The 229,935-nt window shown below is 67.7% G+C and carries 207 protein-coding genes, 5 tRNA genes, 1 other RNA gene and 6 pseudogenes (1 of these 219 running past the window's edge); 103 read left to right on the top strand and 116 right to left on the bottom strand.

Going from position 1 to position 229,935, the window contains the following annotated elements; genetic code table 11:
- Positions 1-276: 276 nt before the first annotated feature.
- On the top strand, positions 277-1,575 hold the full coding sequence (locus KO481_RS02705; protein ID WP_308166262.1) for a serine hydrolase domain-containing protein: 1,299 nt from the start codon (positions 277-279) through the stop codon (positions 1,573-1,575).
- Positions 1,576-1,582: 7 nt separating this feature from the next.
- On the opposite strand, the gene KO481_RS02700 is transcribed toward KO481_RS02705, so the two are convergent.
- Positions 1,583-2,026, bottom strand: coding sequence for a nuclear transport factor 2 family protein (locus tag KO481_RS02700; RefSeq protein WP_215915299.1), 444 nt, complete (start codon positions 2,024-2,026; stop codon positions 1,583-1,585).
- A gap of 92 nt (positions 2,027-2,118) precedes the next feature.
- On the opposite strand from KO481_RS02700, the gene KO481_RS02695 reads away from it, so the two are divergent.
- A complete protein-coding gene (locus KO481_RS02695) occupies positions 2,119-2,703 on the top strand; it encodes a TetR/AcrR family transcriptional regulator (RefSeq protein WP_308166261.1) in 585 nt (194 codons plus the stop codon).
- A gap of 16 nt (positions 2,704-2,719) precedes the next feature.
- Here the strand turns inward: KO481_RS02695 and KO481_RS02690 are convergent, their stop codons facing one another.
- Positions 2,720-3,229 (bottom strand): cupin domain-containing protein, encoded by a 510-nt coding sequence (locus KO481_RS02690; RefSeq protein WP_215915297.1) that lies wholly within the window; start codon positions 3,227-3,229, stop codon positions 2,720-2,722.
- A 90-nt stretch (positions 3,230-3,319) separates the two neighbouring features.
- Between KO481_RS02690 and KO481_RS02685 the strand changes: the two genes are divergently transcribed.
- Complete coding sequence (locus KO481_RS02685; RefSeq protein WP_215915296.1) at positions 3,320-3,814, top strand: MarR family winged helix-turn-helix transcriptional regulator; 495 nt, start codon at positions 3,320-3,322, stop codon at positions 3,812-3,814.
- Positions 3,815-3,832: 18 nt separating this feature from the next.
- Here KO481_RS02685 and KO481_RS02680 read toward each other — a convergent pair whose 3' ends face one another.
- Entirely contained in the window at positions 3,833-4,660 is an 828-nt protein-coding gene (locus KO481_RS02680) for a carboxymuconolactone decarboxylase family protein (RefSeq protein ID WP_215915295.1), read from the bottom strand.
- A 128-nt stretch (positions 4,661-4,788) separates the two neighbouring features.
- On the opposite strand from KO481_RS02680, the gene KO481_RS02675 reads away from it, so the two are divergent.
- A complete protein-coding gene (locus KO481_RS02675; RefSeq protein ID WP_215915294.1) occupies positions 4,789-5,373 on the top strand; it encodes a TetR/AcrR family transcriptional regulator in 585 nt (194 codons plus the stop codon).
- 53 nt (positions 5,374-5,426) lie between these two features.
- Here KO481_RS02675 and KO481_RS02670 read toward each other — a convergent pair whose 3' ends face one another.
- Together KO481_RS02670 and KO481_RS02665 are read right to left on the bottom strand one after the other, a co-directional pair.
- The gene (locus KO481_RS02670) at positions 5,427-6,461 is read right to left on the bottom strand and encodes an aspartate-semialdehyde dehydrogenase (RefSeq protein ID WP_215915293.1); all 1,035 of its coding nucleotides are present in this window, start codon (positions 6,459-6,461) and stop codon (positions 5,427-5,429) included.
- A gap of 3 nt (positions 6,462-6,464) precedes the next feature.
- Entirely contained in the window at positions 6,465-7,730 is a 1,266-nt protein-coding gene (locus KO481_RS02665) for an aspartate kinase (RefSeq protein WP_215915292.1), read from the bottom strand.
- 264 nt (positions 7,731-7,994) lie between these two features.
- On the opposite strand from KO481_RS02665, the gene KO481_RS02660 reads away from it, so the two are divergent.
- The 3 genes from KO481_RS02660 to KO481_RS02650 all read left to right on the top strand — a co-directional run bounded on the left by KO481_RS02660 (position 7,995) and on the right by KO481_RS02650 (position 10,098).
- Positions 7,995-8,177 carry a DUF1918 domain-containing protein gene (locus KO481_RS02660; RefSeq protein ID WP_215915291.1) on the top strand — a complete coding sequence of 61 codons (183 nt, stop codon included), beginning with the start codon at positions 7,995-7,997 and terminating at the stop codon, positions 8,175-8,177.
- 207 nt (positions 8,178-8,384) lie between these two features.
- Positions 8,385-8,843 (top strand): SRPBCC family protein, encoded by a 459-nt coding sequence (locus KO481_RS02655; RefSeq protein WP_215915290.1) that lies wholly within the window; start codon positions 8,385-8,387, stop codon positions 8,841-8,843.
- Positions 8,844-8,880: 37 nt separating this feature from the next.
- Positions 8,881-10,098, top strand: a complete 1,218-nt coding sequence (locus KO481_RS02650; RefSeq protein WP_215915289.1) for a low temperature requirement protein A — start codon at positions 8,881-8,883, stop codon at positions 10,096-10,098.
- A 12-nt stretch (positions 10,099-10,110) separates the two neighbouring features.
- Here the strand turns inward: KO481_RS02650 and KO481_RS02645 are convergent, their stop codons facing one another.
- Positions 10,111-10,905 carry an ion transporter gene (locus tag KO481_RS02645; protein ID WP_215915288.1) on the bottom strand — a complete coding sequence of 265 codons (795 nt, stop codon included), beginning with the start codon at positions 10,903-10,905 and terminating at the stop codon, positions 10,111-10,113.
- A 937-nt stretch (positions 10,906-11,842) separates the two neighbouring features.
- Between KO481_RS02645 and KO481_RS02640 the strand changes: the two genes are divergently transcribed.
- From KO481_RS02640 to KO481_RS02630, 3 genes and pseudogenes are all read left to right on the top strand, one after another.
- A complete protein-coding gene (locus tag KO481_RS02640) occupies positions 11,843-13,318 on the top strand; it encodes a carbamoyltransferase family protein (protein ID WP_215915287.1) in 1,476 nt (491 codons plus the stop codon).
- Entirely contained in the window at positions 13,315-14,046 is a 732-nt protein-coding gene (locus tag KO481_RS02635; protein ID WP_215915286.1) for a DUF6071 family protein, read from the top strand. The genes KO481_RS02640 and KO481_RS02635 overlap by 4 nt, the downstream gene beginning before the upstream one ends.
- 354 nt (positions 14,047-14,400) lie before the next feature.
- Positions 14,401-14,502, top strand: a pseudogene (locus KO481_RS02630) (reverse transcriptase domain-containing protein); the annotation flags it as partial.
- Positions 14,503-14,633: 131 nt separating this feature from the next.
- On the opposite strand, the gene KO481_RS02625 reads toward KO481_RS02630, so the two are convergent.
- Positions 14,634-15,890 (bottom strand): glycosyltransferase, encoded by a 1,257-nt coding sequence (locus KO481_RS02625; protein ID WP_215915285.1) that lies wholly within the window; start codon positions 15,888-15,890, stop codon positions 14,634-14,636.
- A 32-nt stretch (positions 15,891-15,922) separates the two neighbouring features.
- Between KO481_RS02625 and KO481_RS02620 the strand changes: the two genes are divergently transcribed.
- Positions 15,923-16,765 carry an aldo/keto reductase gene (locus tag KO481_RS02620; protein WP_308166260.1) on the top strand — a complete coding sequence of 281 codons (843 nt, stop codon included), beginning with the start codon at positions 15,923-15,925 and terminating at the stop codon, positions 16,763-16,765.
- Here the strand turns inward: KO481_RS02620 and KO481_RS02615 are convergent.
- The 3 genes from KO481_RS02615 to KO481_RS02605 form a co-directional block, all read right to left on the bottom strand.
- Positions 16,762-17,667, bottom strand: coding sequence for a putative sugar O-methyltransferase (locus KO481_RS02615; RefSeq protein ID WP_215915284.1), 906 nt, complete (start codon positions 17,665-17,667; stop codon positions 16,762-16,764). The two genes, KO481_RS02620 and KO481_RS02615, sit on opposite strands and share 4 nt — an antisense overlap.
- 128 nt (positions 17,668-17,795) lie before the next feature.
- Positions 17,796-19,184 (bottom strand): NAD(P)-binding protein, encoded by a 1,389-nt coding sequence (locus KO481_RS02610; protein WP_215915283.1) that lies wholly within the window; start codon positions 19,182-19,184, stop codon positions 17,796-17,798.
- The gene (locus tag KO481_RS02605; RefSeq protein ID WP_215915282.1) at positions 19,181-20,089 is read right to left on the bottom strand and encodes a sugar phosphate isomerase/epimerase family protein; all 909 of its coding nucleotides are present in this window, start codon (positions 20,087-20,089) and stop codon (positions 19,181-19,183) included. The genes KO481_RS02610 and KO481_RS02605 overlap by 4 nt, the downstream gene beginning before the upstream one ends.
- A gap of 270 nt (positions 20,090-20,359) precedes the next feature.
- On the opposite strand from KO481_RS02605, the gene KO481_RS02600 reads away from it, so the two are divergent.
- Positions 20,360-21,640, top strand: a complete 1,281-nt coding sequence (locus KO481_RS02600; protein WP_215915281.1) for an MFS transporter — start codon at positions 20,360-20,362, stop codon at positions 21,638-21,640.
- 240 nt (positions 21,641-21,880) lie between these two features.
- Here the strand turns inward: KO481_RS02600 and KO481_RS02595 are convergent, their stop codons facing one another.
- The 3 genes from KO481_RS02595 to KO481_RS02585 form a co-directional block, all read right to left on the bottom strand.
- Complete coding sequence (locus KO481_RS02595) at positions 21,881-23,512, bottom strand: GMC oxidoreductase (RefSeq protein ID WP_308166259.1); 1,632 nt, start codon at positions 23,510-23,512, stop codon at positions 21,881-21,883.
- Positions 23,513-23,595: 83 nt separating this feature from the next.
- Entirely contained in the window at positions 23,596-24,309 is a 714-nt protein-coding gene (locus KO481_RS02590) for a type 1 glutamine amidotransferase (RefSeq protein ID WP_215915279.1), read from the bottom strand.
- Positions 24,306-25,568 (bottom strand): Mur ligase family protein, encoded by a 1,263-nt coding sequence (locus KO481_RS02585; RefSeq protein ID WP_215915895.1) that lies wholly within the window; start codon positions 25,566-25,568, stop codon positions 24,306-24,308. The genes KO481_RS02590 and KO481_RS02585 overlap by 4 nt, the downstream gene beginning before the upstream one ends.
- A gap of 227 nt (positions 25,569-25,795) precedes the next feature.
- Here KO481_RS02585 and KO481_RS02580 point away from each other — a divergent pair, with 227 nt between their 5' ends.
- Positions 25,796-26,317: a hypothetical protein gene (locus KO481_RS02580; RefSeq protein WP_215915278.1), complete on the top strand. Its 522-nt coding sequence runs from the start codon at positions 25,796-25,798 to the stop codon at positions 26,315-26,317.
- Complete coding sequence (locus KO481_RS02575; protein ID WP_215915277.1) at positions 26,314-26,628, top strand: transcriptional regulator; 315 nt, start codon at positions 26,314-26,316, stop codon at positions 26,626-26,628. The genes KO481_RS02580 and KO481_RS02575 overlap by 4 nt, the downstream gene beginning before the upstream one ends.
- Positions 26,629-26,638: 10 nt before the next feature.
- On the opposite strand, the gene KO481_RS02570 is transcribed toward KO481_RS02575, so the two are convergent.
- The 3 genes from KO481_RS02570 to KO481_RS02560 form a co-directional block, all read right to left on the bottom strand.
- Positions 26,639-27,256 carry a pyridoxamine 5'-phosphate oxidase family protein gene (locus KO481_RS02570; protein WP_215915276.1) on the bottom strand — a complete coding sequence of 206 codons (618 nt, stop codon included), beginning with the start codon at positions 27,254-27,256 and terminating at the stop codon, positions 26,639-26,641.
- Between the two features lie 89 nt (positions 27,257-27,345).
- On the bottom strand, positions 27,346-29,103 hold the full coding sequence (locus KO481_RS02565) for a hydroxysqualene dehydroxylase (protein ID WP_215915275.1): 1,758 nt from the start codon (positions 29,101-29,103) through the stop codon (positions 27,346-27,348).
- A gap of 100 nt (positions 29,104-29,203) precedes the next feature.
- A complete protein-coding gene (locus KO481_RS02560; RefSeq protein ID WP_215915274.1) occupies positions 29,204-30,160 on the bottom strand; it encodes an EamA family transporter in 957 nt (318 codons plus the stop codon).
- 75 nt (positions 30,161-30,235) lie between these two features.
- On the opposite strand from KO481_RS02560, the gene KO481_RS02555 reads away from it, so the two are divergent.
- Positions 30,236-31,156, top strand: coding sequence for a LysR family transcriptional regulator (locus KO481_RS02555; RefSeq protein WP_215915273.1), 921 nt, complete (start codon positions 30,236-30,238; stop codon positions 31,154-31,156).
- 518 nt (positions 31,157-31,674) lie between these two features.
- On the opposite strand, the pseudogene KO481_RS02550 reads toward KO481_RS02555, so the two are convergent.
- A pseudogene (locus KO481_RS02550) lies at positions 31,675-33,189 on the bottom strand (nucleotide-binding protein); the annotation flags it as partial.
- 596 nt (positions 33,190-33,785) lie between these two features.
- Here KO481_RS02550 and KO481_RS02545 point away from each other — a divergent pair.
- Positions 33,786-34,157, top strand: a complete 372-nt coding sequence (locus KO481_RS02545) for a hypothetical protein (protein ID WP_215915272.1) — start codon at positions 33,786-33,788, stop codon at positions 34,155-34,157.
- 4 nt (positions 34,158-34,161) lie between these two features.
- Here KO481_RS02545 and leuA read toward each other — a convergent pair whose 3' ends face one another.
- Positions 34,162-35,952 carry a 2-isopropylmalate synthase gene (gene leuA, locus KO481_RS02540; protein WP_215915271.1) on the bottom strand — a complete coding sequence of 597 codons (1,791 nt, stop codon included), beginning with the start codon at positions 35,950-35,952 and terminating at the stop codon, positions 34,162-34,164.
- A gap of 189 nt (positions 35,953-36,141) precedes the next feature.
- The gene (locus tag KO481_RS02535) at positions 36,142-37,257 is read right to left on the bottom strand and encodes a PLP-dependent cysteine synthase family protein (RefSeq protein ID WP_372451881.1); all 1,116 of its coding nucleotides are present in this window, start codon (positions 37,255-37,257) and stop codon (positions 36,142-36,144) included.
- Positions 37,258-37,580: 323 nt separating this feature from the next.
- Between KO481_RS02535 and KO481_RS02530 the strand changes: the two genes are divergently transcribed.
- Positions 37,581-38,708 (top strand): DUF5685 family protein, encoded by a 1,128-nt coding sequence (locus KO481_RS02530; protein ID WP_215915270.1) that lies wholly within the window; start codon positions 37,581-37,583, stop codon positions 38,706-38,708.
- A gap of 168 nt (positions 38,709-38,876) precedes the next feature.
- On the opposite strand, the gene KO481_RS02525 is transcribed toward KO481_RS02530, so the two are convergent.
- From KO481_RS02525 to KO481_RS02505, 5 genes are all read right to left on the bottom strand, one after another.
- Positions 38,877-39,533: a hypothetical protein gene (locus KO481_RS02525; RefSeq protein ID WP_215915269.1), complete on the bottom strand. Its 657-nt coding sequence runs from the start codon at positions 39,531-39,533 to the stop codon at positions 38,877-38,879.
- Positions 39,530-39,751: a hypothetical protein gene (locus KO481_RS02520; RefSeq protein ID WP_215915268.1), complete on the bottom strand. Its 222-nt coding sequence runs from the start codon at positions 39,749-39,751 to the stop codon at positions 39,530-39,532. The genes KO481_RS02525 and KO481_RS02520 overlap by 4 nt, the downstream gene beginning before the upstream one ends.
- 89 nt (positions 39,752-39,840) lie before the next feature.
- On the bottom strand, positions 39,841-40,455 hold the full coding sequence (locus KO481_RS02515; RefSeq protein WP_215915267.1) for a LysE family translocator: 615 nt from the start codon (positions 40,453-40,455) through the stop codon (positions 39,841-39,843).
- 78 nt (positions 40,456-40,533) lie between these two features.
- Positions 40,534-41,142 carry a recombination mediator RecR gene (recR, locus tag KO481_RS02510; protein ID WP_215915266.1) on the bottom strand — a complete coding sequence of 203 codons (609 nt, stop codon included), beginning with the start codon at positions 41,140-41,142 and terminating at the stop codon, positions 40,534-40,536.
- Positions 41,143-41,158: 16 nt separating this feature from the next.
- Positions 41,159-41,494: a YbaB/EbfC family nucleoid-associated protein gene (locus KO481_RS02505; RefSeq protein WP_215915892.1), complete on the bottom strand. Its 336-nt coding sequence runs from the start codon at positions 41,492-41,494 to the stop codon at positions 41,159-41,161.
- Positions 41,495-41,639: 145 nt separating this feature from the next.
- Between KO481_RS02505 and KO481_RS02500 the strand changes: the two genes are divergently transcribed.
- Positions 41,640-42,233, top strand: coding sequence for a hypothetical protein (locus tag KO481_RS02500; protein ID WP_215915265.1), 594 nt, complete (start codon positions 41,640-41,642; stop codon positions 42,231-42,233).
- A gap of 10 nt (positions 42,234-42,243) precedes the next feature.
- Here KO481_RS02500 and KO481_RS02495 read toward each other — a convergent pair whose 3' ends face one another.
- Positions 42,244-42,678 (bottom strand): SRPBCC family protein, encoded by a 435-nt coding sequence (locus tag KO481_RS02495; RefSeq protein ID WP_215915264.1) that lies wholly within the window; start codon positions 42,676-42,678, stop codon positions 42,244-42,246.
- A gap of 119 nt (positions 42,679-42,797) precedes the next feature.
- Here KO481_RS02495 and KO481_RS02490 point away from each other — a divergent pair, with 119 nt between their 5' ends.
- The 3 genes from KO481_RS02490 (at position 42,798) to KO481_RS02480 (ending at position 46,560) form a co-directional block, all read left to right on the top strand.
- Positions 42,798-43,457: a DUF2076 domain-containing protein gene (locus tag KO481_RS02490; RefSeq protein ID WP_215915263.1), complete on the top strand. Its 660-nt coding sequence runs from the start codon at positions 42,798-42,800 to the stop codon at positions 43,455-43,457.
- A 353-nt stretch (positions 43,458-43,810) separates the two neighbouring features.
- Positions 43,811-45,247 carry an FAD-binding oxidoreductase gene (locus KO481_RS02485; protein ID WP_215915891.1) on the top strand — a complete coding sequence of 479 codons (1,437 nt, stop codon included), beginning with the start codon at positions 43,811-43,813 and terminating at the stop codon, positions 45,245-45,247.
- Positions 45,244-46,560, top strand: coding sequence for a class I SAM-dependent methyltransferase (locus KO481_RS02480; RefSeq protein ID WP_215915262.1), 1,317 nt, complete (start codon positions 45,244-45,246; stop codon positions 46,558-46,560). The genes KO481_RS02485 and KO481_RS02480 overlap by 4 nt, the downstream gene beginning before the upstream one ends.
- A gap of 12 nt (positions 46,561-46,572) precedes the next feature.
- Here KO481_RS02480 and KO481_RS02475 read toward each other — a convergent pair whose 3' ends face one another.
- Entirely contained in the window at positions 46,573-50,178 is a 3,606-nt protein-coding gene (locus KO481_RS02475; RefSeq protein WP_215915261.1) for a serine/threonine-protein kinase, read from the bottom strand.
- 222 nt (positions 50,179-50,400) lie between these two features.
- Here KO481_RS02475 and KO481_RS02470 point away from each other — a divergent pair, with 222 nt between their 5' ends.
- Positions 50,401-51,018: a maleylpyruvate isomerase family mycothiol-dependent enzyme gene (locus KO481_RS02470; protein ID WP_245400231.1), complete on the top strand. Its 618-nt coding sequence runs from the start codon at positions 50,401-50,403 to the stop codon at positions 51,016-51,018.
- 137 nt (positions 51,019-51,155) lie between these two features.
- On the opposite strand, the gene KO481_RS02465 is transcribed toward KO481_RS02470, so the two are convergent.
- Entirely contained in the window at positions 51,156-52,403 is a 1,248-nt protein-coding gene (locus KO481_RS02465; protein ID WP_215915260.1) for an RNA polymerase sigma factor, read from the bottom strand.
- A complete protein-coding gene (locus tag KO481_RS02460; protein WP_215915259.1) occupies positions 52,400-52,789 on the bottom strand; it encodes a YciI family protein in 390 nt (129 codons plus the stop codon). The genes KO481_RS02465 and KO481_RS02460 overlap by 4 nt, the downstream gene beginning before the upstream one ends.
- A gap of 187 nt (positions 52,790-52,976) precedes the next feature.
- Here KO481_RS02460 and KO481_RS02455 point away from each other — a divergent pair, with 187 nt between their 5' ends.
- The gene (locus KO481_RS02455; protein WP_215915258.1) at positions 52,977-53,318 is read left to right on the top strand and encodes a hypothetical protein; all 342 of its coding nucleotides are present in this window, start codon (positions 52,977-52,979) and stop codon (positions 53,316-53,318) included.
- A gap of 30 nt (positions 53,319-53,348) precedes the next feature.
- On the opposite strand, the gene KO481_RS02450 is transcribed toward KO481_RS02455, so the two are convergent.
- Positions 53,349-53,525: a hypothetical protein gene (locus KO481_RS02450; protein WP_215915257.1), complete on the bottom strand. Its 177-nt coding sequence runs from the start codon at positions 53,523-53,525 to the stop codon at positions 53,349-53,351.
- A gap of 17 nt (positions 53,526-53,542) precedes the next feature.
- Between KO481_RS02450 and KO481_RS02445 the strand changes: the two genes are divergently transcribed.
- On the top strand, positions 53,543-54,196 hold the full coding sequence (locus tag KO481_RS02445) for a hypothetical protein (protein ID WP_215915256.1): 654 nt from the start codon (positions 53,543-53,545) through the stop codon (positions 54,194-54,196).
- An 8-nt stretch (positions 54,197-54,204) separates the two neighbouring features.
- On the opposite strand, the gene KO481_RS02440 is transcribed toward KO481_RS02445, so the two are convergent.
- Positions 54,205-55,140, bottom strand: a complete 936-nt coding sequence (locus tag KO481_RS02440) for an NADP-dependent oxidoreductase (RefSeq protein ID WP_245400230.1) — start codon at positions 55,138-55,140, stop codon at positions 54,205-54,207.
- A 75-nt stretch (positions 55,141-55,215) separates the two neighbouring features.
- Here KO481_RS02440 and KO481_RS02435 point away from each other — a divergent pair, with 75 nt between their 5' ends.
- Positions 55,216-55,608 carry a winged helix-turn-helix transcriptional regulator gene (locus tag KO481_RS02435; protein WP_215915255.1) on the top strand — a complete coding sequence of 131 codons (393 nt, stop codon included), beginning with the start codon at positions 55,216-55,218 and terminating at the stop codon, positions 55,606-55,608.
- Here KO481_RS02435 and KO481_RS42705 read toward each other — a convergent pair.
- The 4 genes from KO481_RS42705 to KO481_RS02420 form a co-directional block, all read right to left on the bottom strand.
- Positions 55,544-55,780, bottom strand: a complete 237-nt coding sequence (locus KO481_RS42705) for a DUF6529 family protein (RefSeq protein WP_308166255.1) — start codon at positions 55,778-55,780, stop codon at positions 55,544-55,546. The genes KO481_RS02435 and KO481_RS42705 overlap by 65 nt on opposite strands.
- 163 nt (positions 55,781-55,943) lie before the next feature.
- Positions 55,944-58,091: a 3-hydroxyacyl-CoA dehydrogenase NAD-binding domain-containing protein gene (locus tag KO481_RS02430; protein ID WP_215915254.1), complete on the bottom strand. Its 2,148-nt coding sequence runs from the start codon at positions 58,089-58,091 to the stop codon at positions 55,944-55,946.
- 37 nt (positions 58,092-58,128) lie between these two features.
- On the bottom strand, positions 58,129-59,340 hold the full coding sequence (locus KO481_RS02425) for an acetyl-CoA C-acetyltransferase (protein WP_215915253.1): 1,212 nt from the start codon (positions 59,338-59,340) through the stop codon (positions 58,129-58,131).
- A gap of 326 nt (positions 59,341-59,666) precedes the next feature.
- Entirely contained in the window at positions 59,667-62,627 is a 2,961-nt protein-coding gene (locus KO481_RS02420) for a DNA polymerase III subunit gamma and tau (RefSeq protein WP_215915252.1), read from the bottom strand.
- Between the two features lie 553 nt (positions 62,628-63,180).
- Here KO481_RS02420 and KO481_RS02415 point away from each other — a divergent pair.
- From KO481_RS02415 to KO481_RS02400, 4 genes are all read left to right on the top strand, one after another.
- Entirely contained in the window at positions 63,181-64,017 is an 837-nt protein-coding gene (locus KO481_RS02415) for a hypothetical protein (RefSeq protein ID WP_245400229.1), read from the top strand.
- Between the two features lie 184 nt (positions 64,018-64,201).
- On the top strand, positions 64,202-65,485 hold the full coding sequence (locus KO481_RS02410) for an ammonium transporter (protein ID WP_215915251.1): 1,284 nt from the start codon (positions 64,202-64,204) through the stop codon (positions 65,483-65,485).
- A gap of 79 nt (positions 65,486-65,564) precedes the next feature.
- Positions 65,565-67,805, top strand: coding sequence for an MMPL family transporter (locus tag KO481_RS02405; RefSeq protein ID WP_215915250.1), 2,241 nt, complete (start codon positions 65,565-65,567; stop codon positions 67,803-67,805).
- Entirely contained in the window at positions 67,805-68,491 is a 687-nt protein-coding gene (locus KO481_RS02400) for a TetR/AcrR family transcriptional regulator (protein WP_215915887.1), read from the top strand. Before KO481_RS02405 ends, KO481_RS02400 begins: the two co-directional genes overlap by 1 nt.
- On the opposite strand, the gene KO481_RS02395 is transcribed toward KO481_RS02400, so the two are convergent.
- Both KO481_RS02395 and KO481_RS02390 read right to left on the bottom strand, forming a co-directional pair.
- On the bottom strand, positions 68,488-69,765 hold the full coding sequence (locus KO481_RS02395) for a neutral zinc metallopeptidase (RefSeq protein WP_215915249.1): 1,278 nt from the start codon (positions 69,763-69,765) through the stop codon (positions 68,488-68,490). The two genes, KO481_RS02400 and KO481_RS02395, sit on opposite strands and share 4 nt — an antisense overlap.
- A 64-nt stretch (positions 69,766-69,829) precedes the next feature.
- Positions 69,830-70,768, bottom strand: coding sequence for a neutral zinc metallopeptidase (locus KO481_RS02390; RefSeq protein WP_215915248.1), 939 nt, complete (start codon positions 70,766-70,768; stop codon positions 69,830-69,832).
- 354 nt (positions 70,769-71,122) lie between these two features.
- Here KO481_RS02390 and KO481_RS02385 point away from each other — a divergent pair, with 354 nt between their 5' ends.
- Complete coding sequence (locus KO481_RS02385; protein ID WP_215915247.1) at positions 71,123-72,739, top strand: DUF2207 family protein; 1,617 nt, start codon at positions 71,123-71,125, stop codon at positions 72,737-72,739.
- A 118-nt stretch (positions 72,740-72,857) separates the two neighbouring features.
- Here the strand turns inward: KO481_RS02385 and KO481_RS02380 are convergent, their stop codons facing one another.
- Positions 72,858-73,421 (bottom strand): TetR/AcrR family transcriptional regulator, encoded by a 564-nt coding sequence (locus KO481_RS02380; RefSeq protein WP_215915246.1) that lies wholly within the window; start codon positions 73,419-73,421, stop codon positions 72,858-72,860.
- Between the two features lie 95 nt (positions 73,422-73,516).
- Between KO481_RS02380 and KO481_RS02375 the strand changes: the two genes are divergently transcribed.
- The gene (locus KO481_RS02375; protein WP_215915245.1) at positions 73,517-74,635 is read left to right on the top strand and encodes an FAD-dependent oxidoreductase; all 1,119 of its coding nucleotides are present in this window, start codon (positions 73,517-73,519) and stop codon (positions 74,633-74,635) included.
- 54 nt (positions 74,636-74,689) lie between these two features.
- Here the strand turns inward: KO481_RS02375 and KO481_RS02370 are convergent, their stop codons facing one another.
- Positions 74,690-75,943: an ROK family protein gene (locus KO481_RS02370; protein ID WP_215915244.1), complete on the bottom strand. Its 1,254-nt coding sequence runs from the start codon at positions 75,941-75,943 to the stop codon at positions 74,690-74,692.
- A gap of 477 nt (positions 75,944-76,420) precedes the next feature.
- On the opposite strand from KO481_RS02370, the gene KO481_RS02365 reads away from it, so the two are divergent.
- The 7 genes from KO481_RS02365 to KO481_RS02335 all read left to right on the top strand — a co-directional run bounded on the left by KO481_RS02365 (position 76,421) and on the right by KO481_RS02335 (position 84,571).
- Entirely contained in the window at positions 76,421-77,179 is a 759-nt protein-coding gene (locus tag KO481_RS02365; protein ID WP_215915243.1) for a GntR family transcriptional regulator, read from the top strand.
- Positions 77,176-77,403: a 4Fe-4S dicluster domain-containing protein gene (locus KO481_RS02360; protein ID WP_215915242.1), complete on the top strand. Its 228-nt coding sequence runs from the start codon at positions 77,176-77,178 to the stop codon at positions 77,401-77,403. The genes KO481_RS02365 and KO481_RS02360 overlap by 4 nt, the downstream gene beginning before the upstream one ends.
- A gap of 11 nt (positions 77,404-77,414) precedes the next feature.
- Positions 77,415-78,842 (top strand): ABC transporter substrate-binding protein, encoded by a 1,428-nt coding sequence (locus tag KO481_RS02355; RefSeq protein WP_215915241.1) that lies wholly within the window; start codon positions 77,415-77,417, stop codon positions 78,840-78,842.
- A gap of 61 nt (positions 78,843-78,903) precedes the next feature.
- Positions 78,904-79,764: an ABC transporter permease gene (locus tag KO481_RS02350; protein WP_215915240.1), complete on the top strand. Its 861-nt coding sequence runs from the start codon at positions 78,904-78,906 to the stop codon at positions 79,762-79,764.
- The gene (locus KO481_RS02345) at positions 79,761-80,507 is read left to right on the top strand and encodes an ABC transporter ATP-binding protein (RefSeq protein ID WP_215915239.1); all 747 of its coding nucleotides are present in this window, start codon (positions 79,761-79,763) and stop codon (positions 80,505-80,507) included. The genes KO481_RS02350 and KO481_RS02345 overlap by 4 nt, the downstream gene beginning before the upstream one ends.
- 19 nt (positions 80,508-80,526) lie before the next feature.
- Positions 80,527-83,220 carry a fumarate reductase/succinate dehydrogenase flavoprotein subunit gene (locus KO481_RS02340; protein ID WP_215915238.1) on the top strand — a complete coding sequence of 898 codons (2,694 nt, stop codon included), beginning with the start codon at positions 80,527-80,529 and terminating at the stop codon, positions 83,218-83,220.
- A gap of 121 nt (positions 83,221-83,341) precedes the next feature.
- The gene (locus tag KO481_RS02335; protein WP_215915237.1) at positions 83,342-84,571 is read left to right on the top strand and encodes an arylsulfotransferase family protein; all 1,230 of its coding nucleotides are present in this window, start codon (positions 83,342-83,344) and stop codon (positions 84,569-84,571) included.
- A 61-nt stretch (positions 84,572-84,632) separates the two neighbouring features.
- Here the strand turns inward: KO481_RS02335 and KO481_RS02330 are convergent, their stop codons facing one another.
- The 9 genes from KO481_RS02330 to KO481_RS02290 all read right to left on the bottom strand — a co-directional run bounded on the left by KO481_RS02330 (position 84,633) and on the right by KO481_RS02290 (position 95,302).
- On the bottom strand, positions 84,633-86,474 hold the full coding sequence (locus tag KO481_RS02330; RefSeq protein ID WP_215915236.1) for an ArnT family glycosyltransferase: 1,842 nt from the start codon (positions 86,472-86,474) through the stop codon (positions 84,633-84,635).
- Positions 86,475-86,704: 230 nt separating this feature from the next.
- Positions 86,705-87,856 carry an LLM class flavin-dependent oxidoreductase gene (locus KO481_RS02325; RefSeq protein ID WP_215915235.1) on the bottom strand — a complete coding sequence of 384 codons (1,152 nt, stop codon included), beginning with the start codon at positions 87,854-87,856 and terminating at the stop codon, positions 86,705-86,707.
- Positions 87,853-88,659 carry a DUF1684 domain-containing protein gene (locus tag KO481_RS02320; protein WP_215915234.1) on the bottom strand — a complete coding sequence of 269 codons (807 nt, stop codon included), beginning with the start codon at positions 88,657-88,659 and terminating at the stop codon, positions 87,853-87,855. The genes KO481_RS02325 and KO481_RS02320 overlap by 4 nt, the downstream gene beginning before the upstream one ends.
- A 61-nt stretch (positions 88,660-88,720) precedes the next feature.
- The gene (locus tag KO481_RS02315) at positions 88,721-90,370 is read right to left on the bottom strand and encodes a dipeptide ABC transporter ATP-binding protein (protein WP_215915233.1); all 1,650 of its coding nucleotides are present in this window, start codon (positions 90,368-90,370) and stop codon (positions 88,721-88,723) included.
- A complete protein-coding gene (locus KO481_RS02310) occupies positions 90,367-91,236 on the bottom strand; it encodes an ABC transporter permease (RefSeq protein ID WP_215915232.1) in 870 nt (289 codons plus the stop codon). The genes KO481_RS02315 and KO481_RS02310 overlap by 4 nt, the downstream gene beginning before the upstream one ends.
- 202 nt (positions 91,237-91,438) lie before the next feature.
- A complete protein-coding gene (locus tag KO481_RS02305; RefSeq protein ID WP_215915231.1) occupies positions 91,439-92,437 on the bottom strand; it encodes an ABC transporter permease in 999 nt (332 codons plus the stop codon).
- 34 nt (positions 92,438-92,471) lie between these two features.
- Positions 92,472-93,545 (bottom strand): LLM class flavin-dependent oxidoreductase, encoded by a 1,074-nt coding sequence (locus tag KO481_RS02300; protein WP_215915230.1) that lies wholly within the window; start codon positions 93,543-93,545, stop codon positions 92,472-92,474.
- A 33-nt stretch (positions 93,546-93,578) separates the two neighbouring features.
- Positions 93,579-94,364, bottom strand: coding sequence for an amino acid ABC transporter ATP-binding protein (locus tag KO481_RS02295; protein ID WP_215915229.1), 786 nt, complete (start codon positions 94,362-94,364; stop codon positions 93,579-93,581).
- A complete protein-coding gene (locus KO481_RS02290) occupies positions 94,361-95,302 on the bottom strand; it encodes an amino acid ABC transporter permease (RefSeq protein ID WP_215915228.1) in 942 nt (313 codons plus the stop codon). The genes KO481_RS02295 and KO481_RS02290 overlap by 4 nt, the downstream gene beginning before the upstream one ends.
- 242 nt (positions 95,303-95,544) lie before the next feature.
- Here KO481_RS02290 and KO481_RS02285 point away from each other — a divergent pair, with 242 nt between their 5' ends.
- The gene (locus tag KO481_RS02285; protein ID WP_215915227.1) at positions 95,545-96,420 is read left to right on the top strand and encodes an SDR family oxidoreductase; all 876 of its coding nucleotides are present in this window, start codon (positions 95,545-95,547) and stop codon (positions 96,418-96,420) included.
- Between the two features lie 38 nt (positions 96,421-96,458).
- Here KO481_RS02285 and KO481_RS02280 read toward each other — a convergent pair whose 3' ends face one another.
- Positions 96,459-96,662, bottom strand: a complete 204-nt coding sequence (locus KO481_RS02280) for a hypothetical protein (RefSeq protein ID WP_215915226.1) — start codon at positions 96,660-96,662, stop codon at positions 96,459-96,461.
- Here KO481_RS02280 and KO481_RS02275 point away from each other — a divergent pair.
- The 3 genes from KO481_RS02275 to KO481_RS02265 all read left to right on the top strand — a co-directional run bounded on the left by KO481_RS02275 (position 96,661) and on the right by KO481_RS02265 (position 98,925).
- Positions 96,661-97,065: a hypothetical protein gene (locus KO481_RS02275; protein ID WP_215915225.1), complete on the top strand. Its 405-nt coding sequence runs from the start codon at positions 96,661-96,663 to the stop codon at positions 97,063-97,065. The genes KO481_RS02280 and KO481_RS02275 overlap by 2 nt on opposite strands.
- Positions 97,066-97,459: 394 nt before the next feature.
- Positions 97,460-98,092: a DUF8020 domain-containing protein gene (locus KO481_RS02270; protein ID WP_215915224.1), complete on the top strand. Its 633-nt coding sequence runs from the start codon at positions 97,460-97,462 to the stop codon at positions 98,090-98,092.
- 182 nt (positions 98,093-98,274) lie between these two features.
- Positions 98,275-98,925, top strand: coding sequence for a hypothetical protein (locus tag KO481_RS02265; RefSeq protein WP_215915223.1), 651 nt, complete (start codon positions 98,275-98,277; stop codon positions 98,923-98,925).
- A gap of 10 nt (positions 98,926-98,935) precedes the next feature.
- Here KO481_RS02265 and KO481_RS02260 read toward each other — a convergent pair whose 3' ends face one another.
- From KO481_RS02260 to KO481_RS02235, 6 genes and pseudogenes are all read right to left on the bottom strand, one after another.
- The gene (locus KO481_RS02260) at positions 98,936-99,454 is read right to left on the bottom strand and encodes a flavin reductase family protein (protein WP_215915222.1); all 519 of its coding nucleotides are present in this window, start codon (positions 99,452-99,454) and stop codon (positions 98,936-98,938) included.
- Between the two features lie 28 nt (positions 99,455-99,482).
- A pseudogene (locus tag KO481_RS02255) lies at positions 99,483-99,890 on the bottom strand (acyl-CoA dehydrogenase family protein); the annotation flags it as partial.
- 182 nt (positions 99,891-100,072) lie between these two features.
- A complete protein-coding gene (gene sfnG / locus KO481_RS02250) occupies positions 100,073-101,188 on the bottom strand; it encodes a dimethylsulfone monooxygenase SfnG (protein WP_215915221.1) in 1,116 nt (371 codons plus the stop codon).
- Between the two features lie 149 nt (positions 101,189-101,337).
- Positions 101,338-102,696 (bottom strand): styrene monooxygenase/indole monooxygenase family protein, encoded by a 1,359-nt coding sequence (locus KO481_RS02245; protein ID WP_215915220.1) that lies wholly within the window; start codon positions 102,694-102,696, stop codon positions 101,338-101,340.
- A 226-nt stretch (positions 102,697-102,922) separates the two neighbouring features.
- Positions 102,923-104,134 (bottom strand): acyl-CoA dehydrogenase family protein, encoded by a 1,212-nt coding sequence (locus KO481_RS02240; protein WP_215915219.1) that lies wholly within the window; start codon positions 104,132-104,134, stop codon positions 102,923-102,925.
- Positions 104,135-104,272: 138 nt separating this feature from the next.
- On the bottom strand, positions 104,273-104,977 hold the full coding sequence (locus tag KO481_RS02235; RefSeq protein WP_245400387.1) for a DUF8020 domain-containing protein: 705 nt from the start codon (positions 104,975-104,977) through the stop codon (positions 104,273-104,275).
- Positions 104,978-105,483: 506 nt separating this feature from the next.
- Here KO481_RS02235 and KO481_RS02230 point away from each other — a divergent pair.
- The 4 genes from KO481_RS02230 to KO481_RS02215 are packed head-to-tail and all read left to right on the top strand — an operon-like array spanning position 105,484 to position 109,206.
- Complete coding sequence (locus KO481_RS02230; protein WP_245400228.1) at positions 105,484-106,290, top strand: ABC transporter permease; 807 nt, start codon at positions 105,484-105,486, stop codon at positions 106,288-106,290.
- Entirely contained in the window at positions 106,263-107,039 is a 777-nt protein-coding gene (locus KO481_RS02225; protein ID WP_215915217.1) for an ABC transporter ATP-binding protein, read from the top strand. Before KO481_RS02230 ends, KO481_RS02225 begins: the two co-directional genes overlap by 28 nt.
- A complete protein-coding gene (locus KO481_RS02220) occupies positions 107,036-108,037 on the top strand; it encodes an ABC transporter substrate-binding protein (RefSeq protein WP_215915216.1) in 1,002 nt (333 codons plus the stop codon). Before KO481_RS02225 ends, KO481_RS02220 begins: the two co-directional genes overlap by 4 nt.
- Positions 108,038-108,051: 14 nt before the next feature.
- Positions 108,052-109,206, top strand: a complete 1,155-nt coding sequence (locus KO481_RS02215) for an LLM class flavin-dependent oxidoreductase (RefSeq protein WP_215915215.1) — start codon at positions 108,052-108,054, stop codon at positions 109,204-109,206.
- Between the two features lie 78 nt (positions 109,207-109,284).
- On the opposite strand, the gene KO481_RS02210 is transcribed toward KO481_RS02215, so the two are convergent.
- Positions 109,285-109,797: a hypothetical protein gene (locus KO481_RS02210; RefSeq protein WP_308166250.1), complete on the bottom strand. Its 513-nt coding sequence runs from the start codon at positions 109,795-109,797 to the stop codon at positions 109,285-109,287.
- Positions 109,798-109,986: 189 nt separating this feature from the next.
- On the opposite strand from KO481_RS02210, the gene KO481_RS02205 reads away from it, so the two are divergent.
- Positions 109,987-110,520 (top strand): PadR family transcriptional regulator, encoded by a 534-nt coding sequence (locus KO481_RS02205; RefSeq protein ID WP_215915213.1) that lies wholly within the window; start codon positions 109,987-109,989, stop codon positions 110,518-110,520.
- Positions 110,521-110,569: 49 nt separating this feature from the next.
- On the opposite strand, the gene KO481_RS02200 is transcribed toward KO481_RS02205, so the two are convergent.
- On the bottom strand, positions 110,570-111,142 hold the full coding sequence (locus KO481_RS02200; protein WP_215915212.1) for an HhH-GPD-type base excision DNA repair protein: 573 nt from the start codon (positions 111,140-111,142) through the stop codon (positions 110,570-110,572).
- Positions 111,143-111,274: 132 nt separating this feature from the next.
- On the opposite strand from KO481_RS02200, the gene KO481_RS02195 reads away from it, so the two are divergent.
- Positions 111,275-112,099, top strand: a complete 825-nt coding sequence (locus KO481_RS02195) for a methyltransferase domain-containing protein (protein WP_215915885.1) — start codon at positions 111,275-111,277, stop codon at positions 112,097-112,099.
- A gap of 60 nt (positions 112,100-112,159) precedes the next feature.
- On the opposite strand, the gene KO481_RS02190 is transcribed toward KO481_RS02195, so the two are convergent.
- Together KO481_RS02190 and ffs are read right to left on the bottom strand one after the other, a co-directional pair.
- Positions 112,160-113,446: an aspartate aminotransferase type Ic gene (locus tag KO481_RS02190; protein ID WP_215915211.1), complete on the bottom strand. Its 1,287-nt coding sequence runs from the start codon at positions 113,444-113,446 to the stop codon at positions 112,160-112,162.
- 160 nt (positions 113,447-113,606) lie between these two features.
- Positions 113,607-113,701, bottom strand: an RNA gene (gene ffs / locus KO481_RS02185) — signal recognition particle sRNA small type.
- Between the two features lie 136 nt (positions 113,702-113,837).
- Between ffs and KO481_RS02180 the strand changes: the two genes are divergently transcribed.
- The 4 genes from KO481_RS02180 (at position 113,838) to KO481_RS02165 (ending at position 116,137) form a co-directional block, all read left to right on the top strand.
- Entirely contained in the window at positions 113,838-114,755 is a 918-nt protein-coding gene (locus KO481_RS02180) for a hypothetical protein (protein WP_215915210.1), read from the top strand.
- A 54-nt stretch (positions 114,756-114,809) separates the two neighbouring features.
- A tRNA-Ser gene (locus tag KO481_RS02175) sits at positions 114,810-114,897 on the top strand.
- 602 nt (positions 114,898-115,499) lie between these two features.
- A complete protein-coding gene (locus tag KO481_RS02170; protein ID WP_215915209.1) occupies positions 115,500-115,721 on the top strand; it encodes a hypothetical protein in 222 nt (73 codons plus the stop codon).
- A 212-nt stretch (positions 115,722-115,933) separates the two neighbouring features.
- Complete coding sequence (locus KO481_RS02165) at positions 115,934-116,137, top strand: cold-shock protein (protein ID WP_215915884.1); 204 nt, start codon at positions 115,934-115,936, stop codon at positions 116,135-116,137.
- A 614-nt stretch (positions 116,138-116,751) separates the two neighbouring features.
- Here KO481_RS02165 and KO481_RS02160 read toward each other — a convergent pair.
- Complete coding sequence (locus KO481_RS02160) at positions 116,752-117,213, bottom strand: NUDIX domain-containing protein (protein WP_215915208.1); 462 nt, start codon at positions 117,211-117,213, stop codon at positions 116,752-116,754.
- Between the two features lie 569 nt (positions 117,214-117,782).
- Entirely contained in the window at positions 117,783-118,031 is a 249-nt protein-coding gene (locus tag KO481_RS02155) for a helix-turn-helix domain-containing protein (protein WP_215915207.1), read from the bottom strand.
- Positions 118,032-118,190: 159 nt separating this feature from the next.
- Between KO481_RS02155 and KO481_RS02150 the strand changes: the two genes are divergently transcribed.
- Entirely contained in the window at positions 118,191-118,862 is a 672-nt protein-coding gene (locus tag KO481_RS02150; protein WP_215915206.1) for a TetR/AcrR family transcriptional regulator, read from the top strand.
- 84 nt (positions 118,863-118,946) lie between these two features.
- On the opposite strand, the gene KO481_RS02145 is transcribed toward KO481_RS02150, so the two are convergent.
- From KO481_RS02145 to KO481_RS02130, 4 genes are all read right to left on the bottom strand, one after another.
- On the bottom strand, positions 118,947-119,708 hold the full coding sequence (locus KO481_RS02145) for a hypothetical protein (RefSeq protein WP_215915205.1): 762 nt from the start codon (positions 119,706-119,708) through the stop codon (positions 118,947-118,949).
- A complete protein-coding gene (locus KO481_RS02140; protein WP_215915204.1) occupies positions 119,705-119,992 on the bottom strand; it encodes a hypothetical protein in 288 nt (95 codons plus the stop codon). Before KO481_RS02140 ends, KO481_RS02145 begins: the two co-directional genes overlap by 4 nt.
- Before the next feature lie 133 nt (positions 119,993-120,125).
- A complete protein-coding gene (locus KO481_RS02135; RefSeq protein WP_308166249.1) occupies positions 120,126-120,503 on the bottom strand; it encodes a lipase family protein in 378 nt (125 codons plus the stop codon).
- Between the two features lie 218 nt (positions 120,504-120,721).
- Entirely contained in the window at positions 120,722-122,374 is a 1,653-nt protein-coding gene (locus tag KO481_RS02130; protein ID WP_215915202.1) for a WS/DGAT domain-containing protein, read from the bottom strand.
- Positions 122,375-122,472: 98 nt separating this feature from the next.
- Here KO481_RS02130 and qcrB point away from each other — a divergent pair, with 98 nt between their 5' ends.
- The gene (gene qcrB, locus KO481_RS02125) at positions 122,473-124,095 is read left to right on the top strand and encodes a cytochrome bc1 complex cytochrome b subunit (protein WP_215915201.1); all 1,623 of its coding nucleotides are present in this window, start codon (positions 122,473-122,475) and stop codon (positions 124,093-124,095) included.
- A gap of 116 nt (positions 124,096-124,211) precedes the next feature.
- Here the strand turns inward: qcrB and KO481_RS02120 are convergent, their stop codons facing one another.
- Complete coding sequence (locus KO481_RS02120; protein ID WP_308166247.1) at positions 124,212-124,409, bottom strand: DUF397 domain-containing protein; 198 nt, start codon at positions 124,407-124,409, stop codon at positions 124,212-124,214.
- Between the two features lie 394 nt (positions 124,410-124,803).
- Here KO481_RS02120 and KO481_RS02115 point away from each other — a divergent pair, with 394 nt between their 5' ends.
- Positions 124,804-125,274 (top strand): DUF309 domain-containing protein, encoded by a 471-nt coding sequence (locus tag KO481_RS02115; protein ID WP_215915200.1) that lies wholly within the window; start codon positions 124,804-124,806, stop codon positions 125,272-125,274.
- 2 nt (positions 125,275-125,276) lie between these two features.
- Positions 125,277-126,197, top strand: a complete 921-nt coding sequence (gene gluQRS / locus KO481_RS02110; RefSeq protein ID WP_308166245.1) for a tRNA glutamyl-Q(34) synthetase GluQRS — start codon at positions 125,277-125,279, stop codon at positions 126,195-126,197.
- Positions 126,198-126,336: 139 nt separating this feature from the next.
- On the opposite strand, the gene KO481_RS42695 is transcribed toward gluQRS, so the two are convergent.
- Complete coding sequence (locus KO481_RS42695) at positions 126,337-126,792, bottom strand: hypothetical protein (protein WP_245400518.1); 456 nt, start codon at positions 126,790-126,792, stop codon at positions 126,337-126,339.
- Between KO481_RS42695 and KO481_RS42690 the strand changes: the two genes are divergently transcribed.
- Complete coding sequence (locus tag KO481_RS42690) at positions 126,682-127,116, top strand: RDD family protein (RefSeq protein ID WP_245400384.1); 435 nt, start codon at positions 126,682-126,684, stop codon at positions 127,114-127,116. The two genes, KO481_RS42695 and KO481_RS42690, sit on opposite strands and share 111 nt — an antisense overlap.
- A gap of 63 nt (positions 127,117-127,179) precedes the next feature.
- Here KO481_RS42690 and KO481_RS02100 read toward each other — a convergent pair whose 3' ends face one another.
- Positions 127,180-127,695, bottom strand: coding sequence for a DUF4190 domain-containing protein (locus KO481_RS02100; protein ID WP_215915198.1), 516 nt, complete (start codon positions 127,693-127,695; stop codon positions 127,180-127,182).
- 109 nt (positions 127,696-127,804) lie between these two features.
- Here KO481_RS02100 and KO481_RS02095 point away from each other — a divergent pair, with 109 nt between their 5' ends.
- On the top strand, positions 127,805-128,581 hold the full coding sequence (locus KO481_RS02095; protein WP_308166243.1) for a queuosine precursor transporter: 777 nt from the start codon (positions 127,805-127,807) through the stop codon (positions 128,579-128,581).
- 156 nt (positions 128,582-128,737) lie between these two features.
- Here KO481_RS02095 and tgt read toward each other — a convergent pair whose 3' ends face one another.
- From tgt to KO481_RS02070, 5 genes are all read right to left on the bottom strand, one after another.
- Positions 128,738-129,979, bottom strand: coding sequence for a tRNA guanosine(34) transglycosylase Tgt (gene tgt / locus KO481_RS02090; protein WP_215915197.1), 1,242 nt, complete (start codon positions 129,977-129,979; stop codon positions 128,738-128,740).
- Between the two features lie 70 nt (positions 129,980-130,049).
- Positions 130,050-131,996 carry an ABC transporter ATP-binding protein gene (locus KO481_RS02085; RefSeq protein ID WP_215915196.1) on the bottom strand — a complete coding sequence of 649 codons (1,947 nt, stop codon included), beginning with the start codon at positions 131,994-131,996 and terminating at the stop codon, positions 130,050-130,052.
- A complete protein-coding gene (locus KO481_RS02080) occupies positions 131,993-133,729 on the bottom strand; it encodes an ABC transporter ATP-binding protein (protein WP_215915195.1) in 1,737 nt (578 codons plus the stop codon). The genes KO481_RS02085 and KO481_RS02080 overlap by 4 nt, the downstream gene beginning before the upstream one ends.
- A gap of 69 nt (positions 133,730-133,798) precedes the next feature.
- Positions 133,799-134,332: an RrF2 family transcriptional regulator gene (locus KO481_RS02075; protein ID WP_215915194.1), complete on the bottom strand. Its 534-nt coding sequence runs from the start codon at positions 134,330-134,332 to the stop codon at positions 133,799-133,801.
- 3 nt (positions 134,333-134,335) lie between these two features.
- On the bottom strand, positions 134,336-134,920 hold the full coding sequence (locus KO481_RS02070) for a TetR/AcrR family transcriptional regulator (protein ID WP_215915193.1): 585 nt from the start codon (positions 134,918-134,920) through the stop codon (positions 134,336-134,338).
- A 194-nt stretch (positions 134,921-135,114) separates the two neighbouring features.
- On the opposite strand from KO481_RS02070, the gene KO481_RS02065 reads away from it, so the two are divergent.
- Positions 135,115-137,472: an MMPL family transporter gene (locus KO481_RS02065; RefSeq protein WP_215915192.1), complete on the top strand. Its 2,358-nt coding sequence runs from the start codon at positions 135,115-135,117 to the stop codon at positions 137,470-137,472.
- Positions 137,473-137,525: 53 nt separating this feature from the next.
- On the opposite strand, the gene KO481_RS02060 is transcribed toward KO481_RS02065, so the two are convergent.
- Complete coding sequence (locus KO481_RS02060; protein ID WP_215915191.1) at positions 137,526-138,203, bottom strand: DUF1345 domain-containing protein; 678 nt, start codon at positions 138,201-138,203, stop codon at positions 137,526-137,528.
- 191 nt (positions 138,204-138,394) lie between these two features.
- Here KO481_RS02060 and KO481_RS02055 point away from each other — a divergent pair, with 191 nt between their 5' ends.
- Together KO481_RS02055 and KO481_RS02050 are read left to right on the top strand one after the other, a co-directional pair.
- The gene (locus KO481_RS02055; RefSeq protein WP_215915190.1) at positions 138,395-138,688 is read left to right on the top strand and encodes a type II toxin-antitoxin system Phd/YefM family antitoxin; all 294 of its coding nucleotides are present in this window, start codon (positions 138,395-138,397) and stop codon (positions 138,686-138,688) included.
- Positions 138,673-138,942, top strand: coding sequence for a Txe/YoeB family addiction module toxin (locus KO481_RS02050; RefSeq protein WP_215915189.1), 270 nt, complete (start codon positions 138,673-138,675; stop codon positions 138,940-138,942). The genes KO481_RS02055 and KO481_RS02050 overlap by 16 nt, the downstream gene beginning before the upstream one ends.
- Positions 138,943-139,014: 72 nt before the next feature.
- Here the strand turns inward: KO481_RS02050 and KO481_RS02045 are convergent, their stop codons facing one another.
- Together KO481_RS02045 and KO481_RS02040 are read right to left on the bottom strand one after the other, a co-directional pair.
- Positions 139,015-139,947 (bottom strand): LLM class F420-dependent oxidoreductase, encoded by a 933-nt coding sequence (locus tag KO481_RS02045; protein ID WP_215915188.1) that lies wholly within the window; start codon positions 139,945-139,947, stop codon positions 139,015-139,017.
- A gap of 349 nt (positions 139,948-140,296) precedes the next feature.
- Entirely contained in the window at positions 140,297-140,755 is a 459-nt protein-coding gene (locus KO481_RS02040; RefSeq protein WP_215915187.1) for a PPOX class F420-dependent oxidoreductase, read from the bottom strand.
- Between the two features lie 225 nt (positions 140,756-140,980).
- On the opposite strand from KO481_RS02040, the gene KO481_RS02035 reads away from it, so the two are divergent.
- Together KO481_RS02035 and KO481_RS02030 are read left to right on the top strand one after the other, a co-directional pair.
- Positions 140,981-141,160, top strand: coding sequence for a DUF6374 family protein (locus KO481_RS02035; protein ID WP_215915186.1), 180 nt, complete (start codon positions 140,981-140,983; stop codon positions 141,158-141,160).
- A gap of 168 nt (positions 141,161-141,328) precedes the next feature.
- Positions 141,329-142,573, top strand: coding sequence for an amidohydrolase (locus tag KO481_RS02030; protein ID WP_308166348.1), 1,245 nt, complete (start codon positions 141,329-141,331; stop codon positions 142,571-142,573).
- A gap of 270 nt (positions 142,574-142,843) precedes the next feature.
- Here KO481_RS02030 and KO481_RS02025 read toward each other — a convergent pair whose 3' ends face one another.
- From KO481_RS02025 to KO481_RS02015, 3 genes are all read right to left on the bottom strand, one after another.
- Positions 142,844-143,584 carry a class I SAM-dependent DNA methyltransferase gene (locus KO481_RS02025; RefSeq protein ID WP_215915185.1) on the bottom strand — a complete coding sequence of 247 codons (741 nt, stop codon included), beginning with the start codon at positions 143,582-143,584 and terminating at the stop codon, positions 142,844-142,846.
- Positions 143,585-143,630: 46 nt separating this feature from the next.
- On the bottom strand, positions 143,631-144,098 hold the full coding sequence (locus KO481_RS42685) for a site-specific integrase (RefSeq protein ID WP_245400227.1): 468 nt from the start codon (positions 144,096-144,098) through the stop codon (positions 143,631-143,633).
- Positions 144,099-144,622: 524 nt separating this feature from the next.
- Positions 144,623-145,795, bottom strand: coding sequence for a helix-turn-helix domain-containing protein (locus KO481_RS02015; RefSeq protein ID WP_215915184.1), 1,173 nt, complete (start codon positions 145,793-145,795; stop codon positions 144,623-144,625).
- A 155-nt stretch (positions 145,796-145,950) separates the two neighbouring features.
- Here KO481_RS02015 and KO481_RS02010 point away from each other — a divergent pair, with 155 nt between their 5' ends.
- Together KO481_RS02010 and KO481_RS02005 are read left to right on the top strand one after the other, a co-directional pair.
- The gene (locus KO481_RS02010; protein WP_215915991.1) at positions 145,951-146,283 is read left to right on the top strand and encodes a hypothetical protein; all 333 of its coding nucleotides are present in this window, start codon (positions 145,951-145,953) and stop codon (positions 146,281-146,283) included.
- 343 nt (positions 146,284-146,626) lie between these two features.
- A pseudogene (locus tag KO481_RS02005) lies at positions 146,627-147,328 on the top strand (tyrosine-type recombinase/integrase); the annotation flags it as partial.
- A 228-nt stretch (positions 147,329-147,556) separates the two neighbouring features.
- Here the strand turns inward: KO481_RS02005 and KO481_RS02000 are convergent.
- The 3 genes from KO481_RS02000 to KO481_RS01990 form a co-directional block, all read right to left on the bottom strand.
- A tRNA-Ser gene (locus tag KO481_RS02000) sits at positions 147,557-147,644 on the bottom strand.
- Positions 147,645-147,697: 53 nt separating this feature from the next.
- Positions 147,698-148,135, bottom strand: coding sequence for a nucleoside deaminase (locus tag KO481_RS01995; protein ID WP_215915879.1), 438 nt, complete (start codon positions 148,133-148,135; stop codon positions 147,698-147,700).
- A 32-nt stretch (positions 148,136-148,167) separates the two neighbouring features.
- Positions 148,168-148,707, bottom strand: a complete 540-nt coding sequence (locus KO481_RS01990) for a tRNA adenosine deaminase-associated protein (RefSeq protein ID WP_215915183.1) — start codon at positions 148,705-148,707, stop codon at positions 148,168-148,170.
- Between the two features lie 58 nt (positions 148,708-148,765).
- On the opposite strand from KO481_RS01990, the gene KO481_RS01985 reads away from it, so the two are divergent.
- Positions 148,766-149,716: a prephenate dehydrogenase gene (locus KO481_RS01985; protein WP_308166239.1), complete on the top strand. Its 951-nt coding sequence runs from the start codon at positions 148,766-148,768 to the stop codon at positions 149,714-149,716.
- Positions 149,717-150,104: 388 nt separating this feature from the next.
- Here the strand turns inward: KO481_RS01985 and KO481_RS01980 are convergent, their stop codons facing one another.
- The 7 genes from KO481_RS01980 to KO481_RS01950 all read right to left on the bottom strand — a co-directional run bounded on the left by KO481_RS01980 (position 150,105) and on the right by KO481_RS01950 (position 159,301).
- Positions 150,105-150,704, bottom strand: coding sequence for a putative glycolipid-binding domain-containing protein (locus KO481_RS01980; protein ID WP_215915878.1), 600 nt, complete (start codon positions 150,702-150,704; stop codon positions 150,105-150,107).
- A 186-nt stretch (positions 150,705-150,890) separates the two neighbouring features.
- Positions 150,891-152,879: an ABC transporter ATP-binding protein gene (locus KO481_RS01975; protein ID WP_215915181.1), complete on the bottom strand. Its 1,989-nt coding sequence runs from the start codon at positions 152,877-152,879 to the stop codon at positions 150,891-150,893.
- A gap of 42 nt (positions 152,880-152,921) precedes the next feature.
- On the bottom strand, positions 152,922-154,742 hold the full coding sequence (locus tag KO481_RS01970) for an ABC transporter ATP-binding protein (protein ID WP_245400226.1): 1,821 nt from the start codon (positions 154,740-154,742) through the stop codon (positions 152,922-152,924).
- A gap of 262 nt (positions 154,743-155,004) precedes the next feature.
- Positions 155,005-155,805, bottom strand: a complete 801-nt coding sequence (locus tag KO481_RS01965) for a DUF998 domain-containing protein (RefSeq protein ID WP_215915179.1) — start codon at positions 155,803-155,805, stop codon at positions 155,005-155,007.
- A 150-nt stretch (positions 155,806-155,955) separates the two neighbouring features.
- Positions 155,956-156,423, bottom strand: coding sequence for a very short patch repair endonuclease (locus KO481_RS01960; protein ID WP_215915178.1), 468 nt, complete (start codon positions 156,421-156,423; stop codon positions 155,956-155,958).
- Positions 156,424-156,794: 371 nt separating this feature from the next.
- Positions 156,795-157,937 carry a DNA cytosine methyltransferase gene (locus tag KO481_RS01955; RefSeq protein ID WP_215915877.1) on the bottom strand — a complete coding sequence of 381 codons (1,143 nt, stop codon included), beginning with the start codon at positions 157,935-157,937 and terminating at the stop codon, positions 156,795-156,797.
- Positions 157,938-158,503: 566 nt separating this feature from the next.
- Positions 158,504-159,301, bottom strand: a complete 798-nt coding sequence (locus tag KO481_RS01950) for an SAM-dependent methyltransferase (RefSeq protein WP_215915177.1) — start codon at positions 159,299-159,301, stop codon at positions 158,504-158,506.
- Positions 159,302-159,570: 269 nt separating this feature from the next.
- Between KO481_RS01950 and KO481_RS01945 the strand changes: the two genes are divergently transcribed.
- The gene (locus KO481_RS01945) at positions 159,571-159,795 is read left to right on the top strand and encodes a hypothetical protein (protein ID WP_215915176.1); all 225 of its coding nucleotides are present in this window, start codon (positions 159,571-159,573) and stop codon (positions 159,793-159,795) included.
- A 10-nt stretch (positions 159,796-159,805) separates the two neighbouring features.
- On the opposite strand, the gene KO481_RS01940 is transcribed toward KO481_RS01945, so the two are convergent.
- Positions 159,806-161,287, bottom strand: a complete 1,482-nt coding sequence (locus tag KO481_RS01940) for a flavin-containing monooxygenase (RefSeq protein WP_308166238.1) — start codon at positions 161,285-161,287, stop codon at positions 159,806-159,808.
- Between the two features lie 419 nt (positions 161,288-161,706).
- Between KO481_RS01940 and KO481_RS01935 the strand changes: the two genes are divergently transcribed.
- Positions 161,707-162,942, top strand: coding sequence for an FAD-dependent oxidoreductase (locus KO481_RS01935; protein ID WP_215915174.1), 1,236 nt, complete (start codon positions 161,707-161,709; stop codon positions 162,940-162,942).
- A 175-nt stretch (positions 162,943-163,117) separates the two neighbouring features.
- Here KO481_RS01935 and KO481_RS01930 read toward each other — a convergent pair whose 3' ends face one another.
- Entirely contained in the window at positions 163,118-164,533 is a 1,416-nt protein-coding gene (locus KO481_RS01930; protein ID WP_215915173.1) for a CoA transferase, read from the bottom strand.
- A 65-nt stretch (positions 164,534-164,598) separates the two neighbouring features.
- On the opposite strand from KO481_RS01930, the gene KO481_RS01925 reads away from it, so the two are divergent.
- The 10 genes and pseudogenes from KO481_RS01925 to KO481_RS01875 all read left to right on the top strand — a co-directional run bounded on the left by KO481_RS01925 (position 164,599) and on the right by KO481_RS01875 (position 174,448).
- On the top strand, positions 164,599-165,363 hold the full coding sequence (locus KO481_RS01925) for an IclR family transcriptional regulator (RefSeq protein ID WP_215915172.1): 765 nt from the start codon (positions 164,599-164,601) through the stop codon (positions 165,361-165,363).
- A gap of 414 nt (positions 165,364-165,777) precedes the next feature.
- A pseudogene (locus KO481_RS44640) lies at positions 165,778-165,894 on the top strand (hypothetical protein); the annotation flags it as partial.
- Between the two features lie 121 nt (positions 165,895-166,015).
- Positions 166,016-166,837, top strand: a complete 822-nt coding sequence (locus tag KO481_RS01910; RefSeq protein ID WP_215915170.1) for an alpha/beta fold hydrolase — start codon at positions 166,016-166,018, stop codon at positions 166,835-166,837.
- 214 nt (positions 166,838-167,051) lie between these two features.
- Positions 167,052-168,059: an AraC family transcriptional regulator ligand-binding domain-containing protein gene (locus KO481_RS01905; RefSeq protein ID WP_215915169.1), complete on the top strand. Its 1,008-nt coding sequence runs from the start codon at positions 167,052-167,054 to the stop codon at positions 168,057-168,059.
- A 133-nt stretch (positions 168,060-168,192) separates the two neighbouring features.
- Positions 168,193-170,073 (top strand): ATP-binding protein, encoded by a 1,881-nt coding sequence (locus KO481_RS01900; protein WP_215915168.1) that lies wholly within the window; start codon positions 168,193-168,195, stop codon positions 170,071-170,073.
- Positions 170,070-171,617, top strand: a complete 1,548-nt coding sequence (locus KO481_RS01895; protein WP_215915167.1) for an MFS transporter — start codon at positions 170,070-170,072, stop codon at positions 171,615-171,617. Before KO481_RS01900 ends, KO481_RS01895 begins: the two co-directional genes overlap by 4 nt.
- Before the next feature lie 11 nt (positions 171,618-171,628).
- A complete protein-coding gene (locus KO481_RS01890; protein ID WP_215915166.1) occupies positions 171,629-172,135 on the top strand; it encodes a VOC family protein in 507 nt (168 codons plus the stop codon).
- A gap of 80 nt (positions 172,136-172,215) precedes the next feature.
- Entirely contained in the window at positions 172,216-173,148 is a 933-nt protein-coding gene (locus KO481_RS01885; protein WP_215915165.1) for a zinc-binding dehydrogenase, read from the top strand.
- Between the two features lie 165 nt (positions 173,149-173,313).
- Entirely contained in the window at positions 173,314-173,793 is a 480-nt protein-coding gene (locus KO481_RS01880) for a hypothetical protein (RefSeq protein ID WP_215915164.1), read from the top strand.
- 394 nt (positions 173,794-174,187) lie between these two features.
- Positions 174,188-174,448: a hypothetical protein gene (locus KO481_RS01875; RefSeq protein WP_215915163.1), complete on the top strand. Its 261-nt coding sequence runs from the start codon at positions 174,188-174,190 to the stop codon at positions 174,446-174,448.
- Positions 174,449-174,612: 164 nt separating this feature from the next.
- Here the strand turns inward: KO481_RS01875 and KO481_RS01870 are convergent, their stop codons facing one another.
- From KO481_RS01870 to KO481_RS01850, 5 genes are all read right to left on the bottom strand, one after another.
- Positions 174,613-175,215 (bottom strand): dihydrofolate reductase family protein, encoded by a 603-nt coding sequence (locus KO481_RS01870; protein ID WP_215915162.1) that lies wholly within the window; start codon positions 175,213-175,215, stop codon positions 174,613-174,615.
- Complete coding sequence (locus tag KO481_RS01865) at positions 175,212-175,535, bottom strand: YciI family protein (protein ID WP_215915161.1); 324 nt, start codon at positions 175,533-175,535, stop codon at positions 175,212-175,214. The genes KO481_RS01870 and KO481_RS01865 overlap by 4 nt, the downstream gene beginning before the upstream one ends.
- Before the next feature lie 132 nt (positions 175,536-175,667).
- Complete coding sequence (locus KO481_RS01860; protein ID WP_308166235.1) at positions 175,668-176,684, bottom strand: RNA polymerase subunit sigma-70; 1,017 nt, start codon at positions 176,682-176,684, stop codon at positions 175,668-175,670.
- A gap of 80 nt (positions 176,685-176,764) precedes the next feature.
- Complete coding sequence (locus KO481_RS01855; RefSeq protein ID WP_215915160.1) at positions 176,765-177,508, bottom strand: alpha/beta fold hydrolase; 744 nt, start codon at positions 177,506-177,508, stop codon at positions 176,765-176,767.
- Positions 177,509-177,665: 157 nt separating this feature from the next.
- On the bottom strand, positions 177,666-178,658 hold the full coding sequence (locus KO481_RS01850) for a sigma-70 family RNA polymerase sigma factor (RefSeq protein ID WP_245400373.1): 993 nt from the start codon (positions 178,656-178,658) through the stop codon (positions 177,666-177,668).
- Positions 178,659-178,829: 171 nt separating this feature from the next.
- Between KO481_RS01850 and KO481_RS01845 the strand changes: the two genes are divergently transcribed.
- Entirely contained in the window at positions 178,830-179,429 is a 600-nt protein-coding gene (locus KO481_RS01845; protein WP_215915159.1) for a dihydrofolate reductase family protein, read from the top strand.
- Positions 179,430-179,798: 369 nt separating this feature from the next.
- Here the strand turns inward: KO481_RS01845 and KO481_RS01840 are convergent.
- From KO481_RS01840 to KO481_RS01830, 3 genes are all read right to left on the bottom strand, one after another.
- A tRNA-Arg gene (locus tag KO481_RS01840) sits at positions 179,799-179,871 on the bottom strand.
- Between the two features lie 91 nt (positions 179,872-179,962).
- Positions 179,963-180,052: transfer RNA gene (locus KO481_RS01835), tRNA-Ser, on the bottom strand.
- An 86-nt stretch (positions 180,053-180,138) separates the two neighbouring features.
- On the bottom strand, positions 180,139-180,870 hold the full coding sequence (locus KO481_RS01830) for a dienelactone hydrolase family protein (protein WP_215915158.1): 732 nt from the start codon (positions 180,868-180,870) through the stop codon (positions 180,139-180,141).
- A gap of 124 nt (positions 180,871-180,994) precedes the next feature.
- On the opposite strand from KO481_RS01830, the gene hisC reads away from it, so the two are divergent.
- Positions 180,995-182,068: a histidinol-phosphate transaminase gene (gene hisC / locus KO481_RS01825; protein WP_215915157.1), complete on the top strand. Its 1,074-nt coding sequence runs from the start codon at positions 180,995-180,997 to the stop codon at positions 182,066-182,068.
- A gap of 13 nt (positions 182,069-182,081) precedes the next feature.
- On the opposite strand, the gene KO481_RS01820 is transcribed toward hisC, so the two are convergent.
- The gene (locus KO481_RS01820; RefSeq protein WP_215915156.1) at positions 182,082-183,137 is read right to left on the bottom strand and encodes an alpha/beta hydrolase; all 1,056 of its coding nucleotides are present in this window, start codon (positions 183,135-183,137) and stop codon (positions 182,082-182,084) included.
- 190 nt (positions 183,138-183,327) lie between these two features.
- On the opposite strand from KO481_RS01820, the gene KO481_RS01815 reads away from it, so the two are divergent.
- Positions 183,328-183,412, top strand: a tRNA-Ser gene (locus KO481_RS01815).
- Between the two features lie 620 nt (positions 183,413-184,032).
- Here KO481_RS01815 and KO481_RS01810 read toward each other — a convergent pair.
- The 3 genes from KO481_RS01810 to KO481_RS01800 all read right to left on the bottom strand — a co-directional run bounded on the left by KO481_RS01810 (position 184,033) and on the right by KO481_RS01800 (position 185,667).
- Positions 184,033-184,461 (bottom strand): hypothetical protein, encoded by a 429-nt coding sequence (locus KO481_RS01810; RefSeq protein ID WP_215915155.1) that lies wholly within the window; start codon positions 184,459-184,461, stop codon positions 184,033-184,035.
- A 151-nt stretch (positions 184,462-184,612) separates the two neighbouring features.
- Positions 184,613-185,080 carry a hypothetical protein gene (locus KO481_RS01805; protein WP_215915154.1) on the bottom strand — a complete coding sequence of 156 codons (468 nt, stop codon included), beginning with the start codon at positions 185,078-185,080 and terminating at the stop codon, positions 184,613-184,615.
- 92 nt (positions 185,081-185,172) lie between these two features.
- Positions 185,173-185,667 (bottom strand): MarR family winged helix-turn-helix transcriptional regulator, encoded by a 495-nt coding sequence (locus KO481_RS01800; protein ID WP_245400225.1) that lies wholly within the window; start codon positions 185,665-185,667, stop codon positions 185,173-185,175.
- A 120-nt stretch (positions 185,668-185,787) separates the two neighbouring features.
- Here KO481_RS01800 and KO481_RS01795 point away from each other — a divergent pair, with 120 nt between their 5' ends.
- Positions 185,788-186,777, top strand: a complete 990-nt coding sequence (locus tag KO481_RS01795; RefSeq protein WP_215915153.1) for an NAD(P)H-quinone oxidoreductase — start codon at positions 185,788-185,790, stop codon at positions 186,775-186,777.
- Positions 186,778-186,819: 42 nt separating this feature from the next.
- On the opposite strand, the gene KO481_RS01790 is transcribed toward KO481_RS01795, so the two are convergent.
- A complete protein-coding gene (locus tag KO481_RS01790; protein WP_215915152.1) occupies positions 186,820-188,022 on the bottom strand; it encodes a cysteine desulfurase-like protein in 1,203 nt (400 codons plus the stop codon).
- A gap of 122 nt (positions 188,023-188,144) precedes the next feature.
- On the opposite strand from KO481_RS01790, the gene KO481_RS01785 reads away from it, so the two are divergent.
- The 7 genes from KO481_RS01785 (at position 188,145) to KO481_RS01755 (ending at position 194,301) form a co-directional block, all read left to right on the top strand.
- Positions 188,145-188,717, top strand: coding sequence for a bacterial proteasome activator family protein (locus KO481_RS01785; RefSeq protein ID WP_215915151.1), 573 nt, complete (start codon positions 188,145-188,147; stop codon positions 188,715-188,717).
- Between the two features lie 102 nt (positions 188,718-188,819).
- Positions 188,820-189,686, top strand: a complete 867-nt coding sequence (wzm, locus tag KO481_RS01780) for a galactan export ABC transporter permease subunit Wzm/RfbD (protein ID WP_308166347.1) — start codon at positions 188,820-188,822, stop codon at positions 189,684-189,686.
- An 8-nt stretch (positions 189,687-189,694) separates the two neighbouring features.
- Positions 189,695-190,516 carry a galactan export ABC transporter ATP-binding subunit Wzt/RfbE gene (gene wzt / locus KO481_RS01775; RefSeq protein WP_215915150.1) on the top strand — a complete coding sequence of 274 codons (822 nt, stop codon included), beginning with the start codon at positions 189,695-189,697 and terminating at the stop codon, positions 190,514-190,516.
- The gene (glfT1, locus tag KO481_RS01770; RefSeq protein ID WP_215915149.1) at positions 190,513-191,424 is read left to right on the top strand and encodes a galactofuranosyltransferase GlfT1; all 912 of its coding nucleotides are present in this window, start codon (positions 190,513-190,515) and stop codon (positions 191,422-191,424) included. The genes wzt and glfT1 overlap by 4 nt, the downstream gene beginning before the upstream one ends.
- 26 nt (positions 191,425-191,450) lie before the next feature.
- Entirely contained in the window at positions 191,451-192,329 is an 879-nt protein-coding gene (locus KO481_RS01765; RefSeq protein ID WP_215915148.1) for a hypothetical protein, read from the top strand.
- Positions 192,330-192,937: 608 nt separating this feature from the next.
- Positions 192,938-193,786: an SDR family oxidoreductase gene (locus KO481_RS01760; RefSeq protein ID WP_215915147.1), complete on the top strand. Its 849-nt coding sequence runs from the start codon at positions 192,938-192,940 to the stop codon at positions 193,784-193,786.
- Between the two features lie 68 nt (positions 193,787-193,854).
- Positions 193,855-194,301: a hypothetical protein gene (locus KO481_RS01755; RefSeq protein WP_215915146.1), complete on the top strand. Its 447-nt coding sequence runs from the start codon at positions 193,855-193,857 to the stop codon at positions 194,299-194,301.
- 174 nt (positions 194,302-194,475) lie between these two features.
- Here KO481_RS01755 and KO481_RS01750 read toward each other — a convergent pair whose 3' ends face one another.
- Together KO481_RS01750 and KO481_RS01745 are read right to left on the bottom strand one after the other, a co-directional pair.
- Positions 194,476-196,368 carry a glycosyltransferase gene (locus KO481_RS01750; protein ID WP_215915145.1) on the bottom strand — a complete coding sequence of 631 codons (1,893 nt, stop codon included), beginning with the start codon at positions 196,366-196,368 and terminating at the stop codon, positions 194,476-194,478.
- A 111-nt stretch (positions 196,369-196,479) separates the two neighbouring features.
- Positions 196,480-196,989: a GtrA family protein gene (locus tag KO481_RS01745; RefSeq protein ID WP_308166233.1), complete on the bottom strand. Its 510-nt coding sequence runs from the start codon at positions 196,987-196,989 to the stop codon at positions 196,480-196,482.
- 115 nt (positions 196,990-197,104) lie between these two features.
- Between KO481_RS01745 and KO481_RS01740 the strand changes: the two genes are divergently transcribed.
- Both KO481_RS01740 and KO481_RS01735 read left to right on the top strand, forming a co-directional pair.
- A complete protein-coding gene (locus KO481_RS01740; protein ID WP_215915143.1) occupies positions 197,105-198,139 on the top strand; it encodes a glycosyltransferase in 1,035 nt (344 codons plus the stop codon).
- Complete coding sequence (locus KO481_RS01735) at positions 198,136-199,698, top strand: DUF2142 domain-containing protein (protein WP_215915142.1); 1,563 nt, start codon at positions 198,136-198,138, stop codon at positions 199,696-199,698. Before KO481_RS01740 ends, KO481_RS01735 begins: the two co-directional genes overlap by 4 nt.
- 19 nt (positions 199,699-199,717) lie before the next feature.
- On the opposite strand, the gene rfbB is transcribed toward KO481_RS01735, so the two are convergent.
- On the bottom strand, positions 199,718-200,719 hold the full coding sequence (rfbB, locus tag KO481_RS01730) for a dTDP-glucose 4,6-dehydratase (protein WP_215915141.1): 1,002 nt from the start codon (positions 200,717-200,719) through the stop codon (positions 199,718-199,720).
- Between the two features lie 312 nt (positions 200,720-201,031).
- On the opposite strand from rfbB, the gene KO481_RS01725 reads away from it, so the two are divergent.
- Positions 201,032-201,742 carry a DUF8020 domain-containing protein gene (locus tag KO481_RS01725; RefSeq protein ID WP_215915140.1) on the top strand — a complete coding sequence of 237 codons (711 nt, stop codon included), beginning with the start codon at positions 201,032-201,034 and terminating at the stop codon, positions 201,740-201,742.
- A 64-nt stretch (positions 201,743-201,806) separates the two neighbouring features.
- Here the strand turns inward: KO481_RS01725 and KO481_RS01720 are convergent, their stop codons facing one another.
- A complete protein-coding gene (locus KO481_RS01720; RefSeq protein WP_215915139.1) occupies positions 201,807-202,793 on the bottom strand; it encodes an alpha/beta hydrolase in 987 nt (328 codons plus the stop codon).
- A 220-nt stretch (positions 202,794-203,013) separates the two neighbouring features.
- Here KO481_RS01720 and rfbA point away from each other — a divergent pair, with 220 nt between their 5' ends.
- Positions 203,014-203,913, top strand: coding sequence for a glucose-1-phosphate thymidylyltransferase RfbA (gene rfbA / locus KO481_RS01715; protein WP_215915138.1), 900 nt, complete (start codon positions 203,014-203,016; stop codon positions 203,911-203,913).
- Between the two features lie 2 nt (positions 203,914-203,915).
- Positions 203,916-204,476 carry a dTDP-4-dehydrorhamnose 3,5-epimerase family protein gene (locus KO481_RS01710; protein ID WP_215915137.1) on the top strand — a complete coding sequence of 187 codons (561 nt, stop codon included), beginning with the start codon at positions 203,916-203,918 and terminating at the stop codon, positions 204,474-204,476.
- A gap of 118 nt (positions 204,477-204,594) precedes the next feature.
- Here the strand turns inward: KO481_RS01710 and KO481_RS01705 are convergent, their stop codons facing one another.
- Positions 204,595-206,067, bottom strand: coding sequence for an MFS transporter (locus KO481_RS01705; protein ID WP_215915136.1), 1,473 nt, complete (start codon positions 206,065-206,067; stop codon positions 204,595-204,597).
- 85 nt (positions 206,068-206,152) lie between these two features.
- Between KO481_RS01705 and KO481_RS01700 the strand changes: the two genes are divergently transcribed.
- Complete coding sequence (locus tag KO481_RS01700; RefSeq protein WP_215915135.1) at positions 206,153-206,557, top strand: MarR family winged helix-turn-helix transcriptional regulator; 405 nt, start codon at positions 206,153-206,155, stop codon at positions 206,555-206,557.
- Positions 206,558-206,874: 317 nt separating this feature from the next.
- On the opposite strand, the gene KO481_RS01695 is transcribed toward KO481_RS01700, so the two are convergent.
- Both KO481_RS01695 and KO481_RS01690 read right to left on the bottom strand, forming a co-directional pair.
- On the bottom strand, positions 206,875-207,711 hold the full coding sequence (locus KO481_RS01695; RefSeq protein ID WP_245400224.1) for a helix-turn-helix domain-containing protein: 837 nt from the start codon (positions 207,709-207,711) through the stop codon (positions 206,875-206,877).
- Between the two features lie 178 nt (positions 207,712-207,889).
- The gene (locus tag KO481_RS01690) at positions 207,890-208,453 is read right to left on the bottom strand and encodes a DUF4282 domain-containing protein (RefSeq protein WP_215915133.1); all 564 of its coding nucleotides are present in this window, start codon (positions 208,451-208,453) and stop codon (positions 207,890-207,892) included.
- Positions 208,454-208,815: 362 nt separating this feature from the next.
- On the opposite strand from KO481_RS01690, the gene KO481_RS01685 reads away from it, so the two are divergent.
- The 3 genes and pseudogenes from KO481_RS01685 to KO481_RS01675 form a co-directional block, all read left to right on the top strand.
- The gene (locus KO481_RS01685; RefSeq protein WP_308166232.1) at positions 208,816-209,298 is read left to right on the top strand and encodes a hypothetical protein; all 483 of its coding nucleotides are present in this window, start codon (positions 208,816-208,818) and stop codon (positions 209,296-209,298) included.
- A gap of 130 nt (positions 209,299-209,428) precedes the next feature.
- On the top strand, positions 209,429-211,648 hold the full coding sequence (locus KO481_RS01680) for a molybdopterin-dependent oxidoreductase (RefSeq protein WP_215915131.1): 2,220 nt from the start codon (positions 209,429-209,431) through the stop codon (positions 211,646-211,648).
- Between the two features lie 375 nt (positions 211,649-212,023).
- Positions 212,024-212,614 (top strand): annotated as a pseudogene (locus tag KO481_RS01675) (pyridoxamine 5'-phosphate oxidase family protein); the annotation flags it as partial.
- 331 nt (positions 212,615-212,945) lie between these two features.
- On the opposite strand, the gene KO481_RS01670 reads toward KO481_RS01675, so the two are convergent.
- Positions 212,946-213,434, bottom strand: coding sequence for a GtrA family protein (locus KO481_RS01670; protein WP_372451873.1), 489 nt, complete (start codon positions 213,432-213,434; stop codon positions 212,946-212,948).
- A gap of 140 nt (positions 213,435-213,574) precedes the next feature.
- On the opposite strand from KO481_RS01670, the gene dprE1 reads away from it, so the two are divergent.
- Entirely contained in the window at positions 213,575-215,047 is a 1,473-nt protein-coding gene (gene dprE1, locus KO481_RS01665; protein ID WP_215915129.1) for a decaprenylphosphoryl-beta-D-ribose oxidase, read from the top strand.
- On the top strand, positions 215,044-215,805 hold the full coding sequence (gene dprE2 / locus KO481_RS01660; protein ID WP_215915128.1) for a decaprenylphospho-beta-D-erythro-pentofuranosid-2-ulose 2-reductase: 762 nt from the start codon (positions 215,044-215,046) through the stop codon (positions 215,803-215,805). The genes dprE1 and dprE2 overlap by 4 nt, the downstream gene beginning before the upstream one ends.
- Before the next feature lie 213 nt (positions 215,806-216,018).
- Here dprE2 and KO481_RS01655 read toward each other — a convergent pair whose 3' ends face one another.
- Together KO481_RS01655 and KO481_RS01650 are read right to left on the bottom strand one after the other, a co-directional pair.
- Positions 216,019-216,369, bottom strand: a complete 351-nt coding sequence (locus KO481_RS01655; RefSeq protein WP_215915127.1) for a type II toxin-antitoxin system PemK/MazF family toxin — start codon at positions 216,367-216,369, stop codon at positions 216,019-216,021.
- A complete protein-coding gene (locus KO481_RS01650) occupies positions 216,366-216,584 on the bottom strand; it encodes a DUF8778 family protein (protein ID WP_215915126.1) in 219 nt (72 codons plus the stop codon). The genes KO481_RS01655 and KO481_RS01650 overlap by 4 nt, the downstream gene beginning before the upstream one ends.
- 190 nt (positions 216,585-216,774) lie before the next feature.
- Between KO481_RS01650 and KO481_RS01645 the strand changes: the two genes are divergently transcribed.
- The 3 genes from KO481_RS01645 (at position 216,775) to KO481_RS01635 (ending at position 225,792) form a co-directional block, all read left to right on the top strand.
- Positions 216,775-218,748 (top strand): galactan 5-O-arabinofuranosyltransferase, encoded by a 1,974-nt coding sequence (locus KO481_RS01645; RefSeq protein WP_215915125.1) that lies wholly within the window; start codon positions 216,775-216,777, stop codon positions 218,746-218,748.
- Between the two features lie 296 nt (positions 218,749-219,044).
- On the top strand, positions 219,045-222,356 hold the full coding sequence (locus KO481_RS01640) for an arabinosyltransferase domain-containing protein (RefSeq protein WP_308166228.1): 3,312 nt from the start codon (positions 219,045-219,047) through the stop codon (positions 222,354-222,356).
- 82 nt (positions 222,357-222,438) lie between these two features.
- Complete coding sequence (locus KO481_RS01635; protein WP_215915124.1) at positions 222,439-225,792, top strand: arabinosyltransferase domain-containing protein; 3,354 nt, start codon at positions 222,439-222,441, stop codon at positions 225,790-225,792.
- Between the two features lie 224 nt (positions 225,793-226,016).
- Here KO481_RS01635 and KO481_RS01630 read toward each other — a convergent pair whose 3' ends face one another.
- The 3 genes from KO481_RS01630 to pks13 form a co-directional block, all read right to left on the bottom strand.
- A complete protein-coding gene (locus KO481_RS01630) occupies positions 226,017-226,217 on the bottom strand; it encodes a DUF5988 family protein (RefSeq protein WP_215915123.1) in 201 nt (66 codons plus the stop codon).
- A gap of 105 nt (positions 226,218-226,322) precedes the next feature.
- A complete protein-coding gene (locus KO481_RS01625) occupies positions 226,323-227,867 on the bottom strand; it encodes an acyl-CoA carboxylase subunit beta (RefSeq protein ID WP_215915122.1) in 1,545 nt (514 codons plus the stop codon).
- Positions 227,867-229,935, bottom strand: partial view of a polyketide synthase Pks13 gene (gene pks13, locus KO481_RS01620; RefSeq protein WP_372451871.1) — the final stretch only. 3,355 nt of this gene lie beyond the right edge of the window; the window shows 2,069 of its 5,424 coding nt (coding positions 3,356-5,424); the start codon falls outside the window, past its right edge; the stop codon is at positions 227,867-227,869. Before pks13 ends, KO481_RS01625 begins: the two co-directional genes overlap by 1 nt.

Raw genomic sequence — 229,935 nt, 5'->3', positions numbered from 1 at the left:
ACCACTTCGTCGCTACGAGCGACCACTCGCCGAGAGGCGCATGTTGGGCATCGGTTTGCGGTTTCGCGGAGCTGCGTGGGCTCCGCGAAACCAGTGCAGTAGTGCAGACCGAAGGCCGCCGGATCCACGGATCCGGCGGCCTTCGGCGTCTCGGCGCTCTCAGGTCTCGATTGTTATCGTGCGTGTTTCGTATTCACGTTGCGTCGGCGGTCACGCGATAGCCTCACACCCATGTGCCGCTTGCTGGGGTGGTTTGCGACAATCCTCGTACTGGTGGTGAGCGCTGTGACGCCGGGGCTCGCCCACGCGACGACCGGCGCGGACACCCGCTGCGAGGTCGGCTCGGGACGGGACTTTCCGCGTGCGACACCCACCCAGGCCGGCTTCGATCCGGACCGGCTGGCCGCCGCCCTCGCCTTCGCCACGTCCCGAAATCGCGTGAATGTCCAGATATTCCGGCACAACTGTCTGATCGGCACGGGTCCGCACAACGACCGGACCGGCCGGACGCCCTGGAACGTCTGGAGCGTTACCAAGAGCGTGGTCTCGCTGATCGCCGGAATCGCCTGGGACCGAGGCAAACTCGATCTCGGCGCGCCGATCGGCCGCTACCTGCCGCCCGGGCTGGGCGATGCGGAACACCGCTCGATCACCGTCACGGACCTGCTCACCGAGTCCTCGGGCCTGCACATCGGCGCCATCAACGAGGGCGTCACCGGCGTCTTCTCGATCGATCCCGACAGCGCGGTGCAGGCGCTGGGCGTGCACTTCGACCATCCGCCGGGCACCCACTTCTCCTACAGCCAGCGCAATGTCGACCTACTGTCCTATGTCATCGAATTGGCCATCGGCGAGCCGCTGCAGCAGTTCGCCCAGCGCGAGCTGTTCGGTCCGCTGGGCATCGAACGCGGCGACTACTACTGGGCCCGCGACCGCGCCGGACACACCTACGGCTACGCACACCTGCTGATCCCGCCCGACGATCTCGTCAAACTCGGCCTGCTACTGAGCAATAACGGCCGTTGGGGCGAGACGCAGATCGTTTCACCGGAATACCTGCACCGTGCCACCCATCCCACGGCGACGAATCCCTGTTACGGACTGCTGTTCTGGGTCGGGCCGGGATGCGCGGAGATACCGAGCTTCATGCCCCCGGACACCTATCAGATGTCCGGGGTCGGACTGCAGGACGTCTTCGTCGTCCCCAGCATGGATCTGACCATCGCCTGGACCGGAGTCTTCGGCGATCACTCCACCGAGGGCCCGGCCGGCATGCTGCAGAACATGCCCGAGCTCTCGCACGAATTCTTCCGCAAGCTGATGGCGGCCTTCGAACGGCCGCCGTTTCCGGACCCCGGACCGTGGGTGGAGCCGCCGCTGGGGCTGAATCCGAAGGACTATCTCGATCCGAACTTCACCCTAGCCCTGTTCGGCATCGGTCCCGACGCCTATCCGAGCTGTAATGTGGTGTCCTGCTTGGATATTCCGCTCAAGCTCCCGTTCACCGACGCGCCGCCCGGATGCTGGATCCTGCTGTGTCGCGGGCCGGATCCGCGCACCCCAGGCATCGGCTGACCGCGGATTATTCCCCGCCCGTCCGAATCAGGCCCTCGCGCACCAGGTTCGCCAGCCGCGCGGTGTCCATGTAGTCGCGGAACAGCACGACCTTCCCGTCGCGGACCCGCACGACGTTGACCGAAGTCCTTGCGCGCGAACGGATGCCGTCGGGCCGGGTCATGTCGACCTCGTTCTCCACGAAGAACAGCTCCGGATCGGTCGTGTCGTGGACGACGGGGTACACCCCGTGGATCTGGATCTCGCGCGTGCGGGACCAGCGCTGGGCGAGGTGGTCGCGAATCGCCTCCCGCCCCTCGATGCGAGCGGGCATGCCCGGGACGGTGAACGGAATCTCGAACACCGCGTCCGGAGCCATCAGATCGGCGAACACGTCGGCATCGACCGAACCGAGGTCGGTGAACATCCGCTCGACCAGCTCCCGCGGGGTCTGCACCGAATTCTCTGCCATGACTTACCCTTCAATAAACGGAACTAATACCCCGCTTATGATTCGGAACGCACGCCCCGTTTGTCAATATGCACCCCGGTAGAATCGTCGCCGTGACCGATACACAGGCGCCCCAGGCCCCCGGACCGGGTCGCGCCCTGCGCGCGGATGCCCGCCGCAACCGCGAGCGCGTGCTGGCCGCGGCCCAGGAGGCCTTCGCCGCTGAGGGCATCTCGGTGCCGCTGGACGAGATCGCGCGGCGGGCCGGCGTCGGCCCGGGCACCGTGTACCGACATTTCCCCACCAAGGAGGCGCTGTTCCACGCCGCGATGGTGGATCGTATCGAGCGCATGACCGCACAGGCGCAATCCCTCGCCGGCGCCCCGGATGCGGGCCAGGCCTTCTTCGGCTACCTCGACACGATCGTCATCGAGGGCGGGGTGAAGCGAAATCTCGCCGAGGCGGTCAGCGGCCATGAGGGCGTGGAATCCCAGGCGCCGACGCTGGAATTGCGAGCGGCGATCGACGTGCTGCTGCGCCGCGCCCAGGACTGCGGCGCGGTGCGCCCGGACATCGACATCGCCGACCTGATGCGAATCCTCAAGGGCGCCTTCCTGGCCACGTACACCACGGACGCCGACGACCAGCAGCGCGGACGAGTCTTCGCGATCGTCTTCGACGGTCTGCGCCCGCGCTGAGCACTGCCCGCCGGCCTCAGCCGCGCGCCGACTCCGAGCGCCCCTCGGCGCGCTCCCGGGCCCACTCGGGTGCGTCTACGAAGTAGGTGTCGAAGGTCTCCTGGTTGTCGAGGAGTTCCTGCACCGAGGTCTGCCCACGCTCGATCCGTTCCAGAACCCGGAAGTATTCGAAGCGCTCGACGCCGGGCGTCAGGGCGATGAACACCCGCACCGCACTGTCGGGCGAGGCGCCGAACGCGTGGACGACATGCTTGGGCACGACGAGTGAGCCGCCCGCGGACAGGGTGCGGATCTCGCCGTCGGCGAGCACCTGCAGCTCGCCCTCGGCGACATAGAAAAGCTCGTGCGAGCGGGCGTGATAGTGCGGCACGGCCCCGTCACGTCCGACGCCCAGGCGCACCTCCTGCGTGCTCAGCACGCCATCGGTGGCGCTCGCATCGCGGTGCAGCCGGATCGCCGTGGGGTCCTGGCCGATCAGTTCGGCCTCGGAGGCCTGGGTCAGGAGAACCGGTCGAGTCTGCGTCATGATTCCATCCCTTCAAGTAACTTGTCATCAAGTTACTTGTCGTCAAGCTAAATGACAAGAGGTAGCTCGACGTCAAGCTAGAGTGAGGGCATGCAGGCATCCGAACGCATCGATCACCTTCTGGGGCAGTGGCGGGCCGAGCGGCCCGATCTGGACGTGGACACCATGGCCCTGATCACCCGGCTGGAGCGGGTGAGCCAGCTGATCGATGCCCGAATCAGCGCGATGGCAACGGAATTCGGTATTCACCGCAGCGAGGGCGACGTGCTGCTGGCGCTGCGCCGCGCCGGGGCCCCCTACCGCCTGTCACCCTCGCAGCTGGCCGAATCGCTGCTGGTCACGACGGGCACCATGACGAACCGCCTGGACCGCCTGCAGAAGCGCGGCTACATCGCCCGCATCCCCTACCCCGGGGATCGCCGCGGGCTGCTCATCGAACTCACCGACAGCGCAAGGGAACTCGTCGATCGGGCGATACCCCGGCACATCGAGAACGAGCAGGCGATGCTGTCGGTGCTGACTCCGCGCGAACGCGCGGAACTCACCCGACTGACCGACAAACTGATCAACCACCTGTCGGACTGAGCCGGCCCGCCGCGCAGCTCAGCCCCCGTTCGCCTCAGCCGCCGCACGTTCGGCGAAAACCTCACGCGCGGCGGCCATTCCGTTCAGGGCCGCGGGGAATCCGGCGTAGCCGGCCATCTGCATGATCGCCTCGACGGCCTCCTCGCGCGTGCCGCCGACGTTGAGCAGCCCATGCAGGTGCACTCGCAGCTGCGGGCCGACCGAGCCCAGGGCGGTGCAGGCCGCGACCGTCGCCAGCTCGCGCGTCTTCAGGTCCAGACCGGAGCGGGAGTAGACGTCGCCAAAGGCGAATTCGATGACGTAGCGGGCGAAGTCGGGCGCGATATCGGCCAGCGAATCGATCACCTGCCGCCCCGCGTGACCGTCGATGCGCTCGAGCTCCGCGAGCCCGCGCTCATACCGCTGCCGGGTCGTCTCGTCCGGCCGAATCCGGCTCTCGCCCACCGGGCTGCCCGCCTCCGGCCGATCAGCGAACGCCGCCTTGGCAACCGCCAGGCCGTTGAGCGCGGCGGGCACTCCGGCGTACACGCCCATATGGATGATCGTCTCGACGATCTCGACCGGCGTGACGCCGACATTGAGCGCGCCGTCGATATGGAAGCGCAGCTGCGGTGCGGCGGTTCCCAGCGCGGTCAGCGCCGCGACGTTGATGATCTGCCGCTGCGCGAAGGTCAACCCGGGACGGCCGTAAATATCGGCGTAGAACTCGATGGTCAGCCTGCCCAAATCCGGCGCGATATCGGCCATGCTGTCCAGCACCCGGGTGGGGTCGCTGCCGCCGACCCGACCCAGCAGGGTCAGGCCCCGCTCGAAGCGGCTGGTCGACGAGGAATCGGTGTCGGTCATGGGTCGATCCTTCTCAGTAGAGCGTTGCGGACAATGACGAGACGGCTCGTCTCGTCTCGCCAACGTAGACCCTCGACTCAACCGCGTCAAGACGAGACGTTTCGTCTCGTACCGCGTACGCTGAAGGCATGCCGCCCGCCCCGAACCCGCAACTACGAAGCCAGCGGTCGCATCAGGCGATTCTGGATGCGACCTTCGCCCTGGCCGTAGAAAAGGGCTATGCCCGGATGAGCATCGACGCGATCGCCGCGGCGGCGGGCGTCGGCAAGCAGACCATCTACCGCTGGTGGCCGTCCAAGGGCGCGGTCGCCCTCGACGCGGTCAACGAAAAGATGGGCACCGCAACGGATTTCCCGGACACCGGCGACATCGCCGCCGACCTGAAGACACAGATCACCGCACTGAGTGAGTTGCTCGCCGGTGACATCGGCGGCGTCTACCAGGCCGTCATCGCCGAGGCCCAATCCGATCCGCACATCGCGGCGGCCGTGCGCGAGACCATCGTCGAACCTCGCTTGGAACAGTGCTGCAAGCGCTTGGACAGCGCCATCACCGCGGGCGAACTACGCGGGGACATCCCGACGCGCGCCATGGTCGAAATGCTGTACGGCCCGGTCTACTACCGTTTCCTGCTCCACGCCCCCGAATCGGACCTGCGGCTGGGCGCCGACCACGTCGACCACCTGCTCACCGGGCTGAGACCTCACTCGTAGTGGGTGCCCGAACATCTGGTACCGGATGTGGTACCAGATGTTCGGAGAATGGTTCAGCGGTTGGCGAGTAGGACCTCGGCGATCTGAATCGTGTTGAGCGCGGCACCCTTTCGGAGGTTGTCGCCCGAGACGAACAGGGCCAGCCCACGCCCGCCGGGCACCCCCGGATCCTGGCGGATGCGGCCGACGAGGGAATCGTCGATGCCCGCGGCCTGCAGCGGGGTCGGCACGTCGACCAGTTGCACGCCGGGCGCATCGGCCAGCAGCTTGCGGGCCTGCTCCGGCGAAAGGGGCTGGGCGAACTCGGCATTGATCGACAGCGAGTGCCCGGTGAACACGGGTACCCGCACACAGGTGCCGCTCACCAGCAGCTCGGGCAGGCCCAGGATCTTGCGGCTCTCGTTGCGCAGCTTCTGGTCCTCGTCGGTCTCGCCCGAGCCGTCGTCGACCAGCGAACCGGCCAGCGGGAGCACGTTGAAGGCGATCGGCGCGACGTACTTGTCCGGCGCGGGGAACTCCACCGCCGAGCCGTCGTGGGTCAGTTCCTCGGCGCGGTCGATCACCGCGCGCGCCTGCGAGGCCAGCTCCTCGACCCCGGCCAGGCCGCTGCCCGACACCGCCTGGTAGCTGGACACGATCAGCCGCTGCAGGCCCGCCGCGTCGTGCAGCGGCTTGAGCACCGGCATCGCGGCCATGGTCGTGCAGTTGGGGTTGGCGATGATGCCCTTGACCAGATTGCGGGTCTGCTCCGGGTTGACCTCGCTGACAACCAGCGGCACCTCGGGGTCCTTGCGCCAGGCCGAGGAGTTGTCGATGACGGTCGCCCCGGCCGCGGCGAACCGCGGCGCCTGCACCCGGGACATGGTGGCCCCGGCCGAGAACAGCGCGATGTCCAGCCCGCTGGGGTCGGCGGTCTCGGCGTCCTCGACGACGATCTCGCCGCCGCGCCACGGCAGCGTCTTACCGGCCGAGCGGGCCGAGGCGAAGAACCGCACCTGGTCGGCGGGAAAATTGCGCTCTTCCAGCAGTTTCCGCATGACGGCGCCGACCTGCCCGGTCGCGCCGACCACACCTACGCGTACGCCCATGGCCTATCGCCCCGATCCGGCGTGCACGACCGCGACCTCGTCGCCGCCCAGGTCGAATGCCCGGTGCAGCACCTGCACGGCCTCGTCGAGTTCGTGGTCCCGCACCAGCACCGAGATCCGGATCTCCGAGGTGGAGATCAGATCGATGTTGATGCCCGCGGACGCCAGCGCCTCACAGAAGGTGGCCGTGACGCCCGGGTGGCTCTTCATGCCCGCGCCGACCAGGGACACCTTGCCGATGTGATCGTCGTAGAGGACCTGGGAGAAGCCGATCTCGCCCTGCCGGTTGGTCAGCATCTCCACCGCGCGGGCGCTATCGGTCTTGGGCATGGTGAAGGTGATGTCGGTCTTGCCGGTCTCCACCTTCGAGATGTTCTGCAGCACCATGTCGATATTGATCTCGGCATCGGCGATGGCGCGGAACACCTTGGCGGCGTAGCCGGGCTCGTCCGGTATCGCGACAACGGTCACCTTGGCCTCGCTGCGGTCGTGTGCGACGCCGGTGAGGAGTGCTTTTTCCAAGGGGATGTCCTCCATCGATCCTGAAACGGTGGTGCCCAGCTTGTCGGTATAGGACGAGCGCACATGCACGGGCACGTTGTAGCGGCGCGCATATTCCACGCAGCGCAGCATGAGCACCTTCGAGCCACAGGCCGCCATCTCCAGCATCTCCTCGTAGGAGATGCGCTCGAGCTTCTGCGCGTCGGAGACGATCCGCGGGTCGGCGCTGAACACGCCGTCCACGTCGGTGTAGATCTCGCAGACGTCGGCCCCGAGCGCGGCGGCCAGCGCGACCGCGGTGGTGTCGGAGCCGCCGCGGCCGAGCGTGGTGACGTCCTTACTGTCCTGCGAGACGCCCTGGAAGCCGGCGACCAGCACGATCGTGCCCTCGTCGAGAGCCTCGCGCAGCCGGCCGGGCGTCACATCGATGATCTTGGCGTTGCCGTGCGCACCGGTCGTGATGACGCCGGCCTGGGAGCCGGTGAACGAGCGCGCCTCCGCGCCGAGCGAATGGATCGCCATGGCCACGAGCGCGTTCGAGATGCGCTCACCGGCGGTCAGGAGCATGTCCATCTCGCGCGGCGGCGCGGCGGGCGCGACCTGCTGCGCCAGATCCAGCAGTTCGTCGGTCGTGTCGCCCATCGCCGAGCACACGACGACCACGTCGTGCCCCTGCTTCTTGGTCTCGACGATCCGCTCAGCGACGCGCCGGATGCGCTCGGCGGTGGCCACCGAGGATCCTCCGTACTTCTGAACGACGAGAGCCACGAGGGATCCTCCAAGATCGATCATCTGCTGTTACCAGCACCCAAGAGTACCGACCGGAGTCCAGTACTTATCCGGCCACCTCTACCGGGGGTAATGCCGAAGAGGCCATCCGAGCACCACATCCGGGTGGCCGGCCGGGCGTCGCTGCGAGTCACCGCGCTGCTGCGCGAGGGCGAATCCACCTGGCCTGTCAATCCGCCGGGACCCCTACTTCTCACGTTCGGGGGTTGTGACTTTCATCACGATGGTCGGATAATGCGAATCATGCAGGCAAATGTCGGTGATCAATTATTGGTCCACAGCCATACGGTCGGCATGCCGGATCACACCGGAGAAGTCATCGAGGTTCGCGGGGCCGATGGCGCCCCGCCGTACATCGTCCGATTCGACGATGGCCATGAGAGCCTGGTGTTCCCGGGCCCGGACTGGGTCGTGCGGCACGCCTGAGCCAGACCCGACGCCACCTTCGGTACCCCCTGACCCTCACGATCAAACATCGAATTCCGCGAAGCGCGCGACCCTTTCGGCGCTCCCGCAGCTAGATACGTACTGGACGGTTTCTCACAATTCTGGAACAGACCAGGTGGTTGACGACCGACTGTGACCCTGGAGACAATCGGTCCCAGTAGTACGGGGGGTGGAGGGCACAAGGCTATGCGCACGAAGACCGACCACCGATTCATCGTCGATATCGACCCCGAACAAGTGATGGAGGCACTCCTCGCGGTCGAGCGGGTTCCCGAGTGGTCCCCCTCGCACAAGGATGTGCGCGTGGCGACCTACGACGACTATGGGCGTCCCAGGCGCGTCTATGCGACGGTCAGCCCGCTGGGCAACTCCGACCGCCAGGTCCTCGAATACGACTGCACCGCCGACCGCATCGGCTGGAACGTCGTCGAAAGCGGCGGGGGCGGCGGCGGCAAGGGCTGGTTCGAGCTCGAGACGACCGGCGAGGGCACCGAGGTTTGGTATCACTCGGAAATATATCTTCCGATTCCGGTACCCGGAATTCTCATGAAACGAAGCATCGCCAAGGTCAACGAGGAGGCGGTGCAGAACTTGATCGAGTTCATCGAGAAATTTCAATTCGGAGAGAACTACGAAGTGAGCTGACCCCGCGAATGCCGCGATCGCCTGCCACGATATCCGCATGACCGGCAAGCGATCACGGATGCAGGTGGTCACCGACGATGCCTCGGTGACCGAGCTGGAACTGTTCTTCGACCTCGTGATGGTGTTCGCCTTCACACAGGTCACCGATCTGGCCGCACACGAGACCACCGCGGTGAACATGCTGCGGGCCTTTCTGGTGCTCGCGGTCATGTGGTGGGTGTGGATCGCGTACGCCTGGCTGGGCAATGTGATCAAGGCCGACGAGGGCATCGCCCGGGTCGCGATGTTCGCCGCCACGGGCGCGACGCTGATCTTGGCGGAGACAATCCCCGAGGCATTCCACAACATGCCCGGAGGCTGGTACGGGCCGCTGGTGTTCGCACTCGGGTATCTGGCGATCCGCCTGGACCACCTCTGGGTGTTCTGGTGCGCCAGCGCGCAGGACCCGCAGCTGCGCAGGCAGGTGGTCCGGTGGGCGCTGGGGTCTCTCACGATCGGGACCACGCTGCTCGTCGTCGCCGCGGTGAACCACGGCGCGGTGCAGATCTGGCTGTGGGTGGCGGCCCTCACGGGCGACATGCTCTGGACCCTGTTCGCGGGCAACGAGTGGCGGATCAACTCGGCGGGACACTTCGCCGAGCGGCACGGGCTGATCGTCATCGTGGCGCTGGGCGAATCGATCGTCTCCATCGGCGTCGGGGTGGCCGGGCTGCCGATCTCGTGGCCGATCGCACTGGGATCGCTACTAGGACTTGCTGTTTCGGCACTGCTGTGGTGGGCGTACTTCGATGTGGCCGCCAGGGTGGTGGAACGCCACCTGGCCCGCGCGAGCGGGGCGCGGCAGATCCAGATCGCGCGAAACTGCTACACCTACTGGCACTTTCCGATGGTCGCGGGAATCATCGCACTGTCGCTGGGCATGAAGAGGGTGCTCTCCTACGTCGGCGGCGCGGCGGGGCATTCGTTACGCGATGAGCTGCACGGAATTCCGCTGTTCGCGCTGTACGGCGGGGTGATCGTGTACCTGGTAGCGCTGGTCGGATTCCGGCACTATGCAACGGGAACGGTGCTGTGGCCGCGGCTGGTGGCCGCCGTGCTGCTGGGCGCGCTGATTCCGCTGGCATCGACGCTGCCCGCCGTGGCCGCGCTGGGCCTGCTGTGCGCGGTACTGCTCGTGCTGATCGCCTGGGAGACACTGCGTTACGGGCGATCGCGCGATGAGGTCCGGCACGGCGCCGAGGAGATCGGCGCCTGATCCGGACCCGCGTCACTGCGAAGGGATCGGCTTGTTGTCGACCGTCTCCGCGACGCGCACGCCCTCGTGTATCGCCCGGCGCATCTGATGTACGTTCTCCCGCAACACGTCTCCCACCAGCTCGTCGATGCGCGGGTCGGCCAGGACCTGGGAGATGACGCGGAAGGCGGTGTTCGCGATGCCCCTGATGATCTCGTCGTGAAAGGGCATATAGCGCACGCGGCCCAGCTGCGGATCGTTCTTGATCAGCTCCATGATCATGGCGTCCAGCTCGGCGTGGTTCTCCTCCAGCGCGGAGGCGATGTTGCGGGTGTACTGCCCCACCCGCAGCACCGCGGTGATCTCCTCGAGCACCGCCATCGTCACCGGGCGCTTGATCGCCTCGACGATCGCGCCCATCGACCGATTCACGATCGCTACGGTGACCTGGTCGCCGAACACGCGATCGGCGAGGCGCAGCACCCGGACCAGCAGCACCACGATGCGCACCGTATGCGAATCGTGGAAATAGGGGGCGGTCGCCGGAATCAGGCACAGCACCTCGTACCAGTACACGAACGGGAAGTTCCAGGACCAGTCCTCCCGCCGCCAGCGCCACAGGAACTCCAGGGCGAAGATCCCGCAGGTCACGTAGTCGGCGATGACGATCGCCCCGAGCCAGGGCCCGCCCGGCACCGGGAGCAGGTCGACCCAGCCGATCAGCGCCGCCGACACCAGGGCGACGGCGAGCATGAAATAGTCGGTCCAGAGGATCGGCGGCTTGCGCGGATATTCCTGCTGTCCCGCTGCGGTGCGGTACTGCGCCACGACTGATCCCTTCTGAGTTGGACGACGGCGCTCCCGAGGGGCCTGCGTGGTTACGCTGCGCTGCCTCCTACGGGCCCGCCGGCACGCGCCGCTATGGCGAACAATCCCGCCGAGAGTAACCCGCCGCCCCGCCCGGTTTCAGTGACCTGCGCGAACGATGTTCTCGATATTGCGTTCTGCCAGCGCAGCGATGGTCAGCGGCGGATTGACCGTGCCGGTGCTGCCGGGCACCGCCGCGCCGTCCATCACATACAGATCGCCACCACGGCTCTTGGAGGTTGAGCCAGCATGCCCCGACCGGGATGAACGCGTGTTTGATCCGACGGTGGTCCTCGAGTGGGGCGAGACCGGGCCCAGCTCGTCGGCGCAGACTACCGTGGTCCCGGCCGGTGGCTGCGTGTAGAGACCGACGATATGGGTTCTTTTGGGACGAAGTACAGGTCCTTGCTCGTCGTCCACGACCGCGGACGACGCCACCTGATCCCTTCTGCCACAAGTATTCTGCGCACCTGACTACTACCCACGACAATGCCTTCGGAGCGCAGGGTCCCGGTCAGCCCCCGGCCGATCGCCCAGCCCCTCCAGGCCGTGAGTCAGGACGCGCAGCCAAAACCTTCGGCAAAGCCCACCCCATCACCCGAACCAACAAGATCCACAACAAAATACACCATTATTAAGGAACGCAGCATTAGTAAGCGCAGACAATATTCTCAGAATCGGGAAGTTTCGCAATCGCCCCTTCCCGCCTGTGACGGGTGCCGGTGCCATACTTGCCTCGCGTCAGTGCAAAGCCTTGCGATGGACATCCGGTTCAAGTACATTGAATCCGATGTGGCAGAACGTTATTGACCTATTCACGCTCAAGACGCTGAGACGGCGTCGTAAGATGAGAAAGCTGCGTGGTCGTGATCCTTTTCTTTACAAGTAGGAGCCGCGCGTGACTCTGGTCTGGGGAATTTCGGCATTATCCCACGATGCATCACTCGCCGTACTCGACGGCACGAATATCCTCTTCGCCGCGCATGCCGAGCGCTATTCGCGCGTAAAGAATGACCTTTATCTGCATCCGGCGCTCGTCGAAGAGGCGTTGAGTTTCGGCCGACCCGATCTCATCGCCTGGTACGAGCGGCCGCTGATCAAGAAGGCGCGCCAGGTCCGCGCCGGACAATGGTCCGACGCACTGCAATTGAACGACCTCCCCCGCCGTTACCTGCGATCACTCGGGCTTCCGTTTCGGCTCCCCCCGATCGAGTACGTCAATCACCACCGATCGCACGCGATCGGAGGTGTCGCGACTTCCGGCTTCGACGAAACCGCCGTCATCGTCGCGGATGCGATCGGCGAGTTCACCACCTTCAGCATCGGCTCCTACACACGGGGTTCCGGTTATCGCACGCTTCACGAGCGCCGATATCCGCACAGCCTGGGCCTGCTCTACAGCGCGTTCACCAGGCGCTGCGGATTCCGTCCGAATGAAGACGAATACATCGTCATGGGAATGGCGGCCTTCGGCACGCCCCGCCATGTCGACCGGATATACGAAGACCTCATCGAAGTAGTCCCACCGTCGTTCCGGGTTCGCATCAACCCGCATCGCGGTATCGGGGAATGGGCCGCGGATGCCGAGCCGGCCGACCTCGCGGCGAGCATCCAGCAGGTCACCGAGGACATCCTCGTGACGGCAGCCGAGTGGGTTGCGCGCGAGACCGGCTCTCGCAACCTCGTCTTGATGGGAGGCGTCGCGTTGAATTGTGTGGCGAACTCTCGAATCGCCGAGCGCGGACTGTTCGACCGCATTTGGATCCTCCCGAATCCGGGAGACGCGGGATCGTCGATCGGCGCCGCGGCCGCGGTCGTCGGAGGCGAGATCGACTGGCGAGGGCCTTATCTCGGCACATCGCTCGGCACCGAGTGGCCCGTCGACGACATCCTCGCCGCCCTGATCGGTGACGGTGTCGTCGGTGTGGCCAGCGGTAAGGCGGAATTCGGACCACGAGCCCTAGGCAACCGCTCGTTGCTCGCAGACCCACGCCCGGCGGACATGAAGGACCGAGTCAACAAGATCAAAGGACGCGAGCCGTTTCGTCCCTTTGCGCCGGTCGTTCGCAAGGAACGCGCCCACGAGCTGTTCGACCTTCCGGTGCACGAGTCGCCGTACATGCAGTTCACCGCGCGGAGTCGACTGTCCGACGAAATGCCGGCGGTCGTGCACTTCGACGGCACGAGCCGGGTGCAGACCGTCGCCGCAGACCAACACCCTGGACTGTATGCGCTACTCACCGCTTGGGAGCAGGAAACCGGCTGTGCCGCTCTGCTCAACACCAGCCTGAACGGAAGGAGCGAACCGCTCTTGAACGACACTTCTCACGTTGAATCGTGGGTCGCCAAGACCGGAATCCGCGTGATCTCATGATCCGTCTTCTCGTGACCAACGGCTGCAGCTGCGCGGTCGGAAAAGAGATGGAGCATCCGGCCCGCGACGGCTGGCCCGTCGTGCTGGCCGAAAGCCTGGGCGTCGAGCTCGTCAACCTGGCTCGCAACGGCTCGTCGAACCGGCGCATCATCCGGACTCTTGTCGAGCAACTTCCCACGGTGATCAAGCAGTCGGGCTACGCACCCGACGAGATCATGACCCTGGTGAGCTGGAGCGAGACCTCGCGACACGAGCACTACGTCGGAAAGAAGCGGAGTCTGAGGCGTTTCAACGTCGGCGACCCTTTTCATGACGGCTGGCAACGCATCGGCTCCTGGCGCGTGGCAGAGGGACACAAGGGGTCTATCGCCTTCTACGACCACCTGTGGAATGACGACGGGCAGTTGGCGAACCACTTCTTGGATTGGCTGATGCTGGACGCTCTCCTGCGCGACACCGGTGTACATCCCAGGTACAACTTCGCATTCCCGATCCCACGCGAGCTTCCTGCGCCCGCCGTCGTCGCGGCCGAGCAACTCGATCAGACACGGACATTCGGCGGAATTCCGCCGCGCCCGGGCACATGCTTCCTCGAGATGCCGGCAGAATTCGAGCGCGGACCCGGCGGCCATTCCCTCGAAGAGGGGCACCGATGGTTCGCGGGTCAGCTCCGCACTTGGCTGGAAAGCGACCAAAGCCTCCCGCTGCCCTCGCGAGAGACCTCGTGATGACCGCGACGTTCGCGGTCACACAATATCGGTCTTGAATGTCAATGGCGGCTGAATACTGGCTCTGGCCCACTTTCGAACCAGGGTCGGCTAGCTGTCGCATGTAGCGACTGTGAACTCGATCCGAGACTGTTCGGCATTCCGGACAGGCAGCGGATTCGGCCTCACTATGCACGTCCAGACGGATCGTCCGGCCGCTTGCATCGACTCCGTCGACGCGAAGACCCGCCAGATGCGGCAGCAACAACCCGAACAGCGACTCCAGTACATCAACTACGACCACGAAGAGTTCTATAGCTATCAGTCTTCAGTTGTGTCGGCGGGCGGGACGCGGCCGAGGTCGCGGGCCGCAACGGTCAATGGAGGAGACCGTCAGCGGACGGGATCGAACTGTTCAACCTCGCTGCGGTGCCGGTCACTCGATACCGATATCGCGGCAACACGATCCCCACCCCCCGGGGACACGGTCAACCGCGCCTGACAGCAGACACCGTCGAGCCCGGTGCATGGAGACATGCACGCCGGGTTCGGCGAGCGGCTCGCAGAAACGGACCGGTGGCAACACCGGCACCGCGCTGCGAGCCGACTCAACCATTGAAAGCATCGCTCCGAGCGGACGATACAAGGGACATCGACTCTCGCCATACGGTGGACAGTGCCATGGCCGCGTCGTCCCACGTCGGCAGCGCCCTGGCGACCGCGTGGGCACGCCCGGCGAGTCGCTGCCGTTTCCGCGGATCGAGCAACAGCCCGGAGATGGCGGCGGCGAAGTGGGCGTCCGTGTCTGCGACGACAACTGCGTCACGTGCCGACTGCGGAAAGCCCGCCAAGGCTTCTGGCGCCGCCACGATCGGGCATGCGGTTTGGAACGCCTCGGAGAGTTTTATCTTGATGCCGCCCTGCATTCGCACCGGGCAGACGAAGACGTCCGCGGATCTGAGGTACTCCGCCACGCTCGCGACTCGGCCGACGACTTCCACGCCTCTCGTCTGTCGAGCCAGGATGCTCAGTGACTCGTCGGCCCCAGCGCCGACGAGACTAAGGCGAGCGTCGGGGACGAACTCCAAGACGCGCGGCCAGATCGAGGTCAACAGGCGAACGGCCGCGTCATGCGTCGGCGTCCACGAGTAGTTGCCGACGAACACCACTTGCACCCCGCCGGCGTGGCACCGCGGCGGCGTCACGCCGACATGATCGAACCCGCAAGGAAGCAAAGCGCTGTGGATGTCCGGAGCGTCGCGACGCATGATCTCGAGGTCGTCGACACTCACAGCGCCGCAGATCGTCGCTCGCCGCCAGGCCTCATGTTCGAGACCCTTGATTTCATTCCAGCCGACCGAATCCGGATTGCCGAGTTCTTCGCACGCCTTGTCGAGGAGATATTCGATGTTCTCTTCACACAGGACGATCGGCACATCGACATCCGGAAGGTGTCTCATCATGAAATACCCCTCGACATGGATCGCATCGATACCACCGGCGGCAAGTCTGAGCTCGAGAGCGGGCCGCAACACGGTTGAACGATAGCTTGCGATCCTTTTCGGCACACCATGCTCGTACCCCTCGGTCGCCACAGTACTTCGAACAATCGTCAAGTTCGCGCAGTACGGGAGCATCAGGCCGGCGTTTTCCCGGTCCCGCTCGAAATGGTTCGTCAGGACGACGAGTTCGATCGCGAAGTCGCGGCTCAGTCTCTTCAGCGTCTCCGCTTCCCGCAACTGGCCACCGCTATGAGCAGGCATGGGAAGTTGATTCGTGAGGTAGAGAATCCGGGACCGTCCCGAGTTCACACTCCCCCGCAACTCGAAGTAGTCCTGGCAAGTCTTTTCGCGATTCAAACTCACCGGCGAACAGTAGCACTGATACACTTTTCATCGTGACGCATTCCTTCCCGGCCATGGAGACCCCTTTGTCGCGAACTACTCTCAACAATGGCCGCTCTATGCCCATGTTGGGCTTAGGGGTGTCCGGAATGTATGGCGCGGACGCGGTCCGCGCCATAACCTCGGCCCTCACCATCGGTTATCGGCTCATCGACACGGCCGCCCTTTACGACAACGAAGCGGCTGTCGGGCAAGCGGTCCGCGAAAGCGGTATCGACCGCGCGGAAATATTCATCACCACCAAGGTGAAGAATATACACCAGGGCTACGACAATACGATGCGAGCGTTCGAGGAGAGTCTGAACAGACTCGATTGCGACTATATCGACTTGTATCTGCTGCATTGGCCCAGCCGTTCACATCGGAAAGAGACGTGGCGGGCGCTGGAGACGCTGTACGCACAGAAGAGAATACGGAGCATAGGCGTATGCAATTATCCCGTCCCTCTTATAGAGGAATTACAAGACTATGCCGAGACGGTTCCGGCGGTTAATCAAGTCGAATTCAGTCCGTACCTCTACTCCGAAGACCTGTTGAGATGTTGTCAGAGTCACGGAATTCACTTGCAGGCTTCCTGTCCGTTGGCACAAGGCAGACGTCTCGACGACCCCAGGCTCGCCGCGGTGGCGGTGAAATACGGAAAGACTCCGGCTCAAATCATGCTGCGCTGGATTCTGCAACATGGAATTTCGGCCATTCCGAAGTCGAGCAAGCTACATCGCATGCGTGAGAACATCGACATTTTCGATTTCGATCTCCAGCCGGACGACGTCGCCCGGCTGGGTCTACTCCACGAAGGCCTCAGAATATTCGACGACCCGATGGACTACGTTTAGTCGTGCAGTATGTGCGGGGCGGCGCTCGCGGCCGGGTTCCTGACGAAGAGACAGTGGCTCATCTGAAACACCCAGTCGGCATCGCCGAACCGGCGATCCCGGTACTTGAGCCGCATCGTCTCGAGTCGGTACCCGAAACGATTCAGCAGCGGCAAGAGATCCACGCGTGCTCCGTCAGTGCTGCGGAATCCGCTCACGTCGTTCGGTACGAGGAAGAGATAGCGTATTTCGTGATCCGCCAACAGGCCGAGCCACCATTCAACGGCCGAGGCCGGGCACTCCGGAAAACTGTGAATGTTCAGCGCCACGTCGACACGAGTCGACGAGAGACGCGAGGCAATGTCGTTGAGCGGGACGACCTTGTCCGTCCCCAGCCCGCGATGAGCGAGATAGAACGCGCTCAGTGCGGAAGATTCGGGGATTCCATCCGAGCAGATATACCCGGCCCCGGGTGCCACCTCGGACATCCTGTGCCCAACTCGCCCGTATCCGGCCCCGATGTCGAGAAACGAAAGCGACGAGAGGTCACCGAACTCCGACCTCAGAAAACCCAGCTCCGCAACGGAATCGAGGAGGTCTCGGCTGACCGGTCTGCCATCGATCGGCACGCAGTGGGCGCCGAATGCACCGTCTTCGGTGCAGCGTGCGAGCAGATCTCCTTCGTTGTCCGCCAACCATCGGTAGGATCGCCCATACTCCTCGTTTCCGATGTCCGCCCCGGGGCCATAACTCTGTTGCCACACATAGACATTGTCCGCGCGGAAATTCGTGGGGTCGATACCAGTCGCGACGTACTCGCGCGACCACAAAGACGTTGCAGAAGCGGGGTGGCCGGAATAAAGCTGCCGTAGCCGAGAGACATTCGCCTCATAATCAGCTATTGGCGTTGCCACGTCTGTCATTTCCCTAGACCTCCAACCATTAGCCGATCGACATCTTCAATTCTTGCGCCGCCTCCGCGACATGTCAAGGGGCACAACGTAGTTCGCAATTCGACGGTCGACCAGTTCCCGATTCCACAGCCGACAACTCATCGGCAAGCCGCACTGATGGTGTCGGCGAGGAATCGCGACATCGCAAGAATGGTCAGCGCCGGATTGGCCGCTCCCGGCCTGACGAAGTTGCCGGGTCCGGCGAGATACAAGCCGGGCATGCCTTCTACCTCTAAGTGGCGCGTCACAGTCAGCGGGCCGTCGAATCCGATTGGATGGCTGCATGCCTCGTGCTCGAATGATCCATAGGGATGGCCGAACCACGCGAACGTCCCCGCTAGCCGATGCTCTGCGACAGCAGAGTACGCGTCATCGTATTTGAGCAGTGCGTCCTCGGATTCCCGTCTCGTGACATCCTCGGGTACACCTTCCGCGATCTGGTCGATAATCTGCCTTATCTGTCGTTTCACGTCTGTCACACGCGCTCTGTCGTCGGTCGACACCTTGCCGGTCACATATGTGCGCGGAGCGTGCCCGCCTTTGCCCGGAGTAGCCGTCAATTCGCTATAGTTCGCTCGGCTGCGTCCCTGTTCTATGACGGCGAAGATCTCCACGAATCGGTCGCCGTTCGGTAACGGCGCTCTCTCTTGCACGAAGATGTTGGCGCCCGTCGACGGCAGCGGAATATAGCCGGACCAGAGCATGCGGTGGCGAAATGTGTCCAACTCGTTGCCGGGCGGCAGACGAAGGAGCGCGCCGGCGCACAAGTGGTCGGTGATGTGAGTCGTCAATTCCTGCTGTAACGTCTGACTTAGGAGCGAGACGTTGGAGATTGCGGACGCTGCTAGGACACAGCATTGAAAATCACTGCGCGTGTAGGTGTTGCCGCATTCATCGATGAGGTCGATTGACCACGACCCGTTCGCGGTTCGCCGGAGTCGCTGCGCCGCAGCTCGGGTGATGCGCAAACAGTCGCCCGCCTCCGCCAGACGAAGCGCCGGCTGAAGCGGAGAGTATGCCCTGAAGCCTTCTGAACGAGCATCGAAGTATGCAGCCTGAGGAACGTGCTTCATCCCGAGGCGAACAGCAGCCGGCGAAAGCGAGCGAGGCCGAAGCTCGGGAAACTCGGCGACGAGGCTCGTGCGGACTTCACCGTAGGCCCCTTCCCGACCTGTGAGCAGGTGAACCCACTCGCGCGGCCAGTCGGCAAGAGCAGACGATTCTATCTCGAGAAGAACCCCGTGATAGCAAAGCGATCTTCCACCCAGTCTTTCGGTGAGTCCACCGCCTGCACCCCAATCGACGCCGGTCCATCTCCTCGTTTTCTCGTCACCCGAATATACCGCGGTGTCCCAGTCGATGTGTTCGCGGCGGAGGAACGGACCGCGCTCGAATACCTCGATTTCCAGGCCCGGACGAGAAGCCAGGGAAGCTGCGACCTCCAAACCCGCCATGCCTCCGCCGACGATCGCAACTGCGACGCTCAAGCTTGCCCCGAAAATTGAGAGATGCCGAACACCCGCTGAGTGGCTGTCTTCGCCGCGGCGGCGTGCTCGAACGGATCTCGTTCCCAATACTCAGGCCGGAAAAGCTCGATACTCGCCAGCCGGTCGTAGCCAATGCCCTTCAACTCGTCGGCGATCCGCTCGAGCTGCAGAATGCCCGACCCGGGCAGCAGGCGATGAGCGTCCTGCAACTGCGCAGCGGGACGGTCTTCGCAATCGCTGACGTGGAATACGAAAAGCTTCGACGAGTCGATGCGGCGCAGCGATTCCAGCTGCGACCCGCCGACATGGAAGTGGAACGTGTCGATGACGAGGCCGACCTCGGGGCGATCCACCTCCGCCACGATCTCCCAAGCCTTGTCGAGCGTGCGCACCGAGGAATCGGGAAATCCCAGGAACTCGAAGGCGATCTGCACGCCGTGCGCGGCGGCGATGTCGCCGAATGCCCTCAGCACCGCAACGGTTTCGTCTTTCACCTCGTCGTCGGTGGCCCCCGCAGGACGTTTCCCCGGCACCACCACGATCGTCTCACATCCGATCTGGCCGGCGATGGAAGCGTACTCACGCAACATATTTTCGCCACTGGCGAAGTCCTTGCCGGCGTACGTCGTCTTGTCCACGGCGTTGATGCTGAGCGGCGTCACTCCGCTCTCGCGAAAGCGTTCGGCCAAGTCCAGGACCGAGTTCCGCTGCAGGTAATGCGGTAGTTTCGCACCCCAGATCTCCAATAGTGGAAAACCCACTCGCCGGGCGATCTCGATATCCGTTTCCAGGTCCGCGTTGATGCTGCTGGCCCCGTTCCAACTCAATTGCACAGAACGCTTCCTCCAAGATCGGGCTACGATACCGCCGGCGCCGGATGGTACACCCCGCATCTCGTCACGCACTTGCGTTCGAGGTTTTCGGAGCGGTTCAGCAAGCACGCCAACGACATACGTGTCGCCGTATCTGAATATGCTTGCACCACACCGTGCTCGGCGCGCGGCAGGTCGAGTGAGCGGGATGACCTTGACGACCGATACGGTACAGACTCGAGTGGTAGACCGTCGAGCATTCCCACAGATGGCGGTCCTGTGGCAATTCGGTAGTGTCGCTAGGGATCCCGGACCGAGGCTGGACCAACTTCGGCTGGAGTTCCACGGAGGCCATGAGTCGACATGCCTGACACGAGCATTCTCAAGAACCAGAACTTCCTGCTGTTGTGGTCGGGCAATGCGATTACGTTCGTCGGCACTTGCGGCGTCCGCATCGCCTATCCGCTGATGGCGCTGACCCTCACCGGCTCGCCGGTCGCGGCGAGTTGGGTGGGGTTCGCAATGACGCTGCCCGAGTTCATCTTCCAGGTCCCGTCAGGTGTCGCTGCGGACTACCGGAATCGCAGGCAAACCCTCGTGAAGTGCCAAAAGTACGGGTTGATGGCAACTCTGCTTGCGGCGGTGGTGGTGGTCGTGACGCCCCCAGGCCTGACGCTGTTGCTCATGGTATCGGCATTCGTCGAGGGTGCCGCACAGGTTTTCTTCGCCACGTCCGAGTTGGGACTGGTCCGTGACATCGTCAGCGTCGAAGAGCGTCCGGCGGCCTTCGCGCTCGTCGAAGCCGAGGAGTCGATCGCAACCGTGGTGGGCCGAGGGTTCGGCGCCGTCGCTCTGGGTGCTGCCCGGAGTCTGCCGTTCCTGGCAAATGCCGCGACCTATCTGTACGCTCTCTGGAGCCTGTCCAAGATCAGATCTTCGCCACAAGAGGAAGTCCACGGCCCGAGTATTTGGGATTGGAGCAGTGCCCGGTCAGGCATGCAGTTCTTGCGGGCCGATCCGTTCCTACGGTCCATCGCCGCCATCCTCACGGCAACGAACTTCATCTTCGAGATCGTTGTATTGCTTACGTCGATGGACATCAGGAACGGTGGCGGCCCGGTATGGGAAATCGGCGTCGTATTGGGGGCCCCAGGCCTGGGCGGCATTGTCAGCGCAGCCCCCACGATGTGGCTCGCCCGTCGGGCCGACACGAAGATCGCGCTCACAATCACGCTCTGGGCGTGGTTTCTTATGCTTGTAATCATGGCGATGTGCCCGACCCCGGCGATGCTCGCGGTTTCCCTCGTCGGCATCGGCGCCTTCTGGACGTTCTCCAACGTTGCGATGACCTTGTATCGGGTGCGCGTCGTTCCCGAAGCCATGCTCGGCAGAGTTGTCGGCGCCACGATGCTCGTGCAGTGCTCCGGCATGGCCGCGGGCTCGTTGCTCGCGGGGTACATCCTGTCGATGCTCGGAACCTCGGCAACAGGCTGGCTGCTGGTCGTCGCCATGCTGATACTGGCCTTGAAGACACGTCGCCTGGAGGAGCCCGCGGCGGGTCTCCTGAAAGAGGCCACGCCCGCCGTTGCGCCCACAGCGGCGGCCGCTCACCGCACACCCTGGTCACCCAAACCCCGTGCATGACAAGCGAAAACACTAACTACTCGGCCTTGGGGGAACCTCAGGCAGTGCCCAGCAGCGTTTGACATGGCGGCACGTAGACGGACGCGGTCGCAAGTGCTAGCTACTTGCCCCTGAAATAGTCGGTCCCAAGCGCCCGCGGGTCAGGGGTGATCGTTGATCTGTGTGTGGGGCGCGCCACGACTGATCCCTTCTGAGGTGGACGACGGCGCTCCCGAGGGTAGCCCGCCGCCCAGCCCGGTTTCAGTGACCTGCGCGAACGATGTTCTCGATATTGCGCTCTGCCAGCGCAGCGATGGTCAGCGACGGATTAACCGTGCCGGTGCTGCCGGGCACCGCCGCGCCGTCCATCACATACAGACCGGGATGGCCGATCACACGGCCGTAATTGTCGGTCGCCCGCCCGAGCACCGCGCCACCGAGCGGATGGGCGGTGAACACCGCGTTCGCGTCGTACCCGAGCGCGGTGTATTCGACCATCGCACCGCCGCGCTCGGCGATGCGGTGCTCCACCGCGCGACAGGCATCCACGATGCGGTCTTGCGCCTGCCGCGGCCAGCGCAGGCCGACCGCATTGCGTGCGCGATCGAAACCGAAGCGCGCGCGGGTCGTGTCGAAGGCGAGGCCGAGCGAGGCCAGCGCACCGGTCTCCACGGGTACCCCCGGGATGTACCAGCTCTCCAGGGTCAGCGGCATACCGGATCCGTCGAAGATGCGGCTGGCGCTGGGCACGCCCTGGCCCAGGCCCCTGAGCGAGCTCTCGCCCCGGGCCAGCACCACATCGCCGTTGGTGCCCCAGCCGTCGCCGACGTGCTCGTTGAGATGCGGCAGCGCCCCGGTGGCCTGGGCGCGCACCAGCAGCTCCGACGTGCCGACCGAGCCGGCGCCGAGGAACAGGCGGTCACAGGTGAGGGTTCGGGTGCGCAGCACCGCACCGGTCGGGTCCATCTTGGTCACCGCGACCACGTAGCGCCCCTCGGCATCCTGCGCGATGGAATCCACCCGATGGCCCGCGAAGACCGCCGACTTCCCGGTCTGCTGGGCGTATTTCAGATAGTTCTGGTTGAGGTCGAACTTCGCGCCGTTGGAGTTGCCCAGATTGCTGCGGGCCGCGGTCCCCGAAGGCCTTGTGGCGCCGGACAATTCGCCGCGAATGATATTCCAGTTGAAGATCGAATCGCTGGCCTGCGGGGTGTAGCCGGCCTTGCGCGCCTGCTCGTCCCAGGCCCGCGAGTGGGTGAAGGGCGCCGAGTTGTAGATGTCGGCGGGCATCGTGCTCAGCCGCAGCATCTGGCGCACCCGCGGGTAGTAGACCCGGTCCATCTCGCCGAAATCGACCGTGCCGGTGAAGATCTGGTCGAAAAACCGCTGCGGCGGGGCCAGCATGCAACCGGTGAACACCACCGAGCCACCGCCGACCGCCGCGCCGCGCCAGACGTCGATGCCGTCGAACGAGGTCACATCCAGCACGCCGCCGAAGTCGGTGAAGTGCATCGGCACCTTGGTGACGCCGGTGAATTCGGTGCGATGCCAGAAGCCGCGGCCGTCGGGCAGGTCGTCGCCGGTGAAGATCTCCCGCCGGGGATCGTTGGGCCAGAGCAAACCGCGCTCGAGCACCGTGTTGGCCACCCCGGCCTGCGCCAGGCGCAGCGCGGTGACCGCGGCGCCGAAGCCCGACCCGATGATGATCGCCTCGGAGTGCTCCGGCGGATCGGGAAGGGGCGCAAAGATTTCCGGCACCCAATGCCGGAACAGGTCGTTCCATACCGGATCGGCGGTCGCCGGCCCGGCGCCCGTCACCGCGCCTGCCGCGGTGCCCGTGGCACCGAGCAGCGCCGCCATTCCGGCAGCCTTCATCAGGGCGCGTCTGCGCACGCGGCCACCTCCCTCGTCACGCATGGTCGCGCGCGAGAGTACCGGGTGGACGGCCGCCCCTCAACCCTGAAGGGCGGAACCGCTCAGGCGCGCAGGCGTTCACGGCGAAGCTGGTCGACTTCCGGAAGGTCGAGGGGGGCCAGGGTGTCGACGCCGAGGGCGCGCTTCAGCAGCAGATCGGCCAGTTCGGGATTGCGGGCCAGCGCGGGACCGTGCAGGTAGGTGCCGATGACCGAGCCCTGCACGACGCCCTCGCGGCCGTCGCCGACGCCGTTGCCGACTCCGCGGGTGACCGTGCCGAGGCCGGCCGCGTCCGGGCCGAGGGTCGTTCCGCCGCGGTGGTTTTCGAATCCGGTGAGCGGGTCGGACAGTTCGGGGAGCAGCGGGGTGGTGGTTACCTCGCCGATGGCCCGCTCGGCCTGCGGGGAGGTGGTCACGTCGATCATCCCCACGCCCTCGACGCGTTCGCCGCCGGAGGTCTCGTACCAGTTGCCCAGCACCTGAATGGCCGCGCAGATCGCCAGCACGGGGGCGCCACGCTCGGCCGCCCGCTGCATGCCGGGATACTGCCGCAGATGGCGGGTGGCCAGGCGCTGCGCCGAATCCTCGGCCCCGCCCAGCAGATAGACGTCCAGGGAGTCGGGAACCGGATCGCTCAGGGTGATTTCGACGATCTCGGCGTCGTAGCCGCGCATCCGCAGGCGCTGCCGCAGCACCACGGCGTTCCCGCCGTCACCGTAGGTGCCCATCACATCGGGCAGCACCAGCCCGATCCGCACGGTGGATTGCGATGTCATGCCTGCCCCTCCAGATCGCGGTTCAGATCGCGGAACGCGGTGTAGTTGGCCAGCACCTCCACCTGCCCGGGCGGGCAGGAGGCGATGGCGCGCAACGGATTCGGCACCGTCGTATGTTCCACCCCGGCATAAGTGAGGCGCACCGCGAGGTCGGTGGCGCGCTCGCCGGCGGCTACCACCTGGGTACCCTCGAAGTGTTCGAACCGCACGTCCCACAGCCACGACAGGTCCTCACCGTCGGGCACCTGGCCGTTCACCGCGATCACCAAACCCGTTGCGGCCGGGTCGATCATCGACAGCGCCTCCTGCCAGCCGGCGGGATTCTTGGCCAGCAGCAGGCGGGCGGAGCGCTCACCGACCCGCACGGTGCGGTACCGGCCCGCGATCTCGCGCACCGTCGCCGTGGCGTCGGCGGCCGTCTCGGGCGATACCCCCAGGGCCACCGCCGCGGCCACCGCCTGCGCGGCGTTACCGCGATTTGCGCGGCCCGGAAGGGCAAGGTGCAGGGGCAGTTTCACGCCGTCGGGGCCGTACAGGTGCTCCTCGTCGACCCACCAGTCCGGCTCGGGCCGCTGGAAGTCCGCCCCGGTGCTGCGCCAGTGCCTACCCACCCCGTCGGCTCCGCCTCCTGCCGTCCCCGAAGGCTCCCCCTCCCAGACGATCGGCTCGCCGCTGCGGGGGCAGCTGCTCGCGTCCATGGCCCACCCGCTGCCCGCGGCCACCCACACCACATTCGGGTGGTCGTAGGCGATCGAGGTGATGAGCACGTCGTCGCAGTTGGCGATCAGCACGGCGTCCGGATGCCGAGCCATCCCGGCGCGCAGCTTGCGCTCGATCATGTTGATCTCGCCGACGCGGTCGAGCTGATCGCGGCTCAGGTTGAGCAGTACCACCGCGGCCGGATTCAGCGCATCGCTCACGTGCGGCAGGTGCAGCTCGTCGACCTCGATCGCCGCCACCGGCGCGCCGCGATGCGCCGAGAGCGCCGCCACGATGCCCGCGTCCATGTTCGCGCCGTCGGCCTGCGTCGCCACCGGCCCCAGCGCGGCCAGCGCGGCCGCGGTCATGCGCGTGGTGGTGGATTTGCCGTTGGTGCCGGTCACCAGCACGGTGCGCCGCCCACGGCCCAGCTGGGTCATGATCGTCGGATCGATCTGCAGGGCGATCAGCCCGCCGATCATCGAGCCCTTGCCCCGCCCGGCCCGCTGCGAGGCCCATGCCGCGCCCGCCGCCGCCCGCAGCGCGAGCCGTCCGCGCATCGAGATGTCTGCCACGCGGGGAATCCTATCCGCGATCGGCCGCGTCGGCGTTGGGCGGGTGACGAGGCGGACATGCAATTGCGGGCCGGTCGCGCGCGTGTACCCACCTGGCTCCGAGTACCGCTCGGCGTGGGCCAGGGTGGGGCGATCCCAAGATTTTTACTACTTGTCCTACCGGAAAGGAGTATGTACTTTCCAGGTAAGCAAGTAGTCGATTGGGGAGAATGATGAACGAGCACAAGGACAACGACATGACCGAGCAGCAGCGAGCGCGGGAGGCGCTGGCGATGATGCGTGAGCATCAGGAGCGAACCGAGCGGGCCGCGGGCATGCCGATCTGGATCTATCCGGCGATGTTCGTGCTCAGCGCCGGAGCGAGCGCGGCGAACGATTTCGTGGACCTCACCGGCGCGAAGGTGATCGCGGCGGCGATCGCGCTGGTGCTGGTGGTGGTGCTGGGTGTGCGGATGTTCACCGGAGCGGCGCCGCTGAGCCTGGCGCGAGGAGTGGCCGCCCGCCAGAGCCCGCCGAACATGCGGGTGCGGGCCACGATCCTGCTGATACTGGTAGCGGGGGTATTCGTGATCGCGCGGTACGGCACCGGCCTGGGCCAGTCGCTCGCCGACGCGCTGGGGGTGCCCGGATATCCGCACACGGTCACCGGCGTGACGTTCGCGGCGGTAGCGACCCTGCTGTTCGCCTCAGGCCAGCGGTTCGTCACGGCGTCCGGGCAGCGTCCGGGCCGATGAGTGGACCGGAACTGGACCGGTTGCTCTCGGACCCGACGCGGCTGGCGGTGATGTCGGTGTTGTCCGCGGCCGAGGGGTGTGATTTCGGATTCCTGCGCGATGCGGTCGGGCTGTCGGATTCGGCACTGTCCAAGCAGCTGACCACGTTGCGCAAGGACGGATACCTCGAGCAGCAGCGCACGTATTCCGGACGGGTACCGAAGACGACCGTGCGCGCCACCGATCACGGACTCCGTTGTCTGGCAACGCATGCCGAGGCGCTACAGGCGATCCTGAACCGCGCGGGCACAACCCGGCCCGAACGGCGATAAGACCGTGTTGTCAGTACAGCATCTTCCGGTAGGTCTCCGGCGAGTAGTGCTTCTCCAGCTCCTCGAGGGATTCGGTGACGTTGAGCTGAATCTCCTTCGTCAGCGCCGCGGCGCTGGGCAGCGTGTCCTCGGGCCAGCCCTCGGGCTGCCACAGGCTGCTGCGCATGAAGGCCTTGGCGCAGTGGAAGAAGATCTGCTCGATCGCGACCTCGACGGCGAGGATGGGGCGATGGCCCTTGACGATCATGTCGTCGAAGTACGGGGCGTCGGTGAGCAGTCGGGCGCGGCCGTTGACCCGCAGGGTCTCACCGCGACCCGGAATCAGGAAGATAACGCCCACATGCGGATTGGACAGAATGTTCAGATAGCCGTCGGCGCGGCGATTGCCCGGACGCTCGGGGATCGCGATCGTCCGGTCGTCGAGCACCTTCACGAATCCGGCCGGATCGCCCTTCGGGGAGGCATCGCAGTTGCCCTCGGCGTCGCTGGTCGCCAGCACCACGAACGGCGAGGTGGCGATCCACTCCCGGTCGCGCGGATGCAGTGCCGGACGCTCCTTGGTGGCGACGCGATGGTTCGGCTCCCCCAGCAGTTCGCGAAGTTCTGCCGCAGTGGTGATTTCGCTCATGCAATAAATTGAACTGCGCGACAACGCCGGAGACCAGCAATTTGTTCAGATCCGGCGACGGCGGTCCCCGGCGCGGACCCCCGTCCCGCTCAGTCTGGGGTATCGAAGAGGTTCGGCTGCCCCGCGGCGTACCGCGCGATATCGGCCTGACGCATCGGCTCGAGCTCGACCGCGCGGTACAGCGGGAAGAGCTTGCAGCGCGGGGCATTCGAGCCGACCGTGTCCAGCAGCGCGTTGACCGCGCGACGCGCGGCCTCGCAGGCGCCCTCCATGGTGGCCAGATCGATGGTGGTGCGCACGTAATCACCGGCGAGGAACAGATTTTCCAGCGCGCCGTGCGGCTGCGGGCGCGCGGACCAGGAGCCGACCGTATTGATCAGCAGCGGATCGGCATTGTTGTTGACGCCCCGTGCCGGATCCCAGGTGACGCCCGAATCCAGGAACCACGAATGCAGATCGGCGTCGCGCAATTCGACCTTGCCCGCCAGCGCCGCGCGCAGCTGCGCCCAGACCTCGCGCGCGATCTGCTCGTGCGTGCATTCCCGAGCCGGCTTGCCGAACAGGATTCCGGGGACGTTCCAGTTCGAGACGTCCACCGAGAGGCAGTCCCGCACCGTCCCGTCGCCGAATCCGGAAAGCGGTGTGCGAGACCAGAATTGATTCTGCGCGATGGAGGTCAGCGACCACGGCGAATCGATGTAGGCGGTATGCCCGCGGGCGATTCCCGCCGGGCGGCGCAGATAGAACTGGATACCGGTCATCCAGTCCACGGTCAGGCGGTCCATCGCCGCCAATTCCGGTTGCACCGCCAGGATTTCGGGCGTCCACAGCCGACGGGCCACGTCGACCGGCACGGCGAGCACGAAATGGTCTGCGTCGACCGCGCTTTCGGTGCCCGCACCGTCGGTGATCCGGGCGCCCGCGATCCGGCGATCGCGCACCTCGAGCCCGCGCAGCCGCCCGGTCTCGAAGCGCACGCCGAGACCGCGCAGGTGCTGGACCCAGGGGTCGATCCACGCCCGCGAGGTCGGGCCGTCGAGCAGCCGGTCCAGCGGGCCGTCGTTGCCGATCTCCATCGGGTTGCCCAGGAACTGCTCGCCCATGGTGCCGATGGTGCGGGTACTGGCCCGATCGTCCTTGGCGGCGACCAGCAGCGTGGTCAGGGTGCGCGACATCAGCACCCGGAATTCCGTGGAGCGAGCGCTCGCGCCGAGGAAATCGCGCCACGCCACGTGCTCCCACTGCCCGAGCCGGCGCGCATCGCAGCTGGTGTTGAAGACGAGCAGCCGGTTGACGAAGTGGGACGCGTCGGTCGTCGGCATGCGTGCCGAGGTCGCGATCCCCGAGGCGAGGGTCTGCCGAAAGTCGTCCGGGTTGGCCCACGACCTGCCCTTGCCCATCGGCAGGATGCTGTCCGGGGACCCGTTGCGGGAGAACCGCGCCTCGGGGGCGGCGACCAAGTTGTCCCACACGCCATTGGCGTTGCCCGGGAATGGGATTCGCCGCATCGTGTCCGGAACATGGTGGTAGAAGCCAGGAAAGAAGCGGAAGCCGTGCTCGCCGGGCAGATCCGGACGGCCACCGCGGCCGGTGCCGGGCACCGCGATGCTGCGAGCTTTACCGCCCAGGGCCCGGGGTTCGTACAGGGTGACCGCGAATCCCCGCTCGGCCAGCTCGTGCGCGGCCGTGAGCCCGGCCACGCCGCCGCCGAAGACTGCGACCCGGCGCGCGGGGGCGGCGGCGGCCGGAACCGGGCGCACCGTCAAAGCCCCAGCGGTTACCGCACCCGCGACGGCCGCCCCGCGAAGAACTGCTCTTCGGGAGACGACCCCATACCGTTCTGCCATCTGTTCGGGACCTCCACGCCGGGCAATACTGTAGGCGGTCGATCCGGGCCCCGGAGACGAAGGGTGCGGCAAGTTTCGGACCAACGGTTCCGTTGCCGAGTTACTGCTGGACTGGCACCGCCTGCATGTCCAGGACCGGCGAATCGTTCGGCACCACGTCCCGGCGCCGCCCACCGGAGGTCGCCGCGAACGCGCCCGCGATCACGATCACTCCACCGATCAGCGACGGGGCCGTCGGCCGCTCGCCCAGGAAGGCCCACGACGCGGGGATGCCCACCACGGGAACCATCAGCGAGAGCGGTGCGACCGCGCCCGCCGGATAGCGGCCCATCAGATAGGTCCACAGACCCGAGCCCACCACGGTGGCCAGCACCACCGTGTATGCCAGTGCGGCGAGAGCGGGCCAGCCCGTGGCCGAGAAGGAGGCCGCGAGCGCATGAACACCCGCAATCGGCCCCTCGATCAGCAGCGACAGCGCGAACAACGGGATCGGCGGCACCACCGCCATCCACAGCGTCAGGTGCAGTGGATCGACCTTCCGGGCGGGATCCGAGGCAGAGCCCGCCGCGGCGAGCCGTGAGCCGATATTGCCCAGCGCCCATCCGAGCCCGCCCGCCAGCGTCAGCAGCACGGGCACCAGCGCGGCGTGCTGGGCCCGGTCCCACCCGATGACCACCATACCGAGTAACGCGGTGGCCAGCCCGAGAATCTTTGTGGCCCCGAGCCTTTCGCGCAGCAGCAGCGAGCCGAGCAGCACGGTGAACGGCGCCGAGGACTGCAGCACCAGTGAGGACAGCCCGGTCGGCATGCCCGCGCGCATGGCGGTGAACAGGAACGCGAACTGCAGCACCCCGAATCCGAACCCGTACAGCAACAGCCACCGCAGCGGCACCCGCGGCCGCGGCACCAGAATCAGCACGGGCACCGCGATCACCGCGAATCGCAACCCCGCGAAGAACAGCGGCGGAAAGTGCTCCACCCCGATATGCAGAGCCAGGAAGTTCAGCCCCCAAAGCAGTACGACGGCCAAGCCGAGCAGACGATCACGGTAACTCACACCGCTCATCTTGAGGACGCGGATCTATTAGAACAATCGAATATAAGTGGATTGATACTGTAGTAAAACTGAACAATGCAGGAAGGATCCTTCACCTCCGCCGAGCGGCTGCGGGTGCTGCGCGAATTCGCCGATCGCGGCACGGTCGCGCGGGTCGCCGAGGCGCTGTCGATGACGCCGTCCGCGGTGTCGCAGCAGCTGAAGGCGCTCGCGCGGGAGGCCGGGGTGGCGCTGCTGGAACCCGACGGGCGCCGGGTGCGGCTGACCGACGCCGGCCACGCGCTGGCGATCCGGGCCGATGAGGTGCTCGCCGCGATGGACCGCGCCGCGGCCGAGATGGCGCTGTACCGGGGCTCACCGCGCGGGCAGGTGCGGGTGGCGCTGTTCCCGTCCGGGGCCGCGCTGCTGCTGCCGCACGTGCTGGCCGCACTCGCCGAGAGCGGGGTCGACATCGTCGCCCGCGATGAGGACGTGCCGCCCACCGCCGTGCCGCGCCTGCTCGCCGACTACGACGTCGTGCTGACCCATCGCGACGAGCGCGCCGGCTCGATATCCGGGCCCAGGGTCGCCGCACAGCAGTTGATGCGCGAGCCGATCGACGTCGTTGTCGCCCGCGGCCACCGTCTGGCCGATCGCGAAACGGTCACCCCACAGGAGCTGGCGCAGGAGTCCTGGCTCAGCGTGCGCGGCGGCTTCCCCGTCGACGACGTCCTGCGATCGATCGCCACCGTCACCGGCGTCCAACCACGAATTACTCAGCGGCTCAACGATTTCAGCGTCATCGAGGAGCTGGTGGCGGCCGGGCACGGCGTCGCCCTGATACCGCGCCACGCCGTACGCCACCCCGGCCTCGCGGTGCTGCGCCTCTCCGGCGTCCGCGCGGCCCGCCTGTACGACCTGGCCACCCGCCCGCACGCCGAGCGCCGCCCCGCCGTGGCCACGGTGCTCGACGCCTTCCACACCGCCGCCCACACCGTGACCGCCGGGGAATGCTGACGCACACGGCCACTGCGGCGCGCTAGGGACGAAATCAACTGGCGTGCAGCCAATCACGATCGATCCTGCCGACAATCTGACTGGACACACGCTCCTGCGCGATCGGAACGCGCCCACTCATGGCGGCACCCCACACGGCGAATTCGACGGCGGCCGGATTTCCCGACACGTATTTCGGTCATCCGCGAGCCGCAAAGCGCTTCCCGGTCCGCCCTGTTCACGCCATCACGACCGGGACGCGCGCCTCCCGGAAACCGAAAGGCTCGGCGAATCACCATGATTCGCCGAGCCGTTCGTTATCGCGTTGCACCCCTGGGCGGTTCGCAGCGCTACTGACCGTAGTGATCCGGTCCCGCGAACGGGTCTCCCGGATACGGTCCCGGCTGGCCGGGGTAAGGGCCCTGCGGACCGGGGAACGGCCCCTGACCCGGGTACTGACCCGGGCCGCCCGGGAACTGTCCCGGCTGGCCCGGGTACTGGTTCGGCAGCGGGAACGGGGCCTGCGGAACGTTGAAGCCGAAGTCGTCGGCCACCATTGCCGCCAGCTCCAGTAGGGCGGTGCGGGTCGGCTTGCTCACCAGCTCCAGATCGATCTCCGCGCCCTCGGCGAGGTGGTCGTCGAACGGCACCACCTGCACCGCCCGGGTGCGGTCCAGGAACAGCTTGCGCAACTGATCCAGATCCACCGTGGACGCGCCGCGCCGAGAGGCGTTGACCACCACCACGGTTCGCTCGACCAGCTTGTTGTAGCCGTGATGCTCGAGCCAGTCCAGCGTGGCCGAGGCGCTGCGCGCGCCGTCGATCGCCGGGGAGGTCACCAGGATCAGCGAGCTGGCCATGTCCAGCACGCCCGACATCGCCGAGTGCATCAGACCGGTACCGCAGTCGGTGAGGATGATGTTGTAGAACTGCTGCAGGATGCTGATCGCGCGGCGGTAGTCCTCCTCGCTGAAGGCCTCCGATACCGCCGGATCCTGTTCGCTGGCAAGCACTTCCAGTCGGCTCGGGGCCTGCGAGGTGTGCGCCCGCACGTCCGAGTAGCGACTGATGTTGCGGTCCTCCAGCAGATTCCGGACCGTGGAGCGGGTCTGGCGCGGCACCCGGTGCGCGAGCGTGCCGAGGTCGGGGTTGGCGTCGATGGCGATGACGCGGTCGCCGCGCACGGAGGCGAAGGTCGAGCCGAGGCCGACGGTCGTCGTGGTCTTGCCGACGCCGCCCTTGAGCGACAGGATCGCGATCCGGTAGTCGCCGCGAACCGGCTGATTCACCCGCTCGGTGAGCTCCCGGACGACGACATCCGCCGAGGACTCACCCGGATTGATCGCACCACCGGACATCTTGTGCACCGCGCGGCGCCAGCCACTGCGCGGCGAGCGCCGCGCCCGCTTGAGCAGGTTCAGGTCGTTCACCGAATGGCCGGGCTGCCCGAGCTGCTGCTGCATGTGCTGCGGCGTGAAACCCTGCTGCTGCGGCGGCTGCTGCTGCGGCGGCTGGGGAGGCTGCTGCGCCTGCGGCGGTTGCTGCGGGGGGTGCTGCTGCGGGAAGTTCGGCTGGCTGGGCGGACCGCCCCACCCACCGGGCTGCGACTGCTGCTGCGGCGGCGGCTGATACGCCGGGGGCGCGGGTGGCGGCGGCGGGGCCCAGCTGAACTGCTCGCCGCCGTACTGCTGCGGTTCCGCCGCGGGCGCAGCCTGCGGATCCTCGTTGAACACGCGGCGGACCATGCCGTCGCTGCCGATCTCCTGGCGCACCTCGCCGTAGGGCGTCTCCTGGCGCGCCTCACCGTAATTCACCGGTGGCTCACTGAAATTCGGCTGCGCGCCCGCCTCCGGGCCGGGCATCTCGCCGTAGGGCTGCGGCGGCAGATCGCCGAAGTTGGGCGGCGCGAACGACGTCGGATCCGCCGGGCCGCCGGGCGGGGCGAACGGACCGCCCTGCTCCGGCATCGGGAAGCCGCCGGGCGGCGCGAAACCGGGGTTCGGCGCGAACTGCCCCTGCGGCGTGAAGGGCGAGGGCGGCGGGAATCCGCCCATCGGCTGGCCGCCGGGCGGCGGGAACGCGCCCTGGTGCTCCTGGCCGAACTGGTGCTCCGGGAACTGCCCCTCGAGCGGGAACTGCGACTGGGCACCCAGATGCTGTTCCGGACCGGGCTGATGGTCGTGCTCGAACTGCGGCCCGCCCGGGAACGGAGTCTGCTCCATCGAGTCGGGCACCGGCGGGAACATCCCGGATGCCTGCTCCTCCTCGCCCGCCCCGTCGTAGCTCGATTCGGCCGGCTCGGCGTCCGGTGCGGGTTCGTCCACCCGTCCGTCGTTGTGCGGAGCCACGGTCGGATCGTCGTGCTCGGTGGTCGTGTCACCGCCGTGGCCCTGCAGCCACGGCGGCGAGGTCGAGTTGTCGTTGGTCACGTATCCCCCATCTGCTCGGGAGTTTTCGAGCAGTGAGCTCGGCTCTGATGCTGTTCAACGCTAGCACGCTGCGCGGATGCTCGTGGGTGGCACAGACCTGCGGCAAACCTGTACGGCGGTGAGTTGTCCACGGGGGATATCCAGTTCGGCACGCCACCGTTACGATCTGCGCAAATGCGGCACCGGCGGGTGCGGCAACCGAGTCGAATCATGAACGGACCATGAACGCAACGCAGTTCTCGAGGCCCATGCGGCTCGCCCGCGACCGCATCGGAATCGGCACGATCACCGACTACGGATACGAGACCCCGTGGGCCACCGGAAGAATCGAGTTCCTCGATCCGACCCGCGCCGAGACATGCGAGCAATGCGTCGAATTCGAACGCTGGCTCGCCGAGACCGACGACCTGCCCGAGGACGACGCGCAATACGACGCCGCGTGCGCGCGTGAGGCCGCACGCCGCGGCCTCACGCCCGCGGACCTCGACCTGTTCCACTCCGGCGCCTGGACGATCACGACCGACGACGGGGACATCCACGATGTCCCCTCGCTGGAATTCCTCGGCGACGGCTACGTGCAGTGGCGCTGGTGAGGCGTCAGCGCTGCGCCCGGTTGACCGCGGAGACGACCGCGCGCAGCGATGCGGTGGTGATCGACGTGGCGATGCCCACACCCCAGCTCACCTTGTCCCCGACCGCGCACTCCACATAGGCCGCGGCCTGCGCGTCGTCACCGGCGGACATGGCGTGCTCGGAGTAGTCCAGCACCCGCACGTCGTAGCCGATCGGACCCAGCGCGTCGACGAACGCTGCCAGCGGGCCGTTGCCCTCGCCGGAGATCTCCTGCTCCACACCGTCGACCTTGACCACGGCGTCGATGTGGTCGGTGCCGCCGTCGGTCTCCGAGGCCGATACCCTCTGGCGCATCCGCTCCAGCGGATTGATCGGGTTCAGGTACTCCTGGGCGAAGACGTCCCACATCTCCTTCGGGCTGACCTCGCCACCCTCGCCGTCGGTGATCTTCTGGATCGCCTGCGAGAACTCGATCTGCAGCCGCCGCGGCAGCACCAGGCCGTGATCGGTCTTCATGATGTAGGCGACGCCGCCCTTGCCGGACTGCGAGTTGACCCGGATCACGGCCTCGTAGGTGCGGCCGACGTCCTTGGGGTCGATCGGCAGGTACGGAACCTCCCAGGTGATGTCGTCCACATCGGCGCCCGCGGCGTCGGCCGCGGCCTTCATCGCGTCCAGGCCCTTGTTGATGGCGTCCTGGTGACTGCCGGAGAACGCGGTGTACACCAGGTCGCCGCCGTAGGGATGGCGTTCGTGCACAGGCAGCTGGTTGCAGTACTCCACAGTGCGGCGGATCTCGTCGATGTTGGAGAAGTCGATCTGTGGATCGATGCCGCGGGAGAACATGTTCATCCCCAGGGTGACCAGGCACACGTTGCCGGTGCGCTCGCCGTTGCCGAACAGGCAGCCCTCGATGCGGTCCGCGCCGGCCAGGTATCCCAGCTCGGCCGCGGCGACGCCGGTGCCGCGGTCGTTGTGCGGGTGCAGCGACAGCAGGATCGACTCGCGGCGGGCCAGGTTGCGGCTCATCCACTCGATCGAATCGGCGTACACGTTCGGGGTCGCCATCTCGACGGTCGCGGGCAGGTTGATGATCATCGGCTGGTCCGGAGTCGGCGCGATGATCTCCGAGACCGCGTCGCACACCTGCTTGGCGTATTCCAGCTCGGTGCCCGTGTAGGACTCGGGGCTGTACTCGTAGCGCCAGTTCGTGTCCGGGTAGCGCTGCTCGATCTGCTTGACCAGCGTCGCCGCGTCGGTGGCGATCTTCCGCACCGCGTCGCGGTCGGCGCGGAACACCACGCGCCGCTGCAGGATAGAGGTCGAGTTGTAGAAGTGCACGATGACGTTGGCCGCGCCCGCGCAGGCCTCGAAGGTGCGCTCGATCAGCTCGGCGCGGCACTGGGTCAGCACCTGGATGGTGACGTCGTCGGGGATCGCGTTGTCCTCGATGATCTCGCGGACGAAGTCGAAGTCGGTCTGGCTGGCCGAGGGGAAGCCGACCTCGATCTCCTTGTAGCCCATCCGCACCAGCAGGTCGAACATGCGGCGCTTGCGGGCCGGGCTCATCGGGTCGATCAGGGCCTGATTGCCGTCGCGCAGGTCCACCGCGCACCAGCCGGGCGCGCGGTCGATGACCTTGTTCGGCCAGGTGCGCTCGGGCAGCGTGATCGGCTCGACCTCCTCGGCGAAGGGCCGGTACCGGAAGGTCGGCATCGAGGAGTTCTTCTGCTGGTTCCACGCGGGCTGGTCGGCCGGGGCCGGCTTGGACGGCGCGGTGATGGCGCGCGATACGAAGGCGTCAGCAGGGGACATGCAAATCTCCAATAAGGGGTGGGTTGGGTTTCCCAGGTAATTGGGCGACCGGCACAGCTGAACCCCGCGACGGGAGCCGGTCCGTATCAGACCCCGTCGCGGCGGCCGAGGAGGAGTACCCGCTGCATGACGATCGCGAGTTTACAGGTCCGCATTCCTCCGAGGAAAGGGTGGGTGAACCCCACCCGGTCAGACCCGCAGCTCCCCCGAGATGAGGAAATCGCGCAATAGGTCCCGGTAGGGCTCGATATCGATGCCCTGGGACTCGAGCCAGTCCGCCGCGTAGTACTTATCGATATATCGATCGCCGGGATCGCAGATCAGCCCGACGACGCTGCCCTCACGACCCTCGCGGGCCATCTCGGACATGATGTGGAACGCCGCCCACAGCCCGGTTCCGGTGGACGCCCCGGCCTTGCGGCCGATCACCTCCTCGAGCACGTGCACCGCGGCGATCGCGGCGGCATCGGGCACATGGATCATCCGGTCGATGGCCGAGGAGACGAAGCTCGGCTCGACCCGCTGGCGGCCGATGCCCTCGATGCGCGAGCAGACCTCGGTGGTGACGGCGGTGTCGCCGTCGCGCCAGCCCGGGAAGAAGGCCGAATTGTCGGGATCGGCCACGCACAGGCCGGTCGAGCGGCCGGTATAGCGGATAAAGCGCGCGATGGTGGCCGAGGTGCCGCCGGTGCCCGCGGTCGCGACGACCCACGCCGGATCAGGGAAGCGCTCCTGGGACATCTGGTCGAAGATCGACTCGGCGATGTTGTTGTTGCCGCGCCAGTCCGTCGCCCGCTCGGCGTAGGTGAACTGGTCCATGTAGTGCCCGCCGCTCTCGCGCGCCAGCCGCGCCGCGACGTCGTACACCTCGTTCGCGTTGTCGACGAAATGACAACTGCCGCCGTGGAATTCGATCAGGCGAACCTTCTCCCGGCTGGTGCTGCGGGCCATCACCGCGATGAACGGGACCCCGATCAGCCGCGCGAAGTACGCCTCGGACACCGCGGTGGAACCGCTGGAGGCCTCGATCACCGGGCGGCCCGGGCGGACCCAGCCGCTGCACAGCGCGTGCAGGAACAGCGAGCGGGCGAGGCGGTGCTTGAGCGAGCCGGTGGGATGCGTGGACTCGTCCTTCAGATACAGGTCCACACCGGGCAACGCGGCGAGCGGCACCCGCAGCAGGTGGGTATCGGAGGAGCGGCGCGCATCCGCGCGCACCTTGGCGATCGCCTCGGACAGCCAGCGCCGGTGCTCCGGATCGTATCGATTGACATCGATCATGCCCGGTTCTGTGGACGTCGTCATGGGCACCTCCGGCGGTTCGGCAACAGGCTGGTTGCTGACGCTTCGGAACGCCACCATCGGGCGTGCGTGGCCATCGATGGGACTTGCGTCAGCCACTAGCTGCGACCTTACACATCAGCGCAGTCCACGGACCGCGAGGCTGCGGACAGTCTTGCCCACAATTCGCGCACGCGGGAGTCGCGACACACGCCGATCGCGATATCTGCCGACGGACCGCCCGGACCGGCAAACACCCCGCGTCCCGTGCGGATTCGGTTGTGTCCTTACCGGATTCACAGGTGATCTGCCGAGCGCACCCCGCCGATCTCCACTACCGTCGAGGCGTGTTCGGCATCATCCGCCCCTGTAAGCACAGACTGGGCGCAGAGTTGAGTTCCGCGTGGATGGCGCAGCTGTGCGGGCTCTGCCTGGCGCTGCGCGACGACCACGGCCAGGCCGCTCGCATGGCCACCAACTACGACGGCCTGATCATCTCGGCGCTGGTCGATGCGCAGGCGCCCCGGGCCACCCGCCGCGCCGCCGGGCCCTGCCCCCTGCGCGCCATGCGCACCGCCGACGTCGCCACCGGCGACAGCGTGCGGCTGGCCGCCACGGTATCGCTGGTGCTGGCCGCGGCGAAGGTGCGCGACCATGTCGAGGACGGCGACGGCGTCGCGGGGACGGCGGGCGTGCGGCCCGCCGCCCGGCGCATCGCCGAGCGCTGGGCCCGCCAGGGCGCCGAGACCGGCGCGGGCCTGGGCTTCGACACCGCGGTCCTGCTCGACGCGGTGGACCGGCAGCTCGCCGTCGAGGCCGCCGCCGGACCGCAGACCACCCTGCTCGAGCTCACCGAACCGACCGAGGCCGCCACCGCGGCGGCGTTCGGGCACACCGCGATCCTGTCCGGGCGGCCCGGCAACGAGGCCGCACTGATCGAGGCCGGTCGGCTGTTCGGCCGCATCGCGCATCTGGTCGACGCCGCCGAGGATCTGCACGAGGACTTCACGCACGGCAAGTGGAATCCGCTGGTGGCCACGGGAACCGCCGCCGAGGAGACCCACCGGCTGTGCACCGACGCGCTGCTGGGCATCGAATTGGCGCTGGCCGAGGCCGAATTCACCGATGGGCGGCTGGTGCACCGGCTGCTGACCAAGGAACTGGGCCGGTCGGTGCACCGCACCTTCAAGCACTCGGATCACGAGAGCTGCCGCGGCGATTCCACCATCGTCAACCGGCGCGGTCGCCGCGGCCGATACGGCCCGCCGCCGCCCGGATACGGCTACCCGCCGCCGCAGGGGTACTACCCGCCGCCCGGATACGGCTACGGTCCCCCGCCCCGCCGCCGCAGCGGATTCTGCCTGCCGTTCTGCGAGGGCATCGCCTGCTGCGAGTGCTGCCGGTGCAGCGAGGACTGCTGCTGCTGCACCTGCGAGGGCTGCGAATGCTGCGGGGACGGCTGCTGCGACTGCTGAATTCCGCTGGGATGCAGCGGATATCGGGTGCACGGCAAGGGCGAACCGAACAGCGGCAGCCGTGTGGAGCCCCTCAGGCGGAGTGACCCTCGAAGGTCGGGCTCCAGACACCGCGTCCAGGCGGGCGCGAGAGCTCGATACGCAGGCGGTACGAGCAGGTAGCTCCGACTAGGCGGAGTGGCTGTCGAAAGTCACACGCTCCCAGGCCACCTCGTCCAGACGGGCGCGGTCGCCGGCGGCCCACGCCCAGATCAGATCGGCGACCCGCTGCGGATCGGTGAGGGTGGCGCCGAAGTGCTTGTCGGCGCTGCCATCCCGGTATTCGAGGGTGTAATCGTCCGGGCCGTTGCGGTAGGTCTGGATATAGACCTCGGGGGCGCTCGCCACGATCAGATACGGCCCGGGCTCGGCGAGCGCGGGAATCCACTCGTCAACGAGTTTCCTTGTAAGATACGGGAATTCACCGGCTCCGCCGTGGGTCACCGCGATGTCGACGCGTCCGGCCGGGTCGATCAGCCAGCTCAGCTGCGGATCGAAGATCGCATAGTCCCGCGGCGTGGCCAGCTCGAACAGCAGCCCGCGCACGTGGCCGATCGCGTCGTAGGGGCTCGGGACGTGCAGGGTCGCGCCCGCGCCGTCGCCACCCACGTCCGCCGACAGGAAGCTGTCGGATTCGGGCAGCTCGGAGTTGCGCCGGATGAGCTCGGCCGCGATCGCCGCGACCGGCTCGGATTCCGGCCTGCCCTGCTGAGTGGTCAGATACTCCTCGACCTCGGCGGGCGTCGAGGCGACGCCGGACGGCAGCAGTACGTGGTCGTAACTCACCCGGCCAGGCTACGCGGCCGCCTGCGGGTCCCCGACACCGCGCACCCGCACCCGCCCGCCACGTCGAAGCAGTCGACGATGAAGCTGTGGCGGGACCGGTCGCCGTCGTAGCAGTTGTCGCCCTCCGTGCAATCCACCGACCAGTCGGTGTGCACGATCAGCGTGCCGTGACAGTGGTCGAGCGCCGAATCGCAGGACGTACAGACCCTCGTGCGCACAAGACCTCCTCCAGAGAGATGCTCGCATCCGGTCTACCACTCGAACACCCGTTCCGCCGCCCCTTTTCGCGTGTCGGGTCCGCGTGTCCCTACTGATTGGTGAGCGCCAGCCGCCCGGCCAGGGCGAGGAAGGACAGCCCGAACACCCGCCGCATCCATGCCGTGATCGCCGGACGATCGATGACATGCCTGCGCACGGCGGCGGCGAAGATGCCGTAGAGCGCGAACACCACGAAGGTCACCAGCATGAAAACGCCACTGAGCCAGAGCATCTGCGGAACGGCGTGGGCCGAGTGGGTATTCACGAACTGCGGCAGGAATGCGAAGAAGAAGATCGACAGCTTCGGGTTCAGCAGGTTGATCAGGATCGCCGACCCGATCACCCGCAGTCCCGAGGGGGCGGCGCCCGGCTCCGGCTCGACCGCGAGGGATCCCTTGTCCCGGAAGGTATTCCATGCCATGTACAACAGGTAGAGCACGCCGAGATACTTCAGCGTCGCAAAGGCGACCGCACTGGCGTTGAGCAGCGCGGCCAGGCCGGTGATCGCGGCGAGCAACTGCGGGACGATGCCGAGCGTGCAGCCGAAGGCCGCGACGATGGCGGCTCTGGCGCCGCGCTGCAGCCCGGCGGCCAGGGTGTAGAGCGCCCCGGTACCCGGGGTGACGACGATGACGAGGGTGGTAATGAGAAAGGCAAGGCTCATTACCCGGAGAGTAACCGGAATCGCCCTGCCTGCCTAGGCCCGAAATGCCCGGCCGCCGAACGCACTACCCGCTCACGCCTACAGCGTGCGGCGACCTGACAGCGCCCGGCCCAGCGTCAGCTCGTCGGCGAATTCGAGGTCGCCGCCCATCGGCAGGCCCGAGGCCAGGCGAGTCACGGCCAGGCCGGGGAAGTCGCGCATCATGCGGACCAGGTAGGTGGCCGTCGCCTCGCCCTCGGTGTTGGGGTCGGTGGCGATGATCACCTCGGTGACGTCCACGCCGTCGGCCTGATTTCCGATGCGCGCCAGCAACTCCCGGATCCGCAGCTGGTCCGGGCCGATGCCGGACAACGGATCCAGCGCGCCGCCCAGCACGTGGTAACGGCCCCGGAACTCGCGGGTGCGCTCGATGGCCTGCACGTCCTTGGGCTCCTCGACCACGCAGATCATGGTGCGGTCGCGGCGCGGATCGGCGCAGATGCGGCACAGCTCGCCGTCGGAGACCGTGCCGCAGACGGCGCAGAACCGCACGCCGTCGCGCACCTTCTGCAGCGCCGCCTGCAGGCGGTCGATCTCCGGCGGCTCCACCGAGAGCAGATGAAACGCGATGCGCTGCGCGCTCTTCGGACCGACGCCGGGCAGCTTGCCCAGCTCGTCGATCAGATCCTGAACCGGACCCTCGTACACCTGCGCCGCCTTTCGATCAGAACGGCAGGCCGGGCACGCCGCCGCCCATGCCACCGGCCAGCGGGCCCAGCTTCTGCGCCGCGAGCTCCTGCGCGCTGGCCATCGCCGCATTGATCGCGCCGACGACCAGATCCTGCAGCGTCTCCACGTCCTCGGGATCGACGACCTTCGGATCGATCTGCAGCGAGGTCACCTCGCCGGTCGCCTTGATCGTGACCTTGACCAGGCCGCCGCCGGCCTCACCCGGCACCTCGGCGGCCGCGATCTCCTCCTGCGCGGCCAGCACGGCCTCCTGCATCTGCTGCGCCTGCGCCAGCAATGCCTGCATATCGAACTGTCCACCGGGCTGCACGGAGGTCCTCTCTGTCATGGCGGAGTTTCCGACTCCAGGGTAGTCACGGTTCGGTCTACCGCAGCATCCGCGGGGCAAGTGCCACTTACGATCATTGTCACGCCGGGCGATCGTCGTCAGGACGGGATATCCGATGGAGGCGGCTATGCGGGTACACGGTCAGCTCTTGCAGTCGGCCCTGATGCGCTTCGCGGCGCTGGCGGGCCTGGCCACGCTGTGCATCGTTCCGACCACGGTCATCGCGCCGGCCGCACAGGCGGACACCAACTTCGGCGGCGGCTGCATCCTCTTTCCGAACGACCGCATGGCGACGGTGAACGCGCTGCGCACGCAGTGTTCGATCGAGCAGCAGGACAAGATCTTCTTCTCGTCCTCGCGCGGGGACGTCCCGATGGGCGTGACGGACGGCTGGGTGGCCCGCCCGCCCGTCCTGGAGACGCTGGCGCCGGCGTTCTGGATCGGCAAGACCTTCTACACGGGCCCGAACGGCGGCACGCTGCTGAACCGGATCACCGGCGCCAACATCCCCGGCTTCCCGGCGTACGTGTACTCGGCCCCCGAGCGCGTGGACCACCAGCCGGCCTGGATCCTGGACTACGCCCCGTCCATCACCCCGCAGATCCTCGATGAGATCCGCGAGGTGAGCCCGGGCGTGTGGTTCGGATACTCGTGGTGGCGCGGGGCTTTCGAGACCGCACTGCTGCTGAGCTTCGTGCTCATCGAGCATCGGCCCGCCTGAGCGCGCATCCTCAGCTCAGTGCGCCCTTGAGGTTTTCGAGCACCTGCGCCTGAATCTTCTTCAGCCCCAACGGCGCGAAGATGCCCTCGAAGAAGCCGGGGACGCCGCCGGCACCCTTCCAGCTGGTGCGCACGGTCACCAGCGAGCCGGTGCCCGACGGCGTCACCGTCCAGGTCGTCACCATGGTCGAATTCGAATCCCGTTCGGTCACGATCGAATCGGACACCGAGATCGTGGCGTGCACGTTGCGGGAACGCTTCTCGGTGGCCTGCAGCGTCCAGTCCGCGACCGTTCCGGCGCCCTTACCACCCTCGACCACCTTGTAATCGCGGTAGTGCGGGGTGAGGATCTGCGGGCGGACCGTCTCGTAATCCGCGATCGCCTCCAGGGTGCGCTGCGGTTCCGCCGGAACGACGATCGAACTGGATGCGCTGACCTGTCCCACAATGAGCTCCTCACTCGAGTCCGCAAATGCGATGGGCACGACGACTGCCGCCGAGCTATGCTACGCCGCGATCCGACGGGTCAGAGTCACCAGAGGCACCGAAGTCATACGGGGGGACAGTGCGCTACGTCATGCGCCTGCGGTCGATCGTCTTGTTCGCGTTCGGCATTGTGCTCGGCATCGCCATGGTGTTCTTCGGCATCTCGCAGCTGAACAGCCACGGCACGGTCGACTGCGGCGGAACCCAGATGCAGTCGGGCGACCACTGCGTGGAGACCGACAAGCACGGCCACCGCACGGTCCGCACGATCGACGAGCAGAAGTCCGACAACACCGAATCCGGCTGGATCGAAGTGCTGGTGGGCCCGCTGATCAGCGTCGGTTGCGGATTCTTGCTGCGCCGGGAACTGATCCGGGCCCGCGGTGGATCCGGCGGGTTCCGCATGCCGATGTTCGGTGGCGGCCGCGACATCTCCTCGTTCCAGGCCGACGCGGCGCCGTTTGCCCAGCCCAACGGCCCTGCCGTGCAGCAGAACCCGGGGCAGGCCGGCTACGGGCCCGGACCGTATCCGCCGCAGCCGGTCGCGGTGGCGCCGGGCTACGCGGCCCCGGGCCAGGGTTATCCACAGCAGTCCTACGGTGCGCCGCAGGGCTATCCCCAAGCGCCGAACAATCAGGGTTATCCACAGCAGCAGCCCTATCCCCAGCAGGGTGGCAATCCGCAGCAACACCCCGGATATCCGCCGCAGGGCCAGTACCCGCCCGGGCAGTCGTACTGAGCCGGTGTTCCGGATCGCCGGTTCACACCTCATGGACCCGATAGCTCGAACGATGCCGAACAGATACGGAACGCAGACTCCGATTAAGGCCCGGACCTCCGCATTCCCGTCCGCGCGGTGATCACTCTCCCAATTCGGCCATCCGGGGCATATGCCATCGCGACACGCCGCCGCCGTGCCCCGGCCGCAACTCGATTCCACCCGGAACCACCCTTGCAACCAGCGCTTTCACCGCCGCCCGCGATCTTGCTCGGCAACATCAACGCAATGCAACAGCTGTGTGAAAAATCGGCGATCCGGGTACCCTCCCGGTCGCCTCGCCCACCCCTGCGCGATAGCGTCTGGGTGTGGCAGTGAGTCTGTTGGGGAAGGCCGGACGCGCACCGGCCGCACACGAGTCGGGATTTGCCGCGCACCGGGCCGGGGTGGACCGCCTGCTGGCCAGCTATCGCGCAATCCCCCGCGATGCGAACGTCCGCCTCGCCAAGAAGACCTCGAACCTGTTCCGGGCCCGGGCCAAGACCAACGCGCCCGGTCTGGACGTGTCCGGCCTGACCCGGGTGATCGCGGTCGATCCCCAGGCCCGCACGGCCGACGTCGCCGGGATGACCACCTACGAGGACCTGGTCGCGGCGACCCTGCCGTATGGCCTGGCCCCCCTGGTGGTCCCCCAGCTCAAGACGATCACCCTGGGTGGCGCGGTGACCGGCCTGGGCATCGAGTCCACCTCGTTCCGCAGCGGCCTGCCGCACGAATCGGTGCTCGAGATCGACGTGCTCACCGGGGCGGGTGAGATCATCACCGCCACCCCGGACGGTGAGCACGCCGATCTGTTCCGGAGCTTCCCCAACTCCTATGGCACGCTCGGCTATTCGACCCGGCTGAAGATCGAGCTGGAGCCGGTGCTGCCCTATGTGGCGCTGCGGCACGTGCGATTCCACGATCTGCGCGAGCTCGAGGCGGCGATGGCGCAGATCATCGCCGACCGCGCCTACGACGGCGAGCCCGTCGAGTATCTGGACGGCGTCGTATTTACCGCGACCGAAAGCTATCTCGTGCTCGGCCGCCAGACCGACGAGCCCGGGCCGGTGAGCGACTACACCGGCATGGACATCTATTACCGTTCCATCCAGCACAATTCGGCGCAGCCCAAGCGCGACCGCCTCACGATCCACGATTATCTGTGGCGCTGGGACACCGACTGGTTCTGGTGCTCGCGGGCATTCGGTGCACAGGATCCGCGCATCCGCCGTTTCTGGCCCCGGAAGTACCGGCGCTCGAGCTTCTACTGGAAGCTGATCGCGCTGGATCACAAGTACGACATCGCCGACAGAATCGAGGCGCGCAAAGGTAGCCCGCCGCGCGAGCGCGTGGTGCAGGATATCGAGGTGCCGATAGAACGGACCGCCGAGTTCGTCCAGTGGTTCCTGGACGAGATCCCGATCGAACCGATCTGGCTGTGCCCGTTGCGGTTGCGCGACGATCAGGCGGATCCCGCCTCGCGGCCCTGGCCGCTCTATCCGCTCGAGCCCGCGCGCACCTATGTCAACGTCGGCTTCTGGTCGGCGGTGCCGACCGTTCCCGGCGGGGTCGACGGCGCGGCCAATCGGGCCATCGAGCGCAAGGTCTCCGAACTGGACGGCCACAAGTCGCTGTACTCCGATTCCTATTACGACCGGGACGAATTCGCGCAGCTCTACGGCGGAGACGTCTATCCCGAAGTGAAGAAACGATACGACCCCGATCATCGTTTGCTGGATTTGTATTCGAAGGCGGTGCAACGCAAGTGACCACATTCAAGGACCGTTCGGATGTATTCGCGGAGCTGGGAACCAAGCTCAGCATTGCGGAAATCTTCCAGAACCTGGTCGATGGTCCGGTGCCGATCCGGTTCTCCGCACACGACGGCAGCAGCACCGGGCCGGACGATTCGAAGTTCGCGCTCGAGATCCGCAATCCCCGCGGCATCAACTATGTCGCCACCGCACCGGGCGATCTGGGCATGGCCCGCGCCTACATCTCGGGCGACATGGTCGCCGAGGGCATTCATCCGGGCGACCCCTACGAGATCCTGCGGGCGATGGCCGAGCTGAAGTTCAAGCGGCCCTCGGCGCTGGCGCTGGTGACGATCGCTCGCTCGCTCGGCTGGGAGGCGCTCAAGCCGATCGCGCCGCCGCCGCAGGAGACGCTGCCGCGCTGGCGGCGCATCGCGCTCGAGGGACTGCGGCATTCCAAGCAGCGTGACGCCGAGTCGATTCACCACCATTACGACGTCTCCAACACCTTCTACGAGTACGTGCTCGGCCCGTCCATGACCTACACCTGCGCGTGTTACGAGGACGAGGGCCAGACCCTCGAGCAGGCCCAGGAGAACAAGTACCGCCTGGTGTTCGAGAAGCTGAACCTGAAGGCGGGCGACCGGCTGCTCGATATCGGCTGCGGCTGGGGCGGCATGGTGCGTTACGCGGCGGCCCGCGGGGTCAAGGTGATCGGCGCGACGCTCTCGGCCGAACAGGCGGAGTGGGCGCAGCACAAGATCGCCGAGGAGGGCCTCTCGGACCTGGCCGAGGTCCGCCACTCCGACTACCGCGACATACGCGAATCCGACTTCGACGCGGTGTCCTCGATCGGCCTCACCGAGCACATCGGGGTGCAGAACTACCCGTCGTACTTCGGATTCATCAAGGGCAAGCTGCGCGACGGCGGCCTGTTCCTGAACCATTCCATCACCCGGCACGACAACACCCGGACCACCAAGGCGGGCGACTTCATCGACCGCTACGTCTTCCCCGACGGCGAGCTGATCGGCTCGGGCCGCATCATCAGCGACATCCAGAACACCGGCCTCGAGGTCCTGCACGAGGAGAATCTGCGCCCGCACTACGCGCTGACCCTCGCCGAATGGTGCAAGAACCTGGTCGCCAACTGGGATGCGTGCGTCGCGGAGGTCGGGGAGGGCACCGCGAAGGTGTGGGGCCTGTACATGGCCGGCAGCCGACTGGGCTTCGATCGCAACGTGGTTCAGCTGCACCAGGTGCTGGGCATGAAGCTCGGGGCCGACGAACGCTGGAACGTGCCGCTGCGCCCCTGGTGGAAGCCCTAGCCGCAACAGCGTCTAGAGCGAGTCCAGGAAGCGGTGGGTTTCCTCGGTCATCTCGGAATGCTCTGCGCCCATGACCATTTCGTTGCGCATCGTGTGCAGCAGCGAGAGCACCCCCGGTCCGGCGTCCAGCAGCGGTCTGCTCCAGCCCAATTCGGCGCAGCGGATCACGACCGGGGTGAGCGTGTGGATGGATTCCCCGGTCCAGCCCGCCGCCGACAGGCATTCCGCGAGCAGGATCGCCGAGTCCAACTGCGCACGGGGACGGTCCTGTTCGGCCATCCGGCTGTGCAGCGCCCGGGCCCGTTTCACCGCGGAATCGCCCACACCCAGCGGTGCGGCCTCCGCGCCGTACAGGGGATCGAAGCCGCCGCTGGCATAATGCCGCGCCAGTAGCGCACGCACGGCGGCGATCTCCTCGGCCTCCGCGCTCAGGGCGGCGGTTCCGGTGGTGTGCCGCAGCGGCCGCGGCCCCGCATCGGCGCCGGAACCGCCCGTGTCGACGCTCAGCGCCAGCCGCAGTTGTTCGGCACGGACATGGGCGGCCAGCCGGATCAGCCTGCGGTCCGCCGCGATTCGTGCCCCCTCGGCCAGCCGGGCGGCGGCGGCCTGACGGTCTCCGCGGGCCGCCTTGACACGCGCGCCGACCACGAATGTGGTGATCATGAAGTCGACCGGGCCGACCCGGGCGATCAGCTGATGACTCTGGTCGAGCAGCCGCTCGGCCGCATCGAGCTCCCCGCGCCGGTAGTTCAGCTCGCCCAGCAGCGCCGCGGCCGCCCGGATCGCGTGCGAGCGTGGTCCCGAACGATCGCGCGCGGTCCGCCAGGCCTGCTCGTAACAGCGTGTGGCCGTGTCGATATCGAGCTGCTCGTAGGCCGCGCCGCCCTCGTTCAGCAGCCCGAGCACCTCGCCGAGCGGATCCTTCGACCGCTCGTGATAGGGCGCGGCCCAGTCCTGCATCTCCCGGGCGCCGTCGAAATCGAACTCGCACAGACGCACGTACGACAGCAGGTTGGCCGCGGTCGACACCGTCCAGGGCGGCAGCTGGTCGGCCACGGCCAGCGGCTCGGAAACCCGTTCGGCCACACCGTCGGTGCGGTCGCGCGCCACCAGCTCGGCGGCGGCCAGCACGGCGGCCTCGCACCGCTGCCGCACGGTGTCGGCATCGGCCGGTGAGGTGCGGGCCAGCATGTTCGTCACCCGGCTCAGCGCGCTGCGGGCGGCGCTGGACTGCTGCAAATTGATATTGGCGCGGGCCAGCGCCAGCATCAGCCGCGAGCGCGTGGCCACCTGCTGCACAGGCAGTTTCGAGACCGAACCGAGCAGCGTGGCCAGCCGCGAGGTGTCGATCAGGTCCATCCCGCCGCCCTCGAGCAGATCCAGCGCCAGCTTCAGGTCCGTGGCCGCCAGCGCGTGGTCGACGGACTTGCGCAGCAGCTGATGCTCGGCGTACCAGCGAGATGCCTTGCGGTGCAGGCCCTTCAGTGCGCCCGGGGATTGCCGCTCGAGCCGCGCGCGCAGTTGCTCGGCGAACAGCGGCGCCAGCCGGAACCAGCCGGGATCGTGGTGGACCGGGCGCAGGAACAGCTCGCGGCGGTGCGCCTGCGCGAGCAGCTCCTCCGCATCGGGCTCGCCGCTGAGCGCACCGGCCAGCGACGCGCAGACCTTTTCGGTGGCCGAGATCGCCATCAGGAAGTTCAGCATGCGCGGTTCGAGGGCATCAAGCACGTTCTCGGCCAGATAGTCGCCGATCGAGGCGTCCGGACCGGACAGGTGCGCGATGAGCTGCTCGGTGTCGACGCTCGACGGCGCGCCCGGACGACCGGCCAGGGCGCGCAGCGACAGGCTCATCAGCTGGATCGCCGCGGGCCAGCCGTCGGTGGCGGCGTAGATGCGCTCCACCTGCGCATCGGACAGCTCGAAACCGTTGCGCTCCACCAGGATTCCGCGCGTCTCCGCCGGTGTCAGACGCAGCTCGCGGGCGCCGATCTCGACCAGCTCGTCGCGCACCTGCAGGCGGCTCAGCGGCAGGCCGGCCCGCTCGCGGGAGGTGACGACGAATCGCAGATGGTGACATGCGTTGTCCAGCAGCGCATCCATCGCGCGCTGCGCCCCGGCGTCGGTGATCCGGTGCCAGTCTTCGACCACCATGACCACCGGGCGGCCGCCGGCATGGATCTCGTCGATCAGCGTAGAGATCACATAGGGCGCGGCCTCAGCGGAACGCTCCTCGAGCAGCTGCTCGAGCCCGTCTCCGATCTCCGGATACACCCGCCGGATCGCGTGCACCAGGTGGGCCAGCAGCCACACCTCGTTGTCGTCGTCGCGATCGATTCCTATCCAGGCCACCGCATCTCCGCGCTCGGACAGCTCGGCCTGCCACTGCGCGACCAGGGTGCTCTTGCCAAATCCCGCGGGGCCGTGGATGACCGCGAGCCGCCGGCGGCCACCGGCCCGCAGGATCTCCAGCAGGCGCGGCCGCGGGATCGGCTCGCGGGTGGGGGTGGGCGGGCGGAATTTCGTTGCGGCCGTGGGCGGTAGCGCCGTGGTGGGCGGCCGTGCGATGGTTCCGCCCGGGGGGATGCCGGAATCGGACGGCGGCCGCAGCGTCAGCACGCTGCGCTGGCTGCTCATCAGCGAATGCGTCGTATCCCCCTGCGCCCCTTCGGGATCGCCGGCCACGCCCGGTTCCAGCAGCGCCATCTCGTCCTGCGACTGCCCGAGCTCGTGCTGCGCGGACCGCAGCAACTCGCCCAGCGCCCGGGCCGATTCCGGACGTGCGGCCGGGTCCGGCGACATCGCGAGTTCGATGGCGCCCGCCACGTCGGGGGGGATGTCCTGCTCCCGCAGGTCCGGAACGGGCTGGGTGGTGATGCGCAGGAACTGCGCCACGATCTTCTCCCCCGACTGCCGCTCGTACGCGGCGTGGCCGGTCAGCAGCGCGAACAGCGTCGCGCCCAGGCCGTACACGTCCGAGCGGACGGTGGCCTGTTCGCCCTTGAGCACCTCGGGCGCGGTGAAGGCCGGCGAGCCGGTGATCATGTTGGTGGAGGTCCGGAAGCCGCCGGGAATGTGGGCGATGCCGAAATCGGTCAGCTGCGGCTCGCCGTACCTGCTGAGCAGCACGTTGGCCGGCTTCACATCCCGGTGCAGCACCTCGACGCGGTGCGCGCTCTCGATCGCACCGGCCAGCTTCACCCCGACCCGCAGCGTATCGGCCCAGCTCAGCGGCCCGCGATCGCGAACCAGCCGCTCCAGCGACCCGTGTACCGCATAGGGCATCACGATGTAGGGCAGGCCATTGGCGGTGACGTCCACCTGCAGCACGTCCACGATGTTGGGGTGGCCGGACAGCCGCCCCATGGCGTGTTCCTCGCGCAGGAACCGTTCGCGGCTCTCCTCGTCGATCTCCGAGGACAGGATCTTCACCGCGACGATGCGGCCCAGGGCGCGCTGGGCACAGCGAAACACGACCCCGAAGCCACCGCGCCCGATCTCCTCGGCATCGAACAACCCCATCGCCTCGAGCTCCTCGGCGATGTCCAACGGCAGATAGTGCTGGGTGTTCGTCTCAGGGGGAGTACCGGTGCGGTGGATCTTGTCCATGCGTGGATCCATCGCGCACCACCCTCGAACGTCTCCGCTTACCTCCAACGTAGCTCGCGTTACCGCGATGCGTCCGTAATTCCGGTCACGTGTTTCGCCACGTCCCGCGGCACCCGGACGCGGGGATGCGGGCGGTCCGGAACCCGGTGGGAATGCCTCGCCCAGCAACGATCCCAAGCCGGGAATCTGTCAACTACGATCCGTCATAGACGGGCGGGAAAGGGAAGTTCTCACATGACGAGCTATCGGGCGCTGCGGGGCATGATCGCCGACGAGCGGCGCGATATCGTGGCGACGCTGCGAACCCTGTCGGACGAAGAGTGGTCGGCGCCGTCGCTGTGTGCGGGGTGGCAGGTCCGGGACGTGGTAGCGCACCTGGCCTCCGACGCGTCGGCACTCACCTACGCCGCCACCACTGTGCGGCAGGGATTCTCGCCCGACCGCGTGAACAACGCCCTGGTGCGGCGTCATCGGGCGCTGCCCCGCGCGCAACTGACCGACCTGCTGGAGGACACCGCCGGCCGGGGCATGCTGGCGACCACCCTGCCCGGCATCATGCTCGCGGACGCGGTAGTGCACCACCAGGACATCCTGCGACCGCTCGGACGCACCCGCCGGATTCCACCCGAGCGGTTGCGGCACGCGATCGCCCACCCGGACCCGTTCGCCTACCCCGGCAGGCGCACCCGGGGCCTGCGGTTCGTGGCGACGGATCTGGACTGGTCGTCCGGCTCCGGCCCCGAGGTGTGTGGCCCGGGCGAGGCGCTGGCGTTGGCGATCGCGGGCCGTCCCGTCGTGCTCGACGAACTCGACGGCGACGGAGTTCCAGTTCTGCGTGCCCGAATGGAATGAGGCCGGGGACACCGGGCGCGCGCTCGGCCCCGCTCTGCCATGCTGGAACCGGTCGGCGGCAGACACCCGAAAGGCTTTCTCCAACTCCGTATCTCAGCTTCGCGTCACCGTAGCTCGCGCTGCGCCTGGGTGCACAGTCAGGTGTGGTGGTGGACAGCCGCGTCCAACCGTGCGACTTGCGAACGGAGATAACGGCTTTCGGGAAGGCTGGTGGTCCGTTGCGCGGCCGCCTCGTAATCCGCACGGGCGGAGGGCAGATCGCCATCCATCTCGAGTAGATGCGCCCGGACTGCGAGCAGGCGATGATTCCCGGACATCCACCCGTCGGTTTCCAGGGTCGAGAGCAGATCCAAGCCGGCCCGTGGGCCCTGCACCATCGCAAGGGCCACCGCCCGGTTGAGCCTGACCACAGTGGTCGGCCACCTGTTCTCGAGCAACTGGTACAGCATGAGAATCTGCGGCCAATCGGTGTCGCCCGCGCTCGCGGCCTCGCCGTGGACCGCGGCGATGGCGGCCTGGAGCTGATAGGGACCGATGGGCGCGCGCCGCAATGTCCGGTCAAGCAGTGCCGTGCCGGCATCGAGCAGGTCCCGGTCCCAGCGGCCGCGATCCTGGTCGGCGAGCGGGATCAGGGCTCCGTCGGATGCGGTGCGCGCGGCGCGCCGGGCCTCCGTCAGGAGCATGAGCGCGAGCAGTCCCGCCACCTCGCCCTCGGCCGGGAGCAATCGGTGCAGCTCGCGGGTGAGCCGGATGGCCTCGCCAACCAGGCCGGGGTTGTGCAGATCGGGGCCCGATGTCGCGCTATATCCCTCGTTGAAGATCAGGTAGAGCACCTGCAGTACCACCGGCAGGCGCTCGTCGAGCTCGGGGGCATCGGCGAAACCCGTCGCCCTGATGGTCTTCTTCGCGCGGCTGATGCGCTGGCCCATCGCCGCCTCCGGGACGAGGAATGCCCGGGCGATCTGGCCGGTGGTCAGTCCGCCCACGGCACGCAGGGTCAGCGCCATCTGCGAGGACGGACTCAACGCGGGATGGCAGCAGAGCAGCAGCAGGAGCAGCGTGTCGTCGCCGTGCGGAGTCTCGTCGTCACCGGGCCCGGGGGCGATCGCCTCGGACGACGGCGCCAGCGTGGCCACGGTGACCTCACGCTGCCGACGCGCGGCCTCGCTGCGCTGCATGTCGGTGAGGCGGCGGGTGGCCACCGTGATCAGCCATCCCGCCGGGCTGTCGGGAATTCCTCGTTCGGGCCACTGGACCGCGGCCGCGAGCAACGCTTCCTGGGTCGCGTCCTCGCACGGTCCGAATCCGCCGTCCCGCCGCACGAGCTGACCGAGGACCTGCGGCGCCAATCGGCGCAGCAGGTCCGCGACGGGTCCGGTTGTCACAGATCCGGACCGGACAGCGTCATGATGGGCCTGACCTCGACGGCTCCGTAACGGGCATCCGGAAAGCGGGCCGCCAGCTCGACCGCGCGTTCCGGGCTGTCGCAGTCCACCACGAAATAACCGGCCAGATGCTCCTTGGCCTCGAGGAAGGGCCCATCCGTGGCCGCGGGCACCTCGTCGCGCACGCGCACCGTCTTGGTGAGGACCGGATCCGCCAGCGGGGCGTGCTCGCAGAGCTCACCCGACTCGGATATCTCGGTGAGGAGGGCGGCGAACTCACGCATCTGCGCGTCGCGTTCCTCGGGTGATTGCGGCACGTGCTGGTGCAGGAACGTGGGGTGTTCCCAGTTTCTCGGGTTGCTGTAGATCAAGAGCAGGTATTTCAATCCGGTGTCCTTCGGTCCGGCGCCCGGTCGGCGCTCCTGTGGATAAGTCGGAACACGATCGCCGATTTCGACATTCGGTGGTTCCTTGCCGGCGATGTCGAAACCGCGGGTTCGGCTCCGACTCCTTGATGACGGTCGATTCGCGCGAAAGCGAAACGACCACCGAAGATTCCGGAAAGGTTCACAGATGAAGCGATACGTCGTTCTCTACCACGCTCCGCTCTCCGTCGCGGCACGGTTCGCACAGGCGACGCCGGAGCAAGCCGAGCAGGGCGCGCAGCTGTGGATCGACTGGGCACGGCGGATCGGCACCGCCCTGGTCGACCCGGGCAAGCCGCTGGGCAATGCGCATCGGGTCACGCGGGCCGAAATCACCCGGGCGGACAGCACGATCATCGGAATGTCGATTCTGCGGGCGGAGACGATGGACGACGCGCTGGGCATGGTCCGGGACCACCATCACCTGTCTTGGGCGCCGGAGTGCGAGGTCACGATCCTGGAGGAGCAGCCGATACCCGAGCTGCAGTGAGCTCGGCCGTACCTCGGGCCGGGTCGGGGATCAGCGCTCGTCGTCGGATTCGACGGGCCCGGCCTGCTCGTCGAGGCGGGCACGCAGCCGGTCTCTGACCTGGTCCGGGGTGTAGGCGCGCCGCTTGCGTTCGGACCGAACTATGACGACTCCGGTCGCCGCGACACCCGCGGCCCCCGCCAATCCGACCACTTTCCACCAGCGCATGCGCCTAGGCTAATCCCGTGCCACGCGAAGCGCCCTCGAATATCGGTTTGGATGATGCGGTCGAACTCACGCGAACGGGCGATCTGTGGCTGTTCCGTGGGCATTCCGGCGCCGACCGCGCGATCCGGGGCCTGACCAACAGCCCGGTCAACCACGTCGGCATGGCGATCGTCGTCGACGACCTCCCGGCCCTGATCTGGCACGCCGAGCTCGGCCGCGCGCTACCGGACGTCTGGTCGGGCAACCACCATCGCGGGGCCCAGCTGCACGACCTGCGGGCCGCGGTCCTGCGCTGGACCCACGAGTACGGGCAGCAGGCGTGGCTCCGCCAACTGGATCGTCCGGTGCGCCGCGAGATGGAGGACGCGGCCCTGCGCACGGTGGCCCGCCTGGACGGCATGCCCTTCCCCTCGACCAGCGCCCTGGCGGGCCGCTGGTTCCGTGGCCGGGTACCGCTGCCCCAACGCCCGAAAACCCGTGCGCCCGAGACCAGTCTGGAAAACGCGTACTGCGCCGAAATAGTCGCCATGACCTACCAGGCCATGGGCCTACTGCCCGGCAAGCGCCCCAACCGATACGACCCGGGCAGCTTCTGGAGCGGCGACCACCTGCGGCTGGCCGAGGGCTATCGCCTCGGCGGGGAAATCACGGTAAACGTTCCCGCCCACTGAGGTACAGCTCACGGCGTCAGCACGAGGCGACCGGACAAGCGACCGGCAGCGAGGCGGGCGTGGGCTTCGGCGGCGGCGTGCAGCGGGAGGGTGTCGGCGACGCGGGCGGTGAGCCCCTGCCCCGCGAGACGGGCGAGCGCTTGCCCGTCGGCGTGAATCCAATGGTGGTGCACCGCGATACCGCGCAACGGGGTCGGATCGGCGCCTCCCACCACGGTGACGAAGCTGCCGCGGTCGCGGACCGCGGCAAGAGCGCGGATGCCGGCCCCGGAGGTGTCGAATGCGGCATACACGCCGCCGGGGACGAGCCGGCGCACCTCGGCCACGAGGTCGGCATCGCGCGACAGAGTCCACTGCGCGCCGATCGATCGGAGAAAGTCCGCATCGGAGCCCTGCGCGATCACCCGAATGCCCTGCTGTGCCGCAAGTTCGACGGCGAAGCCGCCGACGGCGCCGGTCCCGCCCGTCACCAGGAGCGTGTCGCCTTCGGACAGACCGAGCCGGTCGAGCGACTGGGCGGCGGTGAGGCCGTTGAGCGGCAGGGTGGCCGCCTCGACGGCCGAGTGCCCGGGCGGGGCGGCCGCTACCGCGGTGGCGTCGAGCACCAGGTAGTCGGCGTACGCGCCGAACGACACGTCGAGCAGGTCACGCAGTCCGATGACCTGCTGCCCCACGGTGAACCCGTCCACGCCCGGACCGAGCCGGTCGATCTCGCCGGCGACATCCCATCCGATGCCGGTCATCTCGCGCGGCGCCATCAGCCCGGCCTCGGCCAGCGCGCCGGAGCGGGTCGCCAGATCGACCGGGTTGACGGTCGCGGCCGCCACCCTGATCCGGACCTGCCCCTCGCCCGGTTCCGGGATCGCCACGTCGATGATCTGCAACACTTCGGGTCCGCCGTAGCCGCGAGCTACCACGGCTCGCATCAATTCTCGCCTGGTCATGAACGCCACTATTCGGGCGCTACCCTTCACAAGGAAGTACGCACTTCGAAGTGCCCACCGCACCGTGAGGTACCGATGACCACCCGAAACGCATCGCAGCTACGCCTCGAACGCAGCATCGCTTACGACGCCTACCTGGCCGATTGCCCCGCCCGCAAGCTGCTGGACCGGATCTCCGACAAGTGGGTGAGCCTGGCGGTCAACGCGCTGGCCGACGGGCCACAGCGCCACAGCGACCTGCAACGGCGGCTGGCCAGCGTCAGCCAGAAGATGCTCACCCAGACGCTGCGAAACCTGGAACGGGACGGCCTGATCACCCGCACGGTCCAGTCGTCCGTGCCGCCGCGCGTCGACTACGAGCTCACCCCGCTCGGGCGCTCGCTGCTGCCGCTCATGCAGGCCATCAAGACCTGGGCCGAACAGCACATGGACGAGGTCGAGGCGGCCCGCACCGCTTACGCCAAATGAGGTCCGGCTCGGCAAGTTCCGCACGCGGAGTCCGAAAACCACTGCGGGGTAACGGATCCGAATACGAGCCCGCCAGCACCGGCACGAGCCAGAAAGGCGTGCCGCGCAGCCGCAATGCCAGCATTTTGGCGGCGAACGCACCGTAGAAAGCAGTTCCGGCGATCGAGTGCACAAGAATCCGGGGCGGAATCCCGGCAACGCGGTGGTACCGATGCACCCACCGCCCTGCATGACAGCGGTAAATCCATCCGGCCGTGGTGACGCGTCCCGTATAAACGCCCCCGGCCCGGACCACGCGGGGTGATCCGGGCCGGGTTGTGCGGTAACGCTATTCGCTACTTACGCAGCGAAGCAGGCACCTGGAAACGCTCGCCGTACTTGGCGGCCAGCTCGTCGGCGCGGGCCACGAAGGCCTCCTGGCCGCCCGGGTAACCCACGATGAACTGGTGCACGCCACCGGTCCAGGCCGGGTAGCCGATGCCGAAGATCGAGCCGATGTTGGCATCCGCGGTCGAGGTCAGCACGCCCTCGTCGAAGCACTTCTGGGTCTCGATCGCCTCGATGAACAGCTGGCGGTCGATCAGGTCCTGGAAGGGAACCTTATCCTCGGTGCTGGTCTTGAAGTGCTCGCGCAGGCCCGACCACAGGCCCAGGCGCTTGCCGTTCTCGTCGTACTCGTAGAAGCCCGCCTTCTCCAGACGACCCGGGCGACCCTCACCGACCATGTAGTCGATGACGTCCTGCGCCGGATGCCGCTTGGCGCCCAGGGTGTTGTCACCCTTCTCGGCCGCCTCCAGGCTCTCCTTGGCGATCTTCTGCATGAGCTTCATGTTCAGCTCGTCCGAGAGCTGCAGCGGCGCAGCCGGGTAGCCCGCCTGCAGACCCGACTGCTCGATGCTCTGCGGGTCGATGCCCTCGTTCAGCATCGAGATCGCCTCGTTGACGAACGTGCCGATCACGCGCGAGGTGAAGAAGCCGCGGCTGTCGTTGACCACGATCGGGGTCTTGCGGATCGCCAGGGTGTAGTCGAACACCCGGGCCAGCGCCTCGTCGGAGGTCTTCTCGCCCTTGATGATCTCCACCAGCGGCATCTTGTCGACCGGGGAGAAGAAGTGGATACCGATGAAGTCGCTCTCGCGCTTCACGCCGGTGGCCAGCTCGGTGATCGGCAGGGTGGAGGTGTTCGAGCCCAGCAGCGCGTCGGGCAGGACGACGTCCTCGATCTCCTGGAACACCTTGTGCTTGAGCTCGGTGTTCTCGAAGACGGCCTCGATCACGAAGTCGACACCCTCGAGATCCTTGGCCTCGGCGGTCGGGTGGATGCGGTCCAGCAGCGCCTTGGACTTCTCCTCGGTGGTCTTGCCACGCGAGAGCGCCTTGGCCTCGATCTTCTCCGAGTAGTTCTTGCCGCGGTCGGCCGCCTCCTGCGAGACGTCCTTCAGCACGACCTCGTAGCCGGCCTTGGCGGAGACGTACGCGATGCCCGCGCCCATCATGCCCGCACCCAGCACGCCGACCTTCTTGATCTCGCGCTTGGGCACGTCCTTCGGACGCGAACCACCGTTGTTGATGGTCTGCAGGTCGAAGAAGAACGCCTGGATCATGTTCTTCGCGACCGGGCCGGTCAGCAGGTTCACGAAGTAGCGCGACTCGATCAGCGAGGCGTTGTCGAAGTCGACCTGGGCGCCCTCGATCGCGGCCGACAGAATGTTCTTCGGCGCCGGCATGTTCGCGCCCTTGAGCTGCTTGCGCAGGTTGGCCGGGAAGGCCGGGAGGTTCGCGGCGAGCGCGGGGGTGGACGGGGTGCCGCCGGGGATCTTGTAGCCCTTGACATCCCAGGGCTGCACGCCCTTGTCCGGGTTGGCCTTGATCCACGCCTTGGCCGCGGGGACCAGCTCCTCGATCGAGCCGACGACCTCGTCGACCAGGCCGATGCCCTTGGCCTTGTTCGCGTCGTACTCGTTGCCCTGCAACAGGATCTGCAGCAGCGCGGTCTGCAGGCCGAACTTGCGCACGGTGCGGGTGACGCCGCCACCGGCGGGCAGCAGGCCCAGCTTCACCTCGGGCAGGCCCAGCTTGAGGCCCTTCACGTCGGCCGCGATGCGGTAGTGGGTGGCCAGGGTGATCTCCAGGCCGCCGCCCAGGGCCGCGCCGTTGATCGCGGACACGACCGGCTTGCCCAGCTGCTCGAGGCGGCGCAGCGCACCCTTGATCTCGCCCAGCTCCTCCATGATGGCCGCCGCGTCGTCCGGGCCGGTCTTCATCATGTTCTTGAGGTCGCCGCCGGCGAAGAAGGTCTTCTTCGCCGAGGTGATGACGACACCGGTGATGTCGTCCTTCTCGGCCTCGAGGCGCTCCACGGTGGCCAGCATCGAGCTCTTGTAGAGCTCGTTCATCGTGTTGGCGCCCTGGTTGGGGTCGTCCATGGTCAGCACGACGATGCCGTCGGAGTCCTTCTCCCAGGCAATCATGTTGTCGGTCATAGTTTTCGGTTCTCCTGAAGGAAGTCTGGTCCGAGGATTAGACGCGCTCGATGATGGTGGCCACGCCCATGCCGCCGCCGATGCACAGGGTCACCAGGGCGTAGCGGGCGTTGCGACGCTCCAGCTCGTCGACCATGGTGCCGGTGATCATCGCGCCGGTGGCGCCCAGCGGGTGGCCCATCGCAATGGCGCCGCCGTTGACGTTCAGCTTCTCGTTCGGGATCTGCAGATCCTTCTGGAACTTCAGCACGACCGAGGCGAAGGCCTCGTTGATCTCGAACAGGTCGATGTCGTCGACGGTCAGGCCGGCCTTGGCCATCGCCTTCTGCGCGGCCGGGGTCGGGCCGGTCAGCATGATGGTCGGGTCGGCGCCGCTGATGCCGACCGAGACGATGCGGGCGCGCGGGGTCAGGCCCGAGGCCTTACCAGCCTCCTCGCTGCCGATCAGGACCATCGCGGCGCCGTCGACGATGCCCGAGCTGTTGCCGCCGTGGTGCACGTGGTTGATCTTCTCCACGAAGTGGTACTTCTGCAGCGCCACCGCGTCGAAGCCGCCCATCTCGCCGATGCCGGCGAAGGAGGGGTTCAGCTTGCCCAGGTCGGCGGCGGTGGTGCCGGGGCGCATGTGCTCGTCGCGGTCCAGCACGGTCAGGCCGTTGAGGTCCTTGACCGGGACGACGGACTTGGCGAAGTAACCGCCGGTCCAGGCCGCCGCGGCGCGCTCCTGCGACTGCACGGCGTAGGCGTCGACGTCGTCGCGGGAGAAGCCCTCGATGGTCGCGATCAGGTCGGCGGAGATGCCCTGCGGGACGATGTAGCTCTCGTAGCTGGTCTTGGGGTCCATGAACATGGCGCCGCCGTCGGAGCCCATCGGCACGCGGGACATGGACTCGACGCCACCGGCCAGGACCAGGTCGTCGAAGCCCGAGCGAACCTTCTGGGCGGCCAGATTGACGGCCTCGAGGCCCGAGGCGCAGAAGCGGTTGATCTGCACGCCGCCGACGGTGTCCGGCAGGCCGGCGGTCAGCACGGTGGTCCGGGCGATATCGGCGCCCTGGTCGCCCACCGGGGAGACGACACCCAGGATGATGTCCGAGATGCGATCCTCGTCGAGGTTCGGGAAGCGGTTACGCAGCTCCTGCACCAGACCGGTCGTCAGATCGATCGGCTTGACCGAGTGCAGCGTGCCCTTCTTGTTGCGGCCGCGCGGGGTGCGGATGGCCTCGAAAATGTAGGCCTCTGTGGTCATAACGGAGTTCTTCCTTCCTTAAGGTGCCCCGACACCGCGCACTGCGGCACCGGGAGCAGGTAAACCTCGCCGACCGGCCGTGGGACCGACCCGCTCGAGTTGGCAGGCAACGCCCCGGACCCCGCGCGTGCGCGCAGGTGGGTACTGCCCCGGACACGTCGTATAACGCTGTACAAACGCCGGCGCGCATCGAGCCACCGGCGTTCCAGGCGCCCATACTCTCGGGCCGACCGTAGAACCTGGTAGCAGCGATGCTGACGACCACCCGTTCATAGTACAGCGGGATGCGAACTCCGGTTAACTTAAGGCCGTAGGCCCGGTGGCTGTCAAGCCTCCAGGCGGGTAGCGCCCAGTTGCGAGCTCAACAGCTCCAACGCCACCTCATCGGGGTCGCGCCGCTGATCCTGCGGGACCGGGGTGGCCGACTCGGCGAGCATTTCCCGCTCCTCCTCCGGCGTCGACGCAGGTGGGACACCGTCATAACCTACCGGCGAGTAGTCGGCGAGCCCGGGATCGTCGGGCAGGTCGGGTCCGTCCGGGAGGGGAATATCGTCGTCGGGGGGTGTGGCACGAGTCACCGGCTCGCGGCCGGGGCTCCGGCCCGAATCCCCGCCCGCGGCGGGACGGCCGGAGGCGGCGCCGGAATCCGATCCGCCGCCGCGGGCCTGGCTGGGCCGGGTGAACCGGGGCGGCTCGGACTGCCGCGCGGGGGCCTCGCGCTTGGGTGTGCCCTGTGGTTTGGCGGCAGCTCCCGGATTGGCGGCGGGCGCGCCTGAGCTGACCTCCCAGCGCACCTCGTAGGTGCGTCCCAGCACCGCCTGTATCGCGGATTGGACCGCCTGCACATTGCTCGGCTGCGACAGCCGCTGGGCCAGCGGCTGGTGCGGATGCGCGCAGACCACCGTGTCGCCCTCGAGCCGCGCCACGGTCGCCCCGGACAGCAGCGCGGACACCGCGACACTGAATTCCCGCACCTTGGCGCGGATATCGCCCCACGCGGTCTCGATCTCACCCAGCTCGCCGCGCACCGAGCTCGTGGACTCGGGGTGCGGCTGCTGCGCCGGTTCGGACTGGGCGGCAGGTTCGGACTGGGCGGCAGGTTCGGACTGGGCGGCAGGTTCGGGATGCGTCGCGGGCTCGAACTGCGCGACCGGCTGAAGCTGCGCCGCCGACTCGGCCTCCCCGACGGGCTGAGGCCGTGCCGCAGGCTCGGATTGCGCGACAGGCCGAGGCTGTGTCGCAGGCTCGGATTGCGCGACAGGTTGAGGCCGTGTTGTCGACGCCACATCGACGTCACCGGCCGTGCCTCGCTCGACCGACTCGGTGTGTTCATCGACATCGCCCCCGGCCGCACGGGAGTCGCGTGGCGAGGCGACATCGGTCGGCGCCTTGGGAACACCATCAGCCAGGGCGCCGGGCGAGAATGCGAACTCGGCCGGATCCGGTCCGACGGGCGCTGTCGAATCCTGCTGCGGCACTCCGGACCCCGCGGCCGGGGCCGAGGGACGGGTCGACTCGAGGTCGACGGGCAAGGCGGACGCGGGAGGGGTTGCCGCATGGGCGGCAGCCGGGGCGGACGTCGGGCGGATGGTCTCGGGGTCCGCGACCGGGGCGGACGCAGGAGGGGGCGACACAACGCCGGCGGGTGTACCCGAATGCGGTTGCGCCGACCGGCCCTGCTCCTGTGCGGGCTCCACGGAGACTGCGCGTTCGTCCGGAACCGATTGCGGCCCTGAGGATTCCGGCTCGGCAGCGGCACGCGCGGAATCCTGCTGCGGTCGAGACGATTCGGGGCCGTCGGGCGCCTGAGCCCGCTGGGCCGGATGTGGCCGCTGCTCGCTCACTCCGCCGACGGTCGGACGCGCGGGGTTCGCGGGCGAATCGCTCGGTGACGAGACGGATCCGCTGGAATCCGCTGGCGCCGTGGCCGTTTGCGCGGCCGAACCAACCGCTCCCCCGCCGTCTGCGGCACGTTCCTCCCGCATGGCGGCCAGCATTTCCGCGCCGCGGCGGCGGGGCGGGCCCTCCTGTTGCCCACCGGCCGGTGGGCGCGGCTGTTCGGGGGCCCCGTCGGCAGGGGCGGGCGGGTGCGCGCTCGCCGCCGCGCCGGGTGCGGGCGCCGGGACCACCCCGCCCGCCAGCTGTCGTTCGAGGCGCTCGAGGCGCTGCAGGGTGGCGGATTCGTCGTCCGAGGCCACGGGCAACAACATCCGCGCGCATACGACCTCGAGCAGCAGGCGGGGCGCGGTGGCGCCGCGCATCTCACCCAGGCCCGCGTGCAGCAGCTCGGCGTAGCGGGCCAGGGCGGCCGGGCCCAGGCGCTGCGCCTGGTCGCGCATGCGCTCGAGCACATCCCCGGGGCCGGTGACCAGATTGCGCTCGGCGGCATCGGGCACCGCGCGCAGCAGGATCAGATCGCGCATACGCTCGAGCAGGTCTCCGGCGAAGCGGCGCGGATCGTGCCCGCCCTCCACCACGCGATCGACGGCGCCGAACAGGGCGGCGCCGTCCGAGGCCGCGAGAGCCTCCACCGCCTCGTCGATCAGCGCGATATCGGTGACACCGAGCAGCGCCAGCGCCCGCGGGTAGGTGACGCCCTCCGGCCCCGCGCCGGCCAGCAGCTGATCGAGCACGCTGAGGCTGTCGCGCGGGGACCCGCCGCCGGCGCGGATCACCAGCGGGTACACCGCCTCCTCGACGGGCACGCCCTCCTGCTCACAGATCGTGCCGAGCAGCCCGCGCATGGTCGCGGGCGGGAGCAGGCGGAACGGATAGTGATGGGTGCGCGAGCGAATGGTCGGCAGCACCTTGTCGGGCTCGGTGGTGGCGAAGATGAAGATCAGGTGCGCGGGCGGCTCCTCGACGATCTTCAGTAGCGCGTTGAAGCCCGCGGTGGTGACCATGTGTGCCTCGTCGACGATGAACACGCGGTACCGCGATTCCGCCGGCGTGTAGAAGGCGCGATCACGCAGCTCGCGGGTGTCGTCCACGCCGCCGTGACTGGCCGCGTCGAGCTCGATGACGTCGAGATTGCCCGGCCCGCCCGGCGCGAGCGCCACGCAGGACGCGCACACCCCACACGGGCGCGAGGTCGGCCCCTGCTCGCAGTTCAGCGAGCGCGCGAGAATGCGCGCGGAGGAGGTCTTACCGCAGCCGCGCGGGCCGGAGAACAGGTAGGCATGACTGATCCGGCCGGTGTCCAATGCGGTACTGAGGGGCTCGGTGACGTGCTCCTGCCCAATTACCTCAGCGAATGTTGCCGGTCGGTACTTCCGGTACAGAGCCACGGCCCGAGGGTACCGGCGACCACTGACAGTGTTGAACCGGCGATGGTTCCGCGGGTCTGCGTGGCGACCATCCGCTGCCACTACCGCCCGGCGGCGCGCATCGCCGGCCGCGCCCCGATCCTTCCGAGGGCGCGCGGTGACGCTCCGCCGCCTGCCGATCACCGGTACGCATCGCGGGCTCCACCGCAATCATTCCTCGGTCCCGTTCGTGCGCCACGCAACCAACCCCGGTAGCAGACGCCCGGGCAAACAAATTCGAAATACAACCAAATTCGCCCGTATACCGAGCTCGAACCGCATCGTGCGCAAATTAACAAACTGCCGCCCCGTTTCGGAGTGACAACACGGACATAACGATCCTGTAAAGCGATTGGCTTCAAAGGCAATCCACTGGCTAACGTAGGTCTCGGCAACTTCGGTAGCCAAACCTTCATCAGGTTGGTGGCCCCGACCGGTCCCTCATCCCGGCCGGGGCACAACCTGAAAATCCACAGCATGCATCGGGAGTTCTACCGATCCGCCGCGTCGCAATCCCGTCCACGTACCGGAGGAAATGTCGACCGTGCAGTCGTGTGACGACATCGCCACTGCCTGGCTCTCGCATACCGAATTCGCCGGCAACGCCGGCGCCACGAGCCTGCTGAGCAGGGCGATCAGCCCCGCGGACTTCGCACTCAATCGCGACTCGCTGCCGGTATCCGCGGCCGCCGACCCACGCACCGCCGCGGCCATCCTGGAACTGCTCGAACGCGGTCAGGTGCCGACGATGGCCGCCATTCGCACCCTCATCGTGCAGAACGAGATGCGCGCCGAGGCCGAGCGCATCGAACGCCTGGGCAAACGCGCGCAGCGCGGTATCGATGAATTCGGCCGGGTGCTGGCGACCCTGACACACGAATACTGGGCGGAACACGGTATCGGTCCCACGCGCCGCGACATCCTGCACTCCGAACCGGTGTTGTCACTCATTCGGGAACAAGTCGGCGAAATCGCCCCGGCCGCAGTCAAACACCTCTGGCTTATCGAACGAACCCAGCGCGCCGGATGGATCGCATTCAACCCCACTCCCCGATCCCTGTGCGCGGCACGGCGTTTCCACTCCGCGAAATTCGGAAATCGGGTTTCACTACGTCCGGTCACTGTCATCGGCACGCTCGTCGCCGGTTACCTGCACGACTATCAGACCGAGCACTCCCGCCCGCCGCGCTGGTCCGTACTCGCCCACGAGCTGCGTGACGACCGCGGCCGCCGGGTGTTCAACGACACCGCGGACGCTCGGGCGCAGCAGCAGTGGCTGGTCACCGCGGAATGGCTGGAGCTGCACGACGACCTCCCGGCACCCGGACCGCGCGGCCGCCGCGCGCTGGCCCGCAAGGCCCGCCGCTCCTAGGCCGGTGCACCCATTGGCGAAGCCCGTCCGTCGATAGGTGTGGCCGATGGCGGATGAATCACACCTGCTTCTGGCACCCGGGGATGGCATGGCGGCGGAGCTTGCGGAGCCGACGGGGTGGGTAGGCGCTGTGCGTATTCGGTAACTTTCATGCAACGCCGTCGCGCGTGGAAGGAGTTACCCCATGCCCTCGACCATCGATCCCGCCGCCACCGCCTGGCTCCTGGCCAGCACCGCCCTGGTGCTGCTCATGACGCCCGGCCTGGCGGTGTTCTACGGCGGGATGGTGCGCTCCACCGGCGTACTGAACATGCTGATGATGAGCTTCATCGCGATCCCGCTGGTGACGGTGACCTGGTTGCTGTTCGGCTACACCATGGCGTTCGGCCCGGATGCCGGCGGCGGAATCATCGGCACCCTGTCACATGTCGCGCTGTCCGGCATCAACCCCGGCACCGTGCGCGACGGGGTCCCGGAGCTGCTGTACGCGACTTTCCAGCTAACCTTTGCCATCCTCACCGCGGCACTGGTCAGCGGCGCGATCGCCGATCGCGCGAAATTCTCGGCGTGGATGGTGTTCGTGCCGCTGTGGACGCTGCTGGTGTACGCGCCGGTCGCGCACTGGGTGTGGGGCCCGCACGGTTGGCTGTCCTCGTTCGGCGCGCTCGATTTCGCGGGCGGCATGGTCGTCGAGATCGCCTCGGGCGCTTCGGCTCTGGCACTCGCGCTGGTACTCGGCCCGCGCATCGGCTTCAAGGTCGATGCGATGCGCCCGCACAATCTGCCGTTCGTGCTGCTGGGCGCGGGCATCCTGTGGTTCGGGTGGTTCGGCTTCAATGCCGGATCGGCGTTGCAGGCCAACGGCATCGCGGCGGCGGTATTCCTCAACACGCTCGTCGCGGGCTGCCTGGGCATGCTGGGATGGCTTGCGGTCGAACGGATTCGCGACGGTCGCCCGACGACGTTCGGTGCCGCCTCCGGCGCGGTGGCGGGCCTGGTCGCGATCACCCCGTCGTGCGGTTCGGTGAACACCCTGGGCGCGGTGATCGTGGGACTGGTTGCGGGCGTGGTCTGTTCGTTCGCGGTGGGCTGGAAGTTCAAGGCGGGCTACGACGATTCGCTGGACGTGGTTGGCGTGCACTTCATAGGCGGCATCGCGGGCACCCTGCTGATCGGCCTGCTGGCAACCAAGGTGATGACCGGCGGCGCGCGCGGGCTGTTCTACGGTGGCGGCCTGACCCAGCTGGGTAAGCAGACGGTGGGCGTCCTCGTGGTCGCACTGTGGGCCTTCGGGGTGTCGTTCGTGCTGGGCAAGATCATCGACCGCACGCTGGGCTTCCGGATCGGCAAGGAGGACGAGGTCACCGGCATCGACTTCGCGCTGCACGCCGAGACCGCCTACGCCGAGGGCGTGCACGGGCACGCTCCGCGCGGGCTGTTCGGGCCGCAGAGTGACCGGAGTCACTGAAAATCGGCTCTTGCGTCCAGATAGGTTAACGGCGTTACTATAACGTCGTTAACCTATCCGTGGCATTTGGGGGCCGACCATGCTGACCCGTATCGCGCGATTCTCGACCCGGTTTCCCCGGGCGATTCTGCTGGCCGCACTGGCCGTGGCCGCGTTCTGCGGGCTGTTCGGGGCCTCGGTCGCCGCACACCTGCAGGCCGGCGGCTTCACCTCCACGGACGCGGAGTCCTCGCGGGCCGCCGCGCTCCTGGCGACCAACTTCCACGGCGCCCAGCCGAATTTCGTGCTGCTGGTCGAGTCCGGTCAGGGCGCCGACTCCGCCGCGGCCCAGCGGGTGGGCACCGAGATCGCCACGAAGCTCACCGCGCGATCGGACGTGGTCGGGGTGCGGTCGTACTGGACGAGCCCGCCGGCCGCCAAGTCCGCGCTGCGCAGCGCCGATGGGCGCAGCGGCCTCGTGCTGGCCTATCTGACCGGCGGTGACGACACCGCGCAGAAGACCGCGGGCACCATCGCCGCCCAGTTCGACGGGACCACCTCGGGGGTCACCGTCCGGGCGGGCGGACTGGCCTCGATCTACCACGATGTGAACGGCCAGATCACCAAGGACCTCGCGCTGGCCGAGGGCGTGGCCGTGCCGCTGACCGCCATCGTGCTGACGATGGTGTTCGGCAGCGTGATCGCCGCGGCGCTGCCACTGGCCGTCGGGCTGTTCGCGATCGCCGCCACCCTGGCCATCCTGCGCGGATTCACGCTGTTCACCGACGTGTCGGTCTACGCGATGAACATGACCACCGCGCTCGGGCTCGCGCTGGCCATCGACTACAGCCTGTTCATTGTCAGCCGCTTCCGCGAGGAACTGCGAAACGGCCTGGGGCACAGGGACGCCGCGATCCGCGCGGTGCAAACCGCCGGGCGCACCGTACTTTTCTCGGCGCTGACCGTCGCTCTGGCCCTGGCCGTGCTGAGCGTTTTCAACCTGTACTTCCTGAAGTCCTTCGCCTACGCCGGTGTCGCGGTGGTGGTCGCGGCCGCGGCGGCCTCGATCGTGCTGCTGCCCGCGGCCCTGGTGCTGCTCGGCGACCGGGTCAACGCCCTGGACGTGCGGGCCGGGCTGCGCCGGGCGCTCCGGCGGCCCGCGCCGGCTCCGGTCGCGCCCGAGCGGTCGCGGTGGTACCGGACGGTGAATTGGGTGATGCGGCATGCGATTCCGGTTGCCCTGGTGATTCTCGCGGCACTGCTGGCGGTCGGATCCCCGTTCCTGGGCGTGAAATTCGGCTTTCCGGACGATCGCGTGATGCCCGTGGGCTCGGACAGCCGTACGGTCGGCGACGAGTTGCGCAGCCAGTTCCCGGCGGTCGGCGCGGGCAACGGCGCCACGATCGTCCTGGACGGATACTCCGGGAATGTCGCCCCGTACGCGACGGCGCTGTCCAGGATCGAGGGGGTCTCGGCGGTGCTGTCCGATGCGGGCGTCTACATCTCGGGCGGCCGGGCGGCGGCATCCCTGCCGGGCATGGCCAACGCGTCGGGCCAATACCTCACCGTCGCAACGTCGGTGAATCCCTACTCCCCGGCCGGACAGCGGCAGTTGCGGGAGCTGCACGCCACGCCCGCGCCCGCGCCGGCGCTGTTCGGCGGCAGCGCGGAAATGGACGCCGACGGCCTGCACACGCTGAGCGCGCAGCTACCGCTGGCGGTGGCGCTGATCGCGCTGTCCACGTTCATCGTGCTGTTCCTGTTCACCGGCAGCGTGGTGCTGCCGCTGAAGGCGGTGCTGATCAATACGTTCTCGCTGACTGCGATGTTCGGCATGATGGTGTGGATCTTCCAGGACGGCCACCTGTCGAATCTGCTGGGCTTCACCGCGACCGGATATCTGGTGCCCACGATGCCGATCCTGATGTTCTGCCTGGCATTCGGCATGTCGATGGACTACGAGGTGTTCCTGCTGTCCCGGATCCGCGAGGCCTGGCTGGCCTCGAAGCGCACGGCCGCGGACAATACCCACTCGGTCGCGATCGGGGTGGCGCACACCGGGCGGATCGTTACGGCCGCGGCGCTGCTGATGGCTATCGTGCTGGGGGCCATGGTTTCCTCGAAGGTGTCCTTCATGCAAATGTTCGGTCTGGGCCTGACCCTGACCGTGCTCGCCGATGCCACCGTCATCCGCGGCCTGCTCGTCCCGGCGCTGATGCGGCTGCTCGGCACGGCCAACTGGTGGGCGCCCGACCCGCTGCGGCGGCTGCACGAAAGATTCGGATTTCACGAGGAATCCGCCTCCACCTCCCCCGAACCCGAACTGGTGAGCCAGCCGTGATGGCGCCCCGGCCACGCTCGGCCCGCGGCGCCGGCGCCCAGCTTCGTGACGAGATTCTCGACGCGACGCGGGAACTGTTGGCGCGCACCGGAAATGCGGACGCGGTGTCCATCCGGGAGGTGAGCAAGCTGGTCGGGGTGAGCGCGCCGTCGATCTATCGGCACTTCGCCGACAAGGACGAGCTCATCGATGCCGCGGTCGCGCAGGTCTTCGAACACGTCGACGCCGCGATGGCCGCGGTGGACGATCCGGAGCAGTCACCGATCACCCGGCTGCGCGCTCAGGGTCTGGCGTATGTGCGGTTCGCGCTGGACAATCCGGAGCAGTACCGGCTGGCATTCCTGGGGTCCAGCGAGCCGGGCGCGGTGGATCAAGTGCTGACCAGCGGCGCTGTCGTGCGGTTCACCCAGACCGTCAAGGAGGCAATGGAATCCGGCGTCATCACCCCCGGAGACCCGCTGCCGATCGTCCTCGAACTCTGGGCGGCCGCGCACGGCATCGCCTCGCTGATCATTGCCAAACCCTATCTGCCGTGGGGCGATACCGATCTCATCGTCGATCGGGTGCTGGGCGCGGCCTGCGTCGGGCACGTGGTCGTCGACATCATGGGCGGTGGACCGGTACCCGACCCGGACGAGGGCGCGAAATGGCTGGCGGCGCTGCGGGAGCGCGCGGGGTCGGATTAGGAGACGTCGCCGGACGGGGCGGCCCAGGTGTTGCACTTCCACACACGGTCGTTGGGCACACCGACGTTGCCGAACCAGTCACCGTAGTGCTGGCTGGTGCCGTGATCGTGAATGTCCACCGCCTGGCTGTCGTCCCCGCGCCCGTACTGGTCCTTCTTCATGTAGTTGATCTGGTCAGCGGAGAACATGCCCACATAGCCGGCGGCCCCGATGTACATGCCCGAGAAGCACTGCGCCTCCAACTCGAGGCGGCGAGACAGTTCCAGACCGGTGTTCGCATCGAAACCTGCGTCGTCACGCTCGGATGCCTCCTGATCCCCGATACCGCTGAGGGCCTGCACATGATGCCCGTACTCGTGCGCGAAGACCTGGAGATAGACGTACCAGCGATCACCGAAAACGTCGGTCTGAACGTGGTCCAAGGGCATGTAGATAGTGTGGTTCGCCGGGCAGTAGACAGCCGCGTAATTGCTGTCGCCGCTGCAGGGGGAGGTCAGCTCCGCAGCCTGCTGCGGAGCCTTGACCGTCGGACTGAAGAACGGCAGATTATGTGCCGCCAGGACCGGCTGCCACTCCTTGTCCAGGCACGACTTCGCGGCCTCGAAGAAGGCAGTTGCCGCGGTTTCGGTTGCCGCCCACCGCGGGAGGCTGCACTTCGCGTTCGGCAGCCCCTCGTTGTGATCGGCGAACAGGGGGTTGTCCGTGAGCTTGCGGACCGGTTTCGGTCCGGCCGGTGTCGTCACCATGGTCGTGGTGGGTTCGGCGGAGGTGCCCTCGGATGTCGCTGTGGCGGCGGCCGATTCCGTGCTCGGCATCGGCGCGGAACTCGGCGTCGACGGGTACGTGAAGCTCGGGGTGGTTTTCTCCGCGGTCGAGGAGGTGTCGTCGCCGTGGGTCACGGCCGCGAAGAACACCAGGGTGCCCACCATGCTGAGCACCACCAGCACCCCGAGCGCCGCGACGACCACACCGGCGCCGCCACCACCGCCGCCCGACGGCGGACGACCGTAGTACCCGGCGGGCGGCAACGGCGGAAGTTGCTGCGCCCCAACCCGATACCCGGTCGGCGGCAAAGGCGCACGATAGGGCGGACGCGGGCCCTGCGGACCGCCGTATCCGGCCGGGCCACCGTAACCCGGCTGCCCACCATATCCGGGCCGCCCTCCCCCGGGCACGCCGCCGAGGCCGGGCGGCATGCCACCGGGCGGCGGGCCGTGGGGCGGTCGGCCGGACTGCGGGAAACCGGGACCTTGCGGATACGGGGGCTGAGTCATGACTCGATCAACTCACTCTTGGCGAAGGGTTCGATGAAAGCTGGTGCGGTATCGGAGTTTCGAATCAACTCACCTTGTCGGACGAGGCGGTGAAGGTATTGCACTGCGAGGTGTTGTTCTGCTGGACCCCGGTCATGAACCAGTCACCGGTGTGCTGCGAGGTGCCGTGGGTTCGCATGTCGCCCTTGGCATCCCCGCGCCCGTAGTTGTCCTCGCGATCGTTGCTGAGCTGGTTGGCGGTGAGCGAACCGGCCTTCGAGGCGGAGGTGATGTAGAGACCGTCGAAGCACTGCGCCTGCAGCTCGACCCGCCGCGAGGTCTCGAGCCCCTGCGACGTCGTATCCCCGGCGTCGTACTCCTGCTCGTTCGCGGCCTTCATGATGCCGGTCAAATTCTGGATGTGATGGCCGAACTCGTGCGCGAACACCGAGAGGTACACCTCCCAGTGATCCCCGAACACGTCGGTCTGCAGCTGACTGAGCGGCAGGTAGATCGTGGAGTTGCTCGGACAGTAGAAGGCCGCGAAGTTACTGCTGTTGCCGGTGCACGGGGTGGTGAGCCCGTCGGTTGTCGCCGGGACGCTCAGCGCCGGGGGCGTGAACGGCACATTCACCTTGGCGAGCACCGGCTTCCAGGCATTCGCCAGGCAGGTGGCGGCGCTCTCGAAGAATTTGCGGGCCTGATCGACCTGTGTACTCCACGGGTCGTAGTCGCAGTGGGCCGGGGTCAGTGCCCAACCGGGGGCCGCCAGTACCGGATTGGTCCCCGTCGCATCGACACCCGATGAGGGCCCGGTCGGTCCGGACGTGCCGGAGGTGTACGTGAAACTCGGGGTCGGTCCGGCCTCGGAGCTCGACGCGGTATCGACGGCGCTGTGAATACCGATGCGCACCAGCGCGGCCGCCACGATGACGACCACGACCGCCAGGATCGCTCCGATGGCGCCACCGCGCCCGCCGCCGCCGGGACGCCCCGGGGGCGGTCCGTAGGGCTGACGCCCCATCGGGGGCCCGTACGGCTGCGGACGCACACCCGCCGGACCGTACGGTTGCGGCGGCGGGTATCCGCCGGTCCCCGGATATTGCTGCGGCGCACCGTATCCGGGCTGCTGTGGATAGCCGGGTTGCTGTGGATAACCGGGCGGGGCTCCATACGAGGGTTGCCGGAGATAACCCGGCTGCTGTGGATAGCCCTGTTGACCACCGTATCCCGGTGGATAGCCGGGTCGCTGCGGCCCCGCGGGCGGCATCGGACCGCTCCCATAGGGTGGTTGACTCAATCCCCCACGCCCCCTGCTTCTATCCACACACTCGACAGCCGATGCCGAACAATACCAAGCTGTCTATGCTGTTGCGTCATGCTCATGTTTCGGGGGGGCGCGGTCGGCGCCTTGTTGGTAGTTCTGGCCGGAATATTCGCGATGGCGCCGGCCGCACAGGCCCAGGCACCCGCCGACGGCGTGGCGATCAAGGCCGACATCAAGCTCAGCAAGCAGGGCGATCTGCAGGTCGCCGAGACCGTGACCGTGCCCAAGGGCGGGTCCTTCGACATGCAGCTGCCGCTGCGGCTCGCGCTCGGCGACAAGGGGGGCGAGCGCCGCTTCAAAGTCTCGGACATCTCCAGCACCGGGCCCGGCTCGGCGAAGGTGAACGGCGATCTGTTCACTGTGAACGCACCGCCCGGGACGTCCTCGTTCAAGTACACGGTGCACAACACCGTCAGCGACGCGCCCGGCACCCAGCTGTTCCGCTACACCGGCGTGCTCGACGCCGATGTCGCGTCCTTCGACGCGACCCTGATCAGCCCGAGCTACCAGATGGGCATCGCCGACTGCTCGGTCGGGCCGCAGAGCGCACCGCAGAAGTGCCACGCGCAGATCGAGGCCGACGGCGTGCTGACGATGTACGAGGAGAGCCTGAAGAAGGGCGACGTCATCGCCCTCACCCTGCAACTGCCGCCGGGCACCGTGCCCGCCAATGCCGATATCAGCGACGGTAAGTCGAGCGGTCCGTTCGCGATCACCGCGCCGGCGGTGATCGCCTTCGGCGTCCTGCTGGTCGCGCTCATCGCCTTCGGCGGTTACGTGGCATGGGTGCGCCGGCAGGACGCGACGACCCTGGCCGGCGCCGAGGCCGCGGATCCGGTGCAGCGCAAGGGAAGTAAGGCGCAATTCGTCTCGCCCGACGGCGTGCTGCCGGGCGAGTCCGGGCTGCTGCTCAAAGGCGTGACCGGCGCAGGCGAACTCGCGGCGACGGTGGTGGATCTGGCTGCGCGCCGGTATCTCTGGATCGCCCCGGTGAGCGATTCGGACTGGCGCCTCACCCGGGTGAATCCGGCCGATGAGCAGCTGCGCGACTACGAACGGGAGGTCTACCGCGCGGCGCTGCCCGACGGCGTCGATTCGGTCCTGCTGTCGGAGCTGCGCGCACCGGGCCGGGTGCAGGCCGAACCCGCACGCGCGGCGCTGCGCCAGGACCTGCACGAGCACGGGCTGCTGGCCGACCGTAAGAGCCGTGGCCTGGCGTTCTGGCTGGGCGCGGCGCTGGTCGTCGTAGGCATCGGCGCGACCATCGGGCTGGCGCTCTCGGGCGGCTACGCGCTGGTGGGCATGGCCGTCGGGATCGGCGGGCTGGCGCTGCTCCTGCTGCCGGCCTACCTCCCGGCCCGCACCGCGGCGGGCCGCGCCCTGGCCGTGCGGGTGCGTGGCATGCAACGCGGCCTGGAGACCCTTCGGGTCGATCAGATACCGCCGGCCGAGCGCGGGCCGGTGTTCTCCCGGGCACTGCCGTTCACCGTGGTCGACGGCCGCGCCGACAGTTGGATTCGCCAGTTCCGCGAACTGAATCCCGGCACCGGAAACGAACCGGCGCTGTACTGGTTCGGCGGCTTCGAACAGGACCCGGACCTGACCCGATTCGCCGGGCATTTCCCGTATTTCATCACCGCACTGCAGGGGCTGTTCGCCGCGAAATGACGCGCGGGGCCGGTACTACCTCCCGGCGGCGGTACCGGCCGCGAACGCCGGTACCGCCGCGCCGCGGTACGAATCGGGGACGGCGAATCGGCGCGGATTGATTCGATCGAATGTCGGATCAGCGGGCACGCAATCCGTCGAGAACGATATCCACGGTGCGCGCGACCGTCGCCGGATACGACTCGTCCGGGAATGCATAGATCTGCAGCGTCGCCAGCTTCGCGATCTCCCGGGCATCGATATCCCGGCGCAGATCCCCTTCGGCCTGCGCTTGGATGGTCATGGCCACGACGTGTTCGGCCACCCGCGCGCGGACGTCGACCAGACCCGGATGGCTCCGGATATCCGCATGTAACGCCGGCTCCAGCGCGGCCGCCATTGCGCCCAAACGCAATTCGGCACACTCCCGCAGGAACCGGCACAGCGCGGGCCAGGCGCGGGCCTCGTCCCGGCGGGCGGTGGCGGCCAGTTCCGCCAGACCGGAGAGGTAGCCGTGCGCCGCCGCGGTGATCAGCGCGGCGCGGTCCGGGAACCGCCGATACAGCGTGCCGACGCCGACGCCCGCCCGATCGGCGATCTGTTTCATCGAGACCTCGACGCCCCGATCGCGGAACTCGATCTGCGCCGCGGCCACGATCTGGTCGCGATTGCTGCGCGCATCGGCCCGCAACTCGTCGGACACCCCATACCTCCGAAACAAGTGGACGAAATTCTTCCGGTTAGCGTACCGTAGACGGAAGTGGACGAAATTCGTCCACTTGACTGGAGGGATGGACCATGGGCGGCAGTGTGCTCATTTCCGGCGCCGGGGTCGCAGGCTCGACGCTTGCGTATTGGCTTGCGCGACATGGATTCACGGTGACCGTGGTGGAGCGCGCCGCCGGTCAGCGGTCGAGCGGAAACCCGGTCGACGTGAAGGGGCACGCGGTCGCGGTGGCCGAGGATATGGGGGTGATGCCGCAGCTGAGGGCCGCGGCCACGGCCGTGCGGCGCCTGGTCTTCCTCGATACCGCGGGCCGGGAGCGGGCGGGTGTGAGCCTGTCGGCATTCCAGGGCTCCGCCGGCGACCGCGAGGTGGAGATATCGCGCGCCGACCTGGCCGCGATACTGCTGGCGGCCGCGCGCGACAATGCCGAAATCCGCTGGGGCGACGCGATAACCGGCCTGGAGCAGGCAGGCGATGCGGTCGAGGTCACCTTCGAGCGGGGCACACCGGCGCATTTCGACCTGGTCATCGGGGCCGACGGGTCCCATTCGGCCGTGCGGCGGCTGGCCTTCGGCCCCGACTCCGCCTTCGTCCGGCACATGGGCATGTACGTGGCGACGCTGCCGGTCGACCACACCCTTGCGGGCGAGGATGCCGTGGCCATGGTCAGCAGTCCCGGGCGCGCCTTCTCGGTACACCCCGCACACGGAATTCCCCTGGCAGCCTTCTTTTTCCGGCAGCGGACGGTACCCGATTTCGACTACCGCGACCTCGAGCAGCACAAGCGCCTGCTCGCCGCGGCATACGCCGGAAAGCTCGGTGTCTACGAGGAATTCCTCGACCGCGCGGCCGCGGCCGAGGACCTGTACTTCGACTCGGTGAGCCGAGTCAGCCTGCCGCACTGGTCGATCGGCCGCATCGGCGTGGTCGGCGACGCGGCGTCGAGCCTGTCGCTCTTCGGCGACGGTTCCACCCTCGCCATCATCGGCGCCCATACCCTTGCGGCCGAGCTCGCGAGCACGCCCGGCGATATCTCCGGTGCCCTGGCCCGCTACGAACGCCGCCATCGCGCCGTGGTGCGCCCGAAGCTGCGCGGCTTCGCGCTGGCGCGAATGCTGCTGGTACCGAATAACCGCGCGAACATCACTGCGCGCAATCTCGCCGTCCGCGCGATGGACACCGTGCTCTAGCACCTGGGGTGTCCATCGCGGGACCTCGCAGAATATGCCCTGCGTCAGGCACTCTCAGCGCGTGGCGCGTCGCATGGCCGAGAGCGGGTCGGCGTAGAAGACGCTCAGCGAGGTGACCGCCGCGGCATGCTCCTGGACGCGACCGCCGAAGCGGCTGATGCGCAGATCGGCGGAGGGCAGTGCGGTGTTCTTCGCGAACGCCTGTGCCACCCGGTCGATTCCGGGCCGGTAGCCGGTGAATGCCTGCCCGCCCAGCACGACTCGATCCGGGTTGAACATGTCCCGGACCAATGCCGCAGTGCGGCCGAGGATTTCCGCGCGCTCGTCTAGCAACTCGCGCGCGGGCCCGGATCCACCCGCCGCGGCCCGGTAGAGGTCCGCGATCGCGGGCCGGCGCGGGGCTTCCCGCTTGGGCACGATCCCGGCCGCCACAGCCCGGGCGAGCAGCGCCGCCTCCCCGACGGTCGCCTCGAGGCAACCGCGCCGGCCGCAGGCGCAGTTCACCTCGGAACCGGTGGGCAGATGGGCGATCGACCCCGGGCCGCTGGCCGGGGTGTGCACGCGATCGTGCATGGTGACCGCGATGCCCGCGGTCTCCCGCACGTAGACGTACAGGCTGCTGCCGGGTCGCTGCTCGTCGGCCGACCCGAGCAGCAATTCCGCGGCGGCCATCGCTTCCACGTGCGCCGATACCGAGACCGGCAGATCTAGCACCGCGCCGAAGATCGCGGCGACGGGCGCGGCCCGCCAGCCCAGGCGGGGATGATCGACCACGCCGGCGGCGGCATCGACCCGTCCCGCCAGCGCGACCCCCGTCCACAGCGGACGCCGGCGCGGCAGCCGGTCCAGGAACGCCTTGGCGCTGCGGGCGATGATGGTCAGCGCGGCGTCCTGGCCGGCCTGCGGCGTGGCGATCTCCAGACCGCCGAGGATGCGCCCGGACAGGTCGGCGGCGATGATCCGGGTCACCGTCGCACCGATGTGCACGCCGACCGTGGCGAAGGTATCGGTATCGACCTCGAACGGTATGCGCGGGCGGCCCACGGCACCGGATGCGGTGCGGTCAGCCCGTTCTCGCAGGAGTCCGGCCGAAAGTAGCGCGGACACTTGACGATTGACGGTGGCGATGCTTAAACCCGTTGTATGCGCGGCAGAGTCGCGGAAGATCGGGCCGCGGGTCGCGGAACGTAGCACTGCGGCGGCCGGGTTGTCCGCGATGCGGAGCTCCGGCGGCACCGCGGGCCGCGCGGCAATTCGGGTGTTCGGTGTGGAGGTGGAGGACGGACGCTCGAGGGTGGGGCTCGTCATGGTGCGGAATCCTTGTTGCGGTCCCGGATCGCGGGAGAACTCTTATCGAGGATCAACAAGGCAGCCGGAAGGGCCCGAACGGTCGGCCAGCGCGACGTGGAGCGGTTCTCAGCTGCGCGAACGGGAGCAACACAGCTCCCGCTGCCGCGGCAGCCGGACGCCGAGCGCGATGGTCATGTACGTGACCTGTGCGGCATTCGGTCGGCTGGAGGACATGTTGCCCACGGTAACATCCCATGTCTCGCGGACGCCAGACCAGTCGGTCTGCATGCATTCCGCTCATCGTGATTCCAACGCCCGCACGCGCCGCCGGGGTGGCGCAATGGCCGTCCACACCTGGCCTCACCTCCTGGCCCCGCCGTGTGCGGGAGGCGGATACACCGATCGCGTCACACCGCTGCCGCCGCGAGCGCCGGGTCGCCTCGCAGCCCGCGGCTACAGTCGCAATCCGCAGGTCACCGGCGGAAGGAGAACGAGGTGACGCCCCAACCCACCCCCATCCGCCGCGCCGATCGCGCCCGGCAGGTGGCCGACGTGCTGCGCCAGCAAATCCATGCCGGAACCTTCGACAGTGCGCTGCCCGCCGAGGCGGCGCTGGCCACCGAATTCACGGTGTCCCGCAACACCGTCCGCGACGCGCTGGCGCTGCTGCGGGACGAGGGACTGATCGAGCGCGCCCCGAAGGTCGGAACCCACGTCGCCCAGCGCAAATACGATCACGGGCTGGATTCGCTGCGCGGGCTGAAGGAGACGCTGCGCGGCCACGGCGAGGTGTACAACGAGGTGCGGGCCGCGCTGCGCGTGACGCCGCCGCCCGCGGTGGCGCGGCGGCTGCGACTGGGGCCCGGCGAGCCCGCGGTCTACATCGAGCGGCTGCGGCATCTGGACGGGCTACCGGTGAGCCTGGACCTGACCTACCTGGCGCCTGATATCGGCGATGCGGTGATCGAGCGCGACCTGGAATCGAACGACATCTTCGCCCTCATCGAGGAGATCGGCGGCGGCCCGCTGGGCTCGGCCGACCTGGCGCTCGAGGCCATCACCGCCGATCCCCACTCGGCCGCGACCCTGCAGATGCCCGAGGGCGGCGCGCTGCTGCTGCTCGAACGACTGACGCGAATGGAGGACGGGCGCCCCGTGGACCTCGAGTACATCCGGCTGCGCGGCGACCGAATCACCATGCGCGGCAGCCTCGTTCGCCCGACCGACCCCATCGACTGGAGGCTGACCCGATGACCCTGGTGAACCAGCGTGCCGATGTCCCGGTGACGATCGATGAATCCCTCTGCATTCAGGGATGCACGCTGTGCGTGGAGATCTGCCCGCTCGATTCGCTGGCGATCAACCCCGACAACGGCAAGGCATACATGCACGTCGACGAGTGCTGGTACTGCGGCCCGTGCGCCGCGCGCTGTCCGACCGGCGCCGTCACCGTGAACATGCCATACCTGCTGCGCTGATTCGAGGAAATATGAAGTACCGCCCGGCCCGAATGATCGCGGCCGTCGCTATCACGGCGCTCACGGCCGCCGGGTGCTCCCTGCAGAGCACCGGATCCGGAAGTACCGTCCGCGTCGTCATCGGCTATCAGTCCAAGACCATCAATACCGTGACCGCGGGCACCCTGCTGCGGGCGAAAGGCTTTCTGGAGCAGCGCCTCGCCGCGCTCACCGCGCACGGCGGCCCGAAATATCGAGTGGAGTGGCAGGATTACGACACCGGCGCCCCGATCACCGCGCAAATGGTCGCGGAGAAGCTCGATATCGGCTCGATGGGCGATTATCCCCTGCTGATCAACGGCTCTCGCACCCAGGCCGATGCGCGTGCGGCCACCGAGCTGGTATCTGTCACCGGATACCAGCCGCGCGGATCGCTGAACATGATTGTGGTGAGCCAGAATTCGCCGGTTCAATCGGTTGCCGAGCTGTCGGGAAGGAAGGTTTCCTCCAGCGTCGGTTCGGCCAGCGACGGTTTGCTCCGGCAGGCGTTGACCCGCACCGGCATCGATCCCAAGTCCGGCGTCGAGGTGCTCAACCAGCAGCCTCAGATCGGGGCGTCGGCGCTGGAATCCGGTCAGGTGCAGGCGCTGTCGCAATTCGTGGCCTGGCCCGGATTGCTGGTGTTCCAGAACAAGGCGAGGCTGCTCTACGACGGCGCGGAACTGAACGTGCCGACCTTTCACGGTGTCGTAGCCCGGCGCGACTACGCACATCAGCATCCCGAGGTGCTGGACGCCTTCCTGCAGGCCCAACTGGACGCGACCGATTTCCTGCACCAGCATCCGGTGCAGGCCGCGAAGCTGGTGGCCGACGGCTCGGGCCTGCCGCAGGAGGTGGTCTACCTCTACAACGGCCCGGGCGGTACCTCGTTCGACACCCCGTTGAAGCCGCAGCTGATCCAGGCCTTCAAGGGCGATGTGCCGTACCTGACATCGATCGGGAACTTCGCCGACCTGAATATCGATGGCTTCGTCCAGGATGCGCCGCTGCGCAAGGCGTATACCGAACGCGGCCTGAACTACGACGCGGCCGTCGCGAACTTCGCCAACCCCGACCCGATCATCGGTGCCGACCCCGTTGCCGGACGTCCCGCTTCGGATCCGGCGCTGGCCGGGGAGATCTGGCTCGACGGCCAGGACGCCACCCAGCCGTGCGCGGATCCCACCAGCCTGCTGCGGGCGGTGAAACTCGCTCGGGCACAGGGAAAGAAGGTGCGTGCGGCATACGTTCCGGACGCCGAACTCGGCACCCGCTGGTTCGCCGACAAGGCGCTGTGGGTGCACGACGGGAGCGCGTACCTGCCGTTCACCACGCAGGCCGCGGTGCAGCGGTACCGGCTCGGTCATCCAGCGGCCGTTCCGGTGTCCTACGACCAGGCGATCGATGAGGTCGCGTCGTGAAGGCGCAGGCAGGACGGCTCGAGGGTGGAGTGCCTAACGGCCGGAGCACCGAGGTGAGGTCATGAGTATCACGACGGTTCAACCGGTACCGTCGATCGGCGAGTTACCTTTGGCCCCAACAGCATCGGTCAGGGGTAGCACCGGCAGATGGCGGTCGAGAATGACCCGGATCCTCGCGGTTGCCACCGCAATCGCGGTATGGCAGTTGCTGACCGCCGAACACGTGCGGCTCTGGGTACGGTTCGACACCCTGCCGACGGTGACCAGCATTCTGCGTGCGTTCGAGCACCAGCTCGCAACCGGCACCTACTGGCTGGACCTCGGTCAATCGTTGATCCGGATCGTCACCGGCTTCGCGCTGGCCGCCGTCACGGGCGTGGCTTCCGGTGTCGCACTGGGGCGTTCGCGCCTGGCCGTCGATATCCTGGGTCCGCTGACCGAGCTCGCCCGGCCGATCCCGGCGATCGCGATCGTGCCGGTGGCGATCCTGATGTTCCCCACCGACGAGGCCGGCATCGTCTTCATCACCTTTCTGGCCGCGTACTTCCCGATCATGGTCAGCACCAGGCACGCGGTCCGGGCCCTGCCGACCATCTGGGAGGATTCGGTGCTCACCCAGGGCGGCAAGCGCCGGGACGTGCTGCTGCGGGTCGTGTTGCCCGGCAGCCTGCCCGGGGTCTTCGGCGGGCTGTCGGTCGGGATCGGCGTGGCGTGGATCTGCGTGGTGTCGGCCGAAATGATCTCCGGGCGTTTGGGAGTCGGATACCGCACCTGGCAGGCCTACACGATCGTGGACTATCCGGGCGTGTTCGTCGGCATCATCACCATCGGACTGCTGGGCTTCGGCACCTCGGCCGCGGTCGAGGTGCTGGGCCGCCGCATCACGCGCTGGCTGCCCCGGGCGGCAGGGTCGGCGAAATGACCTCCTCGCCAATGACTCTCGCGCTCGAACGGGTCGAATTGCGTTATGCCGGTGCGCCGGTGCTGACCGAACTGAGCCTCGATATCCGCCCCGGCGAGATCCTGGTGCTGACCGGGCCGTCCGGATGCGGCAAATCGACGGTGCTGCGCGCGCTGGCCGGACTGCTGCGCCCGGGGTCCGGGCGGTTGCTCGCGGACGGCCTCGAGGTCACCGGCCCCTCCCGCGACCGGGCGATGGTCTTCCAGGACAACGCGCTGTTGCCTTGGCGCACCGTGCGTTCCAATATCGAACTGGCGCTGAAGCTGCGCGGGGAACCGCGCGCCGGGCGGCGCGAGCGTGCGGAGCGCTGGATCGCGGAGGTGGAACTCACCGGCTTCGGCGACTACCTGCCCAAGAACCTCTCCGGCGGCATGCGGCAGCGCGTGCAGCTGGCCCGCGGCCTGGCCGGCGCACCCCGGGCGGTGCTGATGGACGAGCCGTTCGGCGCGCTGGACGCGCCGACCCGGGCCGCCATGCAGCGGCTGCTGATCGCGACGTGGCATGCCCACCCGGCCACCGTGGTCTTCGTGACCCACGATGTGGACGAGGCGCTGCTGCTCGGCGACCGGGTCGCGGTGCTGCGCGGCGGCGGGTTGCGCGCGCTGCTGGAGGTGCCGCGGCCGCGCGGGAGCGGAGTGGACCGGTCCGCACTTCGCGCGGAAATCCTTACTGCCCTTGGCTATTCGGAAGATCGAGTCGCCTGATCCACTCTGGAGTGTGCTGATGAATATTCCCGACCTCGCCGACACCCTCCGGCTCGACTGCGACGTGCTGGTCATCGGCGGCGGCACCGCGGGGACCATGGCCGCCCTCACCGCGGCCGAACAGGGCGCGAATGTGCTGCTGCTGGAAAAGGCGCACGTGCGGCACTCGGGCGCACTGGCGATGGGCATGGACGGGATCAACAACGCGGTCGTGCCCGGTAAGGCCGAGCCGGAGGACTACGTCGCCGAGATCACCCGGGCCAACGACGGCATCGTCAACCAGCGCACCATCTATCAGACCGCGACGCGTGGCTTCGCGATGGTGCAGCGACTCGAGCGGTACGGAGTGAAGTTCGAGAAGGACGAATACGGCGAGTACGCGGTGCGGCGGGTGCACCGCTCCGGGTCCTATGTGCTGCCGATGCCCGAGGGCAAGGACGTGAAGAAGGCGCTGTATCGCGTGCTGCGGCAACGCACGATGCGCGAGCGGATCCGGATCGAGAACCGGCTGATGCCCGTACGGGTGCTCACCTCCGGCGGGCGTGCGGTCGGCGCGGCCGCATTGCACACCCGCACCGGCGAATTCGTGGCCGTCGGCGCCAAGGCCGTGATCCTGGCGACGGGGCCGTGCGGGCGCCTGGGGCTACCCGCCTCGGGATATCTGTACGGTACCTACGAGAATCCGACCAATGCCGGGGACGGCTATGCGATGGCCTATCACGCCGGCGCGGAGCTCTCGGGCATCGAATGCTTCCAGATCAATCCGCTGATCAAGGATTACAACGGCCCGGCCTGCGCCTATGTCGCGAATCCGTTCGGCGGCTATCAGGTCAACGCCCACGGCGAGCGCTTTGTGGACTCGGACTACTGGTCGGGCCGGATGATGACCGAGGTGAAGCGGGAGATCGAATCGGCCCGCGGTCCCATCTATCTGAAGGTGTCCCATCTGCCGCACGAGACGCTGACTGCACTCGAGGGCATTCTGCATACCACCGAGCGCCCGACCCGTGGCACCTTTCACGCCAACCGCGGACACGACTACCGCACCCACGACATCGAGATGCACATCTCCGAAATCGGTTTGTGCAGTGGGCATTCGGCCTCGGGAGTGTGGGTGGACGAACATGCCCGCACCACGGTTCCCGGGCTCTATGCGGCTGGGGATCTGGCGTGCGTCCCGCACAACTACATGATCGGAGCCTTCGTCTACGGCGATCTGGCGGGGGCCGACGCGGCCGCGAGGCGCTCCGATATCCCTGCGCCGCAGGATCTTCCGCAGGATCAGCTCGCCGCGGCGCACGAACTGGTCTATCGCCCGCTGCGCAATCCGGACGGCCCGCCGCAGCCGCAGGTGGAATACAAGTTGCGCCGTTTCGTCAATGACTATGTGGCGCCGCCCAAGACCGCGACGAAGCTGTCGCTGGCGGTCGAGACCTTCGAACGGATGCGCACCGATATCGAACAGATGGGCGGCGCGACCCCGCACGAGCTGATGCGCTGCGCGGAGGTGAGTTTCATCCGCGACTGCGCCGAGATGGCCGCCCGATCCTCGCTGACCCGCACCGAATCCCGCTGGGGCCTCTACCACGAAAGGGCGGACCTCCCGGAGCGGGACGACACCGGATGGCGCTACCACCTGAACCTGCGCAAGGGTGCCGACGGGGACATGGAGTTCCTGAAGCGGCCCGTGGCGCCGTATTTCGTGCCCGTGCCCGATCTGGCCGAGATTCCGGCGGCCGAACTCACGCCGGTGCCGGTGCCGCAGCCGGAACTGATCACCGGTCCACCGCGCATCGCTCCCCCTGATCCGGCGGCGGTAAACTCGTGCGCCGCAACGACATCGGTCCGGCCGTCCTCATCGGCCGCCCGAATCGCCCCGCTGCTGAACCTGGACGCGCCCGCGCTCGCCGACCTCCAGCCCTATCTCGACGACGGCGACCCGCATGTGCGGGCCACCGCGGTCGCGGTGCTGACCGAGGAGACACCGGACGGCTTCGCCCGACCGCTGAGCGGCGCGCTGGCCGACTCCGATGCGAGCGTGCGTGCCGCCGCGCTGGCCGGACTGCGGGAACTCGTCGAGATCCTGCCCGCGGCAACCGATCTGACCGATCACACCGCATCGCCGGATCCGCTCGTGCGGGCCGGCGTGGTGGACCTGCTGCGCGTCCTCCGATCCGGCACGGCGGACCTGTTCGGCCGGGCCGTCGCCGATGCCGACCACCGGGTGCGGATCGAGGGGGTGCGGGCGCTGGTCTCGCTCGACGACTGGGCCGCGCTGGAGGCGGCCGGGCACGACGAGAACCGCGAGGTCCGGATCGTGGCGGCGCAGGGCTTGGCGACGATCGGACAGGGCGGGGCAGACACTATCCGTACCCTGGCCGACGACCCCGACCCTCTGGTCCGCGCCGCCGCACTCGCCGCGTTCGCGGTCCTCGGCGCGGCCGGCGACGGCGCGGCCCTCACCACGGCCGCGGGCGATTCGGCGTGGCAGGTGCGCGTGGGCGCGGCCCGCGGCTGGCTCGGCCCGGGACCGGAGCTGGGTGTCCCGGCCCTCCGACCGGCCCTGGACGATCCGCACCCGGATGTCCGCAAGGCCGCGGTGCTCACCCTCGCCGGGTGGCCCGGCCACGAGCCCGCACGCGCGGCGCTGCGCGCAGCCCTGGACGATGCCGATGCCGATGTCCGGGCCTACGCGCGACGAGCGCTCGAATGACGCCGGGGACACGCCGTTCCGACCGGATCACCGGCTCCGGCCCGCCAGTGGCTGCCAGACTGCACACAGAGAGCCGGAGTACGCTGCCCCGCATCCACTCGTTAGCATTGCTAGGAATGTCATGACACGGAATTCGCGTGGCCTCCGCCGCGCCGCCGCGGTCCTGGCCGCGACGTCGATCGCCCTGGGGGCAACCGCCATCGCACCATTGGCCGCGTCCGCCGCCCCGGTCCCCAGCCTGCCGGTCGGCGCGCTGACATACACGGTCGATGTGAACAAGCCGGGCTCCACACCGGGCTATATCTATTACACGAGCGGTGTGAGCGCGGCCGCGTTGGTGCCGGGCGCCGGTCAGGTGCTGTCGAATCTGCCGCAGGGCCAACCGGCCAATGTGGTCATGGACAAGGCCGGGCACGAGGTCTGGCGATACACGCCGCCCAAGGGCCAGGACGTCTCGAACTTCCGTACCCAGACCTATCAGGGCAAGCCGGTGCTGACCTGGTGGCAGGGCGGCACGGTCGGCGGGCACGGCTCGGGCACCGACTACATCGCCGATCAGCACGGCCACGTCATCACCACCCTGACCGCCGGCGACGGATTGACCTCCGACGTCCACGAATTCCGGCTCACTCCGGACGGCCGCGCGCTGATCACCTCCTACCGGGAGGTCGACGCCGACCTGACCCCGATCGGCGGCCCGAAGCACGGGAAGATGTTCGACACCGTCGCCTCGGTTGTCGACGTGGCCACCAAAAAGGTACTGTTCCAATGGAGTGCGGCCCAGCACGTACCGCTGACGGACTCCACCGCGGCCACCTCGGCGCCGGGAAGCGGGACCTACGATCCGTACCATATGAATTCGATCGCGCTGGATCCCGCGGGGAATCTGCTGATTTCGATGCGCGACACTTCCACGGTCTACGACGTGAACATCCACACCGGCGCGATCAACTGGCAGCTCGGCGGCAAGCGCTCCACCTTCGCGCTGGGCCCCGGCGTCGAATTCGCCTTCCAGCACGACGCCGAATTCGCCGGTCCGAACACGATCCGGCTCTTCAACGACAACTCCAGCGGACAGCAGACCCTGGGCGTGTCCAGCGTGCAGTGGATCCACCTGGATACCGCGAATCACCGGGCGACATTGGTGCGCAACCAGACTCACCCGAACGGCCTGGTCGCCCCGGCGATGGGCAACGCCCAGGGGCTGGCCAACGGCAACACCCTCGTCGGCTGGGGGATGGCGCCGCACATCTCGGAGTTCTCCCCCTCCGGAGATCTGGTGTACGACGCGGCGCTGCCATTCGGCACCTACCGCGCCTATCTCGAGGAGTGGGCACCCAGCGCCGGTTAGGCTGTCCCGGAACATATTTCGCTGCCCGCGCCGATCCGGCGCGGGCAGCGTCGTCTCGACGTCAGTGCAGCGGGCGGGCTGGGCGGGCGCACGCGTACACCAGGACCGAATCGTCGGCGCTGGACGGCAGTTTCGCGCAGTGTCGCTGAATCCATTGCACCCGTTCGTCGTCGGAGGCTGTGAGCAGGGCGAACCCGATCTGGCCGCGCGCCACCAGCCGTGCAATCTCCGTGGTGCTCATCGCCGGGGCCGATCCGGTGAATCCGCCGAAGGCAGGCACCTCGGCGCCGGTGGTGATGATGAAGGGCGAAGCCAGAATTCCGGTGTTGGCGATCGCCGGGTAGTGCGCGTTCGGGAAAAGCTCGCGCGCAGTCGCAACCAGCTTGGGGCCTTCCGCCAGGGCCTCGGCGATGGAGGTCTGGGTCACCCGTTTGGTCGCGGCGGATTCGAACGGCATGTCGAGTGCCCCGTAGCCGTCCACGACCAGCGACGCCGCCGCGACCGCGGGCGCCGCAAGCGCGGCGACCAGTAGTGCAGGCACCGACCGCCGCCCTCCGACGACGACTGCCACGCCGCACAGCGCCAGGGCCACCACGACGGTCACCCAGCGCACCACGCCCGGTGCGGGCCCGAGCAGGAACCCGCCGTACAGCACCGTCGCGATCACTGCCGCCAGCCCGTACCATCGGACCCGCACCGAGTTTGGTTGCGCGAATTCAACTGTCCCCCAGCCGATCAGCGTCGCCACTGCGGGAGTCAGCACCGCCAGGTAGTACGGGTTGACCGTGCCGATGGCCAGGAAGATCGCCAGATGGACCAGCAGCCAACCACCCCAGATCACCAGGGAGGCGGTGGCGATCGGGGAACGGGCGCGCCGCCGGGCCAGGAGCACCAGCGCCACCAGCGCGATCACGGCCAGTGGAACAAGCCAGCCCGCCGACCGGCCGCCGCCGCCGGTGAAGACGTGATCGAGCCGATTGCCCGGGCCGAGAACCAGTTTGCTGCGATAGTTCTGCTGCCCGGCGAGCTCGAAGTTGGCCGCCCCGACCGTGAACGTGCTGTCGGTACGGGCCAGCGCGTTGTAGCGGAAGACCTGTTCGAACAGCGAATTATGGTTGCTGCCATCCACATACGGGCGACGGCCCGCCGGAACCAGGCTCACCACGGTCATCCAGCTCAGCGAGACCACCAGTGCGACTACCCCGAAGACCGCGATGTCGGCGAGCCGGCGGCGCAGCCGGACACCGGCGGTGATCAGGTACGCCAACGCCAGTAGCGGGACGATGATCCACGCCTGCACCATCTTTGCCTGAAAGGCCAGCCCGATGAAAAGCCCCGCGAGCCACAGGTTCCGGCCACGGCCGGCCCCGATCGCGGCGAGCGTGCGGTCCACGGCCAGCAACAGCAGCAGAATGAGCAGCGTATCGGGGATATTGCCGCGGTTCAGCGACACCGTCACCGGCGTGCACGCCGCCACCACCACGGCCACCGCACCCGCCGCCGGACCGGCGATCCGGCGCACCACCCGGTACAGCAGCAGGATCGTCAGCACACCCTCGACGACCTGCGGCAGCACCTGAGCCCACAGGTGCGGGCCGAACACGTGCACCGAGATCGCCTGAATCCACAGGGCGCCCGGCAGCTTATCGATGCTGACGATCCCGTCGGGATCGAACGCGGCGAAGAAGAAGTTGTGCCAGCTCATGGCCATCGACCGCGCCGCGGCGGCATAAAAGATGTGCGGCTTCTGCGCGGCGATGCCCCATGCATAGCTCACCGCCGCCAGCGCCGCGACGATCAGCAACAGCGGGCGCGCCCATCCCGGCTGATCCGCGGGTGAGCGCCAGAACTGCCACCACGGGTGTACGGGGGCTTGCGAGACTGCGAGAGTGGCTGCGGTCACAGGGACAAATATCCGGCGGCTCCCGACCCGGGTCAAACCATTTATGCACAATTCCACCCTGTGAGCGGGCCATTTCCACCTGTGGGTCCAACCCTCCACCTGTGCGCGGCGGCTCGTCGACCCGGACGGTCCACAGGATGCCGTCGATGTGGAATTCGACTATGTCCCAGTACGATCCACAGGGTGAGCCGGCGCGGCGCACCCTGTGGATAACCTCGGCTGCCCGAAGGTCACGCCGCGCGCACGTGCGTCAGCCCCCACTCTCGGGCCAGTAGGCGGTGCGAATCGAGCCGGTCCTCGTGGCCGTGGGTGACGCTCGTGACGACCAGTTCATCCGCGCCGGTCAGCTGCTGCAGGGCGGTGAGGCGGTCGGCGACCTCGGCGGGGGTGCCGACGAATTGGGTGGTTACCCGGTCCTGCACCAGTCGCTGCTGATGCGGTGTGAGCGGCGGCGCGGTGTCCGGGTCCTGATAGGCCGCCGCCCCGGCGCCGCTGCGAATGCTGTAGACCCAGTGGCCGAACGTCGATGCCAGATGTTCGGCCCTCGCACGGTCCTGTGCGACCAGCACATCCGCAGAGACCACCAGATGGGGTTTGGGGTACTTCACCGATGGCTGGAACGATTCCCGGTATGCCGCAACGGTTTCCAGAATGGTCCCGGGCGAGACGTGATAGTTCGCCGCGAAGGGCAGGCCCAGCCGCCCGGCCAGCCTCGCGCTCTCGCCGCCGCTACTGCCGAACAGCCACAGCTGCACATCCGCTCCCTCACCCGGAACCGCGTGCAGCGCAACACCTTCGGAGGACCGATAGCCACCACTCAGCAGCGCGCGAATCTGCTCCACCTGCTCGGTGTAGCCCACCGGCCGGGCGCCGGGCAGCGAGAGTGCCTCGAATCCGGCCAGGAGCCGGGACGTGTCCAGCACCTGCCCGGGCGTGAACGGCGGCGGGATCACCACCCCTTCCCGCACCTCGGTGGACCGCTCCGGCACGGCGACCGGCTTCACCCCCGCCGACCGGATCTTGTCCGCCTGGTGGCCGGACCGGCCGAGGCCCAGATCGAGGCGGCCCGGGTGCAGGGCGTCGATCGTGCCGAAGGATTCCACCACCGAGGCCGAGGTATGGTGTCCCAGCTGCACCGCGGCCGAGCCCACCCGGATCGTGGAGGTGGCCGCGGCGATCAGGCCGATCAGGGTCGCCGTCGCGGAGCTGGCGACCTGGGCGAAATGGTGTTCGGCGACCCAGAACCGCCGATACCCCCAGGACTCCGCGTGCCGAGCCAGATCGATGGTGTTGCGGATCGCCTGCTGCGGTGTCGATCCCGCGCTCACGGGCGAGAGATCCAGGATCGACAGCGGCACCCGGACACCGCCCGCCGCGCTCATCGCGCCACCGCCTGTCGCGGATTGCGCTCTCCCGCTTCGACGGCCACGCTCAGCCTGTTCTCCGGCGGTGCGATCGGGCACGTCGCGTAGTCGGTGAAGGCGCACGGCAGGTTCTGCGCGCGATTGAAATCCAGCAGCACACCGCCGTCGACATCGGGCGCGGCGATCGGCAGTAACCGCGCGCCCGGATAGGTACTCACACCGCTGGTGGCGTCGGTGAACAGCAGGCGCAGGCCGGTTTCCGGATCGCCGAAGGCCACGACGATGTGCTCGGCGCCGTCCAGCCGGAAGGTGATCGTGCCCCAGGCGGAATGGTGATGCTCCAGTCCTTCCACGACCGCACCCGTCGTGACGATGTGGGCAATCTCGTAGGGCGTGAATGTGCCCGGCACCGACCAGCGCGAATCGGGATGGTAGGCAGGAATTTCCGCGAATCCGGCCAGTGTCGGAGCGTCGGGATCGTGTACACGCAGCGCGAACTGCCCGGTGCGGCGGATCACCTCGACCACGCGATCGCCCGCTCGCACCTCGAGGCCGGGTGCGCCCTCACCCGGCGTAAGCACGGTGCGGCCCGCGAGCGGGCGACCCTCCAGGCTGAGGCCGTCCCCCGATTCCGCCGTGACAACGACATTTTCGCCATCCACCTGCCAGCGACCCGGCAGACCCTCGACGGTCTCACCGGACTCACCGAGCCAGTACAACCCCGTCACACTCAGCCAGCCCAGCGGTTCTCGCGCCCACGCCTCGCGCTCGGCATGCCAGGCCCGCCACTGCTGTTCGAATTCGGTGATAGTCGCGGTCATATCGCTTTCACTCCTCTGCTGTAGTGGGTCGTCCGGCGGCACGGCACGCACCCCGCGCACATCACGCCGTCCTCTCGATCGCGCCCGTGGGCTCACTCCGGGCGGCACCCGGAACCGCAGCCAGCAACTCGCGGGTGTACTCGTGGCCGGGCCGGTCGAAAAGTGCTGTGGTTTCCGCGGTTTCAACGATGCGCCCGGCGCGCATGACCGCCACCCGATCACTGACGCGCCGCACCACCGCCAGATCGTGAGAGATGAACAGGTAGCCCAGCCCCAGTTCGCGCTGCAACCGCTCCAGCAATTCCAGGATCTGCGCCTGTACCGACACATCCAGTGCCGAGACCGGTTCGTCGAGGACCACCAGGTCCGGCCGCGGGGCCAGGGCGCGCGCGATGGCGACTCGCTGCCGCTGGCCACCCGAGAGTTCCGCGGGCCGCCGATCCCGGTGCTCCGGTGACAGCGCCACCTGCTCGAGCAGTTCGTCCACACGGGTCCGGCGCACGGCGCGGTCACCGATTCCGAAGGCTCGCAGCGGCTCCGCGATACTCTGCGCCACCGTCTGTTTCGGATTCAACGCGGCGTACGGGTTCTGGTAGACGATCTGCACACGACGCCGGAACGCACGCAGCCGATCCCCACGCAGCGCGCCGATCTCCCGCCCGTCCAGCATGATCGTCCCCGCATCCGGCCGCTCCAGCCGGGCCAGCATCCGGGCCGTCGTGGTCTTACCCGAGCCGGATTCACCCACGAGCGCCAGCGTCTCGCCGCGATCGATGTGCAGCGCAACATCATCCACGGCGGCTACGGTCGCCCGACCGACCCGAAAGGTCCGGCGCACCCCCGCGGCCGACAGCAACGGTTCGCGCGGTATCCCTCGCGCCGGCCGCGACGGCGCGTTCAGCGTCGGTACCGAATCCAGCAGCCGCCGCGTGTATTCGTGTGCCGGATTTCCGAATACCTCCCCTGTACTTCCGCTTTCGACGATCTCCCCGCGCCGCATGACCACGATGCGGTCGGCACGGTCGGCGGCCACGGCCAGATCGTGGGTGATCAGCAGGACCGCGGCGCCGGATTCGGCGGTGCGGGCGGCGAGATGGTCCAGAATGCGGCGCTGCACGGTGACGTCCAGGGCGCTCGTGGGTTCGTCGGCGATTACCAGTTCCGGACCGCAGGCCAGGGCGATTCCGATCAGGACCCGCTGCCGCTGCCCGCCCGAAAGGTCCTGCGGATATTGGTGGGCCCGCAGGTCCGGGCGGTCCAGCCCCGCCGTGGCGAGTATCTCCACGGCCCGATCCCGCGCGTCGCGACGGGTGGCGTGGCCGTGAATGCGCAGCGCCTCGGCCACCTGATCGCCGACGCGCAGCACCGGATTCAACGCGGTGCCCGGATCCTGGGGCACCAGACCGATTCGTGCGCCGCGAATCCGGCGCAGCCGGTGTGGTGGCGCGTCGTCGATCCGCTCGGCCGCGAAGGTGATTCGCCCGCCCGTGATCGTTCCCGTGCCACCGAGCAGCCCGATTACCGCATGCGCGAGAGTGGATTTCCCGGAGCCGGATTCGCCGACCAGCGCGACGGTCTCCCCCCGCGAGACCGTCAGCGAGGCACCCGCGACGGCCGGTGTCGTCCCGCCCCGGCCGCCATATTCCACGCGTAGATCCTGCACGCGCAGCAGAGGTTCGCCGCTGGACTGCGGCAGTGCAGAGACCGTCACAGCGCACCGTCCCGGGCCAGGGCGCGGCCGAGTCGCTGCGCGGCCAGCACCACTGCGACGATGACCAGGCCCGGCAGCGTCGTCATCCACCACGCGGTCGCGAGATAGTCACGGCCCGCGGCGATCAGCGATCCCCACTCCGGCGCCGGCGGCGGCGCACCGTATCCCAGGAAGCTCAGCGACGACACCGCCAGCACAGCGACCCCGAATTCGACCGCGGCCAGCGCGGCCACCGGCGCATACGCATTGCGCAACACGTGGCGAATCAACACCGCGGGCCAGCGCACCCCCGAGGCGATCGCCGCCTCCACATACGGCGCCCGCCGCACCCGGGCCACCTCGGCGCGCATCACCCGCGCGAAGGCGGGGATCAGTGCGACACCGACCGCGATCGCAACCTTGCGGGTCCCGAATCCCAGTGCGGTGACCAGCACCAGCGCGCTGAGCAGTTCCGGAATCGACAGCAGCACATCGACGATGCGCATCAGGCCGGCATCCACCACGCCGCCCGCCGATCCGGCGACCAAACCGACCAGCGTCCCCGCGACAAGGCCGATCGCGACAGCAATAACCGTTGCGGTCAGCGACAATTCGGCCGCATGCACGACCCGGGTGTAGAGATCGCGCCCCAGGTTGTCGGTACCCAGCCAATGCCGCGCGCTGGGGCCACGCAGCTTCTGCGCCGGGACGCCGCGCAGCGGATCGTCATCGGCGAAGATCGACGGCGCCAGGGCCCAGCCGAGCACCGTCAGCAGCACCACCACGGACAGTGCGGTGGATGCGTTGGCGCGCAACGCCTTGACGACTCCGAGGCGGTCCGGAGACGACTCCGCCCGGGCGCCTGCGGTCGAAACCACGTCGGTCATGACACACCCTCCCGTCCGCCGGTGCACCGCCGCATTGCCGTTGCACCCGAGCAGAATTCGACCTTCCACGCGACTGCGAGCGCCTCCCGGTGCTCCTGGAGCCGATGGGGCTCCGCGCGGCGGCGACTACCGGAACGACCCCATACCGATGAACGAACCAGGCTCCCGCAGAAACGATCCCGGCCCGGTAAATCCGAATTCCTCACCCTGCAACCCCTCTCCGCGCCGGGCGATAGACCCCGGCCCCGGCACCCCGTCCCTGACGCCGGAACTCCCGGGCAAGACGAGGATCCAGAACCGGATGAACCAGATCGACGGCTAGATTGACCAGCACGAAGGCCACCGCCGTCACCATGACGACGCCCTGCACCACCGGAATGTCCTCGGCCAGCACCGCGGTCTGGGTGAGCCTGCCGATCCCCGCCCGCGAGAACACGGTCTCGACCACCACCGATCCGGCCAGCACCGTGCCGACCCACACCCCGGCAACACTGAGCGCCGGGGCCAGCGCGGGCCGCAGTACATGCCGCAGCTGTACCCACCAGCGCGAGGCGCCCTTGGCGAACGCCACCTCGACGAACGGCTGCCGCCACGTCCCGGCCAGGCCGCTGTACAGCACCTGAGCGATGACCGCGCCGACCGGGATTGCCAGTGTCACCGCGGGCAACACCGTGCCACCGAACCCGGTACCACCGAAGGCCGGAAACAGCCGAAGCCGAAACGAAAACAGCTGCAGCAGTATCAATCCCACCCAGAATGTGGGCGCCGATGCCCCGATCGGCGGCAACGCCGTCAAGAGCCCGCTCAACCACCGGCGCTCGGTATACGCCGCGGCCAGCGCCAACGTCGTGCCGAGCACCGCGGCCAGCCCCAGCGCCAGCGCCGCCAACGCCAGCGTCGAGGGTAGGGCCTGGCCCAGGGCGCCGGTGACCGACTCCCCGGTGCCGAGCGAATGCCCCAGATCGCCGCGCACGGCATGCTCCAACGCCGTCCAATACTGATGCCACACCGGCTTGTCGAGTCCGTACCGGGCGCGCATCTCGGCCACCGCGGCCGGATCCACGGCCACCCCCGGGTTTGCGCCGATCGCGAGCTGAACCGGGTCCGCGGGCAGCAGATACAGCACCCCGAAGGACACGGTGAACGCCGCCCACAGCACTCCGACCGCTTGCAGCAGGCGCAGGATCACATAGCGTGTCATCGAACTCTCCAGCCGCACAACGATTCTGCGGCAGTCATCGCACGAGCTCCCCGGACCGGTACCGCTGCGCTCCGAGCGGCCGGCTGACGATCCCCTCGCGCAGCACCGGTGCAACCGCCGACTGAAACAGCGTGAGACTCGCGCGATGCTGCCGCTCGGACAACCCATCGCCGTCCGCGCTCAGGTGGATCACCTCGTGCCCGAACCGCTCGTGATACCGCTGCACCTTTTCCAGCACCTGGTGCGGGCTGCCGACGAGCGCGGAACTGCGCTCGACGAAGTCCTCGACCGATGCAAAGACGGTGGGAAGACCATGCTTACGCGCGACAGACTGCCGCGCCTCGAAGATCGGCCGGTACACCTGGACCGCGTCCTGCGACCGCGGCGCGACATAGAACCCGGCCGTACCCGCACCGACCAGCGCCTGCGCCGGATCGTGGCCGTAGGCGGCCCACCGCTCGCGATAGTGCGCGACGAGTTCGGCGTAGGGCTCGATCGGATTGGTGACATTGGCCGAGAACAGCGGATCCCCGTATCGCGCCGCCAATTCCACCGAGTCGCGGCTGGTGGCGCTTCCGTGCCAGATACGCAGCCGCGATTGCAGCGGCCGGGGCAGCGCCCGGGCCTCGGTCAGCGAGGGCCGGAACCGGCCGACCCAGGTCACCTCGTCGCTGTCCCAGAGCCGCCGGAACAGCTCGTACGCCTCGCGATTTCGCTCCCACTGATCCTGCGCGGTGACGTGAAACAGCTTGGCCTGCGCGGTCCCGTTGCCCTTGCCGATGATGAGTTCCAGGCGCCCGCCCGACAGATTGTCCAGCGTCGAATAGTCTTCGAAGGCCCGCACCGGATCGAGCAGGCTCAACGTGGTCACCCCTGTGAACAGCGCGATCCGGGAGGTCACCGCCGCAATGTTGCTCAGCACCACCGGGGGCGCGGCGGAAATGAACGGATCCTCGTGCCGCTCACCGACCGCGAACCCGTCGTAGCCCAATTCCTCGGCCAGCCTGGCGTTCTCGACCACTCGGCGCAGGCGCTGCGCCGAGGATTCGGTGGCGCCGGTGACCGGGTCCGGCTGGTGGGTAATGAGGGTCAACAGCAGGAATTTCATGCGACGACAACCTCCCGGGCTTCGCGGAACGATTCAGAGAACATGCGCCAGAAAGGCCTTCGTGCGCGGATGGCTGGGCCGGTCCAGTACCTCGGCGGGCGAGCCCTGCTCGACGATCCGGCCGGAGTCCATCAGCACCACGGTGTCGGCCACCTCCCGGGCGAACCCGATCTCGTGGGTAACGATCACCAGCGTGGCGCCCTCGCGGGCCAGGCCGCGGATGACGTCGAGGACCTCGCCGACGAGTTCGGGATCCAGCGCGGAGGTGGGTTCATCGAACAGCACCACCCTGGGGCGCAGGGCCAGGGCGCGCGCGATCGCGACCCGCTGCTGCTGCCCGCCCGAGAGCCGGCGCGGATAGTCGCCCGCCCGATCACCAAGTCCGACCCGTTCCAGCAGCGCCGCCGCCTCCGCCTCGACCTCGGACCGGGGCCTGCGCTGCGCGGAAACCGGTGCGAGCGCTACGTTTTCCAGGACCGTCAGGTGCGGGAACAGATTGAAGTTCTGGAACACGAAACCGATCCGCGCACGCTGGCGCAGGATCTCCCGTTCGCTCAGCTCGTGCAGGACGGCGCCCTTGCGGCGGTAGCCGACGAGTTCGCCGCCGACGCGCACGGTCCCCGCATCGACCTTCTCCAGGTGATTGATGGTGCGCAGGAGGGTCGACTTGCCGGATCCCGAGGGACCCAGGATCGCCGTCACCTCGCCGGGGCGCACCGTCAGATCGATGCCGCACAGCACCTCGTGCGCCCCGAAATGCTTACGGACACCGCGTAATTCCACGGCGTACCCGTCGTCGTGTGCGTGCGGTGCGGTCATCGCCGTCCCCCCGTGATCTCCTCGATGGTGCCGCGCACCCGCTGCCACGGCGTCGGCGGCAGACTGCGCGCGGCGCCCTTCGCGAAGTGCCGTTCGATGTAGTACTGGGCGACGCTGAGCCCGCCGGTCAGCACGATGTACCAGATCGTGGCGACCATCAGCAGCGGCACCACCCGGCCATTGCGGCCGTATATCACCTGGACCTGGTAGAACAGCTCCGCGATCGCCATGACCGAGACGATCGAGGTGCCCTTGAACAGGCTGATCACCTCGTTGGCGGCATTGGGCAGAATGCCCCGCATCGCCTGTGGCGCAACGATAGTAAAGAACTGGCGGCGCCACGGCAGCCCCAGCGACTTGGCGGCCTCGAGCTGCCCCGGATCCACCGAAATGATTCCGGCCCGGATGATCTCGGCCGCATAGGCCGCCTGGTGCAGCGCCAGCCCGATGACCGCGGCGGTGAACCCGCTGATCACCCCGTTCACATCGAAGCTGAACAGCGCTGGGCCGAACGGGATTCCGAACGACAGCCGCTTGTACAGATAGGCGATGTTGAACCAGAACAGCAGCTGCACGATCAGCGGTATCGAGCGGAACGCCCAGATGTAGGCCCACGCGATCACCTGCAGCACAGGTATTTTCGACAGTCGCGCGACGGCGACCACGGTGCCGAGCAGGAATCCGAACAGGGTCCCCCAGAAGGTCAGCTCGAGGGTGACCCGCAGGGCCGCGAGCACCGACCCCGCGGTGAAGTACCGGCCGAAGGTCGGCCAGTCCCAGCCCGGATTGGTGACCAGCCCGTGCGCGAACTGCGCCACCAGCACCAGCGCGAGGGCCGCGGCGAGCCAGCGCCACGGGTGCCGGGTGCGGGCGACCGGCAGGACATCCTCGTCGGTCTCCGGCGCGGCCGGGGAATCGAGGGCAGTCGCAACGCTCATGGGATCCTCCGTCGATCGTCGCGGCCACCCGGTGCCCGTTACGGGCGGTGGGGGCCGCGTCCTCGACGCTAGGCAAGCCGCGGCCGCAAGTCCGCACTCCCGATCAACGTGAATTCAACTGTTTGCGGCGCCTTTCCCGCCCGCCACCGAAGGATCCGCCACGAAGTCGCGCTCATATGTACACAACTGTTCGCAATACTTTAGGGTGGACACGTTGCACCCGAGTTCCAAGGAGTCCGCGCATGAAAGATCTGACCGGCCGCCTCTGCCTGATCACCGGCGCGGCCAGCGGCATCGGCCGGGCCACCGCCCTGGCCGCCGCGCGCGCGGGAGCCCGCCTGTTCCTGACCGATATCGCGGCCGACGGACTGGCCGAGACCGTGGCCCTGGTCCGCACCGAGGGCGGCGAGGTGCTGGGCGCGCGGGCGCTGGACGTCTCCGACTACGACGCGGTCACCCTGTGGGCCAACGAGATTCACGAGGAATACCCGAGCCTGGATATCGTGATGAATATCGCGGGCATCGCGATCTGGGGAACCGTGGAGAACCTCGAACATCGGCACTGGCGCTCGGTGGTCGAGGTCAATCTGATGGGTCCCATCCACATCATCGAGAACTTCCTGCCGCCGATGGTCCGGGCCGGGCGCGGCGGGCACCTGGTCAACGTGTCCTCGGCGGCGGGACTGCTCGCACTGCCCTGGCACGCCGCCTACAGCGCCAGCAAGTTCGGCCTGCGCGGCATCTCGGAGGTATTGCGGTTCGACCTGGAGCGGCACGGCATCGGGGTGAGCCTGGTGGTCCCGGGCGCGGTGCGCACGCCGTTGGTCGGCACCGCGCAGATCATCGGCGTCGACCGCAACGACCCCAGAGTGCAGCGCCTGACCGGCATGTTCGAGGGGCATGCCGCCACGCCGGAGCGGGTGGCCGAACGCATTGTGGACGGTGTGCGGCACAACCGCTTTCTCGTGCACACCTCCGCCGACATCCGGATCGGATACTGGTTCGCCCGGAAATTCGCGCTGCCCTACGAGATCGCGATGCGGCTGGCGAACCGTCAGTTCAGTCGGATGCTCGACAGCCAGCGGCAGCCGCTCAGCAACGCATTAAATCCCGAATAAAACGCACTAAATCCCGAATAATTCGCCACCGCACCGGGTTACTGCTGAGCCACGCAGACGACGAACTGCCGCTGCTTGTAGACCACACCGCGATTGGCGTCGGTGCAGGTGTTCACATCGGCGGTGCCGTGTTTGATGCCCTGCACCCGCACCAGGCCCGGCATCGAGGCATCGCAGTCGGCCGGGGTGGCGGCGCCGCCGGCCATGGACATGCAGCGGCCGACCTCCCAATCGGTGTCCATGCAGAGTGTCTCCGTACCGCCGCCGGGCAGCGCCTGCGGCGCCGAGCGGTCCGAGTCGGTGGGGCACTGCCTGCCCGGCGCCGCCGTGCTCGACACCCGGTACGCCGAATCCGAACTGCCACACGCGGTTCTGGCCAGCGAGGTGCCGTCGACACAGTCGCCCGCGGCCACGGGGGCCGCCACCGGGGCGGAGGTCTTCGTGGTGGTGGTGCTGGTCGTCGTCGAGGGCGATGCCGCGGACGACAGCGTGGGCAGCGGCGCGGCGGCCGGCGTGCGGGAGCCGGAGGCGCTCGGCGCCGACAGGGTCTTGGGCGTCTTGGTCGATTTCGGTGTCGTGGGCGCGGTCGTCGTCGGTTCGGTGGAGGTCGTCGTCGCGCTCGCGCTGGTGTTGTGGGCGTCGTGACCACTCATCGACAAGGCGGCGAAGATCAGGCACGCCATGGCCAATCCGGAGGCAACTACGAAGCCCACCAGAACGACTCCGGCGTGGACACGGCGACGCGGCACTGACCCGTCCTCCAGATCTGTAACGCTTCGGACCTGGATCGCGAGAACCGAAGTTTGGACACCTGCATTTTGCGACCCCTCAGTGCATACACCACCCGCGACTCCGTACGCGAATTGTGAAGCTTCCAATTTTTACTCGATCTCGTCGCGGCGCACAACGAATAACAATTACATAACGATGCTCGCCGCGGTATCGCCAATCACGGGACGCCGCAACAGGCTTCCGACGCGATAGAGTGTTCCGCCGTCCGGCTCATCCGTGTCGGCAATCTGTTTTTAAGGAAACCTGAATGAAGTTCGGCAAGTTCGCCGCTACCGCGTTGCTCGCGGTCGCGACGGTGGGAATCGCCGCGGGTACGGCGAACGCGAGCCCACCGACCTCCACCACTCCCGTTCCCGCACCGGCCAAGGTGATCTCGGCGTCCGGGATCGACAAGGGCGTCGCCTACCACGCCACCCTGTCGGACCTGAACCGCAAGCTCACCACCGTCGTCCAGAACGGCCGCTTCGAACTCGCGCCCGGCGGCGGCGAGGTCGACCTGCGCTCGGGCACCGGCACCACCCTCGCCAAGGTGCCGTTGTCCTACAAGGTGGACGGCAGCACGGTCCACCTCGGGCAGCAGATCAGCGCCGACGGTCATCAGCTGGTGCTGGCGCCGAAGGCGGGCAGCGCCAAGGAGATCGGGCAGCTGCAGCCGGTCAGCTCCATGGCCCGGCTGATGAACCAGATCAACCAGAACGTGGTCGCGATGGTCATCGGCGGCGTGCTGGGCGGCCTCATCGGCGCCGTGGTCGGCCTGTTCTTCCTGAGCTGGCTCACCGGCCCGATCGGACTGCTCGTCGGCGCCCTGGCCGGCGGCGCGATCATGGGTGGCGCCCCGTTCACCAACGCGCTGATGGCGGTCGTTTCCGGCCAGCCCTGATCGTCGAGCGAGGGCCCGCGGCACACCTTCGGGGTCGCGGGCCCCTTGCTTGCACAGCCTCGAAATCCGTGGCTTAATGCGAACGGGGACGGTGAGTCGGCGGAGCTTGCGGAGCCGGCGGGGTGGGTGAACACAGGGCGGATAGCACCGGGGCGCCCACATCGACTCGAGGCTCGAGGGGCATGGACCGAGATTCGCAGCACGACTGGGTGCCGACGGAGGATCCCGAGATGGTCGAGCTCCGGGATCCGTTGTCGCGGTGGGGAGTTCGGATCGTCCGACCCGACTCCACCGAGCTGCCGGGTGAGTTCCTCGTCGAACTGGAGGCGCTGGTTTTCGAGTGGGAGGATACGGCCACCCAGGCCGGGGCCGATGCGTATCTGGCGCTGCGCGGTGTCCAGGAGCAGCAGTCCATCCTGCGCGGCCTGAGCTGGCTCTGCGCCCTGTGGGCGGTGGTCTGCGAGGCGCGACTGGGTAAACCCGCGGACAGCATCATCCGAGATCTGGACTACCGCGGCGGGCGGCGCACCATCCACACCGCGCAGGAGGCGGAGCGCTGGGAGGGCATGACGCGGCGCGTGCGCCTGGGCGCGCTGGCAGCGCTCACCGAGGATCCGCGGGCCGTGGCGGCCTACCGCGTGGCCTGCACCGACCCGGCCGATATCGCCCGGGCGCTGATCGAACACACCCTCGTCCATCTCGACGGATTCAGTCAGGACATGCAGCGCCACAACCTGACCGCGCGCGGCCTGGCCGCCGCGGTGATCTCGCACACCAGCCCAGGTGACGGGCCGCGCCGCAGGCTGTGTTTCCGCCCGGCGCATCCGATCTGACCTCCCGGCCCTACCGCGCGGGGGTGTGGAACTCCTCGGCGTGCAGGCGGCGAAATCGGCTGCCGTGAAAGACGAGTGGATCCACCTCGGCCCGGGTGGCGAGCCGGTGAACTCGCAGGATGACCACGTGGTGGTCGCCCGCGGGAACCTGGGCATCGATCGTCCCCTCGATCCAAGCCGAGGCGCCGTCGACGAAGATCGCCTGGCCCGCACCGTGTTCGAGCTCCAAGTCGGCGAAGCGGTCCCCCGTGCGCGAGGCCAGCGAGCGCGCGGCCTCACGCTGGTCGTTCCCCAGCAGGCTCAGCCCCAGGTGGCTCGCCGCCGCCAGCCGCGGCCAGGTCGTGGAGCTGTTCTGCACGCAGAACGACACCAGCGGCGGATCGAGCGAGACCGGCACGAAGGTACTCACCGCCAATCCGTTTGGCACGCCGCCGATCTCGGCGCAGACGGCCACCACACCGCTGGGAAACGATGCGAAGGCAGCGCGTAATCCAGCACCGTCGGCGGGAATCTCGTTCAGGTCCGGCATGGCATACCTCTCTCCTGTCCGCCGCGCCTCACAGCACTCCGTGCAGCGGCGGCGGGGTGTCGTGCAGCAGGGCGCGACCCAGGTGCTGATACTTCCAGCGCACCGGATCGTGCAGCGTATGGGTACGGGCATTGCGCCAGAAGTGGTCGAGATTCAGATCCGCTGCCGCACTGCGGGTTCCGACAATCTCGAACAGTGCCGCGGACATGTCGGTGACCGCCCGGTCCGCGGTGATCTTGGCGGCGGCGACCGCGAGCGATGCCCGGGCCACGAGTTCGGCGTCGGGGGCACCGATCGCGGCATCCACCTCGAGCCCCGCCGCGGTCAGGGTGGCCTCGGCCGCGGTCACGGCGACCGACAGCTCGCCGATCCGCTGAATCACCAGCGGATCGTCGGCCGCGCGATCGACTCCGGCCTCGAACCACGGGCGGCTGCGCAGTTGCTCGATCTGTCGATACGGCAACTGCCGCAACCGATCCCGCTCCGCGGCCCCGGGCCCGAAATCGGCCGCCAGCTCCCGGGCCACCCGCAGGGCCTGATCGGCCGAGGTTATGCGCTCGGCCGGCGCGGCATCCGGCCCGGCAGATCCGGACACCGCGTCCTGCGGCGGGGCGGACATCAGCCCGCCACCGCCGCGGGCGCTCGCTGTGCCTCCAACTCTCGTACCAGCGGCAGCACCCGCCGGCCGAAGTATTCGACCTCCTCCTGGAAATGCAGGAACCCCGCCAGAATCAGATCCACTCCGAGGTCGCGGTAAGCGACGATTCGCTCGGCGATCTGCTCCGGGGTGCCGATCAAACCGGTCCGGAAGCCGTCGTTGTACTGCACCAGATCCTCGAAGGTCGAGTCGGCCCACATGCCCTTGCGGTCCGCGGTCGACGGGCCCGCCTGCTGCACCGCGTCGTGAAACCCCTGCACCGCGGGACGATTCGCCTTGTCGATGATCTCGCGGAGGGTGTCGCGGGCCTCGGCCTCGGTATCGCGGGCGATGATGAACGCGTTGAGCCCGAATTTCACCTCCCGACCGTGCTCGCGGGCCACCTCGCGCACATCGTCCAACTGCTCGGTGACGCCGTCGAAATCCTTGCCGTTGGAGAAGTACCAGTCGGCATAGCGGCCGCCGTTGCGGCGGGCGGCGGTGGAGTTGCCGCCCTGGAACAGTTCGGGATTCGGCCGCGCCTCGGTATTGAGCGGCTTGGGTTTCAGGGTGAAATCGCGAATCCGGTAGAAGTCACCGGCGTAGTCGACCGCGTCCTCGGTCCAGATCTTGCGGATCACCTCGAGGAATTCGGCGCTGCGCCGGTACCGTTCGTCGTGTTCGAGCCACGGCTCGCCCAGCGCCTGGAATTCCCCGGCGAACCAGCCCGAGACGACGTTGATGGCGAACCTGCCGCCGGACAGATGATCGGCGGTGGCGCCGAACTTGGCCAGCACCGCCGGATGCCACAGCCCCGGATGCACGGCCGCGATGACCTTCAGCCGCTCGGTGGCCCCCAGCAGCGCCAGGCTGAACGACGTCGATTCGTGCTGGTACTCGGCGCCGTACGAGGCGGTGTAACGCACCTGGGACAGGGCGTAGTCGAAGCCGTTCTGCTCGGCGGTGCGGGCCAGCGTCCTGTTGTACTCGAAGTCCCAGCCGGTGCGCTGCTCGATATCGCTGGTGACCAGCCCGCCGCTGACGTTGGGCACCCAGTACGCGAATTGTGTTTTCCCGGCGATCTTTTCGGTGCTCATGTGTGCTCCCAGTGGTTTCCGGTGACGTGCCGGCGGTCCGGATCGTGCGTCGCCCCCGCTGCCCCCTCACTTCAGCACCGGGGGCGAGGCCGCACGAGGTTTTGAATCGCCGCGATCGCATCGCCGGCGACGGTGGGATACGCACGGAGCTAGGCGGCGTATCGCGAGCGAGCGAAGCGCCCGGCGGGCTCGAACCTGCCCAGTAGCGTGTCGGCATCCACGCCCGAGACCTCCTTGATGAATCCGTCGGCCGCGGCGAGCGATTCGATGTCTCCGAAGGGCTGCGGCCGGTGCAGCAGCCCGACCAGCGCCGTGGCGAATTGCGGATCTACCGCGGCCGCGGCGAAGAAGCGGCCACCGATGTCCGCGAATTCGGGGTCGCTGAGGAACAGCCGGGTGACCTTGCTCGCCGCATCCGAACGGGCGCTCAGGAATTCGGCGTATCGGGCGCCGAGCCATTCCCGGTCGAACGGCCCCTCGTGCGCCTTCGCGGCCGCGACCAGCCGCTGCGCCTGGACCAACCCGCTCTGGGCACCCTGACCCGCGATCGGGTCGTAGGACACCGCGGTGTCGCCCAGGGCGCCGACCACGTGCCCGCTCGCGGTGGCGCCGACTCCGGACCGCACCACCGGCCGGACCGCGCCCCGCAGCCACGAGTGTGGATCCTCGGAGATCGTCTGTGTGGCAAGCACTTCCGGAAGATCCCAGTCGACGTAGTCGCGATACAGGTCCGCGACGATGCGGTGCGCGGACGCGGCGGAATCCGCGCCCGCGAATCGCCGTTCCCAGTCGCTCCCTGGCCGGGCCCAGCCCAGGAAGGCCCACGCGGGCCCGGCGTCCTTGTGTAGGTACGGTCCCCACCACGCCTCGCCCTGCTCGGCCAGGATCGAGAATCCGCTGTGCGCACCGCCGTCCGGGCTGCGGTGCGCGAAAACGTCGGGGCCGTAGCCGAGTCCGGTTACCGTCACGGTCAACAGGCTGCGTTGCGGCGCGCTGTATACGGTGCGCACCGGATCGATCGCGAACAGATCCGCGAGCCCGCCCCGGCCGGTGGCCACCAGGGTCAGGTCGTTGCGGCCCGCGATCGCATCGAGCGTCTCCGGGGTGACCGCATCCACGACGAATCGCCCGCCGCGTTCCTGGAATGCGGTCAGGCGTTCGTCCGCCTTGAGACGGGTATCGACCGCGACGCCCGCATATCCGTCGAAATTGCCGTCGAATGCGATCAATTCGGCGTTCTCGGGCCCGGCGATGCGGACGCTGAGCCCGGTGTGCCGGGGCGCGCGATCGAGATAGGTGTCCAGGCCGAGCGCGGCCTCGGCGGCCTGGGCCTCCCCGAATTCCAGCGCGGTGCCGGTGGCGGGCACGTCGTCACGCAGGGCGCGCTGGTCCCGATCGCTGTGGACTGTGACCTCGAATCCGGCGTCCAGCAGACCCAGTGCCGCCGTCACACCGGTCTGCCCGGCACCGATTATCGCGGCCTTTCGTATTGAATTCTGTGTCGTCATAACGAAATTCTGCTACCCGCATCCGCGGCGCCGGAGCATTGCAATCACCGAGAACCGATCGCAGGGTTGAAGTCGGCTGTGAATCGGCTGGGATTTGTTTCCTTTCCGGCCCGCACGGCCTGCAATGGTTTCGATCCCTGTGATCGCAAACGAATACGAAAGGAATGAACGGTGAGAAACATGGAGCGTCGGTGCGGCGGCCGTACCTGTCGCCGCACCGGCGCGCTCAGCGCGCCTGCTCCCGCGTTCCAGCGCTCCATGCGAACGGCAGCTCGGTGCCGTTGAGCAGATGATCGCCGATAGCGCGGGCCTTCTGGATGGCCGGATTGTGCACCGAAATGGTGCGGGCATTGCGCCAATGCCGGTCCAGGCGAAGCCGTTCGGACACGATCGAGGCGCCGCCCACCTCGAACAGCCGCGTGGTAGCGGCGAGCACGACGTCGATCACGCCGAGTTGTGCTTGGGCCGAGGCCAATTCGAGAGCGGCCAGCTCGTCGTGGTCACCGGCACCGGCGTCGAGCACCACGTCGAGCCGATCGGCCACCGCGAGCACCGTGGCCCGCGCGGTGAAGGCCGCGGCCGAGAGCTGGCCGATCACCTGCTGCACCAACGGATCCCGGCGGGGCAACGCGGCCGCGGCGTGGGTGTAGCTGCGGGTGCGTTCGCTCACCCACGCCCGGACGTCCGCCTCGGCCCGCCGGGCGATGCCGGCGAGCACCGCCAGCTGCACCAGTTGCAGATACGCGGTGGAGTAGGTGGGTCCGGCGGCGCCGTAGCCCGGTCCCGTGATCCGGTCCGAGGTTATCGCGACGTTATCGAATTCCGTTGTGCCACTGGCGGTCAGCCGTTGCCCGAAACCGTCCCAATCATCGTGGAGGCGCACGCCCGCGGCGGCGGCATCGACCAGCACGGACACCCGCTCGCCGTGGCGATCGGCCGCCACGAGAATGTAGTCCGCGTACAGCGAGCCGGTGCTGTAGTACTTGACGCCGTTCAAACGCCAGTCCGGACCGTCCGGGGTGAGGGTGGTCCGATACCGGTCCACGGCGCCCACGCCCGGTTCGGTGATGGCGTTTCCGACCAGCGCGCCGCCGGCGACCGCACGCAGCCATCGCTCCCGGTCGGGCCCCGGCGCGGCCAGCAACTGATCCTCGACGAAGGCGAAATGCACCCGAAGTGCCTGTGGCAGATTCGATTCGGCCGCCGCCAGGTCGATCAGCAGCGAGAACAGCCGGCGCGTACTGACGCCGAATCCGCCGAACTCGACGGGCACCCGCAGCGCCCCGAAGTTGGCCGCCCGCAACCAGCCGACCTCCTCGTGCGGCAGGCGGCGGTCGATCTCGCGCTGGACCGCGCCGGCGGCGATCCGATCGAACAGGGGCGCGAATGTCTCGTCGAGTTCGCGATCGGAAAGGGTTTGGGGAGCAATGGAAGTCATACCCGACGATGGCGCGGGCGCGGCCTCGGCTCACGGGTTGTGCGCAGCGGGATCGAAACGACCCAGGAAAACAGCTGATCCCGCCCGGCCGAAGCCGGGCGGGATCATCCGTGTCTGACTACTTCGCCTCGAAACGAATTACTTCGCCGGGGTGAAGGGCGCGTTGATGGTGGTGAAGTACTGAATCGCGGCCAGGACGGCGACCGGAGCGGTCACCAGCAGCTGACCCGCCAGGGTGCCCAGCGCGCCGACGGCGATGATGCCGCCCAGGCAGCCGATCGCGGCGGCGGGAATGAACGCGCCGAACAGGCCCACGATCGCGGCCGCGGACACGGTCGCACCCGCGATACCACCCAGGACGCAACCCACCGCGCCGCCGCTCAGGCCACCGACCAGGGTGCCGATGGTGGCGCCCGTGGAGACGGTGTCCTTCATGCGGTTCCAGGCCGCCTGCTCACGGTCGTACGGGGTCTTCCACGGCGCGGTGTTCTGGTAAGGCAGGTCGACCGGCTTGTACACCGCGTGCGCCACATCGAACTGCGGGGTCAGGGTCGCGGTGTGATCCGCGATATCCGCCGCGATCGGGAACTCGAAATCATCCACCCGGAACTTCAGCTGGGTGCCGGCCAGGGTGGTGCCGTTGGCGGCCTTGATCTTGAAGACCCCGTTCTCCACATCCATGGAGCCCGCATCGGTCTTGATAATCGTGGAGGTCTTGGTCGTAGTCGCCTTGTAGTCGACCGCGCCGTTGGCGGCGGCCGGGGCGGGGGCAGCATTGGCGGCACCGGCGGTAACGCCGAGAGCAGCGGTCACGAGAGCCGCGACCACCGCGAATTTCCTCATCTTCACTTCGGTATTCCCTCATCATCAGGCTGCAGAATGGAACTGCTGCAGCGTCGCGCAATCTTCCGGCAAATCACGTCCGACGCGGAACCCTTTAGCTCGAAAAGCTCAATTTCAGCTTTTCGCGCCCGGATTCCGCTACACCTGGTCTGCACTCCCAGGTGGAAACGTTGTCCCCCCGGTACCGAGGCACCGAGTTTTGATCCACCGACCGGGTCGTCATCGCGCACTGGACGGCCCGGTAGCGGCGAAGATTACCCAGCCGCGGTAAACGGCGCGTGTACCGTCAGTTAACTACTCAACGAAACGCCGAGATCACGGCCGATATGGCAATTACCGGCCGATCCCCGACAGCCTGGTACATCCGACGGCGCGTGAACCAGGTTAAGAAGCATCGAGATTTCAACCGGTGACCCGAGGCCACGAACTGGGCACTATCGGATGCCGCACCGCCGACGCACGCGGCGCCGCCGACCGATTTCCCCACCACCGCACGAGGTTTTCCGTTGTCATCGACTACTCTGCGGCCGGCGACCGTTCGCCTGGCGCACCTGCCATCCGGGCGGTGGGTCAGGCTGATCAGCCCGATACTGATCGTGGCGCTGTGGCAGCTGGCCAGCGGCACCGGCATACTCCCCCAGCGCCTGCTGGCCTCCCCGTTCACCACGCTCACCACCGCGATCAACATCACCCGCGACGGCACCCTGCCGCACGCGATCGCGATATCGCTGCAGCGTGCGGCGATCGGATTCGTCATCGGTGCGGTGCTCGGCATCGGCCTGGCGTTGCTGGCCGGACTGAGCGTCGTGGCCGAGCAGATCATCGATCCACCCCTGCAGATGCTGCGCACGCTGCCGTTCTACGGCCTGATCCCGCTGCTGATCCTCTGGTTCGGCATCGGTGAGCTGCCCAAGATCGTGCTGGTGGCCTTCGGCGTCGCAATTCCGCTCTATCTCAACACCTTTGCCGGAATCCGTGGCGTGGACGGCAAACTCGCCGAACTCGCGCGGGTCCAGCGCCTGTCGAAGGTCGGGCTGGTCCGCCACATCGTGCTGCCCGGCGCGTTGCCGCAGGCGCTGGTGGGGCTGCGCCAGTCACTCGGAATCGCCTGGCTCGCACTGATCGTGGCCGAGCAGGTCAATGCCGATGCGGGCCTCGGCTATCTGATCGACAACGCGCGCGACTTCCTGCGCACCGACGTGATCCTCGTCGGCCTGCTGGTCTACAGCCTGCTGGGGCTGCTCACCGACGCCGTTGTGCGGCTCATCGAAAGGAAGGCACTGGCATGGCGACGCGATTTCTTGGCGAGCTGAGCGAGCCCGCGGCGATCACCGCACCCGAGGCGGCCGCACCCTCGCCCGTGGCGCGAATCAAGAAGCTGACCAAGGCATTCGGCGATCGAACCGTCCTGGACGGCATTGATCTGGACATCGCCCGCGGCGAATTCGTCGCGCTGCTGGGCCATAGCGGCACCGGCAAGTCCACCCTGTTGCGCGCCCTGGCCGGGCTCGATCGGGACCACGATGGCGAGCTGACCGTCGAGGGCGAGGTCGCCGTCGCCTTTCAGGAACCGCGCCTGGTGCCCTGGAAGCGCGTGCACGCCAACGTGACTCTCGGGCTGCGCCATCCCGACCCGCGCTCCGCGGCCCGCGCGGCCCTGACCGAGGTCGGGCTCGGCGATCGCGCCGATGCCTGGCCGCTGACGCTGTCCGGCGGGGAGGCACAGCGTGCCTCGCTGGCCCGCGCCCTGGTCCGGGAGCCGGATCTGCTGCTGCTCGACGAGCCCTTCAGTGCGCTGGATGCGTTGACCCGCATCACCATTCACGAGCTCGTCCTGCAGCTGTGGTCGCGCCATCGGCCGGGCGTGCTGCTGGTCACCCACGACGTCGACGAGGCGCTGCTGCTGGCCGATCGCGCGCTGGTGCTCGGGCACGGCCGCCTGGCCCGCGAGCTACCGATCGACCTACCCCGGCCGCGCCGCCGCGACCACCCCCGATTCACCACCCTGCGCACCGAATTGCTCGCCGAGCTCGGCGTCGACGTCGAAGAAGGAACCGCATGATCACACGCAGACTGTTCGCCGCGCTCGCGCTGACCGCCGCCCTGGCCACGGCCTGCGCCTCGAACGACGGCAAGGATACGGCGGTTCGCGCCGACGGCACCGTCGACCTGTCCCAGGTGACGCTGCACCTCGGCGACCAGAAGGGCACCGGCCTGCAGGCGCTGCTGCAGGCCGCCGGTGAGCTGAAAAACGTTCCGTACCACATCAGTTGGTCGCAGTACACCTCCGGGCCGCCGATGCTGGAGGCGGTCAACTCCGGGGCGGTCGACCTCGGGGGCGTGGGCAATGCACCGGTGGTCGTCGCGGCGGCGGCACATTCGGCCCTGAAGATCGTCACCGCGTACGGCGTCGGCCTCGGCGGTCAGGACATCCTGGTACCGCAGGATTCGCCGATTCACGCCCCGGCGGACCTGCGCGGCAAGAAGATCGCCGTCGCCAAGGGCACGTCGGCGAATTATCACCTGCTGCAGGTGCTGACCAAGAACGATCTGAAGCTCGGTGACGTACAACCGCAGTACCTGCAGCCCGCCGACGCGCTGGCCGCGCTGTCCACCGGCCGGGTCGACGCGTGGGCGATCTGGGACCCGTATTCGGCGCAGGCACAGCAGCAGACCGGGGCGCGAATCCTCGCCGACGGCATCGGATATGTCGGTCCCGACTCGTACTACGTCGCGGGCACCGCGGCCCTGGGCAGCAAGTCCAAGACCGCGGCGCTGCACGATCTGATCGCGCGCATCGGCCGGGCACACGCCTGGGTGAACGCTCATCCGGAGGGGTGGGCGCAGACCTACGCGCAGAACACCGGCCTGCCAGTGGCGGCGACCACCGTCGCGGTGAAACGCGGTGCTTACCACGATCATCCGCTCGATGCCACCGCCATCGCACAGGAGCAGCAGGTGGCCGACGCCTTCGCCGCGGCCGGCCTGATCCCGAACAAGATCAGCATCGCGGATATCGCGGACACCCGCTTCAACGACCTGTTCCCCACCACCTCCTGAAGGGAGTCGCTCGAATGAGTCTGTCTTTCCACTGGTTTCTGCCCACCTACGGCGACTCCCGCGACCTGGTCGCGGGCGGCCACGGCACCTCGATGGCGGGCGACCGCCCGGCCTCGCTGCGCTATCTCAACCAGATCGCCGGCGCCGCGGAGGAGAACGGCTTCGAGGCGGTGCTCACCCCGACCGGCGCCTGGTGTGAGGACGCCTGGCTCACCACCGCCATGCTCGTGGAAACCACCGAGGCACTGAAGTTCCTGGTGGCGCTGCGGCCCGGGCTCGTCAGCCCGACGCTGGCCGCGCAGATGGCCGGGACGTTCCAGCGGCACTCACGCGGACGGCTGCTGCTCAACGTCGTCACGGGCGGCGAACCACACGAACAGCAGGCCTACGGGGACTTCCTGGACAAGGAACAGCGCTACGAGCGCACCGGCGAGTTCCTGGACGTGGTGCGCAACCTGTGGGCCGCGCGGGAGCCGATCAGCTTCGAGGGCAAGCATATTCGCGTCACCGATGCCCTTCTCAACAACCATCCCGATCCGGTCCCGCCGGTCTTCTTCGGCGGTTCCTCGGCCGCGGCGGGACCCGTCGCCGCCCGATACGCCGATACCTATCTCACCTGGGGCGAGCCGCTGTTCGCGGTGAGCAAGAAGCTGGAGTGGATTCGCCGCCTGGCGGTGGACCAGGGCCGCAAGCTCGACTACGGACTGCGCATTCACGTCATCACCCGGGACACCTCCGAACAGGCCTGGGCCGAGGCGAATCGGCTGCTCGAGGCGATCGATCCGGCGGATATCGAACGCGTGCAGGCGAATCTGGCGCGCACCGATTCCGAGGGACAGCGGCGGATGCTGGAATTGCACGGCGGCAGCACCGATCGCCTGGAGATCGCCCCCAATCTCTGGGCGGGCGTCGGGCTGGTGCGCGGCGGCGCGGGCACCGCCCTGGTCGGCTCCCACGAGGAGGTCGCCGAGCGCCTGATCGAATACTCGCGCCTGGGGATAACCCAGTTCATCCTCTCGGGCTATCCCCATGTGGAGGAGGCGTACTGGTTCGGCGAGGGCGTGCTGCCCATCCTGCGGCGTCGCGGCCTGTGGAGGCCGCCCGTGGAGCGGACCACCGTACTCCCGGCGCGGATTCCCTTCGCCGAGGCCGCCGCGAGCAGCAGCTGATCCCCTTGCACACACAAATCGGTCCCGGCGGCATTGCGCCACCGGGACCGATGCGTATCTGCCACGCGGGCCGGCGAGTTATGCGAGCCGCCCGCCTTCGGCATCCGCCGTGTCGCCGAAACCCGCTCGCCGCCTGGCGATATCCGGATACCGCGCGGTGAAGACCGCGGCCAGGACGAAGAATCCGAACTTGGCGATGAGCAGCGGCGTCGTCGCGTGCGGATACCGCATCTGCAACACGGTCAGCGTCACCGCGTCCAGCGTGAAGCAGATCGCCCAGACCGTCGTGATCACGACATTGATTCGACGGAAAAGCGGTGTGGTGGCAATGAATTCATCAACCTGGCGACGAGCGATGCCGGTGGTGAACGGGCGCCCGATCGCCAGCCCGAACCACGCGGTCACGGCCAGCCAGCCGAACGACAGCGCCGTGCCGTATTGCAGAACAGCCAGATGTGGCGCAGCGCAGGCTAATACGGCGATGACCAACATGTACGCACCGGTCGAGATATCAAGAATCAATGCGTCCCAGGGCATTCCGGAGCGACGCTCGTTGATCAGCAGTATCAGCGCCGCGGCCAGGCCGGCCACCGCGCCCGCTCGGACGTCGAAGCCGCTGACGACCGCGAAGACGATCCACGGGAGGAAGGACCGAGCGTAGTTCTTGATCATGATGGCGCCTTTCACGGCATATTCCAGTTCTGACAGGTTGAGACTAGAAGTATCTGATCAGACATGTCAATAGTGATATGTCGAGTCAAACCTGTTAACCTAGGAAGCATGAGCCTTCGTCATGCGGTACTCGGCCTGCTCGTCGAGAAGGGCCGGGCCAGCGGGTACGACCTGCTGAAAACCTTCGACATGTCGCTGGCCGGCGTCTGGCCCGCGACGCAGAGTCAGCTCTATACCGAGCTGGGCAAACTCGCCACGGAAGGTCTGATCGAGGTGACCGCCGAGGGCGCGCGCGGCCGCAAGGAATACGAGATCACCGCATCGGGCCGCGAGGAGCTGCGGCACTGGCTCACCGAGGTCCCGCCCAAGCGTCCACTGCGCGACGAGGCCCTGCTCCGGATCTTCTTCCTCGGACAGCTCGATCCGGAGCAGGCCCGCCGCTACCTGCTCGACGGCGTCGAATACCTCACCCGGCACATCGAGGAGCTGCAGACCACCGAGGAAACCATCGACTGGGACGCGGACAACCTGTCCCGCTACGGCCGCCTGGTGCTGGATTACGGCATCAGCACCCTGAGCCTGCGCCGGGAATGGCTCGCGCAGACCGCCGACGAGGTCGCGCCGGAATCGGCGGCCACCTGAGCCATCAGCTCTTCGTCGATGCCTGCCACCGACTGTCTCTGCGGGGAAACTATTTCTTCGCCGCGGCCTTCTCCTGCTTCTTGAACGCCCGCACCTCGAGCAGCGTCTCGGCATCGGTGATATCGGCGGCCGAGCGCCGCGAACCCTTCTCCGCGAACTCCGCCGCCGCCTTCTCCCACCCCTTCGGCCGCACGCCGAGCTGCTTTCCCAGCAACGCCAGGAAGATCTTGGCCTTCCGATCGCCGTATCCCGGAAGTTCTTTCAGCCGGCGCAGTACCTCCTTGCCGTCCGGATCATCCAGGGTCCAGATTCTTTCGGTTTCCCCGTCGTAATGCTCGAGCACGTACCGCGCGAGCTCCTGCGTCCGGCGGGCCATGGAGCGGCCGTACCGATGGATCGCCGGCGGTGTCGAGGCCAGTTCCTCGAATTCGGCCGGATCCGCGGCCGCGATCTTGCGAATATCGAATCCGCCCATGCGGTCGGCGAGTTTGCGCGGCCCGCGAAACGCGTGCTCGAGGGGAAACTGTTGATCCAAAAGCATCCCTGTGAGCAGCGCGAACGAATCCGTGGACAGCAATTCGTCCGCTTCGGGCTCCTGGGCCAGGCACAGCGATGGGCTCATGAACCCAATTATGACGCCAAGCACAAACGAACCGGCGAGTAGCCATTCCCGCCGGTTAGGCTCTGCCATATGCCTGACACTTTGGTGATACCCACGGTGAATACGGCGCCGACGGATGGAACGGCAAGTCATATGGCGCCCACACCCAACTCCACGCCCCCCGCCCGGCGACCTGACCGGTTCGACCGCGAAGGACATGATCAGCTCATCGACGTCCGCGACCTGCAGGCCGCGCTGCCCGGCATCCACCGCCTGCGGGCCTGGGCCCACGAGGCCCTGGCCGTGCGGGCCGGGGAGAGCGCGGTCGATATCGGCTCCGGCACCGGATCGGAGGTCATGGCCCTGGCCGAGGCGGTCGGTCCCGAGGGCCTGGCGGTCGGCGTGGAGCCCGATCCCGGACTGCTCACCGCGGCACAGCGCCGCGCCACCGAGGCCGGTTCGACCGCGAAATTCGCACCCGGCGACGCCTACGGCCTGCCGTTCGGCGCCGAATCCTTCGATGCGGCGCTGTGCGAGCGCGTCTTCCAGCATCTGACCGCGCCAGCCCGCGCCACCGCGGAGATCGCCCGCGTGCTGCGCCCCGGCGGCCGCGTGGTGGTGATGGACAGCGACTGGGGCACCGCGATCGTGCATCCCGGTAACCGGCAGGTGGTACAGGCGGTGATCGACACGCTGACCACCAACACCACCAACCCGTTCTCCGGGCGTCGCCTGCCCGGTCTGCTGCGCCAGGCCGGACTGGTGATCGACGAGGTCGGATCGCATGCGCTGGTCCAGGACAGCAGCATCGGCGCCGGCGCGCTGGTGGCGCGCGTCTCCGCGATGGCGGTGGCGCGCGGCGCCATCACCGAGGAACAGCGCGAGAAACTGCTCGCCGACCTGGAGGCAGGCGCCGAATCCGGCGATATCCACCTGTCGGTGACCATGTTCGCGGTCTTGGCGCACAAGCCGCAATAGCCACGGAAAGAAGGCAGCCCCGGCGGATATCCACCGGGGCTGCCCTTTTCGCCGGAGGTACTACCGTGCGATCAGCTTCTCGGTGGCCGCGAGCAGCACACAGGTGGCCAGGCCGTCCATCGCCTTCTCCAGGTCGGATACCGACGGGAAGCTGGGCGCGATGCGAATGTTCTTGTCGTCCAGGTCATTCCCGTACGGATACGCCGAACCCGCCGGGGTGAGCGCGATTCCGGCATCCTTGGCCAGCGCGACGACCCGGGTCGCGGTGCCCTCGAGCACGTCGAGGCTGACGAAGTAGCCGCCCTTCGGCTCGGTCCAGGACGCCAGCTTGGAGGCGCCCAGGCGATCCTCCAGAATCCGCAGCACCAGCTTGAATTTCGGCTCCAGGATCGCGCGGTGCTTCTGCATGTGGGCGCGCACGCCGTCGGCGTCGGCGAAGAACTTCACGTGCCGCAGCTGGTTGATCTTGTCCGGGCCGATACTCTTCTTGCCCGCGCGCTGCAGATACCAGTCCAGGTTCGCGGTGGAGCCGCCCAGGAAGCTGACGCCGCTACCGGCGAAGGTGATCTTCGAGGTGGACGCGAAGACGAAGGGGCGGTTGGGGTTTCCGGCGGCCGCCGCCATGCCGAGCACGTCGAGGGAGGGCTCGGCGGTATCGGTCAACGGATGCACCGCATAGGCGTTGTCCCAGAAAATCCGGAAGTCGGACGCCGCGGTCGGCATCGAAACCAGTTCGCGCGCAATCTCTTCGGAGATGGTGACGCCGGTCGGGTTGGAGTAGTTCGGCACCACCCACAGGCCCTTGATCTGCGGATCCGCCGCTGCCAGTTCGGCGATGGCGTGCACGTCCGGGCCGTCGTGGCCGATAGCGATCGGGATCATCTCCACGCCGAGGGACTGGCACATCGCGAAGTGCCGGTCGTAGCCCGGGCTCGGGCACAGGAACTTCACCACCGGCTCGTCCACCCAGCGACGCTCCGAATCGGCTGTGCCGTACAGCAACGCGAAGGTCAGCACGTCGTGCATCAACTCCAGGCTGGAGTTGTTGCCGGCCAGCAGGTTGGCAACCGGAATGCCCAGCAGCTCACCGAAGATGGCCCGCAGTTCCGGAAGTCCCTGCTGGCCACCGTAGTTGCGCAGGTCGGTGCCGGCGGCATCGCGGAACTCACCGGCCGGGAGGGTGAGTAGGTCCGCGGACAGGTCGAGTTGTTCCGGTGACGGCTTACCTCGCGTCAGGTCCAGCGTGAGCTTCTCGGTCTGGAGCTTCGCGTAGTTCGCGGTCTGCGTCTCGTGTTCGGATACGAGTTCCGCATGGCTCATCAAACCGATCTGCATCTGCCGGGACATCACTCAACAGCCTTTCCAAGCGGTGATGGTGGGATTCACGGACACGGCTCACGCCGGTCCAGGCGTCCACGTTACTCCCCGAAGTACGCCGACCGGGCGAAGATTTTTATACGCTGTCTTCCGCATCGATGCGGGGGATACGGCCTGGAGGGGCCGTTATATAAGGGGACCCCGCGCACCCGGCAGAGCCCGTTGACCCTTGCTGCCTTCCGGCCCTGGGGGAGTTCACAGGATGCGCGCCGCGCGGGATCCGTCGGCCAGTGTAGCGGGTCGCGCCGCCCGGTCCGCAAACGGCCTAGGCAAATGCCACGCGACGGGGGAGGCCGAACTCGCTACGATCTGTCCGACGTGTTGCAAGGGGGCTTCGGCGCCACGACCGGAGGAAGAACAGATGACAGTCGGCAACCCACCACAGGACGAGCCGCCGAACGACGACAATCAGTGGTGGTCCACGCCGGCCAGCACCAGTCCCGGCGCCCCGCTCACCGGCACCGATCCAACCGTTCTGGGCGGGAACCAGCCGTACGGCACGTCGGGCTATACGCAGTATCCGGGCCAGACCTATGCGCAGCCGACGCCGCGGCCGCAGCCGGTCGCCGCGCCGCCCGCCTATGCCGCGCCGCAATACACCGCTGGATACGCCCAGCAGCCCCCGCGCCCGCCGCAGCGCAGCAAGGCTCCGTGGATCATCGGCGGCGTGGTGGGGCTGGTGGCGATCATGGGCCTGGGGGTGACGCTGGTCGTGGTGAGCGCGAGCCACAAGGCCACCGATTCGCTGCTGGGCAAGAAGAACATGAGCGGCAACTACGCCATGACCAACGTCACGAACGCCTGCAGCCTGGTCGACCTGACGGTGCTGTCCAAGTGGGCACCCAACCCCAAGTCCAATCCGCAGCACACCGAGCGCGCGGGCGACAACCTGATGGGCGGCTCGCTGAACTGCACCGCGGGCTACGACGGCGCGGGCAAATACGGCAGCGAGGGCTCCGACCTGGACCTGGACGCCGAGTTCCAGGATGCCTACGGCTCGCCCGACTACAACATGTGGAAGGACGAGGACACCAAGACGACCGGCAGCGGCCGCGATTCGGGCGTGCTGTCCGGCATCGGCGAGCAGGCCTACTACGCCACCGAGACGCAGAACTACTCCAGCTTCAACACGCTGGACTACACCTGCGCGGCGCTGGACTCCAACCTCTCGGTCAAGATCAAATTCCACATCGAGACCGAGAATCCCCCGAACGCCACCGACGCCGGAACGACCTGCAAGGCCCAGCTGCAAAAGGTGCTCACCGCTCTGCACAAATGACCCCTGACGGGCCCGTTTGGTGACCTCGGGGTGTCACCCGGTATATTGCTGAGCGGAGGATTCGCCTAGTGGCCTATGGCGCTCGCCTGGAACGCGGGTTGGGTTAACGCCCTCAGGGGTTCAAATCCCCTATCCTCCGCCAACGTATGGCCGGGCCAGAGACTTTTTTCGGTCTCTGGCCCGGCCTTATGTCAACACCGCGGTCAACAGCTCAGACATCTGAGAGGATGTCGGCGGGTGGTATCCAGCATTCGCTACCGAGTGACCTTCGCCATGTCGAACCTGTCGAAGATGGCACCCGGAACCGGTACCGGGCCTACCTCCGCAACGACCTGATCAGGTATTCCGACGCACTTCTGCCTGTCGATGCCATCAATGATGTCGCCGTTCCGGCATGGGTCAACTGGCTCGAGCACGAAGTCGGCAACGCCCCCGAGACGATTGCGAACAAGCACGGGTTCCTCTTCGCGTTCATGGCATCCCTCATCCCACACCGCGCCGGGCGGGCGCCGTGAGCCGGTGGCCGGTCGCAGCCGAAAGTACCGTCCGCGCCGCAGCTGCCATCCGACCAGGGCCGCGACAACTATCAGCAGGCCGAGCTCATCGCCGCAGCGGATCGGGTATTGTCAGCATCAGCCGAATCCGATCAGCGGCCGTCACGTGAGATGTAGCGGTTTGTTGTTGATTGTCGGTCCTCGATCGCAGGCACCGGTATTCGGTCGGGGCTATCCGCAAGGAGCCTTCATGACCGCCGCCGACGGCGACCGACTACCCGGTTCGGCATCCGTGTTCGCCGAAGTCCGGGCCGCTGAGCAAGTGGCCGATCTCGAACGAAAAGCGCTGGCAGCCAAGATGGTCGCCAGCCATGCACTGGACGTCGCCGATTGCGCGTATCTGTTGGCGATGCTCGGCCTCGATCTGCCCGAATCGCGTGAGCCGGTATCCGACTCGGAGTGGCAGTGCTGATCGGGCACCCGTAGCCGCGGGCGAACAGACTCGCACTCCACGTCGCGCCGAGGTGCCGAAGAAGTTCACTGAAGCGGACGATCCGTCCGGTAGATCCGCAAGCCAGGGCGGTGCGTGGGGTCGGCTTCGGGTGCAGTACAATGAATGGCTGAGAACAGGCTTCTTGCTAAAAAGTTGCCCGGCTCATCAACAGAAAAGAAGTGGTCTACAACATGGCCCTAGGCAGTGTGAAGTGGTTCAACGGCGAGAAGGGCTTCGGCTTCATCGCTCAGGATGATGGCGGCCCGGACGTCTTCGTGCATTACTCGGCCGTGAGCGGCTCAGGTTTCAAATCCCTCGATGAGGGCCAGCGCGTCGAGTACTCGGTCGAGCAGGGGCAGAAGGGCCCGCAGGCCAAGGACGTCCGCGCGATCTGATTCATCGCGACTTGTGAAGAGCTTCGCACCGACCACGGTGCGAAGCTCTTTTCGTTCGTCTCGGAGCCGGACAAGTCGCGCCATGGTGCCGCCAAATGTTCGCGGGCGGTTGGGCAACAGATCCGGGCCCAGCCGGTTGGCCCCCTTGCGGCAAGCGGGGGTCGATAGCGGCTGTGCGACCTGCGCAGGCCGTAGTTCGTGCGACTGCGGATGGCCCGCTCAGCGGCATGTACGGACGTTCGATCGCTGAGGTGATACACAATAGTGCCGCTTCTACGAGTCGACCTGCGCATGACACCACATGACCCGCGGACCCGATGACGGCATCCACGGGCTTCCGAGTCCGGGGCTAGTGGCGCTGCGGCCGCTCCTTCACCGCCCCGGCTGCGCCTCGCGTCGCACCGCCGCTCATCGCCGATGCCGCACTGCCAGAGCATGTTTCGCCATGTGCCACAGTAAATCGACACGGCCACACAATGATTCCCGTCCAGGCATGGGCGGCCACTGGGGCGCGGTCAGAGCGGCCTGGGGCTACAACTTTCGGACGCCCCGGTCAGCGATGTCCGCGACAAGCTGACCTGCCTCAGCCGCACCCAGTACGCCCACCTACGAGGCTAGACGCCCGCCGGTACCCAGCCGTGTTCGCTGAACGACGCCGCCGCGCCATCAAGGAAGGCGCGGATGCCCACGGCCGAGTACTCGATCACATCCCACTCGGCTACCTGGTCGAGCGGCACCCAGCACACGGCAGAGCACTTGCCCATTTCCTCTTCCCGGTTCCACGGTTCCCCCTGCCACCGGGCGGCGTACAGGAACAGCCCGAGCCGGGCCTCAGGCCCAGACCCCGCGACATGCGCCACGTGAACAACGCGCAGGTCGGCCGGGTCGATCACCACTCCGACCTCCTCGTACGCTTCACGGGCCGCCGCGACGGTGATCGGCTCGCAGGCGTCGAGTTTGCCGCTGGGAAGGTGCCAGCGACTCGAGAAAGGGTCGTTCCCGGTCCGCTGGGTGAGTAGCAGGCGATCGCCGTCGACGAGAAGAACATGAACGTCAATCAGATGACGGTCCGCCATCGCTTCTCCAAGGGTCGGGAACGGATCCAGCAGACCCTACGCCACCTACAAACCGCACCACCGAAACACAGCGCGCAACACATCGAACTCGCCGCAACCGTCCTGGACGTCGATGCAACCTCGAACTACCGCTGCGGCGATCCTCCCCCCGCACCACGACCAACGATCGAAACAGGCTCCGCGCCAGAGGCTTTGGTCGTCCCAGAAAGGCGCCGTGTCACCACGCGCGATAATAGATCAGGCCCAGCACGAGCACAGCGACTCCGGTGGCCAGAAAGACGAGTCGCAACGACATCGGAGTGGGCCGGAGTCGGCGTCGCCCTCAACGTCGTCGCATCGGGGGTCGTCGACACACCCGCAGCGGCCTACATCCTCGCCGACGACGGCGTGCGCAAGGCCGTCGAAACCGCTGCGCCGCAACCGTTCCGCGGTTCCCCGGACGGCCGGAAACAGTGCTCGGTGACCACCACAGTGCCTGATCCACTGTGCCACCCGCTCGAGTTCAACCACAGCGGCATGTTGGTGCTCGGGGTCCGTCCCGACGGACCTCGCTGCGGCGATCCGCGATGTCAGCGGCTGTGCGACCGCCACGATTCGATCGGCATGGCAGCTACCGCCCCGCGACCGCGGTCGCTGATCTGCCAGCACCCCTTGTACGGGATCGGGACGACCAGACCTCGCGCCTGCAGCCGCGCCAGCGCGTTGCGGGTACTCCACCCCGTCAACTGGGCCTGCCGCTGAATCTGAACCGCGGACAACAGTCCACCGGGATGAAGGATGCGCAGCACTACCGATTGTGCTGATTGCCCGAACCTCATCGCGTTCTCCTTGAAACGCTCGAAATGCCGAAAGGTGAAGGAATGGCTAGGAATTCGCCGCTGTGAGGCGGCAGTGAACCAAGATTAGTTATCGACATCACACGATGTCAACAGCGCATGATGTCAACATTGGGGGGCCGTCGTGAGAGGATGCGGGGCATGCCAACTGCTACCGAGGAGCCTCGGGGTGAATCGCGACGCTGGCGCGGTGTCGAGCCCGCCGACCGCACCGCGACCCGCCGCCGGCAGCTGCTCGACGCGGGCATGCAGCTGATGGGGACCGTCGGGGTCACGGGCATGTCGATGCGCGCGGTATGCCGCGAGGCGGGCCTGACCGAACGGTACTTCTACGAGAGCTTCGCCAACCTGGAGGCGCTGCAGCTGGCCGTCTTCGACGACGTGGTGCTCGGCGGCCGCGATCGTCTGATCGCGGCCCTGAGTAGCGCTCCCCCGCAACGGGATCGGATCTTCGAGCACGTCATCAGCCGCTTCACCGACTACATGGACGAGGACCACCGGCGGGGACGCATCATGTTCGTGGAGTCGCAGGCCACCCCGGCGCTGCGCGAACGCGGCAACCGGCACGTCGTGGAGTTCACCCAACCCATCGCCGCCAGCCTGGCCAGTGGCCACAAGCGACACCCCTTCGACGACACCGATATCCGGCTCAACGCCCACGCCATCTTCGGCACGATGGCGTTCCTGTACAGCCCCTGGCTGGACGGCACCCTGGACGTCTCCCGCGATCGCTTCGAGCGCCACGCCGCCAGCGCGATCACCGAACTCGCCCGCGCCAGGTCATCGGAATTGGGCGGCCGGGCCGGGAAGTGATCCCGCGGGCTCAGCCCTCGAGCCAACCGCGGCGGTTGCGTTCGAGGTAACGGTCGGGCTTGCAGGCCTCGGCCGCAACGGTTTTCAGGTCACCGAGCTGTCCTTCACCGCGGGGTCACCGGCCTGGGCGCGGGCGAGCTCGTCGTCGAGCGTCATGCGGTTGTAGTGGTCGCGATCCACGGCGGGCAGGCCGTCGCGATTGCCCAGGTAGTGATCGTGCTGCCACAGTGCGTCCCGCTCCGCCGGGGTCAATGTCTCCCAGAAGGAATGCAGCTGTTGCGGATCCGACGGCAGTTGCGCCCTACCCTCGATGATGTCCGGCACCTGGGGCCGGACCTGCGCGGCGTCGGGAGACTTCGCGTATTCGGCGAGATCCCGTAGGTCTGCCGAGATTGCCTGTGCCGCCTTTCCTTCCGTATCCGCGAACTGATTCAACAGGGTCTTGACGCGGGTCTGGAGGTCGGCGGCGTGGCTGTCCATGCCCTGCTGCGGCGCGGTGACATTGCCCTCGTCGTCCACCGCCATGCCCGCGAACGGAATGTCGTGATCGACGATATACAGCAGCGAGGTCCGGTAGCCGTCGAGTTCGGCGCCGTAGGCGTCGTAATGGCCGGCCAGCGTGACGAGTGTTTTCGCGAGACGATTGGCAGCCAGCTTATGCGACAGCGCGCGGGCCGATGCCGCGGAGGCGGCGCCGCCTTTCCAGTGGTTCATGGCGCTGTCGACGTCGCGATTCGCCCGTTCCATTTCGGTCGCCAAGATGTTGCTCTGCGCGGTGAGATCGGCGGAGAAACCGACCATGGACCGCGGATTGCAGCCGCGGACTCGGCCGATCGTGGTGGTCATCGCGACCGCTCGCCGGCGGTGTACCGGCGCAGCTGCGCCGCGAATGCCGCGTCCAGTTCGGCACAGAAATTCCGGGTGGTCCGGGTCGCCTCGGCCATGTCCCGCAGATTCTCGCCCAGCAGGCCGAACGCCGCCGCCGCACCCGCGCTGACCTCGGTAGTCAGGTCTTGCACGGGCGAGCCCGGCATCACTACCACCGCCGTGATCCGGGCCTTGCCGATCGCCTCGGCATGGGTGGTGAGTACGCCCGCCAGCCAGTCCAGGGTCGGCAGATCAGCGTCCATCGCGCCCAAGTAGATCCCCTCGGAAGCATCGTGCGGCTCGAAACTTCCGGGCAAACCTAACACAGCAAACCTGCGATAACGGGCAATGTGCCACGCAACTCCGGACGGAAAATTCACCCGGGGAAACCGCGCCTCAGATTCCCACCCGCAGCCGCGGCGCCGGCGGCAGATCGGCCAGCACCAGCCACATCGTGAAATTGCCCGGGCCGGTGAAATTCGCGATGCCGTTGTCGTGCTGAATGTTGTCGCGCGCCAGCTGCACCATATCGCCCGGGACGCCGCCCATGGCCGCGCCCACTATCTTCAGCTCGAGCGCATACAAGGCATGCGTTTCCGCGGCGCGCGCGGTGCCGCTGCCGCCACCGGAATAGCCGTAGAGCGCGACCGCGGAATCCGCCAGACCCAGACTCGGGTCGTTCTTCGCGGCCCGGATGCCGTCCAGCGCCATATGCCCCTCGCCGAAGCTGAGCAGCTGGGATCCGTCCCGTCCGTCGAAATCGGTGGCCACCACGGCGAATCCTGCGCCAGCACCGGCCGCGGGCTGCCGACCCACGGCACCGGCGGAATCAGCACCGTGGTCGCGGTGACCGTCGGCCGGACACGCACGATCTGCCCGTCGGCCATGGCACCCAGGCTCGACGGCGCCCGGTACCCCCGGTATCGGCATTGTGCCGAACCTCCCCGGGCCCTCCTGTGCATGTGCACGATCGGCTCACCGTCCCCGCCGGGTCAGGAGCGCAGCGCGGAGACGGTTTCGGTGAGGGCTGTTTCCACAAGATCGGCATAGGTATCGATGTCGGGCACGACCGCCGGATCCGCGTGGACCGACACCGTGACCGTCGTGCCCAGACCGTGCACACCGTGGGTCAGATGCATGACCGCGCCCAGCGCCGGGAAGCCCGCGGTGAAGCGAACCGCACCGCCGCCGAGGGACAGATCCGCGGGCCCTCGGTTCACGCTGGAGACAACCGTATTTCCGGATATCGCCTCGGGAACAAGGTCGAGCGGGTATCCGGCGATGTCCCGCCGCAGCACCGGAGCCGGAAGGACCTCGGTCACGCGGCCGGCCGCACGCAACAGCGGGTGACGGGCCCGGGTGCGGCGCTCCACAAGGGTGGCCGCGATCAGGTCGGCGCGGCGGGCGAGCTCCGGTTCATCCACAGGCAGATCGACGCTCACGTCCAGATAATTGTTGCGCACCACAGGCTTTCGGCTCCACATGTGGAAGTTGTCCACGAGGCGCTCATGCACAGACCGCGGCCGCACAGGTCGCCCACCCACAGACATGCGATCCACAGTTCCACCATCCTCAAACGAGCGATCCACGGCTCCTTCATCCACAACCGAACGATCTACGACCCCGCCATCCACAGGTGAGCGGTCCATGTCCTCGCCGCCCACAGACGAACGATCCACAGCCGCGCTATCCACAGGCACGCTGTCCACAGACGCCTCACCCGCGGGTAGCGCCACCGAAACCTGCGCACCGAGCGTCCCCACCGCCTCACCGCGGTTTCGCAAGTAACGTGACAGCGCAACGGATATCGCCGTCAGCACCACCACGGTCACCGTGCGCCCGGGCACCCGCAGGTCCTCGCGCACGATCATGCGCACCGCGTGCGCGACCGGCGCGGGTGGCCGATTGAGCAGCGTCGGCGGGAAAACCGGTGCGGGCGCTGGCAATTCACCTCGCTCGGTGAGTTCGGCCAGCTCGCGTTGCGCCCGCGCGGCCGCGAATCCCCGGACGATCGTGCGAACCACCCGCAGCGGCAGCTCCGCCAACGCGAACGCCTCGGCCGCGCAATTCCCCCACCATCCCGATTCCACGGCCGGGCGATCCAGCGATACGGCCGAAGTTGTCCACAACGCCCGCGCTATCGCGGCGGCCCGCTGCCCATCGGCCAGCGCATGCGAGAGCTGTAATACCGCGACCAGCGCGGGCCCCTCAGCTCCGGCCGGTGATGTACGGCTCGTCGTCGATGCAGACGCCGTCGTCGCCGGTCCGCATGTACCGCCGATGGTGGGAGCCCCTGTGACCCCGCGAAACAGATGCACACGCCAGGCCCGAGAGTCCGCCCGCAGACCCTCGCCCAGCAACTCACCCAGCGCCGCGACGACGGCGGACCACGGCGGCGCCTCTAGGTTGTGCTCGACAATCTGATCGTCGTCGATCTCGCAAGGCTCCCAGGCGGGATACGCAAACCGCCGTTCCCGCAGCCGCACCCGCAGATCCCCGATCCCGGCGGCCCGCGCGGCGATCTCCGCCCGCAACCACTCCGCGGAGCGACCCGTGTCAGCGAAGCAGTACACCAGGAACAGATCATTGCAGCCGTGCGCCGAAAGCCAGTATCTCGTCGCATCCTGCGGCGCCAGCGAATTCACACCGACGACGATATCCGCTGATCCACCGATCGCGATGCCCCCGAGTGCTACAGTCTGTAGTAGATAACTCAGCACTCTCCCGGGGTGGGGTGACTGCCATGGCAGTACGTCAAGGTCTCATCGGCCGCACGCTCGCCGAGCAAGCGGATTCGGCGGATCAGCGATATCGGGCGGCCGGTTTCGTCAAGAGATCCATCAACAAGGTCTTTCCGACACACTGGTCGTTCCTGCTCGGCGAGATCGCCCTCTACAGCTTCATCATTCTGCTGCTGTCGGGCGTGTATCTGACCCTGTTCTTCGACCCGTCGATGACCGAGGTCGTCTACAACGGCACCTACCAGCCGCTGCACGGGGTGTCGATGTCGCGGGCTTACGAGTCCGCCCTGAACATCACCTTCGACGTGCGCGGCGGCCTGTTCGTCCGGCAGGTACACCATTGGGCCGCACTGCTTTTCACTGCATCGATGATCGTGCACCTGTGCCGCGTCTTCTTCACCGGCGCGTTCCGCAAACCGCGCGAAGCGAATTGGGTGATCGGCTCGATTCTGTTGATACTGGCCATGTTCGAGGGATTCTTCGGCTATTCGCTACCCGACGACCTGCTCTCGGGTACCGGCCTGCGCGCCGCGTTCAGCGGCATCATGATGAGCACCCCCGTCGTCGGCACCTGGCTGCACTGGCTGATCTTCGGCGGCGATTTCCCGGGCACGATCATCATTCCACGCCTGTACATCGCGCACGTGCTGCTGTTTCCGGGCATCATGCTGGCGCTCATCGCCGCGCACATCGCGCTGGTCTGGTACCAGAAGCACACCCAGTTCCCCGGTCCGGCACGCACCGAGAAGAACGTCATCGGCACCCGCATCGTGCCGGTCTTCTCGCTGGATCAAGGCGCGTTCTTCATGTTCACCCTGGCCGTGGTCGCGATCATGGGCGGGGTGCTGCAGATCAATCCGATCTGGAATCTGGGGCCCTACAACCCCTCTCAGGTCTCGGCGGGCACCCAGCCCGATTTCTACCTGATGTGGACCGATGGATTCCTGCGGCTGGTACCGCCGTGGGAGCTGTACATCTTCGGGCACACCATTCCCGCGGCCTTCTGGGTCGCGGTCATGATGACGCTGGTTTTCGCCGTGCTGATCAGCTACCCGTGGATCGAGAAGCGCATCACCAGGGATGTCGTCCGGCACAACCTGCTGCAACGACCGCGCGACGTCCCCGTCCGCACCGCGATCGGCGCCATGGCGCTGACCTTCTACGCAACGCTGACCCTGGCCTGCGTCAACGACATCATCGCCCTGCGATTCGACATCTCGCTCAACGCGACGACCTGGGGCTTCCGCATCGCGCTGCTGATCGCGCCACCGCTGGTCTATCTGCTCGCCTACCGGATCTGCCTGGCGCTGCAGCGCGGCGATCGCGCGGTGCTCGAACACGGCATCGAGACCGGAATCATCCGGCGCCTGCCGCACGGCGAATACATCGAAATCCATCAGCCGCTGGGCCCGGTGGATGGACAGGGACACCCGATTCCCCTGGAATATCAGGGCGCGGCCGTGCCGAAGAAGCTGAACAAGCTGGGTCTGTCGGGCAAGCCCGGCCTCGGCGGCCTCTTCCGTCCCGACCCGGATGCCGAGACCGAGCAGCTCGCCGAGCTCGAACAGACCCGGGATCATGAGCAACTCGCGGTTTTGCGGAGCGCGCAGGAGTCCGCCGAGTGATCGACAGCCGGGGCAGTCGCCTGCGGACACTGCAAAGCCCCGAGTCTCTTCGGACCCGGGGCTCGTTGTGCCGAGGTCCGCGGCGGCCGGATCCGCCGCGGCGCGCGGGATCGCCGCTACGCCTGCCAGGTCACTCCAGCAACAAACGCGTCCCATTCGCCGGGGGTGAATCCCAGCACGGGCCCGCTCCCCTGATCCTTCGTGTCCCGGACGGCGACGTTCCCGTCCACCAGAAATGCCACCTCCACGCAGTTTCCGTCGGGACCACTGTGTCTGCTCTTACGCCAGACGGCACCGGCTGTATCGACCTTCACGGCAGTTGCTCCTTTGCTGCATCGACACCGAGAATTAGCTAGTTTCATTCGTTCTGGCAGCGGGATCGGTGGCACTTTGGATCCCTCGCCGCGCCCACGACGGGTGCGGCCTGCGCTCTGCATGACTCACGGTGCTGTCCACTTTTTCGCACCTTGCGGGGGGATTGCCCCCGCTCAGCACAGTAGCAGGTTTCCACAAAGTTGCGCGGTTCTCTTTTCGAATTCAACGGCGGTTATCTCACCAGTCTGAAACGCCGATATTTGTTTGCCAAAATATAGCTGGCAATCATTTCTCGGTCCCGGCAACCATTATTCGGTACATATTCCGACCACCGGGCGGACCGTAACGACCGCCCGGACAATCGGCGGTCGCCGCGTCCTGGATCATGGAATCGTGGAGCAACGCGATCGAGACGATGCCGGACATGCCCGCAATGCCCGGCCCCGCGACCGATTCGGTCGTCCGCTACCTCCCGGCAGCCCCGGTATCGAGCGGGTTCCGGACAACCTCGACCTGACGCCGGACGAGACCCTGGACTACGCGCAGCGCCTGCTCGACGACGGGCTGGCCTTCAGTGCCCACGAGGTGCTCGAGTCGGCGTGGAAGAGCCAGCCGTTCGCCGAAAGGATGCTGTGGCAGGGCCTGGCGCAGTACGCGGTCGGCCTCACCCACATCCAGCGCGGCAATCCCAAGGGCGCCAGGACCCTGCTCGAACGGGCGGTTGGTCGACTCGAGACCTTCGGCCCGTGGCCGTACGGCATCGACGGTGCAGCTCTGGTGGCACACGCCGAGCGACTGCTGGCCGATCTGGCCGCCGAGCGCGACATCCCCGCCGACCGCCTGCGCCCGCGTCTACGGGGCTGAACGTGGCACCGCATCGCGGCGGCGGCCGCTTCGCACCCAGCCCGTCCGGGGATCTGCATCTGGGCAACCTGCGCACCGCGCTGCTGGCGTGGCTGTTCGCCCGCTCCACGGGGCGGGCCTTCGGCATCCGGATCGAGGATCTGGATCGGGTGCAGCCGGGCGCCGCCGAACGTCAGCTGGCCGATCTGGCCGCCCTGGGCCTGGACTGGGACGGGCCGGTCGTCCGGCAGTCCGGCCGCACCCCCGGGCATCATGCGGCCATCGATCGACTCACCGACGCCGGTCTGACGTACGAATGTTTCTGTACGCGAAGGGAAGTCCAGCAGGCGGTCACCGCGCCACACGGGCCGATGGGCGCCTACCCGGGCACCTGCCGCGAACTCACCGATGCCGAGCGCGCCCAGCGGCGTGCGCTGGGGCGCCCCGCCGCGCTGCGACTGCGTTCGCGGACAACGGAATTCGAGATAGCCGACGAGATCCACGGCGTCTATCGCGGTGTCGTGGACGATTTCGTGCTGCGACGCGGCGACGGCGTACCCGCCTACAATCTCGCCGTCGTCGTCGACGACGCCGACCAGGGTTTCGATCAGGTCGTGCGCGGCGACGATCTGCTGCCCTCCACGCCGCGCCAGGCATATCTGGCAACCCTGCTCGGGCTCGAGGTGCCGCGCTATGCGCATGTTCCGCTGGTGCTCAATACTTCAGGGCAGCGGCTGGCCAAACGCGACGGCGCGGTCACCCTCGGCGACCGCGCCGCGCTGGGCGAGACCCCACAGCAGGTGTTTTCGCTGCTCGCGGGCTCGCTGGGCTATATAGCATCCGGTCCGGACGAGCTGCTGCGATTGTTCCATCCGGGGCAATTGCCCACTCGAGCCTGGACATTCGACCCTATAGATGTGGTGCAACCGAGCCGGAATCCGTAACGTACGCCCCGTCCGTAAAGCCACGACCACTTCCGAGGACGATACGAGAATGACGAGCGGTGGGTACGATCCCAACAACCCCCAGGGCGGGCAGCCGTACGGCCAGCCGTACCCACAAGCCGGTCAGCCCCAGCCGTATTCACAATCCGGGCCACAGCCGTACGGGCAGCCGGGGCAGCCGCAGTACGGGCAGCCCGATCCGTCCGGGCAGCAGTACGGACAGCAGCAGCCCTACGGCCAGCCGGGTCAGCCCGGCCAGCAGCAGCCCTACGGCCAGCCAGGTCAGCCCGGCCAGCCGTACCCGCAGGGCGCGCCCCAGGATCCGTACGGACAGCAGCAGTTTGGGCAGCCGGGCGCCGGACAGCCCTATGGGCAGCCGCAGGATGCCTACGGGCAGCAGCAATTCGGACAGCCGGGCCAGCCGGGCTACGGCCAGACGCCCCCGGCCTTCGGCCAGGCGCCGTTCGGGCAGCCGGGATTCGGGATGGCGCAGCCGGCCGATCTGGGTATCCGGATCGGCGCGCGGGTGATCGACAGCGTGATCGTAGGCATCCCAGGCGGCATCCTCTACACGCTGATCAACTTCACGATGCACAGCCTGATCGCGTCGCTACTCGGCAGCTTCCTCTTCGGCATCATCGGTGTTGCGTACTACATACTGATGGAGGCCACCCAGGGCGCCACAGTCGGAAAGAAAATCCTCGGGCTGCGGGTCCTGGGCCCCAACGGCGCACCCCGGCCCGATTTCCAGCAGGCGTTCATGCGCAACCTGTTTCTGGTGGTCGGCCTAATCTACTGTGTCGGCCAACTCGCCGAGATCGGCATGATCATCGGCATGATGGTGACGATCGAGCAGTCCCCGATCAAGCAGGGCTTCCACGATCGGCTCGCCGGCGGCACCCAGGTCGTCAAGGGCTGAGCACCACCAACGCATACGCCAGGGGCGCACCCGTAATCGGGTGCGCCCCTGGCGTTTTGTCGATCAGCTGGTCGAACTGCCCTGTGAGGCAAGGATCGCGACGAACACCCAGTAGGCGATCCACAGCACGATGAAGGCCACACCGATCCAGATTCCGGCCAGCGCCAGCCCGCGGCCGTCCTGGTTGCGCTGCTTGATCTGGTTCAGCGAGACGATCCCCAGAATGATCCCCACGATGGAGCTGACACCACAGGTGAACAACCCGGCGACGGAGGTGATCAGCGAGGCGATCGCCAGGCCGTTGTTGGTACGCGGCTGTGCATAGCCGTACGGCTGGTACCCCGGGGCGGGCTGACCGTATCCCGCGGGCTGGCCATAGGGCTGCGGCGGCGGGGCCGGCTGTGGATAACTCGGGAAGGGCTGCCCCTGCGGGGGCATGGGCTGCGCCGGATTCTGAGGGTTGGAACCGTACGGCGCCGGCGGAGGCGGCGGTACCGATGCGTGGCCCCCCGACTCCGACGGCACTCCCTCGCCGCCGTACTGTTTCCACCACTCGTCGGAATCGCCGGGATTCGTCATTGGCCCAGACTAGTGGGTGCGGGCCGTAAACAGCATTTCATTGCACACGGGGGCAAGGCACGGCGACGGCGAGACGGCCGTACCGCTATGCCGGTATCGTCCCTACCTCGTGAGCGAGACTAGAAATACCTTAGAAGCCGACGAGTCTGGGCGCCCCGCGGTCGAGCACGCGTCATTCGCGCGGACCGTGGGGGGCCAGCACTTCACCATCGTCGTGGCCCTGTTCGTCACGACCCTGATGATCTCCAACATCTGCGCCACCAAGGGCGTGCAGTTCTTCACCCACAGCCATATGACGCTGGGGCCGATCAACGTCCTGCCGATCACCACCGACGGCGCTTTCTTCCTGTTCCCGCTCTCGTACGTCATCGGCGACGTGCTCAGCGAGGTGTACGGCTTCCGCGCCGCCCGGCGCACCATCTACATCGGCTTCTCGATGCTGGCGCTGATGGTGGCCTGCTTCGAGATCGCCATCCGGCTGCCCGCTGCCAACTTCTACACCGACCAGCCCGCGTTCAAGGCCGTCCTGGGCACCACCCCGCAGCTGGTGCTGGCGGGCCTGGCCGGATACGTCGTCGGCCAGTTCCTGAACTCGATCACGCTGATGCTGATCAAGGAGCGCACCAAGGAGAAGCACCTGTGGGCGCGCCTGCTCGGGTCCACCGTCGCCAGCGAATTCGGCGACACCCTGGTGTTCTGCTCGATCGCCGCGACCGCCATCGGGATCAACACCTGGGGCGACTTCTTCAACTATGTCCTGGTCGGATTCGTCTGGAAGACGTTCGTCGAGTGCATGATCATGCCGATCAGCTACCGCTGGATCGCCTACCTGAAGAAGCGCGAGCCCAGCTACGCGCCGCTGGAGCGCGCGGCGATCTACAGCTGACCGCCCGGCGTCCCAGCCGTGCAGTACCCACCCGTCGGTCCGGCGGGTGCGATGCATCCCGTCGTCCCGGCGTGCTTGTGGCCGGGACCGCAAGATTCCGGCCACGAGCACGCCGGATCGACGGGAATGGGACGTGCCGAGCGAAACACGTTGTGCCTAAGGCGTTTTGATCCGCCCTTGCCAGCGGCCGAGCGCCTCGGCCTTGAATTCGTCGTAGTATCCGCCCTCGATGCTCGCGCGAATCCGGTCGACGAGCCGAATGGTGAAGCGCTCGTTGTGAATTGTGCACAACGTGGCCGCCAGCATCTCCTTGGCCTTGAACAGATGGTGGATATAGGCCCGGGTGTAGTGGGCACAGGTGTAGCAGTCGCAGGTCTCGTCGATCGGGGTGAAGTCGCGCTTGAAACGACTGGTGTTGATGTTGAATCGCCCCTGCTCGACATAGATGGCCGCATTGCGGGCCACGCGTGAGGGATTCACGCAATCGAAGGTGTCCGCGCCGTTCTCGATCGCGACGAAGAAGTCCTCCGGCTCGCTGATGCCCAGCAGGTGGCGTGGCTTGTCCTCGGGCAGTTCATCGCAGCACCAGCCGACGATCGTGCCCAGATTGTGCTTCTCCAGCGCGCCGCCGATGCCGTAGCCGTCGAAACCCGTTCCGCCGCTTCCCCGCATCTGGTCGAGACCGCGACATGCCTTGCGGCGCAGGTCTTCGTACTGCGCGCCCTGAATCACCGCGAACAGCGCCTGATACGGGCGATGCGTGCGCTGCGCGGTCAGCCGCTCGTGCTCGTCGATGCAGCGCTGCGCCCACTCGTGCGTGCGCTGCAGCGACTTCTCTTGATAGCCACGGGTATTGAACAGCGTGGTGAGCTCGTCGAAGGCGAACATGATGTCGGCGCCGAGCCGGTGCTGAATGCCCATCGACACCTCGGGGGTGAAGCGATGCTTGGACCCGTCCAGGTGGGAGCGGAAGGTGACACCGTCGTCGTCGACGACCGCAAGGCGCTCCTTGCCCTTGGCGATCACATCGTCGCTCTGCACGCCGACGGCCTCCATCGCCAGCACCTTCTTGAAGCCCACGCCCAGCGACATCACCTGGAAGCCGCCGCTGTCGGTGAACGTCGGTCCAGGCCAGTTCATGAACCGGCTCAGGCCGCCCGCCTCGTCGACGATGTCCGGCCCCGGCTGCAGGTACAGGTGGTACGCGTTGGCCAGCAGCGCCTGCGCGCCGATCTCCCGCATCGTCTCCGGCAGTACCGCCTTGACCGTCGCCTTGGTGCCGACCGGGATGAACGCCGGGGTGGCGATATCGCCGTGCGGGGTGCTCAGCAGCCCGGCCCGGCCGTGCCGCCCCTCCAGGCGCGAGGTGATGGTGAAGGAGAACGCGGGATCAGGCACCCCGACATCCTGCCAGCACCCCGTGCCGCCTCGACCCCGGTCCCCACCCGATCTCCGGACGAGGGACGGCTCAGACCGCGTCGATGGTGTCCAGGTCGATCAGGTCCTGGTCGACCGCGGCCCCGGCGAACTGGGCGCTGTACAGCTTGCGGTAGGCGCCGCGGGCACCGAGCAGCTGCTCGTGGGTGCCCTGCTCGACGATGTGGCCGGATTCCATGACGACGATCAGGTCCGCGTCCCGGATGGTCGAGAGGCGGTGCGCGATGACGAAACTCGTGCGGTCGCGCCGCAGCGCCGCCATGGCCTGCTGCACCAGCAGCTCGGTGCGGGTGTCCACGGAGCTGGTCGCCTCGTCCAGGACCAGGATCGAGGGCTTGGCCAGGAATGCCCGCGCGATGGTGATGAGCTGCTTCTCCCCCGCGCTGACACCCGAACCCTCGTCGTCGATCACGGTGTCGTAGCCCAGCGGCAGCGCGTGCACGAACCGGTCGACGTAGGCCGCGCGGGCCGCGGCCAGGATCTCCTCCTCGCTCGCATTCGGATCGCCGTACGCGATGTTCTCGCGAATCGTGCCGTTGAACAGCCAGGTGTCCTGCAGCACCATGCCGATGCGCGAGCGCAGGCGGTCACGGCTGATCCGGGTGACGTCGACGCCGTCGATGGTGATAGCACCCTCGTCGATCTCGTAGAAGCGCTCGAGCAGATTCACCAGGGTGGTCTTGCCGGCGCCGGTCGGGCCGACGATGGCCACCACATGCCCCGGCTCGGCGACCAGGGACAGCCCCTCGATAGTCGGCTTCTCGGCCTCGTAGCGGAACGAGACGTCCTCGAATGCCACCCGGCCCTGATCGACCGGCCGCGAATCCTCCACCTCGGGATCGGGGAGCTGTTCGGGCGCATCGAGGACCTCGAAGATCCGCTCGGCCGAGGCAACGCCGGACTGCAGCAGGTTCATCATCGAACCGATCTGCGTCAGCGGCTGGCTGAAGCCGCGGGAGTACTGGATGAACGCCTGCACCTCGCCGAGGGACAGGCTGCCCGAGGCCACCCGCAGGCCGCCGACGACGGCGATCAGCACATAGTTGAGGTTTCCGACGAACATCATCACCGGCATGATCAGCCCGGAGATGAACTGGGCGCGGAAGCTGGCCTCGTAGAGCTTCTCGTTGCGCTGGTCGAACTCGTGGCCGACCTCGCGCATCCGGCCGAACGCGGTGATCACCTCGTGTCCGGTGAACGCCTCCTCGACCTGCGCGTTGACCAGGCCGGTGTACTTCCACTGGTTGACGAAATGCGGCTTGGACCGCTTGGCGATCTGCGCGGTCACCACGACCACCACGGGCACGGTGATCAGCGCGATCACCGCCAGCAGCGGCGAGATCCAGAACATCATGATCAGGATGCCGAGCACCGTCAGCACCGAGGTCACCAGCTGGCTCAGGGTCTGCTGCATGCTCTGCGCGATGTTGTCCACGTCGTTGGTGACGCGGCTGAGCAGGTCACCACGCGAATTGCTGTCGAAGTAGCTCAGCGGCAGGCGATGGATCTTGTCCTCGATCTCACCGCGCAGCCGCCGCACCGCCCGGTTGATGACCGTGGCGAGCAGATAGCCCTGCAACCAGCTGAATACCGCGGCGCAGACATACAGCCCGAGCACGACCAGCAGTACACGGCCCACGGCGCCGAAATCCACTCCGGTGCCGGGGATTACGTGCATTCCGGACAGCATGTCCGCCAGCCGGTTCTGGCCCTGCTGACGCAGACCCGCAATCGCCTGATCCTTGGTGACGCCCGCGGGCAACTGCTTGCCGATAACCCCGTCGAAGATCAGGTTGGTGGCCTTGCCCAGGATCTGCGGCCCGAGCGTATTGAGCACGACGGCGATCACGGCGAGCACCAGGATCACCGCGATGTACACCCGGTCGGGCGCGAGCTGGCGCAGCAGCCGCTGCAGCGACGGGCCGAACGATTTCGCCTTGGACCCCGGGGCGCCGGGATTGGGCATGCCAGGTCTCATCGTGCCGCCTCCTCCGGGCTGTACTGGGACTCGACGATCTCACGGTATTCGCCGCAGTCGCGCAGCAGCTGCTCGTGGGTGCCCAGGCCCACCATGGCGCCGTCCTCGAGCACGACGATCTGGTCAGCGTCGCGGACGGTCGAAATGCGTTGCGCGACGGTGATAACCGCGGCATTCGAGGTCTCGGGCCGCAGCGCCTCGCGCACCCGGGCGTCGGTGGCCACGTCCAGGGCGGAGAAGCAGTCGTCGAACAGGTAGATGCGGGGCCTGCGGACCAGGGCGCGGGCGATGGCCAGGCGCTGGCGCTGGCCGCCGGAAACGGTCGTGCCACCCTGCGCCATCGGCGTCTCGAGCCCCTTGGGCATGGCACGCACGAAATCGGCGGCCTGGGCGATCTCCAGGGCCCGCCACAGCTCGTCCTCGGTCGCCTCGGGCCGGCCGTAGCGCAGGTTGTCCGCGACCGTGCCGGAGAACAGGTAGGCCTTCTGCGGCACCAAGCCGATCTGGTCGCGCAGGATTTCCAGCTCGACGTGGCGCACATCCGTGCCGCCGACGTACACCGCGCCGTCGGTCACGTCGATCAGCCGCGGAATGAGGTTGATCAGCGTGGTTTTACCGGCGCCCGTCGAGCCCACGATCGCGGTGGTCTGCCCGGGGGCGACGCGAAACTCGATGGCCCGCAACACCGGTTTCTCCGCGCCCGGGAATTTGAACTCCGCGAACGCGAAGTCGACCGAACCCGGATCCCCCGCGAAGTCCTGTGGCAACGGCGGCGGCGCCACCGAGCTCTCGGTGTCCAGCACCGCGGAGATGCGCTCGGCCGAGACCGCCGCGCGGGGCGCCATCATCGCCAGGAACGACGCCATCATCACGGCCATCAGGATGTTCATGATGTACTGCAGCATCGCGGTCAGCGAGCCGATCTGCATGGAGCCGTTGTTGATCGAATGCCCGCCGAACCACAGCACGGCCACCGTGGTGAGGTTGCTGATCAGCATCACCGCGGGGAACATCAGCGCGGACAGCCGCCCGACGTAGAGCGAGGCGTCGGTGAGCTCGGAGTTGGCCGCGCCGAACCGCCTCGTCTCCTGCCGCTCCCGCACGAACGCGCGCACCACGCGGATGCCGCTGATCTGTTCGCGCAGTACGCGATTCACCACATCGATGCGCGCCTGCATGCGGCGGAATCCGGGCACCATCCGCGAGATGATCAGCGCCATGGTCAATGCCAGCACGGGCACCGCGACCAGCAGGATCCACGACAGCCCGAGGGCCTGCTTCAACGCCATGATGATGCCGCCGATGCACATGATCGGCGCCATCACCAGGATGGTCACGCTCATCACGATCAGCAGCTGCACCTGCTGCACGTCGTTGGTGGTGCGGGTGATCAGCGAGGGGGCGCCGAAGACGCCGACCTCGCGCGCGGAGAAGCCGCCGACGCGGTGCAACAGGGCCGCGCGCATATCGCGCCCGGCGCCCATCGCGGCCTGCGCGCCGAGGTAGACCGAGCTGGCCGCCGCGACGATCTGCACGCCGGATATCAGCAACATCCACAGGCCGGTGGTCCAGATATAGCCGACATCGCCCTTGGCGATGCCGCTATCGATGATGTCCGCATTCAGGGTCGGCAGGTAGAGCATCGCGATCACCGAGACCAGCTGAAGTACGACAACACCCGCCAACTGCCTGCGATAGGGGGCCGCATACGTGCGGAGCAGTCTGATCAACATGATGCCTGCAGGCTACCGGCATTCGGTGACGGCTTCGCCGAGATCGTGACGAACCGGACGGTCTCCCTGCTACGCCCCGCGGCCACCCGCGAGATCAGCGACGCCCTCGCCGGCGACCCCGGCCTCCCGCGCCGGTCGTCGCTGCCAGGCGCCGGGATCGGCGGTCAGCGCGTCGACGAACTCCGGCAGCTCGCCCGCGGCGATCTGGGCGATCGTCACCCGCTCGAGCACCGCACGGATATTGACCCGCAGCGCGATCCACACCTGCCGCAGCGGCTCGGCCGCGCCGGAGTACCGCACGTCCTCCGGACGCTGCCCGCGCACCGAGGCCAGCGGCCCCTCGACGGCGCGGATGACGTCGGCGATGCTGATCTCCGCGGCCGGCCGGGACAGGCGGTACCCGCCCTCGGGCCCGCGGCGGCTGGTGACCAGGCCCGCGCGGCGGAGTTCGGCGGCGGCCGACTCGAGGATCTTGGGCGCGATGCCCTGCGCGGCCGCGATGGCTTCGGCCTTCACCGCTGCGGAATCGATCGAATCATGGTGTGCCAGGGCGATTTCCAGCAGAATCCGGACGGCGTTGTCGACGCGGGGCGAGATGTGCACGGCTCACTCCCCCGCCAGCACGCCCAGGGCCGCGGTCAGCAGCACCCGCTCGAGCAGCTCGTCGTCCGCGCCGGGCGTCAGCTCGTGCGACCACAGCACCGCGCTGAGCACCTCGAGCGCGGCGCTGGCCCGCAGCATGGCCGCATCATCGGGATCGGGCCCGGCCAGCCAGGTGCACAGGCGCCGGTGCATATCGACCATGTCCGGCGAGCGGTCGCCGATCGCATTGATGATCGCGACGGTGTCGCGCACGCACATCGCACCCGCGTCGCGATGCCGCAGGAAGACCCGCAGCTGGCCGGTCAGCACCTCGCGCACCGCCGCCGGGTCGCGGCGAAGTTGCTCGGCCTCGTCGACCACGGCCAGCAGCTCGTCGAATATCGGTTCGATGATCGCAAGCAGCAGATCAAGCTTGGAAGCATAGTGATAGTAGAGCGATGCTTTTGTGATTCCCACCGCATCTGCGACCTCGCGCAGGCTCGTCTGATCGAAACCTTTGCTGGAAAATAACCGTACCGCAGCCTCACGGATCGCTTCCTTAGTGCTTCTACCTGCGACAACTGATCCGGAAGTACTGCGCACAGCCATATCGCGATCCTCTCATCGACCCTCGGGTGAGCGGACGGCAGCGCCTAAATCGAGGTTGTTGCTCCGCTTACGGCTCGGTAGTCTACCTACCGCACGGTAGGCAGAAAACGTTCGTGGAGGCGGCGAGGCCGCAGAGTGCTGTCTACGTATTTCCGCTCAGCACACGTCCCAAGCGATCGCTAGGAGAACCGCTCGTGTCCGTATACCTGTACCGGTGGGGCAAATTCGCCTACCGCCGAAAATGGATCGTGCTCCCGGTCTGGCTGTTGATCTTCCTGCTCATCGGCGGCCTGGGAATCGGGCTGAAGAAGCCGGTCAAGGACGACTTCAATATCCCCAACCTGCCCTCGCAGCGGGCCACCGACATCCTCGACAAACAATTCCCCGGCATGTCCGCGCAGTTCAGCTTCGACGCGGTCACCGGCACGTACGTGATCGGCGCACCGGCCGGGCAGAAGCTCACCGACCCGGCCAACCGCGACGCGGTCGCCGCGCTGGTGCAGAAGCTCGGCGACCTGAACATCGTCGACCACAGCAAGCCGCTGATGGACCCGATCGCGGCCGCCGAGAAGATGGGCTGCCTGAGCGGCGATCGCGGCGACCCCTCGTTCATCGCGCGCTGCGGACTGGCGCCACTGAACGTGCTGGGCAAGGGCGACCAGTCGACCGCGCCCGCGGATACCGTCGCCTACCTGCAGGTTCCCTTCACGATCAAGAAGTTCTCCGACATCACCGCCGCCGACCGCACCGCGGCCTACAACGTGGCCGACGTCGCGCGCAACGCCGGGCTGACCGTCGAGATGGACGGCACCATCGCCACGAACAACGCGATCAGCACCGGCGCCTCGGAGATGATCGGCTACGTCGTGGCCCTGATCGTGATGATGATCGCCTTCGGCGCGCTGCTGGCCGCCTTCGTGCCGATCCTCACCGGCATCGTCGGCGTCGGCTCGGCCTCGGCGCTGATCATGGCCGGTACCTCGGTGGTCAACATTCCGAGTTTCACCACGATCTTGGCCTCGATGATCGGTATCGCGCTGTCCATCGACTACGCGCTGTTCATCGTCTCGCGCTACAAACACGAACTGGCGGTACAGGATTCGCCGGAGGAGGCGGCCGGAACCGCGATCGGCACGGCCGGATCGGCGGTCGTCTTCGCGGGCCTGACGGTCATCATCGCGCTGTGCGGGCTGAGCATCGTCGGGGTGAGCTTCCTGACGTGGATGGGCCTGGGCGGCGCGCTCGCGGCTGCCTTCGCGATCATGGTGGCGCTGACGCTGCTGCCCGCGCTGATGGGCGCGTTCGGCAAGTACCTGTTCAAGCCGAAGCTGCCGATCGTCGCCAAGCACGATCCCGAGGACAGCTCCGCGGTCACCAACGGCATGCGCTTCGGCCGGCTGATCGGCCGGATGCCCGCGGTCACGCTGGTGCTGAGCATTGTGGTGCTGGGCCTGTTCGCGCTGCCGGCCGCCAAGCTGAGCCTGGGGCTGCCCGGTGAGGACAGCCAGCCCACCACCAGCACCGTGCGCAAGGCCTACGACCTGCGCACCGAGGGATTCGGCGTCGGCAACAACGGCATCCTGACCGTGGTCGCGGACCTGAGCAAGGTCGCGCCGGATCAGCGGCAGGCCGCGGTCATGGCGCTGCACGACAAGCTGGCCTCGTATCCGGGTATGAATTTCGTGACCCAGCCGGTCACCAACAAGGTCGATCCGGCCACCCAGGCCGACAATTACGCCGCCTCGACCGGTGCGCGGCTGATGGCCGTGCCCAAGACCGGGCCGAACGACAAGGCCACCCAGGGCCTGGTCAAGAGCGCACGCGGCGCGGAGGCGCAGTTCAAATCGCAGTACGGCATGGAGTACGGCATCACCGGCACCACGGCCATCTTCGCCGATGTGTCCGCGGCGCTGCTGGGCAAGATCGTGCCGTACATGGCGATCGTCGCCATCGCCGCGTTCATCCTGCTGATGCTGGTGTTCCGGTCGATTCTGGTGCCGCTGACCGCCGCGCTGGGCTTCCTGCTGTCGATGGCGGCCACCTTCGGCGCGACGGTGCTGATCTTCCAGGAGGGCAAGCTCGGACTGGTCAAGGAGACCCATCCGCTGGTCAGCTTCCTGCCGATCATCCTGATCGGGCTGGTATTCGGCCTGGCGATGGACTACCAGGTATTCCTGGTGTCGCGGATGCGGGAGGAGTACACGCACGGCAAGTCGCCGAAGGAGGCGGTCGTGGAGGGCTACCACCACGGCGCGCGCGTGGTCACCTCCGCCGCGATCATCATGGTCTCGGTGTTCGGCGGCTTCATCATGGTGCCGGACGTGACCGCCAAGTCGATGGGCTTCGCACTGGCCGCGGGCGTGCTGTTCGATGCCTTCCTGGTGCGCATGGTGCTGATCCCGTCACTGCTGGTGCTGCTGGGCCGCTCGGCCTGGTGGCTGCCCAAGTGGCTGGACCGGATCCTGCCCGATATCGACGTCGAGGGCACGAAACTGCGTGCGCTGCAGGCGCAGCAGCGTAAGGAGCTCGAGCCGGAGCCGGTCGGCGTCTGAGTTCGACTCCCCTGAAAGGCTGGGCCCCAACCACTTCCGGTTGGGGCCCAGTCTTATTTCAGGACGTTCACCGCGCGGGCGATGACCAGAATCCCTGTCACGAAGGAGATTCCGGCCTCCACGGTCATCATCACCTTTGCCCAGCGCGACAGCGGCATGACGTCGGTCGGGCTGAACGCCGTCGCGTTGGTGAAGGCCAGATAGAAGTAGTCGACGAACTGCGGTTCCCACTCCCTGTCGACCAGCTTTCCCAGCTGCATCTGCGGAAACAGCAGATCGGGGTACTTCTTGCGACCGTGGGCGCGGGCGGCCGGGCCACCCCGGTCGAATTCCCAATACCAGAGCGCGAAGACCAGCACGTTGGTCGCCCAGACCCCCGCTCCGGAGGAGAGCAACACCCCGGGGCTGTTGCTCAACTGCCCGTCGATGAGGCCAGCGACCAGACGATCAACCGACCACGCGGTCGCGACGCCGAGCAGCCCCGAGAGCGCCAGGCTGGCCCAGCGCAACCACTGCGCCTCGCGGTCGATGCGGACCGGATTCGCCACGATCAGTACGACCAACAGAATCAGGGCGAGTCCGGGGATCAGGGCCGCCGGGCGCGCCGTGAGCCGATCCGGCAACACCCACTGCAACGCGATGACGGCGAGCACGGCAACGGTCGCGGCCAGCCGAGACTCGCCCGCGCTGCGCCGCGCCCAGGCCGGAACCGAATCGGTGTCCTCGCTCATCGCGCCAGTATTCACCCACCGCATGCTCCCCGGAGGGCGGGCCGGCTCCGCCCGAGCGTGGGGCTCGCGTCGGAGTTCAGCCCGGTCACGACGCGACCCGGCGGAGATCATGTCAATCGGAGTCGCAAACACGTAATTACGTACGGAATCACGTATATAATCGCTAGCATGGGGCAGACATAGAGGAGTTCATGATGCGCGCCATGCATGCCACCGATGCCCGCAACAATTTTGCGGAAGTACTAGACGCCGCCACCGAAGACCACGACGAAGTCATCATCACCCGCTCCGGCGGTAAGGCGGCCGCGGTCGTCATCAGCCTGGCCGAGTGGGAATCCCTGAAGGAGACTACTTTCCTGCTGAGCAACCGAGCCAATGCAGCATGGCTGGCAAAAGGCATCGAGCAGGCCAACGCAGGGCAAGTGACTCCACGCGAACTGATCGACCCCGATGAGAGCGGCGACGGCGAGTGGGCAGGAAACTGACATTCACCGATACCGGATGGACCGACTACGTCCATTGGCAGCGTGAGGATCGACAGATCCTCCGGAAGATCAACCGGCTGATCGAGGACATACGGCGGCAAGGCAATGCCGAGGGCATCGGCAAGCCCGAACCCCTGAGGCAGATTCTGTCCGGTTGGTGGTCGCGACGGATCGACAATGAACATCGCATCGTCTATCGCGCAGACGATGATTCGGTCACCGTCATTGCCTGTCGCGGCCATTACGACGACTGACTCCTCGCTCCAGCCTCGGTCTGGCCGACCCCAACCGTCCTGGGCCGGGGTCAGCCATTCCGTCTCGGCGAATCAGCCCAGCTGCGGGGCGATCTCGGCGGCGATCAGGTCCAGGTGGTCCAGGTCCGACAGGTCCAGGACCTGCAGGTACAGGCGGGACGTGCCGGTTTCCTCGCGGATGCGGCCGATCTTGTCGACGACCTCGGCGGGGGTGCCGGTCAGGCCGTTGGTACGCAGCTCGCTCAGCTCGCGGCCGATGGCGGCGGCGCGGCGGGTCAGCTCGGCCTCGTCGCGGCCGACGCACACCACGTGCATCATCGAGCGGATGATCTCGTCCTCGCGACCGATGGCCTGAGCCGCCGCATCCACGCGTTCGAATTGCGCTGCGGCCGTGGCATTGTCGGCGAACGGAACGTTGAACTCCTGGGCGAAGCGCGCGGCGAGCTCGGGGGTGCGCTTCTTGCCCGCGCCGCCGATGATCACAGGCGGGCGCGGGCGTTGCGCGGGCTTGGGCAACGCCGGGGCGTTCTCGAGGCGGTAGTGCTTGCCCGCGTAATCGAAGCTGCCGCCCTCGGGGGTTTCCCACAGGCCGGTGATGACCTCGAGCTGCTCGGCGTACCGGTCGAACCGCTCCTTCAGGTCGGGCAGCTCGATGCCGTAGGCGGTGTGCTCATCAGCGAACCAGCCCGCGCCGAAGCCGAATTCCACACGGCCACCGGACATCTGGTCGACCTGAGCCACCGAGATCGCGAGCACCGACGGGTGCCGGAAGGTGGCCGCGGTGACCATGGTGCCCAGCCTGATCCGGGACGTCTCGCGGGCCAGGCCCGCGAGGGTGATCCACGCGTCGGTGGGCCCCGGCAGCCCGGACACCCCGCCCATCTTCAGGAAGTGATCGGACCGGAAGAACGCGTCGAAGCCCGCCTCCACGGTCTTCCTGGCGACCCGCAGCAGATCGTCGTAGGTTGCGCCTTGCTGGGGTTCGGTGAAGATCCGTAGTTCCACGGGCTCCAACGTACCGCCGCCTGTCACCCGGCATCGGATACGCCCGCCGAGTTTTCCGCGACGGTTCGGGTGGCACCCGCGACCTCGGGCAGGCCGCCGCCCTGTACGCCGAGGCGGCCCGGGCCGCCATCACCGCCCCCGAGCGCGACCACCTCACCCGCGAGGCCGCTCGGGTGCGGCAGTCGCTGCGCCCCTGACGCCCGCGCCCCTCTCGTGACGCCCTCTGTCGAGGTCTAGCTGGTCAGAGGCGTGACGCCACGAACGACAGGGCATCGGACTGCAGAGTGTGGGAGCACCCCGTAGGAACCGGTGGACGAGTTCGGCCCGTTGTTCCCGCGCGGCCGTCGGCTCAGGCGCGTGCGGGCTTCTGTTCGTGATCCAGGGACATTGTTTCCGCGGCGGCGTCGCGGGTGTGCACGGTGAGTTGATCCGGCTCGCGATCGTCGTCGATCCCGAAGCTGATGATCCGCTCCGGATGGATACGAATGATGTCTCCACCGCGCCGGTCTCCCGGTTCGAACGGCACGACGATCGCCTCGGCGTGGCCGCGGATTTCGACGCAGCGCACTCGCCAGGGATCGGTCGAGGTGAGGTCGTCGACGACGAAGGCCACCCGCCCGTTGTCGGCGACGTTGCGATACTTCCGGCTGGCGGCCATGTTCATACCGGCCACGTCGAAGCAACCGGTGGCGGGGTCGAATGTGTAGCAGACCGGGCTGACTTGCAGAGTGCCCGTGGGCTGAACGGTCGCCAGTCGGCCGAGCCGTTGAGACGACAGGTAGGCGATCTCAGCAGGGGTGAAGGACATGATGACTCCAAAAGGGTAGATGGACACAGTGAAACCTGTCGCCACCTCCTCCCTGGTTCGACCAGGGTCCCGTGTCCATCTGCGACGCCCTTCTCGGACACGGGATTTGGAGTTCCGGGGCAATACTAACGGCAGGCGGCGCTCGGCGCCAAGGAGCGCACAGCGCGGAGCGCGACACCCCGAAACTTCTATCGAACTTGTGTTCGAATTGCGGTAGAGTGTGGCATGCCTCTCGATCGCCACATCCACTTCGCACAGCTGTGGTTGGAGCAGGTCCGCGATCACCTCGCCGACGCCGCCGCCACCAGCTCTCCGCTCCAGCCCGAACAGCTGAACATCATGTCCGGCAAGGTCGCCGAGGGCCTGCGCATCTTCACCGAGCTGGCCCAGGCAAGCCGGGGGTAGCGCGGTGGTCACCGCGAGTCGCCCGCGCTACGGTTCTAGCGTGATGTTCGCGGTTCCGGCCGTCGTCCCACATCAGCACCCGGACCACTGACGGATCCGCGATCCCGGCCGACGGGCGCGACGCATGTCGATGCTCGTTCCCGCGACAGTGAGGAGCCCGCTGTGACGATCGCCGATCTCGACACCGATATCGCATCCATTCGCAACGACCTGTCCGAGCTGTACAAGGACCTGCACGCGCATCCCGAGCTGGCATTCGCCGAACATCGCACCGCGGCCGAGATCGCCCGGCGCGCAACGGCATTGGGCTACGAGGTGACGACGGGGGTCGGCCGGACCGGAGTGGTGGCGCGGCTGGCCAACGGCCCCGGGCCCACGGTACTGCTGCGCGCCGATATGGACGCGCTGCCGGTGCGCGAACAGACCGGCCTGCCCTACGCCTCCACCGCGACCGATCCCGCCAGCGGCTCGCCGGTCATGCATGCGTGCGGGCACGACGTCCACGTCACGTGCCTGCTGGGCGCGCTGCGCATGCTCATGCAGGACCGGTCGAGCTGGTCTGGCACGCTGGTCGCGGTCTTCCAGCCCAACGAGGAGCTCGGCGCGGGCGCGCAGGCCATGATCGACGACAATTTCTTCGCGCGCTTCGGCACCCCCGAGGTCGTGCTCGGCCAGCACGTGATGCCGCTGCCCGCCGGAATGCTCGCGGTGCACGCCGGCGCGGCGCTGGCCGCCACCGACGCCTGGAAGGTCACCCTGTACGGCCGGGGCGGGCACGGTTCCCAGCCCGAGCGCAGCATCGACCCGGTGGTCATGGCCGCCGCGACGGTCCTGCGGCTGCAGACGGTGGTCTCGCGCGAGATCGCCGGCGGCGACACCGCGGTCGTGACGGTCGGCTCGATGCGGGCGGGCACTCAGAACAACATCATCCCCGACCAGGCCGAGCTGCAGATCAACATCCGCACCTTCATACCCGAGGTCCGCGAGCGGGTCCTGACGGCGGTGCGGCGCATCATCCGGGCCGAGGCGCAGGCGTCCGGCGCCGAGCGCGAACCCGATATCGAGCCGATCACCACGTTCCCGATCATGACCAACGACCCCGCCGCGGTGGACCGCACCGCCGCGGCGCTGCGCTCGAAGTTCGGTGCGGACAACGTGATCGATCCCGGCCCGGCCACCGGCAGCGAGGACGTCGGCGTCTTCGCCACGGCCTCGGGCGCACCCCTGTGCTACTGGTTCATCGGCGGCGCCGACCCAGCAACCTTCGCCGCCGCCCAGCAGCAGGGCACGCTCGCCCAGGACGTCCCCGCCAACCACTCCCCGTTCTTCGCCCCCGTCATCGAGCCGACCCTGGACATCGGAGTCGCCGCGCTGACCACCGCCGCCCTCACCTGGCTCGGCCCGGCGAACTGATCGCTGCGACGTGAAAAAGGCCCCCGACCTGGTGAATATCAGATCAGGGGCCGAAGCGGTGGCGGAGGGATTTGAACCCTCCTCTCACCCCTGGTTAGACGACAGATATCCGCTCTACCTGCAAAAACACATAACTGTAAGTCACACCGAACCACCCTCGATCACGGGTGATTGTGGGCAATTTGTGGGCACGGGTGCGGCTCGATCCGCACATAGAACAGCCGACTGGCGGTAGGCACGTATTCCAAAGCTGCGCTATTCCTCGGATAGTCAGTCGATGCGCGCAGTGATGAAGATGAATTCGCGTCCGGGTCGATCGGGGGCATCTCGGACGTCCAGTACTCGATAGCCATGTGTGAGCAGGCTTGATTCCAGTTCGTCGCGATCGCGGAATCGCAGCGTCGAGTCCGACCGGAGCACGGTGCCGTCGGTCAGGAACCTGTAAGTGTGGGAGAAGGAAACTAGCGGAAGGCTGACGTCTGTAACTTCCATCCGCTGCTCAACCGCCCCGATTCCTGGGACATCGAGAACAACAGGGCGGGTGTCAGTGGCCCACTCTTCCCAGGCGCGACGTTCGGGACGTCTGGTCTCGAACACTAGAAATCCATTTGGCCGCAGGGCGGCGTGGATGGCCTGAAGCGTGCGCGCCCAGTCGCCGTCTGCGAGAAAGACTTGTGCGACATTCCCCGTCATCACCGCGAGATCGACGCCGAGCCGCGGCACGATGGTGGCGTCGCCATGCAGCCAGGTGACTTCAGCGGCTCCAGACTTCGACTTCGCAACGTCGAGCGATGCCTGGGCTGGATCGACACCGACAACCGTGCGGCCGCCCTCGGCAAGCAGAACGGCCAACGATCCTGTCCCGCAACCAATATCGAGAACATGGTCGGCGTGCAACTCGTCTGCGATATCGAGGTAGGTGGCCAGGTCGGCGCGCTCGTTCTCGAAAGCGTCATAGATCGGCGCGAGGCGTGGGTGAGCAAAGCTTGCATCGGGCACCTTGCCGACCATAGACACCTCATGCCGAGGCGGCGAAGGGTTTTCGGCTCTCCCCGATTCACCCAGGAAAGCCGCCCTGGCCGGCATCGGTTCGACGTTCCGCAAGGTAGCTGTGCCAGTCGCGTTTGGCTGCCCGCGCCCACCGCACTGCCGTGACGGGGTGGAGGCCGAGCAGGTCGGCGAGCACTGCCGCAGGTAGGTCGGCGGCCAGTGTGATCATCGCCGTATTCCGGCTGGCGCCTGGGGTGACCGTAAACGCCGTGATCGACTGGCCATCGGCGGCATCGAACAACCCCTGCACCTCGTCGTAGGTCAACGCCCTCCGGCCTGGGCGCCCCTCGAATTCCGAGACATGGCTGACCGAGTTCCACTCATGCAGCACCTGCGTGGGGATCGCACCGAACCGATTGGCACACAACGCTATCCACCCGTAGCGGTCGTCGACGAGATAGTCGCAGAACATGCGCAGGGCCATCTGGTAGCCGCGAACGGTCGAGAACATCTTCGGCTGCACCCCGGAGGCCATGGCGGCAAAGAACGCGTCGACCTCGGCAGGAGTCCACTGCCACGGGGTACTGCCCACTGAACACTGCGAACCTGCGCACCACCAAGACGCGCGCCTCGATCGTCTGCCTCCGCAGGAAACGGGCGCGCTGCTGATCCTCCCAGCCCGTGATCATCGACTCGAACACCGCCGATTCCGGGTCGAGATGAACCACGTTGGGGGCCAGCGACAATGCCGCCGCCGCACTTGCCGGACCCGCTTCGAGATCGGCCACCCCAATTTGTAACAGACGCATCATCGTTGCGTCGGGTTTCCGTGCAGGTTGCCAAGGTCAGACCAAGATGGGGAATCCCCGACTTAGCCAGCTATGCTGATCAGCTGCGCGAGGGATCGCGCAGAACTGTTGCAGCAAATGCAATTCCGCCTAGTTCGCGCACGGGTACATCGAGCGCGGGCTGTTGCTGATTCAGATTGGACGGGACAGGCTGCCAACGGGCCAGTTACAGCCCATCCCCGCCGAGCGATTCTAGCCCCCGCACGCGGCGCTACATGACCGGATAGATATCGCGAAACGCATCCCGCACCACCGCGGCATCCGCACTATCGCGGTCCTCGATACCGGTCACGACCTCGGACACCCGCCAGAAGTTCGACGGCACCAACCGTCCCGACGTCACCGCCGTCAGCGCGGCGTCCGCTGCCTCGTCAGGCTTGCCCGCCGCAACGAGAGCCAACCCGAGATCCAAGTTCGCAGAAGCGATCCGACGCGGCCGGGTGGTCTTCGCGCTCTCCAGATCCGCGAGCACATGCCGGGCATAGGACTCAGCTCCTGGGTCGCCAAGCCACGACAGCGTGGTTGCCACATAGGCGTCACTCTTCGCAGGGTCGTACCGGAAATGGTGTTCCGGCCGGTCAGGCAGGCCCAGCCCGGACACCAGCCGAGCGACGCGCCGCAGGGCACTGTATGTGCCGGTGCGGTCGCCGAGCCGGGCCATTGCTCGCCCTTCCTGCGCGGTCGCCTGAATGAACGCGGAGCTGCCCGTCGGGGCGATCTCCTGCGCCGACCGGGACAGCTTCGCCGCTTTCTCGTACTTGCCGTCCGTCAACTGCTGCCACGCCCGCGTTTCCAGGCACCACGCCGAGATCTCCGGGTGGTCGGCCTCGTCGGCGAGCGTCCACGCCAAATGCCCGCGCGCCGCCGCAGCGGATAGTTCACCCAAGTCGATATGGCATGTGCTCGCCAGCAGGGACAGCCACCCCGCCGTCACGAGCAGACGCCGATGCTGTCCCAGCGTCATCCGTGAATCCATCAGCCGCCCGGCGTAACCGAGGTACTGGCGGATTTCCGCGAGCAGATCTGCCGGCGGTGTGGTCGGATACCCGGACGCCAGGTCATCTACGGCCATTTCGAGGCGTTCGAGGGTGTCACCGCCGACATCCGAGGCTGCGAGCCGTTCCAGCCATTCCGCGGCGGCCTGCGTGCCGTCGGCTGGCTCGAGGAACAACGCGGACCCGATCCCGAGAGCGTCGGAGTACGCGCGGACGTGTTCGTCCCGGATCCGACGTTCCCCGGTTTCCAGTTGCCCTAGAAGGGATTTCGAAAAGTGCGTGCGTGTGGCGAGCGCTGACAGGCTGAGCCCGACAGCTTCGCGTGCCGCACGCAAACGTGCTCCCGTGATCTCGGCATCGCCGAATCCAGGACGCTGGCCCTCGTCCATCCGCACATCGTAGAGCCGTTTGTGGACGCTTGTGGACGCGAATGCATATCGCTTCGGCTCGCCCAGCGGCAACGCTGGAAAGTGGCCCCGCCGACGTGCAGACCCCCGACCGCGGCGGCGGGTGCCTTCCAGTGACGACGTAGGGAGGTATCGGCGTGGGTGGTCTTGCATTCCTGCTCTGGGTAGTTGGCATGGCCCTGATCTGCGCGGCGCTCATCGCCTGGTCCGAGATCCGGTACGAACGCGAGGAGTCCATCACGCCCTTCGGTCCTCGCCCGGAAACACCACCGAGGCGGCCGGATCGGCAGATCATGCTGCCTCCGGTGTGGCCATGCGGCGCACGCCCCGAGATGCCCACCATTGCACAAGCGCACACCGACATGCAGGAACACCAGGAATGCAGCATCGACAGGTGTGCACGCAAACGCGAAGCGCGCTACACCCTGATCAACGCGGGTGTCCTGAAGCCGCGAGGGCTGCGCCGATGAGCAGCCCGAACCCCGACGACGACTGGTGCGACTGGTGCGGCGAAGAGATCAGGGGCATGCCGCACAGGCGCGGGGACCAGGTGTTCTGCACGCAGGACTGCGTGCGGAAATCGCGGGTCGGTCCTCTCCCGACCGTCGTACCTCTCCGGCCCGAGCGTGCCGGAGAGGAATGCGATTGAAGCACGCCCAGGACCAGGAGGACATGCGCGATGGATAAACCGACCACTCCGAGACTGCCGCGCCGGGTGGTACATGCCGGCATCGGCGACGGGCCAAAACATCTCGCGCTCACGCATACTGCCTCTGCCGATGTGATCGAGATATTCCTTGCCGCCCTGGTCCTATGGGACCCGACCTATCGCGTGGAGATCGAACCGGTACCGATATGTGTCTGGCCGCAATGGAAAGGGCCGCTGAGAACGCGACCAAGGGCCGCAAGACGAGCAACGGGGCAACGACCATCATCCGAGCGTATGGCGTCCTGGCAGGGATCCTGGACGGGGCCGTTAAGGCCAAACGGCTCCCAACGAATCCGGCGCGCGGCGTCGAAAATCTGCCGGACAAGGTAAAGAAGCGGCACGTTTACCTGACTGCCGATGATGTTGAGCGGCTGGCGAAGGAGTCCGGTCGACACCGGCTCCTGGTACTCATGCTGGCGTTTGTCGGACCGCGCTGGGGTGAGCTGATCGCACTGCGCGTCCGGGACATCGACTTCGTGCGCAGCCGGATCACGGTGGAGAACAACGCAGTCCAACTCGGTGTCGAACACGCCGAAGGCCAGACCAAGGGAAAACAGATTCGCACTGTGCCCGTTCCACAATTCCTACTGGTGGAGCTGGCCAAGCATGTGAAGGGCCGCGAACCGGACGCACTGGTATTCCCGCACCCGGACGACCCGACCAAGTTCCTGCCACGTCCGAAGACCGAGGACGGCTGGTTCACTGGCGCCGTGAAGCGGGCGAAGGTGCAACCGGTCACCCCGCATGATCTTCGGCACTCTGCCGCGAGCTTGGCCGTGTCGGCAGGGGCGAACGTGCTGGCGCTTGCGCGGATGCTCGGGCACCGGGACGCCAAGGAAACGCTCAACACGTACGCCGACTTGTTCGATGACGACCTGGACAAGCTGGCGCGGGCGATGGATGCGGCCTACGCGTCGAAGGATCGTGGGCACGGCGCGGAGGAGAGTGGGCAAAATGTGGGCAAGGACGCGGGGCGTGAGTTCTGCGGGGAAGAAAAAAGCCCCTCACCTGGTGACTCAGGCGAGGGGCCGAAGCGGTGGCGGAGGGATTTGAACCCTCGGAGGGGGGTTACCCCTCACACGCTTTCGAGGCGTGCTCCTTAGGCCGCTCGGACACGCCACCGCAGGTGACTGTACCGGAATACCCCGAGGAACCGAAATCGCCTGGATAGGGACTCACGGGCGCTGGGTGCGGAAAAAGGCGTCCAGCGTTGCGGCACAATCGGATTCGAGGATGCCGCCGCGGACCTCGGGGCGATGATTGAGACGACGGTCACGCACCACATCCCACAGCGAGCCGACCGCACCCGTGCGGGGCTCCCAGGCCCCGAAGAGCAGCCGTTGCACGCGCGCGAGTACCAGGGCGCCCGCGCACATCGTGCACGGTTCCAGGGTCACCGCGAGGGTGACGCCCTCGAGCCGCCAGCCGTCGCCCACCACCGCGGCCGCGGCCCGCAACGCCAGCACCTCGGCGTGCGCGGTGGGGTCGCCCAGGGCCTCGCGGGCGTTGGCGGCGCGCGCCAGCTCCCGGCCCGAGGCGTCGAACACCACCGCACCGACGGGAACGTCGCGCGGATCGGCCGCCCGCGCCGCAGACAGGGCCGCGCGGATCATGTCCTCGTCGGCCGCGGCCCGGGATTGCACCGTCAGCGGGGCAGCTTGTCCAGGACCGCGGCGAATTCGCCGGCGAAACCCAGGCGCTGCGCGATCATGCCGAGCTGCTCGTCCGGGTACAGGTCGGTCTCGGCGAGGATGACACTCAGCACCGGCTCGGGCAGGCCCAGATCGGACAGCACGCCGAGATCGCCCTCCTCCCAGGGCTCGACGTCGTCGAGCTCGTCGGGGTCGATATCGGGAATCTCGACGTTCAATGCCTCCAGCACGTCCACGGCGATGTCGTAATCGATAGCGGCGGTGGCATCCGAAATGAGCAGGCGGGAACCGGTCGGGCCGGGCCGCAGCACGATGAAGAATTCATCGTCGACATCCAGCAGCCCGAACACCGCGCCCGTGCTGCGCAGCGCGCGCAACTCGTTCTCGGCATCGGTCAGGGACACCACTGCGGCCGGGCTCAGCTGGGTGCATCGCCAGGTGCTTTCTTCGCGGACAACCGCCACTGCGAACCCCTCCACGTCGTCGTATTCGTCCGACGCCGCCCTATTCGTGCCCGAGCGCTGTGCTGCCATGGCCGCAACGGTAGTCCGCTTCGGCACAAATGTTGAAGTCGTATGCGAATCTGGTGTGGTGATCCTCGACCGGAAATCCGCGATATGCGTGCTGGGAACGGGTTTGATCGGCGGATCGGTGCTGCGCGCCGCCGCCGGGGCCGGATATGAGGCCTGGGGATACAACCGATCCCCCGCGGGCGCCAAGGCCGCGCAGGCCGACGGATTCGACGTCACCGACGATATCGAGACGGTGCTGCGCCGCGCCGCCGCGGACGACGCGCTGATCGTGATCGGCGTTCCAATGCCCGCCATCGACTCGATTCTGTCGGACATCAAGCTCTTCGCCCCGGGCTGCGTCCTCACCGATGTGGTGAGCGTGAAGGCGCCGGTGGCCGCGGCGGTGGGCGAAAATGAACTCGGCGCGCGGTACGTCGGCGGGCACCCGATGGCGGGGACCTCCGAATCCGGCTGGGCCGCATCGACTTCCGAGCTCTTCCAGGGCGCGGCGTGGGCGATCGGGGTGGATCCGGGCACCCATGCGCAGGCATGGGCGCGGGTGGCGCGCCTCGCGCTGGACTGCGGCGCCTACCTCGTACCGGTCGTCGCGGCCGAACACGACCGGGCCGTGGCGCGTATCTCCCACCTGCCGCACGTGCTGGCAGAGGCCCTGGCGGTGACGGGAGCGGGCGGCGGCGATCTGGCCCTCGGGCTGGCGGCCGGATCGTTCCGCGACGGCACCAGGGTCGCGGCCACCGCGGCAGACCTGGTCCGGGCCATCTGCGAGCCGAATGCCGAAGCCCTGCTCGACGCGCTCGACGACACTCTGCGCCTGCTGGGCGCCGCGCGGGACAGCCTCGCCGCGGACGGGGTTCTCGGCGAGCTCGTCGACGCGGGGTACAGCGAACGCGCGCGCTACGACACGCTGCAGCGCTGGGAGATCACCGGTATTCGCCCGGGCGATCACGAATGGCTGGAACGACTCCGGGAGGCCGGGCAACGCGGCGGGGTCATCCGCACGCTGGACTGATCTCGGCCTGCCGATCGCGGGCCCGTTCCAAGCGGCCGGGCGCTGGGCTGAAGGTCCCGAGCCGCCGATTGAGGGCCAGTTCCAGTGGCCTACGCGCCGACTGGCTGGAACGACTCCGGGAGGCGGGGCAGCGCGGCGGGGTCATCCGAGCGCTCGACCAGTCCCGGCCTGCCGACTGCAGGCCGGTTCCAGCGCACGCACGCGCTACGACACGCTGCAACGCTTGGAGATCACGGGCATTCGCCTGGGCGATCACGAAGTGGCTGGAGTGGCCCCGATCGGCCGGGCAGCGCCACGGCGTGATCCGGGCGCTGGACTAATCCTGGTCTGGCGATTGCGCACCGAATGCAGCGTCCGCGCGGGCGGAAACCGCCGTGGGATCCCGCCTTCAGATCAGCTCGGCCAGGCCTGGGTAGTCGAGAAGAATTCCGTCGGAATCCACGGTGACTGTCGCGCTCGAGACTGGGGACAGCACGTGAATACCGTCGGGGCCGGCCGAGTAGGTCAGGCTCGCCTCCTGCACCAGCAGATCCGGCAGCCGCACGTAGACCACCGGCACCTCGACGTCGCCGCTGGAATGGGCCAGCCCGTGGCGGCGGATGGGCAGCGTATTGAAGAAGGGGCTCAGCACCACGTCCACATCGAGCGCCCCGGCGAAGGTCGAGCGCACGTGGGTGCCGCCCGCATCGATGAGCCAGTAGCTCTCCGCGTCGCGCGCGATGGAGGCGTGCCGCTCGCCCGCCGAGACGGTGCTGCGCAGCGACAGGCGCTTGGTCATCCCGTTCTCGTCGGTGGTCAGGTCGTACGAGGCGCTGAAGGCCGGGTGGTCCGCGCATTCGCCGGCGATGATCCGGCCGGAGGCGCGGATCCGGTTGCCGGTCAGGACGACCCGCGCGGACTCCATGCGGTGCCCGTTGTGCGCCCGCCACGTGAGAATCGCGGGCCACCGTGATGCCGGGGGCGCCGCGTCCGCGTCCCCGTTGTTCACCGGGGCGGCTTGCGAGGTGCCCTGGGCTGGATTCGTCACCCCTCTACCGTAGGCGACGTCCCGGCCGGGCAGTGCGGCATCCCACGGGCGAACCGCGCGGCGGGGAGCGCCGTGCCGACAATTGCCCTGCCCGCATCCGGTCCTGGTCGCGGCCCGGCCCGCGGGGACCAGCAAACGTCGGCAACGTCAGACCAGCGACTCCTGCCACGCGCTGTGCAATCGGGCAAAGTGCCCGGTTCCGGATGTCAATTCGTGCGGCGGACCGTCCTGGACGATGCGGCCGCCGTCCACCACCAGCACCCGGTCCGCGATGGCGACCGTGGACAGGCGGTGGGCGATGATGACCGCGGTCCGATCGCGCAGCACCGTCTCGAGCGCGCGCTGCACCTGCCGCTCGCCCGGGATGTCGAGGCTCGAGGTGGCCTCGTCGAGCACGATCACCGCCGGATCGGCCAGGAACACCCGGGCGAAGGCGACCAGCTGGCGCTGTCCCGCGGACAGCCGCCCGCCGCGCTTGCGCACATCGGTGCCGAACCCGTCCGGCAGCGACATCGCGAAGTCGTAGAACCCGACCGCCCGTGCGGCGGCGTGGATCTCGGCGTCGGTGGCCTCGGGCTTGCCCAGGCGGATGTTGTCGGCCACCGAGCCGGAGAAGAGGTACGACTCCTGGGTCACCATCGCGACGGCGCGCCGCAGGTCGGCATCGGCGATCTCGCGCAGGTCGATGCCGTCGAGCCGGACGCTGCCCGCGGACGGGTCGTAGAAGCGGGCCACGAGCTTGGCCAGTGTGGATTTCCCGGCGCCCGTCGCACCGACCAGCGCCACGACCTGGCCCGGCGGAATGGTCAGCGAGAATTGCGGTAGCACAGGCGTTTTCCCGGTGCGTTCCGGCTGTGCCGCATCGCCCTGGGACTTTCGCGCCGGGTACTCGAAAGACACCTTGTCGAAACGCAATTCGCCGCGCACGGAACCGATCGGGTGCGCCGTTCGCGGTTCGGGCACCGTCGGAACCTCCTCCAGCACACCGGATACCCGTTCCAGCGCCGCGGCCGCGGACTGATACGAGTTGAACACCTGCGCCAGCTCGTCCATCGGGCCGTAGAACTGCCGTAGATACAGCAGGAAGGCCGCGAGTACGCCGATCTCGGTGTGCCCGTGGATGACCCGCCACGCACCGGCCACCAGTACCACCACGGTTGTGACGTTCTGAAGCAACCGCGCCAGGCCGATGTAGGTCGCCATGCCGCGCAGCGCGCCGGTGTTGGCGTTGCCGTAGGCCGCATCCTCCTGCCCGAGAATGGCCGCATTGCGATCCTCGCGCCGGAACGCCTGCACCGCCCGGATACCGCCCATGACCTCCACGAAATGCACCACGACCTGTGCGATCGCGCCGCGAGTACGCCGGTAGTCCGCGCGCTGGCGCCGCTGCGCCCAGCGGGTCACGTACACCAGCGGCACGAATCCGGCCAGCACCACCAGCGCCAGCGGGACGTCGAGCCACAGCAGCAGGACCGCGATGGTCAGCACCGACAGGATCGCGCTGAGGGCATCGTTGAGGGCCCGTTCCAGCAGATCCTGCAGGGACTCGAGATCGCTGGTGAGCCGGGCCACGATCTTGCCCGAGGTGTAGTTCTCGTGGAACTGGATCGACAGGCGCTGCACGTGCGCGAACATCCGCGCCCGCAGGTCGAACAGTACCCGCTGGCTCAGCCGCCCCGAGACGCGCACGAAGGCGAAGGTGGTCAGCGCGAGCAGCAGCGCGCAGGCGGTGACGCCGCCCACCGCGACGGCCAGCGGCGCCCAGTTCCCGGCCCGCGCGCCGCCCACCCCCGCGTCGACCCCGCGCGCGACGAACAGCGGCACCGCGACGATGGCCGCGTTGTCGATCACGATCAGCCCCAGCGCGGCCATCATCCAGATCCGATACGGCCGCACCAGCGACCACAGCAGCCGCCGCGATCGGGCGGCCAGGGCGAGGTCGACCTCCTCGTCCACCTCCGCATCGTCGTTCTCCTCCGCCGCGACGCCGCGCCAGCTGTTCGCGGCGGCGTCGGACGAATCCGGCACGGCGGCAGGCGAATCCGGACCGCGCAGGCGGACACCCTCGTCCTCCGTGTCGATCCCCTCCGATCCGCCGCGTGAATCCGATTGCGCGGCAGAGATTTCCGATACCATCTTCACCTCCTCAGCAGTTCTTCGTGAGCAGCGCCGCGGGTCTCATTCGCCGGGCGCGCCCCCCATCAGTTCGCGGTAGCGCGGGCAGGTCTCCAGTAGCTGTTCGTGCGGGCCGACCGCGATAATGCGGCCGGAGTCCAGGACCGCGACCCGGTCGGCCCAGGCGGCGGTCGAGGGCCGGTGCGCGACCAGCAGCACGGTGGCGCCGGCCAGGGCAGCCCGCAGCCGCTGCTGCACCAGCCGCTCGGTCGAGACGTCCAGCGCCGAGAGCGGATCGTCGAGAACGACGATGTGGCCGCCCGCGTCGCGCTGCCGATCCAGCACCGCACGGGCCAGCGCGAGACGCTGCCGCTGGCCCCCGGACAGGCTCAGCCCCTGTTCCCCGATCCGAGTGCGCAGCCCCCACGGCAGGTTGCCCACGAATTCGGTGGCACAGACCACCTCGAGGGCCGCGTCGATCTGCTCGGGCGTGGCCCGCGGGTTGCCCAGGGTGATGTTCTCCCGCACGCTCGCGGAGAACAGCACCGGATCCTCGAAGGCGACCGACACCATGGACCGCAGGTCGGCCAGGCGCAGCGCCCGGATATCGATCCCGTCGATGCGCACCGCACCGGAGTGGACATCGAACAGCCGCGGCACCAGCCCCAGCAGCGCCGACTTGCCGCTGCCGGTCGCGCCGACCACGGCGACGGTCTCACCGGGCCGGATGCGCAGCGAAATATGCCGCAGCAGTTCGATTTTACCGTCGGGGAAGCCGAATACCAGGTCGTCGAACCACAATTCGCCGCGCAGCGCCTCCGGGCGCGGCTCGGGCCGCCCCGGATCGGCGATGTCGACCGGGGTGTCGATCACCTCCCAGTACCGCTCGGCGGCGGTGCGCGCGTGGTTCAGCTCCGCGAGCAGAAAGCCCATACCCATGATCGGCCACTGCAGATAGGTGGTCAGCGAGATGCCCGCGATCAGCGTGCCCAGCGACATCGCGTGCCGGGCAAGCAGATAGCCGCCGATGGCCAGCGCGGCCGCGATCCCCAGTATCGACAGCGCGTTCAGCGACGACCACAGCCGGGCCTCCAGCCGCACCTTGGCCAGCTCGAGGTGGCGCAGCGCAAGCGATTCGCCCCGGAACCGCTCGCCGAACCACGGGCCGCGCCCGAAGGCCTTGAGCACCCGGATGCCCTGCGCGGACTCCTCCACCAGGGTGGCCAGATCCCCGGACTTGTCCTGGGCGGCCCGCGATGCGCGCCCGTACCGCTGCTCGAACCACAGCGCCAGCAGCGCCAGCGGCACCGCGATGACCAACTCCACCAGACCGATCTGCCAGCTGAACACGAACAGCAGGCCGATCCCGATCCACAGCGTGGCGCTCAGCGACATCAGCGAGGGCGCGGCATTGGCGAAAAATCTTCGCAGCGTGGACATGTCGGTGATCGCGCGCGAGGTCAGCTGGCCCGATTCCATCCCGTCATGGACCCCGACCGCCAGCACCTGCAGGCGCGCAAAGAGTTTCGCGCGCAGTTCGACCTCGATCCGGCTGGCGGGACGCCCGACCATCCAGCGCCGCGCCCAGGACGTCGCGGTGCTCACCGCGGCCAGGACGGTCACCACCAGCAGCGGCTGCCAGATCGCACCGAAGTCGCGGCGGGCGACGGGTCCGTCCACGATCCGCGCGGTGATCACCGGCAGCAGGATGTCGGACAGCATCCCGATCGCGGACAGTGCCGCACCGCCGAACAGCACGGGCCGGTACCAGCGGAGTTCGGACCACAGGCGCCACAGCGGCCCCCGTGACGAATCATGGTTCGGCACAACCGATCCGGGCCGGACATCCGCCTCGGCCGAGGGATGGACCACGGCAACAGACAAGACTTTCCCCTTCGTCGGCAGAGTGGTTTCCACGCCACGGCGGGACGTGGTCATACGCACCGGGGTATGAGAGTTCAGGCTGCCAGGCGCCCGCGGTCCTGCCAACCGAATTTCGGCTCGGCGGAAATTCTCAGGGTTTACCCATGTTTCGCACGGACCGCTTACAGGCGCGGCTGCGACCGTAGAGCCATGAACACAGTCAGCGAAGTCCTCACCCTCGCAGTCATGATGGCGCTGTTGGTCACGATGGCCGCATCCGGCTTCATGGCCTCCTCGGCCCCGCGCTCGCTGGTGGCCGTGCGCGCCCGGCGCCGCTGACGACCCGCTCGGCCACGACGATCTGCACGGCCAGCGCGACCAGCCACAGCGAGATCGCCCCGATCTGAATGCGCTGTGCGATGCCGAGGGCATAGTTGCCCGCCAAATTGTCCGCGATCAGCATCCAGCTCGTCACCGCGGACCCTCCGATCAAGATCCACAGCCCGCTGCGCCGCAGTATCGGCCAGCGCCGGTACCGGAACGCGGCCGCGCTGAACGCGATCATCGCGACGAAGACCGCCGTCACCGCCACCGTGCTGGTCAGCGCGTGAATCTGATGTAACTGCGGGAACAGCCCGTTATGCGACGGGGTGCACGGATCCGGCCTGCACGTGCGCAGCGGCAACCGCGCGTCGGCGATCGTCGACGCGCCGAAGACCGCGAGCGCCGCCCATCCGGCCGTGGACAGCCGGCGCCGCGAGAACGCGTACAGCCCCGCGACACCCGCCACCAGCGCCAGCACACCGGTCACGGTGTCCGCGACCGAGAACACCCAGGCGTACGGACGACCCCTCGCGTCGAGTTCGCTGAGGAAGGTGCGCACCGGATTCACCCTGATCGGCAGCACGAATTCCAGTAACCACGACGAGTAGCAGATCCCGGCAAGGCCGATCGCGATCGCGAGGGACAGCCGCAGCTCCCGGGTACGATCGCGCGCCACCGGCCGGGCGCGTTCGGGCACGGGCAATGCGGAACGCGACACCTGCCCGCTCGGCGTCACCAGTGCCCGCTTGGTCCATGTCATCGCGCTCGCCCCCTTTGCGTCGTCACACGCTCCGGTTGTGGTTCTCGCGCCTGCTCGGTGCCCTCGCCCTCGATTCGTCGGCTCGTCACTGCCGGCCGCATACCGAACGGCCGGTACCTCAATCATTGCCTATTGCTCTGACAACATGTGTCATCGACGCGAACGGGGATGGCTGGTCGACGGAGCCTGCGGAGTCGACGGGGTGGGTAAACTCAGCGCGGCCTGTACCCGATCGGCGGCCGCGACCGCGTCCTCGTGTTCCCAGACCCGCACCACGGTCCACCCGGCGGCGGCGAGGCGGGCATCGGTGTCGCGGTCACGCGCGACGTTGCCCGCCAGCTTCTCCGCCCACCACTGCGCGTTGTTCTTCGGGTACGTGGCATGTTCCGGGCAGCAGTGCCAGAAGCAACCGTCCACGTAGACCGCCACGCGCAGGCGTGGGAACACGATGTCCGCCCGGCGGCGCACCCCGGCCAGCGGGGCCCGGTCGACGAAGTACCGGCGGCCGCGCCGATGCAGCTCACGGCGCAGCGCGGTCTCGGGTGCGGTGCCCGTGCGGCGCTGGCGGGACATCCGGGCGCTGGTCGCGGTATCGGTGATCGGCCGACTCGCGCTCATGCTGTCCCACCAGGCACGAGCGCTGGGCCTGCGTGTTCATGCTCCGGCCCTGACTCGGCTGCGCTTTCGGCTCGCCCAGAGCCCATGCTCATGCGGCCGCCTCGCTCCGGCAGGCGAGGGCCCGGCTGCACCTTCTGCCGCTCGCCCAGTTCTCTCATGCCGCCGCTTCTCTCCGACACAGGCGAGGGCTCGGCTGGGTCTTCAAGTCGCTCAATGCCCTTGCTCACGCCACCACTGCTCCTCCGCATGAGCAAGGTCTGCCTGGGCCTTCGTGTAGCTCGCCGCGCTCGCTCATTCCTGCACCTCGCTGGCGCTCGGCTCCGGCATGCGCGATGCGCACTGTGTCGGTGGTTCGCTCCGCTGCGCTCCGCTCACGCCGCCTCCTGCGGGAATCCTCCCATGCGCAGGAGATGGACCTCCATATCGGCGAGGAACCCCGGCGGGAAGCGCAGGCTGCCCCGGGCCGCGCGGCGTAGGAAGCCCGCGGTCGCGCGCGCGGAGAGCAGCCGGGCGTCCTCCAGGAACCAGCGCAGATCCTCGTACGGCTCGTGCACGGGCCAGCTCGACACCGGGACCCGGTAGGCCCGCCCGTCCCGGCCCCAGGCGGCGATGGGCCAGCGGTGGCCCGACAGCGGCACATCGTCGGGGACCGGATCGTCGGCCCGCTGGGCCAGGCGCCCGGCCACCCAGGTCGCCATGCGCACGCTCACCGCATTGCCCACGAGTTTCCAGCGGTGTCCGGACCGGACGCCGGGCGCGTCCAGCGCGGGTGCGGTCCAATCCCGCGAAAAGCCCTGCAGCCGTTCGGCATCGGCGATGCCCGGCGTCACGATCTCGCCCGAGGGCAGCCGCACCGCGGGCGGGCTGGCGATCCCCAGGCCCGAACCACCCTTCAGCGTCGGCACCGCATTGACCGCCCACCCCAGCCCGCGCACCCCCTCGGTCCAGTAGAAACCGCACGGATCGCACGCCGGATCCCCGAGGGTGCGCGGACCCGCATCGGACCCGAACAGCACCGGGCGCGGGTCCTCGGTGCGCGAGGCCAGCATCAGCACCCGCTGACGCCGCTGTGGCAGCCCGAACGCGCGCGCGTCCACCACCCGGTAGGCCCAGGTATAGCCCATGTCCTCGAGCGCCGCGGTGATGTGCCGCATCGCCTGCCCACGCCCCAGCTGCAGCATGAACGGCACATTCTCGATCAGCAGCCAGCGCGGGCCACGCCGGCGGCGCACCAGCCGGAACACCTCGTCCACCAGCCCCGACCGCGAGCCGGTAATGCCCGCTGTCCGCCCGGCCTGCGACAGGTCCTGGCACGGAAACCCCGCCGCCACCAGCTCGGTCCCGGACGGCAGCGAGCGCAGCCTGGTCACATCGGAGTGCAGCTCGACATCGGGAAAGCGCGCCGACAACACCGCCTGCGCACCGGAATCGATCTCACACAGCAGCTCGGCCCGCCACCCGTGCGCGCGCAGGCCGAGCTCCAGTCCGCCGATCCCGGCGAACAGTCCGACCATCCCCGCGCCCGTCACACCAGCCCTCTCGCCCGTCCGTGTCCCCGATCGGCGCGCAGCGGCGCCTGGGTGAGCAAGACTACTCGAGCGCTCGGGTGCGCCCTACCACCAACTCGCCCGGGCCGGCATCGTCCTGCACTCACGAACGCCACCGGACCCCGGAATTCCGTGCCGGCTCGACAGGCAGGTTCCGACACATGACGCTCCCGGAGTCGAGCACCTCGGCCCACATGGCGCACTGCCATGGACTGTGGCGTCGCACCCTGCAGCGCGGTGCGCAGCCGATCTCACCCCCGAGCAGCGGGACTGGCTCGGCACGCAGAACGGCTTCGCCGGCGAACTCACCCAGCAGGCCGATATTTTCCACTGCCGTATCGAGCAGGACAGACCCTCGGTCCTCGCTGGGATATGTCAGGAATCATTCCCCGCAGCAACGACATCGACGACCGCGGCACCCTGATCACCCGAACGTGGGACATCGCCCGCACCGAGGGACAGCTCCCGGGTCGGGCCATGCGCCGACGCCCGCCGGATTGACCGGTGATCCAGCCTCTCTGCGCGCCGGCACATCAGGGCTTGCGGGCGACGCCGCCGTATGCGGCGATCTTGGGCACCCGATCGAGCTGTCCGGCTGGAATGCCCCACTCTGCCATCGGCCCGAAGCCCGGGTCGAGCAGCTCCAGACCCTCGAAGACCGCGGACAGCTCCCGCTGTGTGCGCGGAACATACGGCACGCCACCGGATTTGGTGTATTCCTCACACAGCGTCACGTAAGCTTCGCTGTCGTCGGTGCCATCCCAATACACGAGGTAGCTGCCGCTGGGCGCCGCGGCCAGCATCGTGTGGACGATACGAAGTAGATCGTCATACGACCGGGCGTGGCCGAGCACGCCCATGAACATCACCGCGATCGGCAGGTCGAAATCCAGGACCTCGCGGGCGGCGGCGATGATCTTTTCCGGCTCGTGGTAGTCGGCCTCGACATACTCGGCGACTCCCTCATCGGTGGCGCTGATCAGCAGCGCGCGGGCGTGAACGAGTACCAGCGGATCGTTGTCGACGTAGACGATCTTGGCCTCCGGCACGACCTCCTGGGCCGCTTCATGGGTGTTCCGCATGGTCGGCAGGCCGGTGCCGATATCCAGGAACTGCGTGATGCCGGCCTCGCGAGCCAGGTGTGTGACCGCGCGGATGAGGAACTTGCGGCTTTCGATCGCCATGGTGGCGATGTCCGGATCGATTTCCAGGCTGGCATCACCGACCACTTGGTCGATTTCGTAGTTGTCCTTACCGCCCATCCAGTAGTTCCAGATCCTGGCGGAGTGTGGGATGTCTGTTCGAAACTCGGTCTTGCGCTCGGTGGACATGTCGGTTCCCCTCGCAGCCCGGCTCGCGGCGACGCCGACGAGCGAGCGATAGCATTCGGTCGGGCCATACTCCCTGTGACGGTACAAGATTGGAGGAGCCTGCCGTGCCGGATCACAAGGGCTCCTCCGCCTGGCCTACACAGGACACCGGGTCGAGGATAGGCTCTCCAGCGACAGGACGAAACGGTCGGTGACCGAATCGAGGGATCGCGCAAATGGTTCCGCCCCGACCTGAAACCGGGCTTTCTCACAACGAAAGGGATTGGATCATGCAGCGGGCCGAGGCCTTACGAGTTCTCGCGTCGTGCATGATGACCATCGAGATGACCTCGGGCGAGGATCCCGACTACCGCGAGGCGATGCGTCGCAAGCTCGAAGCCGGGGCTAATGCGATACGGTGCGGCGTCGGAGAGGCGACCGTACAGCGGATGGGCCGATTCACCATGCTCGAGATGCAGCGGATACGGCAGCTGGCGGACGCGCCCGTCGAGTAGCGGGACACGATCAACACACGGCACCGTGGGCGCTGACCTCGACCGCATGGAATGATTCGACAGGGTGGGCGGTGGTCATCCGGGCGAATTTCCGCGCCGAGGCCGGCCACGGATTGGTGATCGCACCGGTGGCGTCCTTGTACCAGCTGGGCACCTCCGCACCTAGAACGGTCGAGGCGAGTTCTCGGTGCAGCCATTGCCGGTATCGGGCGGCGGCCGCGGGGTTCACCTCGATCGCCGGCAATCCGGACTCGTCCTGCCAGCGCAGGCATTTCATGATGTACCGGATCTGACGCTCCTTCATCCCCGGGTTCGAGCCCGTGCTCAGGAATGTGTTCGGGCCGGCGATGAGGAACATATTCGGAAACTGCGGCACCGCCAATCCGAGAAATGCCTCCGCCCCGTCGGTCCACCGCTCGCCCAGCAAAGCGCCGCCGCGGCCGTGGACGGTGATCGGGGCGAGGAACTCCGAGGCACGGAATCCGGTAGCGAATACGATGACCTCGTGGTGGCGATGCCGCCCGTCGGCGGCTTCGATTCCATCGGCCGTGATCTGCCGGATCGGATCGGTCACCAGTTCAACGTTCTCCTGTTGCAACGCATGGAAGATGCTGCTGTCGAACAGGATTCGCTTCGCGCCGATCGGATAGCCGGGGGTGAGCGCCATGCGCAGCCCCGGATCGGGCACCTGCCGGCGCAGATGGACCCGGGCGACCGTTTCGGCGAGGTCGGCCGGCAAACCCGCCCGAAGTAGCGGGGTGAGCGTCAGATCCGCCCCGTAATACAACGCCTTGCGGTACAGCGCGTGCATTCCCGGTATCGCCAGGGCCCGGCTGGACACGGGACCGAAGTCCGCCCGGGGCTTGGGCAGCACCCAGTGCGGCGTTCGCTGGTAGACCGCGACCCGCTCCGCGACCGCGGCGACGTGCGGGATCAGTTGGCTACCACTGGATCCGGTCCCTACCACCGCCACCGCACGGCCACGCAACGACGCCGAATGGTCCCAGCGCGCGGAATGGAAGGACGCACCGGTGAACACTTCCCGGCCCGGAATGTCCGGCAGGTGCGGACGATGCAGCTGTCCGACCGCGAAAATGACCGCGTCCGCGTGCAATTCGACACCGTCGCCGAAGGTGAGGGTCCAGGTGCCGGACTCGTCGTAGCGAGCCTCCCGCGCGGCGACACCCAGGCGCAGATGCGGGCGAAGACCCTCTGCCACAACGAAATCGCGCAGATAGCCGAGGATCTCATCCTGCTGCGGATACCGGGTCCGCGCGCTGCGGTACGGGCGCGCCGATAGCGAATACAGGTGCGACGGAATGTCACACGAGCAACCCGGATAGGTGTTGTCCCGCCACACCCCGCCGACCTCCTCCCCCTTGTCGACGATGACGAAGTCCTCGACGCCCGCCCGGCGTAGCGCGGATCCCATCGCCAACCCCCCGAATCCAGCCCCGATAACCACGACCCGCTTCCGGGCAACACTGCTCACTGTCGACATCCTTCTTTGATGATCCGACCGGACGCCAGCAAGAGTAGACAATTCACCCGCCATCAGCAAATTCAAAGCTAATCAAGATTAGGGCTGCATTATTGGCGATGTACTGCAGCTTAATTGACATTGAGAACGATTAATCCATCCATTTCGGTTAGTCAGCAAAACTACTGCAGTCGATGACAACGGCACCGCCGACCCGGTCGGCACCCGCAGCGGCCACACCGACGGACACCGGTCGTCCCGAGTAGTCAGCAACAAGTTCCACCGCCGCCGTGAGGGTGATCCGCGCAGAGGTTGCGGCCGCACCAGCCTCCGGCCGATCCAGCAAGACCAGTATCCGAATGACTAGTTGCAAAGACACTAGTTATGTAGTTACTATTCCCCTACGCGGAGCAACCGGATAGGAGAACGAAATGAATACGGCAACAACGGCCTTGGTGATCGGCGGCGGCGTAGCGGGATCGGTGATCGCGCTGGCATTGCGCAAGGCCGGCATCGACGCCACCGTCTATGAGCGCTACCCGGTCGCCGCCGACGGTGTCGGCGCGGGCCTGAGCCTGGCTCCGAACGGACAGCGTGCGCTGGCCGCCATCGACTGCGAGCACGTCCTCGACTCGCTCGGGATCGAGATTCCGGGGCAGACCTTCGGCGATGCCAGCGGCAACATCTTCACCGAGTTCGCCGGCTTCCCGGATCTGCCGGGCACGAAGGTTATGGCGCGCGCCGAGCTGTTCCGAGCCCTTGCCGATCACGCGGCAGCGAGCGGAATTCGCTTCGAGTACAACAAGAAACTCGTCTCGATCGCCCAGACCGAGGACGCGGTGACCGCCACGTTCGCCGACGGCAGCACCGCCACGGCCGACATCCTGATCGGTGCCGACGGCATTCGTTCCACCGTGCGCACGCTCATCGACGCCGACGCCCCCGGGCCGGAGTACGGCGGTGTGCTCAGCTTCGGCGGCATCGCCCGCGGCAGCGATGTGCAGACCAAGCACGAGATGATGTATTTCGCGTTCGGGCAGACCTTCCTCGGCTACTACCATGTTCCGGCCGCTGCGCTGCTCGGCGTCGGTCGTGGTGGCCAGGACGACCCGGACCCCGGGAACCCCGAGGGAAACGTTGCCTGGTTCGCCAGTCTCCCGCGTCCCGAGCGGCTGACCAGTGCCGAAACCCACGAGACCACCGCCGCCGGATGGCTGAGTCAGCTGCGCGAGCTGTACGCCGGCCACCTGCCTGGCGAGACCCTGCTCGCGCACACCGCACCCGAGGACCTGACGGTTGTCGGCCCGATGGAACTGATGCCGTCCGTACCGACCTGGCACCGCGGCCGCGTCGTGCTGGTCGGCGATTCGGCTCACGCGCCCTCCTCAAGCTCCGGACAGGGTGCCTCGCTGGCCATCGAGAGTGCCGTCGAACTCGCCCGCTGCCTGCGCGACCTGTCCATCCCCGAGGCTTTCGCCGCCTACGAGCAGCTTCGCCGCCCCAGGGTGGAGGCGATCGCCGCCGGCGCCCGGGGTGCGAACAAGGCCAAGGCCGAAGGCGCCGCGACGGGCAAGCCTGCCCTCCCCGACCCGGAGCAGATGTTTCGCCACACGCACTACTACGAGATCGACTGGGACCAGCCCGTCACCGTGCCCGGCGGCGAGTAATCCCGAGCCCTCGGGCACGAGTCGCCGAGACGCACCGGACGCCCGAGACGCCGGTACGGCCGCGGTGCCGCGGTCGGCCCTTCACCGGTGAGGCGTTCGAACCCGTTGCGGGACAGCTGATATCGCAGGAGAGCACTGACGGGGCCCTGCCCGCGATCCACGCGTCGTTGTGCGGTCACCACCGCAGCGGGGAGGTGCCCAGTAGTGCGGGAGCACCCGGCGTAGGCGTCGGCAGGCCGCTGAATTCGATCGGAATCTCCGGTTCGACGAGGGTGCCGAGCGGGCCGCGCACGGTGTGTACGGGGACCGATGCGGCGCCGGGGCGAGGCAGGGAACGAATCCGCTCGGGTGCGAAAGAGCCGAGATCCTGCACCCAGGTGCAGACCCGGGCGAGGTCCACCCGCACGCGCCAGCTGCCGCCCTCGACGGCCCGGCGGCGCAGTGCGGCGACGGTTCCGGCGGCGCCGAGGTAGGCGGCGAGATAGTCGTTGAGCAGGTATGTCGGCGGGAGTGAGGGCCTGCCGTCGACCGCCTCCTCGAGCGCGAAACCGGTTGCCGAGCAGGCGAGTTGGTCGAAACCGCCGCGTGCCGCCCAGGGGCCGTCCGCACCCCAGCAGTGGTATTCGAGCGTGACGATCCCGGGATTCGCCGCGGCGAGGTCGTGCGCCGCGAAGCCGCGCGCGGCCATCCCGCGGTAGGAATCGACGAAAACGTCCGCCGCACCGGCGATCTCGCGTAGCCGGGCGGCCTGGTTCGGATCCCGCACATCGCAGTAGGCGTTTCGCTTGCCGCCGCCGGTCAACGCGATCATCGCGACGGGGTCGGGTAGGTCCGGCCGGCTGACGTGCAGGACATCCGCACCGAACGTGGCCAGCAGCTTCGTCGCTACCGGCCCCGCGATCACGTGGGTGAGGTCGACCATGCGCAGCCCCTGCAGTGGCGGCCACCGCAGGGCGCCGGGGAGTGGGCGCGGTTCGGCCTCGCCGATCCGGTCGATCCGCACCACCGGGTGCGCCATGCTGTCCCGGCCGACCGGCAGGCTGCGCCATTCGTCGGCGCTGCGTACCACCGCCGCCACACCACCGGCCGCGCAGACCGCGTCCTCGAGCGCGAATGCGTCCCAGTGCGCGGTGGCCTCGGCGATGCGGTCGGCGAACGGGGGAGTGTTCAGCACTCGGCAGACCGCGTCGCGCTGATGCGGGAAGGTGGTGATCAGAAAGATCCAGCGGTTGTCGCGGGCGGCGTAGAAGTTGTTGTTGCCCAGCGCTGCCGGATCCTCGGCGAGCCCGTGTGCGCCTTGGCCGTTGAGCGTGGTGAGAAAGGCGGCGCGGAGCTGGTCGATGGCGGCATCGGTGTGCACCGTGACCGGTGTCTTGCCCGCGAGCGCGGCGATCTGCTGGCCGAAGGCGGCGATCGCGGCGGCCGAGGCATCACCCAGCCGGTGTACCGACGGTGTCAGGGGATCGGCGCCGACGATGCGGACCGGGCCGACATCGGTTCCGAATATCCCGGCCAGCGAGGCCGCGACGCCCTCCGGGCCGGCATCCGTTGCGCTGGCATCTTGTGGTGTCTGCGAAGAGATTACGTCCATGCCTCCAGCCTGATCCGGAGCCGTCCGATCATCACCGAGTTCCGAATATCCGTAAGATGTGGGGCATGCGGGAGCAGCGTGCCATCATGCGGGCCGACCAGATTCTCGACGCGGTGGCGCGCGCCCGGCCCCCGCTCACGCTGACCGAGATCGCCGCCGCCATCGACGCGCCGGTCAGTACCACCCAGGACCTGATCGAGGATCTATGCCGGTGCGGCTTCTTGCACAGAGCCGCACGGCGATACCGGCTGGGGCTGCGACCGCACGTTCTCGGTGTGCTCGCCGCACGGCCCGGCCCGCCGGGCGGACTCGATCACCGTGCGCTGCAAACGCTCAGCCGCGATGCGCGCGTTCCGATCGGACTGGCCGCACTCGTCGGAACCCAGCTGCTGTACCTCGACCACGCCGGGCCCCGTGCACCCCGGCAGCTGCAACGCGTCGCCGACGATCACACCCCGCGGCCGGTATTGCGCACCGCAGCCGGTCGGCTGCTACTCGCTTACGCCGACGATGCCGACCGCGAACGGCTGCTGCATCGGGCCGCGGATGCGCCGGCCGCCGCCGCGTTCACCGCCGAGCTTCCCGCCATCCGGCGCGAAGGTCTCGCGCGCAGCGACGGTCTCGCCGATCCCGACATCCGCGCCATCGCCCTCCCGGTCACCGAACACGGCGTAGTGGTCGCGGCCGCGGTGCTCACCGCCCGCCGCTACGGGCCGGGAAACCGCAGCCCCGCACTGGAGCGAGCCGCACGACGGGTCGCACAGCAACTCGAGTCCATTCCGCACACCGACGAGCCTCTTTCTGCCCCGGCGGGTGTGGGCGCGATGTAACCCGCGGCGAGTCGTACGGCACCGCAGGCTATACGTCGATCACATCACCAAACCCCCGACCAGTATTACCTGGTCAGGGGCTTCTTTCTGCGCGCCCGGAGAGACTCGAACTCCCAACCTTCTGATCGCTGATCGCTGGTTTCTCACCGGGGAGGGCTCGGCGGGGCGTGGCGGCCGCGTTCGGGAAGTACCTCGGCGGGGCATCAGTCGTTGCACCGCCGGCATCTCACGCATCCGGCTGCTGACCAACGACCCCGCCAAGATCCGGGGTATCGAAAACGGCGGGGTCCGGGTCGCGGAGCGGATACCGATCATCGCGGGGGAGACGCCGGCGAACGCATGGGCAACCTGTCGGAACGACGCGAAATCTCCTGAGAATCGGGTGGGCAAGCTGTCGGCGCCGACCCGTCAGAACGCGCCGGCCACCTGGAAGCCCAGACCGAGCGGGCGTGGTGCCCGAGGTTGGCCACCAACGCGGTGATCGCCTGGACGACAGAGTATTACGCGCGTGCGGTCGAGCAGATGCGGCGAGACACCCTCTTCCGATCACGCCGGCGATCGTGATGCCAGCACTTTGCCAGCGTTGTGGTGGATAGTGCGCGGCGTGGCCGACCGGCCATATCGGACCGAACAGCGCAGGAGGGCAGCAGATATGCCGACTTTCCAGACCCCGACCGACGGAACCACGCTCGCCTATGAGGACTACGGCACCGGTACGCCGATCGTCTTCGTCTCCGGCTGGTCGCTGCCGTGCGATCAGTGGGAGCGCCAGGTCCCGTTCTTCCTCGACAACGGCTACCGGTGCGTCCTGCTCGACCGCCGCGGCCACGGCCGCTCCGACCGCCCGTCCTCCGGCTACGACACCGACACCCGCGCCGATGATCTCGCGGGCCTCATCGAGCATCTGGACCTGCGTGATGCGATCCTGGTCTCGCACTCCGGCGGCGGCGCGGAAGTGGTGCGTTACCTGACCCGCCACGGCGCGGACCGAGTCACGCGAATCGCGCTGCTTGCGGCGACGCTCCCGTTCCTGCGGCAGACCGAGGACAACCCGATCGGGATCCCGGACGAGCTCATCGAGGCCACCGTCAACGACCTGAAAACCGATCGTGCGCGGTGGTTCAGCGATCTGTCGCAGGGCTATTACGCCACCCACCTGGGTACGCGGGTATCGCCGGCCACGATCGAGAACGAGATCCGGCGCTGCCTGAGCACCTCGATCGTCGCCACCATCGAGGTCCAGCGTGCGACCGCCTACACCGACTCCCGTGCCGAGCTCGCGGAGTTGACGGTTCCGATGTTGTTGTTGCACGGTGTGCAGGATCAGTCGATCCCGATCGACCTGTCCAGCCGCCGCACGGTCGACATCGCGCCCAATGCCGTGCTGAAGGAGTACATCGACGCCGGGCACGGCCTGTATCAGAGCCACTACGCCCAGGTGAACGCCGACCTCCTCGAATTCATCAAGGGCTGAATCCCGCCATCCACCACACCGGCCCCAGCGAAAGCACCGCGAGCGCATCGGACCCCGTGGTAAGTCGCCGGTACGAGCATCGTCGCCGAGCGTGTCCAGCGCAGCCTCGCGCTCCGTGGTCGTCACCCATGGCGGATGACAGTTGCGGGCCGGCCGCTGGCGGGAGATGCTGACACCCGCTATGGGAACTGAGCTGGTAGCAGGGTGTCAGGTGATGAGTAACCGGGAGTCCGGAGAGTCGTTCGAGGCCACGGACAATGCTCTTCTGCCGATATCGATATTGCGTCACGCTGTGTCGGCCGGACTCCCGCCGGACCGGATCGAGCGCGAGTCGGGCCTGCCCAGCTGGACGGCCGCCGGCGGCGAGGAGTATCGGATTCCCAGCACGCAGTATCTGCGTGTCTGGGAGGTGGTGGAGCACTGCCTCGGCGATCCGAATATCGCCGTGCGGATTGCCGAGCAGTATGTGATCGGCCAGGTCGGTTTGTACGACTACCTTTTCAAGACCGCGCCGACCGTCGGTGCGGGACTGGCTCTGTGTGGTCCGTATGTGGGCGCGATCAGCACGAATTTCCGTTTCGAACAGGGTCCGGAGACCGAGCGCGACGTCAGTTTCGAGGTCACGATGATCAACGGGGACGGTCGCGGGCGGGATCTCGCGATGCAGTGGGCGCTCGCCGCGATCTTCGCCCGCGGCCGGCTGGTCGCCGAGCGGCCGGTGAGCCCGGCTCGGGTCGAATTCCGTCAGGCCGCCCCCCGTGATCATCGCGGACTGGTGAGCGTATTCGGTACCAGCGACGTCGAATTCGGCGCACCAGCGGACAGGATCACTCTTCGCCGAGCCGACCTGGACGTCCGGCTGCGCACCGCGGACGCGGGTCTCGCCGCGGTGTTGCAACGATACGCGGCCACACTGCCCGGACCGCCGCCCCGCGCGACAACCTGGCTCGACCATCTGGCCGCAGTCATCTCCGCTGCCCTGCACGATGATTCGGCCACGATCGACGGCGTGGCCACGCGCATGTTCATGAGTCGGCGCACGCTGCAACGCAAGCTGGCAGCACATGACACGACCTGGCGAGCCGAACTCGAACTCGCCCGCCGCACCCGCTACGAGAACGCGCGGGCGGACGGCGTCCTCACCCGCTCGCGACAGGCCGCGTTGCTCGGCTACAAGGATGTGCGCTCCGCGCGTCGCGCCGTGCAACGTTGGGGCGACTGACTCCATCGCCCGGAATTTGGCACCTTTCTGCATTGCGGACGGCACGTTTCGTCCTCCTCGAACGGCCCCGATCACCGCGAGACTTGCCGTGCGAGTGCGATAGCGGCACTCGAGATCTTGGTGAGTGAGGAACATGGTGCAGATAGCGCTCCTTGGCGAGGCGCAGGTTTCGGCGGCGGACGGTTCGGCGGTCCGCGTCGGTGGTCCGCGGGTACGGTTGCTGCTGGCATTGCTCGCGCTCGAACCCGGTTGCGCGGTGAGTTGTTCGGCATTGATCGGCACGATCTGGAGTGACAACCCGCCCGCAGATCCAGCGAATGCCTTGCAAACATTGGTGAAACGACTGCGTGCGGTGCTGCCGGACGGGGTCGTGGTGGAACACGCGGCAGCGAGCTATCGATTGCTGGTCGATGCCGACAATATCGACATCCATCGGTTCCTCCGCCTGGTGGACGAGGGCACGGCTCAGCTGGCGGCCGGCCGGACCGGAACGGCGGCGCGGACACTCGATGCCGCGCTCCTGCTGTGGCGCGGTCCGGCATTCGCCGATCTGATCGATGTTCCCGATCTCTACTGGCACGCGGACCGATGGAACGAACTGCGGCTCGATGCGGTCGAGGCGCGCGCCGACGCCTACCTGTCCGCGGATCGCGGACAGGAACTCGGTGTATCGCTCGAACACGAACTGCGGATGCATCCGTTGCGGGAATCCTTGGCGGCGAGAGTGATCCGGGCTCTTGCGGCCGGTGGTCAACACAGCCGCGCCCACGAGGTGTTCGCCGCCACCCGCAGGCTGCTCCACGCGGAGCTCGGCGTCGTGCCTTCCCCCGAGCTCGTACGCGCCCGGGATGAAATGACCGGCAGCGCCGCCGAACCCGGTTCGCGACTGCCCGCGAGGATCACCAGCCTGATCGGGCGTGAGTACGAGGTGGAACAGGTCGCGGCGCAGCTCGACGCCGTGCGTGTGCTGACCTTGACCGGTCCGGGAGGCGTCGGGAAAACCAGTCTCGCAGTCGAAGTCGCCACCCGGCTGGCACCGCACCGGTCGGGCGGATGCCGGCTGGTCGAACTGGCCGCGGTCGGCGAATTCGAGCCGATAGCCGGAGCTGTCCTTGCTCAGCTGGGCGATCTCGTTCATGCCGAGGGCCCGCAGGTCGCACAGGACTCTGCCCTCGGTCGCGTCGCCGCTCGGATCGGCCGCCGAAGCACGGTACTGCTGCTCGACAATTGCGAACATCGGCGCGATGTCGCCACAGCGATCTCGAAGCTGCTGAGCCTGTGCCCGAACCTGACAATCCTCGCGACCAGCAGGCAGCCACTCGGCATCGACGGGGAAACGCTCTTCCCGGTCCGCCCGCTCGCGCTGCCACCCCTCGACTGCGCGCCTGCCGACGTCCTGGAATCCGCTGCGGTGCAATTGTTCCTGGATCGCGCCCGCACGGTACGCCCCGGCTTCGTGCTGGCCGACGACAATGCCGCAACCATCAGCGCCATCTGCCGTCGACTCGACGGTATACCGCTGGCTCTGGAACTTGCCGCCGCCCGCGTCCGGTTCATGACTCCCCAGCAGATTCTGGACCGGCTCTCCGACCGCTTTCGTCTGCTGGTGGGCAATCAGCATGGAGTGGAACGACATCGCTCACTGCATGCGGCGCTCCTCGGGAGCTGGAAGACACTCGGCCATCCGGAGCGTCGGCTCGCGAGGCAGCTTGCGACACTGCCGGACGGCACCTCCCTCGACACGCTGGAACAATCGTGCACCGGCGATGTGCTCGGGACGCTGGCCTTGCTCGTGAGCCGATCCTTCGTCGACTTCGACGGCCATCGCTTCCGCATGCTCGAAACAATCCGGGCATTCACTCTCGAGACCGCTCCCGTAGCGCGACGCCCGATCACACGTCCCCTCTCCCCGCGCCGCCCCGGACGACGGGCGGCGCAGCAGCCTTCGCGTCGTCGGCGCTGTACCACAGGTCTTACCGACCGAAACGAGATCTCGAAAGCGAGCCGAAAATGACGGTCGATCAACTCCCGCGGCGCGCGGGTCGCAGGGAATGGACCGCGCTCGCGGTCCTGATCCTCCCCTTATTGCTGGTGTCCATGGATGTCTCGGTGCTCTACTTCGCGGTGCCCTTCATCGCACGCGATCTGAATCCGACGGCGACACAACAACTCTGGATTTTCGACATCTACGGATTCGTCCTCGCCGGACTGCTGCTGACGATGGGCGCGGTCGGTGATCGCATCGGGCGGCGGCGACTGCTGCTCATCGGCGCGGCCGGATTCAGCGCGGCCTCCTTCGCCGCCGCCTACGCGCCGAATGCGGAGTCTCTCATCGCGGCCCGTGGTGTCCTCGGCATCGCGGGAGCGACACTCATGCCGTCCACATTGGCACTGATCCGCAACATCTTCGCGCACGACAGCGACCGCGCCAAGGCCATGGCCGTGTGGGCCGGGGTGATGAGCGGCGGCGTGGCCATCGGCCCCATCTTGAGTGGGGCGCTGCTGCAATACTTCTGGTGGGGATCGGTATTTCTGATCAATATCCCAGCCATGGTTCTGCTCCTGATACTGGCACCGCTGCTGCTGCCGGAATTCCGCGGTGCGCGTGGCGGGTCTTTCGACGGAGTCAGCGCAATCCTGTCGCTGGCCGCGGTGATGCCCGCGATCTACGGGATCAAGGAGTGGGCGGCCGACGGATTCACCGCGGCCCGATTGGCCTGTGCGCTGGCCGGCTCGGTGATCGGCGTCCTGTTCGTGCGACGGCAGCGCAGAGTTCCCGATTCGGTGCTCGATGCGAGTCTGTTCACCCAGCGCGCCTTCACGGTATCGGTGGCCGCACAGCTGCTCGCCATGTTCGCCCTCGTCGGCAACGCCGTTTTCGTCACCCAGTATCTGCAGTCCGTGCTCGGCATGAGCCCCTTCATCTCCGCGCTGTGGAGCCTCGCGCCGGCGGTTCTCGTGGGTGGCGCGGCCCCGTTGGCCGCCGTGCTGGCCCCGAAGCTGGGGGCCGGACCCGTGGTGGCCGCCGGATTCATCATCGCCGCAGCGGGTTTCGCCGTGATGGCCACGATCGGAATGCACGCACTGATCCCGATCTTGATCGGCGCGGGCCTGCTGGGTGCCGGGCTGGTGATCGTGATGACCCTCGTCACCGACCTGGCCGTCGGCACGGTGACCCCCGAGCGCGCCGGCGCGGCGTCCGCGGTGCTGGAGACCGGCGGCGAGCTCGGAGGCGCACTGGGGATCGCGATTCTCGGCAGTATCGGCGCGGCCGTCTATCGACACCGGGTGGAAACGGCGATCCCGGCGGACCTGCCCGCGCGGGCCGCGCACACCCTGCGCGAAACCCTGGGCGGTGCGGCCGGGGTCGCCTCCGAGCTGCCCGCGCGCATCGGTGACCCGCTGCTGTCCGCCGCGCGCGTCGCGTTCACCGACGGCCTCGACACCATGGCGGCGGTCGGAGCCGCGGTCATGCTTCTCGCCGCACTCGCCTGCGGCCTTCTCCTGCGGCGCGGCCGACCGGCCGGGCCGGACAGTCCTACCGACCAGCATCTCTAAGGAGCATCGCAATGAACATCGCCTTCGGACCGATCTTTCAGGTGGCGTGGGTGGTCCACGACCTCGACTCCGCCGAGAAGGAGCTCGGCGACCGCTACGGCGTCGAGCGCTGGGTGCGGGTGCCGGGCATCCATTTCGGCCCAGAACATTGCCTATTCCACGGCAAGCCGGCGGATTTCACGATCGATTCCTCACTCGGCTATGCGGGTGGGCAGCAGGTGGAACTCATCACTCCGGTGTCCGGAGACAGCCACTACACCGACATGCTCACACGGTCCGGGCCCGGCCTGCACCACATCGCTTGGGTGCCGGAGGATTTCGATGCCGCGTTGACCGCGATCGAGGCGAACGGCACGGATATCGTCGCGCGCGGAGTCTTCCCCGAGATCGGCATGGAGTCGATCTACCTGGACGGCGGGCCGCTGGGCGCGTACATCGAATTGCTGCGCCTGTCCCCACAGGTTCGCGCGATGTTCGACAGCATGGTTCCCGAGGGATACCGCAATCCCTGGCAATGAAATGACCAGTGCACACGTGCTCGGGCCCTTCCGCTGCCCCGTTTTCGCGGCGCTGCCGTCGGCGTGTTGAACTATCCGGCATGCTTGGCTTCATCACTGACACGGCCGGCCGAGCCGGGTTGCGGCTCGCCGACGACCTGCCGGAACCGACACCTGCCGCCGACGAGGTCGTCGTCGAGGTCAAGGCCTACGCGATCAATCACGACGAACGGAACCTGATCGCGCGACGACCCACTGGCTGGCGACCCGGGCAGGACGTCGCCGGTGTGGTGATCCGGGCGGCCGACGATGGCAGTGGGCCCGCGGTCGGAGCCCGGGTCGTGTGCTACATGGACTGGGAGGGCTGGGCCGAGCGCCTTCCCGTCCCCACCCGGCGGGTGGCGGTGCTGCCCGACGCCGTCGGCTTCGAACAGGCGGCATCGCTGCCGATCGCCGGTGTGACCGCCCTGCGTGCCGTCCGGGTGGGCGGCGCGATCCTGGGGCGTGAGGTGCTGGTGACCGGGGCCACTGGCGGCGTCGGCCAGTTCGCCGTGCAATTGGCGGTGGCGGCGGGCGCTCGGGTGACCGCGCAGGTGAGCGGTCCCGGCCGTATCCAGGAAGCCTACGAACTCGGCGCGCACCATGTCGTCACCGATCTCGCCGACGAATCACTCGGCCCGTTCCATCTGGTTTTGGACGGGATCGGTGGACCGCTGCTCGCGCAGGCGATCCGTCGCATGGCTCCGGGAGGCCACCTGGCTTGGTACGGAAACGTCGGTGGCGCAGCTGAATTGACCCTCGCCGACTTCTTCGGCCACGCCGGCGCCTGGAACGCCCACATCGTCGGCTTCATCAGCCCGGTACCCGAGGAAACCCTCGGCGACGACGTCGGCATCCTCGCCGCACTCGTCGCCGACGGCCGCCTGCGACCCCGCATCGGCCTCACCCTCGACTGGACGCGAACCCCGGAAGCTTTCGAGGCTCTCGCCGACCGCACACTACGCGGCAAAGCGATTCTCACCATTGGACGGTGAAGACAACCACGGAATCTGGGCCGTCGACGGCGGTGTGGAGTTGAGATAGCCTGACCGCGAGCCAGATTCCCCCGCGCCACCGTGTTCGTCATATGCGTTGTGCCAAGCAGGTTTCGGGTCGTACCGTTATCTCTCCGTGCGTGACAGCCAGAAGTGAGACCACACATGCAACTGAAACGAACGTATGCGAACAAGCTCGTCGCCGCACTCGCGGTGGGCACCGCGATACTCGCGGGCACGGCCCTGTCGGGCGCGGGAACGGCCAACGCGGCGGAGTACTGGGGTGGTCCGGTCGACATTCACTGCTCGGGGCTCAGCCCCAACATCGTCGACTTCCCCTACACGAGCACAATCTACTGGTCCGGCGGTAGCGCCCGACCGGGAGTAGCATCGTTCACCGTCAATCCGGGAATCAGTGTCTGGGGCTATGGCACCCATCCCACTCTCACCTGGACCAACCTGGCCACCAGAGCGTCTGGCACCGTGACCGGCTACGGCAGGGTCTCGCTCGGCGACCCGACTGGCGTCTACTTCGCAAACATCGCCACCGGCCCCGGACCCGTGCGGCTCGATCTGTCGGTCGTCAACACCGGACCGGCCCCGCTACCTCCGGCCATCTGCTCGGGCACGATCAACATCCGCTGATCCGCTCGGTGGGGTCGGACTCCGAAGATCCAAATTTCCACTGGCCCACTGGGTTCGGTTGGGCAAGTGCTGAAACGAATCCGGGCTCGACACCGATTGAACGGTGTAAAAGGAGCTGATCATGCAGGGCAGGAATCTTCGAGTTTGGGGTGTGATCGCGGCGGGGCTGGTCGCGGTGTCGGGGTGTAGCTCGATGCCGGCGTCCTCGAGAACAACGACCAGTACCGTGTCCACGTCGGCGGACTCCGTACCGCCGACGACGGCGACCACCGGCGCGGACGACCGGTCAGGACCCACGACGGAGACGCCGGCAGTGCCCGCACAGGGAGAGAGCACCACGCCGGCCGCGTCAGCGGATACATCTGCCGCCAGCAGACAGACAGACAGCTGTCCCGTGGGGAAGAACGTTCTGCGGCAAGCCTTGCGGAACAGCGTGTACGAATCGCGCCTTTACCACCCGATCGAACTCGAAGATCAGATCGATTGCGCGGGCGGTTGGGCTATGGCCCATAACGGAACTCACGGAGGCACCCGGGAGCGCACCAAAATTCTTTACCACTATACCAACAGCACATGGGAGGCCATCGCGATCGGCACCGGGGAGATATGCACTGGTGTTCCCGCCGAGGTCGCCAACCAGATCTGCTATCGGTGATCGAGTCTGCTGTTGTTCGGTTTCGCTGCGGTGAGCCCCCATAATCCAGCGAATCAACCTTCACAGCAACGCATTTCGATCAATAACTCGCTAGCGCCAGTTTCGTTCGACTGGACCCCACATGCCGGGCCCCCGTCGTCGGTGGCGCGGCGACGGGGGGGATATCAGCTCGTCGTCTCGTAGGTCAGTTTCACGATCTTCGAAAAGGTCTTCACGGCTGTGAGCCTCAGCTTGGCGTCTTGACCTTCTTGGAAGTACTGCTTGCCGCGTCCCAGCAGTAGCGGGTAGACGGTCATGTCGATGACATCGATCAGGCGCTCCCGCAGCAGCGTCTCCCCGAGTCGGCCGTGGCCCAGGATCAGCAGGTTCCCTCCTGCCTGCTGTCTGAGCCGGGTCACCTCGGCGACGACGTCGCCTCGGACGATGGTCGTGTTGCCCCAGTCGGCGTGTTCCAGCGTGGAGCTGAATACATATTTCGGGATCGTGTTGAGCCGGTCGGCCCACATCGGCTTGTGGGTGCCGCTGCCGTAGAGCTTGGCGAACCCCTCATAGGTGTGACGGCCGAACAGGATCGCGTCGCATGCCATCAGTAAGCCCAAGCCATCGCGCAAATATGCCTCGTCCTGGTATTCGCCGACCTTCATCATCCCGACCGGGTCTTCGTAGACGCCGTCCGCCGAAACCAGGACGTACTCGATCACTTTCCGCGTAGCGCTTGCCTGCGTGGTGGAACCTTCCGGTGTGCCGGATGCGGTGTCGGTAGTCATGCCGCACCACCGGCCGGTGCTGCGGCCGTGTCGAACTCCACCGCTGTGCCGACCTCGACTCCGCCGCCCTCGGCCAACGCCGGGCAGCTCTCGGCGATCGCGACCGCCGCATCGAGATTCTCGGCTTCCACGACCGAATAGCCGCTGGGCGAGCTGCCCGCCCCGCACTCGCCTACGGCGGTTGTTCCATGTGTCGGCAGTCCCTGATCGAGGACATGCTCTCCCAGGCCGCCGAACCAGGCAAACCACGCCGAGAGAGTTTCGGGCTTGCCGGACGTGAATTCTGGGGGCATCCGGTAGGTGAACACGAACTTGGCCATTGTCGGCTCCTTCGATCTCGTCTGGACGGTTCGGTGCACTGTGGAGTGCGCCGTCATTTGTTCAGATCCCACCGTTGGGCAGAACTGGGCGGTGCTACTGCGCCGGGCTGGCCACCATGCGCATCCGGGTGCTTATCCAGGGAGTGTGCGGGGAAGGCCGAATCGGGCCAGGATGCTGTTGTCGAACCGGGTCAAGGCGGTGATGCGGTCGGCGGCGAGGGTGAGGACCATCAGACCCGTCGCGTGCCAGAGGGACGTGCCCGAGTCCAGGAGATAGACGCCGAAGGCGGGTTGGCCGTTGGCTCGCGTCGCGACCAGACGATAACTGGGGGCTCGAGCGAAAACGGCGGCCTGGAAGCGGGTGACCGCCTCGCGCCCGAGGTATTCGACCGGCAGCGGCGGCATCGTCAGTCGGACGTCGTCGGCGAGTAACGCGACGACGCCGTCGACGTCGCAGGATTCGAAGGCCCGGGTGAGCCGGTCGACGAGCCGCCGCTCGGCTGGTGAGCCGGGCGGCGGGGGTGGTTGCTGTGCGCCGAGTTTGGGTGCCCGCCGCTGCATGCCGGCGCGGGCGCGTTTGAGGGCGCTGGTGACCGATTCCTCTGTGGTGTCGAGGAATTCAGCGACATCGGCGGCGCGGTAGCCCAGCACGTCGCGCAGGATCAGCACGGCGCGCTGACGTGGCGGCAGATACTGGACGGCGGTGACGAAGGCTAGGGATATCGCCTGTGCGGACTCGTAGCGGGCTTCGGGGCCGGGAGCGGGGTCACCGAGGCCCTCGAGCAGGACGTCGGGATACGGCTCGAGCCACACCACCTCGCCGTGGGCGGACGGCTCGGGCAGCTCGAACCTGGCCGCGCCTGCACCGGGAATCGCCATTCGGGGCCTCCTGTCGGCCGTCCTCAACATTTTGAGGCAGCGGTTCGTCGCGACGCGGTAGAGCCAAGTCCGGACCGAGGACCGCGCCTCGAACGCGCCGAGTCCCTTCCAGGCGTCCAGCAAGGTCTCCTGCAGGGCGTCCTCGGCGTCGTGCATCGAACCGAGGAACCGGTAGCAATGCACCATCAGTTCCCGGCGGAAGGGTGCCACGAGCTCGCCGAACGCCTCGGCGTCACCGGCCCGGCACCTGGCGATCAACTCTGCTGTCACCGCATCGTCCTCGTTTCGAGTCGGCCGACCCCCCAGTGCGCCACAGCGGCCGGCGACGGATTCGGTCCGGGCTTCGGACCTCAGTCGCGGCCTGCCGAGACGAGAGTATCGGCCAGTTCTGCGGGTCGGCTGAACATCACGTAGTGGGAGCCCGGAATCTGCAGGATCCGGGCAAGTGGACCCAATCGCTGGGCGAACCGCGGGAAGGAGGCGTATTCGCCGGGCGGCAGCGCGAAGTCACTGACCGGATTCACGTAACTGGCTTGCAGCCTTCCGGACCCAACCAGCTCGTGAAACGTTTCGAGGTCGAGTTTGTCCGTGAAATATCTGACCGGAATGGGCGACATCTGGGCGTAGATCGCCGTCGCGGCAGCGGAATCCATATCGTTGCACGCACGTTCGCGGATCACCGGGAACGGCAGGAGGAAGCCCTGAGCCGGATCGGTCATGTCGAAGAAGGCGGCGTCTGCCGGTGGGAATTCATCGGCCAGTGTGTGCCCGGCTGCGGGGACGAACGCGCTCAAGAAAACCAATCGCTTGATCCGCGGCAGCGCCTGCACGGCCGTCTGGGCGATGTAGGCGCCCCCGATCGAGTGGCCGACCAGGACAACGTCGGACAGGTCGTGGTCGTGAAGGTATGCGGTCAGGGAGGCGACGGCGTCGGCATGTGCCAGCGTCATCGGATCGCCCGGACGGTGCCCGGCCAGGGTCGGGGTGTGCACGGTGTGTCCGTTGGCACGTAGCACGCCGGCAGTTTGCTCCCATATCGCGCCGTTCTGGAATGCTCCATGGATCAGCACGAACGTCAGAGATGCGGGGGTCATACTGAACTCCTATCGGTTGGTGACGGCGGCGCGTGCCGCCGGATGACTCGTCACCCAGACAGATCCCCTGCGCCAGTAAAACTGGGCGGCCTTCGCCGCGAAATCGGGCGGATATGGCGTGACCGCAGGTCAGGGCAGTGTTTGGCTCGAAAGCGGTCTACTGTGCGCTCGGGAGCGATTGAGGCAGGTCGAAGGTAGGGAGGACGGTGTTTTCGAAGCGGGTCATAGCGCTGATTCGGTCGCCGGTGAGGGTGAGAACGAACAGGCCGGCTCCGTGGATGCCGGTGGGGGTGTGCCGGTAGACCCCGAATGCCGGCTGACCGTTGGCTCGCGTCGGCACCAACTCGAACGTCTGTCCTGTGCCGAAAACGAATGCGCAGAAGCGGGCCACGGCGTCTCGGCCGTGGTATTCCAGCGGTATCGGTGGCATCGACATGAACACGTCGTCGGTCAACAGAGCCACCAACGCATCGATGTCGGCGGATTCGTAGGCGGTGACGAACTTCGCCACGATCGCGTCCTCGGCAGGTGAGTCGCTGGCAGGCGGCTGCTCTCGGGCAGTAGTCACCGGCAGTCGGCGCTGCATTCCTGCACGCGCGCGTTTGAGGGCGCTCTTGACCGATTCGACGGTCGTGTCCAGCATGTCGGCTACTTCGTTCGCGTGGAATCCGAGGACGTCGCGCAGGATCAGGACGGCGAGCTGGCGAGGCGGCAAGATCTGCAGGGCGGTCACAAAGGCCAGAGAAATGGATTCGGTTTGCTCGTAACGCGCCTCCGGACCGAGCGGCACACTGATCGCACCGTCCAGAAGGTCGTCGGGATAGGGCTCGAGCCAGTGGATTTCGCCGAGCCCGGTGGGTTCGGGTGGTTCGATTCCCGGGTAATCCCACTGCTTTGCAGGACGTCGGCGAGCAGAGCGCAGCGCATCGAGGCACCGGTTGGTGGCGATGCGATAGAGCCAGGTGCGAACCGAAGCGCGCCCGTCGAATCGTTCGAGACCTCGCCACGCGGCGAGCATCGTGTCCTGCAGAGCGTCCTCGGCATCCTGAAACGATCCGAGCATCCGATAGCAGTGCACCTGCAGCTCGCGACGGTGTGGCTCGGTCAACGCCCGAAACGCCTCGCCGTCGCCGGCCCGTGCCCTCGACATCAGGTCCGTTCTCACCAACCCCACGCTCGCCACCTCACTCCTTGTGTGCAATTCCATCCCGTATGGACGTCTGGCGAGGCGCGAACGGGGCGGTCACCCGACCGCCCCTTTTTCCGATGCGGCGGCGTCCACACCAGTGACAGCCGACAACATCATCAAAGGAGCACGGAAATGGGAAAGATCATCCTCACCTCGAACGTCACGCTCGACGGAGTGGTCCAGGACCCGGACGGCGCGGAAGGCTTCGCACAGGGCGGCTGGTTCCACCAGTTCGTGGGGGCCAAGGACCTCGAAGACTGGACCGTCCGCGAGACGCAGGAAGCCCTCGATGCCGAGGTGCTGCTGCTGGGCGGGCGGACCAATGCGTGGTTCGCGGACCGGATGACTGAGCAGAATTTAGCAGAAGGCCGCGTGAGCCCCGAGTGGGCGAACAGAGTGCGCAGCATGCCCAAGTACGTCGTGTCGTCAACTCTCGATGCCCCTCGGTGGAGCAACGTCTCGGTCCTGGGCGGTGACGCGGTCAAGGAGGTTTCGGAGCTGAAGCAGAAAGTGGACGGAGAAATCCTGATCTACGCCAGCTACCAGCTCGCGCGCACGCTGATAGAACACAACCTGCTCGACGAACTGCGGCTGGTCGTGTTCCCGGTCGTCGTGGGATCAGGCCTGCGCCTGTTCGACGAGATCTGCGACAAGAAGCCGCTGCACCTGGTCGACACCCGAAAGATGGGTGAGGGCCTGGTCTTCTACAGCTACGAAGTCGTCCAAGCCTAACGACGGCTCCATCACCCGGACCGCGCCCGCACGAGCCGCATCAGCCGGGAAAGGGCCACCCGCCACCGCCCACAAGATCCCAGGCTCTGCTCCACATTCGGTGGCCATGGTGGCACTGCCGTCAATTCCGCAGTCTCGGTGAGACAGGAATGACCTTGTCGCAGTGAGTGTTTCGCGCAAACATCGTGATTTGCGCTAGCGCGGACCACCGGATGGGGGCCGCCACCACCGAGTGGATGCTGCTGGTGATGTTGGTCCGGTGAGGCTGGTGGGCCGGGTGGTGTGGTGGTTGGCTGGGTGAACAACGGCAAAAGAACGGAAAACAGGGTTCCGACAGATAGCCGGAACCCTGTTTCCACTGGTCAAAGGCGCGCCCGGAGAGACTCGAACTCCCAACCTTCTGATCCGTAGTCAGATGCTCTATCCGTTGAGCTACGGGCGCAGGATCACTGAAACTCGAACTTCCAACCTTCTGATCGGTAGTCAGATGCTCAGTGCGTCATATTCAGTTGTGGCGCCCGGCGAACCGGGCGTGGCGGAGGCGAGAGGATTTGAACCTCCGGTCCCCGTGAAGGGACAACTCATTAGCAGTGAGTCCCATTCGGCCGCTCTGGCACGCCTCCTGGAGCCTTCTCTTCGAGGGCTCAGTCCTTTCGAACCGCCGAGAGCAAAGAGTACAGAGCAACCGCTCAGGACGCAAAACGACTGGTCAGCGTAGGTGCGCATCGAACCAATCGAAGATTCTGGTCTGTGCGTCGATCAGAGTGTCCACGTCGGCGTCATCATCGTCGTCGAAGCCCGGGCGGTCCGGGCGATGCCGCAGGCCCGGGTAGCTGACCACCAGGGTCGCCACCGCGGCGGCCGCGGCCGCGTCGCGCAGCTGCTCGACCTGATCGGCAGGGGTGGCCGGATCGTCGGTGCTGTACAGGCCCAGCCAGGGGGCGCGCAGCCGCGGCGCGGCCTCGATCAGCGCGACCGCCCGGACGGTGATCGGTTCGATGATGCCGGGGGCGGCGACGCTGACCGCGGCGCCGATCGGGCGGTCGGTCGCGACCTGGAACGCCGCGGTGCCGGCGCTGTCGAATCCGAGCACCCCGGTGCAGTCGGGGAAGACGCCGCGCTCGACCAGCCAGTCGAAGCTCGCGTCGAAGTCGTCGAACAGGTCGGGACCGAACACGCCCTCCCCTTCGGCCACGTCGCCGCGGTGGAAGAGGTTGGGCGCCACCACGATCCACCCCTCACTGGACAACGACGCCATCAGCCGAAGCAATTCGTCGGCAAACTCGCGAGATTCGTGGAGCACGATGATTCCGCCGCGCGCGCTGCCGTCGGGTTCGATCACCCGCAGGGGCACTCGCGCGGCGCTCGCCGCGGGCCGATCCGGTGCCGGCGTAGGATCGTCCGCGCCCAGCGGCGCGTCGTCCCGATAGCTGACCGACATGAAACAAGGATAGTTCGCCCGCAAATCTTTCGGGAGATATATCCCGAGGGTGAGGTTCGGGCAGAAAATTTCCGGCCACATCCACTCCGCGATCGCAAGCAATGGGCACGGCTACTGTGGTGGAGTGACCGCTCGCATCCGTCCGGACCTCGAGTCCATCCCCGCCTACACCCCCGGCCGCAGCCATCCCGGCGCGGTGAAACTGGCCAGCAACGAGACCACCCACGGCCCGCTGCCCACGGTCGCCAAGGTCATCGCCGAGGCCGCCGAACTCGCCAACCGGTACCCCGACAATCAATCCAGCGAACTTCGCGCGGCCATCGCGGAATTCCACGGTGTCGGGGTGGCGAACATCGCGGTCGGCTGCGGCAGTGTCGCGCTGTGCCAGGAGTTGGTCCAGATCACCTGCGACGCACCGACCGACGAGGTGATGTTCGCGTGGCGTTCGTTCGAGGCGTATCCGATCGTCACCCAGGTGGGCAATGCGCGCGCGGTGCAGGTGCCGCTGACCGAGGGTCTGGCGCACGACTTCGACGCGATGGCCGCCGCGATCACCGAGCACACCCGGCTGATCTTCGTCTGCAATCCGAACAACCCGACCGGCACCGCGGTCGGCCGCGCCGAGGTGGTCCGGTTCCTGGACGCGGTGCCTGAGCACATCCTGGTGGTGCTGGACGAGGCGTACTACGAGTACGTGCGGCTGGCGGACCGTCCCGACGGGGTGGAGATCCGCCGCAATCGGCCGAATGTACTTGTGCTGCGCACCTTCTCGAAGGCATACGGCCTGGCCGGACTGCGGGTGGGCTATGCCGTCGGCGATCCGGAGGTCATCACCGCACTGCTCAAGGTGCACATCCCCTTCAGCGTGAACCGCCTGGCGCAGGCCGCCGCGATGGCCTCGCTCGAGGCCCGGGAGGAACTGCTCGACCGCACCGATCGCACGGTGGCCGAACGCGATCGGATGCGCACCGCGCTGCTGGCGGCCGGATATCGAGTCGTGCCCAGCGAGACGAATTTCCTGTGGCTGGAACTCGGTTCGCGCAGTGGCGAATTCGCTGAGGCCAGCGCGGAGGCCGGGGTCCTGTTGCGCCCCTACGGGTCCGACGGCGTGCGGGTCACCGCGGGCGATCCGCACGAGAACGATCTGCTCCTGGCGTTCGCGACCGATCCGGAAATCACCGGCCGCTTCCTAGCCTGAGAATCGCCGCGCCTCAGCGGGTTCCGAGCGCGCGGGCCAGTATGGGCCAGGCCCGCGGCACCTCCTGCCGCCAGTATGGCCAGGAATGGGTGCCGACCGGCTCCAGGTCCACCGTCGCGGGAATCTGCATGCGCGACAACCGATCCGCCATCGCCAGGGTGCACGCATAAGTACCGGCTTCCAGCGGGCCGCCGAACAGGACCGAGGTCCGGGCATCGGGATTGCCGGGTCCGTCGAACGGGCCCGGCAGGCCGCTGCCCGCAGACAGGAACAGGGCGGTGCCGCGCAGCCGGTCCGCGTGCGTCATCACGTCATGGGCGAGCCAGTCCGGATTCTTCTGATCGCCGAACATATTGTCCGGGTCGCCGTTGTAGGTGCGAACGATGGCGCGCGCCTGCGCCTGCCCGAGGTCCGAGCCCATCGCATAGCAGCCGCTGTGCGCGGCAACCGCGCGGTACACCCCCGGGTTGCGCATGGCGAGCATCATGGCCGCCTCCGCACCCATCGAGACACCCTCGAGGGCCTGGCGGCCGTCGCCACCGAACTGCGCGTCGATCAGCGGCGGTAGCTCGCGGGTGAGGAAGGTCTCCCATTTGTTGTTGCCCAGCACGGGATCCGGGTGCACCCAGTCGGTGTAATAGCTGGCCGGGCCGCCGACCGTGAGCACCACGTTGACGTCCTTGTCGGCGAAGAACCGCGCCGCGCCGCCGAGCTGGGTCCAGTTGTTGTAGTTGTTGCTCGCGCTGCGGCCGTCGAGCATGTAGAGCGTGGGCCGCCGCTGACTCCGATCCGCCGGAAGCAGGATCTGCACCTGCACGGTGCGGCCCATCGCGGGCGACTTCACGAACAGCCGCAGCCAGCGATCGGTGATCCGCTCGATGTGGTCCAGCGAGGCCACCGTCGGGCGGGGATTGTCGACCGGCGCCTGCGGCTCGGGTCCGTCGGACGACCCCGTATTGCTCGGCGGCGCACCTGCCGCGAGCGGACCGACGAACGTCGCCACACCGAGCAACAGTGCGACACTGGCAAGGGCGCCGGCTACCCGACGCCATATCCGGCGGCGTCTCATGGCCGTCATCGTGCCAGACCCACCCAACCCGTTAACCACACGAAATGCCCAACTTGCCACAAAAGTGATACAAAAGTGATTCGTCACACACATGTACAGCAAGCCCGGCGCCACCCCACCCCCGCCCGGCCGATTCGGCAACCCACCCCGAGCCCAGTACTCTGGGATGGCCTCGGCGACGCCGAGGCAGGGTGAGTTGCCCGAGCGGCCTAAGGGAACGGTCTTGAAAACCGTCGTGGTTCACGCCACCGTGGGTTCAAATCCCACACTCACCGCAGGTGAGGCGGCATGACTGGCTGTCATCACGGTCACGCGGTCCGCAGTTGGTCCGCAGCAGTCCGCGCGCCGACTTCCATCGCGTCGGCCACGGGTTCGTGTTCCGGATGGCACTTGCCCCCGTCTGCAACGCAGTTGCTGCCGAATTCAGCCGTACAGGATCAAGAGGCGGCGCTTTGGCGACGTGGTATCGCCGCCACCTCAGTCTCTTTGCCTGATCTATGCATCGACGATGCAGTGTGGTCGTTCCCGGAGCCGTACCCGACTTGCTCTCCCGCGACCTCTCATCCGATCCGCCGGCGCCAGCGATCGGCCTGGTTGTGGTCCGGTCTACCGAACCGCGGGGCGAGGGTCCCACTTCCTCATGCCGTCATCGTCTCGCTCCACTCGCCCGAGTCAAGGACCACCTTCAGTGTCCGCTGCGCGGTGCTGCGCATCCTTGACACGACCGAACTCCGCTGAGGGCGGCAGGTATGAGGATGAGGGGGAAGAGCAGTCAGGGGCGGATAGACGACCTATCTGCGGGGACACCGCCAGTACGCTGATGAGCGTATGCAAGCAAGCCGAATAAGCGCTCCGACGAGCCCGCCGCGGACGCGCTCGAGGAGTCACCGCATGGTTAGCTATGAGCTGCCAACTCGTCGGCGTCCACGCGCGCGACGGTAGCCTCGACGATGGCATAGTCGGCCTGATCGAGCGCGTAGAGCGCGAATTCGACGGCGACCGTGGCGTCCTTCTCGGCGCGCTCGGCATAACGCTCGGCACCCTTGAGATCGCGTTCAGCGCGGTGTTCTGCGGCCTTGGCGCGAACAGTAGCGAAGTGACTATCGACCGCGGTACGCAGCTCCTGCGCCTTCGACTGCACATCCGCCTGTGCTTCCGTGGCCGCCTGGCCAGCCTTAGCACGACGAGACTCCATGGCTGATGTCATCGCTTCTCGCTGCTGTTGCAGCTTTTTCTTGTTTCTCGCTGCGGCGGCGTCGATAACGTCTTCGGTCTTCTTCGCCCGAATGGACAAGTCGTGCAACTGGTCGGAGAGTTTTTGCATCTGAAGGCCCCTCTCAGCGTCGATTCTGTGTGAGTGTTCGCAAGAGCAGCTGCCTCGTTTGAGTCTAGACCCCTCAGGGCGGACCGACGTATGTTCGAACTTATGTTCGAGAACATCGCAGCGGTGGCTTCCGCCCCCGGCGGTCCACCCGTCACATGGCGCAGTGCAGTGTGGGATCGGTCGGGAACGGGAGATGAAAGCACAGGACCCAGTTATCGATGGTGTCCTGCTGTCGGTTCTGCGGTAGGACGGTGACCTGACGGTCCAGCATGTCCGGATTTCCGGGGAAGCGGACCTCGATCCGGTGCTGGCCCGCCGGCACACCGAAGCCCAGATCCGCGGGGCCCAGCACGAACTTCCCGCCCGGCACGAATTTCGCGACGGGAAATCCGCCACAGGTCGGTGTGCACTGATTGACGCCGTCGACGAGGAATATGTATCGATCGGGACCGCCGGGCACCGGCGCGGGCAGGTGAATTACGACCCGCCCGCGCCCGACCACCATCGACGCGGGTTGGTCGGCCTGCGCGGGCGCGGCCGACACCATGGCCACCGCCGCGGTGAGGATACCGAGCGCGGCCATCCCCGCCGACCGGAACATCTTTCGCTCGATCCGCACTGTCATCTCCTGTTCTCGCCATGTCCCTATCGGGCTCGACCCGGCATACAGAATGCGGTGCCGACAATCGGCCCGGTTGTCACCCGAGCTTCTCAGCGCGGAGGCCGGGATGCGAGTTCTTTGTCGATGCGCTCGAAAACCTCACCGACGATGGTCAATTCGGCCGGAGTAAGCAGGTCGACGAAGTCTCGGCGGACCTCGGCGACGTGGGCGGGGGCGGCCTCGCGCAGGCGGCGCATGCCCTCGTCGGTGAGGTGGGCGCGGACGCCGCGGCCGTCCTCCTCGCAGCTGGTGCGGCGGACCATGTGCTGTAGTTCCATGCGGCGGATCTGGTGGGTCAGGCGGCTTCTGGAGGACATGACGCCGTCGGCCAGGTCGCTCATGCGCAGGGAGTGGTCGGGGGCCTCGGAGAGCAGGACCAGGATGCGGTACTCGGCGAGGCTCAGGTCGCTGTCGCGCTGGAGCTGGCGGTTGAGCTCGGCCAGGAGCCGCTGGTGGCCGTCCATGTAGGCGCGCCAGGCCTGCTGCTGCGCCGGCTCGAGCCACCGCACCTGCGTTCCCGTCCGATCGCTCGGCTCCGTGTCCATGCGGAGCATTCTATTATCCGGAAGTTATAGCCTGTCGCTCTATTGCAGAACCACTGCCGTAACGCGCCGGATGTGCGCCCGGACGAACCGTGCGGACGGCGCGAGGTCCAGAATTACACCATGTACGCGGTGACGCTCGACGGCTTCGGTGAACCAGACGTGATGCGGTGGGCGCAGGTGCCGGATCTGCCCGCGCCCGGGCCGGGTGAGGTCCTGATCGACGTCGCCGCCGCGGGGGTGAACCGGGCGGATCTGCTGCAGCGGCAGGGGTTCTATCCTCCGCCGCCGGGGGCCAGCGAGCTGCTCGGGCTCGAATGTTCCGGCGTGATCGCGGATGTCGGTGCGGGAGTGCGAGATTGGCGGCCCGGGGATCGGGTGTGCGCGCTGCTGTCCGGCGGCGGCTACGCCGAACAGGTGCTGGTCCCCGCCACCGCCCTGCTGCCGGTGCCCGACGGCATGGATCTCGCCGCGGCCGCGGCGCTTCCGGAGGTATCGGCGACGGTGTGGTCGAACCTGGTGATGCGGGCGGGATTGCACGCGGGGCAGCTGCTGCTGATCCACGGCGGCGGCAGCGGGATCGGCACCCATGCGATTCAGGTCGCGGTCGGCCGGGGCGCGCGGGTCGCGGTGACCGCCGGTTCCCAGGGCAAACTGGACCGCTGCAAGGAGCTGGGCGCGAACATCCTGATCAACTACCGCGAGGAGGATTTCGTCGCCACGCTCGGCGAATTCGGCGGCGCGGACATCATTCTGGACAATATGGGCGCGGCGTATCTGGGCCGCAATGTCGAGGCCCTGGCCGACGACGGACAGCTGTGCATCATCGGCATGCAGGGCGGGATCGGCGGCGAGCTGAACATCGCCGCGCTGCTGGGTAAGCGCGGCACGATCCACGCGACGAACCTGCGCCGCCGGCCCGACACCGGCCGGTCGAGCAAGGCCGAGATCATCGCGGAGCTGCGCCGCCAGCTGTGGCCCTCCATCGCCGACGGGACCGTGATCCCCGTGGTGAGCGCCGAAATTCCCGCCACCGAGGCGCCCGCCGCGCATCGGCTCCTGGATTCCGCCGGCACGATCGGCAAGGTGATCCTGAAGATCCGCGAGCCCTGAGCGCGCCCGCCGTCCCGCTGAGCTCCGCCGGCTCACCGGAGCTCAGTCCAGGGACGCCAGCACCCGGCCGAGCTGATCGATCTCGAATTTGGTTGTGTACGGCGCCAATCCGATGGTGACCGCGCCGCCCTCGTCGTTGACGCCCAGGGCGTCGAGCAGGCGGCTGCCGCCGTGCGCGCCCGAGAGGGTGCCGATGCGGTGGTCGGCGAGCGTGGCCGACACCTTCTCGGCCTGCATTCCGGCGATGGTGAAGCTGACCGTCGGAATGCGCGTGGAGGCGCGGCCGATGACGGTCAGGCCCGTGACGCGGTCGAGCACCTCCATGAGGTGCTCGAACAGGTGATCGTGGTAGTCCTGCAGCGAGGTGACCGACACCTCGAGCCGCTCCCGGCGGGTCCCGGTGGCCTGCTCGTCGAGCCCGGCGAGATAGTCGATCGAGGTGGACAGCCCGGCCAGCAGCGCATACTGATGCCCGCCGACCTCCAGCCGCTCGGCACCCTTGGCGTACGGATTCAGCGACATCGACGGAATCCGGTCCAGGAAGGCGGGATCGCGGAAGACCAGCGCACCGATCTGCGGCCCGCCCCACGCCGGTGCGGACAGGGCGATCACATCGGCATTGAGCTCGTCGATATCGATCAGGGCATACGGTGCGGCGCCGAAGCAGTCGGCGACCAGCAGCCCGCCCACCTCGTGCACCCGATCGGCGGCCACCCGGACCGAGGGCGCGGAGCCGACGATCGGCGAAGCGGCCGTCAAGGCCACCAGACGCGCGGTGGGCCCGATCAGCTCCTCGAACTGCCAGGCCGGCATCTCGCAGGTCTCGATCTCCACCTCGGCCCAGCGCACGTGGGCCCCGTACCTGTTCGCGATGCGCAGCCACGGCGCGACATTCGCTTCGTCATCCAGGCGCGACAGCACGATCCCGGTGCCGAGCCCCAGCCGGGAGCTCAGCGACTCGGCCAGCCAGGCCAGCAGCACCGCGCGATCCGGGCCGAGCACGACGCCCGCCGGATCGCCGCCGACCAGATCCGCCACCGCCTCGCGGGCGGCATCCAGGATGGCGCCACTGCGCCGCGCGGCGGCGTGCCGATTGGTGTGGGAAAAGGCCGACGTGCGGAAACCCGTTGAGACCGCACGCGATACCGAGTCCGGTACCAGCATGCCCGCCTGCGGGTCGAGGTGGATCCAGCCGTCGCCCAGGGACGGAATCAGGCCCCGAACCCGTGCGACGTCGTAAGTCATGCTGGCCACTCTAAGGGCATGGAGCCAGGTGGCGTAACTGTGTCCGACTTTCAGCAAACCGGAAACCGGAGTCGGGGACCACCGCTTAGCGCGGTACGCGCAAACCCGACATGATGGAGATCATGACGCACTCGGACGGAGAAGCGGAGTCCATCGTGGTAGTCGGACCTGACGGTCAGCCCCTGGTTATACCGGCCAGCTCCCTGGGGGAATCGGCGCTGGGCGGCCAGGTGGTCGGCGACGGCGACGAGGACGCCAAGGAGGAGTCGCTGGCCGATATGGTCGAGCAGCCGGCCAAGGTCATGCGCATCGGCACCATGATCAAGCAGCTGCTCGAGGAGGTCCGGCACGCGCCGTTGGACGACGCCAGCCGCACCCGGCTGCGCGAGATCCACAAGACCTCGGTCCGCGAGCTGGAGCAGGGCCTGGCGCCGGAGCTGCGCGAGGAACTCGAGCGCCTGGCGCTACCGTTCAGCGACGACGCGATTCCGTCCGATGCCGAGCTGCGCATCGCCCAGGCCCAGCTGGTCGGCTGGCTCGAGGGCCTGTTCCACGGCATCCAGACCGCACTGTTCGCCCAGCAGATGGCCGCGCGCGCCCAGCTCGAGCAGATGCGTCACGCGCTGCCGCCGGGGCTGCACGGGCAGCGCGAGAGCGGGCAGCCCGGCGCCGGGAGCAGCGGGCAGTACCTGTAGGCGAAAAACCGTCCCGAACGGTATGAATGCGTGCGCCGAACTCGGCAGTCGCGACTTCGGCTACAGTCGAGCACTGTGCCCGCAGCTGCCCCAGCCGATTCGGTGACCGCCGAACAGAGCCCGGCCGACGCCTCGGTACCCATCGTGTCCGATTCGCAGTCGTTCCGCCGCGCGTTCAAGGATCTGCGCGATGGATTCGCACAGCGTGAACTGTGGCTGTCGCTCGGCTGGCAGGACATCAAGCAGCGGTATCGCCGCTCGGTGCTGGGTCCGTTCTGGATCACCATCGCGACGGGGGTGCAGGCCGCGGCGATGGGCGTGCTCTACGCGGCGCTCCTACACCAGCCACTCAGTTTCCAGCTGCCGTACGTGACGATCGGCCTCATCGTCTGGAATGTGATCAATGCGAGCATTCTCGAGGGTTCACAGGTCTTCATCGCCAACGAGGGACTGATCAAGCAGCTGCCCTCTGCGCTCAGCGTCCACATTTACCGGCTCGTGTGGCGGCAGTTCCTGTTCTTCGCGCACAACGCGATCATCTATGTGATTCTGCTGGCCGCATTCGGAGTCTGGCGGCATCTGAGCTGGACTGCGCTGCTGGCGATTCCAGGCATCGTCCTGCTGTTCCTCAACGCCGCGTGGGTGTCGATCGCATTCGGCATTCTGAGCACTCGCTACCGCGATATCGCGCAGATTCTGAACAGCATGACGCTCATGCTGTTCGTGCTCACCCCGGTCATGTGGAATGCGCAGTCGCTGACCGAACGGGTCGGGGGCATCGGCGGCAAGGCACGGCTGATCGAGCTGGTGCCCACCTTCCATTACCTGGAGATCGTTCGCGCGCCGCTGCTGGGGCAGCCGATCCATCTGCTGTCCTGGGAGGTGGTCGCCGGTATTACCGTGATCGGCTGGGCGGTGGCGATACTGGCATTGAAGAAGTTCCGTTCCCGCGTGCCCTACTGGGTGTAAAGGCCTATATGACCGACCATGTGAGCATCGAGACCCGTGACGCCTGGGTCGAATTCCCGATCTTCGACGCCAAGTCCCGGTCGCTGAAGAAGGCGTTCCTGGGCAAGGCCGGCGGTGCGATCGGGCGCAATACGTCCGACGTCGTCGTGGTCGAGGCGCTGCGGGACATCTCCCTGTCGTTCAAGGAGGGCGATCGGGTCGGCCTGGTCGGGCACAACGGCGCGGGCAAATCCACGCTGCTGCGGCTGCTTTCGGGCATCTACGAGCCCACGCGCGGCAGCGCGCGGATTCGCGGCCGGGTCGCGCCGGTATTCGATCTCGGCGTCGGCATGGATCCGGAGATCTCCGGCTACGAGAACATCATCATCCGCGGGCTGTTCCTGGGGCAGACCCGCAAGCAGATGATGGCCAAGGTGGACGAGATCGCCGATTTCACCGAGCTCGGCGAATACCTGAACATGCCGCTGCGCACCTACTCCACCGGTATGCGGGTGCGGCTGGCGATGGGCGTGGTGACCTCGATCGATCCGGAGATCCTGCTGCTGGACGAGGGCATCGGCGCGGTGGACGCGGAGTTCATGAAGAAGGCCCGAACCCGCCTGCGCGATCTGGTGGCCCGCTCGGGAATCCTGGTGTTCTGCAGCCATTCCAACGAATTTCTGGCCCAGCTGTGCGACACGGCGATCTGGATCGACCACGGAAATATGCGGATGCGCGGCGGCATCGAAGAGGTGGTGCGCGCCTACGAGGGGCCCGAGGCGGGCGACCATGTCGCGCAGATTCTGCGCGAGCTCGAACTGGATCGGGAACTGGAGAGCAACCACTCATGACGCAGTCCCGCATCGTCGCGGTGGTTGTCACCCACAAGCGCCGGGAATTGCTAGCGGAATCGCTGAAAGTGCTCACCGCGCAGACGCACCCGATCGATCATCTGATCGTGGTCGACAATGCCAACGAGCCCGAGGTGGGCGAGCTGGTCCGGGCGCAGCCGGTGGAATCGACCTACCTGGGATCGGAGCACAACCTCGGCGGCGCAGGCGGTTTCGCGCTGGGCATGCTGCACGCCCTGACGCTCGGCGCGGACTGGGTGTGGCTGGCCGACGACGATGGCCGCCCCGAGGGCCCCGAGGTGCTGGCTACCCTGCTCGACTGCGCGGACAAGCACGGCCTGGCCGAGGTGTCCCCAGTGGTGTGCGATATCGAGGATCCCGATCAGCTCGCGTTCCCGCTGCGCCGCGGCGTGGTGTGGCGGCGCAAGCGATCGGAGCTGTACTCCGATTCCGACAGCCAGGACGAGGATTTCCTGCCCGGCATCGCCTCGCTGTTCAACGGCGCACTGATCTCCGGGCGCGCGGTAGATGTGATCGGTGTGCCGGATCTGCGCCTGTTCGTGCGCGGCGACGAGGTGGAGGTGCACCGGCGGCTGGTGCGCTCGGGCCTGCCGTTCGGCACTTGCCTGCGCACGGCCTATCTGCATCCCAACGGATCCGCCGAATTCAAGCCGATTCTCGGCGGCCGCATGCACACCCAATATCCGGACGATCCGGTCAAAAGGTATTTCACCTATCGCAACCGCGGTTATCTGATGTCACAGCCGGGTATGCGTAAGTTGCTGCCGCAGGAGTGGGCCCGATTCTCCTGGTTCTTCCTCGTACAGCAAAAGGATCCGGCGGGTCTGCGAGAATGGCTGCGACTGCGGCGCCTGGGTCGGCGCGAGCAGTTCCACAAACCCGGATAGATCAGCTCGTTCTTGGAGGCATGGCCGTGAGTAATCCCTACGGCGGACAACCACCTTACGGCCAGCCCTGGCAGCCGAACAGCCCGCAGCCGCAGCCCGGTGCGCCGCAGCCGCCGAACGGGAACGGGCCCTACGGCGCGCAGCCGCACGGCGCCTCCGCGCCGAGCATGCCGCAGCCGGGATACGCACAGCCCTCCTCGCCGGGCATTCCACAGCCCGGTTACCCGCAGCCGCAGGGGCCCTCGTCCCCCGGAATTCCGCAGCCGGGTTACGGGCAGCCGCACGGCGCGTCGTCTCCGGGCATGCCGCAGCCCGGCTACGGCCAGCCCGGCATGCCGCAGCAGCCCTACGGCGCCCCCAATCCCGGTATGCCGCAGCAGCCCTACGGCGCCCCCAATCCCGGTATGCCGCAGCAGTTCGGCGGCATGCCCGCGAATCCCTATGGCGGCCAGCCGAATCCGTATGGAGCACCGAATTACGGTGCGCCGCAGGGGATGCCCGTACAGTTCCGCCCCGAACCGGGACCGCCGGGCATCGTGGTGGACACCAGCTACATGCCGATGGCCTTCATGCTCGCGCTGACCGGGCCGCGCATCCTGGTCAACGGGCAGCAGGTGCCGAATGCCAAGTGGGGTATGACCCACATCCCCGTCGGTGCGGGACAGCACCACGTGCAGGTCAAGACCAAGTGGCTGTGGGACTTCGGAACCGCGGAGGCCGTGGTGCCCGTCGCCGACGGGCAGAGCACCCGCGTCTTCTACCGCACGCCCGCGACCTGGTTCGTCGGCGGCGCGATCGGCCCGGTGCCGCAGAAGACGCCGGGCATGATGTTCCTCTACATCAGCTGGGGCATCCTCGGGCTGCTCGTGCTGCTGAATCTGCTGGTGGTCGTGGCCGGCTCGTAGCCCGCGCCGAAAATCGTTTGCCGCGTACGGCGGCAGGCTGTCACAGTGTTAACAGTCCTGCGGGACAACAGAGTTCGCGTCGTTCGCCCGGCCAGCCGGGCAGTCGGAAGGTCGAGGAGGTGGAGAACGTGAAGGTGAATTTCCGGATTGTCGCGGCCGGACAGCGCGCCACATACGCGGGCAGCGCCGCCGCATGTCTCTCCCCTCTCTCCCACTTGCATTGAGCCCCTTCGCGGGCCGATGCCCGGCGAAAGGACGACTCCTCTCGTGGTCGACAACGACCCCCTTCACTCCGCACGGCCGGAATCCGGCCGCTCCCGCTGGGTACACACGGCCGATCGATACCGGCTGGGTCCCGGCCCGTGCGCTCCTCATGGACCGCAGCGCATCTGATGTCGCGACCCATCCACCGGGCCCGCGCGTGCGCGCTGCCCGCGGGCGGATACCAACATCGTCGGCCCGTGCACCCGCGACTGTGATTCTCTATGCAACTGGTTGCATACCCGGCCCGGTATCCAATACCGTGCGAATTGGTAGATCCGGACACCGGCGCCCGCCCTCTCACCGATCATCGAATGCGGGGCGGGCACACAGATTGGAGCTGTGGCATGACAGACGCAGGTAAACCGCTAGCGGGCCGGACCATGATCATGTCGGGCGGCAGCCGCGGAATCGGGCTGGAGATCGCCCGGCGCGCGGCCGCCGACGGGGCCAACATCACCCTGATCGCCAAGACCGATCAGCCGCATCCCAAGCTGCCGGGCACCATCCACACCGCCGCGGCGGAACTCGAGCAGGCCGGCGGCGCCGTACACAAGTTCGTCGGCGACGTCCGCGACGACGAGGGCGTCGCGCGCGCGGTGGCCGAGACGGTAGACCGGTTCGGCGGCATCGACATCGTGGTCAACAACGCCTCGGCGATCGACCTGTCGCCCACCGAGACCCTGGCGATGAAGAAGTACGACCTCATGCAGGACATCAACTGCCGCGGCAGTTTCCTGCTGTCCAAGCTGAGCATTCCGGCGCTGCGGGCCAGCGCCGAGGCGGGCCGCAATCCGCACATCCTCACCCTGTCGCCGCCGCTGAACCTGGACCCGAAGTGGGCGGGCGCCTCGCTCGGCTACACCATCGCAAAGTACGGAATGTCGCTGACCACACTGGGTTTGGCCGAGGAGCTGCGCAAGTACGGCATCGGGGTGAACTCGCTGTGGCCGCGCACCACGATCGCCACGGCGGCCGTGCGCAATCTGCTCGGCGGCGAGGAGATGGTCTCCACCTCCCGCACCCCCGACATCTACGCCGACGCCGCCTACCTGGTGCTGACCTCCCCCGCGAAGGACACCAGCGGCAACTTCTTCATAGACGACGAGGTGATGGCCGCCCACGGCATCACCGACCTCGACAAATACCGTGTTGTCCCCGGCGACGGCCCGCTCACCACGGACCTGTTCCTGTAAAAGAGAAATTCGAGGCCGACCGGTCGCCGATATCCTGAATGCGGGTCGGGCATCCAGGAAAGGCAGACATGCGTAGCAGTGTCACATTCGGTCTCGGTGCGGCGGCGGCGTTCGCGACCATCCTCGTCGCGGCGCCGCCCTTCGCCGCGGCCGCCCCGCAACAGCTGGCGCCCGGGGTCTCGTGCGACGGATTCAAGTGCCGCAACGACAACGACCGGGACACCTACCGGGTGAACGCCGTCGTCGAGTGTTCCCAGGGCGCCATGAGCGTTTCGGGGGTCGCCTACGTGCATCCGCACGCGACGGCGACCATCGGATACAACTGCATGAACGTGCCCGGGCCGCTCACCCAGCAGGCACAGCCGCCGATCACCAAGCCGGACGGCACCGTGGAGTTTCAGCCCCCGCTGATGGTGCCCGGACCGTCGACCCCGACGATGGCGATCGGAATCCAGTACCGGGGCGCGCAGGTGGACAACTCCCCGCAGCGCCCGACGGGGTCGTCCGGGGGCTAGCAAAGCCCGATGCCGCCGCCGTGACCGACCCAGGTCGGCACCCGGCGGTGGCTTCCCGTCCGGCCGCCACCGACTCGGGCCCGAATCCTGGTCACTGCCGAGCGAACTCGTTGATCGGACGACGGATCGCGGTACCGGCGGCTCGCGCGGATCCGGGCGGCGGCGAACGGCGAACTACTGCTTGTAGAGGCGCTCCCAGTTGTCCCGGGCGATGAGTTCCGGTACGGCGGCGCGGTATTGGCGGCTGAGCTCGGGCAGCTCGCGCCGCAGCCGGCGCATCACCAGGATCGTGCGCAGCAGCAGCGCGCGCGCCTTGGCCTTGTCGCGGCGGCGGATGCGCACGCCGGACTGGGAGGCGTCGGTCACCATCACATGGTCGAACAGCCCGACGTGCCACCAGTGCGCGTCCTCGCGGGTGATGGACTTGAGGCCGGGCTGGGTACGCCCGGTCCACTGCTGCACCGCCCGCTTGATCAGCACCAGCAGCGGGCGGCTCGGATCGCCCACGTCGCGGCGCACCTGGATGTCGGCCGACCGGACCGGGGCCGTCGCGGCCTCATGCTTGATCGTCTCGGGATAGTCCGCGCGCCCGCCGCGCGCTGCGGCCAGGGCGGCAATTCCACCGTCCTGCAACACCTTCGGCCCGCGCAGGAAGTCCTCGATGCCCTGCAGCGTGGTGTGCACCAGACCGTACTGCATCGCGACCAGGTGTTCGGCGATATTGCGGAACAGCTGGCGCGTAATGGCTTTCGGATCCAGATCGGTGTGCATCGACCCGACGATGAGCGAATTGCGCATGCTGAAGTAGCGCGCCCAGTCGTCGTAGTCCTTCCAGTAGAAGTCGGCGTGCCAGACCGCGGCATTGGGCAGCGTCACCGTCACGAATCCGGCCTCGCGGGCCCGCACGCCGTATTCGACGTCGTCCCACTGGAAGAAGATCGGCAGCGGCAGCCCGATCCGGGCCACCACCTCAGCCGGGATCAGGCAGGTCCACCAGGCGTTGTAGCCGGCGTCGACGCGGCGCTCCTGGTTCTTCTTGAGCATGCTGGTGTTGCGCAGCGCCTTGGGCACCTTCTGCCCGTGCTTGAGCTCGCCCAGGTGCACCTCCTCGGCGCCGACGTTGAGGTAGTCGGGGTTGAGCAGGAACAGCATCTGCGCGCCCACCAGCGTCGGCTCGACGGTCAGATTGGCGAAGGCGCGCAGGCGCAGCACCGTCTCGGGCTCACACAGGATGTCGTCGTCCATCAGGATGATGTCGGCGTGCTCGGCGCCCTCGACCCGCGTCTCGGCGTCGGTCACCTCGTACAGCCCGCGCGTGAAACCGCCCGCGCCACCGAGATTCGGCTGGCGGATGTACCGCAGCTTGTCGGCGAAACGCGGCGCGATTTCCCGGTACAGCGGCCGGTTCTCGACCAGGTCGCTGCCCTGGTCCACCACGTACACCGCGTCGATCGCGCCCAGCACGACGGGGTCCGAGGCCAGCGCCGCAACGGTATTCGCGCAATCCTCGGCGCGGTTGAAGGTGCAGATCGCAATGGCCAACGGCCGCAGCTGTTCCGGCGCGGACGCGGTCCAGGCCAGCTCGCTGATGCCGAGTTCGCCTCCGACCGCGTCGAATTCGAGCCACAGCGCGCCGCCGTCCACGTACTGGTCCAGCGGCGCGCGCAGCACCACGCGCCCGTCGGCGCGCAGCTCGGCGGAGTCGATGATGCGACGATGCCCGGCAATGTCGGAGGCCGCGAGGCGCACGTGCGCCCGTCCGGCGACCTCGAGCGTCACGCCGACCTCGACCTCGGTCACCGTCGTCCAGCGCTGCCAGTAGCTGGCGGCGAACCGGCCGAAGTAGGTGTTGGTGTGCGCGCTGGCGCCCTTGTCCAGCCGCATCGTCAGCCGCTCGCGCTGCGCCTTGCCCCTGACCACCACGTACAGCTCGTCGCTGATCTTGGGTGCCGGGCCGGTGAACACGCCGCGCGCCAGCACCAGCCGGTCCGCGGCGAGCTGTGCATCGGGTGCGGGGACGGCGGGACGGTCGTTCTCGGTTACGGCCTGGCCAGCCGACTGCTCCATACTGGATTCCCTCGTGTGTGTGTCTGTGCCATTCGTCGCCGCGGAGTACCCGCGGTCACCGCGCTGCAACCGCGGAATCTGCTCGTTGTGGCGGCAACCATTATCGCCGATTCACGCGTCCGCGCCGGATCGGGCTGCCGCCGCGCCGGTGAACACGAACTTGTCATATGCCCAATATCGGAAGATCACCGCGACGATCTGGCCGATGAGTGTGCCCGAAATATTGTCCGACAGCGGTGTCGACAGGTGCAGCACATAGCGGGAGAAACCGAGGCACCCCAGCTGCAGACCGATCGCGATCACGTTGAACACCGTGTAGAGCAGGTACTCGCGCGCGGCGCTGCCGCCCTTCTTGTGCGCGAAGGTCCACCATTTATTGCCGAAGTAGGTGACCACCGACGCCACCGCGATCGAGATGATCTTCGCGACCAGCGGCACGTGATACAAAACGCCGTGGCCGCCCCAGAACACCAGCAGGTTGTATGTTCCCGCGTCGACCAGGAAGCCCAGGGCTCCGACGACCAGAAACGCGCCGCCGGTCCGGAATGCGGATATCAGCCTGCGGAAAAGAGGGGCGCCGGACAGCCGCGCCGACTCCGTCACGGTCTCACTGCTGGGCACCCGGCGACGGTACCAACCCGGGCGTTCCACCGGGTTACCGGGCGCGTCCGTACCGCTCCCCTGTAACCTCCCGGTGTTCGTATTTCACCGTCGGATCGAATGAGGGATTGACGGGGTGCACCCCACCGAACTCCGAATCGCCGCCATTGTGCCGTGCCATAACGAGGAGGCCGCGGTCGCCAAGGTCGTCAGCGACCTGAAGGCCGCCGTGCCCAGCATGGTCGTCTACGTCTACGACAATCGCAGCACCGACGCGACCGCGGAGCGGGCCCGCGAGGCCGGCGCGATCGTGCGCACCGAAACCGTCAAGGGCAAGGGCAATGTCGTGCGCCGCGCCTTCGCCGATATCGAGGCCGACGTCTATCTGATGATCGACGGCGACGACACCTATGACGCCGGCGCCGCGCCGCTGATGATCGAGACGCTGCTTTCCGGGCCCTACGACCACGTGCTGGGCGTGCGCCGCGAGGACGAGGGCGCCCAGGCCTACCGCGCGGGCCACGAAACCGGCAACAAAGTGCTCAACGGCGTGGTTGGCAAGGTCTTCGGCGATAACGTCGAGGACATGCTCTCGGGCTATCGAGTGTTCTCACGCCGATTCGTCAAGAGTTTCCCCGCGGTATCGCGCGAATTCGAGATCGAGACCGAGCTGACCGTGCATACCCTGCACCTGCGGGTCCCGCAGACGCAGGTCCCGGTCGGCTTCCGGGATCGGCCCGCGGGCAGCGAATCCAAGCTGCGCACCTATCACGACGGCTTCAAGATTCTGGCCCTGATCATCGGACTGGCCCGGCACGAGCGCCCGGTCGCGTTCTACGGGCTGTTCGGCACGCTGGCCTGGATCATTTCGATCATCCTGACCGTGCCGATCATCGTGCAGTTCTATCAAATCCACCAGGTGCCGCGGTTCCCGACGCTGTTCCTGGCCTTCACCCTGCTGCTGCTGGGCAGCCTGGCCTGGACCGCGGGCCTGATCCTGGACGGCATCCGCCGGTCCCGGCACGAGGCGGCGCGGCTGATGTATCTGCGTTATTCGGCCGTGGGCGCGGAATTCGGCGCTTCCGCCCGATCCGAAAACGGCGCGGACCCGCGGCACGAGCAGGCGCCGCTGCGCGTGGAGACCCCGGCGGGGCTGGGACAGGCCCGATGACGACGCAGGCGGAGCCGGTGCAGGCCGTGCCCGGCGACGACCCTCGTCCTTCTCCCGAGACGCCGGACAACGCCGTCGAACGGGACGATTCACCCCCGAGACCCGGTGCGCTGCGCGCCGCGATCTGCTGGGTGCAGCGGCATCTGGGGCTGGGCGCGGCGGCCTTCGTCGTGGTCGCCGCCGTCTTCGGCGCGGTGTTCAGCGTGGTCACACCGCCGTTCTGGGGTCATGACGAGATCACCCAGTTCGGCCGGGCGTATCAGGTCGCGCAGGGCGGATTCCTGCCCGAGCGCATCGCCGACGACCGCGGCGTGTCCTACGGCGGCCAGATCCCGCTGACCGTGGACGCGATGATGAACTACGCGTTCAAGGACTACAACCGCAAGCCACAGGAGCCCGCGCCGCTCTCGGCGGGCCGGGACGCGTACGACCGGCTCGGCGACGCCCCAGTGAGTTCGGCGACCAAGCCGATGTGGTTCACCAATACCGCGGCGTACTCCCCGGTGCCGTATGTGCCGGCGGCCCTTGCCATCCGGCTCGCCGGGGCGACCGGCATGAGCGTCGGGCAGACCGTCATGCTGACCCGCCTGGCCGGGCTGCTGGCCTATCTGGTGATCGTCGGATTCGCGCTGCGCGCGCTGCGCGGGTACCGGGTGCAGTGGCTCGCGTTCACCGTGACGGTGCTGCCGATCGCACTGTTCCAGGCCGGGACGGTCACCGCGGACACCATGACCAATGCCCTGGCGATCCTGGTGTCGTGCCTGCTGGTCAAGGGCCTGTTCCTGGATGCGAAGCTGTCCCGGGGCGAGGTCGCGGCGGCGCTGCTGGCCACCCTCGCGCTGCCGCTGAGCAAGCCGACCTACGTGCTGCTCGCGATGCTGGTCGCGCTGATTCCGGCGCGGCGGTACGGATTCCGCGGGCCGCTGCGCTGGATCCCGTGGGGCTTCGCGGTCCTGGGCGCCGTGCTGTTCGCGGGGTGGATGAAGATCGCGGCAAAGACCGGGGACGGCATGGGCCTGATGCGCCCACCGGCGCAGTGGTATTCGGTGCGCACCGGGGATCAGCTCCATCAGATCCTCACGCATCCACTGCATTTTGCCCACACCTTCGAGCACAGCATCTGGCTGCGCGACAACAACTGGTTCACCGAGTTCTTCGGTCAGCTCGGCTTCGCCTACATCGATGTGCCCGCGATCTCGATTCTGGCGTGCCTGCTGGCCTTCGCGGTGAGCGTCGGTATCGCCGAGCGGCTTTCGGCGGCGCAGCTGCGGGCCGTGCTGGTCGGGCTGACGATCGCGGCGAGTGTCGCGATGATCTATGTGACGCTGTACATGTCGTTCTCGCCGGTCGGCTACTACCTCATCGACGGCGTGCAGGGCCGGTACTTCGTGCCGCTGGCCATCGTGGGCTTCGCGGTGCTGCTGCGCTGGATACCGTTGCGGCTGACCAATACCGGGGGGACGACTCCGGTGCGCGGTCCGGCAATCGCCGTCGTCGCGGCGACGGTGTTCGCGCTGGCTGCCGCGGTGGCCAAGTACCACTACATGGTCTGGGGCTGAGTCCCGTCCTCGCGGACGACTACAGAACCTTCTCCCCGGCAGCGAGATACGCGCTTTCGGTGGCGGCCTTGCGGGGCCGCCACCAGGCCTCGTTCTCGCGGTACCAGCGAATGGTCGCGGCCAGCCCGGCGCCGAAATCGGAATACTCCGGTTCCCAGCCGAGTTCGGTGCGCAGCAGCCTGGCATCGATCGCATAGCGCTGGTCGTGGCCCGGCCGATCGGTGACGTGATCGAAATCGTCCGCGTCGCGACCGAATTCGGCGAGAATCCGCTGGACCACCGATTTGTTGTCCAATTCGCCGTCCGCGCCGATCAGATAGGTCTGCCCGATCCGGCCGCGCTCCAGAATCATCCAGACCGCCCGGTTGTGGTCGTGGACGTGAATCCAATCCCGCACCTGATGTCCCGCGCCGTACAGGCGCGGGCGTATGCCATCGATCAGATTGGTGATCTGGCGCGGAATGAATTTCTCCACGTGTTGAAACGGGCCGTAGTTGTTGCTGCAGTTGGAGATCGTTGCGCGCACCCCGAAGGAACGCACCCAGGCCCGCACCAGCATGTCGCTCGAGGCCTTGGTCGCGGAATACGGACTCGACGGGTTGTACGGCGTATCCGGGGTGAATGCGGGCGCCCCGGCGTCCAGATCGCCGTAGACCTCGTCGGTGGAGATGTGGTGATAACGCACGTCGTGCCGGCGCACCGCCTCGAGCAGCGCATAGGTGCCCACGATATTGGTCTGCACGAAGGGCCAGGGGCGGGCCAGCGAGTTGTCGTTGTGCGATTCGGCGGCGAAGTGCACGACCGCGTCCACGCCGCCGACGAGCCGGTCGACCAATTCCTGGTCGGCGATGTCGCCGTGCACGAACTCGATGCGGTCCGCGATCGGGTCGAGCGATGCCCGGCTGCCCGCGTAGGTGAGCGCGTCGAGCACGACAATCCCGATATCGGGCCGTTCGGCGACGGTCTGATGGACGAAGTTGGCGCCGATGAATCCGGCGCCCCCGGTTACGAGCACTCGCATGAGCGTCCACCCTAATTGGCGAGCTCGGGCATCCTGTCCATCGGCATCGGCTATTACGCGATGCAGATCACCATTTGGGCAAGGAATCCTTTCATGGACTGTGATGTTCGACACAGTCACTACTGGGAGGTCGGTTTGATCCTCGCCGAAAACCACACGCGGACTGCGTGTTTCCGCGATATCACAGACCACAAGTACACCGTGGTGAACAGAATTTGAATGAACGGTCACAGTTGATTCACCGCGCGTTAGCTGATCTCCATTTCGATTTCTCTCGTCCCCCCGAAACAAAACCCCGAGGTTCCACCAAAAATGATGATGAGGAAATTCGCCGCGACGTCGGCCATGCTGATCGCCGCGCTCGGCATCGCCGCGGGCACCGCGAACGCTGCCCCGGCCCCGGCCGCCGCCAACGGCGCGGTCGACTACAAGGCCACCACCACCAAGACCTCCACGATCATCAAGACCGACGCGGGCTCCATGGATGTGGAGAACGGGGTCTTCAAGATCAAGGCCGCCAACGGCACCACCCTGGCCGGCACCGACCTCAAGTTCCGCGTCGACAACTTCGAGTTCCCGATCGCGGCGGACATCGCCGACCACACCGCCACGCTGACCCCGCAGTTCGACGTGGCCCACGCGGTCTACAAGCCGGTCGACCTGCCGTACCAGAACACCGCCCCCTGGAAGACCCCTTACGACCGTGAGCAGGCCGCCTGGAACCGGCTCAAGGACACCATCGCCACCGGCGCCACCGTCGGCACCCTGGTCGGCGGCCTGTCCGGCGGCGCCGTCGGCTGCATCCTCGGCGGCATCGCCGGTGCGACCGTCTCCGCGGCCGCGATCGTCGGCCTGTTCGGCGCCTTCATCCCGGCCGCCGCGATCGGCTGCCTCGGTGGCATCATCGCCGTCGGCGCCCTGGGCACCCTGGCCGGTCAGCTGCTGGTGACCGCCCCGGTCGCCATCCTGGCCGCGGTCCAGTACTTCACCACCATCAACGCGCCCTTCACCCCGGCGAAGTAATTTCCGCACGCTACGACCCCCGCACCGCACGGTGCGGGGGTCGTCGTGTTCCAGCGCGCCCGGCTCACGCCGTGCGCGCGGCCGCCTCCGCCTCGATCCGCGCCCGCACGAACCGCGCCACCCGCCCCAGCACCACCCGGCTCTCGGGCATGCTCGGCGCGATGCTCATGAAGGCGTGCACCTGCCCGCGCCACAGCTCGAGCGAGTTGGGTACCCCCGCCGCGGTGAGCCGGCGGGCCATCAGCTCGCAGTCGTAACGCAGCAGCTCGTCCTCGCCGACAATCAGCAGCGCGGGCGGCAGGGTCCCCAGCGCCCCGTCGACGGGCGAGACCTGGCCCTCCCCGCCGTATTCGACGACCTTCGCCAGGCCCGTCAGCGGGATGTAGGGATCGCGCCGGACATTCGCGTACTCCCGCTTGGCCGCACAGTCCAGATCCAGCAGCGGCGACAGGCCGACCAGCCCGGCGGGTGCGGGCAGCCCGGACTCGACCGCCCGCAGCGCGGTGGCGAAGCTCAGATATCCGCCCGCCGAGTCACCCGCGAAAACGATCCGGCCCGCGTCCGCACCGTGCCGCAGCAGCCAGCGATAAGCGGTGAGGCAGTCCCGCACCGAACCGGCGATAGGGGTGCCGGGCAGCTGCCGATACTCCACATTGACCACCGCCAGGCCCGTGCGCCGCGCGATCGCGGCCGCGATCGGGCGATGCGAGTCCAGGCCGCCCAGGAAGAAGCCGCCGCCGTGCAGGTACATCACCACGCCGTCCCGCAACGCGCGGCGGGCGCCCGCGGGACGGATGATCTCCATCCGAAAACCCTGGAGCCGCACCTGTTCCCGCTCGATGCCGCGCGGCATCGGCCGCAGGGCCGACAGCCCGTCGACGACGATCCGCGCCAGCGGCATCGTCAGCGGGGTGACCGGATAGTGCCGCACGAACGGGCCGACCACGCCCTGACAGGCCAGCAGCAGCGCCCGCGAGGCCAGGCTGCCGCCGTCCGGATTGACCACCACTCCCGGCTCCGGCCGGATCTCGTCTACTCGTACGGCAGCCATCGCGCACCTACCTCACTCCGGACGCGCCGCGTTACCAGCAGCCGAAGTTCCGGCGGCGAGTTGTCGGCGCTGACATCTCACACAGTGCTATTTCAGAAGACCACGCCACAAGTGACCTACGCAACAGTTATGCCCGAATCGGGACCAACATAATCCGCCACCGCGCCGGCACCGCGGACCGATTTTCGCCCGTGAGGCGCGGCTGGCAGACTTGCGTGACATGCGTGGAATCATCCTGGCCGGCGGCACGGGAACACGGCTCCACCCGATCACGCGCGGGGTGAGCAAGCAGCTGGTCCCGGTCTACGACAAGCCGATGGTGTACTACCCGCTCTCGACGCTGATGCTGGCCGGCATCCGGGACATCCTGGTGATCACGACCCCCGAGGACGCGAGCGCCTTCGTCCGGCTGCTCGGCGACGGCTCGCAGTTCGGCATCGCCATCGACTATGTCGTCCAGCCCGAGCCCGACGGGCTGGCCCGGGCGTTCGTGCTCGGCGCAGAGCATATCGGATCCGACTCCACCGCACTCGTGCTGGGCGACAACATCTTCTACGGACCGGGCCTGGGCACCCGGCTGCGCCGCTTCGACCGGATCGACGGCGGCGCCATCTTCGCCTACCGGGTCTCGGACCCCACCGCGTACGGCGTCGTCGAATTCTCCGACGGCAGAGCGATTTCCATCGAGGAAAAGCCGAAGCGGCCCCGCTCGAACTACGCGGTGCCCGGGCTGTACTTCTACGACAACGACGTCGTCGAGATCGCCCGCGGGCTGCGGCCCTCCGCTCGCGGCGAATACGAGATCAGCGATATCAACCGCACCTACCTCGAGCAGGGCAGGCTGCAGGTCGAGGTGCTGGCCCGCGGTACCGCCTGGCTGGACACCGGAACCTTCGACTCGCTGCTGGACGCGGCCAACTACGTGCGGACGATCGAGGAGCGGCAGGGCCTGAAGATCGGGGTGCCCGAGGAGGTGGCCTGGCGCATGGGCTTCATCGACGACGACCAGTTGGCCCGGCAGGCCGAGCCGCTGGTGCGCTCGGGATACGGCGACTACCTGTTCGGCCTGCTGGCACACGGGCTCGACGAGACCGAACCACAGCACAATCGAGATTGGTAATCATGGAGATTCGCGAACTGGCCGTCCCGGGCGCCTGGGAGTTCACCCCGACACTGCGCGGCGACGACCGGGGTGTGTTCCTCGAGTCGTTCAAGGCGTCGGAATTCGAGAAGGCGGTCGGCCGTCCGTTCGAGCTGCTGCAGGTCAACACCTCGACCTCGGCGGCGGGGGTGGTGCGGGGTATTCATTACACCGAAACCCCGCCCGGACAGGCAAAATACGTGACCTGCGTGCGGGGCGCGTTCCTGGACGTGGTGGTGGACCTGCGCCCGGACTCGCCGAGCTTCGGCGCGTGGGACAGCGTGCTGATCGACGATGTGCACCGGCGCTCGGTATTCCTGGCCGAGGGGCTCGGGCACGCGCTGCTCTCGCTCGAGGACGGCTCGACCGTCACGTATCTGTGCTCGCTGGAGTACTCACCCGAATTCGACCGGGATATCGACGCTTTCGATGCGGAGATCGGTATCGACTGGCCGACGGTGGGCAGGAACGGACAGCCGCTCGACTTCATCCGCTCCCCGAAAGACGCTGCCGCACCGGGCTTGCGGACTCTGCGCGGCTGAGACCTGCTCGCACAGCCGAATCTGGGCGCCCGCCGCAACGACCGGTACAGACGCACACCGCGGTGGACGAATCGCGTTCGTCCACCGCGGCTTTCGCACCGGGTCGTCCCGGCAGCATTCAGGCTGCCGTCAGCTCCGATTCGGACTCGGACTCGGCCACGACGACCAGATCCGACACCCGCCGCTTGCCGATGAAGTGCGTCAGCGCCACCAGCGCTCCCAGGATCGACACCACACCGGCGAAGATCAGGCCCGGACGGTAGGTGGCGAGCATCGCCGAGGGCGAACCGTCACCGTGCGATCCGGAGCTGATGATCGCGGTGTTGAGCGCCAGCACGATCGCCGCGCCGACCTGCATCGAGGTCTGCAGCACGCCCGCGGCCAGGCCCTGCTCGTCGTCGTCGATTCCGGCGGTGGCCTGAATGTTGATGGACGGGAAGCCGATCCAGCCGATACCGACCAGCAGCACCGCGGGCAGGATGACGGTTAGGTAGGACGGATGCGTGTCGACCCGCAGGAACAGCAGGTAGCCGATGCTCATCGCGATCGTGGTGACCGCGATGATCGGGCCGGTGCCGAACCGGTCGACCAGCTTGTCGGAGAACACCGAGGACAGCGCCACCAGCACGCCCACCGGCAGCAGTGCCATCGCCAGGTGCAGCGCCGACCAGTGCAGGGTGTCCTGCATGTACAGGGTCACGATGAACTGCCAGCTGAAGTAGGAACCCGCCACCGCGATGATGACCAGGCTGGCCCGCACCAGCGTGACCTTGCGCAGGATGCCCAGCCGGATGAGCGGATGCCGGACCCGGTTCTCCACCACCACGAAGGCCACGAACAGCGCCACCACCGCGGCGAACGAGCCGATCGTGCGGGCCGAGGCCCAGCCGGCCTGCGGCGCGGAGACCACGGTGTAGACCAGCAGCAGCATGGCGGCGGTGGACAACAGCGCCCCGAGCAGGTCGTGCCCGCCCTCCTCCGCCTTGCGGTCCCGCGGCACCAGGACGGCCGCGGCGACCAGTGCGGCCAGCGCGATCGGCACCGGCAGCAGGAAGGTCCAGCGCCAGCCCAGCCCGGTCATCAGGCCGCCGAACACCAGGCCCATGGAGTAGCCGCCCGCACCGAAGACGGTGTAGATGGACAGCGCCTTGTTGCGGGCGGGGCCCTCGGCGAAGTTGGTGGTGATGATGGACAGGCCGGTCGGTGCGGTGAACGCCGCGGCCAGTCCCTTGATGAAGCGGGTAGCGATCAGCAGCGCGGCGGAACTGACCAGCCCGCCCGAGAGCGAGGCCAGGGCGAACACGCCCAGCGCGATGAGGAAGACCCGTCGGCGCCCGAGCAGGTCCGCGGTGCGGCCGCCGAGCAGCAGCAGCCCGCCGTAGCCCAGGACATAGCCGCTGACCAGCCACTGCAGGGTCGAGGTGCCCAGGTGCAGATCCTTGCCGATGGACGGGAGGGCGACACCGATCATCGAAACGTCGAGGCCGTCGAGGAACAGCACGATGCACAGGGTGATCAGCATGCCCCAGATGCGTGCCGACCACCGGGTATCGGCGGCGCCACCAGCCGAAAGTGTTGCCGTGGAAGTCATGATCAGGACAGTACATGCGTGTGCATAAATTGTCCAAGCATTAAATGCGGTTGCATGGTTCTGCCCGGGACACTAGGATGGCGGCATGACGAAGGCGTCCACGGTGTCGCCGGTGCGCGCGGCAGCTCCCACCGGGCTGATCAGTGAATGGCGCGGCCTCCTGGAGAAGCACGCGACGGTGTCCTGCGCGCTGGAGAAGGAGCTACAGGGTCGCCATCGGATCGGCCTGAGCGAATTCGAGACGCTGGACCGTCTGGTAGACGCCGCATGCGAGACCTATCGGATGAGCGATCTGGCCGCCGACATCTACCTCAGTCAGAGCGCCCTGTCCCGCGCCGTCGCGCGGCTCGAGCGCGAGGGCCTGGTCAGCCGCAGCATGTGCAGCGACGATCGGCGCGCCATCTACGTCTGCCTCACCGACAAGGGCCGTGCGGTCCACGCCGACGCCGCCCCCACCCACCGCGAGGTTCTGGCCAGCACGCTGCGCTGACTCCCCCACCTCTCCGCGACTTCAGCGTGCCGCTGCTTACCCCGAGATATGTTCGTCGGGCCGGCGGATGACAGCCCGCTCACGGTGGGCCCGTCCCCGATAAGTTACCCATGTGCTCCCCCGCCTCTCCGCGACTTCAGCGTGCCGCTGCTTACCCCGAGATGTGCTCATCGGGCCGGCGGATGACAGCCCGCTCACGGTGGGCCCGTCCCCGATGAGTTACCCATGTCCGTACGAAATCAGTTGTCGCGGTTGGCATCGCACCGGAGAGTGCCGCGAGATCCGAATCGGCGGCCGACGGATCGCGGCCTGCCTGTTCACAGCGCGGCGCGAGCTTCGTCCAGTAAGGCACGGGCATCTATTGCGGCGGACTTGATGCTGCCGAAAGCCGTTCGGTACCGGGCGATTTCGTTGTCCTTCTCGTAATAGGCCGAGCCGGTGAAGGTCTGTACGTACACCACCGGCGGCTCCGACAGGTCCCCGGCGTCGGCGAATTCGAGCAGCACGAACCGGCCCGAATCCATGCCCTCGTGATAGCCGGAATCGGTTGGCAGCACCCGGATGTCGACATTGGGCAGCTCACACAGCCGGCGCAGGTGGTCCAGCTGCGCGGCCATCACCTCGGTGCCGCCGATGCGATGCCACAGCAGAGCTTCGGTGATCACCGCCTCGACCCGCACCGGATTCTCCGGGCGGGTGAGCACCCGCTGCCGCGCGGCGAAAACGGCCAAGCGGCGCTCGATCTCGGCCGGCGGCATTTCCGGCCGGGCGCCCACCAGCAGCGCGCGGGCGTATGCCTCGGTCCGCAAAAGCGCGGGCACCAGCTCGTTCTCGTAGGTCGCCAGACGCGCGGCCGCCTCCTCCAGCCCGAGGTACACCTCGAAGCCCTCGGCGATGACGTCGCTGTAGTCGGCCCACCAGCCGCGCGCCTTGGTCTCCTTCGCCAGCGCGGTGAGCGGGTCGATGACATCCGTTGGTGCACCGTAGATCTTGCACATGGCCTCGACGTCCAGGGCCCGCAGCGAGGTTTGCCCGGTCTCGATGCGCCAGATCTTCGCCTCGGACCACTCCAGCCGCTGCGCCGCCACCCGCGTGGTCATGCGGGCGCGATTACGCAGATCGCGGAGCTGACGGCCGAGTTGCCTGCGCGGCATAGTCGAACCGGTAATCCCGTGCGGTAAGCCCATGCTTTCCCCCTCGCCCATCTTGCCTGGCCGTACGGCACATCCGAATTGGATATCCGGATCGCGCTCGGATTGTCGCACAACAAAACCGGGTCCGGATATAGCAATCGGCGCACTTGCGCCAAGTTCCCTCCTGGGCCAAGCGGGATTACTTTCGCGCGGGACGCCTCCGGAACCGCCAGAATTGCACCGCTCGAACGTCTTCCGAGAGCTGGTTCACCGGCTCGGCCACGTCCGACAGCGCCTGGAACAGGTCGTCGGCCAGTTCCGCGATGTGTTCCACCCGGCCCGCGAGCCGCGCGGCATTCACCAGGAACTCCAGCGCCAGCCGCACCGACGCGGCGATCGTGAGCCCCAGCGGCACCGCGACAACCACCAGGAAGACGATCCCCACCGCCATCGACATTCGCCACAGCAGCACTGTCAGCACGATCGGCACCGCCACCGCGAAGGCCAGGCCCAGCAGATACGCCAGCGGCAGCAGGGTGCGCGTGGCCGGGCGCCGGAACTGCACGTCGAGCAGCGCCCGAGCCGAGGCCGCGCTCCACGCCCCGAAAGCCCCTGGGCTCCGGAACGGTTCGGGCCGCGGCTCGGCGTCTTGCGTCCCGCCCTGCGGCGGGCGTCGCCGCAGGCGCTGCGTCACGGACTCGCGCCAGGCGATGTACTCATCGTCCAGCTCGGCCGACTCCGGTCCGGCGGGGTCATCAGTCATGCCGCGATCCTCTCGCCACCGGCGCCGTCGGGCAACGCGCACGTCTTCCGGGCCACCCCGCGGGCCTTGCGGCGCAACGCACCCAGCGAGCTTTAAGAATCCCGTTGGGAATCTGTCAGCGGCAACGGATTTGATTCACAGGCAGGACCTCGGCGATTCACAGCTGACGGCACAAAGGTAGTACCCGTGGCCGAACCGACCAGGTCGAGGCCATAGCAAACCTGAATAGCCCGGTGATCTTGTGACGAAGGCGACGGCCGCGAAAAACTTTCCGCGAATATGTAACAACGCGGATGCCGCCCTCCGATAGCCCCCATGAACACCGAGCAGGACCGAAAACCTACCGGGGAATGGAGAAGACCGTGCGTACGACGTTTCCGACTTCCGTCAAGGCGGCCGCAGTAGCCGCTAGCGCGCAGGACTACATCCAGCGCGGCTGGACGGTTGCCGAAACGGCCAACGGCATCTGCCTGATCACCGATGAGAATGTCTCCGCCGTGGAGGTCACCGGTGAGCTCGCGACGTCCGTGCGCCGATACCTGCGGGCGAACAGCCTGACGGGCCCGGTCATCGAGATTCCGGGCGCCGAGCGCCGCGAGATCCATCTGGTCACCGGCGTTGCCAAGGCCGGGCTGGCCGTGGAGGCGCTGCGCAAGGCCGGCGCGATCGTCCACACCGACGGCGCGGGGATCCCGCTGCCGCCCACCCAGCTCTCCGCCGGGGATGCCTGCTGGGGCGTCGCCCCCGGCGAGGCCCGCTGGATTCCGCCGGTCGTCGCGCTGGGCGCGGCCGTCCGGGCGGCCAGCACCGGCCGCAAGCGCCAGCTCGCCCGCGTAGCCTGCTGACCTCCGGGGCGTAACCACATAACGACACCGCGGGACCGCACGGGCCCCGCGGTTTCGTGTGTCTGGACTACCCATCGCCCGCTTGAAGATTCGCCTGTCGGATACGGCCGGTCCGGGCAATGATGGGCGTATGACCGATGTCACCGATGGCCGCCGTACCCTGCTGCGCACCTGCCCGCTGTGCGAAGCGGTGTGCGGGCTCGAGATCACCCTCGATCGCGACGATCACGTCGTCGGGGTCCGGGGCGATCGTCAGGACCCGTTCAGTCACGGGTTCCTCTGCCCGAAGGGGGCGAGCCTGGGACATCTGGACGAGGATCCGGACCGGCTCACCGCGCCGATGATCCGGAATCGGGCGGACGACACCTGGCGGACCGCGTCCTGGCAGGCGGCGTTCGACCTGATCGCCGAGCGGTTCCCGGCCGTGGCCGCCGAGCACGGCCGCGGCGCCACGGCGCTGTACCTGGGAAATCCCAACGCGCACACCGTGGCCGGGGCGCTCTACCTGCCGGTGCTGATCCGCGCGCTGAGCACCCGCAACCTGTATTCGGCCAGCACCGCCGACCAGATGCCCAAGCAGGTGGCCAGCGGACTGATGTTCGGCGATCCGCTGACCGTCGCGGTGCCGGACCTGGACCGCACCGACTACCTGCTGATGCTCGGCGCCAATCCGCTCGAATCCAACGGATCGCTGTGCACCGCACCGGACTACCCCGGCCGGCTCAAGGCCCTCCGCAAGCGCGGCGGCCGGTTGGTCGTGGTGGATCCGCGCCGCACCCGCACCGCCAAGGCCGCCGACGAGCACCTGTTCATCCGGCCCGGCAGCGATGCCTACCTGCTGTTCGGGATCGTGCACACGCTGTTCGCAGAAAATCTCGCCGACGTGCGCGTGGCGGCCGACGGGCTGGACGAGGTGCGCGCGGCCGCCGCGGACTTCTCGCCCGAGGTCGTGGCCGGGCGCACGGGCGTGCCCGCCGAGACGATTGCGCGGCTCGCGCGCGAGCTCGCCGCCGCGCCCACAGCCGCCGTGTACGCCCGCATCGGCACGTGCACGGCCGAATTCGGCACCGTGACGCAGTGGCTGGTCGACGTCATCAATGCGCTCACCGGGAATCTGGACAGCGTCGGCGGGGCGATGTTCGCCACCCCCGCGGCCCTGGGCATCGTGCGCTCCCGGCCCTTCCGGCTGGGCCGCTGGACCAGCCGGGTGCGCGAATTGCCCGAGGCCATGGGCGAATTCCCGATCGCCACGCTCGCCGACGAGATCACCACTCCGGGCGAGGGGCAGGTGCGGGCGCTGATCACGGTCGCCGGAAATCCCGTGCTGTCCGCGCCGAGCGGGACCCGGCTGGGCGCGGCGCTGGCGGAACTCGACTTCATGGTGAGCGTGGATCGGTACCTGAACGAGACCACCCGGCATGCCGATGTCATCCTGCCGCCGCCGCGGACGGTGCAGTCGCCGCACTACGATTTTGCGCTGCTGCAGTTCGCGGTGCACAACTATGCCCGGTACTCCCGGCCGCTGGTGCCGCTGGGCGATCACCCCGCGGAGGCGGAAATCCTTGCGCGCCTGGCGCTGGCGGCGTCCGGGCAGCAGCCCGAGCCCGGGCGGGATCCGCTCGCCGCGGTCGACGAGCTGGTGATAGCCGGCACGCTGCACAAGGCCGGTCTGCTGGAGCGACGCCCGGAACTGCAGGGCGAGAACAGCATCGAGCAGCGCATCGACATGATGCTGCGGCTGGGGCCGTACGGGCAGTGGAATCCGCAGCCACTGCCGAACGCGGCCACCGAGCCCCACGGCGGGATGAATCTCCAGGTGCTGCTGGACAATCCGCACGGTGTCGACCTGGGCGCGCTGGTGCCCGGCCGTCTGCCGGACGTGTTGCGCACCGCCTCGCAGCGGGTCGAGCTTGCGCCGCCGGAGCTGCTCGCCGACGTGGCCCGGCTCCGGGCCCGCCTGACTGACGCCGCGCCGGAGCTGCTGCTGATCGGCCGCCGCCAGCTGCGCTCCAACAACAGCTGGATGCACAACATCTCCACCCTCGTCGGCGGGTCCAACACCTGCACGCTGCACATCCACCCCGACGACGTGGCACGCCTGGGCCTGTCCGATCTGGCGGTGGTGAAATCGGCGGCCGGCGCGGTGACCGTGCCGCTGGAACCGACCGAGGAGATCATGCCCGGCGTGGTGAGCCTGCCGCACGGGTGGGGTCACACCGACAGCACGCAGACGGTGGCGCGCGCGCACGCCGGGGTGAATGCCAATGCGCTGACCGATGATTCGCTCGTCGATGCGCCGTCCGGGAATGCGGTGTTCAACGGGGTGCCCGTGACGCTGGCCCCCGCGTAAACGACGAGGTCCGCGAGACGACCGGTCGGCATCCGCAAGGGGGATGGCCGACCGGACATCTCGCCCATGATCGGGCAATCGAGGCATAAGGGATAACGCACTCTTGCGAATCCCACTTATATACAAGCAATCTCGGCACACGGCAGCGGCACGGAGGCTAGCATCTACTTGGCAACCAACGAAATCGGGACTTGCCGCCGCCGACGTCGCGGAGGATCGTGTCCCGAGACGGTTGCGACCCTGCTCCATCGAAATCTCTACCAGCTGGTTCTGTTCCACACGCACGAAAAGCTGTACGAACTATAGGATTTCGGCATATCTGCGGTTCCGCGCAAGACCTCGGCATATGCGGATTCAGCTAACCGAGGGAGCGATATGCTCGGCATAGATCACGGCAGTGACGGCGAGCGAGAGCTACAGCAGCGCTGGGGTACCCGGGAACGGGCCGAGCGCTTCTACGGAGAACAGGTGCTGGACAGGCTGAATGCGGCGATGATCGAGTTCGTCCGCCGCATGGACATGGCCTTCATCGCGACCGCGGACAGCAACGGCGAATGCGACGCCAGCTTCCGCGCCGGCAAACCGGGCTTCCTGCACATCATCGACGAACGCACGATCGCGTATCCGGAGTATCGCGGCAACGGCGTCATGGCCAGCATGGGCAATCTGCTGGAGAACCCGCACGTCGGAATCATGCTCATCGACTTCACCCGCGATCTGATCGGCCTGCACATCAATGGCCCGGCCCGGATCGTCGAGGACGGCTCGCTGCGCAGCCGGGTCCCCGGCCTGCCCGAGTCCGAGCGCGGCCGGGCCGCCTCGCACTGGGTGGTCGTCGCCATCGAGGAGGCGTACATCCACTGCCGCAAGCACATCCCGCACCTGATCCCCGCGCCCCGCGAGTCCCGGCAGTGGGGCACGGACAATCCGCGCGCCAAGGGCGGGGACTATTTCGGGGTGAAGGCGGACGCGATCGCGGCGCGGAGCACGCCGCCGCGCCCCGAACCGGCTGTGCTGCCGACAGTGATCGGCGCGCTCCGCACCGAGCCCGAAACCGCGGCGCAGGCCAGGGGCATCCGGTCGTTCGCCGACGAGGCCGGGGCCTTCGCGGCCGCGGCCCGATCGCATGCCACGGCCGCCCGGACGTAGTTGTCACACTGCGGCGGCCGAACGGACGCGACCGGCACCGGACTGCCGTCGAAGCCACAGCCCGGCCGATGTCGTGAAGGCTCACGGCCACCATGCGACCGGCACGGTGTCGAGCCGGGGGGTAGCCGCGATCAGTGCGTGCTCGCGATCAGTGGATCTTGAAGATGACCGCGCGCTGCACAATGAAGTTGATCACCGTCGCGGTGCCCTGGGCTACGACGAAGGCGACCAGCACCGCGAGCGTCACCGAGTGGCCGCCGAGGGTCAGCTTCATCGCGGGCAGCACCGTATTCATCAGGGCGTTGATACCGACCTGCGCGGCGAAGGTGACCGCGTAGAGGATGACCACCGCGAGGAAGCGGGCGCGACTCGGCTCGGCCTTGAAGGTCCAGCGGCGATTGATCAGGTAGGCGACCGTGGTGCCGACGATGAAGCTGCACGCCTTGGAGACGTCGCGCTCGAGCCCCAGCCCCTTCCACAGCACCAGGTACAGCCCGAAGTCGACGACCGCCGACAGGGCGCCGGTGAGGATGAACCGAATGATCTGCGTCTTCAGGTCTACGTCCGTGCCGCCCGGCTCGTCGACCAGGGGCAATTCGGCCGGAAGGGGAAGATGGGGTTCCGCGGTCACGGGCACGAGCGTAGCGGGCCGTACCCACGGGTGGAGAGTTCCGGAGGCCAGTAGCCCGCGCAGCACACTGTGACGTCGGTTCCATCGGGCCCCACCGCCGGTGACACCCAGCCCAAGATTCGGCGATACCTGTAGCCTCTATGCCGATGTCCACGAAAGCTCAGACCTCCACGGCCGCCGCCGCCACTCCGGCGAGCGACGATGCGGAGACGACGTCGACCGGCTTCGATGCCCTGCCGACGCGGACTCGCACACTGACCGGCTGGGGTCGCACCGCACCCGCTACCTCCGAAGTTCTCTCGACCAACGACCCGGAGCTCATCGCCCGCGCGGTCACCATGGTCGCGGAGGACAATGACTCCAAGCCCGCGCACCTTCGCCGCGGTGTCATCGCCCGGGGCCTGGGCCGCTCCTACGGTGACCACGCGCAGAACTCCGGCGGGCTGGTCATCGACATGCCCGCGCTCAACCGCATCCACCGCATCGACCGCGACACCCGCATGGTCGACGTGGACGGTGGGGTGAGCCTGGACCAGCTGATGAAGGCCGCGCTCCCGTTCGGGCTGTGGGTCCCGGTGCTCCCGGGCACCCGCCAGGTGACCATCGGCGGCGCCATCGCCTCCGATATCCACGGCAAGAACCATCACAGCGAGGGTTCGTTCGGCAACCATGTGCGGACCATCGATCTGCTCACGGCCGACGGCAAGGTGCAGACCATCGGGCCGAAGAAGAACGCCAAGCTGTTTTGGGCCACCGTCGGTGGCAACGGCCTGACCGGGATCATCCTGCGCGCCACCATCGAGATGGCGCCGACGGAGACGGCCTACTTCATCAACGACGGCGTCAAGACCACCACCCTCGACGAGACCATCGCCGCGCACAGCGATGGCAGCGAGGCGAACTACACGTATTCCAGCGCGTGGTTCGACGTGATGAACCCGCCGCCGAAGCTGGGACGCGCCACCATCACTCGCGGGCGCCTGGCCAAGCTGGAAGAGCTGCCCAAGAAGAAGCAGAAGAACCCGCTGAAATTCGATGCGCCGCAGCTGCTCACAGTGCCGAATGTCTTCCCGAGCTTCACCGCCAACAAGCTGACCTTCGGCATGGTCGGCGAGGCGTACTACGCCATGGGCGGCAACTACACCGGCAAGATCCAGAACCTGACGCAGTTCTATCACCCGCTCGACATGATCGCGGAGTGGAACCGTGCGTACGGCCCCGCCGGATTCCTGCAGTACCAGTTCGTGGTGCCGACCGATGCGGTCGAGGAATTCAAGAGGATCATCATCGACATCCAGGCGTCCGGGCACATCTCCGCGCTGAACGTTTTCAAGCTGTTCGGCCCGGGTAATCCGGCTCCGCTGAGTTTCCCGATGCCGGGCTGGAACATCTGCTGCGACTTCCCGATCCGGCCCGGTCTCAACGAACTGGTGTCCGATCTGGACCGCCGCGTCATGGAGTTCGGCGGCCGCCTCTACACCGCGAAGGACTCCCGCACCACCGCGGAGACCTTCCACCAGATGTACCCCCGGATCGACGAGTGGATCAAGATCCGCCGAAGTGTCGATCCCACAGGCGTTTTCATGTCCGATATGGCGAGAAGGCTGGAGCTGCAGTGATCAACGCCGTAGGCAACCCGCAGACGATTCTGCTCCTGGGCGGCACCTCGGAGATCGGCCTGGCGATCTGCGCCGAGTACCTGAAGAAGGGCCCGGCGCGAATCCTGTTGGCCGCCTTGCCCAACGATCCGCTGCGCGCGGACGCGGTGGCGCAGATGGAGGCCGCCGGCGCCTCGACGGTCGAGCTCATCGACTTCGACGCCCTGGACACCGATGGGCACCCGAAGGTCATCGACGCGGCCTGGGCCGGCGGCGACGTGGACGTGGCGATCGTGGCCTTCGCCCTGGACGGCGATCCCGAGGAGCTCTGGCAGAACCAGCGCAAGGCCGTGCGCGTGGCGCAGGTGAACTACACCGCCTCGGTCTCGGTCGGCGTGCTGCTGGGCGAGAAGATGAAGGCCCAGGGCTTCGGGCGGATCATCGTGATGTCCTCGGTCGCCGGTGAGCGGGTGCGCCGCTCCAACTTCGTCTACGGCTCCACCAAGGCCGGCATGGACGGGTTCTACCTGGGCCTGGGCGAGGCGCTGCGCCCGCACGGCCCGCGCGTGCTGGTGATCCGCCCGGGCATGGTCCGCACCCGGTTCTCCGCGCACGTCAAGGAGGCCCCGCTGACGGTGAACAAGGAGGACATCGCGGTGCTCGCGGTGACCTCCGCGCAGCAGGGCAAGGAACTGGTCTGGGCCCCGGGCCCGTTCCGCTTCGTGATGATGATCCTGCGGCACATCCCCCGCCCGATCTTCCGTCGCCTGCCGATCTGAGCGAGCCAAGGACGGTGACACGGGACCAGGCCCCCACCTCACCCGAAACGAATACGGCTGCGTCCATTCGCCGTCTCGGCTTCGCGGGAATAGTCGAGGCAGCGCCGGATTTCGCGTCTACCTACCGGGAAGTCCTCCGGCGCGAACTCGGCAGGCACGAATAACTCACCTCGAGAGGCCCTCGGCGAGATCCGGCCGAGGGCCTCTCGAGCTCTACAGATCCAGGTGCAAACGCAGCGCCCGATCGATCTCGTCCACCACGCGGGCCGGCAGGCGACCGAGCGCCGGGCCCAATCTGTCGACCGATACCGAACGGACCTGTTCGGCCTGTGCCTTGGAGTCGACGCGCACCCCGGGCAGGTCCTGTCCCAGAAACACCTGAAATGGGTAGATGTGGTCGGTATTACTGGTCACCGGAACCACGGCGACCACCCCGCGCCCCAGCCGCGCCGCGGTCTCGTTGGCGCGGTCGTTGCTCACGATGACCGCCGGACGGCGCCTGTTGGATTCCGCGCCACGCACGGGCTCGAGATCGACCAGCCGGATCTCACCGCGCCGCATCACCCGAGCCCGTCGGCGGTGGTGGCATCCCAGAGATCCGCCTCCTCGGAGGCCTCCCATTCGGACCACGCCGACGCGTACGCATCCGCCAAGCCGGCCTGCCTGAGTAGACGGATCGCTTCCTGCACCGCCGCCGACCGCGAGGACAGCCCGCGCTCGCGGACCACCTCGTCGAGCAGAGCGACATCCTGTTCGGAGAGACTGACACTCAACTTCACACCCCCAATGCTACTTCCGGTAGGAACATGGATGCTACCAGAAGTGGGCGGTGCGAGTTCATTGATATCCAACCGACATCGAGTAGGCGCACCCGCTGCGCATGCTGCCGCCCCCGGCCCGGTCGCACCCCGTTAGGCTGACGCACGGTTTACGGTCCTGTGCAGCCGAATAGTGGAATCCGGAGGCGGCGTGCGAGTACTTGTCCGGCAGGTGGGCGAAGGTGTCGGTGAGGCGGTGCTCGCGGCGGTCGTCGCCGCCGTCGTCGCGGCCGTCGGGCTGGAGGCGTTCTCCACGGTGCACTGGCCCGCCTTCAACGCCTCCAATGTGACGCGGGCGCTGACCACCGTCGGGCAGGTCGGCGCGGCGGTGCTGCTGATCGCGGCGGTCGTGCTGATCCGGCTGCGCCGCTGGCCCTGGCTGGCGAAAGTGCTGTCCTGGGCGGGTATTTCGACGTTCGTGACGGTGACGCTCGGCATGCCGCTGGCGGCGACCAAGCTGTACCTGTTCGGGATCTCGGTGGATCAGGAGTTCCGGACCGAGTACCTCACCCGCCTCACCGATTCCGCGGCGCTGCGCGACATGACCTACGCGAATCTGCCGCCCTACTATCCGGCCGGCTGGTTCTGGTTCGGCGGGCGGGTCGCGAAGCTGCTCGGGGTACCGGGGTGGGAGGCGTTCAAGCCGTGGGCGATCGTGTCGCTCGCGATCGCCTCGGTGATCACACTCGTGTTGTGGTCCAAGCTGATTCGCGCCGACTGGGCGGTCGCGGTCGCGGCCGTGACGACCGCGGTGATGGTGGCGTACGCGTCGCCGGAGGCCTACAGCGCGGTCATCGTGGTGGCATTCGCGCCCGCGATGGTGCTGGCCTGGGGCGCGCTGTACCGCCCCGCGCTCGCACGTCGAGCGTCGGGGCAGACCGGGCAGGATGAGCCCGAGACAGCCCACGCCACGGCGGGCGGCTGGGGCGCGGCGCTCGGAACGGGAGTATTTCTCGCCGCCGCCGCGCTGTCGTACACGCTGTTCTTCGGCATCGCTGTCTTCGCGGTCTGCCTGATGGCGCTCGTGGCGTGGATCGCGCTGCTGTGGCAGCGTCGAGCCGCGGCGACGCACGACGCGCGTCCCGGCGCACGGTCGGCCCTGGGACTGGCGTGGCCGATCCTGGGCCGGCTGATCGCGATGGGCATCGTGGCCGCCATCGGCGGTCTGATCGCGTTCGGGCCGTATCTGGTCAAGTCGCTGACGACGCACGGCGCCAACGCCTCGCAGCGGTACCTGCCCGGGGCGGGATCACAGCTGCCGTTCCCGATGTTCGAATTCTCGCTGCTGGGCGCGCTGTGCCTGATCGGCACGGTCTGGCTGGTGCTGCGGGCGGGGAGTTCGCGCCGGGCGCAGGCGCTGGGGATCGCGGTGGTGGCGATCTATCTGTGGTCGCTGGCCTCGATGACGCTCACCGCCGCCGGCACCACCCTGCTGTCCTTCCGGCTGGATCCGATCCTGCAGGTCCTGCTGGCCGCGGCCGGGGTTTTCGGCTTCCTCGAGGGTTCGCGAGCGATCTACCAGGCGCTGAACGAGCCGAAGCGGTTCCGCGCGGTGGTCGCCGCGGTAGGGGTGATCGGGGCGCTCGCCTTCACCCAGCGCATTCCGAACATCCTCAATGCCGAGATCACCACGGCCTACACCGACACCGACGGCAACGGCGTGCGCGCGGATCAGCGCAGCCCCTCGGCCGTCTCGTACTACGGCCAGGTCGACGCCGCCCTGCTCGCGCAGACCGGACGCCCGCGCGATCGATCCGTCGTGCTCACCGCGGACACCAGCTTCCTGTCCTACTACCCGTATTTCGGATTCCAGTCGCTCACCCCGCACTACGCCAATCCGCTGGCCGATTTCCCGGCCCGCGCCGCGGAGATCAAGCGGTGGAGCGGGCTGAGTTCTCCCGCCGAGTTGCTCGACGCGCTCGCGCACTCTCCGTGGCGCGCCCCGGACGCCTTCCTGTTCCGCAGCAGTGGGGACAGCTACACCCTGCGCCTGTCGGCGGATGTCTATCCGAACGACCCGAATGTGCGTCGCTACACGGTCGCCTTCCCCAAGTCGCTGTTCGACGATCCGCACTTCCAGGCCACCGAAATCGGCCCGTTCACCCTCGTGGTCGTGCACCGCTGACATTTCCGACTCATTCCGGGCCGCCCCACCGCCTCCGATCTCGAAATAGTGGCCTCTAGCTGTGGATATATGACGGGCTCCCGGGCGCGGTGACGATGCACACAGACGCGCCGCCCTGTGGATAAGTGTGTGGAATAGGGCATTTTCTTGTGGATAACTTCTCCGCCGATCTGCGGATATCCCCACCCCGCACCAGCCTGAGCCGCTCCTCCAGAAGTCCGGCGCCCCCATCGAACGCCAACATCTGGCAGGGACTATTCCGCCCTTGTGCACGCGACGGCTTAGCATCCCTACTCGTGCGCGCTGACTCCCCCGGCTTCACCCGTGTCCGGCTGGTCGCCCTCGTCTCGGGTGTGCTGGCAACCCTGCTGGCGGTGATCACGCCGCTGCTGCCGGTGCGGCAGGATCGGGCGGCGCTGGATTGGCCGCAGCAGCAGTCGGCGAGCGTGACCGCGCCGCTGGTGTCGTATGTGCCGCTGGACGTGCGGTTCTCGGTGCCGTGCGCGGCGTTCCGGGGGATGACGAGCGGGACCGTGCTCTCGACGGTGCCGGCGCAGGCCTCGACCGCGACCGCCAAGGGGCTGCTCGCCACCGTGACCGAGGTGCCCGGGCAGGGCCCGACGCTGTCGGTGCTGCTGCGCGAGATTCCGCTGCTGTCGGCGCCGCTGGCCGAGGTCGGCGGGTGCGGGGAGCTCACCGTCGATTCGACCGTCGCCGCCACCACGGCCACGCTGACCGGGGTGCACCGCAAGGACGGCACCCCGTTCACCGACACGGTGAGCGGCGACGTGCGACCCCAGATCGTCGGCGTCTTCACCGATCTGCCCCGCGCCCGGCTCGCCGGCGCACACCTGCACGCCGACATCGATTCGCGCTTCACCTCCGCGCCGACGCTGCTCAAGACGACCACCACCGTGTTCGCGGTGCTGTTCACCCTGATCGCGCTGCTCGCGCTGCACCGGCTCGACACCGCCGACGGCCGGCGGCCGCGCCGGTTCCTGCCCGCGCACTGGTGGAAATTCACCCTCGCCGACGCGGTCGTGCTGGGCACGCTGGTGTTGTGGCACATCATCGGCGCCAACACCTCCGACGACGGCTACATCCTGAATATGGCTCGTACGGCCGGGCATTCGGGCTACATGTCCAACTACTACCGCTGGTTCGGCGTGGCCGAGGCGCCGTTCGGATGGCCGTACGAGGTGCTGTCCTGGATGACCCGGATCAGCGATTCGAGTCCCTGGACGCGCCTGCCCGCGCTACTGGCCGGAATCCTGTGCTGGCTGGTGATCAGCCGGGAGGTGTTGCCGCGTCTGGGTTCTCGCGTGCGCCGGAACTCCGTGGCGCTGTGGACCGGCGGCCTGATCTTCCTGGCCGCCTGGCTGCCCTACGACAACGGCCTGCGGCCCGAGCCGCTCATCGCGCTGGGCGCGCTGCTCACCTGGGCCAGCATCGAGCGCGCGATCGCCACCGGGCGGCTGCTGCCCGCCGCGGTCGGGGTTCTCATCGCCGCATTCTCACTGGCCGCGGGCCCGACCGGACTCATCTGTATCGCCGCGATGATCGCGGGATCACGACCGGTGCTGCAGATCATCATCAAACGCGCACAACCGGATTCGCCACCAGGCCCGGATCGCACACCGGATTCCGGCAAGCGTGCCGGAACGACGCGCGCGGGCATCGGGTCGGCGATCCTGCGGTACGGCGCGCTGCTCGCGCCGGGCGTGGCCGCGGGCATGCTGGTGCTGGTGGTCGTCTTCGCCGATCAGACGCTGGCCGCGGTCATGGAGGCCACCCGGGTCCGCACCCTCATCGGGCCGAACGTGGCCTGGTTCGACGAGCGGACCCGCTGGGACGCGCTGCTGTCGCTGTCCCCCGACGGCTCGCTGGCCCGCCGGTTCGGCATTCTGGGCATGCTGCTGTGCCTGGCGGTCTGCGTGCTGGTGATGCTGCGCAAGAACGGCCGGATCCCCGGCACCTCGCGCGGGCCGTCCGCGCGCATCCAGGGCATCGTGTTCATGTCACTACTGCTGATGATGTTCACCCCCACCAAGTGGACCCACCACTTCGGCGTCTATGCGGGCCTGGCCGGCTCGATGGCCGCGCTGACCGCGGTCGCGGTGGGCACCAACGGCATTCGCGCGCGCTACAACCGCTCGCTGTTCGCCGCGGGCGTGTTCTTCCTGCTGGCGGTCACCTTCACCGGCTCCAACGGCTGGTGGTACGTGTCCAGCTACGGGGTGCCGTGGTTCGACAAGGCGCCGCTGCTGCTGAGCAAGGGCTTCTCGACGGCCTTCCTGGGCCTGGCGGTGCTGTGCCTGCTGCTCGCCGCCTGGCAGTACTACCGCGAGCCCTACCGCAACCGGGAATCGTCCCGGCGGTTCGACCGATTCGCGATCGAGCCACTGACCATCGCCGCCGCGGCGATGGTGCTCTTCGAGGTCGCCTCGCTGGCCAAGGGCGCGATCACCCAGTACCCCGCATACTCGGTCGCACAGTCGAATCTGCGTGCGCTGACAGGTAATACGTGCGCACTGGCCAATGACGTTCTGGTCGAGACGAATACCGCCGATTCGCTGCTGCAGCCCTACACCGGTTCGGCCGCACAGGGATTGGCCGCCGAGAACGTCGGCTTCACCCCGGACGGCGTCGCGAGCGACCTGACCGCCGACGCCGAGGAGACCACCACCGGCGGCGCCAACTCCGTCAGCAGCGACAACCAGAACAAGACCAGCCGCACCACCGCGGCCGGAACCGGCGGCGGGACCACCACGAAGCCGGGCATCAACGGCAGCACGGTCGCGCTGCCGTTCGGCCTGGACCCCGCGCGCACGCCGGTCCTGGGCAACTACACCACCGACCAGAAGCAGCAGGCCCACCTGACCTCGCAGTGGTACCGCCTGGATCTGCCCGCGGCCCAGCGGGATCCGGCCTACAGGGTGCTGGTGGTGACCGCGGCGGGACGGATTCAATCGGTCAACAAGGACGGCGTGCTCACCTACGGGCAGCAGCTGAGTGTGGAGTTCGCGCACCGCGACGCCGACGGCGCGGAAACCACGCTCGGGTCGTTCATGCCCCTGGACATCGGCGGCGCCCCGTCCTGGCGCGACATGCGGATCCCGCTGGACCGGATTCCGGCGCAGACCAACGCCGTCCGGATCGTCGCGGTGGCCAACGACCTGACCACCCGGCAGTGGCTGGCGGTCACCCCGCCGCGCCTGCCGCGGCTGGCCACGCTGGATTCGGTGCTCGGGCGCCAGGCCCCGGTGCTCGAGGACTGGCACGTCGGCCTGGCCTTCCCGTGCCAGCGGCCCTTCGACCACAAGGACGGCGTGGCCGAGGCGCCCGACTGGCGCATCCTGCCCGACCGCGTCGGCTCGGATGCCTCCAATGCCTGGCAGGACGACATCGGCGGCGGCCCGCTCGGCTGGACCGGCCTGCTGCTGCAGGCCCAGACCGTGCCGAGCTATCTGGACCGCGATTGGGAACGAGACTGGGGCGAACTGGAAAAGTTCACGCCGTACGATTCCGCGGCGCGTCCGGCCACGATCGGCGTCACCGTGCAGAACCGCTGGGGCTGGGTCAAGGACGCCCCGATCAAGGTGAAGTAGGGCGCGGCGCGGCGACGCTCGGCGTGTCGCGCGGGACGGTGAACGCGGTCACTTCCCACGCCAGGCATTAACATCACCAACCGTGCCCGACGCCGCAACCGCTGTCTTGACAGAACCGACGTCCGCCGGTGCTCCGGCGACGTCGCGCGATTTCCGCACCGCCCGCACGATCGCGTTGATCGCGGGCCTGCTCGGCGCGTTGTTCGCGCTCGCCACGCCGTTCCTGCCGGTGGATCAGACCACCTCGGAGGTGAACTGGCCCCAGGGCGGCGTGCTCGGCAATGTCGAGGCCCCGCTGATGTCCCAGATCCCGGTGGACGTGCGGGCCAGCATCCCGTGCGCGGCGGTGGCCAAGCTGCCGACCGGCGCCATGGTGCTCAATACCGCACCGCCCCAGGGCGATCGTGCCGCGCTGCAGGCGATGTTCGTGCGCGTGACCGCCGATACCGTCGACGTGGTGAACCGCAACGCCATCGTGGCCTCGGCGAAGCGGTCCGAACTCGGTCACTGCGGCACGATCTCGATCGTCTCCGACAACACCCACACCGCCGCCGCGTTCGAGGGCCTGACCACGCAGGTCGAGCAGCCGGACGGGACGAAGACGACCGTTCCGGTGGCGGGCACCCAGGCGGGCGACCTGCGGCCGCAGGTGGTGGGTGTGTTCTCCGATCTGAAGGGCGCGGCCCCGGCCGGGCTGTCGTTCCACATGACCGTCGACTCGCGATTCACCTCGCACCCGACCGTCACCAAGCTGGTGGCGACGATCGCGGCCTGGCTGTGCACCCTCATCGCCCTGGCCGCGCTGGCGCGCCTGGACACCGGCGACGGCCGCGGTCACCGCCGCTTCCTGCCCGCGCACTGGCTGAAGCCGACGTGGGCGGACGCCGCGATCATCGGCACCCTGGTGGTGTGGCATTTCGTCGGCGCGAACACCTCCGACGACGGCTACATCCTGACCATGGTGCGCGTCGCGCCGCACGCGGGCTACCTGGCCAACTACTTCCGCTGGTACGGCGTCCCGGAGGCCCCGTTCGGCTGGTACTACGACATCATCCAGTGGTTCGCGCACATCTCGACGGCGAGCCCGTGGGTGCGGATCCCCGCGACCCTGTGCGCGATTTTGTGCTGGATGGTGATCAGCCGCGAGGTGGTACCGCGCCTGGGCCGCGGGGTGCGGAACTCGAAGGTGGCGCTGTGGACCGGCGGGCTGGTCTTCCTGGCGTTCTGGCTGCCGTACAACAACGGCCTGCGCTCGGAGCCGATCGTGGCCCTGGGCGTGCTGCTGACCTGGGTCTCGATCGAGCGCGCCATCGCGACCGGACGACTGCTGCCCGCCGCGGCCGCGGTGCTCGCGGCGGCGTTCACCCTGGCCGCAGCGCCGACCGGGCTGAACTGTATCGCCGCGCTGCTCGCCGGAATTCGCCCGCTGGTGCGGATCGTGGTGCGCCGGCGGCGCACGCTGGCCGCGAGCGGAAGTCGCTGGGAGCGCTCGTTCCTGGGATCGGTGCTCCCGCTGCTCGCGCCCATCGCGGCGGCCGGATTCCTGGTGCTGACCGTGGTCTACGCCTCGCAGACCTTCGCCGGTATCCAGGAGGCCGACCGGGTGCGGCAGCTGGCCGGGCCGAATCTGGCCTGGTACGAGGACTATCTGCGGTACTACTACCTGTTCGTGGAGACGGTGGACGGCTCTGTCGCGCGACGGTTCGCCTTCCTGGTGATGATCCTGTGCCTGATCACCACCATGCTGGTGCTGCTGCGGCGGCGCCAGGTGCCGGGCATCTCCAGCGCGCCGACGTGGCGGCTGCTGGGCGTGGTCTTCGGCACGATCTTCCTGATGATGTTCAACCCGACCAAGTGGACCCACCACTTCGGCGCCTACGCGGGCATCGCCGGGTCGCTGGCGGCGGTCACCGCGGTGGCGGTCTCGGCGACGGCGCTGCGCTCGCGCAAGAACCGCTCGATCTTCCTGGCGGCGTTGCTGTTCACGCTGGCGCTGTCGTTCTCGGGCATCAACGGCTACTGGTACGTGTCCAGCTACGGTGTCCCGTGGTTCGACAAGATGGTGCAGCTGCACGGAATCAAGTCGAACACCGTCGTGCTGATGCTGTTCGGCCTGTCGATGCTGCTGGTCGGCTGGCATGTGCTGCGGGAGGGCTACGCGAAGCCCGAGACGGCGGATTCGGTGCGCGGCAGGCGGATTCGCCAATTCGCCGGGATACCGCTGACCGTCGTCGCGGCGCTGATGGTGCTGTTCGAGGTGCTCTCGCTGGTCAAGGGCGCCTACTCGCAGTATCCGGCCTACTCGCTGGCCCGCTCGAACTTCGACGCCCTCGGCGGCAACACCTGTGGCCTGGCCAATGACGTACTGGTGGAACCGGATTCGAACCAGGGTCGGCTGACCCCGATCATCGACCCGGCACACCCGCCCGCCAAGGGCGACCCGCTGGCCGGGGTGGACCCGACCGGATTCGCCCCGAACGGGGTGCCCTCGGATCTGAAGGCCGATGCGGTCGAGGTGAAGCCGGGCACCGGCAACACCTCCAACCAGTCCGTCGGGGCGAACTTCGCCGAGGGCCAGAACGCGGGCACCGGCGGCGGCCGCATCGACAAGGCGGGCATCAACGGCAGCACCGTGGCGCTGCCGTTCGGGCTGGACCCCAAGACGACCCCGATCATGGGCAGCTACCAGGACGGCCTGCAGACCCCGGCCCACCTGATCTCCGCCTGGTATCAGCTCCCGGCGCGCTCGCCGCAGTCGCCGATCGTGGTGATCACCGCGGCCGGGCGCATCCTGTCCTTCGACGACACCGGTGCGCTGCAGTACGGCCAGGGCCTGCTGCTCGAGTACGGCAAGCGCCGGCCCGACGGCAGCGTCACCTCCGAGGGCAGCTACGTCCCGCGCGACGTGGGCCCGGCGCCGTCGTGGCGCAACCTGCGCGTGCCGCTGGACAAGATCGCCCCCGACGCCGACGCGGTCCGGATCGTGGCGGATCGACGGGTGCTGATCGGCGACCAGTGGCTGGCGTTCACCCCGCCGCGGGTGCCGAAGCTGCAGACGCTCAACACCTTCATCGGCTCGACCCAGCCGGTGCTGGAGGACTGGGCGGTCGGCCTGCAGTTCCCGTGCCAGCAGCCGTTCCTGCACCGGGACGGGGTGGCGACGATGCCGAACTACCGCATCCTGCCCGACCGGCCCCTCGCGGTCAGCTCGACCGACACCTGGCAGGCGGAGGAATTCGGCGGCACGCTCGGCTTCACCCAGATGCTGGCGAGCTCCACCACGATTCCGACCTATCTGAAGGACAACTGGGCCCGGGACTGGGGTTCGCTCGAGCGCTACGACCGGTATTACCCCAATGCCAAGCCCGCGGAGATCACCACCGGCACGGCGACGCGCTCGGGCCTGTGGTCGCCGGGGCCGATGCGAACGTACTGAGACGAAAACGAAACAGCGGGCGGCGCAATACCTTTGCGCCGCCCGCTGTCGTTCGTGGTGCCGGTCGTGATCCGTGCCCGACCACACTCGTCCGCGGCGTCTCCCGCCGACGATGCGGTACTGCCGCACATCGGCTTCGATCACGATCGGGCAGGATTCGGTCCGTTCCGGGTCTCGTTCTCCGCGTCGGTCGACTACCGGCCCTCAACCGAACCGCTTCCTCGTCACTGTTCGATGCGCTCGTACCATTCGTAGACCGGAAGATTGCCCTCGGCGGTGTCCTGCCAGCGCGGAGTGACTCTGAAGCGCTCGATGCCGCCGTTGAATTGCACGCGCAGTTCAACGCCCGGCGGGGTGATCGGGACAATACGTTGCGGCAGGTCGGCCGGTCCGCCTTCTAGTACGGCCTTCGGTGAGCTTCCCATAGCTGAAGGCTCTCATATGCGGCAGGGCTGACCGGCCGAATCGGTGAAAGACACTCCGTTCACCCGTCGTTCAGGCAGGTGAACACACCCTCGTCGACGCGGCTGCTACAGCGGCAGCAGATGGTGCTTGCGCGGGTTGCGCTGGAGCTTCTTGTCCCGGAGCAGCTTCATCGCGCGGCGGATCTCCAGGCGCGTGGTCGCGGGCTCGATGACGGCGTCGACATATCCGCGCTCGGCCGCGACCCACGGGGTGGCGACGGTGGCGTTGTAGAAATCGATCATCTGCTTGCGGATCGCGTCGCGCTGATCCTCCGGCGCGGCCGCGATCTGCCGGCCGCCGATCAGGCTGACCGCGCTCTCCGCGCCCATCACCGCGATGCGCGCGGTGGGCCAGGCCAGGTTGATATCGGCGCCGAGCTGCTTGGAGCCCATCGCCGCGTAGCCGCCGCCGTACGACTTGCGCACCACCACCGTCACCTTCGGCACGGTGGCCTCGACGAAGGCGAACAGCAGCCGCCCGCCGCGCTTGATGACGCCGACCTTCTCCTCCTCGACACCGGGCATGAAGCCCGGCGTGTCGACCACGTACACCAGCGGCAGGTCGAACGCGTCGCACAGCCGCACGAAGTGCGAGGCCTTGTCCGAGGCCCGCGCGTCCAGCGAACCCGCGTACACCAGCGGCTGATTCGCCACCACGCCGACGGCGTGGCCGTCGACCCGCGCGAATCCGCAGATGATGTTCTTGCCCGAGGCCGCGCCGAACTCGTGGAAGTCGCCGTCGTCGAAGATGCGCAGCAGGATCTCGTGCATGTCGTATCCGGCGTTGTCCGAATCCGGCATGATCGCGTTCAGTTCCCGATCGGTGTCGGTGAGCTCCGGCTCCAGGCCCGGGTTGATGACCGGCGGCTGCTCCTGGCAGCTCAGGGGCATGAAGGACAGATACTCCCGAACCCAGTTGAAGGCGTCCCGCTCGTCCTTGGCGACGTGGTGGATGTTGCCGTACTCGGCCTGGTTGTAGACCCCGCCCAGCTCCTCGAGGGAGACGTCCTCGCCGGTCACCTCCTTGAGCACCTTGGGGCCGGTGACGAACATGTGCGCGCTCTCCACGGCGACCACGACGTCGGTGTTGATCGGCTGATAGACCGCACCGCCGGCGCAGTTGCCCAGAATGATCGAGATCTGCGGCACCATGCCGGACAGCGGCTCGGTCAGCAGGGCCAGGTTGGCGTACCAGGCCAGCGAGACGACCGCCTCCTGGACGCGCGCGCCGCCCGAGTCCTGGATGCCGACGACGGGGCAGCCGATCTTGGCCGCGTGCTCCAGCACCGCGCTGACCTTGCGGCCGAAGATCTCACCGACCGAGCCGCCGTACACGGTCTGATCGTGGGAGAACACCGCGACCGGGCGGCCGTCGACCAGGCCGTGCCCCACGACCACACCGTCGCCGTACAGCGAATCCTTGATGAACGGGTTGCGCATGAGCGCGCCGATTTCCACGAAGGAGCCCGGGTCGAGCAGCATGTCGATCCGTTCGCGGGCGGAGGGGATCCCCTTCTTGGCCCGCTTGGCCACGCCGGCTTCGCCTGCCGGTTCCTGAGCGAGTTCGAGCTTCTTGCGCAGGTCGGCAAGCTTCTCAGCCGTCGTGTTCACTAGTCTCCCTTCGCGATCGCGGCGAGTTTCGCGGACAGGTCCGCCCCGATCGTGGCAATGCGTGGCTCGTCGATGATCTGCAGGTGGTCGCCCGGGATGTGGATGATCTCCAGGTTGGGGATGTAGTCGTCCCAGCCACCGTTGGGCTGGCGCTCGGCGTACCGGGGTTCGATCTCGATGATGCCGTCGTGATAGCGGTCCGCGAGGTACAGCACCGCCTCGCCGGTGTAGTGCGACGGGCGGGCCTTCTGCAGATCCCGGCCGTCGAGCCACGAGGTGCGCTGATGCTCGATGACGCCGCCGGGAATCTTCACGTCCGCGAACTTCAGCAGCTCCATGATGATCTGGTACTGCTCCTCGTCCGAGGCCTCCGCCAGCTCGGCCAGCATGTCCTCGTCGAGCTCGCCCTGGATCCCGTAGGTCTTCTGCGCGAAGGCCTGGAAGCGCTCGATGCGGGCGCGCCGGCCCTCGGGGCTCGGGTCCTCGGGCTCGACCGGCAGGGCCAGATCGATCAGTCCCACCAGGCGCACGTCGTCGCCCTCGGCCCGCATGATCTGCCCGACCTGCAGCGCGAAAACCGCGCCCAGCGACCAGCCGTACAGCACGTACGGGCCGCCCGGATGCAGCGCGCGGATCTTCGCCGCGTACTCGCGCGAGCGGTCCTCGATCGAGCCCTCGATGCGCTCGAATCCGTACATCGGGGTGTCCTCGGGCAGGCGCTTGAGCAGCGGCTCGTACACCAGCGTGTTGCCGCCCGAGGGGTGGAACACGAAGACCGGCACCGCATTCGAGCCCTCGGTGCGCCCGCGCAGGGTGCGCACGAAGCCCTCGACATCCCCGGAGCTGTCCTGGTGTTCGCGCACGATGTTCGCGATCTGCTCGATGGTCTCGCAGTCGCGCACGTCCTCGACGTCGATCTCCGCGCCGACACGCTCGGACAGCCGGTCGGTCAGGCTCTTGACGGTGGCGTCGTCCGGGATCGGCAGGGTGTTGAAGATGCCGCCCGCGGACTTGCCGGTGATGGTCGCCCAGGTGGCGTAGACCAGCCGCTCGGCGGCGTCACGCGGCGGGATGTTCTCCTCGGCGGCCTTGGCGGCGGCCGCGGCGGCATCGCCACCGAGCAGCCCGGCGGCCGGTGCAGCCGAATTCGATTCGGTCGCATCGGCTTTCGCGGCGGCAGCCGGTTTCGACTCGGCGGCACCGTTCGCGTCGGCGGTATTCGCCTCCGCCGCAGGCGCATTCGCGGCTGCAGGGGCATCTGCTGCGGCACCGGCGGTTTCGGCGGCACCCTGCTCGGCGGCCTTGGCCTGCACCGCGGCCGCCGGATCGTCCCCGGCCTCCACCGCGGCGCGGGCCGCGGCGACGAATTCGTCGTTGATGGCCAGCGTGCCGCCGTCGGCGGCCTGCTGCTGCGCCATCGCCTCCATCTCGTCGCGGTGCTCGATGGCGTAGTGCAGCACCTTGCCGACCTCGTGCAGGCTGGCATCGCGCACCGCCTGAATCTGCAGCTGCGGGATGTCGAATTCGTATTCGACGCGGTTCTTGATTCGCATCGCCATCAGCGAATCCAGACCCAGCTCCATGAGCGGGATCTCCATCGGCAGATCCTCCACGGCATAACCCATGGATTCCGCGACGATGAGCGCCAGGCGCTCCTCCACGGTCTGGGAGCCGTTGGGATCCCAGCGCTCGCCGAGATCCTCGACGGGGGCGGGGGCGGTCTCCGCCGTCGTTGCGACGGCCTTGGTGCCGGAATCCGCAGCGGCGTCGGCGATCCCGGCCACGGGTGCATCGGGATGACTCGCGGACGTGCCGGTCACGACCGCCTCGAACAGCAGCCGGAAGGCCTCGCCCTCGTTGGCGTGCACGCGCACCGAGCCGCCGCCCAGGTGCGGGGTCAGCGTGGTGGTCAGCGTGCCGGTGGTGGGCAGCGGCGCACGTTCCACGGTCGCACCCAGCTGGACATCCGAAAGCACCTGCGCCGCAGCGGATTGCGCCAGGGCGCCGAGGTCGGTGACGGCCGCGGCCTGTACCTCCCACGCGTGCCGCCCGTCGGGCATCGCGACGT

It is taken from the genome of Nocardia albiluteola (assembly GCF_018860155.1).
Classification (GTDB): domain Bacteria; phylum Actinomycetota; class Actinomycetes; order Mycobacteriales; family Mycobacteriaceae; genus Nocardia; species Nocardia albiluteola.
The sequence above is the reverse complement of the archived record's forward strand: the minus strand, read 5'-3'. Positions and strand labels throughout refer to the sequence as shown.

What these genes read in the sequence shown, in the direction of transcription:
- KO481_RS02700 (WP_215915299.1), bottom strand. Translation starts at nt 2,026, where the DNA reads ATGGCAGAGAATTCGGTGCAGACCCCGCGGGAGCTGGTCGAGCGGATG.
- KO481_RS02690 (WP_215915297.1), bottom strand. Translation starts at nt 3,229, where the DNA reads ATGACGCAGACTCGACCGGTTCTCCTGACCCAGGCCTCCGAGGCCGAA.
- KO481_RS02685 (WP_215915296.1), top strand. Translation starts at nt 3,320, where the DNA reads ATGCAGGCATCCGAACGCATCGATCACCTTCTGGGGCAGTGGCGGGCC.
- KO481_RS02680 (WP_215915295.1), bottom strand. Translation starts at nt 4,660, where the DNA reads ATGACCGACACCGATTCCTCGTCGACCAGCCGCTTCGAGCGGGGCCTG.
- KO481_RS02675 (WP_215915294.1), top strand. Translation starts at nt 4,789, where the DNA reads ATGCCGCCCGCCCCGAACCCGCAACTACGAAGCCAGCGGTCGCATCAG.
- KO481_RS02670 (WP_215915293.1), bottom strand. Translation starts at nt 6,461, where the DNA reads ATGGGCGTACGCGTAGGTGTGGTCGGCGCGACCGGGCAGGTCGGCGCC.
- KO481_RS02660 (WP_215915291.1), top strand. Translation starts at nt 7,995, where the DNA reads ATGCAGGCAAATGTCGGTGATCAATTATTGGTCCACAGCCATACGGTC.
- KO481_RS02655 (WP_215915290.1), top strand. Translation starts at nt 8,385, where the DNA reads ATGCGCACGAAGACCGACCACCGATTCATCGTCGATATCGACCCCGAA.
- KO481_RS02650 (WP_215915289.1), top strand. Translation starts at nt 8,881, where the DNA reads ATGACCGGCAAGCGATCACGGATGCAGGTGGTCACCGACGATGCCTCG.
- KO481_RS02635 (WP_215915286.1), top strand. Translation starts at nt 13,315, where the DNA reads ATGATCCGTCTTCTCGTGACCAACGGCTGCAGCTGCGCGGTCGGAAAA.
- KO481_RS02615 (WP_215915284.1), bottom strand. Translation starts at nt 17,667, where the DNA reads ATGACAGACGTGGCAACGCCAATAGCTGATTATGAGGCGAATGTCTCT.
- KO481_RS02600 (WP_215915281.1), top strand. Translation starts at nt 20,360, where the DNA reads ATGCCTGACACGAGCATTCTCAAGAACCAGAACTTCCTGCTGTTGTGG.
- KO481_RS02590 (WP_215915279.1), bottom strand. Translation starts at nt 24,309, where the DNA reads ATGACATCGCAATCCACCGTGCGGATCGGGCTGGTGCTGCCCGATGTG.
- KO481_RS02585 (WP_215915895.1), bottom strand. Translation starts at nt 25,568, where the DNA reads ATGCGCGGACGGCTCGCGCTGCGGGCGGCGGCGGGCGCGGCATGGGCC.
- KO481_RS02580 (WP_215915278.1), top strand. Translation starts at nt 25,796, where the DNA reads ATGAACGAGCACAAGGACAACGACATGACCGAGCAGCAGCGAGCGCGG.
- KO481_RS02575 (WP_215915277.1), top strand. Translation starts at nt 26,314, where the DNA reads ATGAGTGGACCGGAACTGGACCGGTTGCTCTCGGACCCGACGCGGCTG.
- KO481_RS02570 (WP_215915276.1), bottom strand. Translation starts at nt 27,256, where the DNA reads ATGAGCGAAATCACCACTGCGGCAGAACTTCGCGAACTGCTGGGGGAG.
- KO481_RS02565 (WP_215915275.1), bottom strand. Translation starts at nt 29,103, where the DNA reads ATGGCAGAACGGTATGGGGTCGTCTCCCGAAGAGCAGTTCTTCGCGGG.
- KO481_RS02555 (WP_215915273.1), top strand. Translation starts at nt 30,236, where the DNA reads ATGCAGGAAGGATCCTTCACCTCCGCCGAGCGGCTGCGGGTGCTGCGC.
- KO481_RS02545 (WP_215915272.1), top strand. Translation starts at nt 33,786, where the DNA reads ATGAACGCAACGCAGTTCTCGAGGCCCATGCGGCTCGCCCGCGACCGC.
- leuA (WP_215915271.1), bottom strand. Translation starts at nt 35,952, where the DNA reads ATGTCCCCTGCTGACGCCTTCGTATCGCGCGCCATCACCGCGCCGTCC.
- KO481_RS02535 (WP_372451881.1), bottom strand. Translation starts at nt 37,257, where the DNA reads ATGACGACGTCCACAGAACCGGGCATGATCGATGTCAATCGATACGAT.
- KO481_RS02515 (WP_215915267.1), bottom strand. Translation starts at nt 40,455, where the DNA reads ATGAGCCTTGCCTTTCTCATTACCACCCTCGTCATCGTCGTCACCCCG.
- KO481_RS02500 (WP_215915265.1), top strand. Translation starts at nt 41,640, where the DNA reads ATGCGGGTACACGGTCAGCTCTTGCAGTCGGCCCTGATGCGCTTCGCG.
- KO481_RS02475 (WP_215915261.1), bottom strand. Translation starts at nt 50,178, where the DNA reads ATGGATCCACGCATGGACAAGATCCACCGCACCGGTACTCCCCCTGAG.
- KO481_RS02470 (WP_245400231.1), top strand. Translation starts at nt 50,401, where the DNA reads ATGACGAGCTATCGGGCGCTGCGGGGCATGATCGCCGACGAGCGGCGC.
- KO481_RS02455 (WP_215915258.1), top strand. Translation starts at nt 52,977, where the DNA reads ATGAAGCGATACGTCGTTCTCTACCACGCTCCGCTCTCCGTCGCGGCA.
- KO481_RS02450 (WP_215915257.1), bottom strand. Translation starts at nt 53,525, where the DNA reads ATGCGCTGGTGGAAAGTGGTCGGATTGGCGGGGGCCGCGGGTGTCGCG.
- KO481_RS02440 (WP_245400230.1), bottom strand. Translation starts at nt 55,140, where the DNA reads ATGACCAGGCGAGAATTGATGCGAGCCGTGGTAGCTCGCGGCTACGGC.
- KO481_RS02435 (WP_215915255.1), top strand. Translation starts at nt 55,216, where the DNA reads ATGACCACCCGAAACGCATCGCAGCTACGCCTCGAACGCAGCATCGCT.
- KO481_RS02430 (WP_215915254.1), bottom strand. Translation starts at nt 58,091, where the DNA reads ATGACCGACAACATGATTGCCTGGGAGAAGGACTCCGACGGCATCGTC.
- KO481_RS02425 (WP_215915253.1), bottom strand. Translation starts at nt 59,340, where the DNA reads ATGACCACAGAGGCCTACATTTTCGAGGCCATCCGCACCCCGCGCGGC.
- KO481_RS02415 (WP_245400229.1), top strand. Translation starts at nt 63,181, where the DNA reads ATGTCGACCGTGCAGTCGTGTGACGACATCGCCACTGCCTGGCTCTCG.
- KO481_RS02410 (WP_215915251.1), top strand. Translation starts at nt 64,202, where the DNA reads ATGCCCTCGACCATCGATCCCGCCGCCACCGCCTGGCTCCTGGCCAGC.
- KO481_RS02405 (WP_215915250.1), top strand. Translation starts at nt 65,565, where the DNA reads ATGCTGACCCGTATCGCGCGATTCTCGACCCGGTTTCCCCGGGCGATT.
- KO481_RS02400 (WP_215915887.1), top strand. Translation starts at nt 67,805, where the DNA reads ATGGCGCCCCGGCCACGCTCGGCCCGCGGCGCCGGCGCCCAGCTTCGT.
- KO481_RS02395 (WP_215915249.1), bottom strand. Translation starts at nt 69,765, where the DNA reads ATGACTCAGCCCCCGTATCCGCAAGGTCCCGGTTTCCCGCAGTCCGGC.
- KO481_RS02390 (WP_215915248.1), bottom strand. Translation starts at nt 70,768, where the DNA reads ATGGGGCGTCAGCCCTACGGACCGCCCCCGGGGCGTCCCGGCGGCGGC.
- KO481_RS02385 (WP_215915247.1), top strand. Translation starts at nt 71,123, where the DNA reads ATGCTCATGTTTCGGGGGGGCGCGGTCGGCGCCTTGTTGGTAGTTCTG.
- KO481_RS02375 (WP_215915245.1), top strand. Translation starts at nt 73,517, where the DNA reads ATGGGCGGCAGTGTGCTCATTTCCGGCGCCGGGGTCGCAGGCTCGACG.
- KO481_RS02370 (WP_215915244.1), bottom strand. Translation starts at nt 75,943, where the DNA reads ATGACGAGCCCCACCCTCGAGCGTCCGTCCTCCACCTCCACACCGAAC.
- KO481_RS02360 (WP_215915242.1), top strand. Translation starts at nt 77,176, where the DNA reads ATGACCCTGGTGAACCAGCGTGCCGATGTCCCGGTGACGATCGATGAA.
- KO481_RS02355 (WP_215915241.1), top strand. Translation starts at nt 77,415, where the DNA reads ATGAAGTACCGCCCGGCCCGAATGATCGCGGCCGTCGCTATCACGGCG.
- KO481_RS02350 (WP_215915240.1), top strand. Translation starts at nt 78,904, where the DNA reads ATGAGTATCACGACGGTTCAACCGGTACCGTCGATCGGCGAGTTACCT.
- KO481_RS02345 (WP_215915239.1), top strand. Translation starts at nt 79,761, where the DNA reads ATGACCTCCTCGCCAATGACTCTCGCGCTCGAACGGGTCGAATTGCGT.
- KO481_RS02340 (WP_215915238.1), top strand. Translation starts at nt 80,527, where the DNA reads ATGAATATTCCCGACCTCGCCGACACCCTCCGGCTCGACTGCGACGTG.
- KO481_RS02335 (WP_215915237.1), top strand. Translation starts at nt 83,342, where the DNA reads ATGACACGGAATTCGCGTGGCCTCCGCCGCGCCGCCGCGGTCCTGGCC.
- KO481_RS02325 (WP_215915235.1), bottom strand. Translation starts at nt 87,856, where the DNA reads ATGAGCGCGGCGGGCGGTGTCCGGGTGCCGCTGTCGATCCTGGATCTC.
- KO481_RS02320 (WP_215915234.1), bottom strand. Translation starts at nt 88,659, where the DNA reads ATGACCGCGACTATCACCGAATTCGAACAGCAGTGGCGGGCCTGGCAT.
- KO481_RS02310 (WP_215915232.1), bottom strand. Translation starts at nt 91,236, where the DNA reads ATGACCGACGTGGTTTCGACCGCAGGCGCCCGGGCGGAGTCGTCTCCG.
- KO481_RS02305 (WP_215915231.1), bottom strand. Translation starts at nt 92,437, where the DNA reads ATGACACGCTATGTGATCCTGCGCCTGCTGCAAGCGGTCGGAGTGCTG.
- KO481_RS02300 (WP_215915230.1), bottom strand. Translation starts at nt 93,545, where the DNA reads ATGAAATTCCTGCTGTTGACCCTCATTACCCACCAGCCGGACCCGGTC.
- KO481_RS02295 (WP_215915229.1), bottom strand. Translation starts at nt 94,364, where the DNA reads ATGACCGCACCGCACGCACACGACGACGGGTACGCCGTGGAATTACGC.
- KO481_RS02290 (WP_215915228.1), bottom strand. Translation starts at nt 95,302, where the DNA reads ATGAGCGTTGCGACTGCCCTCGATTCCCCGGCCGCGCCGGAGACCGAC.
- KO481_RS02285 (WP_215915227.1), top strand. Translation starts at nt 95,545, where the DNA reads ATGAAAGATCTGACCGGCCGCCTCTGCCTGATCACCGGCGCGGCCAGC.
- KO481_RS02275 (WP_215915225.1), top strand. Translation starts at nt 96,661, where the DNA reads ATGCAGAGTGTCTCCGTACCGCCGCCGGGCAGCGCCTGCGGCGCCGAG.
- KO481_RS02280 (WP_215915226.1), bottom strand. Translation starts at nt 96,662, where the DNA reads ATGGACACCGATTGGGAGGTCGGCCGCTGCATGTCCATGGCCGGCGGC.
- KO481_RS02270 (WP_215915224.1), top strand. Translation starts at nt 97,460, where the DNA reads ATGAAGTTCGGCAAGTTCGCCGCTACCGCGTTGCTCGCGGTCGCGACG.
- KO481_RS02265 (WP_215915223.1), top strand. Translation starts at nt 98,275, where the DNA reads ATGGACCGAGATTCGCAGCACGACTGGGTGCCGACGGAGGATCCCGAG.
- KO481_RS02260 (WP_215915222.1), bottom strand. Translation starts at nt 99,454, where the DNA reads ATGCCGGACCTGAACGAGATTCCCGCCGACGGTGCTGGATTACGCGCT.
- sfnG (WP_215915221.1), bottom strand. Translation starts at nt 101,188, where the DNA reads ATGAGCACCGAAAAGATCGCCGGGAAAACACAATTCGCGTACTGGGTG.
- KO481_RS02245 (WP_215915220.1), bottom strand. Translation starts at nt 102,696, where the DNA reads ATGACGACACAGAATTCAATACGAAAGGCCGCGATAATCGGTGCCGGG.
- KO481_RS02240 (WP_215915219.1), bottom strand. Translation starts at nt 104,134, where the DNA reads ATGACTTCCATTGCTCCCCAAACCCTTTCCGATCGCGAACTCGACGAG.
- KO481_RS02235 (WP_245400387.1), bottom strand. Translation starts at nt 104,977, where the DNA reads ATGAGGAAATTCGCGGTGGTCGCGGCTCTCGTGACCGCTGCTCTCGGC.
- KO481_RS02225 (WP_215915217.1), top strand. Translation starts at nt 106,263, where the DNA reads ATGGCGACGCGATTTCTTGGCGAGCTGAGCGAGCCCGCGGCGATCACC.
- KO481_RS02220 (WP_215915216.1), top strand. Translation starts at nt 107,036, where the DNA reads ATGATCACACGCAGACTGTTCGCCGCGCTCGCGCTGACCGCCGCCCTG.
- KO481_RS02215 (WP_215915215.1), top strand. Translation starts at nt 108,052, where the DNA reads ATGAGTCTGTCTTTCCACTGGTTTCTGCCCACCTACGGCGACTCCCGC.
- KO481_RS02205 (WP_215915213.1), top strand. Translation starts at nt 109,987, where the DNA reads ATGAGCCTTCGTCATGCGGTACTCGGCCTGCTCGTCGAGAAGGGCCGG.
- KO481_RS02200 (WP_215915212.1), bottom strand. Translation starts at nt 111,142, where the DNA reads ATGAGCCCATCGCTGTGCCTGGCCCAGGAGCCCGAAGCGGACGAATTG.
- KO481_RS02195 (WP_215915885.1), top strand. Translation starts at nt 111,275, where the DNA reads ATGGCGCCCACACCCAACTCCACGCCCCCCGCCCGGCGACCTGACCGG.
- KO481_RS02190 (WP_215915211.1), bottom strand. Translation starts at nt 113,446, where the DNA reads ATGTCCCGGCAGATGCAGATCGGTTTGATGAGCCATGCGGAACTCGTA.
- KO481_RS02180 (WP_215915210.1), top strand. Translation starts at nt 113,838, where the DNA reads ATGACAGTCGGCAACCCACCACAGGACGAGCCGCCGAACGACGACAAT.
- KO481_RS02170 (WP_215915209.1), top strand. Translation starts at nt 115,500, where the DNA reads ATGACCGCCGCCGACGGCGACCGACTACCCGGTTCGGCATCCGTGTTC.
- KO481_RS02165 (WP_215915884.1), top strand. Translation starts at nt 115,934, where the DNA reads ATGGCCCTAGGCAGTGTGAAGTGGTTCAACGGCGAGAAGGGCTTCGGC.
- KO481_RS02160 (WP_215915208.1), bottom strand. Translation starts at nt 117,213, where the DNA reads ATGGCGGACCGTCATCTGATTGACGTTCATGTTCTTCTCGTCGACGGC.
- KO481_RS02155 (WP_215915207.1), bottom strand. Translation starts at nt 118,031, where the DNA reads ATGAGGTTCGGGCAATCAGCACAATCGGTAGTGCTGCGCATCCTTCAT.
- KO481_RS02150 (WP_215915206.1), top strand. Translation starts at nt 118,191, where the DNA reads ATGCCAACTGCTACCGAGGAGCCTCGGGGTGAATCGCGACGCTGGCGC.
- KO481_RS02145 (WP_215915205.1), bottom strand. Translation starts at nt 119,708, where the DNA reads ATGACCACCACGATCGGCCGAGTCCGCGGCTGCAATCCGCGGTCCATG.
- KO481_RS02140 (WP_215915204.1), bottom strand. Translation starts at nt 119,992, where the DNA reads ATGGACGCTGATCTGCCGACCCTGGACTGGCTGGCGGGCGTACTCACC.
- qcrB (WP_215915201.1), top strand. Translation starts at nt 122,473, where the DNA reads ATGGCAGTACGTCAAGGTCTCATCGGCCGCACGCTCGCCGAGCAAGCG.
- KO481_RS42690 (WP_245400384.1), top strand. Translation starts at nt 126,682, where the DNA reads ATGGCGCAGCCGGCCGATCTGGGTATCCGGATCGGCGCGCGGGTGATC.
- KO481_RS02100 (WP_215915198.1), bottom strand. Translation starts at nt 127,695, where the DNA reads ATGACGAATCCCGGCGATTCCGACGAGTGGTGGAAACAGTACGGCGGC.
- KO481_RS02085 (WP_215915196.1), bottom strand. Translation starts at nt 131,996, where the DNA reads ATGAGACCTGGCATGCCCAATCCCGGCGCCCCGGGGTCCAAGGCGAAA.
- KO481_RS02080 (WP_215915195.1), bottom strand. Translation starts at nt 133,729, where the DNA reads ATGTTGATCAGACTGCTCCGCACGTATGCGGCCCCCTATCGCAGGCAG.
- KO481_RS02070 (WP_215915193.1), bottom strand. Translation starts at nt 134,920, where the DNA reads ATGGCTGTGCGCAGTACTTCCGGATCAGTTGTCGCAGGTAGAAGCACT.
- KO481_RS02060 (WP_215915191.1), bottom strand. Translation starts at nt 138,203, where the DNA reads ATGAGCGAGGACACCGATTCGGTTCCGGCCTGGGCGCGGCGCAGCGCG.
- KO481_RS02055 (WP_215915190.1), top strand. Translation starts at nt 138,395, where the DNA reads ATGATGCGCGCCATGCATGCCACCGATGCCCGCAACAATTTTGCGGAA.
- KO481_RS02040 (WP_215915187.1), bottom strand. Translation starts at nt 140,755, where the DNA reads ATGTCCTTCACCCCTGCTGAGATCGCCTACCTGTCGTCTCAACGGCTC.
- KO481_RS02035 (WP_215915186.1), top strand. Translation starts at nt 140,981, where the DNA reads ATGCCTCTCGATCGCCACATCCACTTCGCACAGCTGTGGTTGGAGCAG.
- KO481_RS02025 (WP_215915185.1), bottom strand. Translation starts at nt 143,584, where the DNA reads ATGGTCGGCAAGGTGCCCGATGCAAGCTTTGCTCACCCACGCCTCGCG.
- KO481_RS42685 (WP_245400227.1), bottom strand. Translation starts at nt 144,098, where the DNA reads ATGGCCTCCGGGGTGCAGCCGAAGATGTTCTCGACCGTTCGCGGCTAC.
- KO481_RS02015 (WP_215915184.1), bottom strand. Translation starts at nt 145,795, where the DNA reads ATGGACGAGGGCCAGCGTCCTGGATTCGGCGATGCCGAGATCACGGGA.
- KO481_RS01995 (WP_215915879.1), bottom strand. Translation starts at nt 148,135, where the DNA reads ATGATCCGCGCGGCCCTGTCTGCGGCGCGGGCGGCCGATCCGCGCGAC.
- KO481_RS01990 (WP_215915183.1), bottom strand. Translation starts at nt 148,707, where the DNA reads ATGGCAGCACAGCGCTCGGGCACGAATAGGGCGGCGTCGGACGAATAC.
- KO481_RS01975 (WP_215915181.1), bottom strand. Translation starts at nt 152,879, where the DNA reads ATGGTATCGGAAATCTCTGCCGCGCAATCGGATTCACGCGGCGGATCG.
- KO481_RS01965 (WP_215915179.1), bottom strand. Translation starts at nt 155,805, where the DNA reads ATGACATGGACCAAGCGGGCACTGGTGACGCCGAGCGGGCAGGTGTCG.
- KO481_RS01960 (WP_215915178.1), bottom strand. Translation starts at nt 156,423, where the DNA reads ATGAGCGCGAGTCGGCCGATCACCGATACCGCGACCAGCGCCCGGATG.
- KO481_RS01955 (WP_215915877.1), bottom strand. Translation starts at nt 157,937, where the DNA reads ATGGTCGGACTGTTCGCCGGGATCGGCGGACTGGAGCTCGGCCTGCGC.
- KO481_RS01950 (WP_215915177.1), bottom strand. Translation starts at nt 159,301, where the DNA reads ATGTCCACCGAGCGCAAGACCGAGTTTCGAACAGACATCCCACACTCC.
- KO481_RS01945 (WP_215915176.1), top strand. Translation starts at nt 159,571, where the DNA reads ATGCAGCGGGCCGAGGCCTTACGAGTTCTCGCGTCGTGCATGATGACC.
- KO481_RS01935 (WP_215915174.1), top strand. Translation starts at nt 161,707, where the DNA reads ATGAATACGGCAACAACGGCCTTGGTGATCGGCGGCGGCGTAGCGGGA.
- KO481_RS01930 (WP_215915173.1), bottom strand. Translation starts at nt 164,533, where the DNA reads ATGGACGTAATCTCTTCGCAGACACCACAAGATGCCAGCGCAACGGAT.
- KO481_RS01925 (WP_215915172.1), top strand. Translation starts at nt 164,599, where the DNA reads ATGCGGGAGCAGCGTGCCATCATGCGGGCCGACCAGATTCTCGACGCG.
- KO481_RS01910 (WP_215915170.1), top strand. Translation starts at nt 166,016, where the DNA reads ATGCCGACTTTCCAGACCCCGACCGACGGAACCACGCTCGCCTATGAG.
- KO481_RS01905 (WP_215915169.1), top strand. Translation starts at nt 167,052, where the DNA reads ATGAGTAACCGGGAGTCCGGAGAGTCGTTCGAGGCCACGGACAATGCT.
- KO481_RS01900 (WP_215915168.1), top strand. Translation starts at nt 168,193, where the DNA reads ATGGTGCAGATAGCGCTCCTTGGCGAGGCGCAGGTTTCGGCGGCGGAC.
- KO481_RS01895 (WP_215915167.1), top strand. Translation starts at nt 170,070, where the DNA reads ATGACGGTCGATCAACTCCCGCGGCGCGCGGGTCGCAGGGAATGGACC.
- KO481_RS01890 (WP_215915166.1), top strand. Translation starts at nt 171,629, where the DNA reads ATGAACATCGCCTTCGGACCGATCTTTCAGGTGGCGTGGGTGGTCCAC.
- KO481_RS01885 (WP_215915165.1), top strand. Translation starts at nt 172,216, where the DNA reads ATGCTTGGCTTCATCACTGACACGGCCGGCCGAGCCGGGTTGCGGCTC.
- KO481_RS01880 (WP_215915164.1), top strand. Translation starts at nt 173,314, where the DNA reads ATGCAACTGAAACGAACGTATGCGAACAAGCTCGTCGCCGCACTCGCG.
- KO481_RS01870 (WP_215915162.1), bottom strand. Translation starts at nt 175,215, where the DNA reads ATGACTACCGACACCGCATCCGGCACACCGGAAGGTTCCACCACGCAG.
- KO481_RS01865 (WP_215915161.1), bottom strand. Translation starts at nt 175,535, where the DNA reads ATGGCCAAGTTCGTGTTCACCTACCGGATGCCCCCAGAATTCACGTCC.
- KO481_RS01855 (WP_215915160.1), bottom strand. Translation starts at nt 177,508, where the DNA reads ATGACCCCCGCATCTCTGACGTTCGTGCTGATCCATGGAGCATTCCAG.
- KO481_RS01850 (WP_245400373.1), bottom strand. Translation starts at nt 178,658, where the DNA reads ATGTCGAGGGCACGGGCCGGCGACGGCGAGGCGTTTCGGGCGTTGACC.
- KO481_RS01845 (WP_215915159.1), top strand. Translation starts at nt 178,830, where the DNA reads ATGGGAAAGATCATCCTCACCTCGAACGTCACGCTCGACGGAGTGGTC.
- KO481_RS01830 (WP_215915158.1), bottom strand. Translation starts at nt 180,870, where the DNA reads ATGTCGGTCAGCTATCGGGACGACGCGCCGCTGGGCGCGGACGATCCT.
- KO481_RS01820 (WP_215915156.1), bottom strand. Translation starts at nt 183,137, where the DNA reads ATGAGACGCCGCCGGATATGGCGTCGGGTAGCCGGCGCCCTTGCCAGT.
- KO481_RS01810 (WP_215915155.1), bottom strand. Translation starts at nt 184,461, where the DNA reads ATGCAAAAACTCTCCGACCAGTTGCACGACTTGTCCATTCGGGCGAAG.
- KO481_RS01800 (WP_245400225.1), bottom strand. Translation starts at nt 185,667, where the DNA reads ATGGACACGGAGCCGAGCGATCGGACGGGAACGCAGGTGCGGTGGCTC.
- KO481_RS01795 (WP_215915153.1), top strand. Translation starts at nt 185,788, where the DNA reads ATGTACGCGGTGACGCTCGACGGCTTCGGTGAACCAGACGTGATGCGG.
- KO481_RS01790 (WP_215915152.1), bottom strand. Translation starts at nt 188,022, where the DNA reads ATGACTTACGACGTCGCACGGGTTCGGGGCCTGATTCCGTCCCTGGGC.
- KO481_RS01785 (WP_215915151.1), top strand. Translation starts at nt 188,145, where the DNA reads ATGACGCACTCGGACGGAGAAGCGGAGTCCATCGTGGTAGTCGGACCT.
- wzt (WP_215915150.1), top strand. Translation starts at nt 189,695, where the DNA reads ATGACCGACCATGTGAGCATCGAGACCCGTGACGCCTGGGTCGAATTC.
- glfT1 (WP_215915149.1), top strand. Translation starts at nt 190,513, where the DNA reads ATGACGCAGTCCCGCATCGTCGCGGTGGTTGTCACCCACAAGCGCCGG.
- KO481_RS01760 (WP_215915147.1), top strand. Translation starts at nt 192,938, where the DNA reads ATGACAGACGCAGGTAAACCGCTAGCGGGCCGGACCATGATCATGTCG.
- KO481_RS01755 (WP_215915146.1), top strand. Translation starts at nt 193,855, where the DNA reads ATGCGTAGCAGTGTCACATTCGGTCTCGGTGCGGCGGCGGCGTTCGCG.
- KO481_RS01750 (WP_215915145.1), bottom strand. Translation starts at nt 196,368, where the DNA reads ATGGAGCAGTCGGCTGGCCAGGCCGTAACCGAGAACGACCGTCCCGCC.
- KO481_RS01735 (WP_215915142.1), top strand. Translation starts at nt 198,136, where the DNA reads ATGACGACGCAGGCGGAGCCGGTGCAGGCCGTGCCCGGCGACGACCCT.
- rfbB (WP_215915141.1), bottom strand. Translation starts at nt 200,719, where the DNA reads ATGCGAGTGCTCGTAACCGGGGGCGCCGGATTCATCGGCGCCAACTTC.
- KO481_RS01725 (WP_215915140.1), top strand. Translation starts at nt 201,032, where the DNA reads ATGATGATGAGGAAATTCGCCGCGACGTCGGCCATGCTGATCGCCGCG.
- KO481_RS01720 (WP_215915139.1), bottom strand. Translation starts at nt 202,793, where the DNA reads ATGGCTGCCGTACGAGTAGACGAGATCCGGCCGGAGCCGGGAGTGGTG.
- rfbA (WP_215915138.1), top strand. Translation starts at nt 203,014, where the DNA reads ATGCGTGGAATCATCCTGGCCGGCGGCACGGGAACACGGCTCCACCCG.
- KO481_RS01710 (WP_215915137.1), top strand. Translation starts at nt 203,916, where the DNA reads ATGGAGATTCGCGAACTGGCCGTCCCGGGCGCCTGGGAGTTCACCCCG.
- KO481_RS01705 (WP_215915136.1), bottom strand. Translation starts at nt 206,067, where the DNA reads ATGACTTCCACGGCAACACTTTCGGCTGGTGGCGCCGCCGATACCCGG.
- KO481_RS01700 (WP_215915135.1), top strand. Translation starts at nt 206,153, where the DNA reads ATGACGAAGGCGTCCACGGTGTCGCCGGTGCGCGCGGCAGCTCCCACC.
- KO481_RS01695 (WP_245400224.1), bottom strand. Translation starts at nt 207,711, where the DNA reads ATGCCGCGCAGGCAACTCGGCCGTCAGCTCCGCGATCTGCGTAATCGC.
- KO481_RS01690 (WP_215915133.1), bottom strand. Translation starts at nt 208,453, where the DNA reads ATGACTGATGACCCCGCCGGACCGGAGTCGGCCGAGCTGGACGATGAG.
- KO481_RS01680 (WP_215915131.1), top strand. Translation starts at nt 209,429, where the DNA reads ATGACCGATGTCACCGATGGCCGCCGTACCCTGCTGCGCACCTGCCCG.
- dprE1 (WP_215915129.1), top strand. Translation starts at nt 213,575, where the DNA reads ATGTCCACGAAAGCTCAGACCTCCACGGCCGCCGCCGCCACTCCGGCG.
- KO481_RS01630 (WP_215915123.1), bottom strand. Translation starts at nt 226,217, where the DNA reads ATGGGAAGCTCACCGAAGGCCGTACTAGAAGGCGGACCGGCCGACCTG.